General features: G+C 44.9%; 211 protein-coding genes, 5 tRNA genes, 3 rRNA genes, 1 other RNA gene and 1 pseudogene (2 of these 221 only partly in view). 98 read left to right on the top strand and 123 right to left on the bottom strand.

What is annotated here, in order from left to right:
- The 3 genes in view from glk to hldE are tightly spaced (at most 47 nt apart) and all read right to left on the bottom strand, a layout consistent with a single transcriptional unit that may run on beyond the window.
- Positions 1–428 carry the start of a glucokinase gene (gene glk / locus N746_RS0102770; protein ID WP_038125851.1) on the bottom strand. Its footprint begins 550 nt before the window's first position, so 428 of the gene's 978 nt are visible here — the first part of the coding sequence; the start codon lies at positions 426–428; its stop codon lies off the left edge, out of view.
- A 47-nt stretch (positions 429–475) separates the two neighbouring features.
- On the bottom strand, positions 476–1036 hold the full coding sequence (locus N746_RS0102765) for a D-sedoheptulose-7-phosphate isomerase (protein WP_029933836.1): 561 nt from the start codon (positions 1034–1036) through the stop codon (positions 476–478).
- Positions 1033–2460 (bottom strand): bifunctional D-glycero-beta-D-manno-heptose-7-phosphate kinase/D-glycero-beta-D-manno-heptose 1-phosphate adenylyltransferase HldE, encoded by a 1428-nt coding sequence (hldE, locus tag N746_RS0102760; protein WP_029933835.1) that lies wholly within the window; start codon positions 2458–2460, stop codon positions 1033–1035. Before hldE ends, N746_RS0102765 begins: the two co-directional genes overlap by 4 nt.
- A gap of 208 nt (positions 2461–2668) precedes the next feature.
- On the opposite strand from hldE, the gene N746_RS0102755 reads away from it, so the two are divergent.
- The 11 genes and pseudogenes from N746_RS0102755 to N746_RS0102700 all read left to right on the top strand — a co-directional run bounded on the left by N746_RS0102755 (position 2669) and on the right by N746_RS0102700 (position 13993).
- A complete protein-coding gene (locus N746_RS0102755; protein ID WP_029933834.1) occupies positions 2669–3340 on the top strand; it encodes an acyloxyacyl hydrolase in 672 nt (223 codons plus the stop codon).
- Between the two features lie 11 nt (positions 3341–3351).
- Positions 3352–4458, top strand: a pseudogene (locus N746_RS10895) (exo-alpha-sialidase).
- Positions 4451–5053, top strand: coding sequence for a hypothetical protein (locus N746_RS0102740; protein ID WP_029933831.1), 603 nt, complete (start codon positions 4451–4453; stop codon positions 5051–5053). Before N746_RS10895 ends, N746_RS0102740 begins: the two are co-directional and overlap by 8 nt.
- A complete protein-coding gene (locus N746_RS0102735) occupies positions 5032–6663 on the top strand; it encodes an ArnT family glycosyltransferase (protein ID WP_051678475.1) in 1632 nt (543 codons plus the stop codon). Before N746_RS0102740 ends, N746_RS0102735 begins: the two co-directional genes overlap by 22 nt.
- Before the next feature lie 61 nt (positions 6664–6724).
- A complete protein-coding gene (locus N746_RS0102730) occupies positions 6725–7663 on the top strand; it encodes a KpsF/GutQ family sugar-phosphate isomerase (protein WP_029933829.1) in 939 nt (312 codons plus the stop codon).
- Positions 7664–7675: 12 nt separating this feature from the next.
- Positions 7676–8950 carry a lipid IV(A) 3-deoxy-D-manno-octulosonic acid transferase gene (gene waaA, locus N746_RS0102725; protein WP_029933828.1) on the top strand — a complete coding sequence of 425 codons (1275 nt, stop codon included), beginning with the start codon at positions 7676–7678 and terminating at the stop codon, positions 8948–8950.
- Between the two features lie 80 nt (positions 8951–9030).
- On the top strand, positions 9031–9903 hold the full coding sequence (locus tag N746_RS0102720; protein ID WP_029933827.1) for a hypothetical protein: 873 nt from the start codon (positions 9031–9033) through the stop codon (positions 9901–9903).
- Positions 9894–10781: a prepilin-type N-terminal cleavage/methylation domain-containing protein gene (locus tag N746_RS0102715; RefSeq protein ID WP_029933826.1), complete on the top strand. Its 888-nt coding sequence runs from the start codon at positions 9894–9896 to the stop codon at positions 10779–10781. Before N746_RS0102720 ends, N746_RS0102715 begins: the two co-directional genes overlap by 10 nt.
- A gap of 24 nt (positions 10782–10805) precedes the next feature.
- Positions 10806–12200, top strand: coding sequence for a type II secretion system protein (locus N746_RS10350; RefSeq protein ID WP_038125849.1), 1395 nt, complete (start codon positions 10806–10808; stop codon positions 12198–12200).
- A 114-nt stretch (positions 12201–12314) separates the two neighbouring features.
- Positions 12315–12821, top strand: coding sequence for a 5-(carboxyamino)imidazole ribonucleotide mutase (purE, locus tag N746_RS0102705; RefSeq protein ID WP_029933824.1), 507 nt, complete (start codon positions 12315–12317; stop codon positions 12819–12821).
- Positions 12822–12889: 68 nt separating this feature from the next.
- Positions 12890–13993, top strand: coding sequence for a 5-(carboxyamino)imidazole ribonucleotide synthase (locus tag N746_RS0102700; RefSeq protein ID WP_029933823.1), 1104 nt, complete (start codon positions 12890–12892; stop codon positions 13991–13993).
- A gap of 82 nt (positions 13994–14075) precedes the next feature.
- Here N746_RS0102700 and N746_RS0102695 read toward each other — a convergent pair whose 3' ends face one another.
- Positions 14076–14630 (bottom strand): thioredoxin family protein, encoded by a 555-nt coding sequence (locus N746_RS0102695; protein WP_029933822.1) that lies wholly within the window; start codon positions 14628–14630, stop codon positions 14076–14078.
- Between the two features lie 262 nt (positions 14631–14892).
- Between N746_RS0102695 and metK the strand changes: the two genes are divergently transcribed.
- The 4 genes from metK to gshA all read left to right on the top strand — a co-directional run bounded on the left by metK (position 14893) and on the right by gshA (position 19187).
- Positions 14893–16050, top strand: coding sequence for a methionine adenosyltransferase (gene metK, locus N746_RS0102685; RefSeq protein ID WP_029933820.1), 1158 nt, complete (start codon positions 14893–14895; stop codon positions 16048–16050).
- 108 nt (positions 16051–16158) lie between these two features.
- Positions 16159–17028, top strand: coding sequence for a methylenetetrahydrofolate reductase [NAD(P)H] (gene metF / locus N746_RS0102680; protein ID WP_029933819.1), 870 nt, complete (start codon positions 16159–16161; stop codon positions 17026–17028).
- An 11-nt stretch (positions 17029–17039) separates the two neighbouring features.
- A complete protein-coding gene (locus tag N746_RS0102675) occupies positions 17040–17786 on the top strand; it encodes a 16S rRNA (uracil(1498)-N(3))-methyltransferase (protein ID WP_029933818.1) in 747 nt (248 codons plus the stop codon).
- 105 nt (positions 17787–17891) lie between these two features.
- The gene (gshA, locus tag N746_RS0102670) at positions 17892–19187 is read left to right on the top strand and encodes a glutamate--cysteine ligase (protein WP_029933817.1); all 1296 of its coding nucleotides are present in this window, start codon (positions 17892–17894) and stop codon (positions 19185–19187) included.
- 36 nt (positions 19188–19223) lie between these two features.
- Here the strand turns inward: gshA and N746_RS0102665 are convergent, their stop codons facing one another.
- A complete protein-coding gene (locus N746_RS0102665; protein WP_051678474.1) occupies positions 19224–20051 on the bottom strand; it encodes a YihY family inner membrane protein in 828 nt (275 codons plus the stop codon).
- Positions 20052–20163: 112 nt separating this feature from the next.
- Between N746_RS0102665 and N746_RS10580 the strand changes: the two genes are divergently transcribed.
- Together N746_RS10580 and N746_RS10820 are read left to right on the top strand one after the other, a co-directional pair.
- The gene (locus N746_RS10580) at positions 20164–22533 is read left to right on the top strand and encodes an EAL domain-containing protein (RefSeq protein ID WP_051678473.1); all 2370 of its coding nucleotides are present in this window, start codon (positions 20164–20166) and stop codon (positions 22531–22533) included.
- A gap of 4 nt (positions 22534–22537) precedes the next feature.
- Positions 22538–22699: a hypothetical protein gene (locus N746_RS10820; RefSeq protein ID WP_156018260.1), complete on the top strand. Its 162-nt coding sequence runs from the start codon at positions 22538–22540 to the stop codon at positions 22697–22699.
- A gap of 37 nt (positions 22700–22736) precedes the next feature.
- On the opposite strand, the gene N746_RS0102650 is transcribed toward N746_RS10820, so the two are convergent.
- A complete protein-coding gene (locus tag N746_RS0102650; protein ID WP_029933814.1) occupies positions 22737–23291 on the bottom strand; it encodes a DJ-1 family glyoxalase III in 555 nt (184 codons plus the stop codon).
- Complete coding sequence (locus tag N746_RS0102645; RefSeq protein ID WP_245603369.1) at positions 23291–24610, bottom strand: S41 family peptidase; 1320 nt, start codon at positions 24608–24610, stop codon at positions 23291–23293. Before N746_RS0102645 ends, N746_RS0102650 begins: the two co-directional genes overlap by 1 nt.
- A gap of 175 nt (positions 24611–24785) precedes the next feature.
- Between N746_RS0102645 and N746_RS0102640 the strand changes: the two genes are divergently transcribed.
- Positions 24786–25097: an ArsR/SmtB family transcription factor gene (locus N746_RS0102640; RefSeq protein ID WP_029933812.1), complete on the top strand. Its 312-nt coding sequence runs from the start codon at positions 24786–24788 to the stop codon at positions 25095–25097.
- A gap of 51 nt (positions 25098–25148) precedes the next feature.
- Here N746_RS0102640 and N746_RS10575 read toward each other — a convergent pair whose 3' ends face one another.
- The 3 genes from N746_RS10575 to N746_RS0102625 form a co-directional block, all read right to left on the bottom strand.
- Positions 25149–25982 carry a putative metalloprotease CJM1_0395 family protein gene (locus N746_RS10575; protein ID WP_051678472.1) on the bottom strand — a complete coding sequence of 278 codons (834 nt, stop codon included), beginning with the start codon at positions 25980–25982 and terminating at the stop codon, positions 25149–25151.
- 68 nt (positions 25983–26050) lie between these two features.
- Positions 26051–27271, bottom strand: a complete 1221-nt coding sequence (locus tag N746_RS0102630; RefSeq protein ID WP_051678471.1) for a diguanylate cyclase — start codon at positions 27269–27271, stop codon at positions 26051–26053.
- 73 nt (positions 27272–27344) lie between these two features.
- The gene (locus N746_RS0102625) at positions 27345–29369 is read right to left on the bottom strand and encodes a methyl-accepting chemotaxis protein (protein WP_029933809.1); all 2025 of its coding nucleotides are present in this window, start codon (positions 29367–29369) and stop codon (positions 27345–27347) included.
- A gap of 126 nt (positions 29370–29495) precedes the next feature.
- Here N746_RS0102625 and N746_RS0102620 point away from each other — a divergent pair.
- Positions 29496–29571, top strand: a tRNA-Arg gene (locus N746_RS0102620).
- Positions 29572–29585: 14 nt separating this feature from the next.
- On the opposite strand, the gene murG is transcribed toward N746_RS0102620, so the two are convergent.
- The 13 genes from murG to rsmI form a co-directional block, all read right to left on the bottom strand.
- Complete coding sequence (gene murG / locus N746_RS0102615; RefSeq protein WP_029933808.1) at positions 29586–30665, bottom strand: undecaprenyldiphospho-muramoylpentapeptide beta-N-acetylglucosaminyltransferase; 1080 nt, start codon at positions 30663–30665, stop codon at positions 29586–29588.
- Positions 30652–31809 carry a putative lipid II flippase FtsW gene (gene ftsW, locus N746_RS0102610; protein WP_029933807.1) on the bottom strand — a complete coding sequence of 386 codons (1158 nt, stop codon included), beginning with the start codon at positions 31807–31809 and terminating at the stop codon, positions 30652–30654. Before ftsW ends, murG begins: the two co-directional genes overlap by 14 nt.
- Entirely contained in the window at positions 31806–33143 is a 1338-nt protein-coding gene (gene murD, locus N746_RS0102605) for a UDP-N-acetylmuramoyl-L-alanine--D-glutamate ligase (RefSeq protein WP_029933806.1), read from the bottom strand. The genes ftsW and murD overlap by 4 nt, the downstream gene beginning before the upstream one ends.
- Before the next feature lie 5 nt (positions 33144–33148).
- Positions 33149–34231 (bottom strand): phospho-N-acetylmuramoyl-pentapeptide-transferase, encoded by a 1083-nt coding sequence (gene mraY / locus N746_RS0102600; RefSeq protein WP_029933805.1) that lies wholly within the window; start codon positions 34229–34231, stop codon positions 33149–33151.
- On the bottom strand, positions 34215–35630 hold the full coding sequence (locus N746_RS0102595) for a UDP-N-acetylmuramoyl-tripeptide--D-alanyl-D-alanine ligase (protein WP_156018258.1): 1416 nt from the start codon (positions 35628–35630) through the stop codon (positions 34215–34217). The genes mraY and N746_RS0102595 overlap by 17 nt, the downstream gene beginning before the upstream one ends.
- Positions 35618–37057 (bottom strand): UDP-N-acetylmuramoyl-L-alanyl-D-glutamate--2,6-diaminopimelate ligase, encoded by a 1440-nt coding sequence (locus tag N746_RS0102590; protein WP_029933803.1) that lies wholly within the window; start codon positions 37055–37057, stop codon positions 35618–35620. The genes N746_RS0102595 and N746_RS0102590 overlap by 13 nt, the downstream gene beginning before the upstream one ends.
- Positions 37058–38716 carry a peptidoglycan D,D-transpeptidase FtsI family protein gene (locus N746_RS0102585; protein ID WP_029933802.1) on the bottom strand — a complete coding sequence of 553 codons (1659 nt, stop codon included), beginning with the start codon at positions 38714–38716 and terminating at the stop codon, positions 37058–37060.
- Entirely contained in the window at positions 38717–39034 is a 318-nt protein-coding gene (gene ftsL, locus N746_RS0102580) for a cell division protein FtsL (protein WP_051678470.1), read from the bottom strand.
- Positions 39035–39065: 31 nt separating this feature from the next.
- On the bottom strand, positions 39066–40271 hold the full coding sequence (gene ftsZ, locus N746_RS0102575; protein ID WP_081835966.1) for a cell division protein FtsZ: 1206 nt from the start codon (positions 40269–40271) through the stop codon (positions 39066–39068).
- A gap of 60 nt (positions 40272–40331) precedes the next feature.
- Entirely contained in the window at positions 40332–41264 is a 933-nt protein-coding gene (gene rsmH, locus N746_RS0102570; protein WP_038126006.1) for a 16S rRNA (cytosine(1402)-N(4))-methyltransferase RsmH, read from the bottom strand.
- Positions 41265–41266: 2 nt separating this feature from the next.
- Positions 41267–41725: a division/cell wall cluster transcriptional repressor MraZ gene (mraZ, locus tag N746_RS0102565; protein ID WP_029933798.1), complete on the bottom strand. Its 459-nt coding sequence runs from the start codon at positions 41723–41725 to the stop codon at positions 41267–41269.
- A gap of 338 nt (positions 41726–42063) precedes the next feature.
- Positions 42064–42448: RNase P RNA component class A (gene rnpB / locus N746_RS10745), an RNA gene on the bottom strand.
- Between the two features lie 67 nt (positions 42449–42515).
- Complete coding sequence (gene rsmI, locus N746_RS0102560) at positions 42516–43373, bottom strand: 16S rRNA (cytidine(1402)-2'-O)-methyltransferase (RefSeq protein WP_029933797.1); 858 nt, start codon at positions 43371–43373, stop codon at positions 42516–42518.
- Positions 43374–43472: 99 nt separating this feature from the next.
- Here rsmI and N746_RS0102555 point away from each other — a divergent pair, with 99 nt between their 5' ends.
- The 3 genes from N746_RS0102555 to N746_RS0102545 all read left to right on the top strand — a co-directional run bounded on the left by N746_RS0102555 (position 43473) and on the right by N746_RS0102545 (position 46093).
- On the top strand, positions 43473–45104 hold the full coding sequence (locus tag N746_RS0102555) for a penicillin-binding protein activator (protein ID WP_029933796.1): 1632 nt from the start codon (positions 43473–43475) through the stop codon (positions 45102–45104).
- 2 nt (positions 45105–45106) lie between these two features.
- The gene (locus tag N746_RS0102550) at positions 45107–45460 is read left to right on the top strand and encodes a YraN family protein (protein WP_029933795.1); all 354 of its coding nucleotides are present in this window, start codon (positions 45107–45109) and stop codon (positions 45458–45460) included.
- A 162-nt stretch (positions 45461–45622) separates the two neighbouring features.
- Positions 45623–46093, top strand: a complete 471-nt coding sequence (locus N746_RS0102545) for a Dps family protein (RefSeq protein ID WP_029933794.1) — start codon at positions 45623–45625, stop codon at positions 46091–46093.
- A 92-nt stretch (positions 46094–46185) separates the two neighbouring features.
- Here N746_RS0102545 and N746_RS0102540 read toward each other — a convergent pair whose 3' ends face one another.
- From N746_RS0102540 to N746_RS0102515, 6 genes are all read right to left on the bottom strand, one after another.
- Positions 46186–46899: an LrgB family protein gene (locus N746_RS0102540; protein WP_029933793.1), complete on the bottom strand. Its 714-nt coding sequence runs from the start codon at positions 46897–46899 to the stop codon at positions 46186–46188.
- Positions 46892–47299, bottom strand: a complete 408-nt coding sequence (locus tag N746_RS0102535; RefSeq protein ID WP_051678634.1) for a CidA/LrgA family protein — start codon at positions 47297–47299, stop codon at positions 46892–46894. Before N746_RS0102535 ends, N746_RS0102540 begins: the two co-directional genes overlap by 8 nt.
- A gap of 19 nt (positions 47300–47318) precedes the next feature.
- Complete coding sequence (locus N746_RS0102530; protein ID WP_051678469.1) at positions 47319–48608, bottom strand: TlpA family protein disulfide reductase; 1290 nt, start codon at positions 48606–48608, stop codon at positions 47319–47321.
- A gap of 128 nt (positions 48609–48736) precedes the next feature.
- Complete coding sequence (locus N746_RS0102525) at positions 48737–49387, bottom strand: dUTP diphosphatase (RefSeq protein WP_029933790.1); 651 nt, start codon at positions 49385–49387, stop codon at positions 48737–48739.
- A gap of 12 nt (positions 49388–49399) precedes the next feature.
- Complete coding sequence (locus N746_RS0102520) at positions 49400–49792, bottom strand: DUF423 domain-containing protein (protein WP_029933789.1); 393 nt, start codon at positions 49790–49792, stop codon at positions 49400–49402.
- A gap of 39 nt (positions 49793–49831) precedes the next feature.
- The gene (locus N746_RS0102515; RefSeq protein WP_029933788.1) at positions 49832–50677 is read right to left on the bottom strand and encodes an LEA/WHy family protein; all 846 of its coding nucleotides are present in this window, start codon (positions 50675–50677) and stop codon (positions 49832–49834) included.
- Positions 50678–50863: 186 nt separating this feature from the next.
- Between N746_RS0102515 and N746_RS10815 the strand changes: the two genes are divergently transcribed.
- Complete coding sequence (locus tag N746_RS10815; RefSeq protein ID WP_162173025.1) at positions 50864–51043, top strand: hypothetical protein; 180 nt, start codon at positions 50864–50866, stop codon at positions 51041–51043.
- Positions 51044–51182: 139 nt separating this feature from the next.
- Here N746_RS10815 and N746_RS0102505 read toward each other — a convergent pair whose 3' ends face one another.
- The 6 genes from N746_RS0102505 to rpsU all read right to left on the bottom strand — a co-directional run bounded on the left by N746_RS0102505 (position 51183) and on the right by rpsU (position 57409).
- On the bottom strand, positions 51183–52490 hold the full coding sequence (locus N746_RS0102505; protein ID WP_029933787.1) for a COG3904 family protein: 1308 nt from the start codon (positions 52488–52490) through the stop codon (positions 51183–51185).
- 236 nt (positions 52491–52726) lie between these two features.
- Positions 52727–52803: transfer RNA gene (locus N746_RS0102500), tRNA-Ile, on the bottom strand.
- 91 nt (positions 52804–52894) lie between these two features.
- Positions 52895–54685, bottom strand: coding sequence for an RNA polymerase sigma factor RpoD (gene rpoD, locus N746_RS0102495; protein ID WP_029933786.1), 1791 nt, complete (start codon positions 54683–54685; stop codon positions 52895–52897).
- A gap of 125 nt (positions 54686–54810) precedes the next feature.
- Complete coding sequence (gene dnaG, locus N746_RS0102490) at positions 54811–56571, bottom strand: DNA primase (protein WP_038125845.1); 1761 nt, start codon at positions 56569–56571, stop codon at positions 54811–54813.
- A 154-nt stretch (positions 56572–56725) separates the two neighbouring features.
- The gene (locus N746_RS0102485) at positions 56726–57172 is read right to left on the bottom strand and encodes a GatB/YqeY domain-containing protein (protein ID WP_029933784.1); all 447 of its coding nucleotides are present in this window, start codon (positions 57170–57172) and stop codon (positions 56726–56728) included.
- Positions 57173–57190: 18 nt separating this feature from the next.
- Positions 57191–57409, bottom strand: coding sequence for a 30S ribosomal protein S21 (gene rpsU, locus N746_RS0102480; protein WP_029933783.1), 219 nt, complete (start codon positions 57407–57409; stop codon positions 57191–57193).
- 149 nt (positions 57410–57558) lie between these two features.
- Here rpsU and tsaD point away from each other — a divergent pair, with 149 nt between their 5' ends.
- A complete protein-coding gene (gene tsaD, locus N746_RS0102470) occupies positions 57559–58599 on the top strand; it encodes a tRNA (adenosine(37)-N6)-threonylcarbamoyltransferase complex transferase subunit TsaD (RefSeq protein WP_029933782.1) in 1041 nt (346 codons plus the stop codon).
- Between the two features lie 118 nt (positions 58600–58717).
- Positions 58718–59041 carry a hypothetical protein gene (locus N746_RS0102465; RefSeq protein ID WP_029933781.1) on the top strand — a complete coding sequence of 108 codons (324 nt, stop codon included), beginning with the start codon at positions 58718–58720 and terminating at the stop codon, positions 59039–59041.
- Between the two features lie 106 nt (positions 59042–59147).
- Here N746_RS0102465 and plsY read toward each other — a convergent pair whose 3' ends face one another.
- Positions 59148–59774 carry a glycerol-3-phosphate 1-O-acyltransferase PlsY gene (gene plsY, locus N746_RS0102460; RefSeq protein WP_425426619.1) on the bottom strand — a complete coding sequence of 209 codons (627 nt, stop codon included), beginning with the start codon at positions 59772–59774 and terminating at the stop codon, positions 59148–59150.
- Between the two features lie 56 nt (positions 59775–59830).
- On the opposite strand from plsY, the gene folB reads away from it, so the two are divergent.
- The gene (gene folB, locus N746_RS0102455) at positions 59831–60214 is read left to right on the top strand and encodes a dihydroneopterin aldolase (protein ID WP_051678468.1); all 384 of its coding nucleotides are present in this window, start codon (positions 59831–59833) and stop codon (positions 60212–60214) included.
- A gap of 24 nt (positions 60215–60238) precedes the next feature.
- Here the strand turns inward: folB and N746_RS0102450 are convergent, their stop codons facing one another.
- Both N746_RS0102450 and N746_RS0102445 read right to left on the bottom strand, forming a co-directional pair.
- The gene (locus N746_RS0102450; RefSeq protein WP_029933778.1) at positions 60239–60700 is read right to left on the bottom strand and encodes a FliG C-terminal domain-containing protein; all 462 of its coding nucleotides are present in this window, start codon (positions 60698–60700) and stop codon (positions 60239–60241) included.
- A gap of 8 nt (positions 60701–60708) precedes the next feature.
- A complete protein-coding gene (locus tag N746_RS0102445) occupies positions 60709–61173 on the bottom strand; it encodes a FliG C-terminal domain-containing protein (protein WP_029933777.1) in 465 nt (154 codons plus the stop codon).
- Between the two features lie 199 nt (positions 61174–61372).
- Here N746_RS0102445 and N746_RS0102440 point away from each other — a divergent pair, with 199 nt between their 5' ends.
- The 4 genes from N746_RS0102440 to mgtE all read left to right on the top strand — a co-directional run bounded on the left by N746_RS0102440 (position 61373) and on the right by mgtE (position 65413).
- Complete coding sequence (locus tag N746_RS0102440; protein WP_029933776.1) at positions 61373–62557, top strand: class I SAM-dependent methyltransferase; 1185 nt, start codon at positions 61373–61375, stop codon at positions 62555–62557.
- Between the two features lie 33 nt (positions 62558–62590).
- Positions 62591–63400, top strand: coding sequence for an undecaprenyl-diphosphate phosphatase (locus N746_RS0102435; protein ID WP_245603320.1), 810 nt, complete (start codon positions 62591–62593; stop codon positions 63398–63400).
- A 292-nt stretch (positions 63401–63692) separates the two neighbouring features.
- Entirely contained in the window at positions 63693–63905 is a 213-nt protein-coding gene (locus tag N746_RS0102430) for a hypothetical protein (protein WP_029933774.1), read from the top strand.
- A 119-nt stretch (positions 63906–64024) separates the two neighbouring features.
- Positions 64025–65413 carry a magnesium transporter gene (gene mgtE / locus N746_RS0102425; protein ID WP_038125843.1) on the top strand — a complete coding sequence of 463 codons (1389 nt, stop codon included), beginning with the start codon at positions 64025–64027 and terminating at the stop codon, positions 65411–65413.
- 60 nt (positions 65414–65473) lie between these two features.
- On the opposite strand, the gene N746_RS0102420 is transcribed toward mgtE, so the two are convergent.
- Together N746_RS0102420 and N746_RS0102415 are read right to left on the bottom strand one after the other, a co-directional pair.
- Positions 65474–66640: an ATP-binding protein gene (locus N746_RS0102420; protein ID WP_029933772.1), complete on the bottom strand. Its 1167-nt coding sequence runs from the start codon at positions 66638–66640 to the stop codon at positions 65474–65476.
- A 53-nt stretch (positions 66641–66693) separates the two neighbouring features.
- Complete coding sequence (locus N746_RS0102415; RefSeq protein ID WP_051678467.1) at positions 66694–68808, bottom strand: methyl-accepting chemotaxis protein; 2115 nt, start codon at positions 68806–68808, stop codon at positions 66694–66696.
- 322 nt (positions 68809–69130) lie between these two features.
- On the opposite strand from N746_RS0102415, the gene N746_RS0102410 reads away from it, so the two are divergent.
- Positions 69131–69460: an H-NS histone family protein gene (locus N746_RS0102410; RefSeq protein WP_029933770.1), complete on the top strand. Its 330-nt coding sequence runs from the start codon at positions 69131–69133 to the stop codon at positions 69458–69460.
- 93 nt (positions 69461–69553) lie between these two features.
- On the opposite strand, the gene N746_RS0102405 is transcribed toward N746_RS0102410, so the two are convergent.
- Genes N746_RS0102405 through lgt form a run of 3 tightly spaced genes read right to left on the bottom strand, consistent with a single transcriptional unit; the run spans position 69554 to position 71714 of the window.
- On the bottom strand, positions 69554–70072 hold the full coding sequence (locus tag N746_RS0102405) for a dihydrofolate reductase (protein WP_029933769.1): 519 nt from the start codon (positions 70070–70072) through the stop codon (positions 69554–69556).
- Complete coding sequence (locus N746_RS0102400; RefSeq protein WP_029933768.1) at positions 70069–70902, bottom strand: thymidylate synthase; 834 nt, start codon at positions 70900–70902, stop codon at positions 70069–70071. The genes N746_RS0102405 and N746_RS0102400 overlap by 4 nt, the downstream gene beginning before the upstream one ends.
- Positions 70899–71714 (bottom strand): prolipoprotein diacylglyceryl transferase, encoded by an 816-nt coding sequence (gene lgt / locus N746_RS0102395; RefSeq protein WP_029933767.1) that lies wholly within the window; start codon positions 71712–71714, stop codon positions 70899–70901. Before lgt ends, N746_RS0102400 begins: the two co-directional genes overlap by 4 nt.
- 178 nt (positions 71715–71892) lie before the next feature.
- On the opposite strand from lgt, the gene N746_RS0102390 reads away from it, so the two are divergent.
- From N746_RS0102390 to N746_RS0102380, 3 genes are all read left to right on the top strand, one after another.
- Positions 71893–72264 carry an amphi-Trp domain-containing protein gene (locus N746_RS0102390; RefSeq protein WP_051678466.1) on the top strand — a complete coding sequence of 124 codons (372 nt, stop codon included), beginning with the start codon at positions 71893–71895 and terminating at the stop codon, positions 72262–72264.
- Positions 72265–72419: 155 nt separating this feature from the next.
- A complete protein-coding gene (locus N746_RS0102385; protein WP_029933765.1) occupies positions 72420–73628 on the top strand; it encodes an EAL and HDOD domain-containing protein in 1209 nt (402 codons plus the stop codon).
- Between the two features lie 110 nt (positions 73629–73738).
- Positions 73739–74971 (top strand): EAL and HDOD domain-containing protein, encoded by a 1233-nt coding sequence (locus N746_RS0102380; protein WP_029933764.1) that lies wholly within the window; start codon positions 73739–73741, stop codon positions 74969–74971.
- 5 nt (positions 74972–74976) lie between these two features.
- Here the strand turns inward: N746_RS0102380 and N746_RS0102375 are convergent, their stop codons facing one another.
- The 3 genes from N746_RS0102375 to N746_RS0102365 form a co-directional block, all read right to left on the bottom strand.
- Positions 74977–75474, bottom strand: a complete 498-nt coding sequence (locus N746_RS0102375) for a DsrE family protein (protein ID WP_051678465.1) — start codon at positions 75472–75474, stop codon at positions 74977–74979.
- A gap of 124 nt (positions 75475–75598) precedes the next feature.
- Complete coding sequence (arsJ, locus tag N746_RS0102370) at positions 75599–76780, bottom strand: organoarsenical effux MFS transporter ArsJ (RefSeq protein ID WP_029933762.1); 1182 nt, start codon at positions 76778–76780, stop codon at positions 75599–75601.
- Between the two features lie 107 nt (positions 76781–76887).
- A complete protein-coding gene (locus N746_RS0102365; RefSeq protein ID WP_029933761.1) occupies positions 76888–77904 on the bottom strand; it encodes an ArsJ-associated glyceraldehyde-3-phosphate dehydrogenase in 1017 nt (338 codons plus the stop codon).
- Between the two features lie 76 nt (positions 77905–77980).
- Between N746_RS0102365 and phnD the strand changes: the two genes are divergently transcribed.
- From phnD to N746_RS0102330, 7 genes are all read left to right on the top strand, one after another.
- Entirely contained in the window at positions 77981–78847 is an 867-nt protein-coding gene (phnD, locus tag N746_RS0102360) for a phosphate/phosphite/phosphonate ABC transporter substrate-binding protein (protein ID WP_051678464.1), read from the top strand.
- Positions 78848–79030: 183 nt separating this feature from the next.
- Positions 79031–79828 carry a sulfur oxidation c-type cytochrome SoxA gene (gene soxA / locus N746_RS0102355; protein ID WP_029933759.1) on the top strand — a complete coding sequence of 266 codons (798 nt, stop codon included), beginning with the start codon at positions 79031–79033 and terminating at the stop codon, positions 79826–79828.
- Positions 79829–79841: 13 nt separating this feature from the next.
- Positions 79842–80495, top strand: coding sequence for a sulfur oxidation c-type cytochrome SoxX (soxX, locus tag N746_RS0102350; RefSeq protein ID WP_051678463.1), 654 nt, complete (start codon positions 79842–79844; stop codon positions 80493–80495).
- A gap of 543 nt (positions 80496–81038) precedes the next feature.
- A complete protein-coding gene (locus tag N746_RS0102345; protein ID WP_029933757.1) occupies positions 81039–82007 on the top strand; it encodes a porin in 969 nt (322 codons plus the stop codon).
- 277 nt (positions 82008–82284) lie between these two features.
- On the top strand, positions 82285–83211 hold the full coding sequence (locus N746_RS0102340) for an MBL fold metallo-hydrolase (protein ID WP_029933756.1): 927 nt from the start codon (positions 82285–82287) through the stop codon (positions 83209–83211).
- Positions 83212–83365: 154 nt separating this feature from the next.
- Positions 83366–84739: a sensor histidine kinase gene (locus tag N746_RS0102335; protein ID WP_029933755.1), complete on the top strand. Its 1374-nt coding sequence runs from the start codon at positions 83366–83368 to the stop codon at positions 84737–84739.
- Positions 84732–86093: a sigma-54-dependent transcriptional regulator gene (locus N746_RS0102330; RefSeq protein WP_029933754.1), complete on the top strand. Its 1362-nt coding sequence runs from the start codon at positions 84732–84734 to the stop codon at positions 86091–86093. Before N746_RS0102335 ends, N746_RS0102330 begins: the two co-directional genes overlap by 8 nt.
- 95 nt (positions 86094–86188) lie before the next feature.
- Here the strand turns inward: N746_RS0102330 and N746_RS10760 are convergent, their stop codons facing one another.
- The gene (locus N746_RS10760; protein ID WP_156018238.1) at positions 86189–86806 is read right to left on the bottom strand and encodes an MTH895/ArsE family thioredoxin-like protein; all 618 of its coding nucleotides are present in this window, start codon (positions 86804–86806) and stop codon (positions 86189–86191) included.
- A gap of 29 nt (positions 86807–86835) precedes the next feature.
- On the bottom strand, positions 86836–87795 hold the full coding sequence (locus tag N746_RS0102320; protein ID WP_029933752.1) for a permease: 960 nt from the start codon (positions 87793–87795) through the stop codon (positions 86836–86838).
- A 228-nt stretch (positions 87796–88023) separates the two neighbouring features.
- Here N746_RS0102320 and N746_RS0102315 point away from each other — a divergent pair, with 228 nt between their 5' ends.
- The 3 genes from N746_RS0102315 (at position 88024) to folE2 (ending at position 91407) form a co-directional block, all read left to right on the top strand.
- Positions 88024–89370 (top strand): FAD-dependent oxidoreductase, encoded by a 1347-nt coding sequence (locus N746_RS0102315; RefSeq protein ID WP_029933751.1) that lies wholly within the window; start codon positions 88024–88026, stop codon positions 89368–89370.
- A complete protein-coding gene (locus tag N746_RS10570) occupies positions 89336–90367 on the top strand; it encodes a CobW family GTP-binding protein (RefSeq protein ID WP_051678462.1) in 1032 nt (343 codons plus the stop codon). The genes N746_RS0102315 and N746_RS10570 overlap by 35 nt, the downstream gene beginning before the upstream one ends.
- A 92-nt stretch (positions 90368–90459) precedes the next feature.
- The gene (folE2, locus tag N746_RS0102305; protein ID WP_029933749.1) at positions 90460–91407 is read left to right on the top strand and encodes a GTP cyclohydrolase FolE2; all 948 of its coding nucleotides are present in this window, start codon (positions 90460–90462) and stop codon (positions 91405–91407) included.
- Positions 91408–91491: 84 nt separating this feature from the next.
- On the opposite strand, the gene N746_RS0102300 is transcribed toward folE2, so the two are convergent.
- The 3 genes from N746_RS0102300 to N746_RS0102290 are packed head-to-tail and all read right to left on the bottom strand — an operon-like array spanning position 91492 to position 92963.
- Entirely contained in the window at positions 91492–91707 is a 216-nt protein-coding gene (locus N746_RS0102300) for a YjfB family protein (RefSeq protein ID WP_029933748.1), read from the bottom strand.
- A gap of 1 nt (position 91708) precedes the next feature.
- Positions 91709–92068 (bottom strand): membrane protein insertion efficiency factor YidD, encoded by a 360-nt coding sequence (yidD, locus tag N746_RS10755; RefSeq protein WP_081835964.1) that lies wholly within the window; start codon positions 92066–92068, stop codon positions 91709–91711.
- Positions 92028–92963, bottom strand: coding sequence for a hypothetical protein (locus tag N746_RS0102290; protein WP_051678461.1), 936 nt, complete (start codon positions 92961–92963; stop codon positions 92028–92030). Before N746_RS0102290 ends, yidD begins: the two co-directional genes overlap by 41 nt.
- Positions 92964–93147: 184 nt before the next feature.
- On the opposite strand from N746_RS0102290, the gene proC reads away from it, so the two are divergent.
- From proC to N746_RS0102200, 18 genes are all read left to right on the top strand, one after another.
- Positions 93148–93972, top strand: a complete 825-nt coding sequence (gene proC, locus N746_RS0102285) for a pyrroline-5-carboxylate reductase (RefSeq protein WP_029933745.1) — start codon at positions 93148–93150, stop codon at positions 93970–93972.
- Entirely contained in the window at positions 93972–94541 is a 570-nt protein-coding gene (locus N746_RS0102280; protein ID WP_029933744.1) for a YggT family protein, read from the top strand. Before proC ends, N746_RS0102280 begins: the two co-directional genes overlap by 1 nt.
- A gap of 10 nt (positions 94542–94551) precedes the next feature.
- Positions 94552–95691 (top strand): homoserine O-succinyltransferase MetX, encoded by a 1140-nt coding sequence (metX, locus tag N746_RS0102275; RefSeq protein WP_029933743.1) that lies wholly within the window; start codon positions 94552–94554, stop codon positions 95689–95691.
- A complete protein-coding gene (metW, locus tag N746_RS0102270) occupies positions 95688–96302 on the top strand; it encodes a methionine biosynthesis protein MetW (protein WP_029933742.1) in 615 nt (204 codons plus the stop codon). The genes metX and metW overlap by 4 nt, the downstream gene beginning before the upstream one ends.
- A gap of 82 nt (positions 96303–96384) precedes the next feature.
- Positions 96385–97320: a PilZ domain-containing protein gene (locus N746_RS0102265; protein ID WP_029933741.1), complete on the top strand. Its 936-nt coding sequence runs from the start codon at positions 96385–96387 to the stop codon at positions 97318–97320.
- A gap of 16 nt (positions 97321–97336) precedes the next feature.
- Positions 97337–97753 carry a hypothetical protein gene (locus N746_RS0102260; RefSeq protein ID WP_029933740.1) on the top strand — a complete coding sequence of 139 codons (417 nt, stop codon included), beginning with the start codon at positions 97337–97339 and terminating at the stop codon, positions 97751–97753.
- A gap of 66 nt (positions 97754–97819) precedes the next feature.
- The gene (gene radC, locus N746_RS0102255; RefSeq protein ID WP_029933739.1) at positions 97820–98497 is read left to right on the top strand and encodes a RadC family protein; all 678 of its coding nucleotides are present in this window, start codon (positions 97820–97822) and stop codon (positions 98495–98497) included.
- 182 nt (positions 98498–98679) lie between these two features.
- Complete coding sequence (gene rpmB / locus N746_RS0102250) at positions 98680–98916, top strand: 50S ribosomal protein L28 (RefSeq protein WP_029933738.1); 237 nt, start codon at positions 98680–98682, stop codon at positions 98914–98916.
- Between the two features lie 13 nt (positions 98917–98929).
- Positions 98930–99085: a 50S ribosomal protein L33 gene (gene rpmG / locus N746_RS0102245; RefSeq protein WP_029933737.1), complete on the top strand. Its 156-nt coding sequence runs from the start codon at positions 98930–98932 to the stop codon at positions 99083–99085.
- Between the two features lie 120 nt (positions 99086–99205).
- Positions 99206–100636, top strand: coding sequence for a bifunctional ADP-dependent NAD(P)H-hydrate dehydratase/NAD(P)H-hydrate epimerase (locus tag N746_RS0102240; protein ID WP_029933736.1), 1431 nt, complete (start codon positions 99206–99208; stop codon positions 100634–100636).
- Between the two features lie 53 nt (positions 100637–100689).
- Positions 100690–101649 carry a glutathione synthase gene (gshB, locus tag N746_RS0102235; RefSeq protein ID WP_029933735.1) on the top strand — a complete coding sequence of 320 codons (960 nt, stop codon included), beginning with the start codon at positions 100690–100692 and terminating at the stop codon, positions 101647–101649.
- The gene (locus N746_RS0102230; RefSeq protein WP_029933734.1) at positions 101646–102698 is read left to right on the top strand and encodes an FAD:protein FMN transferase; all 1053 of its coding nucleotides are present in this window, start codon (positions 101646–101648) and stop codon (positions 102696–102698) included. The genes gshB and N746_RS0102230 overlap by 4 nt, the downstream gene beginning before the upstream one ends.
- A 37-nt stretch (positions 102699–102735) precedes the next feature.
- Positions 102736–103302, top strand: a complete 567-nt coding sequence (locus tag N746_RS0102225) for a YqgE/AlgH family protein (protein ID WP_029933733.1) — start codon at positions 102736–102738, stop codon at positions 103300–103302.
- A complete protein-coding gene (ruvX, locus tag N746_RS0102220; RefSeq protein WP_029933732.1) occupies positions 103295–103723 on the top strand; it encodes a Holliday junction resolvase RuvX in 429 nt (142 codons plus the stop codon). Before N746_RS0102225 ends, ruvX begins: the two co-directional genes overlap by 8 nt.
- Positions 103704–104216 carry a bifunctional pyr operon transcriptional regulator/uracil phosphoribosyltransferase PyrR gene (pyrR, locus tag N746_RS0102215; protein WP_029933731.1) on the top strand — a complete coding sequence of 171 codons (513 nt, stop codon included), beginning with the start codon at positions 103704–103706 and terminating at the stop codon, positions 104214–104216. Before ruvX ends, pyrR begins: the two co-directional genes overlap by 20 nt.
- Positions 104213–105262, top strand: coding sequence for an aspartate carbamoyltransferase catalytic subunit (locus N746_RS0102210; RefSeq protein WP_051678460.1), 1050 nt, complete (start codon positions 104213–104215; stop codon positions 105260–105262). The genes pyrR and N746_RS0102210 overlap by 4 nt, the downstream gene beginning before the upstream one ends.
- Complete coding sequence (locus tag N746_RS0102205) at positions 105259–106542, top strand: dihydroorotase (protein WP_029933729.1); 1284 nt, start codon at positions 105259–105261, stop codon at positions 106540–106542. Before N746_RS0102210 ends, N746_RS0102205 begins: the two co-directional genes overlap by 4 nt.
- Positions 106543–106548: 6 nt before the next feature.
- A complete protein-coding gene (locus N746_RS0102200; RefSeq protein WP_051678459.1) occupies positions 106549–107217 on the top strand; it encodes a hypothetical protein in 669 nt (222 codons plus the stop codon).
- A gap of 27 nt (positions 107218–107244) precedes the next feature.
- On the opposite strand, the gene N746_RS0102195 is transcribed toward N746_RS0102200, so the two are convergent.
- Both N746_RS0102195 and ppk2 read right to left on the bottom strand, forming a co-directional pair.
- Entirely contained in the window at positions 107245–107475 is a 231-nt protein-coding gene (locus tag N746_RS0102195; protein WP_029933727.1) for a hypothetical protein, read from the bottom strand.
- 43 nt (positions 107476–107518) lie between these two features.
- Complete coding sequence (gene ppk2, locus N746_RS0102190; protein WP_029933726.1) at positions 107519–108313, bottom strand: polyphosphate kinase 2; 795 nt, start codon at positions 108311–108313, stop codon at positions 107519–107521.
- Positions 108314–108490: 177 nt separating this feature from the next.
- Here ppk2 and N746_RS0102185 point away from each other — a divergent pair, with 177 nt between their 5' ends.
- From N746_RS0102185 to N746_RS0102170, 4 genes are all read left to right on the top strand, one after another.
- Positions 108491–109180: a YggS family pyridoxal phosphate-dependent enzyme gene (locus N746_RS0102185; protein ID WP_029933725.1), complete on the top strand. Its 690-nt coding sequence runs from the start codon at positions 108491–108493 to the stop codon at positions 109178–109180.
- Positions 109181–109352: 172 nt separating this feature from the next.
- Positions 109353–111989, top strand: a complete 2637-nt coding sequence (locus N746_RS0102180) for a methyl-accepting chemotaxis protein (RefSeq protein WP_051678458.1) — start codon at positions 109353–109355, stop codon at positions 111987–111989.
- Between the two features lie 110 nt (positions 111990–112099).
- Entirely contained in the window at positions 112100–113431 is a 1332-nt protein-coding gene (locus N746_RS0102175) for a dihydroorotase (RefSeq protein ID WP_029933723.1), read from the top strand.
- Positions 113432–113469: 38 nt separating this feature from the next.
- Positions 113470–114840 (top strand): NAD-dependent succinate-semialdehyde dehydrogenase, encoded by a 1371-nt coding sequence (locus tag N746_RS0102170; RefSeq protein ID WP_029933722.1) that lies wholly within the window; start codon positions 113470–113472, stop codon positions 114838–114840.
- Between the two features lie 79 nt (positions 114841–114919).
- Here the strand turns inward: N746_RS0102170 and N746_RS10565 are convergent, their stop codons facing one another.
- The 4 genes from N746_RS10565 to N746_RS10560 form a co-directional block, all read right to left on the bottom strand.
- Entirely contained in the window at positions 114920–116746 is a 1827-nt protein-coding gene (locus tag N746_RS10565; RefSeq protein ID WP_051678457.1) for a diguanylate cyclase, read from the bottom strand.
- Positions 116740–117939, bottom strand: coding sequence for a class I SAM-dependent rRNA methyltransferase (locus tag N746_RS0102160; protein WP_029933720.1), 1200 nt, complete (start codon positions 117937–117939; stop codon positions 116740–116742). Before N746_RS0102160 ends, N746_RS10565 begins: the two co-directional genes overlap by 7 nt.
- On the bottom strand, positions 117932–118318 hold the full coding sequence (gene gcvH, locus N746_RS0102155; protein ID WP_029933719.1) for a glycine cleavage system protein GcvH: 387 nt from the start codon (positions 118316–118318) through the stop codon (positions 117932–117934). The genes N746_RS0102160 and gcvH overlap by 8 nt, the downstream gene beginning before the upstream one ends.
- A 137-nt stretch (positions 118319–118455) precedes the next feature.
- Positions 118456–120300: a GGDEF domain-containing protein gene (locus N746_RS10560; protein WP_051678456.1), complete on the bottom strand. Its 1845-nt coding sequence runs from the start codon at positions 120298–120300 to the stop codon at positions 118456–118458.
- A 221-nt stretch (positions 120301–120521) separates the two neighbouring features.
- Between N746_RS10560 and ggt the strand changes: the two genes are divergently transcribed.
- Positions 120522–122201, top strand: a complete 1680-nt coding sequence (gene ggt, locus N746_RS0102145) for a gamma-glutamyltransferase (RefSeq protein ID WP_029933717.1) — start codon at positions 120522–120524, stop codon at positions 122199–122201.
- 3 nt (positions 122202–122204) lie between these two features.
- Here the strand turns inward: ggt and folM are convergent, their stop codons facing one another.
- Positions 122205–122909, bottom strand: coding sequence for a dihydromonapterin reductase (folM, locus tag N746_RS0102140; RefSeq protein ID WP_029933716.1), 705 nt, complete (start codon positions 122907–122909; stop codon positions 122205–122207).
- Positions 122910–123001: 92 nt separating this feature from the next.
- On the opposite strand from folM, the gene N746_RS0102135 reads away from it, so the two are divergent.
- The 4 genes from N746_RS0102135 to N746_RS0102120 are packed head-to-tail and all read left to right on the top strand — an operon-like array spanning position 123002 to position 127936.
- Complete coding sequence (locus N746_RS0102135) at positions 123002–123859, top strand: TIGR01777 family oxidoreductase (protein WP_029933715.1); 858 nt, start codon at positions 123002–123004, stop codon at positions 123857–123859.
- 2 nt (positions 123860–123861) lie between these two features.
- Positions 123862–124719, top strand: coding sequence for a bifunctional DNA-formamidopyrimidine glycosylase/DNA-(apurinic or apyrimidinic site) lyase (gene mutM / locus N746_RS0102130; protein WP_029933714.1), 858 nt, complete (start codon positions 123862–123864; stop codon positions 124717–124719).
- Positions 124716–125162 carry a hypothetical protein gene (locus tag N746_RS0102125; protein WP_029933713.1) on the top strand — a complete coding sequence of 149 codons (447 nt, stop codon included), beginning with the start codon at positions 124716–124718 and terminating at the stop codon, positions 125160–125162. Before mutM ends, N746_RS0102125 begins: the two co-directional genes overlap by 4 nt.
- A 17-nt stretch (positions 125163–125179) precedes the next feature.
- Positions 125180–127936 carry a cation-translocating P-type ATPase gene (locus tag N746_RS0102120; RefSeq protein WP_081835963.1) on the top strand — a complete coding sequence of 919 codons (2757 nt, stop codon included), beginning with the start codon at positions 125180–125182 and terminating at the stop codon, positions 127934–127936.
- An 8-nt stretch (positions 127937–127944) separates the two neighbouring features.
- On the opposite strand, the gene coaD is transcribed toward N746_RS0102120, so the two are convergent.
- Genes coaD through N746_RS0102100 form a run of 4 tightly spaced genes read right to left on the bottom strand, consistent with a single transcriptional unit; the run spans position 127945 to position 131802 of the window.
- Positions 127945–128424 carry a pantetheine-phosphate adenylyltransferase gene (gene coaD / locus N746_RS0102115; protein WP_029933711.1) on the bottom strand — a complete coding sequence of 160 codons (480 nt, stop codon included), beginning with the start codon at positions 128422–128424 and terminating at the stop codon, positions 127945–127947.
- Between the two features lie 44 nt (positions 128425–128468).
- Positions 128469–129089 carry a 16S rRNA (guanine(966)-N(2))-methyltransferase RsmD gene (gene rsmD / locus N746_RS0102110; RefSeq protein ID WP_029933710.1) on the bottom strand — a complete coding sequence of 207 codons (621 nt, stop codon included), beginning with the start codon at positions 129087–129089 and terminating at the stop codon, positions 128469–128471.
- A 14-nt stretch (positions 129090–129103) separates the two neighbouring features.
- A complete protein-coding gene (locus N746_RS0102105; RefSeq protein ID WP_029933709.1) occupies positions 129104–130408 on the bottom strand; it encodes a M16 family metallopeptidase in 1305 nt (434 codons plus the stop codon).
- Positions 130408–131802 (bottom strand): M16 family metallopeptidase, encoded by a 1395-nt coding sequence (locus tag N746_RS0102100; protein WP_029933708.1) that lies wholly within the window; start codon positions 131800–131802, stop codon positions 130408–130410. Before N746_RS0102100 ends, N746_RS0102105 begins: the two co-directional genes overlap by 1 nt.
- Before the next feature lie 125 nt (positions 131803–131927).
- Here N746_RS0102100 and ftsY point away from each other — a divergent pair, with 125 nt between their 5' ends.
- From ftsY to N746_RS0102085, 3 genes are read left to right on the top strand one after another with little or no spacing between them, the layout of a single operon-like run.
- Positions 131928–132974, top strand: a complete 1047-nt coding sequence (gene ftsY / locus N746_RS0102095) for a signal recognition particle-docking protein FtsY (RefSeq protein WP_029933707.1) — start codon at positions 131928–131930, stop codon at positions 132972–132974.
- 18 nt (positions 132975–132992) lie between these two features.
- Positions 132993–133784 carry a hypothetical protein gene (locus tag N746_RS0102090; protein ID WP_029933706.1) on the top strand — a complete coding sequence of 264 codons (792 nt, stop codon included), beginning with the start codon at positions 132993–132995 and terminating at the stop codon, positions 133782–133784.
- A 14-nt stretch (positions 133785–133798) separates the two neighbouring features.
- On the top strand, positions 133799–134446 hold the full coding sequence (locus N746_RS0102085) for a transglycosylase SLT domain-containing protein (protein ID WP_029933705.1): 648 nt from the start codon (positions 133799–133801) through the stop codon (positions 134444–134446).
- A gap of 92 nt (positions 134447–134538) precedes the next feature.
- On the opposite strand, the gene fabB is transcribed toward N746_RS0102085, so the two are convergent.
- The 12 genes from fabB to N746_RS0102025 form a co-directional block, all read right to left on the bottom strand.
- On the bottom strand, positions 134539–135759 hold the full coding sequence (fabB, locus tag N746_RS0102080; protein ID WP_029933704.1) for a beta-ketoacyl-ACP synthase I: 1221 nt from the start codon (positions 135757–135759) through the stop codon (positions 134539–134541).
- A 2-nt stretch (positions 135760–135761) separates the two neighbouring features.
- On the bottom strand, positions 135762–136277 hold the full coding sequence (gene fabA, locus N746_RS0102075; RefSeq protein WP_029933703.1) for a 3-hydroxyacyl-[acyl-carrier-protein] dehydratase FabA: 516 nt from the start codon (positions 136275–136277) through the stop codon (positions 135762–135764).
- A 128-nt stretch (positions 136278–136405) separates the two neighbouring features.
- Positions 136406–136481: transfer RNA gene (locus N746_RS0102070), tRNA-Thr, on the bottom strand.
- 56 nt (positions 136482–136537) lie between these two features.
- Positions 136538–137320: a type III pantothenate kinase gene (locus N746_RS0102065; protein ID WP_029933702.1), complete on the bottom strand. Its 783-nt coding sequence runs from the start codon at positions 137318–137320 to the stop codon at positions 136538–136540.
- Positions 137317–138087, bottom strand: a complete 771-nt coding sequence (locus N746_RS0102060) for a biotin--[acetyl-CoA-carboxylase] ligase (RefSeq protein WP_029933701.1) — start codon at positions 138085–138087, stop codon at positions 137317–137319. The genes N746_RS0102065 and N746_RS0102060 overlap by 4 nt, the downstream gene beginning before the upstream one ends.
- 59 nt (positions 138088–138146) lie before the next feature.
- Positions 138147–138262 (bottom strand): 5S ribosomal RNA (gene rrf / locus N746_RS0102055).
- Positions 138263–138394: 132 nt separating this feature from the next.
- Positions 138395–141254: ribosomal RNA gene (locus N746_RS0102050) — 23S ribosomal RNA — on the bottom strand.
- Between the two features lie 382 nt (positions 141255–141636).
- Positions 141637–141712: transfer RNA gene (locus tag N746_RS0102045), tRNA-Ala, on the bottom strand.
- 58 nt (positions 141713–141770) lie between these two features.
- Positions 141771–141847 (bottom strand) — tRNA-Ile (locus tag N746_RS0102040).
- Positions 141848–141945: 98 nt separating this feature from the next.
- Positions 141946–143487: ribosomal RNA gene (locus N746_RS10330) — 16S ribosomal RNA — on the bottom strand.
- Together the 16S, 23S and 5S rRNA genes with 2 tRNA genes alongside form the textbook arrangement of a ribosomal RNA operon.
- A 465-nt stretch (positions 143488–143952) precedes the next feature.
- Positions 143953–145146 (bottom strand): tyrosine--tRNA ligase, encoded by a 1194-nt coding sequence (gene tyrS, locus N746_RS0102030; RefSeq protein ID WP_029933700.1) that lies wholly within the window; start codon positions 145144–145146, stop codon positions 143953–143955.
- Positions 145147–145178: 32 nt separating this feature from the next.
- Complete coding sequence (locus N746_RS0102025) at positions 145179–146123, bottom strand: dihydroorotate dehydrogenase (protein WP_029933699.1); 945 nt, start codon at positions 146121–146123, stop codon at positions 145179–145181.
- A gap of 17 nt (positions 146124–146140) precedes the next feature.
- Between N746_RS0102025 and N746_RS0102020 the strand changes: the two genes are divergently transcribed.
- On the top strand, positions 146141–146611 hold the full coding sequence (locus N746_RS0102020; protein WP_029933698.1) for a tRNA (cytidine(34)-2'-O)-methyltransferase: 471 nt from the start codon (positions 146141–146143) through the stop codon (positions 146609–146611).
- 24 nt (positions 146612–146635) lie between these two features.
- On the opposite strand, the gene N746_RS0102015 is transcribed toward N746_RS0102020, so the two are convergent.
- The 4 genes from N746_RS0102015 to N746_RS0102000 are packed head-to-tail and all read right to left on the bottom strand — an operon-like array spanning position 146636 to position 148817.
- Positions 146636–147637: an NAD(P)H-dependent glycerol-3-phosphate dehydrogenase gene (locus N746_RS0102015; RefSeq protein ID WP_029933697.1), complete on the bottom strand. Its 1002-nt coding sequence runs from the start codon at positions 147635–147637 to the stop codon at positions 146636–146638.
- Between the two features lie 8 nt (positions 147638–147645).
- Positions 147646–148104 (bottom strand): protein-export chaperone SecB, encoded by a 459-nt coding sequence (secB, locus tag N746_RS0102010; RefSeq protein WP_029933696.1) that lies wholly within the window; start codon positions 148102–148104, stop codon positions 147646–147648.
- 5 nt (positions 148105–148109) lie between these two features.
- Complete coding sequence (gene grxC, locus N746_RS0102005) at positions 148110–148364, bottom strand: glutaredoxin 3 (protein ID WP_029933695.1); 255 nt, start codon at positions 148362–148364, stop codon at positions 148110–148112.
- A 3-nt stretch (positions 148365–148367) separates the two neighbouring features.
- Positions 148368–148817 (bottom strand): rhodanese-like domain-containing protein, encoded by a 450-nt coding sequence (locus N746_RS0102000; RefSeq protein ID WP_029933694.1) that lies wholly within the window; start codon positions 148815–148817, stop codon positions 148368–148370.
- Positions 148818–148921: 104 nt separating this feature from the next.
- Between N746_RS0102000 and gpmI the strand changes: the two genes are divergently transcribed.
- The 3 genes from gpmI (at position 148922) to N746_RS0101985 (ending at position 156619) form a co-directional block, all read left to right on the top strand.
- On the top strand, positions 148922–150478 hold the full coding sequence (gene gpmI / locus N746_RS0101995) for a 2,3-bisphosphoglycerate-independent phosphoglycerate mutase (RefSeq protein WP_029933693.1): 1557 nt from the start codon (positions 148922–148924) through the stop codon (positions 150476–150478).
- Positions 150479–150680: 202 nt separating this feature from the next.
- On the top strand, positions 150681–155156 hold the full coding sequence (gene gltB / locus N746_RS0101990; protein WP_029933692.1) for a glutamate synthase large subunit: 4476 nt from the start codon (positions 150681–150683) through the stop codon (positions 155154–155156).
- Between the two features lie 53 nt (positions 155157–155209).
- Complete coding sequence (locus tag N746_RS0101985; protein WP_029933691.1) at positions 155210–156619, top strand: FAD-dependent oxidoreductase; 1410 nt, start codon at positions 155210–155212, stop codon at positions 156617–156619.
- 103 nt (positions 156620–156722) lie between these two features.
- On the opposite strand, the gene N746_RS0101980 is transcribed toward N746_RS0101985, so the two are convergent.
- The 4 genes from N746_RS0101980 to N746_RS0101965 form a co-directional block, all read right to left on the bottom strand.
- Positions 156723–159590, bottom strand: coding sequence for a methyl-accepting chemotaxis protein (locus N746_RS0101980; protein WP_051678455.1), 2868 nt, complete (start codon positions 159588–159590; stop codon positions 156723–156725).
- 52 nt (positions 159591–159642) lie between these two features.
- Complete coding sequence (locus N746_RS0101975) at positions 159643–161604, bottom strand: TIGR03545 family protein (RefSeq protein ID WP_029933689.1); 1962 nt, start codon at positions 161602–161604, stop codon at positions 159643–159645.
- Positions 161601–162104, bottom strand: coding sequence for a TIGR03546 family protein (locus N746_RS0101970; RefSeq protein WP_029933688.1), 504 nt, complete (start codon positions 162102–162104; stop codon positions 161601–161603). The genes N746_RS0101975 and N746_RS0101970 overlap by 4 nt, the downstream gene beginning before the upstream one ends.
- An 84-nt stretch (positions 162105–162188) precedes the next feature.
- A complete protein-coding gene (locus tag N746_RS0101965) occupies positions 162189–164375 on the bottom strand; it encodes a primosomal protein N' (RefSeq protein WP_029933687.1) in 2187 nt (728 codons plus the stop codon).
- 131 nt (positions 164376–164506) lie between these two features.
- Between N746_RS0101965 and N746_RS0101960 the strand changes: the two genes are divergently transcribed.
- The 4 genes from N746_RS0101960 (at position 164507) to chrA (ending at position 169046) form a co-directional block, all read left to right on the top strand.
- Positions 164507–165802, top strand: a complete 1296-nt coding sequence (locus tag N746_RS0101960; protein WP_081835962.1) for a GGDEF domain-containing protein — start codon at positions 164507–164509, stop codon at positions 165800–165802.
- A 98-nt stretch (positions 165803–165900) separates the two neighbouring features.
- Positions 165901–166485 (top strand): TRAP transporter small permease subunit, encoded by a 585-nt coding sequence (locus N746_RS0101955; protein ID WP_051678633.1) that lies wholly within the window; start codon positions 165901–165903, stop codon positions 166483–166485.
- Between the two features lie 2 nt (positions 166486–166487).
- The gene (locus N746_RS0101950; RefSeq protein ID WP_029933684.1) at positions 166488–167864 is read left to right on the top strand and encodes a TRAP transporter large permease; all 1377 of its coding nucleotides are present in this window, start codon (positions 166488–166490) and stop codon (positions 167862–167864) included.
- A gap of 21 nt (positions 167865–167885) precedes the next feature.
- Complete coding sequence (gene chrA / locus N746_RS0101945) at positions 167886–169046, top strand: chromate efflux transporter (RefSeq protein WP_051678454.1); 1161 nt, start codon at positions 167886–167888, stop codon at positions 169044–169046.
- A gap of 51 nt (positions 169047–169097) precedes the next feature.
- On the opposite strand, the gene N746_RS0101940 is transcribed toward chrA, so the two are convergent.
- Both N746_RS0101940 and N746_RS0101935 read right to left on the bottom strand, forming a co-directional pair.
- Positions 169098–169367 carry a DUF4282 domain-containing protein gene (locus N746_RS0101940; protein WP_211245118.1) on the bottom strand — a complete coding sequence of 90 codons (270 nt, stop codon included), beginning with the start codon at positions 169365–169367 and terminating at the stop codon, positions 169098–169100.
- 110 nt (positions 169368–169477) lie between these two features.
- Positions 169478–170395, bottom strand: a complete 918-nt coding sequence (locus tag N746_RS0101935) for a DMT family transporter (RefSeq protein WP_029933681.1) — start codon at positions 170393–170395, stop codon at positions 169478–169480.
- 155 nt (positions 170396–170550) lie between these two features.
- On the opposite strand from N746_RS0101935, the gene N746_RS0101930 reads away from it, so the two are divergent.
- The 3 genes from N746_RS0101930 (at position 170551) to N746_RS0101920 (ending at position 175071) form a co-directional block, all read left to right on the top strand.
- Entirely contained in the window at positions 170551–172794 is a 2244-nt protein-coding gene (locus N746_RS0101930; RefSeq protein ID WP_029933680.1) for an Orn/Lys/Arg family decarboxylase, read from the top strand.
- Between the two features lie 172 nt (positions 172795–172966).
- Entirely contained in the window at positions 172967–174388 is a 1422-nt protein-coding gene (locus N746_RS0101925) for an ATP-binding protein (protein WP_051678453.1), read from the top strand.
- On the top strand, positions 174385–175071 hold the full coding sequence (locus N746_RS0101920; RefSeq protein WP_029933678.1) for a response regulator: 687 nt from the start codon (positions 174385–174387) through the stop codon (positions 175069–175071). The genes N746_RS0101925 and N746_RS0101920 overlap by 4 nt, the downstream gene beginning before the upstream one ends.
- On the opposite strand, the gene N746_RS0101915 is transcribed toward N746_RS0101920, so the two are convergent.
- From N746_RS0101915 to N746_RS0101905, 3 genes are all read right to left on the bottom strand, one after another.
- Positions 175068–176315, bottom strand: a complete 1248-nt coding sequence (locus N746_RS0101915) for a TIGR03862 family flavoprotein (RefSeq protein ID WP_281169743.1) — start codon at positions 176313–176315, stop codon at positions 175068–175070. The two genes, N746_RS0101920 and N746_RS0101915, sit on opposite strands and share 4 nt — an antisense overlap.
- 119 nt (positions 176316–176434) lie before the next feature.
- Positions 176435–177457 (bottom strand): MBL fold metallo-hydrolase, encoded by a 1023-nt coding sequence (locus N746_RS0101910; protein WP_029933676.1) that lies wholly within the window; start codon positions 177455–177457, stop codon positions 176435–176437.
- A gap of 27 nt (positions 177458–177484) precedes the next feature.
- Entirely contained in the window at positions 177485–178087 is a 603-nt protein-coding gene (locus tag N746_RS0101905; protein WP_029933675.1) for a TetR/AcrR family transcriptional regulator, read from the bottom strand.
- A gap of 439 nt (positions 178088–178526) precedes the next feature.
- Here N746_RS0101905 and N746_RS0101900 point away from each other — a divergent pair, with 439 nt between their 5' ends.
- Positions 178527–180323, top strand: a complete 1797-nt coding sequence (locus N746_RS0101900) for a DEAD/DEAH box helicase (protein ID WP_029933674.1) — start codon at positions 178527–178529, stop codon at positions 180321–180323.
- Between the two features lie 90 nt (positions 180324–180413).
- On the opposite strand, the gene N746_RS0101895 is transcribed toward N746_RS0101900, so the two are convergent.
- From N746_RS0101895 to N746_RS10805, 10 genes are all read right to left on the bottom strand, one after another.
- Positions 180414–181376 carry an LPP20 family lipoprotein gene (locus N746_RS0101895; RefSeq protein ID WP_162173024.1) on the bottom strand — a complete coding sequence of 321 codons (963 nt, stop codon included), beginning with the start codon at positions 181374–181376 and terminating at the stop codon, positions 180414–180416.
- A 128-nt stretch (positions 181377–181504) separates the two neighbouring features.
- Positions 181505–182743 (bottom strand): hypothetical protein, encoded by a 1239-nt coding sequence (locus N746_RS0101890; protein ID WP_029933672.1) that lies wholly within the window; start codon positions 182741–182743, stop codon positions 181505–181507.
- A gap of 27 nt (positions 182744–182770) precedes the next feature.
- Complete coding sequence (locus tag N746_RS0101885) at positions 182771–183715, bottom strand: hypothetical protein (RefSeq protein WP_156018235.1); 945 nt, start codon at positions 183713–183715, stop codon at positions 182771–182773.
- Between the two features lie 37 nt (positions 183716–183752).
- Positions 183753–184892, bottom strand: a complete 1140-nt coding sequence (locus tag N746_RS10555; RefSeq protein WP_162173023.1) for a transglycosylase SLT domain-containing protein — start codon at positions 184890–184892, stop codon at positions 183753–183755.
- A gap of 32 nt (positions 184893–184924) precedes the next feature.
- On the bottom strand, positions 184925–185377 hold the full coding sequence (locus N746_RS0101875; protein WP_029933669.1) for a hypothetical protein: 453 nt from the start codon (positions 185375–185377) through the stop codon (positions 184925–184927).
- Entirely contained in the window at positions 185361–185531 is a 171-nt protein-coding gene (locus tag N746_RS10810; RefSeq protein WP_156018233.1) for a hypothetical protein, read from the bottom strand. The genes N746_RS0101875 and N746_RS10810 overlap by 17 nt, the downstream gene beginning before the upstream one ends.
- 83 nt (positions 185532–185614) lie before the next feature.
- A complete protein-coding gene (locus tag N746_RS0101865) occupies positions 185615–186208 on the bottom strand; it encodes an LPP20 family lipoprotein (RefSeq protein WP_029933668.1) in 594 nt (197 codons plus the stop codon).
- Positions 186209–186428: 220 nt separating this feature from the next.
- Positions 186429–187424 carry a 2-hydroxyacid dehydrogenase gene (locus tag N746_RS0101860; protein WP_029933667.1) on the bottom strand — a complete coding sequence of 332 codons (996 nt, stop codon included), beginning with the start codon at positions 187422–187424 and terminating at the stop codon, positions 186429–186431.
- A gap of 24 nt (positions 187425–187448) precedes the next feature.
- Positions 187449–188549 (bottom strand): TRAP transporter substrate-binding protein, encoded by a 1101-nt coding sequence (locus N746_RS0101855; protein ID WP_038125834.1) that lies wholly within the window; start codon positions 188547–188549, stop codon positions 187449–187451.
- A 76-nt stretch (positions 188550–188625) separates the two neighbouring features.
- The gene (locus tag N746_RS10805; RefSeq protein ID WP_156018231.1) at positions 188626–188772 is read right to left on the bottom strand and encodes a hypothetical protein; all 147 of its coding nucleotides are present in this window, start codon (positions 188770–188772) and stop codon (positions 188626–188628) included.
- A 99-nt stretch (positions 188773–188871) separates the two neighbouring features.
- Here N746_RS10805 and N746_RS0101845 point away from each other — a divergent pair, with 99 nt between their 5' ends.
- The 11 genes from N746_RS0101845 (at position 188872) to hisI (ending at position 199527) form a co-directional block, all read left to right on the top strand.
- The gene (locus tag N746_RS0101845; RefSeq protein ID WP_081835961.1) at positions 188872–189255 is read left to right on the top strand and encodes an arginase family protein; all 384 of its coding nucleotides are present in this window, start codon (positions 188872–188874) and stop codon (positions 189253–189255) included.
- A 112-nt stretch (positions 189256–189367) separates the two neighbouring features.
- Positions 189368–191056 carry a sensor domain-containing protein gene (locus tag N746_RS0101840; RefSeq protein WP_051678451.1) on the top strand — a complete coding sequence of 563 codons (1689 nt, stop codon included), beginning with the start codon at positions 189368–189370 and terminating at the stop codon, positions 191054–191056.
- A 97-nt stretch (positions 191057–191153) separates the two neighbouring features.
- Positions 191154–191861 (top strand): DUF3581 domain-containing protein, encoded by a 708-nt coding sequence (locus N746_RS0101835; RefSeq protein WP_029933663.1) that lies wholly within the window; start codon positions 191154–191156, stop codon positions 191859–191861.
- A 169-nt stretch (positions 191862–192030) separates the two neighbouring features.
- Positions 192031–194871: a monovalent cation/H+ antiporter subunit A gene (locus N746_RS0101830; RefSeq protein WP_029933662.1), complete on the top strand. Its 2841-nt coding sequence runs from the start codon at positions 192031–192033 to the stop codon at positions 194869–194871.
- A complete protein-coding gene (locus tag N746_RS0101825) occupies positions 194859–195245 on the top strand; it encodes a Na+/H+ antiporter subunit C (protein WP_029933661.1) in 387 nt (128 codons plus the stop codon). The genes N746_RS0101830 and N746_RS0101825 overlap by 13 nt, the downstream gene beginning before the upstream one ends.
- Positions 195242–196765, top strand: coding sequence for a monovalent cation/H+ antiporter subunit D (locus N746_RS0101820; RefSeq protein WP_029933660.1), 1524 nt, complete (start codon positions 195242–195244; stop codon positions 196763–196765). Before N746_RS0101825 ends, N746_RS0101820 begins: the two co-directional genes overlap by 4 nt.
- On the top strand, positions 196765–197259 hold the full coding sequence (locus tag N746_RS0101815; protein WP_029933659.1) for a Na+/H+ antiporter subunit E: 495 nt from the start codon (positions 196765–196767) through the stop codon (positions 197257–197259). Before N746_RS0101820 ends, N746_RS0101815 begins: the two co-directional genes overlap by 1 nt.
- Positions 197253–197522 carry a K+/H+ antiporter subunit F gene (locus N746_RS0101810; RefSeq protein ID WP_029933658.1) on the top strand — a complete coding sequence of 90 codons (270 nt, stop codon included), beginning with the start codon at positions 197253–197255 and terminating at the stop codon, positions 197520–197522. Before N746_RS0101815 ends, N746_RS0101810 begins: the two co-directional genes overlap by 7 nt.
- A gap of 9 nt (positions 197523–197531) precedes the next feature.
- Entirely contained in the window at positions 197532–197861 is a 330-nt protein-coding gene (locus N746_RS0101805; protein WP_029933657.1) for a Na+/H+ antiporter subunit G, read from the top strand.
- A 119-nt stretch (positions 197862–197980) separates the two neighbouring features.
- Positions 197981–199063, top strand: a complete 1083-nt coding sequence (locus N746_RS0101800) for a 3'-5' exonuclease (RefSeq protein ID WP_029933656.1) — start codon at positions 197981–197983, stop codon at positions 199061–199063.
- 14 nt (positions 199064–199077) lie between these two features.
- On the top strand, positions 199078–199527 hold the full coding sequence (hisI, locus tag N746_RS0101795; RefSeq protein WP_029933655.1) for a phosphoribosyl-AMP cyclohydrolase: 450 nt from the start codon (positions 199078–199080) through the stop codon (positions 199525–199527).
- A gap of 30 nt (positions 199528–199557) precedes the next feature.
- On the opposite strand, the gene N746_RS0101790 is transcribed toward hisI, so the two are convergent.
- The 17 genes from N746_RS0101790 to N746_RS10550 all read right to left on the bottom strand — a co-directional run bounded on the left by N746_RS0101790 (position 199558) and on the right by N746_RS10550 (position 224004).
- Positions 199558–200118, bottom strand: coding sequence for an Hsp20/alpha crystallin family protein (locus N746_RS0101790; protein ID WP_029933654.1), 561 nt, complete (start codon positions 200116–200118; stop codon positions 199558–199560).
- 110 nt (positions 200119–200228) lie between these two features.
- Positions 200229–200489: a hypothetical protein gene (locus tag N746_RS0101785; protein ID WP_029933653.1), complete on the bottom strand. Its 261-nt coding sequence runs from the start codon at positions 200487–200489 to the stop codon at positions 200229–200231.
- Between the two features lie 40 nt (positions 200490–200529).
- The gene (locus N746_RS0101780; protein WP_029933652.1) at positions 200530–202794 is read right to left on the bottom strand and encodes a nitric oxide reductase activation protein NorD; all 2265 of its coding nucleotides are present in this window, start codon (positions 202792–202794) and stop codon (positions 200530–200532) included.
- Between the two features lie 80 nt (positions 202795–202874).
- A complete protein-coding gene (locus tag N746_RS0101775; protein ID WP_029933651.1) occupies positions 202875–203675 on the bottom strand; it encodes a CbbQ/NirQ/NorQ/GpvN family protein in 801 nt (266 codons plus the stop codon).
- A 160-nt stretch (positions 203676–203835) separates the two neighbouring features.
- On the bottom strand, positions 203836–205215 hold the full coding sequence (locus N746_RS0101770; protein WP_029933650.1) for a ribulose-bisphosphate carboxylase: 1380 nt from the start codon (positions 205213–205215) through the stop codon (positions 203836–203838).
- 157 nt (positions 205216–205372) lie between these two features.
- Positions 205373–206320 carry a LysR substrate-binding domain-containing protein gene (locus N746_RS0101765; RefSeq protein WP_029933649.1) on the bottom strand — a complete coding sequence of 316 codons (948 nt, stop codon included), beginning with the start codon at positions 206318–206320 and terminating at the stop codon, positions 205373–205375.
- Positions 206321–206420: 100 nt separating this feature from the next.
- Positions 206421–207485 carry a class II fructose-bisphosphate aldolase gene (gene fba / locus N746_RS0101760; protein ID WP_029933648.1) on the bottom strand — a complete coding sequence of 355 codons (1065 nt, stop codon included), beginning with the start codon at positions 207483–207485 and terminating at the stop codon, positions 206421–206423.
- A 112-nt stretch (positions 207486–207597) separates the two neighbouring features.
- On the bottom strand, positions 207598–209040 hold the full coding sequence (gene pyk / locus N746_RS0101755) for a pyruvate kinase (protein ID WP_038125830.1): 1443 nt from the start codon (positions 209038–209040) through the stop codon (positions 207598–207600).
- A 205-nt stretch (positions 209041–209245) separates the two neighbouring features.
- Positions 209246–210427 (bottom strand): phosphoglycerate kinase, encoded by a 1182-nt coding sequence (locus N746_RS0101750; RefSeq protein WP_029933646.1) that lies wholly within the window; start codon positions 210425–210427, stop codon positions 209246–209248.
- Positions 210428–210437: 10 nt separating this feature from the next.
- Positions 210438–211436 carry a type I glyceraldehyde-3-phosphate dehydrogenase gene (gene gap / locus N746_RS0101745; protein WP_029933645.1) on the bottom strand — a complete coding sequence of 333 codons (999 nt, stop codon included), beginning with the start codon at positions 211434–211436 and terminating at the stop codon, positions 210438–210440.
- Positions 211437–211531: 95 nt separating this feature from the next.
- A complete protein-coding gene (tkt, locus tag N746_RS0101740; protein ID WP_029933644.1) occupies positions 211532–213538 on the bottom strand; it encodes a transketolase in 2007 nt (668 codons plus the stop codon).
- A gap of 210 nt (positions 213539–213748) precedes the next feature.
- Positions 213749–216865: an efflux RND transporter permease subunit gene (locus N746_RS0101735; RefSeq protein WP_038125828.1), complete on the bottom strand. Its 3117-nt coding sequence runs from the start codon at positions 216863–216865 to the stop codon at positions 213749–213751.
- Complete coding sequence (locus N746_RS0101730) at positions 216862–218121, bottom strand: efflux RND transporter periplasmic adaptor subunit (RefSeq protein ID WP_038125827.1); 1260 nt, start codon at positions 218119–218121, stop codon at positions 216862–216864. The genes N746_RS0101735 and N746_RS0101730 overlap by 4 nt, the downstream gene beginning before the upstream one ends.
- An 84-nt stretch (positions 218122–218205) precedes the next feature.
- Positions 218206–219105 carry a cation diffusion facilitator family transporter gene (locus N746_RS0101725; RefSeq protein ID WP_029933641.1) on the bottom strand — a complete coding sequence of 300 codons (900 nt, stop codon included), beginning with the start codon at positions 219103–219105 and terminating at the stop codon, positions 218206–218208.
- Entirely contained in the window at positions 219098–220357 is a 1260-nt protein-coding gene (locus N746_RS0101720) for a multifunctional CCA addition/repair protein (protein ID WP_038125826.1), read from the bottom strand. Before N746_RS0101720 ends, N746_RS0101725 begins: the two co-directional genes overlap by 8 nt.
- A 2-nt stretch (positions 220358–220359) precedes the next feature.
- Complete coding sequence (locus N746_RS0101715) at positions 220360–221334, bottom strand: NAD(P)H-binding protein (protein ID WP_029933639.1); 975 nt, start codon at positions 221332–221334, stop codon at positions 220360–220362.
- A 132-nt stretch (positions 221335–221466) separates the two neighbouring features.
- Complete coding sequence (locus N746_RS10550) at positions 221467–224004, bottom strand: putative bifunctional diguanylate cyclase/phosphodiesterase (protein WP_051678450.1); 2538 nt, start codon at positions 224002–224004, stop codon at positions 221467–221469.
- A 223-nt stretch (positions 224005–224227) separates the two neighbouring features.
- On the opposite strand from N746_RS10550, the gene N746_RS0101705 reads away from it, so the two are divergent.
- Entirely contained in the window at positions 224228–224524 is a 297-nt protein-coding gene (locus N746_RS0101705) for a YcgL domain-containing protein (protein WP_051678449.1), read from the top strand.
- A 53-nt stretch (positions 224525–224577) separates the two neighbouring features.
- Here the strand turns inward: N746_RS0101705 and N746_RS0101700 are convergent, their stop codons facing one another.
- The 9 genes from N746_RS0101700 to N746_RS0101660 form a co-directional block, all read right to left on the bottom strand.
- On the bottom strand, positions 224578–224769 hold the full coding sequence (locus N746_RS0101700) for a hypothetical protein (RefSeq protein WP_029933636.1): 192 nt from the start codon (positions 224767–224769) through the stop codon (positions 224578–224580).
- Positions 224759–225391, bottom strand: a complete 633-nt coding sequence (locus N746_RS0101695; protein ID WP_029933635.1) for an AAA family ATPase — start codon at positions 225389–225391, stop codon at positions 224759–224761. The genes N746_RS0101700 and N746_RS0101695 overlap by 11 nt, the downstream gene beginning before the upstream one ends.
- A 64-nt stretch (positions 225392–225455) precedes the next feature.
- Positions 225456–226010, bottom strand: a complete 555-nt coding sequence (locus tag N746_RS0101690; protein ID WP_245603316.1) for a BMC domain-containing protein — start codon at positions 226008–226010, stop codon at positions 225456–225458.
- Positions 226011–226082: 72 nt separating this feature from the next.
- Positions 226083–226700: an RdgB/HAM1 family non-canonical purine NTP pyrophosphatase gene (gene rdgB, locus N746_RS0101685; protein ID WP_051678448.1), complete on the bottom strand. Its 618-nt coding sequence runs from the start codon at positions 226698–226700 to the stop codon at positions 226083–226085.
- Positions 226701–226717: 17 nt separating this feature from the next.
- Complete coding sequence (locus tag N746_RS0101680; protein ID WP_029933632.1) at positions 226718–227260, bottom strand: SgcJ/EcaC family oxidoreductase; 543 nt, start codon at positions 227258–227260, stop codon at positions 226718–226720.
- A 69-nt stretch (positions 227261–227329) separates the two neighbouring features.
- Positions 227330–228289 (bottom strand): LysR family transcriptional regulator, encoded by a 960-nt coding sequence (locus N746_RS0101675; RefSeq protein ID WP_029933631.1) that lies wholly within the window; start codon positions 228287–228289, stop codon positions 227330–227332.
- Between the two features lie 18 nt (positions 228290–228307).
- On the bottom strand, positions 228308–228610 hold the full coding sequence (locus tag N746_RS0101670; RefSeq protein WP_029933630.1) for a P-II family nitrogen regulator: 303 nt from the start codon (positions 228608–228610) through the stop codon (positions 228308–228310).
- 18 nt (positions 228611–228628) lie between these two features.
- Entirely contained in the window at positions 228629–229618 is a 990-nt protein-coding gene (locus N746_RS0101665) for a sodium-dependent bicarbonate transport family permease (protein ID WP_029933629.1), read from the bottom strand.
- Between the two features lie 127 nt (positions 229619–229745).
- A protein-coding gene (locus N746_RS0101660; protein ID WP_051678447.1) for a SulP family inorganic anion transporter crosses the window boundary here: on the bottom strand, positions 229746–230686 show its 3' portion. Its footprint extends 385 nt past the window's final position; only the last 941 of its 1326 coding nucleotides appear in the window; its start codon lies beyond the right edge, outside the window — the gene reads right to left on this strand; it ends in the stop codon at positions 229746–229748.

Raw genomic sequence — 230686 nt, 5'->3', positions numbered from 1 at the left:
ACAGGCGACACCCCTAATCCGGTCCCGGCTCCAACAACTAAGCGATGCGCGCGCGGGCTAAATTGACCGGTTTGCAAACTCACTAACTGATCGCTAGACAACGTATCAATGCCATAGGCCGCTGCTTGGAAATCATTAATAAATTGAACCGTCTGAATCGAACAATCGGATTGCAGTTGATCCGCATCAACCTGCCAAGGCAAGTTAGTTAAATTTACTCGACGCTGTTGAATTGGACCGGGCAAACCTAAGCAGGCATACTCATACTGATGAATCTGATGTTTTTGAGAGAAATGGAGAATAATGTCCGTTAAGGACGCAAAAGACGCGCTGTCGTAAACCGCCTCAAACCAATAAGAAGAGCTCGAGGCATCAAACGCTTGCAGCCGTGATCGAGTACCGCCTATATCACCTGCTAGAATCAACATCCCACCCCCATCGATTCCAATCGCTTGTTAACACATAGAATAATCGTCTATGAAAAAACCTGGTCTAGGCCCTCACACAACAAGTGACTAATTAAGCTATGCGCTTCTTGAATACGTGCTGTTTCGCTTGAGTTAACCTGGAAAGCCAGGTCCGCTTCAGCAGAAAGTACACTGGGGTTTGCACCCGTTAAGGCGGCACAAAACACCCCCATTTTTTTGGCTTGTTGCTGAGCCAGCACAACATTGCGGCTATTGCCGGAAGTCGATAAACTCATTAACACATCACCCGGCTTGGCAAGTGCCTCAACTTGACGTGCAAAGACACTTTCGAATTCAAAGTCATTCGCATGTGCGGTCAATATTGAGCTGTCGGTGGTTAATGCAATTGAAGCCAAAGGGCGACGGTTTTTGACATATCGCACCATAAACTCTGCCGCCATATGTTGTGCGTCGGCGGCACTCCCTCCATTTCCACACCAAAGTACCTTGCCGCCATTTTTCAGACTGTTCACAACACTTTCTACCAGTTGATCAATCTTTGCTTGCTGATCAAAAACCGAGTCAATTGCTTGCTGGTGTGTTAGTTTGACGTGCTGATAATCTATCACTTCGTATCCTCAGATTGTGCAATACGCTCAACAATATTACTGGTCGAAAAGCCATCCCAAAAGGATAAAACCTCAACCTGCCCCCCTGCGTCCCAAACACATTGAGCACCGGCTATTTGTTCAGGCTGATAATCGCCACCTTTCACTAAAACATCAGGTTTAAGCTTACAAATCAATCGCTCAGGCGTATCTTCAGAAAATGGTAATACCCAATCGACACAACTCAATGCGGCCAGTAACTCCATCCGACTGTCTAATGGCACAATAGGGCGAGACGGGCCTTTAAGTTCACTGACTGACTCATCTGAATTCACGGCAACAATTAAACGCTCACCGAGCCTAGCGGCTTCGTTTAAATAGCGCACATGACCAGAGTGCAAAATATCAAAACAACCGTTAGTAAACACTACCTTCTCACCTTGATCTTGAGCGGCTTGAACCAAAGAAAGCAGTTCATCTTCACTAGGTGCTACATAACCTTTATGACGCAAAGTGCTCTGCAAGTAATTGTCGAGTTCAGCTTTTGAAACCGTTGATGTGCCCACTTTGCGAACAACAATACTCGCCGCCGCATTAGCTAACTGGGTGGCATTCTGCCAACTTAACCCTGCAGCTTTAGCCGTAGCCAAGGTCGCCATAACTGTATCACCAGCACCCGTCACATCGAATACTTCTTGCGCCTGTGATTTAAGCATGTAAGGCTTCGACTGCTTTGTAACCAAGGCCATGCCATGTTCACTTCGTGTCACAAGCAACGCCTCTAAATCTAAATCTTGAATCAGTTGCTCAGCCTTCATCAACAGGTTGGATTCATCTGAGCAAACCCCCACAATTCGTTCGAACTCGCCCTGATTAGGCTTCACCAAGGTCGCACCACGATATCGTGAAAAGTCATCACCTTTTGGATCAATCAAAACCGGAACGCCCGCTTCGCGAGCGGCTTGAATCATCGGTTCAATAAATTGCAACGCGCCTTTGGCATAGTCTGATAACACTAGGGCGTCAAATTCACCTACTTTTAATCCCACTTGCGTTGCCAGCTCACGTGCACATTGAGCTTCAACAGGCTTTTCAAAATCCATACGGATCAACTGCTGGTGATGACTCAATACTCGCAATTTACAGATTGTTCCGCTATCACTGTAAACCCAATCACGACTAACTTCAGCGCGCTCAAGTACCTGATTTAGCTGCTCTGCGGAAACATCCTTCCCGACAATACCCATTAAATGAACCTGAGCACCCAGAGCAGCGATATTAAGGGCGACGTTGGCGGCCCCACCGGCACGCATTTCGTTACCGGACACCTTCACTACCGGCACGGGGGCCTCCGGCGAAATACGCTGAGCTTGTCCAGTCCAGTACTGGTCAAGCATAACGTCACCTACGACCAGTAGTTTTGCATTCGAAAAATCTCGTGTCATTGATTCACTTTCTCACATGGAAATCCGCAAGAAAGTTTAACAGGAATTCACCGCCAAGGCAGGCCTTCCGTACCAAAAAATTCCAACTATTAGTGTTACGCTGTTTGCTTCCAAGTGGACTAAAAAGTAATTTAATAAAATTACACCCACTTTTACCATATAATGCTCTGTTTAATTTTAAGCTAATACTTTTGTAGAGAAGCCTTTAATGACAATGAATATTCAATTTCGTAAGCCCTTGATTCTTTCAAGTATTCTGGCTTTTTTCCTATCCCTGCAAACTGTATCCGTATCAGCTGCTGATCTTGGTGGTGTTCTATGGCGTGGAGCGACCTATGCCACACTAGCGGGTTTAGGCTACACCAATGCGTTTAGAACCGACTCATTTCGCTTGTCATTTGGTGGCTACACCGAACATGATGCCTTCCAAATCGAAGCCAACTTTCGTTACGACTTAGATGAAGCACTTGATATAACAAAAAATATCAGCATCAAACCTTTTTTGGATGTCAACTATTCGTCTTGGCAAATGACCACAGGCGAAGGAGATACTATTTCCCTGACCAATAAAGGAAATGCATTTGGGATTGCTCCTGGTTTTCGGTTTGAATGGCCAACAGTGTTATTCGTATTCGATTTTATCGACGTACGCGCTGGCATTAGCCTTTTGGCTCCGACCAAACTGGAAAATAAGGATGGCTCGGTTCGTGAATTCGGTGGAAACTTCACCTTTTCCGAACAGTTTGCCATCGGTGGCTATTTCTCTGATGCTAAAGCTTGGGAGTGGCAACTTGGTATCCAGCATCACTCGAACCATAACATCTACGAAAAAAACAACGGTATCGAGTTTTATAACTTAACATTCGGCTATAACTACTAAGTAGGCACTTAATGAAATCCATTACTGCCGCCATTGTTCTGCTATTGGTTTTAAGCTTCTGGTTAAAACCAATTCCCTCTTTACCAGAGTTGAATAATCAACTCGCGCCTCTGCATCCTTCAGCGGAATCTGCTTTTTTTGAAATGGACACTCTGCCTGAACCGCCAACGCGAACGGTACATGCATTTGATGTCCAGAAGCACGGCAATGACCTAATTGCCACCTGGTATGGCGGCACTAAAGAAGCAAAACCCGATGTCTCATTATACTTATCGCGGTATCAACAGAGCACTAAAGAATGGACATCGCCGCAAGTGATTATGTCGAGTCCACAGTTAACAAAAGCCACTGGACGCATGACCATTCTAATTGGCAACGCGACCCTCGCTAAACGCGACGACAAACTCGCATTGTTTTTTGTTTCGGTTGGTGCCGGAGGCTGGGCGGCCAGCAGTTTAAACATGATGGTATCGGATGACCTGGGAAACACTTGGAGTCAACCGAAACGTCTCATAACTTGACCTTTTTTGAATATCAGCACGCTGGTTCGCAACCCGCCCATTTGGCTTAAGGAAGACATAATTGCCATTCCGGCTTATCATGAATCTATCAATGAGTTTAGTGAAATTCTCTGGATTACTCCTCAAGGCGAAGTGCTAACTAAAACAAGGGTACTAACCGGTTTTCATGCCATCCAACCCGTTATTTTTGCGACGCACAATCAAGTCAGCGTCTTACACCGCTCGATGGATTTACAGTTACCCCGCGTCATCAGTCGCCAGGCTACTGAGCATAAAATGAAATGGCAAACACCAATCATTGAAACACTACCCAATTCCGACAGTGCAATGGCGGGACTTACCCTTGACGAAAATTTTTGGCTATTAGCCTACAATCACGCTGAGCAAGGGCGCGAACGGATTGATCTCAGCATAAAGCGCGCAAACCAAGAATGGTCTGTCCCAAAAAACATAGAGCACTTACCTGATCAATCTTTAGGTTATCCTGCTATCACTAGAACCGATGATGGTTTGATTCATCTTTTCTACACCGTAGATAGAAAACAATTTAGACATGTCCGTTTCAACCAGGCCTGGCTGGAGGCTAAAAATGATTGATATTCTTACCCCCTTAGGAATCGGCCTACTCATGATCGGCCTACTTTCTCGACTGCCTTTTCATCAGTTGGGTTGTTCTGTATGGTGTCGCAATCTTTTGATTGCATTATTCATTGGCTTGTCACTGTTGCCGTTTTCAGGAATTTCCCTCTTTAACTTTTTGTATGGTGTTATAACCTTCTTAAGCCTTCCAAGCGTGCTGCTCCTTGCATTATTTGCTTTGCGTGCACAAGGCATTCCACAAGCTAAACTCCTTCCAAAAGAAAAAATCTTACTCGCCGCCACTACCTTTTTAATAGGTTTAGTGCTTTATCCTAGCGCAACCGGATTTATGAGCTTTGATCTCTACGAAACAGGCTTCAGCTATCCATTTAGCCTGTTCTTGGCATTATTAGTTTTTGTTACCTTTTATCAAGGGCTGAAACGTCTAGGATTTATGTACTTAGCCATTTGGCTAGCCTGGTTACTAGAGGCCAACCACTCACCAAACGGATATGACTATCTATTGGATTTCTGGCTATTTCTATGGGCCGCCGTATTTATGATCACCTTTATATTTAAAGGAGTAGCTTCATGGCGCAAAAAATTGGCTTAGGCCTTATTTTTCTGTTATTTGTTGCCGTCATCTATTCGGCTATTGGTATTCCGATAATGGAGCCGGATGCTGCAATCTATGCGGAAATTGCGCGTGAAATGTTCGCCAACCACAGCTATGAAATAACTTATCAAGGTGATGATTGGCTTGATAAGCCGCACCTTCCATTTTGGTTGAGTGCGCTCGCCTATTCAGTTTTTGGCGTTACTTTATTTGGCTATAAGCTTCCAGCGATCCTAGCTTCATTACTCGGGCTGTATTACACCTATAAATTTGCACTTCGATATTATGATCTGCGGGTTGCGTTGCTTGCCGTTGGTGTGCTGATCAGTGCCGAACATTTTTTACTATCTCTCAACGATGTCCGGGCAGAGCCTTTTTTAATGGGCTTTATGGCTATGGCTTTTTACCACTTAATCGTTTTTTTTGAAGACAATAAACCGCGAGACTTTTGGCTATCGGCTTTAGGGGCTGGCCTAATGATTATGACTAAAGGGGTTTTTGTACTCATTCCTTTATTCACGGCTATTTTTGGTGCCATTTTATTAAAAAAACAATTCAACGAACTGCTAAGAATTCGCTGGTACTTCTGGATCCTTATTACCTTAGCCTTCACCTCACCGGTCATCATCAGTTACTACCTTCAGTTCGACGCTCAACCCTTAAAAGCCGTCGATTTACGAGAATGGGGCGTTCAAACCGAAGTATCAGGCATCAGGTTTTTCTTTTGGGACAGTCAATTTGGGCGTTTTTTTAATACCGGTCCAATCCAAGGTGAAGGCCGTTTCGACTTTTACTTCCACTCCTTACTCTGGGCATTTTGGCCTTGGGGACTATTGATCTACTTTGCTACCGGCCATTACCTATACAAGCTTGCCAAAAAACAACCTACGGCTGAGTTCTATACATTATTTGCAACACTGCCTATGTTTTTGGTGTTTTCTCTATCGAGCTTTCAACTGCCGCACTATCTAAATATTCTGTTTCCATTTATGGCGATTATGAGCGCGGCCTATTTGGTGCGTTTTTTTGAGTGGTCCAAACCGTTACGCTGGTTACACTTAGGCTATTTCTGGCTGGCCGCCGGGTTACTATTAGCGATTCCGCTTATTTTTAATAACTTTCAGCTTTCATTGATAGGTTATCTAATTCTGGCGGGCATTATTTTGCTCTTTTCAATTCAATTTATTAACTTCCGACACTTTACTGTTTGGATCTTTATCAGCGTATCTCTACTCGTCAACCTTATGATCAACATCGAGTTTTACCCTAAATTGTTGGAATATCAGACTTCAACTACAGCGGCACGCTATATTGAAAACCATCCGAACTTAAAAGATTTGCCTATAGCGAGTATTGGCGTCTCGCCACGAGCCATAGAATTCAATCTCAATCGAAATCTTCAACCTATCGAGTTGTGCCAAAGCCAACCAATACTCATTTTAGTGAATGAGTCCAAATGGGATGATTTTAGCCAGGTTTGCCCTAACAACATGAAGCTTGCTGAGTTTTACGACTACCCTGTTACGCGTTTGAGTCCGGAGTTTGTAAAACCTGAAACCCGTAATCAAGTCGTAGATCGCGTGTTTTTAGTGAAAAGTCAGCCTTAACTTTTAATCTCAATACTTTTTCCGATAGAATTTACTGATCAGCAATGGAGCAAAATATTTTATGAGTAAACATCTAGAAACCGCCAAGCAGGTTTTTGAAATTGAAGCCCAAGCTATCGAAAATTTGTCGCTGTTATTGGATGAGCAGTTCGAGCTCAGCGTGGATGCAATTCTGCAATCAAAAGGTCGCGTTGTAGTTTGTGGCATGGGTAAGTCGGGGCTAATTGGCGCAAAAATCGTCGCCACTTTGGCCAGCACTGGCACACCTTGCTTTTTTATGCATCCGGGCGAGGCGTTTCACGGTGACTTGGGAATGGTCTCTCCTCAAGATGTGTTTGTAGCCCTATCTAACTCCGGCGAAACCGAAGAGGTAATCCGCTTATTGCCGTTTCTAAAAGACAACAAAAACGTGATTATTTCCATGACTGGTCGTCCAGAGTCAACCCTAGCCAAAAACTCCGACCATCATTTAAATATTGCGGTGCCAAAAGAAGCTTGTCCACTGCAACTAGCTCCCACCTCTTCGACAACCGCTACCTTGGTAATGGGCGATGCCTTAGCCATTGCTTTAATGCAGGCACGTGATTTTAAACCGCATGATTTTGCGCGTTTTCATCCAGGTGGCAGTTTAGGCCGTAAATTATTGACCAAAGTTAAGCATGATATGCGTACTCAACCTTTACCAACCGTGGCCGCGGATGCGTCGATGAAAGACGTGATTCACACAATGAGCGAAGGTCGATTAGGTTTATGCATTGTCGGCGAATCGGAAGGCATCATTACCGATGGAGATTTACGCCGTCATTTGGATATCAATCCAACAGACCTAATGAAATTAAGTGCACGTGATATCATGACCGCCAACCCAAAAACCATTCAGGCCGAAGCCAAACTATCAGAGGCGGAAGAGTTAATGAATAAGCTCAAAATTACCTCATTGGTTGTCAAGGATCAGGAAAAACTGGTCGGCGTGATTCAAATTTACGACCTAAACAAGTAACTAGGCCTGGTGATGACCCTTTGGCTTTATCGAACCCTAATTTGGCTCGCGTTTCCATTCATTGTTTATTCTGGTTGGAAACGTTGTCGTAAGTCGACTGACCCAGATACACCGATCATCGACTGTTTTCGGGCTCGATTTGGTTTAAAGCGTGCTAATTATCAAACTGGCGGCATCTGGATTCATGCGGTCTCAGTGGGCGAAACCCGCTCCATCTTCCCTTTACTCAAGCAATTGCATCAGCAATACCCCAATGATGCACTCACGGTCACTAACGGCTCAACTCAAGGTGCTTTACAAGCTTTAAAGTTTTCGCCCGTGCCGATTCAACACCAAATGATTCCGTATGACTATTCGTTTGCGGTTCATCGTTTTCTGGATCAAATCCAACCCAAGCTGGTGATTATGATCGAAACCGAAATTTGGCCCAACTTGTACCAGGCCTGCTATGAGCGCGGCATTCCGCTCATTTTAGCCAATGCACGCTTAAAACAAGATTCGTTTGAGTCCTATCAAAAATGGGGCGGTGAATTGGTTAAAAATGCGCTAAACCAAACCCACCTGATTGCGACTCAATTTGATATTGATCGCCAACATTTCATCCAGCTCGGTGCCGAACCGGCCCGAGTCAAAACTCTCGGCAACTTAAAATTTGATATTGAAATACCACCAGGCCTGGTGGTCGATGCGCAAAAGTGGCGTCAACAAAACCAGCTCAATGATCGCTTTATTTGGGTCGCCGCCAGCACCCACGCCGGTGAAGAGGCCTTAATGCTTCAAGCACATAATCAGCTACTTAAAACCAGGCCTGGTGCTTTATTAATCCTGGTTCCACGCCATGCGGATCGTTTTGAGCAAGTAGCTCAGGAACTTCAACAGGCCTCGGTTAGCTTTGCGCGCCGCAGCCAAAACCAAACCATTAATACCAACACATCGGTCTATTTTGCTGACACGATTGGCGAGTTAATGCTTTGGTTTGCAGTGAGTGATGTCGCCTTTATTGGTGGCAGCTTAGTGCCATTTGGTGGACACAATATTTTGGAACCCGCAGCATTAGGCAAACCGGTTATTTCGGGACAATATCACCAAAATCTACAAGCCTTGTATGATTCTTTTAAACAAGGCGATGGCCTGCTGATTGCACAAGATGTCGAGCAATTAAGTCAGCAGCTCATCCAACTAAGTCAATCGCCTGAGCTACGTGAAAAAGCCGGTCAACGTGCTAAAGATTGCTTTGCTCAACAGACCGGCGCATTACAACGCCTAATTGAACAATTGCCAATTTAGTTAAAATCGCTTAATTTAGAACCTATCTGTTATATATCGGCTTTTTTAAGCATTCCGAATTAAACGCCCCAAGGACGATCATGCCCCGCTTTCCGGCTAACAATCAACAAGGTTATGCCTTGCTTCTACTGGTGTTAATGCTCTTTATGGCGGGTTCCGCGATGCTATACAGCACCATGGGGCCGCAAGCCAACAAACTTAAACACCAAGCCAGCCAAAAACAAATGGATATTTTAGAGCAAGCGAAGACAAACCTATTACTGCATGCGGTGTCCACACCCGAACTCTATACCACCGACAGCAACGGTAACTTTTATGCCGGCAATCGTATTCCGTCTCCCGGCTATTTGCCCTGCCCGGATATAAATAATAATGGCACGTCCAACACCCCTTGTGGTCAAGGCGAAGAAATCGTAATTGGTCGATTGCCAAACGGTTTGGCGACACGTCATTTTCGCTTTATTGATAACCGTTCATCACCGGTCTTTATTTGGTATGCGGTGGATAGTCGCTATGTGATTCAAAATTCCGATTATAACAATCCGCCCATCCAGCGTTATGCACCACTTAATCGTAATCAACCCGGAGAAGGACGCATTCACTTAGACAACCAAACCGATCTAGTTGCACTTCTTTTTATATCCGACCAAAAGCCGCCATCGGGTACAGATTTAAGTGCTATTTCACTAGATAACTTAACCAATCCAACACTGAATCGCTTTACGCGCCAAAGTACGCGTGCGGTGACGATTAGTCATCAAGAATGGCGATCTCAGGTACAAACTCGCATACAAAACCAACGAACCGCACTTTGCCAGTTAGATACACAAATTGCGCATTGGTTCAACGAATGTAATAACCCCGAAAGCGGAAGTCCATCATGTCCGGCCAGCCTAACCGGTCACGAACCCAATCCAGTGGGGTCAAATTGGCGAGCTATACTATGTCCTTAACCCAATCCAACCAAAAAGGCTTTAGCTTATTAGAAATGGCGCTGGCTTTATTATTGGTCGGCATTCTGATTCAATCCGTTACCTCCATGTTGAGTCAAAATCAGCAACGCCAAACCTATAAACAAACCGAACAGGAACTGCAAACTATCAAGCTGGCGCTGCTTAGTTATCTGCAAATCAATCAATATTTACCCTGCCCGGATACCAATGGCGATGGCCTAGAAAACCGCGAAACAGGCGGCGATTGCAGTGCGGATCAAGGGGCTTTTCCTTATTTAGAATTTGGTGGCGTGGGTCATCAAGATGAATTTGGCAATCCATATTTTTATGCCACTAACACTAATAGCACCAGCACCACGACCGCCAACAATTTGCGTCTTGCTTGCCGTTCGGCGAGTGTGTTTGCCAACGCTGGCGATATTACGAATGAGTTTTATCAATGCCCTGATGATTTAACCATGCACTGCCTATCTAGCCAGTGTAATAGTCATTGTGGTACTAGTTGTGATTTGGTTGAGCGTGAGCGTTCCACCCCACCTTATTTCAATCAAATCACCAACCCACTAGGCACGAGCGATTCATTTCTTGGCGCACTACGTATTTGCTATGATCAACCATTAGAATGTGATGGTGATACTGGGCTTAGCTTACTTGCCGCCAATATTATTCCGCTGACAGTGATTAGCTTTGGCCAAAACGGCGCGCAGACCTGGCAGGATTGCAACCAATCCTCGAACCGAGAACAAGAGAATTGTGATGGCGATCGTTATTTTCAACAACAACCCATTACCCAAGACTTCGACGACCAACTGACCTGGATCACCATGTATGAAGTTAAAGCTTTGCTCAGCCAACAGATTAATTGGCATAATGAATAAGCTAAACCCACTAAGGTATAAAAGATGAAACGCAAACAGCAAACTGGTTTTACCCTTGTTGAAATCGCGATTGTACTGGCCATTCTGGGCATTGTATTGGGCGGACTTTTTGCCGGCACCAGCGCCCTGCGCGAAACCGCCAAGTTCAAAGAAGACCAACAAAAATTACAAGATATTAAGGCCGCACTTTTAAGTTATGTGGCCGTTAATCATTATCTACCTTGCCCAACTAACACTATTGATGGTAATACTGGCTTACAATCCCCGCCTGAAAATCGGGCGACGACAGATGGTAGTTGTGATGTTACTTATGGCTATTTACCTTATGCCGACCTCGGCACACATGCGGTAAACGCCTATGGTGTTCCTTTTAGCTATGTTGTTAACCAACAGGCCAACCTAACAACAAACACCAGCAATGAAGCACACAGTGCCAGCTATTTCGGCGCCGCTAATTGCAATATCAATGCCGGCTCACCGCCATGCTTCTATAAAGATACGCCGCCTACTGCGGCGGACACTGGCTCAGGAAACTTTCGAATTACAAACGGTACGAGCCAAGTATTGGCCGACAATATACCCTTATTAGTCATATCGCACGGTCAGAATAAATGCACCAATGTCAACGGATATGAGCAACAAAACTGTTCCGACAGCGCCACCACTTACTTCCAAGCTCCGCAAAACCGCGAAGGTACCAACGCTTTTGATGATGTGTTGATTTGGTTATCGTCGCTCGAAATCAAACGCACCAATTTAAGTATCTTTGCATCCGACCCGACTGAAGCTCCTGTTACACCGCCGTCCTTACCATCTGACCTGATTGCACCACCTCCACCAGAAGATATTGAGTTTAAACCCGAAAGTACATTAGAGGGAGATTATGACGGCACCAATTTAGATATCATTACAAACAATAGCAATGGTGATGAAGTCCTAATTATCGGCGATATCAATGCATCAATTAACCTAGGTAATGGTAACGATACCCTATATCTTGTAAAAGATGACGCTGGTAATGGCGGAGACCTAAATGCACCTTTGACTGGAGATCAACAGTACAAAACAATTTACATCGAAGGTGACGTAAATGCCGATATTATTTTGGATGGTAATCAAGGAAACAGTATTGAAGTGGGCGGCAATGTTAATGCCACCATTGAGTTAAATAGTAATGGCATAAACCAACTCATCGTTCACGGCAATATTAATGGCTCTGGCTCAATAATAATGCAACGAAAAAAAGACAGTAACACTGTTTACATTGGTAACAACGTACTTGGACCGGTGTCCGTTGACAATACAGTGTACTTAGGCAAAATCCCAGCGCAAGTTACAAACGATGAATTTAACCAAATTAATGCGGGCTCAATTAAATGCCGTGACCCGAATGACACATCCAACTTTATTCCCTGTTAAATGAGCTAAAGCCAAATCAAGCTCGCTAGCCAAGCCAGCAAATAAGCCTTTACTTGACAGTTCAGAACCCTGAGGTATAATTCACGGTTTTTTCAAATCTGAGAGGGCAAAACTATGCCAGCATCAAACCAGCCATTAGTGGGCGTCATTATGGGTTCCAAAACCGATTGGCCGACGATGCAACACGCCGTCGATATGCTGACATTGTTCAATGTTCCGCACGAAGTCAAAGTCGTGTCAGCACACCGCACTCCAGATTTAATGTTTGAATACGCCGCGCAAGCCGAATCTCGTGGCTTAGAAGTTATTATTGCTGGCGCGGGCGGTGCCGCACATTTACCTGGCATGGTCGCAGCAAAAACCCTTGTTCCGGTACTAGGCGTGCCTATTAAATCCAAAGCCTTAAACGGTCAAGACTCGTTATTATCGATCGTTCAAATGCCCGGCGGTATTCCAGTCGGCACCTTAGCAATTGGCGAAGCTGGTGCCAAAAATGCTGGCATTCTGGCGGCACAAATCGTTGGTACACAACGCCCTGAGATTCGCAACGCGGTGCGTGCTTGGCGTCAAGCTCAAACCGAGGATGTGCTGGCCAACTCCGATCCACGCCACGCTGAATAAGTCGAATCACAAATAGGCTTGATTCAGGGTAAAATACCTGTATTAAATTATTGCTAGGGATTGGATTTATGACACCGTTTAGCCGTCGAGTAGGGATTTTAGGCGCGGGCCAGTTGGGTCGCATGCTGGCTATCGCTGGTTATCCGCTCGGGCACAAATTTGGCTTTTACGGCTTAAACCACGACGAACCCGCTGCTATGCTGGGTCACATGCACGTTCAATCCGACGAAGCGCATAGCCTGAGTCAATTGATCGATTTTGCTGATGTTATTACTTATGAAAGTGAAAACACGTCTGTTGAGCTGGTTGAAAAAATCAGCCAAACCACTCCGGTATATCCCAGCGCCACTTCTCTTTATTACTCGCAACACCGTGGCCGTGAAAAAAGTTTATTCACCGAGCTAAACATTCCCTGCGCACCCTACACACTCGTCAGCGACCTAACTGAACTCCATCAAGCCGTGGATATGGTTGGCTTACCCGCTATCCTTAAAACCAGCACCGAAGGCTATGATGGCAAAGGTCAGTTTGTAATTACACAGACAGATCAAATTGAACAGGCCTGGTCATCAATTGGCGAACGCGAAGCTATCTTAGAAGGCTTTGTCGAATTTAAACGTGAGTTGTCGATTATCGCCGTACGTAATGCCGACAACCAACAGGTTTATTATCCGCTGGTTGAAAACCAACATCACGATGGCATTTTGCGCTTAACAATCGCCCCCGCTCGGCAAATCAGCCCAGCGATTCAACAACAGGCTGAAGACTACATGCAAGCCTTACTGAATAAAATGGACCATGTTGGTGTGTTAACGTTAGAGCTTTTTGAAACTGAAACCGGTCTGGTGGTGAATGAAATGGCGCCACGTGTTCATAACTCGGGTCACTGGACAATGGACGGTGCGCAAACCTCACAATTTGAAAACCATATTCGCGCCATTACAAACTTACCACTCGGCGCAACCACGCCACGTCAATCTTTTGCCGCGATGGTCAATATTATTGGTCAACATGGCGATATTAAAACCGTCTTGAATATGCCAAACGCATTTTTGCATTTGTATGACAAAGCCGAACGCCCCGGCCGCAAGCTCGGCCATATTAATGTGGTCGCCAACACACAAGCCGAACTGCAGACCCGCTTGGACCAACTTAAAGCTTGGATGCCTTAGCTCTTAAACTACCGAGACACGAAGTTTTTATTAATTGATTTATATGCAATTACTACTCGGTGTCTCAGCGGCAAACTCAAACCTACTCTTTCCACTTAATCGAGCAACCCATACTTGGGATTTGCTCTAATGGTCCTTGACCGGTTTGGGCAACTTGTTTCATGGCCTCAAACAAATCACGTCGTACATTCTCGGCGGCAGCCTCTTTACGCGATTCATCCAAACGACCCCGATATTGCAGCTTCAAATCCGAATTGTAGCCAAAGAAATCAGGCGTACAAACCGCGCCGTAAGCCTTAGCAATGGCTTGAGTTTCATCCAATACATACGGAAAAGGAAACTGCCATTTTTCCGAAACTGCTTTCATGTTTTCAAAAGAATCTTCGGCGTACTCATTTGGGTCATTCGACATAATCGCAATACTGTTAACACCCAAGGCTTTCAGTTCGGCACAATCTCGCACCAAACGCGCTTGAATCGCTTTGACATAAGGACAATGATTACAAATAAACATAATCAACAATCCATTTGGCCCTTTAGCTTTTTCCAACGTCCAAGTCTGACCATCCACACCCGGCAAAGCAAAGTCGACCGCCTGTTGATCAAAATCACATACCGGTGTCGTTAAACTCACCATTATTCTCTCCTAGTATTTGAAGTCTCAATTCTTTTCATTATAAATAGCCACCAAATTAGACTAAAGCGCTTCAGTGGTCAAGACCACCAGGCCTGGTCTGCGTGGCATTAATTTGACAGGTCTAAAATTTCTGCCATAATATTGACTTGCGCCGATTTGATTATCAGCTTGCGGGCGCGTTAAATAAGTACGGCTAAAGCGAGGAGTGTTCCCGCCTCTTTCCGTACCTCTCTTTTGTTTTTTTGAATGCGAGGTTGCACACATGACTACCACTGTCTTTACTTCTGAATCTGTTTCCGAAGGCCATCCAGATAAAATTGCCGACCAAATTTCTGACGCCATGTTGGATGCGATTATGCAACAAGACCCGCGTGCGCGTGTTGCTTGCGAAACCTTCGTTAAAACTGGCATGGTATTAATCGGTGGTGAGATCACCACCAGTGCTTGGGTTGACCAAGAAGAGCTCGTGCGCAAGGTCGTCAAAGACATTGGCTATGATAGCGCCGACCTAGGTTTTGATGGCGACACCTGTGCCGTGCTAACCGCCATCGGTAAACAATCTGCCGAAATTGCGATGGGGGTTGATGAGTTTGACGATCACGAACAAGGCGCGGGCGACCAAGGTTTAATGTTTGGTTACGCCAGCAATGAAACCGATGTCCTCATGCCGGCACCAATTTATTATGCGCACCGTTTGATGGAACGCCAAGCACAAGTACGCAAATCCGGTGAGTTGCCTTGGTTACGCCCAGATGCGAAAAGTCAGGTGACCTTACGTTATGAAAACGGCCAACCGGTAGCGATTGACGCGGTTGTTTTATCCACCCAGCATGCGCCGGACATTGAAAACACGGCTTTGCGTGAAGCGGTGATGGATTGCATTATCAAGCCTACCTTACCATCCGAATGGTTGCACAAAGACACCCAATTTCACATCAACCCAACTGGGCGTTTTGTGATTGGTGGACCCGTGGGGGATGCGGGTTTAACTGGACGTAAAATCATTGTCGATACATACGGAGGCATGGCGCGCCATGGCGGCGGTGCTTTCTCAGGTAAAGATCCATCCAAAGTTGACCGTTCAGCCGCTTATGCTGGTCGTTATGTCGCCAAAAACATTGTCGCCGCCGGCTTAGCGGACAAGTGTGAAATTCAAGTTTCTTATGCGATAGGTGTGGCGCAACCCACGTCAATTAGCATTGACACCTTTGGCACTGAAAAAATCAACATTGAGCGTATTGAACAATTGGTACGTGAGCATTTTGATTTGCGTCCCAAAGGCTTAATTGCGATGTTGGACTTATACCGCCCGATTTACCAAAAAACCGCCTCTTACGGTCATTTTGGTCGCGAATTGCCTGAATTTACTTGGGAAAAAACCGACAAAGCCGCGGCGTTACGCGCTGACGCGGGTTTGTAAATTTTTGAACCATAAACACACCAAGACACGAAGTAAAAACCAGGATGTCATCACCCACTTCGTGACTTCATATCTCTGTGGTGGAACGCACGCAATAAGGATTTTAGAATGAAATCACAACAAAAATACCCTCAGGGTTTAAGCCTAGAGTGCTTCCCGCCCCGCACGCCGGAAGGTTCATTAAAACTGAATCAGGTGATTGATGAGCTGGCACCGATTAACCCGGAATATATCTCGGTCACTTACGGCGCCGGCGGTACCACTCAAGACAAGACACTAGAAACGGTTAAACACATTCAAACCAATACCGCGTTTGATGCCGTTCCACACCTGACTTGTATTGGCGCCAGCCAAGATAGCATTCGTGCCCTTTTAAAAACCTATCAAGACCTAGGCATCAAACGTATTGTGGCATTACGTGGCGATATGCCATCCGGCATGATGGATCCAGGTGAGTTTAAATATGCGGCCGACTTAATCGCGTTCATTCGTCAAGAAACTGGCGATCAGTTTAAGCTCGAAGTGGCCGCCTATCCGGAAACCCATCCACAAGCACGTAACTGTGACCAAGGCATTAAACACTTTAAACACAAAGTCGAGCAAGGCGCTGATGCGGCTATTACCCAGTACTTCTTTAACGCCGACAGTTACTTCTACTTTATAGATAGTTGCGAAAAGGCCGGCATTGATCTACCCATCGTACCGGGCATCATGCCGATCACCAACTACGAACAGTTAATTCGTTTCTCCGCCATGTGTGGGGCTGAAGTGCCACGTTGGTTAAAATGTCGCCTGGAAAGCTTTGACGAGGATACCGAAAGCTTGCGTGCTTTTGGCCAAGAATATGTCACGCGCATGTGTCAAAGGTTGTTAGATCAAGGTGCACCAGGTCTACATTTTTACAGCATGAACCGAACTCAGCCCACCTTTGATATTGTGCGCGACTTAAACTGGCGCCAAGATCATTTACAGCTTTAAGCTCGACCAGCATGCGTATTCCAAGGCTTTATTTACCGGGTGACTATCAATCCGGTCAGATATTGGATTTAACCAAAGAGCAGGTTCACTACGCCTTAACTGTGTTGCGTTTAAAAGCTGAGCATCCACTTGAAGTATTTGATGGCGAAGGGCATCAGGCACAAGCTCAATTGCATGTTCTCAACAAACGCGAAGCTCAAGTGACCCTGGGAGACATTCAACAGCCTAAAACCGAATCGCCACTCAACACCTTATTAGTACAAGGTATTTCGCGCGGCGAACGCATGGACTATAGCCTACAGAAATCCGTCGAACTCGGCGTAAGCGCGATTCAGCCGGTTTTTAGCGAGCGATGCGAAGTTCGATTAGATCCCCAAAAAGCCGAAAAACGCCGCCAACAATGGCAAGCCTTAGTGGTAAGCGCGTGTGAACAGTCCGGGCGCTGTGTAGTGCCGATCGTGCATCCGTTTATTACACTAAATGACTGGTTTGCCGATCACCCCCAACAACCAGGCCTGGTGCTGGATCCTTATGCGCAACAAACCTTGATGACATTCACACCTGAACAACCCCAAACCAGCGCACTGGCTTTATTAATTGGCCCCGAAGGCGGTTTAAGCGAAGCCGAAGTCGAACAGGCCAAAACTCAAGGCTTAACCCCTGTGCGCTTAGGTCCACGCGTATTGCGCACCGAAACTGCGGCACCAGTAGTATTAAGCCTGCTTCAAGCACAGTGGGGCGATCTAAACACGCCTTGAATATTCTCAATAAAACCGACAAGTTTAGTCGGATATTTATTATCCGGCTAGCGCTTTGCTATAATGCTATTTTCTAATAAAACAATTGAAACCGAGTTCTAGACTATGCCGCATTCTTATAAAGTTCCAAATCTTAAAACCGCATTAAAAGGTCCCTTGCTTGAACTCGAGGCTCACTTTCTTGATCACAGCTCCGCCATCGAAAGCTGGTTTCGCCAACAATTTCGTGAAACCCCCGCGCCCTTTTACGCCTCGGTTGACTTACGTAACGCCGGTTACAAACTCGCGCCCGTCGACACCAACCTGTTTCCAGCTGGTTTTAACAACCTGCACCCAGACTTGCGCCCCTTAGCCGTGCAAGCCACTCAAAATGCGATTACCCAGGCCTGCCCGATTACCGATGGCGTGTTGATTATTCCGGAAAATCACACGCGCAATATGTTCTATTTGGAAAACGTGTGCACACTCAAAGAAATCATTGAAAGTGCGGGGTATGAGGTTCATATTGGCTCGATTAATCCAGATGTGACAGAGACCACTCCAATTGAATTGCCATCGGGTAAAACCTTGGTACTTAAACCGCTTACTCGTCAAGGTGAGCGTGTTGGGGTGGAATCGTTTTTTCCATGTGCCGTATTATTAAATAATGACTTATCTTCTGGCCGCCCCGCGATCTTAGAAAATATTGATCAAACCTTACTCCCCCCATTAGATTTGGGTTGGGCGACGCGTTACAAAACACAACATTTCAACCACTATGCCGATGTCGCCAAAAGCTTTGCGGAACTGGTAGATATTGATCCTTGGTTAATTACCCCCGAATCCATTCAATGTGGCCCAATTAACTTTAAAGATGGCAGCGGCCTCGAGCAAATGGCTAAAACCGTTAATAAGGTACTAGAGAATACCGCCAATTATTACCACGAACACGATATTGATTGTAAACCTTTTGTAATCATCAAATCCGACAGTGGTACTTATGGCATGGCGATTATGTCGGTTAAAAATGCAGAAGATGTATTAAACCTCAACCGCAAACAACGTAACAAAATGACCTCGGCCAAAGAAGGCTTAGCCGTAGATAAAATGCTAGTACAAGAAGGCGTGTATACATTTGAAAAACTAGAAGAAGCCGTGGCCGAACCGGTGGTTTACATGATTCACAATCACGTGATTGGTGGTTTCTATCGCATTCATACCGGCAAAACCGCCACCGACAACTTAAACTCCCCCGGCATGCATTTCGAGCCTATGGCGTTCCAGCAATCCGGTGTACTGCCCGATCAAAGTCAAACCCCAGATGCCGAACCGAACCGTTTCTATGCGTACGGTGTGGTAGCTCGCTTAGCCTTATTAGCGGCCGCGCGCGAAATTCAATCCGCACGAAACGCAAAGGCATAACACCCTATAAAGGTGGGTGCATCCCACCTTGTTTATCTATTGTCCAACCTTCTCAAGTCGTTTTTGCTTGGTTAACTCCGCCAATACCGCCGCATTCCAAATCACAATAAACCAAATCAAATAAAGCCATAGTAGAAACAAAGGCACGGCTGCCATCGCACCATACACCAAATCATAAGTCGGAAAGGCACTCACATACCAACTAAAGCCCAGCTTTAATATTTCCATTTGAATGGCGGCCATCAAACCCACCCACCAGGCCTGACTTAAGCTTACCTTAGCCACCGGCACGAACCGATACAACATCATAAAACCCACCGCACTAAACAACAAAGGCAACAAATTCAAAAACTGGTTCAAGTTCAAAATCGGTTGCGACACAAAGCCTAGCCAAGGACTGGCTAATAAATACGCGCTAATTAACAAACTCAAGCCTAATAAAATCGGGCCGAATAAACTGATACCCAGATAATGCAATAAACTCACCCACCAGCGACGTTGATATCGATTGCTCCACATGGTGTTTATTTTTTGATCTATCGTCCACAGCAAAATTAACGCTGTCACAAACATCACCACCAGGCCTGGTGCTGTTAAACGCGCAGCTTGTTCAGCAAAACCAAATAGCGACTGCTGAATAACTGGTTGCGAATCCGGCATTAAATAAGTCACAACCTGTTGCATCACCAGTTGCTGGAAAGGTTCAAACCAGCTTGAAGTCGAAAACAAACTTAACATAACCGCCAGCATCGGCACCAAGCCAATTAAACTGGTATAAGCTAAAATCGCGACCGCTTCGGTTCCTTGCTTTCGCCAAAATCGTGCGAAAACATTCCGCCAAAACGCGATAGATAATCCCATCATTCTGCCAACCTCTTCGTTTCTAACCCTATCACTAATATTTATTTGTGAGTCATCCTAAAAGACACCATAATAAGCGCTAGCTTACTATCTGCTATCAATTAACTGGATCATTGTGAATAAACCCGCTAAAAACACTACTTTTTATGTCGCGCTTGGCTATGTATTAATTTGCACACTCGCTTTAGCCACCAGCTTGTTAGCCTTTAGTTTTGAACACCGCATTCAGCAATCGATTGCCAAACTAGACCAACAATTTCAACAAAAAGAACTGGTCGAAAAACTCTACCAAAATGCGCGCGACCGCAGCATTCTGCTACTCCAAATGGTGACCGCTAAAGACCCGTTTGAGCTCGACTATTACCAAATGCAGCTTTATGACCGAGCTGGCAAAATCATGCTTGCTCTACAAAAATATCAAACTCTGGAAACCAATGACGAAGAAAAACGGTTGCTCAATCAGCTATTAGCTGAAACCACCTTAAACCGTGACTTACAAAACCGCGTTATGTCGCTAATTCTAAACCAACAACAGGATGCGGCATTGGATTTATTGGTTTTAGAAACCCTACCGATTCAAGAAAAAGCCATTCAACTCTTCCAAACGCTTTACGGCATTAAAGACGTTCAACTTAAAGAGTCGCGTCAAATGGTAGATCATGATGTCGCTGTGATTAAAAATCTGTGGATTTTTATGCTGATCAGCTTCTTTATATTAATTACCCTAATTAGCGTCTACACATTAAAAAAACTCCGTCAGGCACAACGTATTCAACAAGACTTCCAGGCTGAGTTGGAACAAAAGGTGACCGAACGTACCAAAGAAATCGTGCTCGATAGTGCCATTTTACAAAACATTCATGAATCAATTGCGATCACCACCGAACAGGGCAAACTGGTCAAAACAAATATTAAATATAATGCGTTGGTTAAACCCTTTCAGTTAGATCGACAAACCGACATTTGGACCCTGCTGCCACAACTTTTTGTCGATATCGATATCGATCGCTTATTTTCGGATGTTATCCAGGAGGGGTACGCTCGACAAGAAGGCTGTCTAAACTCAGACCTGAATCGACATTATTTAATTGATGTGCATCAAATTGAAGACATTCGTCTCGACAATACCTACCTATCCTTCTTATTAACCGATGTAACGCATCTCAAGCAGACACAAAAAGAACTCGAAAGCCTAGCCAACTATGACCTAGTCACTCAGCTACCCAACCGTAACCTATTCCAAAAAACCGTTACTAACTGGATCAATCAAGACAAAAACCAAGCTTTTGCTTTATTCTTTCTAGACCTAGACAACTTTAAATGGGTAAACGACACCCAAGGACATGAGGCTGGTGATCAAGTGCTTACGCAAGTCGCCCAAATCATCCAGTCCCATTTACCAGAAGACAATAATCATTTAGTTGCGCGCCTAGGCGGTGATGAGTTTGCCATCATTTGTCGAAGCTGTGATGAACTGATGCTCGGTAAACTTGCCAATCAGTTAATTGATTCGATCAAACAGCTTTATCAAACCAATAACCAATCTCAAACACTAGGCTGTAGCATTGGAATCGCCACCTATCCTAAAGATGGCAACAGCCTAGAAGACCTGATGCGCCATGCTGATTTTTCCATGTACAAAGCTAAAGAGCAGGGTAAAAATGGCTACTGTTTGTTCTCCGATAAGATGAATGAACATATCCACTATCTTTACCAAACTGAAATCAATCTGCATCAAGCACTAGTCAATCGTGAGTTTTTTGTTGTTTACCAACCACAATACCAACTCAACACATTGGAAGTGACCGGCGCTGAAGCGCTTATACGCTGGAAAAAAGACGATCAAATGGTGCCTCCCGGGGAGTTTATCCCCCTCGCCGAAAAGTTTGGTCTAATCAATGCCATCGGTGGTTTTGTACTTGAAACGGCCCTCGCACAACTCAGTATATGGCAAAAATCAAACAATCCACTCAAACGAGTAGCAATCAACGTATCAAGTGCTCAACTAAACGAAAAAGGCTTTACACAGCAAGTTAAGAAGCATCTCGAGATAAATGACCTTAAGCCCAATCAGCTTGATTTGGAAATTACAGAAAGTTTGTTACTGGATCATTTAAGTGAGGACAATCAAGCCTTAAGTATTTTGCAAAAGAAAGGCCTAGAGATTTCTATAGATGATTTTGGCACGGGCTACAGTTCATTGGCCTATATCAAACATTTGAATGTAGACCGGATTAAAATTGACCAAAGCTTTGTGCGCGATCTAACTTACAATTCAGAATCCTATTCGATCGTCAACGCGATTATCACCATGGGGCACAGCTTAGGCTTAAAAGTACTAGCCGAAGGAATTGAAACACCACAACAGTTAACTCTATTGCGCGAGCTTGGTTGTGACGAGGGTCAAGGTTACTTATTATCGCGCCCGCAACCAGCTGATGAAGTCAGCTTCACATCGCTTAATTTAGAAAAGCTTCAGGAATAGTTCGATGGGAATAGAGTCGGATACGCAAAAAGAAATTAAACGTTTACTAGAATGCATCGCGCAAGCTGAGAGCAAACGTAATTTGAAATTACCCAGTATTAGCCCTGAGGCCGCCAAGCTCCTTGCGCAACAAATTAAAGCGATGCTAGATAAAACACTACACTAATAAATACACTAATTTTTAGACAACCTACTCTTAACGATTATGGTCTCACTAAAGCGGCTTCTACTTTCGTCCGAGATTCAATGCCTTTTAAACGCTCGATCAAATGCAAAGCAAAGTCCATTGCAGTACCAGGACCTCTAGACGTGACAATAGAGCCTGAATCCACCACTATTTCATTCACATAAATCATATTCTGGGCAGGATGCTTATCCAGCACACCCGGATAACTGGTGGCTTTTAATCCGTCCAATAATCCGGCGGCTTTTAACGCTTTGGGAGCCGCGCAAATTGCAGCACTTATACCACCAGATTTTACGGTGGCACGCAACAATTCAAGCAAACGCTCATCGGCAGCCAAGTTATCTGATCCGGGTTGTCCGCCGGGCAAGACCACCATATCGAAAGCTTGGTTGAGTACCTCAGACAAACTCGTTTTTGCCTGTAACACGACACCGCGCGAGCAGTGAATCATATGTTGATCATCTAAACTCGCCGTCACAACTTCAATTTCAGCTCGCACTAATATGTCAATAATGGTCACCGCTTCTAGCTCTTCACAACCTTGAGCTAACGGCACCAATACCCTAATCATTACTTGCTCGCTGATTTGCTGATAAACATCATGCTTTTCAACAAATTCAACGCCTCATGCAGTTCGTAATCGTCCGACAATAAACTGACACTTTCATCTTCTACCAGCAGTACTTCTTCACCGTCTGATTTACTGCCATTACTCAAGTGTCCTGCTAAACTGGCTTCATTTACGCGACCAATCTTACCCGCCTCTATACGTTCGACCTTAACCATATCAATTTCAATATCCGGTTTAATACCGTCCGCCTGAATAGAGCGACCTGATGGCGTGTAATAAAGCGCGGTGGTTAACTTGATCGCAGCACCATTATTAAGCGGCAACAAAGTTTGAACCGAGCCTTTACCAAAAGTCTTACGCCCTACGATCAAAGCACGACCATGATCTTGCATCGCTCCAGCGACAATCTCTGAGGCGGAAGCGGAACCTTCGTTGACTAAAACAACGATAGGCATACCACGCAATAAGTCACCTTTTTTGGCTTCAAAACGCATCTTAGAGTTCTGAATGCGCCCTTCTGTATAAACAATCAAACCTTCATCCAAAAACACATCCGATACATCAACTGATGCATTTAACACCCCACCCGGGTTGTTACGCAAATCAAGTACCAGACCGGCTAAATTCGCTTGGTTTTCTTTTTCCAGCTCTTGAATTGCAGAAGCCAGATCGCGACCCGTTCTTACTTGGAACTGACTAATACGAACATAGCCAATGTCTTTAGCTAACAAACGTTGGCGCACACTTTTTACTTTAACCACCGCGCGCGTGAGTTCTTTCTCAAATGGCTCACGTTCACCTTCACGCATAATCGTTAACACAATCTTACTACCAGGTTCACCACGCATTAACTCAACCGCATCGGTTAAGCTCATGCCTTTAACTGGTTTGTCATCAAGTTTAATAATTAAGTCGCCCGCTTTGATACCTGCACGTTGAGCTGGAGTATCATCAATCGGTGCAATCACCTTTACAAAGCCATCTTCTAAGCCGACCTCCATACCCAAGCCACCGAATTCGCCACGGGTTTGTTCTTCGACTTTTTCAAAATGTTCAGCGGGTAAATAAGCCGAATGAGGATCTAGCTCGGACAGCATGCCACTGATCGCGTTTTCGAGCAGCTTTTCATCTTCAATCTCTTCGACATAGCTGGATGAAATGCGATCAAATACCTCAACGAATGCACGTAACTCTTCAATCGGCAGGGAAACCACTTGAGATTCGGCTTGCTTTTCAGCCATGACATTGCTACCGAATACTAGCATCGCCCCAAGTAGCGTGCCTGTAAACACCCAAAGGGTTTTTTTCATATAGGTTATTTTATTCACCAAACACTCCAGATTCTCTGTGGCTTTATAAATGAGCACCTCGATTAGCCCACATGACTAATCGCAATTTTATTACATTATAAATTAAGTTTAGGTGACATGAGACCTCGTTTTCAATTAGAATTTAATTAACAACTTAATCCAACGAAATAAGGCCTATTGCAGAATGAGCGATTTAAACCTCTTTGAAATGAAAGAAGACAACATCTTAAAAGCATCAAAAGCTCTGAAGGCAATGGGGCATCCTCTGCGCTTAAAAATACTCTGTGTCATTGGCGACGGTGAAATGCCTGTGATGGATATTGTGGCGAAGGTGGGCACAACTCAAAGCAACGTGTCCCAACATATTGATATTTTGCGTGAGAAAGGAATTGTGAGCTCACGCAGAGAAGGCAGTAAAATTTTGTGCAAAGTTGCTGACAAAGAAATCATTAACTTATTAGGTGCAATGCAAGATACCTTTTGCCCTGCTCTTTAAGAAGATTTCATTATCTGCAACGCTACTAATCGGCACGATAAAATTGTGCCGTTAGGCACTAATAGCAAACATATCAGATAACTGAGGCTGCATACTCATTCTAATCTCAAATTCATTCCGATCTGCGTTCATTGCCACAGTTTGAGTCTGACTTAACGTTTCAGTTTCATCCGTATTAGGTATTTCTCGGTTCTGTATACTAGCCGGTGCTCGTGAATCGTCGAGTGAGGATGAATTTAATTCATTTTCGTTGTCGACTTCGTTACTTTCGGTTTGCGCACTTTCAGTTTGTTGTACCTGTATTTCAAGTTGAGCCTGCATCATCATTTGTGAGGCTTGAGCGGCAACCTTCATGTCTTGACCCGATGGTTCCGCCGGTGCTAAAGCGGCACGTTGAACGACTCGTGCTTTTTGTAATGTCGCTTCTGGATCACCGGCCACGGGTGAAGTATCAATACCCACTGAACCACCTACCGCATAGCGCTGTCCATCGGGGCCGGTTTGATAACTGTATTTAATGCCACTGGTGGCATATTGACCAGCGGCAGATAAATGGGCCTGCTCATGCGTACGCACTTCTTGATCACGCGCGCGTAACTGAGACAATACTTGTTGAACGGCTTGCTCTTGCTGACGTTGCTCTAATGAAACATCGGCATAAGAGTCGGCTTGACTTGACGCACGATTTGATTCAACCGAATTTTGTGGGCGCGAATTAGTTGGTTCTGAACCACCAGGCCTGGTGGTTTGAGTTGTAGGGCTTGATTCACTACTGGTTGCGTTCGTTGGAATCACAATGCGTTGAGACGGTTGCGAAGGCAACACACCTTGAGTGGCTCCCGCCCAACTTGGACTTGAATATAATGATTGGCCGACGCTATCCATGAGTTAAACCCACCAATGAAAACTTTATTTAAATATCAGTTTAGCACAGGGTTATTTTTTGAGAAAGATTAAGCCGTCTGCAAACGCTCAAACTTATGGCAGATTTGATTACGCCCCTGCTCTTTTGCTTCATAGAGTTTTTGGTCAGCCTGAGCCACCAATTTCTCAAAACTATCTGCGTTAAAAACGACGCCAATGCTACAACTAAAGCTGACGCCAACTTGCTTGGTTGATTCCACTTCTATTGCTTTTCTAAAGCTTTCAGCCTTGACCAAAACTTCATAACTATTGTCAGTCTCTCCCAAAACTAAGAATTCTTCGCCTCCAAATCTGGCGACCACCTTGTCAGAAAAATGCTGTTTAAGTTGATCCGCGACAAACACGATCGCTTCATCCCCTTTTGGATGACCATAATGATCATTGATACGCTTGCAGAAATCAATATCCACCAACAAAGCAAAGACCTCCGAACCCGAAATGCGCCATTGAGGATATTGGTTTTCACCTACATCTAAACAATAACGTCGATTATATAAACCGCTTAGGGCATCTGTTTGCGAAATATGTTTTATGTCTTGGTAGGCTTGCTGCTGTTCAATATTTTGGCTTATCCGCGTGTAAAACTCTTCGATACTGAAAGGCTGAACAATATAGTCGGTTGCACCATATTTCATATATTTTAGTGCGCTATTAATGTCGGATTCGGTTTCAATGCAGGCCAGAATCGGTAATTCATAAAAGGCAAATATTGCCCGTGTTTCTGATAAAACTTGGAGCCAAACATTCTGTTGTTTGGCTTGCCCCATAAGTAATAAATTTGGCTTCGACAAAGCTAATTCAGCTTCCAACTCTTTGTGCTGATCAAAAACCCTTACTTTAAAACGTTGGATACTTAATAAGCCACCGAGTTTTCGTGCCATTCGATCCGAGATGTTGGCTAACCATATTTCACGCTGATCATTTGTCAAAAGCAAATTAAGTATACGCAAGACATACTCAATTGCACCGGCTCCTTCTTTGAGAACATAATCCGCTACGCGTTCCTGAAAAACACGTTTGCGAAGTGCTTCATCATAACTTGCCGTCAATACTACGGTTGTGATGCCATATTGTTTTAATAACCCGATCGACTCACCATTAGGCACATCCGGTAAATTAAGATCACTTAATGCAACCATTATTTGACCTTCATAGTCATCCAGAAACTGCTGGGTTTGAGCTAGGTCATGAGCCAATAACACCTCGACTGAAAAGCGCACTTCAATGCGGGATTTCAGCAACATCGCCATGGCTTTTTGGTCTTCAATAACTAAGACTTTTTGCGCATAGCTTCTCGTGTTCAGCTTAATAAGCGATCACCTATTAAATTTTAAATTGATGAACTAATTTCTCTAATCGATCAGCTAAGGCCTGCATTTGATGACCGGCCTTTTCGGTATTTAGAGCCTCGCGTGCCGTAGATTCACTAACCGCATGAATTTGGCTAATATGTTGATTAACTTCATGCGCTAAGCTCGACTGAGATTCAGCGGCATTAAACATCTGTTCACTCATTTTACTGATATCGTCCATCAACACCACGACCGGTGCCAACTCTTGCTGGGCACGCTGTATGGCTTCACAGCTTGTTTTTGAACTTTCCTCTCCGGCGGATACTACTTTCACGGTTTGCTTGGTTGCGCCTCGAATTTTCTCGATAATGCGCTCTATTTCTAAGGTCGATTCTTGCGTACGCTGCGCCAAACCACGCACCTCATCCGCCACCACAGCAAACCCTCTCCCATGTTCACCCGCACGCGCCGCTTCAATTGCGGCATTTAAGGCCAATAGGTTGGTCTGTTCTGCAATGTCACGAATCACGCTCACGACTTGGCCAATCGACTTGGAATCCTGATTAAGCTGATTAACCGCGGTAGTCATTTCATGCATCCCATCCGATAAGGACTGGATGGCTACATTTGCGCCAGAAACCACTTGACTGCCTTGCTTAACACGCGAAGTCGCTTGTTCTGTAGCTCGCGACGCATTGCGTGAGTGATCTTCAACGGTTTTTGCTTTGGTTGTCATTTCGCCTACCGAGGCGGTCAATTCTGCCGTCGCTTTGAGTTGTTGATCTGAACCTTTTTTAGTGGACTGGGTAACATCAAGCAATTCAGTGGATGAGCGCTCTAATTCTTCAACTGTAAAGGTGAGTTCTTGTAGCATCTGCTGAATACGTTCTACAAAGACGTTGAAATAACTCGATAGCTGAGCTAATTCATCTCGACCACGCACTGGCAAGCGACTGGTTAAATCACCTTCGCCCTGTGCCATATCTTTCATCGCTAAAGTTGCATTATTAACCGGCCCGACAACCGCATTTGTCACTCGTTTAGAAATAATCATCCCCATTACTTGACCAAAAATGGATAAAGCGAGCAATAAAAAGATGTTATTCAGACTGCTACTGACAACCTGGTCACTCATATCAACCATTTCTTTTACAGCGGTATCCGAAACCAACGCTAAATCACGTTCTAATGACTCAAATAATGGTTTAATCTCATTGTCCATCATCCAAGTATCCATTCGCCATTTCTCGCCTTCATGAATCGTTTTTAAGGTCATATAGTTTTGACGATAAGTGGCGAACGCATCCATAATGGTAGGCAAGGCATCTTCTTCTTCGATGGTCAGTTCAATCGCCGTTTGTTGAGCAATACGATCTATTAACTGTTCAGACACATTCAAATACATCTCTGTATTATCCGCCATATCGGAAGAACGAAACGCAACATACCCCCGCACACTGCTCAACACGTTTAACCAGTTATTTTGCAAGGCTAACAAATCTTCCAACAAAACGCGACGCTCAGCGTCCAGTTCATTTAACTCAGATGCCACCATGGTAGAAATGGAAAACTGAATGGTATTGGCTAAACCGGCTAAATTTTCACTTACGTACTTAAACGCTGGATACTGCTCATTACGGTTTTTTTGCAGATGCTTGATCGCTTCAATGTACGCTGGCAATTTCGCCATATTTAAACGCACTTGCTTAAGATACTCACGACTGTCCTGATAACCTTTTTCAGCTAAACGTTCCTCCAGTTCGGCTAAGATCTCACTCGATTCTGCATAGCTTTGCTGATAACCGCTCAATGTATCCTCATTACCAGTCAACATATAAACACTCAAAGCGTTCATGCTTTTTTCGAGATTTATAATCAACTGATTTGAGGCTAAGGCTATCGGCTGTTTATTTTCCACTACATCTTTAACGTTAATACGCACAACTGACAGATTGAAGGCCGCCTGAATCGTAATAATCGCCAAAACCAACCAAATCACGCCAAACCCAAAACGCATTTTTTGTTTTATTGTTAGCTTCTGTAAAAACTTGCCCATGAACGTTATCCCAAAATTTGAGTAATATGTGTTGATTCTTATAGCAAAAACAGTACCAAGCCCAGAGATATAGGCATATGTGTTTTGGCATAAAATTTAAAACCTGCTAAAATGCGGGCTCGCAAACCGCTTATAGTTTAACAGGATAAAACGGCTGCCTCCTAAGCGGCAACTCCAGGTTCGAGTCCTGGTGAGCGGACCAACATCTTTCCCCGTCTAAGTTTTTTTCTGTATGTCCATTACTCGCTCAACCAACGCATTTGCTGCACCCAAACAGGCTTGTTGACGTAAATTTTGAGAGGCCTGAACACTTACACCTTCTTCTAACCAAGATTGAATTTGTTCCGCTAAACGGCTCGGCGTTAAATCTGCTTGCTGGATTACACTGCCCGCCTGAAGATCTTGCATAACTTGCGCATTCGCCGTCTGATGGTCATCAACCGCGTAGGGAAAAGGCACCAATATTGCGGGGCGAGCACTTGCCATTAACTCCGCTATCGTTAACGCCCCTGAACGTGCCACCACCAAGCTAGCCTGTCGGTAAGCCAAAGCCATATCTTCAATAAACGCTTCAACTTGCGCCTCAACTCCGACTTGCTGGTAGGCTTGACGCGTTGATTCGACACTATTTTTGCCGGTTTGATGAAGCACCGATGGCCGCTGAGCTTCAGGGATTAAAGCCAATGCAGCAGGCAAAGCTTGATTTAAAGCTTGGGCGCCACGACTACCGCCAATAACGAGTATTTTAGAGGGTTGATTCGCCTCAAGTGGTGGCACAGTTTCAATACTCGCTCTAACCGGATTACCAATCACCTCTAATTTATTTGAGGACAAGTTTTGCGGCTCAAACCCACAAAATACCCGCTTTGCAAAAGGCAATAGAAGCCTATTGGTTAAGCCGGCAATCGCATTTTGCTCGTGTAGATATAAATCAATTCCTAGTGAACGCGCGGCAAGGCCACCTGGCCCGCAGACAAAACCGCCCATGCCGATCACCAGGTCTGGTGCTTGTTGCTTTAGTATTCTGCGTGCTTGAATAAACGCGCGCCAAATATTTATCGGCGCCATCAACCAACCTTTTAATCCATTACCACGCAAGCCTTTAATACTAATGGCTGAAAAAGGTAAGCCGGCTTGCTCGACCCAGTTCGCCTCTAATCCGCCTTGCGTGCCCAACCAATGTGTAGTAATGCCTTTTTGCGCAAACGCCTCCGCTAATGCGATCCCTGGAAACACATGCCCACCGGTGCCACCCGCCATAATAACAATGTGGCTTAATTGCTTATTCTGCGGCATGCGTAACTCCTAATCTTTCAGTTTTGCGTTGTTCATAATCGACTCTAAACACTAATGCCATGGCAATGCATAGCATCATAACGCTACTGCCACCATAACTCATAAACGGCAAAGTAAGTCCCTTGGTTGGTAGTAAGCCCAAATTTACGCCTAAGTTAATCATCACCTGCAAGGCCACCCAAGTGGCAACACCATATACCAGTAAGGCCGAGAACTGTTGATCAGGTGTCCAAGAACGGCGCGCGACTCGAAACATACGGTATATAAAAAAACCATACAAGATCAATAAACCTAGCACACCGATAAAGCCAAATTCTTCAGCAAATATTGAGAACAAAAAGTCGGTATGCGCATCCGGCAAATACAATAGTTTTTGTACACTCGCTCCCAACCCAGCCCCAAACCAACCACCCGAACCGGATGCAATTAAAGCTTGGGTTAACTGATAACCCGCACCATAAGGGTCTTGCCAAGGGTCTAAAAAGCTGACCACTCTCGCCATACGATAAGGTGAATAGAGTACCAACAAACTCAACAAAATCACAACCGGCATTATAGTTAAAACAAAGTAACGCCATGGCGCACCGGAAATTAATAACATCGCGGTTACAACCGCCGCAATTAATAAAGTAGAACCGTAATCAGGCTGAAATAATAATAGAAGTGCCATCAGACCAAATGGCAAAGACAAACGCATAATGACGTTAAAGTCTTCCTTTACTGCATTTAAATGACGTTGAAGATAACCGGCAACAAATACAATCGCGGCCAATTTAACAAACTCCGCTGGCTGAAAGTTCATCACCAACAAAGGTAACCAACGTTTAGAACCACTGATTTCTCGACCAAAAACCAGCACCAAAACTAATAGCAACAACCCAAACAAAAATAACTTGCCGCGGTGTGTTTGCCAAAACTGAATGGGGATTTTAAACACGAACAAAGCGCCCAATAAACCGATGCCGAGCGCAATAGATTGACGAACAAAATAATGGGTAGACTGATCAAAGCGCTGTTCGCTAATGGCTAACGAACTGGATAAAACCATCGTTAGACCCAAAAAAATTAACATTAACAATGAACCTAATAGCCAGTAATCAACCGTCCACAGCTGTTGCTTGAAAGAATCGAGCCAGGCTTTCATAAACCCAAGGCCTTTTTAACCTCTAAAGAGAATTGTTCACCGCGGTCTTGATAGTTTTTGAACTGGTCAAAACTGGCGCAAGCCGGTGATAACAGCACAATATCCCCCGGCTTAGCCAGCTTTTGGGCTTGTCTAACGGCTTGTTGTAAGTTTTCTACCAGATAACAATCCGTACTGTCGGATAGCGTTTGATGCATGATATTGGCATCGCGTCCAAACAATACCAAAGCGCGAGCATAGGTTTGTATAGCGGGTTTTAAATCCGAAAAATCCGCTCCCTTTCCAACACCACCAGCTAATAAAATAATGCGGCCTTCCGGCAACACCTGTTGCCCTAAGCTTTGTAGCGCACTTAGGCTTGCCCCCACATTCGTGCCTTTAGAGTCATCTATCCACTCCACACCAGCGTGTTCAACTACGAGCTGGGTTCGATGCGCCAAGCCTCTGAAGTTGGCTAACACTTGTTGAAATACACCGACTGGTAGATCAAAGGGTTCACACAAAGCCATAGCAGCTAAAGCATTTAATTGATGATGTGGTGCATTTAAGGCGATCTCGTTCAAATTCAACCAGGCCTGGTTGCCGCGGCCTAACCAGGCCTGCTGATCATGCGTCAATACACCATACTCGTTATCAGCTTGTGGCATTTCCAGACCAAAATAGACTTTTTTTAACTGCTTTGTCAGCCAAAGCTGCGACTCATAACCCTTAGGCACAACTGCTAACTCAGTATCTGAATAAACAATGGTTTTAGCCTGAATATAGTCATCCAAACCCGCATAGCGATCCATATGATCTTCGCTAATGTTTAGGACGGTAGAGGCTGTACTATGAAGTGAGTAGGTGGTTTCAAGCTGGAAGCTGGACAACTCCAGTACATATACATCGCATTCACAGTCGTCTAGTAATACGTCCAAGGCTGGACGACCGATATTACCGCCCACGCCGACTCGATAGCCGGCGGCACTTAAAAAATCACCGACCAATGTCGTAACTGTGCTTTTGCCATTTGAACCGGTAATCGCGACCACTGGTTGACTCACCGCGCGCGCAAATAATTCAATGTCACCGACCACTTCTACGCCGCGCTCTTGTAACGCTAACACCCAGGCGTCACGTTTGCATATGCCCGGACTTAAAACCACACGGGTGATCCATTTATGCCAGGCTTTGGGAAGCTCACCCGTAGCAAATAAAACCTTTGGATAATCTTCTTGGAGTTGGCTAATATCAAAATCAGGCCGTGTATCAAATGCCAACATCGGCTCACCCGATGCTTGTAAATACCGCATTACAGATTGTCCTGTTTGCCCTAGCCCAGCTACTAAATCCACACTTGTTACCTAAGTTTTAAACTGGCTAAACCAATTAATACCAGTACGATAGTGATAATCCAGAAACGCACAATAATTTGCGATTCTGGCCAATTCTTTTGTTCAAAGTGATGATGTAGCGGTGCCATTAAGAACACACGCTTGCCACGCATTTTATAAGATCCAACTTGCAGAATGACCGACAGAGTTTCGATCACGAAAATACCGCCCATAATAAACAACACAATTTCTTGTCTGACCGCAACAGCGGTTGCGCCCAGTGCGGCGCCAATCGCTAATGAACCTACATCGCCCATAAAAACTTGAGCCGGATGCGCATTGAACCATAAAAAGCCCAATCCAGCGCCAACTAAAGCGGCCATCAAAATCGTCAGCTCGCCGACACCCGGAATATATGGGATGTCTAGATAGGTGGCAAACACTACGTGCCCCGATAAATATGCAAATACTGCCAAGGCAGCGGCCACCATCACCGTTGGCATAATCGCCAAGCCATCCAAACCATCGGTTAAATTTACTGCATTTGAGCTACCCACTATCACCAAATAAGCCAGCACCACAACCCAAGCACCCAGGTAAATATAGGTATCTTTCATATAAGGAATTAATAACTGGGTTTCGGCAGGTACAGTGCCGATAGCATAAAAACTATAGGCGGCACCAAAACCTATAATGCTTTGCCACAGAAACTTGGTACGCGAACGCATGCCATTTGGATCCCGAAACACAACCTTTTTATAATCATCTATAAACCCGATCACACCAAAACCCAGCATGGTTAAGGTGACGATTAATAAATAATGATTGGTTAGGTCACCCCACAAAACAATCGCCAAACTCACCGAAAACAAAATAAGCGTGCCGCCCATAGTTGGTGTGCCGGCTTTAATTAAATGGGTTTGCGGGCCATCTTCACGAATACTTTGCCCCACTTTTAAGCGCGTTAACCAACGAATCATCGCCGGCCCAATTAAAAACGAAATAATCAGTGCGGTCAGGACACTCATAATCGCTCGCACCGTAATGTAGTTAAACACGGTTAAGCCTGTAAAATACTGGCTCAGATATTGACTAAGATAGACGAGCATATTGATTCCTCTCTAATAGGTTCTCGACCACACGCTCCATTTGCGCGCTTCGCGACCCTTTAACTAAAATATCGATGGGCTGATGGGTATCAATCAACAGCTGGACTTGGTCACTAATTTCAGAGTGCGACAAGGGTTGGAGTTGATCGGCATTAAACGCGGCCAAAGTCGCACGAGTATCTTTACCGTAAGCGAACACATAATCGACCCCTTTTTGGCGTGCATAAATACCAATTTGCGCATGCGCCAATTTGGCATCAACGCCCAGCTCAGCCATCGCCCCCAAACAAAGCACCGTTTTTCCGGGTAACGCCGCCAAGGTATCAATCGCAGCTTTAACCGAGCTGGGGTTCGCATTGTAACTATCATCAATTAACAAGCCTTGCTCCGATTGATAGGTTTGCAATCGACCCGCTACGCCCTGAAAGCTTTCTAGGCCCGGCTGTATTTGCGACCAACTTAAACCTACCGCCAAGCAAGCTGCACAAGCGGCGGCGGCATTCATCGCATTGTGCAAACCCATAATCGGCATACAAACAGAGTGCGACTCACCATTAACCACCAATTCAAACGAAATGCCTTTTTGAGTCGATTGACCCCCTACCACTCGAATATCGGCTTGATCTGAGCGCCCAAAGGTGATGATTTTTTTTGTCGCCAATTTTCCACACCACTGCTCAAAGCCGGGCGAATCCGTATTAATCACGCCCACACCTTGATCACTTAAACCATTAAAAATTTCACCCTTGGTATCAATAACGCCTTGTAAGCTACCAAACCCTTCAAGGTGAGCTTCAGCGGCTAGGGTAATTAGGGCCACATCTGGTTGTGCTAAATGCGTTAAATAATCAATTTCGCCGACATGGTTTGCGCCCATTTCAATCACGGCATAACGGTGTTGCGCGGTGATTTGCAACAGCGTTCTAGGGACCCCAAAATCATTATTTAAATTACCCGGTGTCGCCCAAGTCGGGGCTTGAGTTTGTAATATATGTGCCAATAAACTTTTGACAGTCGTTTTGCCATTACTGCCGGTTACCGCAATCAAACTATTTAAGTTTTGTGCTTGACGATGGCCTCGCGCAATCAAGCCTAATGCAATACGTGTGTCAGCCACCAATAAACTGGGAACCGTGTAATTACCAGGTTCAGAGACTAATAAAGCCACCGCACCCTGCGCAATCGCTTGCTCTATAAATGCATGCCCATCGAATCGTTCGCCTTTAATCGCAATATAACAATCACCAGGCCTAGTGCTTCTTGAATCAGTCGAAATTCCCTGACAAACACGTTGATCTGCGTCGCCGGTTACATCTATCAATTGTGCCTGCGCCCATTCGGCTAAATTAGTTAAGGACCAGGCCTGGTGGGTTGTGTTTTCAGTTGTTATGGACGCCACTGTTCGATTACCTTTTGATCACTAAAAGGGTATTTAACCCCATTAATTTCTTGCGTTTGTTCATGCCCTTTACCGGCGACTAAAATCAAATCACCCGCTTGCGCCTGGCTTAATGCCCATTCAATGGCCGCTTGTCTGGATTCGATTTGTTTGGCTGGCCGACTTAATCCCTGCTGAATATCCTGCAAAATACTTTGTGGGTTTTCACTACGCGGGTTGTCGCTCGTCAGTATTACTTGATCAGCAAGGCGCTCTGCAATTTCACCCATTAATGGGCGTTTGCCTTTATCTCGATCACCACCACAACCAAATACCACCCATAAATGCCCCCTATTTAGGTGGGACCGAATCCCTAGCAAGACTTGCTCCAACGCATCGGGGGTATGGGCATAATCCACGATTGCAGTAATCGGTTTTTGTTCTAGCTTTATAGGTTGCATTCTACCCGTAACGGGTTTCAAGTTGACTAAACCCATTAGAATATTTTTCAGCTCAAAGTCCAGCGCAATTAAACAACTGAGGGCACATAACAAGTTTTCGGCATTAAAAGCCCCCATCAAACCCGTCTTGCACTGGTAGGTTTGATTTTGATAATCCAAATAACCTTGCAAACCTTGTGGCGTCAACTCAAGTGACTGACAGACTAGATTTGCCGCTGGGTCTTGTAGACTGTAACAAAAACTATTAGATTCCTCAGCTAAGTTGCGACCAATTGAATCATCTAAATTCAGTACGCGTTTTTGAGTCACATAATCTCGGAACAAGCGTTTTTTGGTATTTTGGTAATCGGCAACATCCAAGTGGAAGTCCAAGTGATCTCGACTTACTTGGGTTAAGGCGACACAGGCAAACTCTACGCCAGCTATGCGCCCTAACGCTAAACCGTGTGATGAGACCTCCATCACAGCATAATCGAACCCTTCGTCGACAAATTTTGCTAACCAGCCTTGCACCACCAAAATATCCGGTGTGGTATTGGCGGTTGCGGTCAACAGTCCAAACTCACCATTACCCAGTGTGCCGATGATGCCAACGCGTTTTGACTGACTCACTAATAACTGGGCAATGTAGTGCGTCGTTGAGGTTTTGCCATTGGTGCCTGTTACACCAATTACTTGAACCTGTCGGCTCGGATAGTCATAAAACCAGTTCGCCAATTCGGCTAAACGACTGGGCAAATCTTGAATCACCAAAACCGGCAATTCACAATCCGCAATCTCTCTATCGCTCAAAACACAAGTAGCTCCTTGGGCTTTGGCCTGATTCCAATAATATCCGCCATGCTTTTGGAGGCCGGTCAACGCAACAAACCCCCAACCTTGCTGTAAAAGGTGCGAGTGATTTGATAAGCCTTGCAATTCAATAGCCACCAGGCCTGGTGGTAATTCAAGTTCAAAAAATTGAGCAACTTGGGCTAAGGTTTTCACTTACAAAGCTCCATCTGGATCAACATTTCGCAAGCGTAAAGCATGTCGCATCACTTCTTGAAATACCGGTGCCGCTACACTACCACCGCCATAGACACCGCGACTAGGTTTATCCACCATCACCGCCACTACCATATCGGGTCTTGAAGCGGGCACCAGCCCTACAAACATGGCTGAATATTCGTTTTGTTGATATTGGCCTGCCCGTGTTTTATGAACCGTACCGGTTTTACCCGCCACTCGATAACCCTCAATACGTGCCTCGGTACCGGTTCCACCCTGGTGTGTAACGCTTTCTAGCATCGTCAAGACTTGCTGCGCGGCTTCGGGACTCACTACTTGTTTTGAGTCTGGCACTTGATCTAATTTTAATAAAGACAAAGGTAACAACCGACCTTCGTTTGCAAATATCGTATAAGCGTGTGCGAGCTGCATTAAATTGATATTAAAGCCATAACCAAACGAACTGGACACTTGATCTACCTGCATCCATTCGGAATGATGACGTAAATATCCCATCGATTCCCCGGGTAAAAACAGTCCTAAGTCCTGCGCAAATCCTAGCTGTCTAAAGAGTTCCCACTGTTGCTCTGGCTTCATACGTCGAGCAATATTCGCAATACCGACGTTACTCGATTTTTGGATTATCTCACTCGGTTTTAATCGTCCGTAGTTAACGGCATCACTAATCATGTGACCCTGAACGTTCATATACCCCGGTGCGGTATTGATAATTTCACCTGGCTTAACTAAACCTAACTCCAGCGCTTGCGCCATTACAAACGGCTTAATAGTTGAACCGGGCTCAATCAAACTGGCTATGGCACGATTACGAATCGCTTCGCCTTTAATTTGCGCACGATTATTAGGGTTAAAACCCGGCTCATTAACCAAGGCTAGCACCTCGCCTGTTTTGGCATCCAAAACAACCATAGAAGCGGCTACCGCCTGATGCTTAACACGCGCCTCTTTTAAAGCACGCTGGGCAAAGTATTGAATATCCTTATCCACACTCAACACTAAATCTTTACCTGGCTCAGCCTCCTCGATGTTTTTTACAAACTCGACAACTCGCCCTTCCAAGTCTTTAATAATCTGTTGGCGTCCAGGCTTGCCTGTTAGCCAGCCATCGTAGATGTATTCAATCCCATCTTGGCCTTTATCGTCGATATCGGTATAACCAACCAAATGAGCCGTGGTATCAGCACTAGGATAATAACGTTTGTATTCAGGTTTGGCATAAACCCCGGGCAAACCTAGGCTTTCAATTTGATTGGCTATCTCAGGTAGGATAGAGCGCTTAATAAACAGAAAACGTCTTGTATCGTTTGATTTAATACGCTGCAACAAATCCAACTCAGACTGCCCCAACTCTTGAGCCAGTTTTTTTATCGCATCTGGGTGCTGGCTAAAGACTTTAGGATCGACCCAAATCGAAGCTAGCGGCGTACTGAGCGCTAAAACGGCACCATGACGATCTAAAATATGACCCCGTGGAGCGGGAACATCTAGAGTACGTACTTGTCGCTTATTACCTTCGGTTTCTAAAAAATCCGACCAAACAACCTGCACATAAAAAGCACGGCCAGCCAAAACCACAAACCCTAGAATCAGCAAGCCAAAAACAATCTGTGATCTTTGTATTTGCCAAGTCCACATTTATTCTGACTCCGAAGAAGGCAATACAATCACTTGCACAGGATGAGCTAACGTCATACCCAGTTCTTCCCTGGCATTGCGCTCAACACGAGATGATGAGCCTAGATGATACTTCTCCAACGTCAGCCGCCCCCACTCTTCATCCAAAGAGGCCTTAAGTTGCATCTGCTCATAATAACTCGTCTCTAGATGACGAATTTGGTGCTGAACCAATACGATCAAAACCAAACTAATCGCTAACAAACACAATAATAGAAACGCAAAAAGCCCAACCAAATTAGACTTAACAATTTGGAAGGGCTTAAAGGAACGAGGCATACTCAGCCGAGCCATGGGCTAACCACCTGATTTAATCAGCTTGACGGCGTAAAAAAGCAGGGATATCTAAATAGTTACTATTTGATTCAACATGCTGCACTCCGGCATTAACAACCATCTTAGGACGAACCACTTCGGTTTCTTGAGTCGGCTGCATCGCGGCTGGTTTTTCAGGTTCTTGCTCAACCGTTTCTTCACGCTCGGCTTCCTGACGTGTTGCTTGTACAGCTTGTAAATTTGGCTTAACCATTTCAGGCTTTTTAGCTAAATGGTTGCCTACTAAACCCGTCGCGACCACGGTGACGCGTATTTCGTCTTCTAATGACTCATCAATTGAGGTACCCACAATGACACGCGCATCTTTATCTGCAAAGCCGTTCACAACTTCACCAATAATATTGTATTCACCAAGACTAAAGTCTATGCCGCCCGTAATATTGACCAAAATACCACGTGCACCAGATACTGCGATATCGTCCAACAATGGATTCGCAATCGCTTTTTCGATGGCTTTACGTGCACGATCTTCACCGCTGGAGGTGCCAACACCCATCATACCAAGACCACGCTCAGACATAACAGTGCGTAAATCTTCGAAGTCGACGTTAATCAGACCCGGCCGTGTCACCATTTCTGATATACCTTGCACGGCTCCATATAGGATTTCATTAGCATGGTCAAAGGCTTGACTGAATTTAAAATCTTTACCTAATACCTCCACCAACTTATCGTTCGGTACAGTAATTAGAGAGTCAACATGGTTTGATAACTCTTCGATGCCAGCTTCTGCTGCGGCAGTACGACGCTCGAAACTGAATGGCTTGCTGACCACACCGACCGTTAGAATACCCATTTCGCGGGCGACTTTTGCCACAACCGGTGCTGCACCGGTGCCAGTCCCGCCGCCCATGCCAGCGGTAATAAACAGCATATCCGCATCACGAATATGATCTTTAATTTCTTCAATGTCTTCTTCTGCCGCTTCGCGTCCGCGATCCGGGTTGGCGCCCGCACCCAAACCGTTGCGACCAATTTGAATTCTGACAGGCACATTTGAATGCGCCAACGCTTGTGCATCGGTATTTGCACAGATAAAATCTACGCCCTCAACTTTCGAGCGCACCATAAAATCAACGGCATTGCTACCGCCGCCCCCCAAACCAATTACCTTGATCACTGGCATTCCAGGTTGGCGAGATACTTTCGCTTCTTTAAGATCAAATTTCATGGTACTCATGGCACGTTCCCTCTAGTCAGCAAGACAAAAAATATTAAGTTGTTAGTTTTAAGCTTTTAATTACAAATGTTCCGCAACACGGAGAACCGCACTGCGTGATCGTGGATTTTCTGCACATTCCCGATCGCTCGGAAATACAGGTTTCGCCACTACCTTTAAAACCGGTTCGCTCCCCGCCACCAATACAGGAAGGCCTGGGAATAAATCTTTAACACGCGACTGATCGCGCATAAAATGTTTCACTATTCGATCTTCCAATGAGTGGAAGCTAATCACACTCAAACGACCCTGTGGAGCCAATACCGTCAAACTGGCTTCCAATACCGTCTTCAAAACTTCCAGCTCTCGGTTTATATGAATCCGAATCGCTTGAAAACTTCGTGTCGCTGGATGCTTGTGTTTTTCTTTATTAGGCGCAACTCGGCCAATCATCTCGGCCAAATCGCGCGTGGTATTAATTAAACCTTGGCGAGCGTCATGACTTAAAGCGCGCGCAATTTTGAAGGCATAACGCTCTTCACCATAATTCTTTAACACGGCGGCCAACTCTGCTGGCTCGACCTCTTGTAACCAGTCTTTAGCACTTTGTCCTTGACCCGGATTCATTCGCATATCCAAAGGCCCTTCGCGCATAAAACTAAATCCGCGCTCGGCTTCATCTAGCTGAGGTGACGAGACACCTAAATCTAATAAAAGCCCATCTATCTTTCCGGTCAAACCACGTGCTTCACAGATCTGTTCTAAATCAGCGAAACTTGCATGTACGATTTCAAAACGTTCATCCTTAATCGCCTGGTTTGCATAGCTAACGGCATCGGGGTCTTGATCAATTGCAATTAAACGACCTTGCTCACCCAACTGCTTTAAAATTTCGCTACTGTGGCCACCGCGACCAAAGGTGCCATCTATATAAATACCATTCGGCTTGATATTTAAACCTGCAATCGACTCTTGCAATAAAACCGAATAATGTCCAGATACCTGACTTTCCATCATCACAAACTCAAGGTTGATAATGAGCCGGTTACATCCAGCGTTTGAACTTGATCCAGCATATCCGGGCGATCAGCATCCCAAGCTTCCTGACCCCAAAGCTCAAACTTATTACCCTGACCTAATAAAATTGCCTGTTTTTGTAGCCCGGCATGATCACGCAACAAACCTGGCAGCAAAATTCGACCCTGCGCATCCATTTCCACTTCGGACGCATGACCTAACAATAAACGCTGCACTAAACGAGCTTGTGGATCAACGTTAGGCATCGCCATTAACTTACGTTCAATCACTTCCCATTCGTCTTGGGTATAAATCAATAAACAAGGGCTGTGTAAATCAATGGTGGCAATCAAGTGATTATCGCTGGCATCAGAAATAGACTCACGGTAACGCTTAGGAATCGAAAAGCGCCCCTTGTCGTCTAAATTTACTGAGTTAATGCCGCGAAAAAATAACACCTTCCATCTCCACTTAATTCCACCTTGCCCCACATGTCACCACTATATTGCTGTTACAAACCACTGTCAAGCGGTTTACCACCACAAAATTAGAAAAATATCATTGCAGGACAATAACTTAGACGATAGACCTCATATCAAGCCGCAGCCCAATACAAAAAAGGATTATTAGTTTTTTCAACAAGATAGAAAGGAGTGTTAAGTATAAAAATTAACAACAAACAGTAAGGTGTTAATATAAATTAAGATTATTTTTTACCTACAAGAACAGCCAACACCCCACCACATATAGTGAGGCCCAAAAAAAAACCACAACATGGTGTGGCTTTATGAAAATTAAACTAAGTGGGTCTGTAAGCCGGGTTCTGTTTCCACTACGCAAAACGTAGAAGCCAGCAATCATTCATCTGGGAGATACATCACTGCATTCCTCAAGCAACCTACCCGAAAACAAGTGCGAGCCACACCTTGCCCGAAGGCGCGTTTTCCTATTTGGTCTTGCACCGGATGGGGTTTACCTAGCCACAAACTGTTGCCAGTTGCGCGGTGAGCTCTTACCTCGCCGTTTCAGCCTTACCTGTGCGCCGAAGCGCCATCGGCGGTCTATTCTCTGTTGCACTTTCCGTCGGCTCACGCCGCCCAGCCGTTAACTGGCATCCTGCTCTATGGTGCCCGGACTTTCCTCCGAATGCCGAAACATTCCGCGATTGCCCAACCCACTTGGGCGCAAACAATATAGCAATTCCGCGCGCTTGTCTAGCGATTAATCAAGCGTACTCAAGCCGTACTTTTATAAAGTCATCTCTTTCAAATCTTGCACTCTAGGATAAACGGCATTTTTTTTGACTTGATAGTACTCTGACACTATTTCTGATATTTGTTTAACTGGTAAAGCCTGAGCCAATAAGATATTAATTAATCTATCCCATTCACTGGCTTGTGCTGCTTGCTGTTCGGGCGCGCCAGAAACCACCAACACAAATTCGCCGCGGACCTTATCGGAGTGTCTGGAAAAATAGCCCAACACCTCTGAAATAGTTCCTGATACAAACTCTTCAAACTGTTTCGTCATTTCTCGTCCCGCCATCATAGTGCGCTCCGAACCTAAGGCTTGAGCCAAGGTGGCCAAGCTCTCAAGTATACGATGAGGCGACTCATAAAACACCATGGTGCGTGTTTCTAGCGCCAAACTTTGTAGCTGATTTAAACGCTTTTGTGATTTCGCTGGTAAAAACCCTTCAAAACTAAATCGATCAGTCGGCAACCCAGCGACACTCAAAGCACTGATCATTGCTGAAGCGCCCGGTACCGGGCGCACTAATACGTCATGATCGCGCAATAATTTCACCAGGTGATAACCTGGATCACTTATTAAAGGTGTACCGGCATCAGAAATCAACGCGCCAGACTCACCCGCTTGCAAGCGCACTAACAAATCTTCTGATCGCATTTTTTCATTATGATCATGCAAACTAATCAATTTGACCTGCACACCCAGGTGCTGCAGAAGTTTTTGAGAATGACGCGTATCTTCTGCCGCTACCCAATCAACCTGACTCAAGACCTCAATTGCGCGCTGCGAAATATCGCCTAGGTTTCCAATCGGAGTGGCGACGATGTAAAGCGTCCCTTTTTCAATAGTTTGCATATATAATTAACTCACTTTAATTCTCATTTTCTGTGTAGCGCTGGCTATTGTAACCAGATTGACGCTACTGACGAAATTAAACAAAGATAAGCGCCCACCATGTTAATAAACAACTTGTTAAAAAACATCCTGCTCATCAGCTTAGTGTTCGTTCTCATCAGCTGTAGTACCCCACAAAAACCCATGCCGGATCGTGGCGTTGTGCCATTTGAAGCACCCATTTTGCAACTCGATTCTCGCCTTGATCGGTTGCAACAAGCCCGCCTTGAAACCGCCAAAAAAGGTGAATGGGTTAGCTATATTCAATATTCGGAAGCCTTATGGGAACAAAGCTCTGATGAACAACGTGCGTTAATTGAACAAGACTCTTGGATTACCTTGCAAGCGGTAGACCTTGAAACTCAGCAAGCCTTAATTGAGAATGGCGCTGAACGAGTCAGCGCCTGGGGTTGGCTACTTAGCACCCGTCAGCAACAGGGCTTAAACTTCAAGCGAGCAATTGAAGATTTGCAAAAAGTCATGCCGGAGGTTTCTTTTAGTCAAAACCTGATTCCTGAGTTATTGGCTCATTTCGAAGAACTAAAAAACAAACCGCGCACAATTGCGGTAATGCTTCCTTTCACCGAGCATTTAGGTGCGGTGAGTGAGCAAATTCGCGCAGGGATATTAAAAGCCTACTGGCAATCCAGTCAAACCGACAAGCTGATATTTTTTAACGCCAAAGATCCTGCTAATATTTTGAATCAATACAAAAGTGCAAAACAAGCGGGTGCTGACATCATCATCGGCCCACTTACACCCGAGGCGATTCAGACCTTATCTGACCATGACATCACTGACTTGATCGCTTTAAACGACATTGATCAAATCGCCCCGTTTGTGCAATTTAGCTACCGTAATCAATACGAAGCCCAACAACTCATTTACCATCTCGAACTTGAGCGTTATCGACACATTGCTTTACTCACCAGCGATAACGACACCGACACAAAAATGGCTCATCAACTACAGTCCATGTGGTCAGCCAGTCATAAATTTCCTCTCACAGTGCAAAGTTACCCACAAAGCAATCCAAATTTGAGAGCCGAAATGAGTAAGGTTCTAAATTCTGATGCCAGCCAGTCTCGTGCTGGCCACTTAAGCCGAACCATCAGCCAACCGATTGAGTTTTTCCCACGCACTCGTAAAGACTTGGAGGCGATGATTTTGATGGGGGATGAAAAGCAGATTGCCATACTACGCCCACAGCTTGATTATTATTTACTTGACCTCCCCATTTATGGCACCTCAATGCTCACGCCAGATAACCTAAGCCACGCCAAGCCCAATCGAGATTTAAAAAACATTCGCTTCCCGAGCTTCCCTGCGGCATTAAGTAACTCACCTTTAGAGAATGGACTGGAAGCGTTTGGTTGGGACAGTTTTTTAGTCGCCACCCATAAACACTTATTAGCGCCCGGTCTAATGGTGCATGGGGCCATGGGAAAACATAGCATAACCCAAGCCAATAAAATATTTACCAAACTGACTTGGAGCCGTTTTTTAAACAACGGACAACTTGTACCACTTTATCCGGACAAGTTTACACCGCCTTATTTTGGCCAGCTTGAAAGTGATTATGAAAACACCTTAAGTCCGGAAGAAATGGATAAGATTCGAGAGGATCTCTTGAACGAAATAACCCAGCCGCGATTTGGCGAACTGCCCGAGCGCCCAAGCTTCACTTTTTAAATATGAGCAAGCAACTTGGACAAGACTATGAACAACAAGCTGAAATGTTTCTGGTTGAACAAGGAATCAAAATCCTGGCACGAAATTTTTATTGCAAAGGTGGCGAGCTGGATTTAATTGGCTTGGATCAAGATTGTTTGGTTTTTATTGAAGTCAAATACCGTCAAAGCCAAAATTTTGGCCATCCGAATGAATTTATCAGTACTCAAAAGCAGCAAAGACTTTACCGCTGTGCGCAAAATTTTCTACTAAAAAACCCGGTCTATCAATCACACGCCATGCGGTTTGATGTGATCGCCTTTTTAAGTGCGCAAGCCAACCCGGACTGGACCAAAAATGCATTTGGTAGTTGGTAACTCTATCAGCACCACCTTTCACCCATAGTTAAAACCAAACACTTTGTTAGATAATTTTAAACAATAGCTATTAAAATCTATGCTATCGTTGAATAGAAATTAACAAAAGGTCACTTCTAGTTTGGAGCTAACCTAATTAATCACAAACCAAGGAGAAAGAGCATGGATATTAATATTGGTATTAACGAGCCAAAACGTAAAGAAATTGCAGAGGGTCTTTCTCGCCTATTGGCTGATTCATATTTATTGTTTTTGAAAACCCATAATTACCACTGGAACGTAACTGGTCCGATGTTCCAAGCATTGCACACAATGTTTGAAGAACAGTACACGGAATTGTTTACCGCAGTTGATGAAATCGCCGAGCGTATTCGTTCATTAGGTGAGTTTGCACCAGGTTCGTTTCAAGACTTTCAGAAGATCAGTCAGATCAAGGAAGAAACCAGTCACCCAAATGCAGAGCAGATGATTAAGAACCTAGTACTAGGTCAAGAAGCAGTAACCAAAACCGCACGCGAAATCATAAAGATTGCCGATGATGCGCATGATGAACCTACTGTGGATCTATTAACTCAACGCATGCAGATTCATGAAAAAAATGCTTGGATGTTACGTAGCTTAATCACTAAATAAGCCACATCCTTTTTAGATTAACCAGGCCTGGTGCTTTCACAACCACCAGGCCTGGTGGTCCATTTCTATTACTTACCCAACCTTTCTCGCCCTTAAAGCGCCCCCATCATCCAAGGTAAAATCAAAGCCGCGATAAACGCCGATAAAGCCATCGCCAGTCCTGAGAATGCGCCCATTTGATCACTCAACTGAAACGCTTTCGCCGTACCCAAACCATGCGCGCTCACCCCGATCGCAACGCCTTTAACTCGATCATCTTCCAAACGCATTAACTTAAACACCCAAGTGGCCATCATCGCACCCAGAATACCGGTAATGACAACAAATGCAGCCGTCAACGTCGCGACCCCGCCATTTTTCTCCGCAATCCCCATGGCCACCGGTGCCGTCACTGATTTCGGTACCAGCGATAACATAGTTTCAATACTGGCACCCAAGCTCTGTGCAATCCAAAACGCGCTTAAACCCGCTAAAACCAAACCAAAAGAAGCCGCCATGATAATCGGAAACCACAGCTCTTTAAGCGTATGGCGATATTGATATAACGGAATCGCCAACGCGACCGTTGCTGGACCTAATAGAAAGTGAATAAACTGCGCCCCTTCAAAGTAAGTTTCGTAATTTATATCAAATAAGGCCAGTACACCTATGATCCCGAGCACACTTAAAGCGACTGGGTTTAGTAAGGGATGATGATTAAAGTGGCGATAAATCGTTTGGGCAATTTGAAAAAACACCAAGGTTAATACCAATCCAAATAAAGGGCTTGCCGCTAAATATACCCATATATCTTCAACCTTAGTCATGCTGTTTCGCCCCTGAAATACGCGCCCTCAAACGCATTAGTAGCAACATTACCCCTGCCGTCACCACGAGACTAACCAGCGTGCTAATCACTAACGCGACCGCGATGGCTAACCATTGTTCACCCACCCGGGTTAGGTGCAGCATCACACCTACCCCGGCGGGCACAAAAAACAGCGATAAATAACGTAGAAAATGTTGTGATGGCTCAGTCCAACGAGTCGCCCAGCCTGGATGAAATAGCAAACTGATAAACAGTAAAAACATGCCAATGACTGGCCCTGGAATGGGCCAGTCTAAAAAACGCACAATAATTTCGCCGATTAGCTGGTAAGCCAACAACAGCGTAATCAAACCTAAAAAACTAAAGCCAGTTAAGCGATGTGAAGCAGATTCCGACATGGCGTTCCATTCTTTATGATTAAGGTTCATTTAATAAGGCTTTTAAGGGAGCTTCAAACTCGGGCACATCCCACTCTACACCTTGGTTTAAACTGTAGCGGACTCGCCCCTGACGATCAACAACAAAGGTGGTAGGAAATGAAAATACCCCCCAATCTTTAGAAATTCGACCATCTTGGTCTAACACAATCGGATAATCCACTGGAACGCGTTCAGAAAACTTGGCAATTTCTTCGGCACTTTGTTGGAAATCGACCGATAGAATCTGTAAACCTTGATCACGATACTTAGCCAGCAACCGATTCATCGACGGGATTTCAGTCACACAAGGCGGACACCAAGTCGCCCAAAAGTTGACCAATACGACATCACCCCTTATATCTGCCAAATTAAGTGTTTCGCCTTCAAAAGTTTTACCTACCAGGCCTGGTGATGGCTTTAACTCATTAAACTCATGTAACTTGGGCATACCATGAGAAGCGCGAGAATCCGATTCAGCCAAGTCGTTCAAAACGGGTTGTTCAATTGGGTGACGACTAGAAGCTTGCGACGCCAAACGTTGTGCCGACAATCTTAACAACTTTGGCATTTGCTCAGTCATCGCCTGTTCAGCGTCAGTTTTTTGTTTCGCAAATGGGTTATAAAAATAATCCTTTACCCCCGGCAAAATCCAACCATAAACGGGTGCATGCTGTGACGACAAGCTTTGCATCAAGTCGCCCAAATACCAACGGTGCACCCCCTGCTCTGGCTGCAAAATCATCACCGGTGCTTGGTTTAAATTAACCACGTCTTCCCAGTTAGGCGCTTTGCCCGCAATCGGGCGGCTTGTATATAAATTGGGGAATAAAAAAATACTACCTTTGAAATCAGTGGGCTGTTCTAGGTTATGTGACTGCCAGCTTCGCACGCCTTTTAATGCGGCATTCGCCATGCGATCCGCCGCTACCAAAATAATGGGCTTGCCGTCAGCATTGGAAGCTTGTTGTGCCGCTTCTAAAACCGTCGCCACTGATTCACCCGATAAACCACGCACCGAGCCAGCCGTGCGGGTTAAAAACAACGAACCTAAGATATCCGTTGCCCAAACCTCAAAACCATTCTGTTGTAACTGATTTAAAAGCGTATATTCCCAAGACAAAACACGGTCGGATTGAGAATGCAGCCAAACAATACGCCATTCGGCCTGCGCATTTGGATATTGACTAACATTGATCTCATCATTACTAAAAGGCAAGTACAAATCTTCGGCCTGAACAGCCGAAAATGGAATACAGAATAAAACAAAATAACTAAGCCAGGCATGCATAATAAAAAGCCTTTTAATACCAAAAAAGACTTATTCTATCGCTAAGCGTAGGCAAATCATCACACAGAATGCGGGCTCCACAAAGGTTTCACAAATCCAGTTTACCAACGATTAAAACAAACCTTATTTTAAGCCTGTCTCGCTTTTGCTACGGCTTGATCCATGGCCTTAAATAAAGTTGCGCGTAACAATTCGATATCCAAAACCTCCTCCCCCAAACTGGCAACTAAGCGTGCAAAAACAACATTGTCTTCTTCGCCATCAATCAGTTTCAAATAATCGCCATCGGCATCTTTGTATCCACGCTCTTGGCGATAATGGTTCAATAGGTTTTTAGTCATGTAAGCTTGATGAACAGCCGTTAAATCCATTTCCAACTGATCAAACAATCCAAACAAGGCTTGCAAAGCCTTGATCACTTTATTTTCTAGCGTATAAAGCGCCACTTGTTTAAGCCAATCGACATAAGACAACGAAGTTGACCCTTTATGCTCAATCAGTTCCAAGATGGTTTTCACCACAAAATCCGTATCGCGATACTGTTTTAAGGCTTTCGAAATTAGAAAGTGCAATAAATCCACCGCCTCAACGCGTAAATTTGCCATATCGGTTTCGCCGTGCTTCCACCACTTCCAATCGGTCGAATCAATTGCTTCTGCAGCTTCAACCAGGACTGCGCTATCCCAATCCAAGTCATGCGCCATCCAATTCGGAACAGTACGTTCGTTCAACAAAATTTGCATGGCCACGATTTGTTCAATCTGTGATTTTGCGTACATAATATATTCCCTCTAATTCGGTTTCTGATGACGGGATAAGCTCCAGGCCTGGTAAGCCAAGCCAGACCAAACAGCTAACCAGATCACACCACCCATTGGCGTTAAAAACACCAACCACGGCCAACCCGTTAACACCCACATATACAAACTGCCTGAGAACAAAACCAAGCCGAGCAATATACCAGCTTTAACCCCACGAAATGCCAACGTCGGCTTGATCAAAGAGGCCAAACTTAACCCCAACAAAGCCAATCCGTGTACGAAATGATAAAGCACCGCAGTCTGCCAAGTTTCCATTTGTTTCGCGCTAATAAGCTTTTCCAAACCATGCGCCCCAAACGCGCCTAAGCCCACTGCTAGCATTATTAAAACAGCCGAAAGTGCTAACCAGCGCTCTGCCTTCATTGAATTGCCCTTTATTGTTTGTACCAAGAATTAAATGACTTAATTTGTCTGAACCATTCGCCCATTCAAATCCAATGGAATATCAACTTCACCGAGTAAAGGGTGCAACGCTTTTATTGAAGAACGGCCAACAATACGATAGTTAAATGCGTCCGACTGATTCACTAACTGACGGTAAAACGAAAGACCAATATCTTTAAAGCTAGCGCTCACCGGAAGATTGATCATCACATCTTGGCCCGCTTTCGCCGTCACAATCTTATCCTGACGACTATTCAGCCAGGGTTTACCGCTCACCAGTAATTCATAGTTTAATTGCTCGAGTTTGACATCAAACACATTCGGATTATGCAGCATTAGCTGGATATTCAAGTCCACAGAGACTAGTGAAATATTCTTAACTTCAATGCGATCAACCGATAACTTCGGTAACCTCGGTATTGGAAGCATACCTTCATGATTAAGTTTTAAGTGCGTCGCCCCCAGGATCGGCAAGTCCAAGATCACAGTCGCTTGCAACCCAAAAGGCACTTCATTTTTACCCGAAGCATTTTTGACCGTGTCAAACACTTGAGCAAACGGAACTTTGATAGGTATCTGGATACGTGTAGTAGATTGCGCATTAAGCATTTTCTTCTGGTGGTTTTCTCCACTCAAAAAAGGTGCTTTCATCACATCCAGTGCATAATCGAAGCCTTTAAGAGGCACCGAAACAGGGTTAGGGTTTTTCACATCAACCAGCATAACCAAAGTTGCACTCTCAAAGTCCAGCGCACTAAGCTCTACACCAGCAAGTTCTGCGCTCGGTTTTTGAATATTTTTTTGCAGCACAGAGCAGCCAGTAACAAAAAACAATAAACCAAATAATAAAGGTAAAAGACGCATTGAATGCCTTTAAATAAACATTGAAATTGATCTTCAATTCTCTAGCAAAGGCTAAGCCTTGTCAACGCGGCCACCCTAGCTTTTCGAAAATCAATATAGAAGTGTAACGATAAAATGGTGGGCCCTCACGGACTTGAACCGTGGACCTAACGATTAGTGATCGAGAAGTAAAGCTAAGCCGAAAAAATGTCAATGAATACAAGTATGCGCCAGCGTGAGATTTTATCAATCGAATGGCAAAAAGTAGACCGCATTATCAAAGTCATCAAAATTACCGGTGAAAATAGTAAATCAAAAAGCCTTATCAACTCTCCACAAATGACAAGAACAGTCAAACTAGAAAAAATCCACCATACCGTTTATTGATATTAAAAAGGGATTCGGAAGCCGAGTTCAAAAAAAGCCAAAATTGAGGAGTTTCGTTTCATGATCTACTTCACCACTTTGCAAGCAAGCTTGTTAACTTAATTGGATCGTCGCAACGTTTTCTTCAAATAAAAAACTTTTAGAAGCCGCAAGTCTTTCGTTCCACCTCAAAGCTAGAAATTTCGTGACCATCGGTAGTTGAATACGAATACTCCAAAATACCTCCAGACTGTAAAGACTTTTTTATCTCAGGATTACTACATGCATTTTTCACCGCCTCTTTTTTTAAGTTTGAGTGCGTTAAATCAACATCAACACCACTGAGGAAAAAGTTGGGAAACATGTATTCGTAAACAATTCTTGGCCCAGGACCAACCGATACATTATCCAGTCTAGTGTGCTCATCAATCATCATTGGCAAATTTCTTTTAAGTTGCTTAGCTGCATATTTAAACCCTTCTATCAAATCTTCCATCGGGATCATTTCTGGATTTTCTATTGAAATTTTTGAGACTGACTGAGCTGAATTGAAAAATGAAGGGTGAAACAACTCATGAATAAACCCTGCAGAAATCATTTCATTACTACTCGGAAACCAAAACTCATCAGAGCTGGCAATGTAGACCTTATCTAAAAAGGCTTGTGAAACACCTCGCTGTTTGAAAAATGATAAATCCTTTGACTGCTCAACTTCTATATTAAATTCACGCTCTAAACTTTTAAATTCGGAAGAATATTGATGAAACCCTAAATTCGCACCAACAGCAAGATAACGCCTATTACCGGAAATAAATGCTACTACACATGATGAATAACATCCTTTTATTGAATAGGTATCCAACCCATACGTTAAGATAAGCTTTGAGAGTTCTCTTCCCTCATAAACCCTCCCACCTGAACTATCCAATATAATGCCTTTAACATTTTGGTTTTCTTTCAAAAGTCTGTCGACCTCTTTTGACACTCCAAAGCCAAATCCACCTTCTAAGTGCATCAAATTATGATCGTTAATTAATTTAACGTTATACTCAAACCTATCATTAAGAAAACCAACTTTAAACAAATCTTTATAAAGCTGCATCGAAGAAACGAGGTTTCCTAACGTAGCTAAGACGCCCACAACAATTAAAAACTGAACAATTCGTGGCCAAAAAACTTTATTTTCCTCGACATAATTCGAAGAGGATCGCCAAAGCCCTACTATTTGCCATGGGTAAATGAATAACAACAAAAATGCGATAAATAAAATTGTAAAACGCGATGAAATTACGGGATGTTCGAATGAGGCTGTATTTACAAGCCAAATTTCAAAAACTTGGAAAATCAAATTAATGAGGACAAAATTCACCCAAAAAGAAATAGCCAATGGCAGATCACCGCGCCAATGTTTCAGAACATACCTCATAAGTACCTTTAAAATTTGCTTTGCCTGAGAATCTTTGTGCAAGAATTAATTTTTGATAAACCCTTAAATATCATTCCATTATAAAACTTTCTGAATTGCCATCGTTTTCTATCACAATCTTATATCAATTTTATCGGGTCAATTATGTAGTGGCAAAATGAAATTGACCACCTAAATGTAGTTATGAAAAAAAACTAGAAATCGAAAAGCACCTGAAATTTATGACTTCGCTGTAAACGATCTTAACGACCTATTCAGAAGTAAAAAATTGGTTTAAATGGTGGGCCCTCACGGACTTGAACCGTGGACCTAACGATTATGAGTCGTTTGCTCTAACCAGCTGAGCTAAGGGCCCCTTTGAGAAGGGTGTATAAAACTTAAACCACCAATCCTGGTGGTTTAAGTGCGCTTATTATAGCGGGTTTTGCGGGGATGTAAACGGGGGCTTAATTATCCAAGAAACTACGCAGACGTTCGGCACGACTCGGGTGACGCAGTTTACGCAATGCTTTGGCTTCAATTTGACGAATACGTTCACGTGTCACATCAAACTGTTTACCCACTTCTTCTAAGGTGTGATCTGTATTCATACCCAGTCCGAAACGCATACGCAGCACTTTGGCTTCGCGTGGAGTTAAGGTGCTGAGCATTTCACGAACCGTTTCGCTCATGCCTTCTTGATCCGCAGAATCGGATGGTGACAAGATGTTTGAATCTTCGATAAAATCACCTAACGAGGAATCTTCATCATCACCAATCGGTGTTTCCATCGAGATCGGTTCTTTGGCAATCTTCATTACCTTACGAATTTTATCTTCCGGCATTTCCATTTCTTCGGCCAATTCTTCTGGAGTCGGCTCACGTCCCATTTTTTGTAGCAATTGACGCTGGATACGATTAAGTTTGTTGATGGTCTCAATCATATGTACTGGAATACGAATCGTGCGCGCCTGGTCGGCAATCGAGCGTGTAATCGCCTGACGAATCCACCAAGTCGCATAGGTAGAGAACTTATAACCACGGCGGTATTCAAACTTATCCACCGCTTTCATCAAACCGATGTTGCCTTCCTGGATTAAATCCAGGAACTGCAAACCACGGTTGGTGTATTTTTTCGCGATCGAGATAACCAAACGCAAGTTAGCCTCGATCATTTCACGCTTGGCGGCACGCGCTAGGCTTTCAGATTTACTTAGGTCTTTATAAACCTTCTTGTAATAGGTGATGCCCATTTTTTCGTTTTTCTCAATCAAGGCTAAACGTTTTTGGGCGCGTTTGATTTCAGTGCGCAACTCTTCTAACGCAGCTGACTTAGCCGGATTGGCTTCAATCAAACGATCCACTAAATCGGCACTGGATTCTGACTCTACAAATGTTTCTAGGAACTTTTTACGCGTTACGCCCGCCTTACGAACGACGCCATTCACGATCACACGCTCTTGTTCACGAATTGCCGCTATTTTGGACTTTATGTCACGAATCACACCATTGGTAAATAATGGCGTTAAGCGTACGCTGCGTAAATGATCCACAACCAATTCACGCTTTTTCTTGGCTTTTGGATCACCTGAACCATGCTGATCTTCGGCTTTCACTGCATCACGGTGTAACTTTTCTAGCGTAGTTAAAAACGCTTCGATTAAGGCCGGATCAATGGAGTCATCTTTCGGCTCACTATTATTGTCCGAATCGGCACTTAGATCTTCAACCGCTACTTCTTCAAGATCAGTTGGGTCAATAAAGCCTTGGATAACATCGGCAACCTTGCCTTCTCCGTTATCCATTCTTTTAAAGGTTTTAAGAATTTTTTCAGCACACATTGGGTATTTAGACAAGGAATCCAACATATCACGAATGTTAGATTCAATGCGTTTGGCGATGTCGATTTCGCCCTTACGGGTTAAGAGTTCAACCGAACCCATCTCACGCATATACATTCTGACCGGATCAGTGGTACGTCCAAATTCTGAATCGACTTCTGCCAAGGCTAAAATAGCCGCTTCCGCTGCGGCCTCGTCAAACGCCCCGCCCTCTTTAGTAATAAGTTCGTCTTCTTCCGGTGCCGTATCAAATAACGGAATACCAAAGTCGGTTAGAATCGTTAGAACTTGTCCGAGCTGATCTTCTTCGATATCATCCGGCAAAACGTCGCTTACATCTGCATAGGTGAGATAGCCCAAATCTTTGGCGCGCTCAATCAAATCAATTAACTGTTGCTTTCTTTCTACTTTTGTCATGTTTGCCTCAAATAACGATTACAGACGCCGTCATACACCCGACACCAAATCTAAAAACCCAACCGTAAATTATAACAAAAAATCAGTTTCTTATTTTGCTATCTATTCGAATTTACCGATCAAAATTACTGTCTTACGGCCAAAAAGGCCTGCAAATCCGCCAATGCTTGGCGACTCAAACTCTGTTGCGTTAAACTCATTTTTTCTAACTCATCCAGCAGGCGATTTGCGGCTTCTTGCAGCATCACCTTTAAGGACTCTTCATCCTCGGGCAGGCGACGTGTCTGGATAAATTCGTACTCTTTTACAAAACCCGCTTGCTGCATCCAACGCACCGCAGAGGTGGCTTCAAAACTTTGCATTAGCTGATGTAACACACCCGATAACAGCCGGTCGTCACGTCGCTGCGATTGCGCCAACGCGCTTCCGATTGCTTGATCTAAAGCCGCCGCCCAACCTGGACGCACAAGCAAAATACACACCAAATGTTTCGATAAACTCATCACTTGGGATACTTCAGGGGCTGAGTTTACCGCCCCCAGCTTTGAGGATTTAAACTGAGAAAAACCAGTTTTCACTCCCATTTGTTTTTCCAAGCGCCAGGTGGGTAAATCCACCACTTCAGCTACCGCTTCCACCAATAAATACTGGTATAAACCCTGCGCACTTTGCACGTAGGGTTGCGCCAATGCCACCAACTGTTGACGACCTTCACGTGATTGTATGGGGACGCTTAGACGGTTTTGCAAGCCTTGCAACCAAAATTGTGACAAAGTTAAGGCTTGTTGAGCGCGTTGCTTAAAGCCATCCGCCCCCTCTTTTCGCACCACGGAATCCGGATCTTCTCCATCCGGCAAAAATAAAAACTTCACCGAGCGGGTTTGCTCCATCATCGGAATCGCCAGCTCTAAGGCTTTCCAGGCCGCTTTCAGGCCCGCACTATCGCCATCAAAGCAAAACACGACTTCAGCTACCTGACGAAACAGCATCTGCAAATGATCAATCGTAGTAGCCGTGCCCAAGGTAGCAACGGCATTACGCACCCCGAACTGCGCCAAGGCGACCACATCCATATAACCTTCTACCACGATAATGTGATCAAAACTTTGGCGTGCCTGGCGTAATTCATACAGACCATACAAGGCATAGCTTTTATGAAAGATCGGTGTTTCCGGCGAGTTTAAATATTTTGGTTGTTCTTCTGAGCTTAAAACACGCCCGCCAAAGGCCACAATTCGTCCACGCCCGTCTCGGATCGGAAACATAATGCGGTTACGGAATCGGTCGTAAAGCTTGTCGGTGTCTTTTTCAACCAACATTCCCAACTCAATCAATTGAGCTTTTAACTGAGAATCCGCTTTTAAACCTGACACCAAGCTATCCCAACCCGGCGGCGCGAAGCCTATTAAAAACTGCTTAGCGATATCGGAAGTTAAACCCCGCTGACGCAAATAGTTTTTGGCTTGCTCAGAGGCGGCATGATCACGAAGCTGCTGTCGGTAAAATTTAGCCACCCAAGCCATCACTTCGTATAAGTCTCGCGCGTGTTCAACTTTTTTTGCGGCCTGCGGCGTTTGTTTCTGACGCGGAACTTCTAAACCCAGCTGAGCGGCTAATGACTCGACGGCTTCAACGAAAGACAGACCTTCATATTCCATTACAAACTTCAGTGCATCGCCACTCGCACCGCAACCAAAGCAGTGATAAAACTGCTTTTGAGGGTTTACATTAAACGATGGGGTTTTTTCTTGATGAAATGGACAACAGGCTTTAAACGTGGCACCGGCTTTTTTGAGCGGAACACGCTGATTAATCACCTCAACAATATCGGCACGAGACAGTAACGAATCAATAAAATCGCGTGGAATTGCGCCTTTATACTCCATTCCGCCTCCTATCAACGAGCCAATAACGTCATGATTACCACAACACGCACCAACCTAATTCCATCAAAAATTTGCTTTGCTGAAAACAAAAAAACCCATCAACCTATCGTTAACGGGTTCTTTAAACGGGCTTAAACTTAAAATAGACTTGCTATTAAGCTAAGCTGGCTTTGATCTTTTGGCTTACCACAGCCATATCGGCTCTACCTTGCATCTTAGGTTTTAACAAGGCCATAACCTTGCCCATATCCTGCATGGTTTTCGCTTCGACTTGTGCAACAGCATCAGCGACCATTTGGGCGATTTCTGTTTCTGTCAAAGCCTGTGGCATAAAATCTTGAATCACCGAAATTTCAAAAGCCTCTTGCTCAGCCAAGTCTTCACGTCCAGCCTCAGTGTATTGAGTGAAAGAATCTCGACGTTGTTTTAACGCCTTATCCAACACCGCCAGCACCTGAGTGTCATCTAACGTGATCTGCTGATCAATCTCCTGCTGCTTAATGGCAGCCAGCATGGCACGCACCACCATCAGACGAGTTTTTTCACCCGACTTCATGCAGCGCTTCATTTCTTCGGTTAAACCCGCTTTATAATCGCTCATCGTTTCATTCCGGCCGTCTTAAAACGGACGACCATTCATACGACGACGTTCACGAGATAAACGCTTAGCTAAACGTTTAACGGCCGCGGCTTTCATGCGCTTCTTAGCCCAAGTTGGCTTCTCGTAGAACTCACGCTTACGTGATTCAGTTAGCACGCCTGCTTTTTCACAAGCACGCTTAAAACGACGTAAAGCTACGTCAAATGGTTCTGTATCTCTTACTTTTACAATTGGCATAAAGCTTCTTCTTTGATTTAATTGGAAAAATTCTGTTCGCTAACCCTGACTGGCAGCAATAAAGAGCAAGATTATAGTTTTGCGCGTCCGCATTTGCAAATTATTTTGTTAAAATCGCCACTTAATTTTTATTTATTTACAGGAAAAGCATGACGGATTCACATCAACCCCTTATTGTACTCGGAATCGAAAGCTCATGTGATGAAAGTGCGGTAGCGGTTTACGACAGTCAACGAGGCTTATTAGCACATAATTTATACAGTCAAATTGAACTGCATGCTGAATATGGCGGCGTTGTGCCGGAACTGGCCTCGCGAGATCATATCCGAAAATTAACACCACTCATCCTACAGACATTAGAAGAAGCTGGTCAACCTCAAATTACAGGGGTTGCTTATACCGCTGGGCCAGGATTAATCGGCGCGTTATTGGCGGGTGGCGCGATTGCGCGTAGCTTGGCTTATGCTTGGCAAGTTCCGGCGATTGGTGTGCACCATATGGAGGGTCATTTATTAGCGCCCATGCTTGAAGATAATCCACCTATGTTTCCTTTTATTGCGTTATTGGTGTCAGGTGGTCATACCATGATAATTCGAGTGGATGGCATTGGCCGTTACCGTTTATTGGGTGACACACTTGATGATGCCGCTGGCGAAGCATTTGATAAAACCGCTAAGATGATGGGACTTGGCTATCCGGGCGGCCCAATTGTTTCAAAACTGGCGCAACAGGGTGACGCGACGCGCTATAAATTTCCGCGCCCAATGGTCGATCGCCCTGGTTTGGATATGAGTTTTAGCGGTTTAAAAACTTTCAGCTTAAACACCTGGCATAAAGCCAAGGCACAAGGCGACGATAATGATCAAACTCGCGCCGATATTTGTCGAGCTTTTGAATTGGCCGTAGCTGATACTTTGACGATTAAATGCAAACGCGCTTTGGAGCAGGAAGGATTAAACACGCTCGTGGTATCGGGTGGGGTGAGTGCTAACAGAGAAATTCGAGCCAAGCTGGATGCGTTAATGCTTAAACGCAAAGGTGAAGCCTTCTATCCACGACTCGAGTTTTGCACCGACAATGGGGCCATGATTGCTTACGCAGGTGCCCAAAGACTGTTAGCAGGCGAGCACAATGATCTCAATTTTGCCGCTAAAGCCCGTTGGTCGCTCGAAGAGTTAAAACCGATTTAAGCTTTGAGGTAAAACATCCCTTTAAATACAATGACATCCCTCCTACTTTGTGCATAATTGATAGATAAGCCACCTAAATTTTAGGCGGTTTAGATTCCACCAAACAGGAGGAAGCATCATGAAACATCTAATCTTATTATTAACCTTACCTTTAGCGTTTGGGTTGGCTCAAGCGCTAAACTCACCTAACGACCGTCCAAATCGCATGCCTATGTACGATGGACAAGGACCTTATGGCCCAAGCGGCATGCGCAAGAATGAAAGCGAACGTGAGTATCAAGAGCGCATGCGAGAAGAACGTCGTGAAATGCATCGTGAACAACGCCCTTATGACGGACAAGGACCGCAAGGACGACCTGGCGAGTTTCGCGAAGACGCTGAAATTCGGCGACATCGAGAACGTATGCTAGAAGAGCGTCGCGAGATGCAACGCCAGCAATAATGGGCACTAAATAGTGGAACAATCTGCTCTTCCAAATGCCACCTAGCTTTTAAACTAGGTGGCATGTAAAACTCAAAAACTAAGCTAAATATAAACTAAAGCTTCACTACTTAGACTTAATCAAACCTTCTTCACCTTTTATCAAACGCTGAATATTGCCACGATGACGCCAGAATAAAATCGCCGTCATAATGGCGGTTACCCAAACCCAACTCATTTCAGCTTCACCCGAGACCGACTGGGTAATAAAGTAAATATAAATCGGTGCCAAAAACGTAGCAATCAACGCCGATAACGACGAAATTTTTAACACCTTAGCCACAAATAACCAAGTAGCCGCGGTCGCCAACCCTGCCCAAAAGTTTAAGGCCAACAACACACCCAACATGGTCGCCACGCCCTTGCCGCCTTTAAATTGAAAAAACAGTGGGTACAAGTGGCCAAGAAATGCGGCCAAACCGACTAACACAATCCACAATGCCTCCAAGGCTAAGCCATGCGCAACCAGCACGGGAACCACACCTTTTAACACATCACCCAATAAAGTAATCGCCGCCGCTAGCTTGCCTTTTTCGCCGCCAATGCGTAAAACATTGGTCGCTCCAGGGTTACCAGAGCCTGCTTCACGCGGATCACCTAGCCCCATTAATTTGCATACAATAATAGCCGATGACACCGAACCCAACAAATACGCCAACACCACCAGGCCTGGTAATAAGATCATTTCACTCATGGGATTATTATTCCTTTAAAATAGTGAGCGGATTTTAACATTATTGGATGAACACTGTGAGTAAACCCACTCAAATGCAAACGGACAGCATTTTTATTGAAGGCCTAAAGGTCAACACGATTATAGGCGTACACCCCTGGGAAAAATGCCAGGCACAACCCTTGTTATTTGACATCGAGCTTTTCACAACCATTATCAGTGCCGCGCAAACCGACCAGTTGGCCGACACAGTTGATTATGCGCAAGTGTCGCAGGATATTATTAAAATGGCACAAAAAGAAAGTTTTGAACTAATTGAAACCCTGGCCGAACAGGTTTGCGAGCACGTGCTAAAACATTACCGAGGTGTGCAGGCCATTCAGCTAAAGTTAGCTAAGCCTCACGCGGTTGCGGAAGCCAAGCAAGTTGGGGTCAAAATCTGGCGTCAACGCCAAGCATAAATTCACCAATCTTTAAGGTTAGCATTAGCCTTCGGATTGAATTTGCTTGCGAGCTTGGATTACTTTTTTAAGAATTGGCACCATTTTTTCCATTTGCGTGCTGGCTTGATGAAGCGAGATTCTCTCTAAACGCTTAAAGTCTTCTTCAAACTGGCGCGCATTTTGACGCGATAAATTGGCCACAATTTTCTTGTAAACCTCATCACCCTGGGCAATGCGCGCTAGCGTAACCATTTGTTCAGAGCTAATTTGGTTCAACAAATCTTGCATTAAAGCATTTTCAACCTGGGTCAGTTTACCGGCCAAAACTCTATAGGCGGTCAAACGTTTTTGCATGCGCTCTTTATCTTGCTCGGTCACAACTTTAAAGCGCTCTCGAATCACCTTACTTAAAGCTTCAACCACGTTTTCCGGTAGGTTAAATATAGTAGGACCGACTTCAACAACATAATTACCTGACTGCTGACGCTTGGCTTTAATTTCCATCGAAACTCCTAAATATACTGAGTATTTTCATCAATAAACTCGATTTTGCCATTGCTATCGAGCTCAAATAATTTTTCCACCAGACGTTGCACACAGCGTTTCGCTTCTTCATGTTCGGGCAAAGGATTATTTAACAAATCGGACTCAATCTGTTTCGCCAAAATCGCACCCACATTTTCAAGCACCTTGTCGGTCAGGCTTTGATCCTTAGCTAATCCAAGCAAAATTACCAAATCCTGATTATTAATTTCGCGAATCACTACCTGCATATCATTCGGGCTAAGCTGCTTGAGTTTTAAACCCAGTTTGATATAACTTTTTAAGGTCGAATGATTTTCGCCATGCGCCAAAGCCAGCATATGCTCCAGTGTAATATTAAGCAGTTCAACCGAAAAACGATCCAAACGCATAATGGCGCAGCCCATTTGCACTAACCATTCATTTTCATGTACTTTTTGAATACCCACTTTCATAAATAATGACTTCCTAAGCGTCCGCTTGATTGAATCGAATATGAGCTTAACCTAACATCCATTAGCAAAAAACTGGCCGAACTCATGATTTTTTAGACATTCTAACACCAGATCGTCGCAAACCAAATTTATCCAAATTGATGATCAAGCCAACTATAATAGGCCTCATTTACAATACTGACCAAACCCAAGCTTGCTGATGAAACCAAATAAATCGCTACCCGAACCGAACGATGACGCGAAACAGCGTAGCCAATTACTAACGGAAAAAATTCGACGGCACCTAAACCGTCACCACCAATTAAGCTTTGCCGATTATATGCGCTTGGCACTTTACACTCCCAATTTAGGTTACTACACCAACGGTTTACCCAAAATCGGTTTAGAAGGCGACTTTATTACCGCACCTGAAATCTCCCCGATTTTCTCTCGTTGTTTAGCACGTCAAGCACAACAAGTACTCAGTCAACTCAGCCATCCTAATATCATCGAGTTTGGCGCAGGACGCGGCATTATGGCACGCGATATTTTGCTTGAGCTAGCCGAACTGGAACAGCCGATTGAGCATTATTTTATTATCGAACTTAGTGCCGATTTAAAACAACGTCAACAGGAAACCTTACAAACCTTACCCGAAGAGCTTTTCAACAAGGTAGTTTGGTTGGACAGCTTGCCTAGCACACCAATTCAAGGTGTGGTCGTAGCAAATGAAGTATTAGATGCCATGCCTGTTGAGCGGTTAAAGCTCGAACCGGCACAAGTATCGAAAGCCTTTGTACAATGGAATGCGGACAAAGCCGAATTTGAATGGCAATACCAACCCATCACCGAACCGACTTTACAAAAAATTGCCAATCAATTGTTAAAACAAATCGGCGAACCGTCCGAACGCGGCTATCACACTGAAATTAATTTAAATATCTCACCCTGGCTGCATTCGATTGATGATTTTTTGGAAGCAGGCCTGGTGCTTTTGATTGACTATGGCTATCCGCGCAAAGAGTTCTACCAAGCGGCGCGCCACATGGGGACACTACGTTGCCATTATCAACATCGCGCTCACAGCAATCCATTTTTCTACCCTGGTTTGCAAGACATTACCGCGCACGTAGATTTTACCGCGGTCGCCGAAGCCGCTTATGACTCTAAATTAAAGGTTGCGGGTTACACTACTCAAGCACACTTTTTAATGGGGTCAGGCTTACTGGAAATGGCCGGTGATATGAATGCACCGATTACCGAACAGCTTAAAATTGCCCAACAAATTAAAACCCTAACACTACCAGATGAAATGGGCGAGAATTTTAAAGTGATGGCCTTAAGTAAACAAATGGACTTAGGCTTGATTGGTTTTAAAATGCGCGATTTGCGCCATCAACTCTAATCACCAGGCCTGGTGCTCTAAACAGGGATTAAAATGCAACAAACCATAGATTGGATACAAATTGTCTGGCTAGCCGTTATCCAGGGTATCACCGAATTTTTACCGATTTCCAGCTCAGGCCATCTCATTTTAGTGCCGCAGCTATTTGACTGGCCCGATCAAGGGTTGGCATTTGATGTCGCCGTCCACGTCGGCACTTTACTCGCTGTTATTATCTATTTTCGCCAGGATGTTTGGCACATGGGTCGAGACTGGAGTATTTCGATTGTTAAACGTCAACCCACCTCCAATAGCCGCCTCGCCTGGGCTGTGATTTTCGCCACCATTCCGGCCGTGCTATTTGGGCTCATTATTAACAATGGCCTGGAAGAAGCTTTACGAAATCCTCTGCTGATTGCGGCCACCACCATTGGGTTTGGCGCGCTACTTTGGTGGTCGGATGTGACCGGTACACAATCACGCGATGAACATACCTTAAGCTATAAAGACATCGCCATTATCGGTGGCGCCCAAGCTCTCGCCTTAATTCCGGGCACCTCACGTTCTGGCATTACGATTACGGCGGGTCTAATGATTGGCTTGACTCGCCAAGCGGCGGCGCGTTTTTCATTTTTATTATCCATCCCCATTATTATGGGAGCGGGTTTAATCAAGTTAAACGACCTACTCAAGTCAGCCTTGCCAGTGCATTGGGATATTTTACTGATCGGTTCTAGCCTATCGTTTATCAGTGCTTATCTGGTGATTGCGTTATTTTTGAGATGGATCAATCAAATCGGTATGGCCCCCTTTGCTTGGTACCGATTTGCGCTTGGCCTCTTGTTGCTTTATATCTTTTTGTAAAGCCAAAAAATTTTTCAGAAAAAGCGCTTTTAGCGGTTGTAATCCCCCCCCAACTTCTTTAACATGCGCGTCTGTTTTTAACTATGGAGAGACCGTGTGGGTTCGAGTTTAAGCAACAGCTGTTGCATCACATTTTCCACCGTCTTGGCTAAGCCTTAAAGCCCCGTCTTTCATCGCTTCTCCAAGACTTAGTCTTACGGCTTGGAAAAGCGATGCGCATTTAATCCTTTTAAAAAACTGACTGCATCAAAACCGATTCCGACGGTCTTCCAATTAATAGGGAGTTGTCGAGATGAAAATGTTCGTTAAGAAAAATGTACTCATTATTCTTCTAGTCGGCTTATCGACTTCGGCACAAGTGCACCCTATTCATAAAGGCCGTCCGCAAGGCAAAGATAACACGGGCATTTTAGAAACCATCAAACCAGATCTGCACCTCAAAATCTGGTGGGATCTCTTCCGCGTTTACGATCAATTTAAACGCAATCATTTAATGGGCGACTGAGGTTCGGCGTTAGCCCACCCAAATCACATGTTAGGTGTTTTATTTACGCTCTATGTTTGGTTTGGTTATACTAAACGCTAACCTAACCCGACTCTCAAGCAAAGCAGGCCTGGCGACCAATGAACTATCCTTGGAATTGTGATCCGGCACATGACAAACAAGTTTTTAACGATCGTTTAGTTGAGCTCAACCAACTTTTAGATCATAAGCAGTTTGATACCATTCGTCAGATGGTAATTGAAGTTGAAGTGCCTGATATGGCGGAGCTGCTTGAAGAATTGCCACAAGCCAGCCAGATTCTATTTTTTCGCACCCTGCCCCGAAAAACTGCCAGTGCCGTCTTTGCCTATTTGTCGCACAACGCGAAAGAAGACTTAATCAACGCGCTCAGCGATGAAGATGCCCTCCACCTTATCAAAAGCCTGGATGCGGATGATAGAGCCGCTTTTTTAGATGAATTACCAGCCGAAGTCGTGCAAGCTCTCTCTCTGCGGTTGCCGCACGATAAACTCAAAGAAGTCCAACTTTTACTCGGCTACCCACCTGAAAGTGTCGGGCGCTTAATGCGCCCCGACTTTGTCAGTATTCAAGAGCACTGGACGGTGCAACAGGCACTAAACTATTTGCGCAGCCTGCGCCAAGACTCATCGCGTTTTAATACCTTATTTGTCACCAACGAAGACAATCAACTTACCGATGCCTTACACATTCGCAAACTCGCGTTAGCACTTGATCCGCAAACGCCGATTCAGCAACTTATGGATCACCGTGTGATTTACATTCATGCGCGCGAAGACCAAGAAAAAGCCGTTGAAATGATGCAACATTACGATCTCAACTCTTTACCTGTAGTGGATGGCGATGAGGTTTTAGTGGGTATGGTGACGGTAGATGATGTACTGGATGTTGCGCAAGCCGAAACCACCGAAGACTTTCACAAAATGGGCTCTGTGGGCGTAATAAATTTCAACATTAGTAGCGCCGGGGCCTTAATGCTTTATCGCAAACGCATCGGCTGGTTATTGTTGTTGGTATTTGTGAATATTTTTGCCGGCATGGCGATCGCCACATTTGAACATATGATTGCTGCGGTGGTGGCCTTAGTATTCTTTTTACCCCTCATTATCGGCAGCAGTGGTAATGCCGGCGCTCAAACCTCGACTCTAATGGTGCGCTCTCTCGCCACGGGCGATGTACGCATGAAAGACTGGGGACGGTTAATGTTAAAAGAAATTTCGGTCGCCGCGGCATTAGGCCTGACTATGGGACTGGCCATATCCGCGATTGGCTTTTGGCAAGGCGGCGAAGCACTTGCGTTAGTCGTAGGTTTATCCATGGTAGCGGTGGTGGTCGTTGGCAGCTTAATGGGCATGAGCTTGCCGTTTTTGCTCAGCAAACTCAACATAGACCCGGCCACCGCGAGCGCACCGCTCATCACCTCAATGGCGGATATTTTAGGCATTTTAATTTACTTCAGTATCGCGGTGTCGATTCTGCCAGCCCCTTAACTAAAACAACCAAACCTCTTGGTCATTATTAGCCTTGAACTGCCTACCCTGATCCATACTTTAGGCTTTTAACTCAAGCTTGGGACGATCGAAATAAAGCGCCACCATCAACCCACCTAATTTTTTGCTATGACCGAAGTTTAAATGCCCCTGATAGGCGTACACCAATTGCTCAACTTGTTGTAACCCTCCGGGCTCTTGTCCCGCTTCTCGCACTTGGGTGCGTTGTTGAATTTGCTCTAAACGTTCCGGTGCCATTCCTTCTCCATCATCCTCGAAGCATAAACACAACCGGTCATCACTATGTGTAACCGTTAAAATCACCTGTGATTGGCTCCAATTAACCGCGTTATCTAACAAGTTTTTCAGTAACAAATCCATATCGGATTGTGCAATTAAAAACGTACTGTCTTCAAGTGCGTAATTTAATTGAATCTGTAATTGTGGATGACTAGCTTGATACGCCTCGACATGTCGGCGCAAATCACGTGGCCAGTGAACTTGATAAGAGATGGGCTTTTGATCCTTTAGCACCATACGTGCGCGCAACTGAATCAAGGCTTGATGTAAATGGTCGGCCAAAGGCATCCATTCCGATGGCCAGCGCTTGGCAAAAATATCCGCTTGCAAACTTTGTAAACCCAGCTGTTTAGCCTTAGGTAAGTGCGCCAGCTTATGACCCAAAAAGTGCCGACTCAAGCCCAAAGTAACCAACCATAGCAAGGTGATTAAGGCACTATAAAACACGTAAAACTGCTTGAGCATCGCGGTTTCTAAGCTAAAGTCCTTTGCGATCGCTAAATCGAGCCAGCGCCCGTCAAGTTCCACGCTGCCAAAACTAACTAGAACGGGATTTTGATTCGGCCCCTCAGAGATAAATAAATCCACTTCTGCGCTAGTGCGCTCGGGTAAAGGCAACGCATAGCCGTTTAGTGAAGGCGAGGCAATATGCTGCTGACCTTGCGCATACAACACAAAGTAGTGCCCAGAATCGGGCTCTGAAAAGTTAACACGTAAGGAGCGAGTATCAACTTGAATGGACTGATTTTCCGACCAGGTGGTCTGCGCTAATAACGCACGTGCGTCGGCCGCCAACTGCTGTCCGACCCAATACTGACTGCCAAAATACACCGCCGCCAAACCTAATCCCCAGAACACGATAAACACCAGGCTTACCGTAAAACCAAAACCACGATTAAATTGACGGCGTAAAGATCGAAACTGCATAGATGACACTCCCTTTCTTACCAGTCTAGGGAGTACCTATTGGTTGGTAAGAATTAACTTTGTTTTTTCGTAATCGCCGCATTGCCACCGGGTTCCAATCTAAATCGCGATACCTGTTGACGTAAGTCATCGGCCTGTTCTTGCAAATCATGACTGCCGGCGGCTAACTCTTCAACAATTGCCGCATTTTGTTGCGTCACCGTATCCATCTCGCCGACCGCATGGCTCACAGTATGAATCCCTTCAGACTGTTCTTGGCTGGCACTGGCAATCTCAGATACCATCGAGCTCATGGTCGCCATGCTTTGATTAATTTCAGCGAGTGCTTCACTTGTTTGACGCACTAAATCGCCACTGGTTTCACTAATTCGAACTGTATCTTCAATCAAGCCTTTAATCTGACCGGCCGCCTCTGCTGATTTTCCGGCCAAGCCGCGCACCTCGCCCGCCACCACGGCAAAGCCTCGACCATGATCACCCGCTCTCGCGGCTTCTACTGCGGCGTTTAAGGCGAGCAAGTTCGTCTGGAATGCAATGCCATCAATCAAGGTAATAATATCCTCAATTTTGCGACTCGCCGCAAGCATATCTTCCATTGAACCCATCGCCTGATTCATGATGTTTACACCCTGAGAGAGTTTATGTTGCGCTTCGGCCGACATTTTATTGGCTTGTTCGGCGTTATCCGCATTACGCTTAACACTTCCGGTCATTTCTTCCATTGAAGATGCGGTTTTTTCCAATGATAGTGCCAATTGTTGAATCCGATCAGATAAATCTTGACTACCATTGGCCATTGAACGCGAACCGGAACTAACACCATGCGTAACTTGACCGACCTGACCAATCATCTCAGCCATATTTTGGGTTGATTGATTTAAGCCATCGCGCAGCCATTGCATTTTGCCTTCATAGTTTTGAGTAATACGAACACTTAAATCGCCCTGACTAATCTGAGTTTGCACTTGGCCCAAGCTTTCGACAAACTGCTCTAATGAATCCAAACTTTTATTAATCGAATCTTTCAGTGGAACAAAGTCACCACGAGCTTCAGCCTCAACACGTTTTGAAAAATCACCTTGCTCTAATGCGTTCAAGGTCTGACCAATATCATCTACCGAATGTTTAATATGAATGGCCGAGCGTTCTAAATCATACAATACATTTTCAAAACCGCCTTGCAGTTTCGCCTGTTGATCGCGATACACATTTAACTCGCCCGAGCGGAAGTTTTGGGCCGTTTTTTGCAACATACCCATCACCGCTTCGACTTGATCGGCCGATTGATTAACGCCATTTTTTAATTCTAAAAAGTGACCTTTATACTGGTTAGACACCCGCTCAGAAAACTCGCCTTTCGCTAAAGTTTGCATCACATGGTTCACTTCGGCAATCGCACTTTCAATATTTGCCATAAGTTGATCCATACCTTGACCAATCATGCCGACTTCGCCTTTACATTTTAGGTTTGCTCGGTGAGTTAAATCGCCCGTCTCAACCACATTCTGCATGGTATTAGCCATGTGCTCGAGTGGCTTGGTTATGGTCGAGGCAACCCAAATCCCGCCAATAATTAATAACAAGCCACTCAAAACCAAACCTGACCAAATCAGAATTTGGTTGAACTCTTGGTCTTTTTGCATGGCATTGACGGCATTTACGTTTTGTTGTAATTCGTAACGCAAAAACACATCCACGATTTGAGCAAACTCTTGATACTTGGGATCAAAGTCGTTTAACAATATGTCTTTCGCTTCATCCTTAAAACCAATGTCTAACGCAACGGTAAAACCGCCAAATGAATTAAAGGCACTCGCCGCATTCGCACGCAAGCGTCCTAACATGCTGGCTTCGGCTTTATCGAGTTGCATTTCATCCAGGGTACTAAACAAACCGGCAATATTTTGAGACGAGTCCGTCAATAACTTCATTTGTTTATCAAGTGCTTCTGGATCCTCAATAATCACCATATTGCGTTGCATAATCGCACGCTCATCTGCAAAGTTTTTAATTTTGTTTACCGCATTCAGCTTGGCACTATTGACGTTAATGATTTTATCAACGGCTTGTTGTGACTGGTGCATGATAAATTGCGTAAACAAATTCCCAGCAGTTAACAATACGAGTACAGCCACAATACTCAACAACAAGCGTGTTTTGATTTTCATCTAACTCTCCGGTAGGTAACCAAGCTGCTTCAGCCGGCAAACAAACAATTTTTGTGTGGCACAGTCTAATCAAAAATCCGGACAAAGGTAATAAAATTCTCTTTTCGTCACCACAAGCCTAGCTTATATCAGGCAATGCCTATTTGGCCACCGTCTAAACTTAAAATCATGCCGCCTATTTTTACATTTTAAAAGCCACCAAAACATTATGGTTTAATTAAAGATTAACTTGGCGTAATTTGCACCTTATTAATTAATTAAGTTATTATTATTTTGTTATTCAAATCGTTCTATTTTTAATTTTTAGACCAAGGGGGTCGCAATGAATTTAGATAAACTAAAAGATATGACTGTAGAAGAACTGGTTGAATTAAAACAAGACATTGATAAGCTGATTAGTCAAAAACAGAAAGAACAAACTAAAAACCTAGTTGAAGAGTTTAAAGTTAAAGCGGCTAAACTGGGCTTAACGATGGAAGACATTATGGGTTTAGAGTCGAATAAACCGCGTAAAACAAAAGGTAAAAAAGTGGCGCCTAAATATCAAAACCCAAACGATAAAAGTCAAACCTGGACTGGGCGAGGTCGCAAACCTTTATGGGTAGAAGAGGCGTTAAAAAAAGGTAAAAAGCTGGAAGATTTAGCGATTTAAATTCACTTATTTATTTTCGGAAAACTTAATTAATCCCTAAATTACCGCGATCTTTAATAGCCTATTAAGTATCGCGGCTTTTAGGTTCATCTATTAATTCTCACGTCGCTTGTAGACCACAAAATCAAACGCAAATGCATGGTGCTCATCTGCCGGATGCGATTCACGCGATACCTCGTACCAGGCCTGGTGGTCGATGGTAGGGAAAAATGCATCGCCATCAGGGCTGGCCTTTACCTCGGTAATATACAGTTGATCGACTTTATCGATCCATTGCGCATAAATTTGTGCGCCGCCCATAATCATCACTTCTGGATAATCTTTTAACTGAGATAAAGCCGATTCTACCGAGTTAAAAACCCTTGCCCCCTCAGCCTGAAACTTGTCATTTCGGCTAATAATAAAATTTGGCCGATTCGGCAAAGTTTTTGATCCAATGGACTCAAAAGTTTTACGCCCCATAATTACCGGTTTATTTAAAGTTTTGGCTTTAAAATATTTTAAATCATCGGGTAAATGCCAAGGCATTTTATTATCCTTACCGATCATGCGGTTTTCACCCATCGCCACAATCATGGATAAGGTTTGAGATTCGTTAGTTTGAATGCTCATACCGACACCTGAGCTTTAATATGAGGGTGTGATTGGTAGTTTATGATTTCAAAATCCTCAAATTGATAATCAAAAATCGAATCGGGCTTTCGTTTAATCACCAGGCCTGGTAGCGGCATGGGGTCACGCGTTAACTGCAATTTAGCCTGTTCCAATGTGTTGTTATATAAATGCACGTCGCCCCCCGTCCAAACAAACTCACCCACCTCATAGCCGGTTTGTTGCGCAATCATATGCACCAATAAGGCATAACTGGCGATATTAAATGGCACACCTAAAAACGTATCCGCACTACGCTGGTATAGCTGACAGGAAAGTCGATTATTGGCAACATAAAACTGAAAGAATGCATGACAAGTGGCCAAAGCCATTTTGCCGTTTTCAACGTTTTGCTGCGGACTCACCGATTCATCCGGCAAATCTGCTGGGTTCCATGCCGTGACGATCATGCGTCGGCTATTTGGATTGTTTTTTAAGGTTTCGATTACTTGTTCGATTTGGTTAATAACCTCGCCATTTGGGCTTTGCCAAGCGACCCACTGCTTGCCATATAATGGACCTAAATCGCCGGACTCGGTCGCCCACTCATCCCAAATTCTGACTTGATTGTCTTTTAAATATTGAATATTGGTATCGCCACTTAAAAACCAAAGAAGCTCATGCACAATCGAACGAATGTGTAATTTTTTAGTCGTGACTAACGGAAAGCCTTTTTGTAAATCAAAACGCATTTGATAACCGAATACCGACAGGGTTCCGGTACCTGTACGGTCACCCTTTTGTACGCCGTGATCCATAATATGTTGGAGTAAATCTAAATATTGTTTCATGTGTTTTTTCCTTTCACCAGGCCTGGTGACGATCGTTTATAACCCCACAGCATTAACAATCCGCCCAATATAATCATGGGAATCGACAACAGCATTCCCATCGTTAACCAGCCACCGAACAAGTAACCAATATGGGCATCTGGCATTCTAAAAAACTCGGATACCACGCGGAACAAGCCATACAAGACCAAGAATAGACCAGCCACCGAACCGGCTGGCCGTGGTTTGGACGAATACCACCATAACAGCGCAAACAATACCAAACCTTCCAGTAAAGCTTGTAAAAGTTGAGTTGGATATTTTTGCACAACTTCATTTAACACCGGATCATAAACCCACATACCCAAGGGTGAATCGGTCACTTTGCCCCAGAGTTCGCCGTTAATAAAATTGCCAATGCGTCCAGCGAACAAACCAATCGTCACTAAGGGGGCCACAAAATCCGCCACACTAAACAGACTTAAGCCAATTTTGCGGGCAAACAACCCCATAGCCAGGGTCACGCCTAGCAACCCACCATGGAACGACATCCCACCTTGCCATACCATCAACAGTGTCAGAGGATTCGCCAAAAACCCAGTAAAATCGTAAAACAATACATAGCCGATTCGCCCGCCTAGTACGACACCCAAAGCACAGTAAAATAATAAATCACCCACCTTGTCTTTATCCCAAAAAGACGAGTTACGAGCGCGCAACAAACCAAGTAACCAAGCACTTGCAAAGCCGATCACATACATCAAGCCATACCAATGAATCGCAATCGGCCCCAGCGCTAAAGCCACCGGATCAATTTCTGGATAGGTCCACATACTTAACCCTAGTTAATTAGTTGAATGCGACTATTCTACAATGTTTTATCCATGCAGGGCATGGCGATATAAAAGCCGACGGAGAAACTATTTAATTCGAAAATGTCACAATAACTACTTAAATCGTTTGATAAACTTAAGTTTGTATATCTAACTTAACCACACTGGAGCTCTCCGCATGGCTAAAAATACCAATAGTTTTAAACATGAATCCTTGCAAGACCAGGCCTCGGTTGTGGCCTACTTAAACCTTATCTGCCAGAGCATTGAGAAAGGACAAATTCACCTCGCCAATGATGAAGATGACGTCACCATCAGAACCAAAGGTCTTTCACGCTTAAAAATTAAAGCTAAACAAGCCAAAACCCATCAAGAACTTCGTATTACTTTGGCTTGGTCGGGCGATACCGATAAAAAAACCGAGTCCAACCCAACTTTAGAAGTAACCAGCAAACCCGCTAAAAACCCTAAAAAGGCTAAGAAACCCAACAAAATTAAAAAAAAGACAAGGACCAAATCTGACAAAGTCACGATTAAAAAGACCAAATAATCAGCCAAGATATAACACAGTCGGCATCTCTTGCGGAAAGACGCTAGGCTAAAGACTTATTACTGAGTAAATTTGCACAGGGTTAAAAACTTAATTAAATTAACAGACTAAAATTGCTTTAAAATATCATCAACCACTAATTTGGAATAGCCTTCATGTCCGAGCTTATTGATATCTATATTGGCCGCCAACCCATCTTCAACACCCAACTTGAAATGCACGCCTATGAGTTATTGTTTCGCAATTGTGAACACAGCAACCATGCTCCGATGTTGCCTGGTGATACGGCGACCGCACAAGTGATGCTGAACGCATTTGGCGACATGAGCCTTAAAGACATCGCCAGTGATCACAAAGTTTTCATTAACTTTACAGAAGGTTTGTTGCTGCGCGAAAACCTGCCCTTTTTCCCATCTCACCAAGTGGTCATTGAAGTATTAGAAGATGTAAAAGTTAGTCCGGCCTTATTGCGATCTTTAACGGAGTTGCGCTCAAAAGGTTTTACCATTGCGTTAGATGACTATGTATTTAACCCAAGCCTAGAAGAGCTTGAAAGCTATGCCGATATTATCAAAGTCGACATTTTAGATGTGGGTGAAGACTTATTAGCAAAACATGCTCAACGCCTAAAAGATAAAGGCGTACGCCTGCTAGCAGAAAAAGTCGAAACGCGCGAACAGTTTGAGTTTTGCCGAAACATTGGATTTGACTATTTCCAGGGTTACTTTTTTGCTAAGCCTGTCATTATAAAAGGCCAACGTTTACCCACCAATAAATTGACCGTTTTGGAGCTCCTATCGAGCGTGTACGACCCTAACACTGACATGACCAAGCTAAGCGCAATCATTGCCAAAGATGTTTCACTCAGTCAAAAACTTTTGAAATTTCTAGCCGAAAACGTGAGCAGCAAATACCCGATTAACTCGGTGCACGACGGCGTGATGCGTTTTGGATTAGACCGTCTACAAAGCTGGGCGAGTATGTTGGCGTTAGCCGGGATTGACGACAAACCCATCGAATTATTTCGCATGTCATTAACACGCGCAAAATTTTGTGAACTAGTGGGCGAACGTATCGGCGATCACTCCAAAAATCTATATTTTACCGTAGGCTTATTCTCCATGCTGGATGCGGTGATGGATGTTGAGCTAACTGAGTTATTAGGTCGCTTAAAGTTGGATCCAATTATCGTCGCCACTCTGACCGATGTTAAAACTAGTAATTTAAGCAAAACCTTATCTGCAATCAAAGCCATGGAGCTTGGACAAACTGAGTTTTCTTTGCCCGATAAACTGTGCGTTTCAGAGTTGTCGAAGTTTTATTTAGAATCTATGCAATTTTCACAAACTGTCTTTCAAGATTAGTCCAATTAATCCAACTTATCTCAACTTTACAAAGCCCAAAGCTTTCTTATTAGTCTTAACAACGCTTTTGCCCTATCATATTGAAATTAATTCCGTTTGAGACCTTTAGCATGAACCCGATGATTGACTTTTTTATTGGTCGCCAACCCATTTTTGACAGCGATATCAATCTCTACGCTTATGCACTGCTGTTTCGATTGAATGCACAGGATAACCTAGCGGATATCAACGATGCCGACCAGGCTTCTGCTCAAGTGATCCTGACAGCGCTGGGCGATTTGGGGCTAAAAAATATCGCAGGCGACCATAAAGTGTTTATCAACTTTTCGGATCGACTATTAATTCAAGAGGGCCAGCCGTTTTTTAATCCTCGCCAAGTGGTGATAGAGCTGCTTGAAGAGCACATCGTCACGCCGGCCTTGATCACCACCCTCAAACAGCTGCGTCATAAAGGCTTTACCATTGCGCTCGATGATCACCAATTTAATGCCGAACACCAAGTGCTCGAAAACTATGCCGACATTATTAAAATCGACATTCAAAAACACGATCTAAACCTTATCCAGCCTCATTTGGAGAAATTAAAAAACAAGGGGTTAAAACTCCTGGCAGAAAAGGTCGAAACTTATGAGCAAGTAAAAGAATGCGATGCGCTCGGATTTGACTATTTTCAGGGCTTCTTTTTTGCGCGTCCGCAAATCATTCAAGGCCAACGCTTACCGGCCAACAAGCTTTCTGTTATGCAACTCCTGAGTAAAATTTACCAACCCAATGTAAATTTGAGTGACCTCTCCAAAATCATTACGCATGACGTTTCACTCAGTCAAAAGCTACTAGTCTTCATCAACCAGAATGCGCCATCTAAATACCCAATCACCTCAATTCAAAACGCAGTAATGCGCTGCGGACTCGAAAAGCTGCGTAATTGGATTGGCTTGATCGCCTTATCGAGCTTAGATGACAAACCTTCAGAATTGTTTACCCTAGCCTTAACTCGCGCTAAGTTTTGCGAACTGGTGAGTGAGTTGATACAAGACCCTCAAAAAGACCAATACTTTACCGTTGGCCTTTTCTCGACGCTAGATGCGTTGATGGATCGACCTTTAGAAGAAATCTTAGAACAGCTAGGTTTAGATGACGATCATTTACTTGAAGCCCTCATGGGTCAAACCAACCACCCCATGTGTCAAACCCTAAAAGCCGTAAAAGCCCTCGAACAAGGACTTTTAGACTTTGATCGACCAAAAGACGCTTCTCTTACCGAAATCATTCAACGCTATCTGCTCGCGATGCAATACGCACAACAAGTCTTTCATCAGCCATCACCAGGCCTGGTGGAGTGACTAAATTAGTAAACAGGAATTAACTGATAACCTTGCGCTTGCCAGCCCATCAATGATAAGAAGCCCGAACGAACCGGTTTAATACCCGGCAGCAAGGTATCCACACTGATATTAAAGAACGCCGCCGCCGTGCCACATGCTTCCATTTTTACGCCCATTTTTTTTAGGCGTTCCACTTGTTGAGCGATTTTTACTAACGTTTCTTCATGTTCTAAGGCCACGGTATCCGAAGGTTCGGTAGTAATGAATTGTAAAGATGCCGAAATAAACACAATTCTCTGATTTGGCTTCACGCCTTCTTCTTCAAGATATTTACGATTGGTCTCAATAAAACCAAGATAGGCCAATAATGCCTTAGGATTAGACTTACGTACGTCATATAAAACATGGACTTCATCCACACCATTTAACGCCGCATTATTGTTCAACTCGGCGGCTTGAACCTGCACTGAGCTCAAAACCAAAAACAACCCGCCAAAAGCCAATTTCTTAAGCCATTTCATTCAATTCTCCTCGTTATATTTTAATCAGGATTTATAAACTAACACCAAACCAACGCCACCTGAAAAAAACCTTATAAAAAATCACGTTTTTTACCCATTCATCCAACTTAATGGTTAGGAAAACTTAGGCTTGATATTGCATTTTGGTGACGAGTAAACCTGCGACAAGGATAAAACCAGCGGAAAAATATAGACAGGCTTCCATGCCCGCAACTTGATAAACGTAACCGGACAATACCGTGCCCAACAAGCGCCCACCGGCGTTGGCCATGTAGTAGAAACCGACGTCTTTTGAGGTGCCATCCGCATTCGCGATGGAAACGATTAAATAAGAATGTACCGCTGAATTTAATGCAAACAATACCCCAAATACCACCAGACCTGCTATTAAGATCGTTTGGGGTTCAATATGCAAACTCAATGCCATCGTAAACGGCACGGCGGCTAACACCAGTGCTAACCAACGTGCGGTTTTATCGGTTGGATTGGCGCCCGATTTTAGGCCCGTCAACTTAGGCGTCAAGGCTTGAATAAGGCCATAGCCGATTACCCACAAGGCCATAAATGCGCCAACCGAGGTATGTTCCCACTTCAAAACACCCACCAAAAACACTGGCAAGGCCACCACAAACCAAACATCGCGCGCACCAAATAGAAAAAAACGTGCGGCGGATAGCCAGTTTAAGCGAGGGTTTTTAGACAGCATCTCATTAAATTTGGGCTTGTTTTTCGCCTTGCCTAATGATCCATCCAAAAACACAATCGAAACCAACAAAGCCACCGCCAGCATCACACTCATAATCATCATCGACTCGGCAAAGCCGTATACAGAGAGCAACACCGCCCCCACAAAAAAGCCCACGCCTTTCAGTGCGTTTTTGGAGCCGGTTAATAAGGTCACCCAACGATAAAGTTGGCCGGACGACTCCGACGCGAGGTTTTTAATCGAGCTTTTGGCGCTCATTTTGTTCAGGTCTTTAGCAATGCCGGATAGGGCTTGCGCCAGCATGACATACACCACACTCAACCATTCGGGCGTCACGGTGAGCATCATCAGCGCCAGGATTTGTAAACCCAGGCCGATATTCATGGTGATATTCAAGCCCCAGCGTGCACCGAGCCAGCCGCCGACTAGGTTGGTGACAATACCGAAAAACTCATAAAACAAAAACAGCAACGCAATTTCCAGCGGACTGTATCCCAACTGCCAGAAATACAATACCACCAACATACGCAAAGCCCCATCGGTAATGGTAAACGCCCAATAGTTGCCGGTAACAATTGCATATTGCTGTGTTGGAGACATAACGAAACCCTTTTATTTTTTCACCACAGAGGCACGAAGGCACGGAGGCTCTGTAGTTGCATCAAGCGAGGAGCTTTAGCGAACTTCGTGACTCTGTGTCTCGGTGCTTAAACGGCTTTATTTGCTTTAGCGGCTTTGACGGCCAGTTCCATCATGCGTAAGACGTAGCCAATTTCATTGTCGTACCAAGCTAACAGTTTGACTTGAGTGCCATTCACCACCATGGTCGACGGCGCGTCGATCACGGATGAACAGGTTTCGCCTTCGTAATCCACTGACACCAAGGGGCGCTCTTCAAACCCTAGAATGCCTTGTAAATAACCGGTTGCAGCTTCTTTTAGTTTTTGATTCACTTCTTCCACCGTGGTTTCGCGCTGCATTTCCAGCACCAAATCGGTTAAGGATGCGTTCATTAACGGAACCCGCACCGCAATGCCGTTTAGCTTGCCTTTCAACTCCGGAAAAATCGACGCAATCGCAGTAGCCGAGCCGGTGGTAGTCGGAATCAAGGATTCAAAACTGGCGCGTGCCCGACGTAAATCTTTATGCCCGTGATCCACCACTTTTTGGGTATTGGTACGATCGTGCATGGTGGTGATCATGCCGTGTTTAATGCCGATCTGCTCGTGCATCACTTTAATCACTGGCGCAATACAGTTGGTGGTGCAAGATGCCGCGGTAATAATCGGGTCTTTGCCAGCTTCAAAAATATGATCATTAATTCCCATCACAATATTTTTAATGCCTTCTTTCATCGGAGCAGCCACAATCACTTGTTTAACGCCTTGGTCTAAATAAGCTTGTAGCGATTCTTTGGTGCGGAACTTACCGGTGGCTTCAATTACCACATCCAAGTTCAGACTTTGCCAATCGGTATCGGCCACCTCTTTATTCGACGTGTAGCTAACTCGCTGGCCTTCAATCACAATATCACCATTTTCCTCAACCGCTTCATTCCACCAACGCCCGTGCGCCGAATCGAAATTAATTAAGTGCGCCGAGCCATAAGCATCGGTGGCGATCTCGTTAATGTGTACAATCTCAACATCCGGCCAAGCCCAAGCTTCGCGCAACGCAAGCCGTCCCATGCGCCCAAAACCATTAATGCCTACTCGAACCGCCATAACAAACTCCAAATATCTGATTTATCAAATGTGATAGAATTATAAACCAACCTCTAATAACTTTTGTGACCGTTTTATGATGCTCGGCCAAACCATCCACAAATCATCTTTTATGATGCGCGCTTCTTTAATAATCGCTCTAGCTCTAATACTTGTCGGCTGCAAGGACGAAACACACCAAACAGCTAAAAAACCGAAATCACAACCACCAGGCCTGGTGCTGGCCGTTCCACCTTATGAAATGCCTTCCAATATCCAACAAAGGTTTCACCCCTTAGTCACCCATTTAACCGAACAACTTAACCAACCGGTGCAACTTTATATCACCACCAGTTATGAAGATCAGGTCAAACGACTGGCAAATGGCGAAGTTGATTTAGCTTATATGGGCCCCTCGTCTTATGTCAAAACCAGGGATAACTTCCCCGAAAGCCATCCAATACTCATCGCCGCCGAAGCACCTTATCGTGCTGCATTAATTGTGCATAAACACAGCGACATCAACCACATAAAACAATTAAATGGACGCAGCTTTGCCTTCGGATCCTACCACTCCTACTCTGGTCACTATGTGGTTCGCCAACTTTTAAGACTCAACCATATCTACCTGCGCGATTTACAGTTTTACAGTTTTTTAGGTCGTCACGAGCGCGCGATTATGTCCGTGGTACACCAAGACTTTGATGCGGCCGCTACTACTGAAGGACTGGCACAGCGTTTTATTGAATTAGGTTACCCAATTCGAGTTGTGGCCACATCTGAACTTTTAGCACCAACCGTGATAGTCGCGAGGAAAAATTTAAAGCCTGAACTGATCCAATCGCTACGTGAAAGCCTGTTATTTTTTCAATCAGACATCAAACACACCGGATTGTCGTTTTTTGAAGTCGACAACCAAGATTTTACAGAAGTCGAAAAAATTCTCTACGCCATCGAACATTAAGCCTCCAGCAAAATGCCTGTGCTGTGGCGTTTTGCAATAGTTTGGCTTAGCCAAAAACTTATCAAATCCTTATATTTCAACCACTTAAAAATGCGCAATTCTGGCCTAGTTCTTCCTTTATCTCAGAAGGACTAAAAAGGGACTCCCTTTTTCTTTCATAATTTTATGAAAAAGGATAAACGTATGAAAAAACCAATTCAGCTTGCGTTAGCCGCCGCGATTGCTGGCTGCGCCATCAGCGCACAAGCTAAAGAATCGAGTGTTGACGACTATCGCGCGATGCTCGGCGACAGCCCAGGCATTCTTTGGGTAGAGGACGGTGAACTGATCTGGAAACAAAAAACCGGCCCTAAAAACACCGGCTTAGAAAAATGTGATCTAGGCAAAGGTCCAGGTGTATTAAAAGGGGCGTACGCCGAACTACCGCGCTACTTTAAAGACACCGATCAAGTAATGGATTTAGAAAGTCGTATAAAACATTGCATGATCACACTACAAGGCAAAGACGCTTCAGAGATTGATAAAGCCGCGTTCTCAAACCCCAAAAAATACATTGATTCAGACATGGAAAAAATTGTGGCCTATGTCGCCGCCCAATCGAATGGACTGCCTTTTAACATCAAACTAGACCACCCAAAAGAACAAGTCGCCTATGATGCCGGCGAAACGCTGTTTTGGCGTCGTTCAAGCAAAATGGACTTTTCGTGCGCCACCTGCCACGCACAAGATGGCAAACGTATTCGTCTACAAACACTCTATAACGCCTACAACAAAGACGATGGTCAAATCATCGCTAGTTGGCCAACTTACCGCGTTTCACACAGCACTGTACGCACCATGCAACATCGTATGTGGGATTGTCACTGGCAAATGCGTCTACCTGACATCGACTATGCATCTGATGCGGCTAACGCACTCATTACTTTCATGACAAAAGAAGCCAACGGTTCGATCATTCAAGTGCCATCCATTAAGCGCTAATTAGGAGTTCAACATGAAAAAAACAATTCTCTCAACTCTTGTGATGGGCTTGTTTGCCACCAGCGCATTTGCAATGGGCGACAAACCACAAAGCGACGCCGCTTTTAGCGACAAACAAGTCAATCATGCTCAAGCTCTTATTGATAACAGCTGGACCCAAGCCGACCCGAAAGATCGCAAACGCTTTGTGCAAGATAAAACCCAGTATTTATGCAGCATTTACAAAGACCAACCGCCCGCCGACATAGCCAAACACATTGTCGAAATGAATAAAGCAGTGACGTCCTACCCGGAAGGTGGCATAACATTAGGTGACTGGAAAGCAGGCGAAAAGCTCGCCAACAGCGGTTATGGTCTTCGCATTGGTAACATTAAAGCCGATAACCCGAAGAAAAAACCTAACGGGGGTAACTGCTACGCCTGTCACGCCATGGCCCCAAGCCAAGCGGCCGCAGGTAACTTAGGGCCATCACTCGCCAATTACGGTATTCGCGGTACATCCGACGCGATGCTCAAATACACCTATCAAAAAATCTTTAACGCCCAAGCCACCAAAGCTTGCTCTAATATGCCCAGATTTGGTTACCACGGTGTTTTAGATGATAAGCAAATCGCCGATATTATGGCGTATATGCTTGACCCCAATTCGCCTGTTAATGCTAAGTAAAGGTTTGTAATCTCAACCCGCCTCCCAAAACTTCGATCAAAGATCGAGGATTTTGGGAGGGGTTTGAGCTTTGTGCGTTTAATTTTATCGAATTTATAGCCCGGCTCACTGAGCTTTTAAGCGCGCAAACCAACTGATACACCGCATTAATAGCGAATAAAGTCCTGTCGCAATATGAAACTCAGGACAAGCTTCAAAATAACCCAGCCATACGTGCTGGGTTACTTCCTCCGAGAATCTTTAACTTGGTCGCAGTTTCGCGACCCTTTTTATTTAAAACACCTAAAAAAGCTCGTTATTAACCCTCAACAACCCATTGCATTTTGCAACACCTGATGCAATCTACCATAACAAAAAACAACATATTTAACTAATATCTCTTCAATATCAATGGCTTAATCTTTGGCACACTATTTTCTTACAAAAAGTAAGGTTTAGTCGAGAGCGAATCGAAATGATCACTCACAAGGTCGCTCAAAATGAACAACAAATTGACCTTAACTGACCAAGCCAAAACAACAAATAATTAGGAGAGATACCAACATGAAGAAGAATTTAATTGCATTAGCCGTTGCCTCTATCGTTTCCGCCCCTGCTATGGCAGCAGATGGCCCGCAAGTATTTGGTGAACTAAAATACGAAACTGGTATTCAAGATGGCCAGGGGATCAATTCATATAACGGCACACGTATCGGTATCAAAGGCACCCAAGATTTAGGCAATGGCATGAAAGGCATCTACCGCATTCAAGGTAACGTAAAAAATATCGTTAACCACGGCGCCGCGGCGAAAGATGACAACTTTAACTTTAACGAAGAAGTTTGGGCGGGTATTAAAGGTTCGTTTGGCCAAATCCGTGCGGGTAACTCCGACACAGCGACCAAACAGTCTATCAAACCCTTCCGTGCCTTTACCGACACGTTAGCCGATGACGCGTTTGCTAAACCGGCTCAATGGTCACGTGCAACCGGCTGGCATTATCAAAACAAATTTGATGCAGTAAAAGTTTATGCAACTTATGCACCAAATGGTACTGAAATGAACTCAACCATGGACGTCAGTGCTACCTTTAAAGCGAGTGGCTTATATCTTTCAGCCGCTATGCAGATGATTGGTGATACCGGTTCAGGTGATGATGGAACCAATATGTCTGTTGGTGCCCATTATGAAATGGGGCAATTTGGCGCTGGTGTTTTATATCAAACGATTGAATCAAAAACAAATGGTTACACTGGCGGCGTCACAAACTACGCTGACGCAAGAACTCAAATCACAATCCCTGTTAACTTCAAGATGACTGAAAAATTAAATCTTCGTGCATCAATTGTTACCACAGATGATGGCAACAGCAACACTACAACGGATTATGCATTCGGACCTGAGTACTACTTTGCTAAGAACACTAACTTCTTTGCAACCTACTGGGCTGGTGACCAAACAGAAGCAGACTTAGATGGTGACGGCAAAACTGCTGACAACTCTATCGGCTTCGGTATTAGTCACAAATTCTAATTTAACTCCTAGTTAAATTGGTGCGGTACCCGATCTTTTCTTCCTAAAGGTCGGTTTTGTCCAAACTCTGGTTTGGGCACAAATTCAAACTTTAGCTAGTTTGTTTTTTTCATCTGAGTATTTGGCCGAGTCTCTATCTCGGCCTTTTTTAGTTTCAAACTTATCAGATAAACCAATTGTGTAAACAACCCACAAATTCACCTTTTTTAGGTGATATTAGAAACACCTGATGTTATATTTGAATTTCCAGATTAAAATAAATTTTGAGGTAATATTCATGCGAGCCATTAACTTTCTATTTCTCTCCATCGCGTTGGCTCTGCCGAGTTGGGCGATGGCCGATGTGGTCAAATTTGAAAAGGTCACCGACAATGTGTATGCATTTATAGGTGAAACCGATGATCGCACCAAAGCTAACCTGGGCTTAAACGCCAATATAGGTTTAGTTGTAACCAACGCAGGCGCGGTTGTAATTGATTCAGGCGCGGGTCCTTTGTCAGCGGCGGCGATTGAAAAAGGCGTTAAAAAAGTCACGGATAAGAAAGTGGTCGCGGTCATCAATACCGGCTCACAAGATCACCGTTGGTTAGGCAATGATTATTTTGCCAAAAAAGGCGCGATCATCTACGCCATGCAAACCACCGTCGACACGCAAAAGAAAATGCTGAACTCGATTTTGAATCGTATTATGGGAACCGATGAGATTTTTAAAGATCAAACCCCATTTCACGCGCCTAAGCCATTTGCCGGTAACGAAGGCAACGTCCGTATTGGCGGGGTCGATTTTGAAGTGAAGTATTTTAACGATGCACATTTTCCCGGCGACGCCGTGGTATGGCTACCGAAACAACAAGTTTTGTTTTCTGGCGACCATGTTTATGTTGACCGTTTACTTGGTATTCACCCTCACACCCATGCGGTTAAATGGCTAGATGCGTATGAGCAAATGGCCGAACTCCCTGCTAAATACGTTGTGCCGGGACATGGTGAGGTTTCTGACATGGCGAAAGTGCAAGCGGAAACCGGTGACTACCTTAAACAATTGGTTGAAGCGGTAACCGAAACGGTTGAAAACATGGGCGCAATGAGTGATGTAACCTCATCGCGTGATTGGTCGCAATTTGAGCACCTAAAACATTTCCAAGGATGGCATGGCCGTAATGTCAGCAATACCTTCCAACGCTTGGAAATGGAAATGATGTAACGCGAAGCTTCTGACTAAACTATCTGTCATACTAAAACCACTCTATAGAGTGGTTTTTTGCTATAGGTCAACACTTGATTAGCCAGTTTAAATTAGCAATTTTTTCTGAGATAACTTTAACCACCAGGCCTGGTGGTTATGAAAAGGATACCGCTTGAAATTTGCATTGCGCCCTAACACGCTATCTGGTCAGCTTAATCTGTATTTAGGTTTAGGACTGGGTGTGTTTGCTTTATTGGCGGGCTTGTTAATCCACCAATTGGTTACACACACGCTGGATCAGACTTTACGCGACAAAGCCGAAGCTTTATCTCAACAATTGGCTTTGGTAACACTGGATTCGGTCTTGATCCGTGATTATGCGGTGGTAGAGCGTTACGCCGATGACCTAGTCAAGCAAGGGCACGGCATTGTGTATTTAAAAATCACGACTGAGCAAAATCAAATCCTCGCGCAATCCGGTCAGTTGCCAACATCGGATAAAAACGCATTGCGACAAATTACGCCTATCCAATTTCTGAACCGAGAAATCGGCCAAATAGAGCTGCATTACTCGCGCGCACTGGTGCAAAAAACCTTTCGCAATCTAATGGCGGTGGGGCTTTTAGGGTTGGTTTTAATTTTGGTTGTGCAATCCTGGATGATTAAATGGTTTTTACAACGTCGCTTAATTGACCCGATTCAACGCTTGGTCGAAACTATTCATCCCTTGTCGCAAAGCCTGGAAAACTCGGTGACAAACCAGCCAGAAGAGGTACGTCAAATTCAAGCGCATTTTGACCAGTTAAACGATTCTATTCGGGCGCATATTGCGGCGCTCAACCAAGCGCATCAATTTACCACCCAAGCGAATGAACGTTTGCGAGACGGCCAACGTCTGGCCTCAATCGGGCAAATGGCGGCAGGCTTGGCACACAATTTAAACACCCCCTTGGCCAATATTGTCGGCTATGTGCAAATGACCCTACAAACTACCGATAACCATAAGTTGCAAGAGCGTATGCAGATCATCGAGCGTCAAGCTAAAACCTGCTCCAACGTGGTAAAAAGTTTACTGAATGCGGCTCGCCAACCCGACACCCAAATGACCGAGTTTGACCTTCAACCCTTTCTGCAAAGTTTTTGTGACCTAGTTCGTCCAGTCTTGCAACAAAAGGGGCTAAAGACGTTACAACTGGATGCTGATCCTTTCAACATTCGCGCCGACCAAAGCTTATTGGAACAGGTGTTATTCAACCTGCTGGACAATGCGGTCGATGCGGGCGCAGACGAAATTATTATTCAACTTAACCACCAGGCCTGGTTAGATATTGTGGACAATGGCGAAGGTATTCCGAGCGACAAACAGCAAGCGATTTTTGATGCCTTCATCACTACAAAACCGGCTGGAAAAGGTACTGGACTTGGACTGTTTTTATCGCAACAAATGCTTAAATCCATGCAAAGCACGCTCTGTTTACTGGCCTCTCAACCCGGCCAAACCCATTTTAGAATCGACTTACAAAAGATGACGCCAAACCATGAATAAACCCCTTTTAGTGATTGTCGAAGACGATCAAGACATGTCCCAACTCTTAGCAGAACTGGCCGAGAACGCGGGGTTTCAGACCGAGGTGTTCAATCAAGCTGTCCCCGCCAAACGCTTTATCCACCAAACACCCCCAGCGGTTGTTTTAACCGATTTGCGCTTGCCTGACGGCGAAGGGTTAGATATTTTAACCGCAACCAAACACGCCAGCATGGATACTCAGGTGGTGCTAATTACTGGCTACGCAACGGTTGAAGATGCGGTGCAAGGCTTTAAACACGGGTTGTATGATTTAATCACTAAACCCTTTGATGTTGCCCAAATGTCGGCTTTATTGACTCGAGTATTTCAACAACTTAACCATCGTAAAACCATGTTGAAACTGCAAACCCGCTTATCGCAAGTAGATCAGGTTCAATTAACGCCCATCTGTCAAAGTCCCGCGATTAAAAGTGTGTATCGGCTGGTTGAACAGGTTTGCCAAATGGATGTGCCGGTTTTAATTGAAGGCGAAACCGGGGTTGGTAAAGGTGTATTGGCTCGATTTATTCACCAACAAAGTGAACGCTCTAAAGAAGGTTATTTGGAAATCAACTGTGCAGCGGTACCTGAAAATCTAATCGAATCCGAACTGTTCGGTCACGAGAAAGGCGCGTTTACCGGTGCTAATGCGCGCAAACTTGGGCTGCTGGAATTGGCCGATGGCGGCACGCTATTGTTAGATGAAATCAACAGCATGAGTACCGATGTGCAAGCCAAGTTGCTGCACTTTTTGCAAAACCAAACCCTGATGCGAGTTGGCGGCCAAAGCACCACTCAAGTCAATGTACGGCTAATTTTCGCTAGCAATCAATCGTTACATGAGCTGGTACAAAAAAATCAGTTCCGTCAAGATTTGTATTATCGAATCAATGTATTCCCGGTGCATTTACCGCCGCTACGTGAACGCCCCGAAGACATTCAAGCTCTGGCCGAACGTTTTGTTGCCCAGTTCAGCAAACGCTTCAATAAAAACGTGCGCTATATTAGTGATGAAGTTTTGCAGCAACTGCAAGATTACGATTGGCCGGGCAATATCCGCGAACTCGAAAACATTATTCAACGTGCGGTGGTGTTAGCACAGGGCGAAGCCATTGAACTGAATAACATCCCACAGGAGTTGCGCCCTTCGCCTTGCGACATCCAACTAGCACCAGGCCTGGTGGTTAAAGAAAACACCAGCTTAGACGAGCTGGAAAAACGCTGGATTGAGTTCACGCTGCAACGCTGCAGTGGCAATAAATCCCAAGCCGCCCGCGACTTGGGCATTGATGCCTCAACCCTGCACCGTAAACTCAGTCGCCATAAACCCTAAGCGGCCAAAGCACCAGGCCTGGTACAAACAAAAAACGCCCAAACCCGAAAATTTGAGCGTTTTTATCTGTTTTAACACAGCCGTTCTCGAAGCTATTATTTAAACCAAGCCTCGACCATTTTGGCCGTAGGCACGCCACCTGAGTGCACGATTTTTTCATTAATAACCACAGATGGTGTCGTCATAACACCGTATTTGGCGATTTCGGCGATGTCTTCGACTTTTTTCAATTCGGCATTCACGCCTAGTTTTTGACAGACTTTTTCGATCTGTTGATAGGTGTTTTTGCAATTGGCGCAGCCAGTACCTAACACTTTGATTTGATATTGCTCCGCTTTTTCCACTTCGTCAGAACAACAGTCAGTATCCCCACCGCAACATTTGGATTCGGTTTTTGGATCATCTCCACAGCAACTCGACTTAGCAGGTTGGGCTGAGTCACCGCAACACGAACTTGAGACCGATTTTTCATTTGACGGTTGCGAGCTGCTGCAGCTTCCACCTTCGCAACACTGACCGTCTTTTGAAAATTTGGCGATCAATGCGCCCGGACAAAATCCGGTGTAGGTGGCTTGCAAACCCATCAGTCCGGCAAAAGCCGTAACCCATAACCAGCTCGGTGACAGCATATCGACTTGCCCCAAAAGATGCGCAACAATCATCGGCAGCAACACCATAATGGCCATTAAACGTACAACTTTATTTCCTTTCATTTCTTTCCCCTAATAATCTTTAAATAAGTTTAAACAAAAATAAAATTAAACAACCAACCCACCAACATAAACGCCACCGCCAGAATCCCGGCAAACCAAATCAATGCTGGCCATTTCACGACTTTTCGTAAAATGATTAATTCCGGCAAGGACAAGGCCGCAATACTCATCATTAAGGCCAAAGCCGTACCAATCGGAACGCCTTTGCCCAACATGGCTTCGATCAGCGGAATCACCCCTACCGCATTGGAGTACAAAGGAATGCCTAACAATACGGCGGCGGGAACCGACCACCAGGCCTGGTCGCCCGCTAAATAAGTTTCAACCCATTGCTGTGGTACATAACCATGGAATAGCGCCCCCAGCGCGATACCCACCAACACCCATTTCCATATACGACGGAAGATTTCTTTGACTTCGGCCACCGCATTCTGATGTCGACCGCGCAGCGAATTATCGGGTACATAGCCTGCCACCTCACCCATCTGAATTTTCCAGACATAGTCTTCAACCCAGCGTTCTGGCTTGAGTTTCTCCATTAATACGCCGCCCACATAAGCCACCACCAGGCCTGCTAACAAATATAACAGCGCGACTTCCCAACCCAGTAAGCTGATTAACATCACCAGCGCAATTTCGTTAATCATTGGGCTGGCAATTAAAAATGAATAGGTCACCCCCAGCGGCACACCCGCTTCAACAAACCCGATAAACAAAGGGACAGAAGAGCAAGAGCAGAACGGCGTCAACGCACCTAAAATGATGGCTAACGAACGCGCCATCCATTTGGGTTTGCCTTGCACATATTCGCGCACTCTTTCTGACGAAACCAAGGTGCGCAACAAGCCCATCAAATAAATCACCACGCCCAGCAGTACAAAGATTTGCACCACATCCATGACAAAAAACTGCACCGCTTGACCCAGCTGATCATCAGCTGACAAACCCAGCCATTCATAGGCTACTAAATCCCCCAGCGCTCTAAACATGCGGCTCTCCATTCTTAACTTGAAAACAATATATCTGAATAATCAGATTAATACAATTATATTTTCATCCCCAGATATATTTTTCAACCATATGCCCCTTGTAAATTCGAGCATTATGAACAAATCATCCTTTACAACTAATTTATACCCCGATACAAATTAGTTATCCAAAAGCTAAGGTTTCCTTTATAATGGCTGGTTCGATTCGTCCCAAGAGTTTTATCTATCATGAAGAAACGGGTTTTTGATGTTGTCATTGTCGGCGGTGGTATTTCTGGCTGCGCTTTGACCTATACCTTAGCAAAATACAGCGGCGTAAAATCCATTGCTGTACTCGAAAAATATGGCACCCTTGCACCGCTTAACTCAAACGCGCGCAGCAATAGTCAGACTCTGCATTGCGGTGACATCGAGACCAATTATTCTTTAGCCAAAGCCGGCCAAGTAAAACGCCAAGCCAATATGCTGGTGCGTTACGCTGATCAAGTCGAAAAAAACAACTTCATTTTCAAGTTTCCTAAAATGATCCTAGCGGTAGGTGAGCAAGAGTGTGAGGCGCTGGAAAAACGTCACCACGAATTTGCTGAAACCTTCCCTTATATGCAGCTTTGGAATGCCGATAAAATTGCCGAAGTTGAACCGGCCGTGGCCTTGGTAGATGGTCAGCCTCGTGCCGAAAAAATTCTGGCCTCGGGCTGTACGGATGAATACAGTGCGGTTAATTATGGCAATTTGTCGCGTTCTTTTATTAGTTCCGCGCGCAAATACGCCAGTGACATTTCGATCAATTTAAGCACCGAAGTCAAACGCATTAAAAAGTTTGAAGATCACTACGAAATCACGACAGCCCAGGGCACTTTTATGTCACGTTTTGTGGTGGTGTCGGCCGGTGCGCATAGTTTATTGCTCGCCAACCAGCTTGGGCACGGTTTAAAAATGTCGATTCTGCCGATGGCGGGTAGCTTTTATTACGTACCGAAAATGTTAAACGGTAAGGTTTATACCATTCAAAACGACAAGTTACCCTTTGCCGCGTTACATGGCGACCCTGACTTGATCGAACCTAATAAAACCCGTTTAGGCCCAACGGCTTTAATGCTACCAAAACTAGAGCGTTACACTGGCGGCACCTATTGGGATTTCTGGAAAAGTTTAAAGCTCGACTTTAAAGTGCTGAAAGTATTTTGGGACTTAATGAAAGACAGCGTGATCCGTAATTACATTTTCCGCAATATCGCATTTGAAATTCCGGGCATTCGTCAAAAACTATTTTTAAAAGATGCACGTAAAATTATTCCAGGCTTAAAGCTAAAAGACCTAAGCTTTGCAAAAGGGGTCGGCGGTTTACGCCCGCAAGTCATTGATAAGGTCACCGGCGAATTAAAACTGGGCGAAGCCAGCATTGTGCCAGAGGGCGAAAATTTAATTTTCAACATGACCCCCTCTCCCGGTGCGACCACCTGTTTATACAATGCCTACCGCGATGCTCGCATTGTGTGTGAATCTTTAGGCATTGAGTTGCACCGCAAGCAACTGGTTGATGACTTACTCGATGGTCAAGACCTGTTCGAATAAACCCACTCCCGTCACCCTTGTGACGGGGTTATTGGGCAGCGGTAAAACCAGCCTGATCAGGCACCTGCTCGCACACAAACCCCCACAAGAACGCTGGGCCTTGATCATTAACGAATTTGGTGACATCGGTATTGATGGCGCCGTTTTAAGCGCACAAGACACGCCCCTTTTTGAAGTTAACGGCGGCTGCATCTGCTGCAGCGCACAAGCCAATCTCGCGCAAGCTCTTAACAAAGTCAGTCAACATGAATCATTGGACCGTCTGATTATTGAACCTACCGGCTTGGGCCATCCTGCTCAAATCATTGACCTGTTACAAGGTCATCCATCAGCTCAAAACTTTAAATTACAAAATAGCTTTTGTATCATCAACCTGGCGAATTTTGATTTAGATCGTTATCAAAAATCAGCAGTTTTACGCGACCAAATTAGCTTAGCCGACTACCTAGTACTGAATAAGACTGATTTAGTTTCGACCCAACAACTTGAGCAATCCGAAACCTTTCTTAAAAGCCTGCGTCCGACAAAAGCGGCGATTATTCCGACTCAGCAAGCCAAAATTGATCTTAACTGGTTAGACCAAACACCCACCAGGCCTAGTTTTAGTTTATTAGAAGCACCTGTTCATCAAGCCACAGTCAGTCAATCAATCCAAACTGACAGCCAGTTGCCTGAAGTGATGCGTGCTCAAATTCAAGTTGGCCCAGTTAGTAGTATCGGCTGGGTTTTCGCTCCCTCGGTCTTATTTATGCGCCCAGCCGTAAAACAATGGTTCGACACGCCACCACCAGGCCTGGTTAGAGCCAAGGGTTTGATAAGAATGGGCAAGCAGTGGCAACAACTTAACTGGGTAGTCGGCCACCTTAGCCTTGAAGAGCAAGCTTGGCGTGCCGACAGTCGGTTGGAGTTGTTGTTTGATTATGAAGTCGATCCTAAACCAAGCTTCCAAGCATTAGAAAAAAGTCTGACAAATCTAATACAAGTTCGTGACCTATAAGCTAAATCTTGTTATTATCACCGATCCATTAAAATCAATAACGCGCGTTGCATAGAATTCTATCTCGCAGTTAGGCTACAGAAGGAAATTGCATGACCAAGCACATGCCCGATATCGCGTGCCAACCCCACCAGGGCCCACAAGGTAAACTCAATTGGGTCGGAATGAGCGGCATAGAACTGCCCGTTCTGGTTCAATCCAAACACGAAGCCATTCGGTTATCGTCTCGTACCCAAGCTTATGTCAACTTGATAGACCCTCAGAGCAAAGGCATCCACATGTCTCGGCTGTACCTGCTGCTCGATCAAATGGCGGTTCAACACACCTTATCGCCTGCGCGCATACAAGATATTTTGAGCAAGTTTATTGAGTCGCACCAAGGTTTAAGTGATCACGCGTTTGTTGAATTCCGATTTGACTACTATGAACGCCGCGCCTCATTAATGAGTGACAACTCAGGCTGGAAACACTACCCGGCTACTTTCCGCGGCGAACTGAAGCAGGGTAAATATACTTGTGAAGTCACAATCGAAGTGCCTTACTCCTCAACCTGCCCTTGCTCGGCGGCTTTGTCGCGCCAACTAATTCAGCAAGCGTTTGAAGAGAAGTTTAAACAAGGTGAAAACTTAGACTATCAACAAGTGTTGGATTGGCTGGGTACACCGGAAGGCATTTGTGCCACCCCACACAGCCAGCGCTCTTACGCCCAGATCAAAGCCAATATTTCCAGCATGACCGAGTTCGACTTTTCAACCTGGATTAACGTAATTGAAAACAGTTTAAAAACCCCGGTACAAGCCGCCGTAAAACGCGAAGATGAGCAAGAGTTTGCACGCTTAAATGCCAGTAATTTAATGTTCTGCGAGGATGCGGCTAGACGCTTACAAGCAACCATGAACGAACAGACACAGGTTAGTGATTATTGGTTACGAGTGAATCATTTAGAAAGCTTGCATCCGCATGATGCGGTCGCGGTGGTCACGAAAGGGGTTGAGGGCGGTTACATTGATGACCCAAACTTAATGGGACTGATTAACTAGCTTGGTGTTCCAAGCCCTAAAGAAACGTTAGGTAAATGAGAACTGACCCTGGATGTAAAGTCCAGCGTCATACTCATGCCACGACTAAGCCGTCGTGTTGATATTTTGTCCAAGGTTAGCGGGCAACTTTGAAGCTGGCACTGGGGCAATCCCTTCCAACAACGTCATTACCGCGTCCGTTTGAACATCCATGGACTTTTTCAGCATGGTTACCTGAGCTTCTTGCTTTGCATATACCTGGCTTTGCGCCATCGTACCTGCAACCACGCCGCCAGCCGTAACGCCTTCTGGTATAGCCATGTTAACTCTCCTTTTTATCGCTGTTTTTAATGGTCTCGTCTGGCGAATTTTCCATGTCCGAGTCTTTTACAAGCTGATGGTCGTCACAGCGATGTCCCAACCAACCACAGCCACATTCAGGCACCGGATCAACCCCACCCGGATTAGCCGGGTGACAGCGTCCAATGCGCCGAATTGCTAGCCAGAAACCGTAAATCAAACCATGCTTTTGCAAGGCTTCCATCGTGTAATGTGAACAAGACGGATAGAAACGACATCTGGGTCCGAGAAGCGGGCTAATAAAGAGCTGGTAAACACGCACCAGCCCAATCAATAACCATTTAAGCGGATTGTATTTTTTCAGGGCGGCCCATAGCTTCACTTGGTTCTGTTTCCTCAAATTTAGCGTTATTATCCCCTAACAAACCTGCCATTTCTTGATGCAGACTTTTTACCCGCTCAAACCAGCCTTCACGGCTATCTTGCTCTGGAAAACGCTGCACCAAAGTATTAGCCAATAACTCATCAAAGATCTTTTGTGCTTGCGCGAATTGCTTGTCTAAGCGTTCGATGGCTGACTGCCAGCCTTGCAAATAAGGTGGCAAGTCTTTTACACCAACCTGACCTTGTTTATCGTTTGAGTTCTGCACTTGTTGATATTGAGCAACGGCCGCTTGCTGGTAAGATACGGTTCGCATTTCGCTGCGAGTCATATCTAAGCTAAAAGACTGAATTTGACCAAAATCAACTTGCAAATTCATTGCTTGCTCAAACGCTTTTTCAATATCGCCGTTATAAAAGTTATTCGCGAGCTGATCCACCTGCTCGAAGACATCAAAAATAGCGCCGAGTTCTTCTTCATTCAAATCACCTTGCACACTGATGCCAAAACGCTCTTCAAACGCGGTCATTTCCATCGCTTCACGCGATTCAAAATAACGTACACCTTTTGGCCCTTCTTCACTGGCTTGCTGATGGCTAAACTCTTGGTATTGCGCATAAAGCTGGCGAAAATCTACCGTAACTTGATCACCTTCACGCGTCGTTAACTGCATACTCATGGTATTAGAGTAATGATATGAACCTTGATAACGCTGCATGGATGCGGCTGACATACTGGCATGATCAAGACGCTTTACCGGCAAGTCAGCTTCGCCAGACTTAGGATTTCCGGCTGCATTTTTTTTATGCGAAGCGTTAAATAAATCCACAATACTTAACGGTGACTTGGCTTCGCTTTGTCCAAACGCGAGACCTGGTAACGATGCGATTGACATAAAAAAACCCTTCCGGTCAAAGTGACGTCTTTAAGCAAGTTAAAAACCCCAGTTTTTTCTATAATATTTATTATTCTTTTGTACTTTATTTAGCGGCCAGCTTCAGTTTTGCTTTAGATATTTCTAAAGCAAGGCTGGGATTTGGCATAATATGAGCATCTCGAACGATTTAAGGATGATAATTATGAACGCCAAAATTGCTTTTATCGGTGCGGGCAATATGAGTCGAAGTTTGATTGGCGGTTTAATTGCCAGCGGCTATGACAAGTCTAAAATTCTAGCCGCAGACCCTAGTGCAGATGTTTGCCAGGCACTTAGCCAGGATTTTTCTATTGAATGCTTTCAAGACAACCATCAAGTCATCAAAAAAGCTGAGATTCTTGTGCTGGCTGTCAAACCGCAGCAGCTCAAAGTTTTGTGTCAACAACTGCTAACTGACATTCAGAAAAAAAAGCCACTCATTATATCGGTCGCAGCGGGTGTTCGCAGTCGTGATATTGATCATTGGCTCGGCGGCAATTTAGCGGTGGTTCGCGCCATGCCTAATACGCCAGCCTTAATTCAAACGGGTGCAACTGGGTTGTTTGCGAACGATAAGGTTAGCGAGCTACAGCATAACCAGGCTGAAGAAATCCTGCGTGCGGCTGGATTAACGCTATGGGTTAAAGAAGAAGAAAAATTGGACGCCGTTACCGCGTTATCTGGCAGCGGCCCAGCTTATTACTTTTTATTTATGGAGGCGATGGAGGCCGCAGGCCAAAAACTCGGGCTAGATAAAAAAACCGCCCACCTCTTGACGCTTCAAACTGCATTTGGCGCCGCCAAAATGGCATTAGAAAGCTCCGATGATTGCACCGCTTTACGCCATAAAGTCACCTCCCCCAACGGGACCACCGAAAAGGCGATTCAAAGCTTCCAAGCCGACCAACTTGAACAAATAATCGAACGCGCCATGCAAGCTGCAAAAGCGCGTGCTCAACAACTTGCCGATGAATTAGGAGAAGAATAATGGGTTCACCTGTCGATCAAGCCGGTTTATTTTTATTGCAATTTATTGCAGGCCTGGTGATATTTGTTTTGGTTTTACGCTTTTTAATCCGCGCGACTTATACCGATTGGCGTAATCCAATTGTGATGTTTATTGCCAAAGTAACCAATCCGGTTTGTAAACCCTTTGCAATACTTTTACCGTCTCGAGGTCGCTGGGACTATGCCGCGTTGGGCGCGGCCTTTTCAGTACAGGTCATTTTCATCTTGCTCGTCAGCTGGCTCAGCGCCCGAGATTTTGGACTGGCCTTTATTTTATTAAGTGCCTTAACAGAGGTATTCAACGTATTGCTCGACATGCTGTTTTGGTTGATTATTATCCAAATCATCTTGAGCTGGATTGATCAAGGCCGCAACCCCAATTTGGATATATTTCGCCAATTGACAGCGCCTATCTTGGCGCCATTTCAACGTTTGATTCCGCCGATGGGTGGCTTTGACTTATCACCGATTGTCGCGATCTTGGTGATCAAGCTTTCCCAGATATTAATTGTCGGCTCAATCGCGCAGCTTGCACAATCAATGGTGTAAAATAGCGCCCATGAAAAACTCAATCGGAACTGTCACCCCTCAGACCTTACATGTTGATGAACCACTGGCCTTGGTCAGCGGCGCAGTACTGCCTCAATATGATCTAGTCTATGAAACTTACGGCTCGCTAAATGCTGAGGCCAATAATGCTATTTTGATTTGCCATGCACTCAGTGGCGATCATCATGTGGCTGGCTTTTATGAAGGTGATGATAAGCCCGGTTGGTGGAATGATTATATCGGCCCGGGCAAACCGATTGATACCAACGAATTTTTTGTGGTGTGCTCCAACAATTTGGGCAGTTGTCGTGGTTCAACTGGCCCAACTTCGCTTAACCCTGAAACTGGCAAGGTGTTTGGCAGTGATTTTCCGATAGTCACTTGTCGTGACTGGGTACACAGCCAAAACCAATTACGCCAACACTTAGGTATTGAGCAATGGGCTGCGATCGTTGGGGGATCGATGGGTGGCATGCAGGTGATGCAGTGGGCGATTGATTACCCAGATAAACTTCGTCATGCGGTAGTGATTGCGGCCGCACCTAAATTAAGTGCGCAAAATATTGCATTCAACGAGGTGGCTCGACGCGCTATTATGACCGACCCTGAGTTTCATGAAGGGCGATTTATTGAGGCCGGCACCATCCCAAAAGGTGGCTTGGCACTAGCACGCATGCTAGGGCATTTAACTTATTTATCTGATGACATGATGGGGGCGAAGTTTGGGCGCGAACTGCGTGCCGACAAACTCAAATATAGCTTTGAAGTTGAATTCCAGGTTGAAAGTTACTTACGTTATCAAGGTGAAAAATTTGCGACCAAGCAAAACTTTGATGCCAACACCTACTTACTCATGACCAAAGCCTTGGACTATTTTGACCCAGCATCTGAATTTGACAATGATCTTAGCCAAGCTTTTGCCAACACAAAAGCTCAATTTTTGGTAATTTCTTTTACCTCAGACTGGCGCTTTTCACCCGCACGTTCACGAGAAATTGTACGGGCATTGCTGGATAACGATCTAAGCGTTAGTTATGCCGAAGTGGTGTCTGAACACGGACACGATGCATTTTTGTTGCCCAACACTCATTACGAGGGTGTTTTTCACGCCTACATGCGTCGCATACAACAGGAGAATCGTCCTGCATGAGTCAGATTATCACACCAGAATTTAAATTAATTTCGGACTGGATCACCCCCGGCTCTCACGTACTGGATCTTGGGTGTGGCGATGGAACATTATTAACTTACCTACAATCCTATCGCCAAGTACGCGGTTACGGTATGGAAATTGATCCGCAAAAAAATATTAAAGCCGTTATGAATGGGATCAACGTCATTCAAAGCAATTTGAACAGCGGTGACTTAAGCGAATATTTTGATCCGCACAGCTTTGACTACGTCATCATGACCCAGGCACTGCAAGTCGTCAGTCGTCCAGATTTATTGCTTGACCACATGCTTACCGTTGGTAAAGAAGGCATTATTACCTTCCCCAATTTTGGTCACTGGAAAATGCGCGCCCAACTTTTATTGAAAGGCCGAATGCCAGAAACAGATACACTGCCCTACCATTGGTACGACACCCCCAATATTCACCTCTGTACTTTTAATGATTTTGAAAGACTATGTGAAGAAAAGGGAATTGAGGTGATGGCACGGACAGTGGTTAACAGCCAACACCAAACGAATGTGGGCATGCGATTATGGCCAAATCTACTTGGAGAAGTCGCACTTTATAAAGTAAAAAAGCGTAATTAAGACAAAACGAGCTGTTATTTTTTGGAAATATTGCCTATACTGAATGGCAATAAAATAAAAAATATGCTGGCACACCATCATTATGTCTCGATCATCTAGAAATGCACGACGTTTTTTTCGTATTGATATGCCTGTGCGCTATTTCATTACGGCATACGCTCAGCTTTTTGACCGTGATATTTACTCAACCGGAGCCAAATATCATACTCCTTACATTCATAAGCAACTCGCGGATCAAAAACAAAAAACGCTAGAATCCCTAAACCATATTCAAGATCAAAAAGAAGTTTTAACTGATATTTTTATAGATATCATTCGACGCCTAGAGTTTTTTGGCGAATGTTGTGAAATGATTGCAAGAGGCCATAATCCAAAACTCAACAAAGCCATGTGGCAAGACTTAACCAGTCATCAACGCGGCTTTAGCAAAATTAAACCTCTTGAACAATCCTCCCCAAAAACCTACCAACACCTTAAGACCATTGAAGACAAATACTTATTCTTTTTAAATCAGCTCGTTGAGAGTATCTCAAGCTCTACAGCTGATCACTTTTATGCGCCAGATTACCTGCCTCACGGCTTTCGAATTGACGAATTAAGTCAGATTTTTGGTGACGCCAAATACGACAGCATTCCGCTCGTGCAATCCATTTTGCACTGTGCCGAATTCATCACCACCCATACCGAACTATTTAGGCGCATTCATGATGATCATTGCTTACGCCAAAACCCTACAGATTGGCCTGAAGAAATGGCCAATGTCAGTGCGGGCGGCTTGGCCGTCTTAACTGAAAAAAGTTTTGACATTCACCAACGCGTACATGTGCATTTGTATTTTCCTGAAGCCGAAAAAGTGCTAAAGTTTGATGGCGTGATTGTCAATATTCAAGGTGAACCACTTGGGCGCCTTGAACGCATGGCGGTGAATTTTGAGTTTCCAGACAGTAAAGACCAAGCCTTTTTACATACCGAAATCCAGCGCTACGAAATCCAAGAGTGCTTAAAATTTAAGCTTTAAATAACGAGAATTTATTATGCCCGGCACAAGCCATCAAGTTGAAACCGGTTTTATCGGAGAACTCGCCCTAAACTTAAAGCCACCAGCTGAAGATCTGCTCAAGTTTAGTACGTTAAAACAGCTGATTCTAATGCGCCAACACGGCATTGATGATTTTTTCCAAAAAGAATACCCCTTTGTCAACGATACTGAATGGCTCGACATTATTGATAAAGTCATGCTCACTAAAGTGTCTTATTTTGAGCTGAGTGATCGTTTTACTGCACCCCAAATGAACAAACTCCTCGAAATTTCTCGGTTTGCCCTCAAACTACCCAATGAAAGCGCACAAAGTCTTTATCAAATCACCGAATATCGTTACCCTGTATTTGCCAAAGTAATCAAAAACCTCATGACTATTTGCCAGAAAAAGGTCAAACAACAAGCCGCTTAGGCACCAGGCTTAGTAGTTATTTTCCTTTTGTTGACGTGTAACATTGCCATGCCTACAAGGAGCCAAATGTCGATCAAACACTGGCATACCCATGACCAACCACGTGAAAAACTTATCGAATTTGGCGCCGCCAGCCTGACAGATGCTCAGTTGCTGGCCATTTTTTTACGGGTGGGTGTCAAGGGAAAAAATGCCGTCGAACTCGCTCAAGATCTGCTTGACCATTTTGGCGATCTACACAGTTTACTACATGCCGACCAAACCGAATTTTGCCAAGCAAAAGGTTTGGGCTTGGCAAAATATGCACAACTAAATGCGGTATTGGAAATGGCACGGCGACATTTTGAAAGCGGTCTAAAAAAAGGCGAAGCTTTCCAATCGCCAGAATTGAGCGCCCAATTTTTTATGAATCAAATTGGTCATCAACCGCGTGAACAATTTGCTTGTTTATTGCTCGACCAACAACATCAAATGATTCACTTTGAAATTTTATTTTATGGCACGGTAAATCAAGCCAGCGTGCACCCGCGCGAACTGGTTAAACTCGCACTCAAACACAATGCGGCGGCGGCGATTGTCACTCACAACCACCCGTCAGGATTACCCAACCCCAGCGAAAGTGACCATCAAATCACCCAATTAATCAAACAAGCCTTAACACTCGTGGATGTTCGCTTGCTAGATCATGTTATCCTAGGTGATCATGGACGCTGGCACTCAATGGCAGAGAGTGGTCAAATCTAACTCCATGCAGAATTTTGGAATTAACCGAATTAAGTCTTGCATTCAAGTCAGGATTTGTGGATAATTCCGTCTTCTTGTTTTTAGGTAAAGTTTCTTTACCGTAATTTAGAATTCTTGAGCAAGCGGGTTGCTGCTTGCTCTGAAGTTTTCATCGTTAATGAATGGATATAGGGGATTGAGAGATGTCTAAAGTTTGCCAAGTCACAGGAAAACGCCCTGCGGTCGGTAACAATGTTTCCCACTCTCACCGTAAAACACGTCGCCGTTTTTTGCCAAATTTGCAAGCACATCGTTTTTGGGTTGAATCTGAAAACCGCTTTGTAAAACTACGCGTTACACCAGCTGCTATGCGTACAATCGACAAGAACGGAATCGAGTCAGTGCTTGCAGATATGCGCGCACGTGGTGAGAAGGTTTAATTAGGAGACGGTTATGCGCGATAAAATTAAGTTAGTCTCATCAGCGGGTACAGGTTATTTTTATACTACGGATAAAAACAAACGTACTATGGCTGGAAAATTTGAAATCAAGAAATACGATCCAGTGGTTCGTAAACATGTCTTGTTCAAAGAAGCCAAAATCAAATAATCTTACAAGAAATTTTGATTTAGCCTAGAAAACCGACCTTGCGTCGGTTTTTTTATATCTGGAAATCCACCGACCTCTTGTGGTTTAATCATTCCATTACTCAATTACCCAGACCACTCAATGCTTAAACTCTACTCCGTTAAACAAGCACAAACCATTGACAGCAAAGCGATCAAACAGTTAGGGATAGCTGGCTTGACCCTAATGAAGCGTGCCGCGGCTTTTGCTTTAGAGGTCTTACAGCAACAGTGGCCACAAGCTCAGCAACTTTATATTTTGTGCGGCCCTGGCAATAATGGTGGTGATGGCTACGCGCTGGCTAAAATTGCACACATTAACGGTTACCGAGTTGAAATTGCTCAGATAGGTGAACCACCCCAAGAAGGTGCAGCGACCCAAGCTCGGCAAGAAGCCCAAGCGCTAGGGTTAATCGCTGAGGATTTTTCAGCCCAAAAACTGATGCAGACTGACCTTGTTGTGGATGCCTTGTTTGGCATAGGTTTGAATCGACCATTGGAAGCGCCATGGAATCAAATCATTGACGCCATTAATATGGCACAGCGCCCGATTCTCGCGCTCGACATTCCAACTGGCTTAGACGCCAACAATGGGCAAGTTTTAGGGGCCGCTTTACAAGCCCAGCACACCGCCACCTTTATCGTTCATAAAACCGGCCTCTATCTTAATGATGGCCCAGATTTTACCGGCCAGGTACACTTAAGTGACCTGCAACTGCCAGAAGAAATGTTTGACGAGTTCACGCCACTTGCTACCAGCTGGCAGCAAGATGATATACCCCTTATTGCGCGTCGGCACAATAGTCATAAAGGCACATACGGCTCAGCTCTGTTAATCGGCGGTAATCATAATATGATGGGTGCGCTGGCGCTTTCAGGGAAAGCCTGCTTGCGATCTGGGGTTGGTTTGTGCAAACTTCTCAGCCGAGCCGAACACCAGGTAGCACTTAGCCAAATACAACATGAACTCATGTGTTACCAAGACACCGATTTTCATCGCTTAGCGATTAAGGCGGATGTGATTGCAATTGGCCCCGGCCTCGGAACGGATAGCTGGGCATGGAGTTTATACGAAGAAGTTTGCAAAAGTAATCGCCCCTTAGTACTCGATGCGGATGCGTTAAACTGCCTAGCGCTTGAGCCTTTTCATTACGAGCGCTGGATACTAACCCCTCACCCGGGAGAGGCATCGCGCTTATTGGAGCGCCCCACTCATGTCATCCAAAACGATCGTATTAGTGCCATTCAAGCCTTGCATAAACGTTATGGCGGTGTCATTGTTTTAAAAGGTGCGGGCACCTTAATTTATGACGGACAGAATCTCGCACTATGTCGCGCCGGTAATCCGGGAATGGCGGTGGGCGGCATGGGTGATGTATTAACTGGCCTCATCGCTGGATTAGTCACACAGGGTTTTAACCTATTTGAAGCGGCTCAACGCGGGGTTGAATTACACGCCCGAGCCGGTGATAAAGTAGCACAAAACCGTGGTGAATCTAGCTTGCTACCATCCGATATTATTGACGTTTTATAAGCCTTCACGCATAGTATTCATCATTCACTCAAATTTTGGTTAAAGGACAGCAAATGCAGATTAAACTCGGCATCGTAATGGACCCGATTGAACACATCAAGCCCCATAAAGACAGCTCGTTTGCGATGTTACTCGAAGCTCAACGACGCGGTTACGAGTTATTTTATATGCAACCACAAGATATCTATGTGCAAAATGCCCAACCCTTTGCCATAACAAGTGAGCTCAAGGTTTGGGATCGCAATGATGGCCAATATCACGGTTTTGGTGCGTCAAAAGTCACCCCATTGGCTGAGCTGGATATGATTTTAATTCGCCAAGATCCACCATTTAATAACGACTATCTTTATTCAACCCATATGCTTGAGCTGGCAGAGGCGCAAGGTGTGTTGGTGGTCAACAAACCTCAGAGTCTGCGTGATGCCAACGAAAAACTCTTCGCCAACTGGTTTCCTGAATGCACACCCCCCACGCTAGTAAGTGCGCAAGCCGACCTCCTCAAGGCATTTGTGGAAGAACAACAAGATACGATTTTTAAACCCCTAGATGCCATGGGTGGCGCGTCAATTTTTCGCGTCAAACAAGGCGACCCAAATCTCAGTGTGATTATTGAAATCATGACCGATCACGGTCAACACCACATTATGGCGCAGCGTTATTTACCCGAAATCAGTGCGGGCGACAAACGCATTTTATTAATTGACGGCGAACCGATACCCTATGCATTAGCACGCATTCCGCAATCCGGCGAAACACGGGGCAACATCGCGGCGGGCGGGCGTGGAGAAGGCCTCGAATTGACTGAACGTGATCGCTGGTTATGCCAACAGATCGCGCCCAAGTTACGCGAAAAAGGCTTAATTTTTGTCGGCTTAGATGTCATTGGCAACTATGTTACAGAAATCAACGTTACCAGCCCAACCTGCATTCGGGAGCTTGACAGTCAGTTCGGCCTCAATATTGCGGGCACTTTGTTTGACTGTTTAGAATCAAAAATCAACCATCCTAAATGATACCCTTTTGCTCTAAACCTTTAGGTCACGTCACCTTAAAAGTCGGCGTGTTTTATAGTTGTCATTTACTTCTAAGCCTTTGGTTAAGTGGCTGTAATGCGCCTCAGAACACAACCCAACAAAGCTTTTACGTATTTGGCACAGAGGTTCAAGTATTGATTGTGGGTGCTGATACCCAACGGGCACAGCAGGCGATTCAGGCAATTGAACAACGCTTTCAAGCTTTTCACCATGAATGGCATGCTTGGGAAAAAGGCGGCATTGTGAGCAAAATCAACCAAGCAATCGCCAATAATCAAGCGATAGACGTGCCCGACTCGGTCAAAACATTCATTCAAACCACGCAAAAACTGAGCGCCCAAACTGACTATTTATTTGATCCAGCCATCGGCCAACTCATCAACATGTGGGGGTTTCACTCTGAAGAATGGCATGGTCCGCCCCCATCAGATACTAAGCGCCAAGCCTGGTTAAGTAGTCGCCCTTCGATCAAAGATATCTACTTCAAACATAATCAATTATTCAGTCATAACCCAAATGTTCAGCTCGACTTCGGTGGTAATGCAAAAGGCTTAGCACTCGACATCGCGGCCAAAACCTTGACCGATGCGGGCATTCAAAATGCGCTGATTAATATCGGCGGCGATATCAAAGCATTGGGTTTTAAGAACCACCAGGCCTGGTCTATCGGCATCCAAAACCCCAACAATCCAAAACAGGCTATTGCGAAATTACAGGCCCAGGCGAGCGACAGCATTTTCACCTCAGGGACCTATCAACGTTTTTTTGATTGGCAAGGGCAACGATTTAGCCATATTATCAACCCCAATACCGCTTGGCCGGCTGACAGCTTTGCTTCGGTTACGGTTATTCATGACGATGCCATCACGGCCGATACCGCGGCGACCGCCCTTTTGGTTGCAGGCGAACAAGACTGGCGGCGCATCGCCAACCAGCTTGGAGTGGAAGCCGTTTTCATTATCCATCGCGATGGACGCATAGAACTAACTCAAGCGATGCAATCAAGATTAATCGACCTTAAAAACTAAGCAGCGAAACCTCAGGGTTTGCTCTATAATTTATGTCATGAAAGCAGCCCACTCACTCCAGCACCAATTTCTGATCGCCATGCCAAACTTAGATGCCTCGTGGTTTGAAAAAACCGTGATTTATGTCATCGAAGATAACGATGCAGGCACGACAGGCCTGGTGATTAATAAACCCCACAGTTTAAACGTGGGGCAAATCCTTGAACACTTCCATATTCATGCCGAGCTGTCGCCAAGCGAGCTGAATGAAGCGATTTTAATGGGCGGGCCAGTCGACATTGAACGCGGCTTCATTCTGCATCAGCCGGTCGGTGATTGGCAAAATACGGTTGACCTCAATCAAGATCTTGGCTTGACGGTTTCAGAAGATTTCTTGCAAGCCTTAGCGGCCGGAACCGCGCCCAAAGATCATATTATTTGCTTGGGTACCGCCTCTTGGGGTAAAGGTCAACTGGCTAGCGAAATTCAACGCAACAATTGGCTAACCGCTCCTTACAATGCGAGCCTTATTTTTGAAACCCAACTCGAAGCACGTTGGAAAGTCGCGCTCGGTATGCTGGGCGTATCGCCCGAGTTTTTAAGTGGTGAAGCCGGACATGCCTAAGCTTCCAGAGGGACTAGTGATTGGGTTTGACTTTGGACTGAAACGTATCGGTGTGGCGATCGGTCAAACCGTTACACGCACCGCCAGCCCGCAAACCATTGTCAATAGTCGTGATGGTGTGCCAGACTGGAAACACATCACACAACTTATCGAGCATTGGAACCCTGTGGCCATTGTGGTCGGCTTGCCCATGCACCTTGATGGCAGCGAGCAGCCCTTTACCCAAAGTGCACGCAAGTTTGGCCAACGTTTACATGGCCGCTACCAACGCCCGCTGTTTTTTATTGAAGAACAACTTAGCTCACATGAAGCCGAACAACGCTTAAAATCTCGCGCGCAAGCCACTACACTATTGGACGCGCATGCCGCTCAAATTATTCTAGAAAATTGGTTAAGCCACTATGACGACACTGAACTTTGACATCAATCAACTGCTGAACGAACTCGCGCAAAAAGTACGCGAGCATAAACTTTTTGACGAACAAGCCAAGCTGATTGGTATTCGTACCGGTGGAGAATGGATTGCACAAGGCTTACACCAACGCCTGAACATAACCAGCCCATTAGGTGTGTTAGATATTTCATTTTACCGTGATGATTTTTCAAAAATTGGCCTAAACCCGGCCGTGCAACCTTCCAGCATTCCTTGGAGCATAGATGATCAACATATATTTTTGATTGACGACGTTCTTTATACTGGTCGTACCACGCGAGCGGCGATGAATGAAATCTTTGACTATGGTCGCCCTGCCAGTATTACCCTGGTGAGTCTGGTGGATCGTAAGGGCGCACGTGAACTGCCGATTCAACCCGATATCAGCGCGTTGCAAATGCAATGTCATCAAACTTTAAAGCTATCGGGGCCAGAACCCTTAAGCATGACCTTAATTGAGAACGCGGAGGCCGATCAATGAGTGCTCGATTAACTCGTCCCAACATCCAATTAAATGAACATGGCAAACTCAAACACTTCCTCACACTGGAAGGTTTAAAGCCACATCACTTAACCGAAATCCTGGATACCGCTGAATCTTTCTTAAACCCTCATACCAATGAGATTAAGAAAGTGCCCTTGCTACGCGGCAAAACCATTATGAACCTGTTTTTTGAGCCTAGCACCCGCACCCGTACCACTTTTGAAATTGCGGAAAAACGCCTATCCGCGGATGTAATGAATCTCAACATTAGTGCTTCGGCCACCAAAAAAGGCGAGTCGCTGCTCGATACTATGTGGAACCTAGAAGCCATGCAGGCCGATATGTTCGTAATTCGCCACTCCGAAAGCGGCGCAGCGCACTTCTTTGCGGAGCATGTCGCACCCCATGTACATGTACTGAATGCTGGCGACGGTCAACACGCGCACCCGACCCAAGCTATGCTAGATATGTTCACAATCCGTAAGCTCAAAGGTGATGTGTTTGATTTAAAGGTCGCAATTGTAGGTGACATTTTGCATTCACGCGTTGCCCGTTCTCAAATTCAAGCCTTAAGTTTATTGGAAGCGCGCGAGATCCGTGTGATCGGTCCTAAAACCTTGATTCCACCTTTCCCAGAAGCGCTCGGAGTTCATGTCTTTCACGATATGGAAGCCGGCCTGGAAGGCGTGGATGTAGTTATTATGCTGCGCTTACAAAACGAACGTATGCAAGGGGCGCTGTTACCCAGCGAACAAGAATACTTTGACCTTTACGGCTTAACTGAAAGACGCCTAGCTTATGCCAAACCTGATGCGATTGTGATGCACCCGGGACCGATTAACCGAGGCGTAGAAATTGATTCGGCCGTAGCGGATGGCCCTCAATCGGTGATTCTGCAACAGGTAACCTACGGCATCGCGGTGCGCATGGCAGTAATGTCAATCATCATGAGTAACGCCGCCCTGCTGGCTCAATCTCAAGGCGAAGCGATTGATTCAAGCGATACCGAAGAAAAAGCCGCGACACAGGAGCGTCCAGAATGAAAATAGTCATCCAAAACGGCCGTATTATTGACCCTAGCCAAAACCTGGATCGTACCGCAAACCTGTATATTGCACGCGGTCACATTGTGGGCATAGATACGCCACCCGAAGGTTTTGAACCGAATCAAACCATTGATGCCCAAGGCAAATGGATACTACCAGGCCTGGTGGATATGCAAGCGCGTTTAGGCGAACCTGGCCACAATCAAACCGGCCACATTGCTTCCGAAACCAAGGCGGCGGTGGCTGGCGGCATTACCAGTTTATGCTGCCCGCCTGACACCGACCCGGTCACCGATACCCAAGCGGTCGCTGAGTTAATTCAACGCCGAGCACGTCAGGCGGCTACCGCGTTTGTTATGCCAATTGGTGCCTTAACTCAAGGTCTAAAAGGTGAGCGTTTAAGTGAAATGTATGCGCTTAAACAAGGCGGCTGTGTTGCACTTAGTCAAGCCAATCAGCCAATTCAAAACCCTTTGATTCTTAAAAACGCACTCGAATATGCCGCCTCGCATAATTTATTGGTTTTATTGCGCAGTGAAAACCAGCAACTTAAAAATCATGGCGTTGCGCATTCCGGGGCCGTCAGCACACGACTAGGCTTGCCCAGCATACCAGCTTCGGCTGAAACCACCGCCTTGGCACGTGATTTAATCCTGGTTGAAGAAGCAGGCGTTCGCGCGCACTTTTCACAAATATCCTGCGCGCGCTCGGTTGAAATGATTCAACAAGCCAAACAACGCGGCTTGCCAGTGACCTGTGATGTGGCGATTCACCAGTTATTCTTAACTGAAATGGACTTGCTGGACTTTAGCTCACTGCTACACGTAAGCCCGCCTTTACGCAGCCAAGCCGATCGTGATGCCCTGCGAATGGGAGTTAAAACTGGGGTTATTGATGCGATTGTGAGCGACCATACACCACTTGGACGCGATGAAAAGCAACTGCCGTTTGGCGAAAGTCAACCAGGCATCAGTGGACTCGAAACTTTGCTGGCCTTAACGTTAAAATTGGTTGATGAAAAAGTGTTAAGTCTGTCACAAGCAATTCAATTACTCACAGAACACCCTGCGAATATTCTTGGACTCAATTGCGGTAGTCTACAAACCGGGAGTAGCGCCGACTTGGTGATTGTTGACCCAGAGGATTATTGGACACTTACGTCTGACAGCATGCTTTCAGAAGGCAAAAACTCACCTTTTATAGGTTGGGAATTTAACGGGCAAGTTGAGATGACGCTTTTCCAGGGGCGCCCTGTTTATTTAGCCAACGCGGTGTAACTCAGTATGCGTACCCGGCTAGATGCCATCTTTATCAGCCAACAAGTGCAGAAGAATGGCTTTTGGTTGATTCAGGTCGAACTGAGTCAGTTGAGCGAGTTAGGCGTGGGCACGCGCTTTATCCACGAACTCGACCAGGCCTGGTTGTTCCAAAAACAAACCCTGTATTTAACGCTATTGAGTCAAACAGATTGGCATGGCTTACAACCAAAGCAAGCCTTCAGCTTAGAGATCATGCCTAGTCAACAGACATTTGACCCGCAAACACCACAAGTTTGGCTAGGCTCAGAGCTTAGCCAAGCGGCCGTATTTGATGCGGCCAAACGTTGGCAACAAAGTCCAAAACCTAAAGCACCGATGATGGCATTGCTGCATGCACAACAAGGCTTTATGTTTCAGCCCAAACCAGCCAAATTTTTAGTCAATATTAACGCCGAAGCGATTGGAACTGCACCCTTGCTTGAAGACTGGGGGATTGCCAATCGGCTAGCCTCAGATTCGGGCCTTCCTGGCTCACTCGAAGGGAATATAGTCGATCTATACCAGGCCTGGTTACAAGCGTATCACCACCAGGCCTGGTCAGTTTATGGTTTTTTGCCCGACAATCAGTACCAGGCCTGCTTAAAGCTGAGTCATGCCTACCCAAACATTGACTGTCAGCTACAGCCGATATAAGGCCAGAAACTCAACAAGCCTTAGTGCTTAACGGTCGCTGATGTGGCTAGAGCCCTTGCGCAACTTATGCGCTAACAACTCCAACTCTTTAGCAAAGTCGTGCTGCGCTTGTGAGTAAACAACACTCAATGATGCTTCGATTAAAGTTTCAAGCTCATCAAAATGCTCGTCCGCTAAGCTCGCTATTTGTTGTTCATCCAGCATAGTTTTAAAATGCTCGACAATTTGGGCCGCGTGGCCTTTGATTTGCACACTCATGACTTTGTCCTTGTTGTACGTTTAACCCTTATATAAAACGATTCTAATCGCCCTGAAAAATATCATCACCACTGCTTAATATTAGGGGATCTGGCTGGCCAACAATCTCTTCACTTTTGCCTTCATAAGGCACGCTCTGCAATATATATCGCATACAAGCTAAACGCGCGCGTTTTTTATCGTTCGACTTAATCACCGTCCAAGGCGATTCGGCCGTATTGGTATAGAAAAACATATCTTCTTTCGCCTTAGTGTAATCTTCCCAACGATCAAGTGACGCTAAATCCATCGGACTCAGTTTCCATTGTTTAAGCGGATCTTTTTTGCGCGCATTAAAGCGTCGCAATTGTTCCTTACGCCCCACCGAAAACCAAAACTTCATCAAACGCACTTTATCGGCCACCAACATGCGTTCGACTTCAGGCGCTTGATGCATAAACTGGGTGTATTGTTGTGGCGTACAAAACCCCATAACTCGCTCAACTCCGGCACGGTTATACCAGGAACGGTCAAACAATACGATTTCACCGGCCGTAGGCAAGTGCTCTAAATAACGCTGAAAATACCATTGCCCTTTTTCACGCTCACTCGGTTTATCCAAGGCCACCACACGCGCGCCACGCGGGTTCAGGTGCTCCATAATGCGTTTGATCGTGCCACCTTTACCCGCCGCATCTCGCCCTTCAAAAACCATCACAATGCGTTCATCATTTTCTTTGACCCAACGTTGCATTTTTAACAGTTCAATTTGCAATGCACGTTTAGTTTCTTCATATTCTTCACGCACTAGTTTATCTTCATAAGGGTAATTACTTTCACTCGACTTTACGGGTTTCACAGGCTCTCCTTTGATCTCAAGCTCTAGCTTTTTATACTACACCTATTTGCATAAATACATAGAGCACAACCAACCTAAGCCGGGCTAAATAACGACCAATCATTTCAAACCTATTTATCATCAACTCACAAGGGTTTGCTAAAATGGCTTTGAACGAACAAATAGAAGGCGCTTAACATGAATTACCAGGCTAACTTAGAACAAGTGACTCACCGCATTCGAGCCGCCGAGCAACGTTTTAAGCGCTCAGAGGGTTCGGTCAAACTCTTAGCCGTCAGTAAAACCAAACCGATCGAAGCCGTTAATGCTTTAGCCGAACTGGGCCAAACCGCATTTGGTGAAAACTACTTACAAGAATCCTTGGATAAAATCGCACAACGTCCTGATTTAGAATGGCACTTTATTGGACCAATTCAATCCAATAAAACCAAACCCATTGCTGAACATTTTAACTGGGTACAAAGCGTAGATCGCCTCAAGATTGCACAACGTTTAAGCCGTCAGCGTCCTCCCGAATTGCCTGCACTCAATATATTATTACAAGTTAATATTAGCCAAGAAGACACCAAATCAGGTTTTAGTCCACAAGAATTACTTGAGCAAGTCGAACAAGTTACTCAATTACCTAATCTAGTTTTACGAGGACTGATGGCGATTCCCAAAGCCGAAACGGAGTTTGATCAACAAAGGGCTGCACTCGCAGAAATGTTCGATTTATTTCAACAGGTTAAACTCAAACTACGCACCCCTGATTTCGATACCTTATCGATGGGTATGTCGGGAGATTTAGAAGCCGCGATTGCCGAAGGGAGCACAATGGTACGTATTGGTACCGATCTATTTGGGGCGCGTAATTACGCACTTTAAGGCCAGAACAACTTATAACTCCGTTGATTCTGAACGACAATATTTTATACCCCAATCCAACAAACTAGGTTGAAACTTCTGCTTCAGCCTGTATATTAGCGCCGCTAAACATACGAACCATCACATCGTAAAAATAAGTATATAAGAATAAGATAATATTGAGGAGCTCTCCATGTTAAATAGCATTTCCGCCAAACTACTCTTCCGAATGATCCTTGTCAGTGCGGCAGGCCTGGTGATCGGGTTAGGTATGGTGTTTAAATCATCATCCGACCTGCAATACACCACGGCTGAAAATTTAGCGTTAGAAAAACGCGAACAGTCGTTGATGTTTATAAACTCAAAAGTAGGCGCAACTTTAAATACGGTACAAGGTATTGTGGCGGGCAACCCCAACATGGGGCAGTTCTTTTTAAACCAAGACCATCAAGGCCTGCATGACATCACCACCAAAGTCGCAGCGGACTTTAAACGTTCAACCGATTACAACAACTTATCCTTTGTTGCCTTTGACCGCGATAACCAAATATTTGTGCGCTCTTTTAAACCCTTACCTGATCCGGCGATTGGCAAAAAAGCCCCACGTGATTTTTCAGATCTATTACGTGGACGTCAGCACAGTAGCGCGAGCATCGATTTATCTGGCGTGGGTTTATTTATTACCGCCTCTGTCCCGGTTATGGCACCAAATTCGGATTCTGAAGTGGTGGGTATATTAGACATTCGAACCGGCTTGGGAAGCATTGTTAACCAAATGGCCGAAGACGGTGCTTATATGGTCGCCCTCATCAACCAAACCGGTTTAAAACGCTGGGCAAAAGGGGCTGACAATCCTAAGCTTGGCTCTTACAACCTTGCTCACCAAAGCTGGTTTAATCAGTCTAGTACTTGGTTTGACGGTTTAGATGTGGACAGCCTAGTGGCAAAAGACTTTACCATAACCGATGATAAAGTTATTTCCACCGCGCCGATCAAAAGTAGTGATGGTAATACCATTGGTTATTACTTGATCGGCATGGATATGTCGCACCCTGATATGGTTAATGCCATGGAAGGTGTGAACAGCGTGATCTTGATTATGTTTGTGTTGATCATTGGCTTAATTGTCGCCTTAATGCTGTTTTTATGGCAAGCCACCAAAAGCATCATCACGAAACCCATTCAGTCTATTTTAAATGTGATTCGCGAAGTTGAACAAACCGGCAAAATTGATACCCAACTTGACAGTAAAGCTCATGATGAAGTGGGGGCGATGACGCGTGCGTTTGCCTCTTTACTGCACCAAATTAACCAGGCACTTAATGAAGCTAACCACACCGTTTCGGCGATTGCCAACGGTGACTTTAGCCAATCCATGCAAGGCGATTATCGTGGTGATTTGCGTACCCTAAAAGAAGGCGTGAATGCCTCCGCGAAAAGTGTGTCGTTTATGATGGATGAACTTTCCAAAGTGATGCAGGCCTTAAAAGACGGTCAATTTAACGTCCGAATGGATGAAAAGGTGGCTCCTAACTTCCGAGCTTTAGTCGAAGGCGCACTGCAATCGATGGAAACTGTGATGGTCGAAATCAACCAAACCTTATCGGGTATGCAGCAAGGTCAGTTCAACTTGCGCGTTGAAGCTGACGCGAGCGGTGAACTATTAACCCTTAAAAACCACGTGAATGAATCTTTAAGCGCCCTCGAATCGGCAATTAAAGAGATCAATCAAATCATGGCCGCGCAAGCACAAGGCGACTTGAGCCAGACCATTCAAGGTGAGTATCAAGGTGAATTGGACGAATTAAAACGTGCAATTAACGCTTCAAGTGACCAATTAAACAAAATTGTCACTGATGCGATTGAGGTTTCCAGTCAAGTCACTAATGCCGCAGACGAAGTGTCTCGCGGTGCGATGGATTTGAGTGACCGCGTACAACAGCAAGCCGCGTCGGTCGAAGAAACTTCAGCGACCATGGAGCAAATGAATAGCGCCGTACAAAATACCAATGACCACGCCAAGCGCGCAGCCGAAGTCGCGCATGACGTTCAAGGTAAAGCCGAGCAAGGTAACAAAGTTATGGCCGATACGATTGAAGCCATGAGCTCAATTCAAGAATCGAGCCATAAAATTAGCGACATTGTCACCTTAATTGATGGCATTGCGTTCCAGACCAATCTACTAGCATTAAATGCAGCGGTTGAAGCCGCACGAGCTGGTGATCATGGTCGTGGCTTTGCTGTCGTGGCGGGTGAAGTCCGAGCCTTGGCACAAAAATCTGCCGAAGCTGCTAAGGACATCAAAAACTTAATTGATGAAAGTGTTGGGCGGATCGATCAAGGTACCAAACTCGCAACCGAGTCGGGTGAAGTTCTATCTCAAATCATGGGCTCAGTAGAAGATGTTTCCGGCATGATTGAGCAAATTGCACAAGCCTCGACCGAACAAGCCGAAGGTATTTCGCAGGTGAATAAAGCGATTGCACAAATCGACAGCGGCACCCAGCAAAATGCGGCCTTGGTTGAAGAAACCAGCGCGGCAGCCGAAAGCTTAAATGAACAAGCACAAGTGTTACGTGATGATATGAGTCGCTTTAAAACCAAGTCGCATAAAGCCACCTTGGCTAAACCGGCTAGCGCACCCAAATTGGCTAAACCGGCGAAACCGAAAATGTCGTCAAACGAAAAGCCTGAACCCAAACAGCTCTCAGAAGCCAAGGATTCGGAGCAGGATAAACCCGCCGCGTCTCCAAGCCAAAATAAACCGGCGATGCCGTTAGCTAAACAACCGGCCAAATCATCCGAGGGGGATGAATGGGCCGAGTTCTAAGGCCAGCTTTAAATCGTTAAACTAAACGCCCTGCTCCGTCAGGGCGTTTTTATTCCCATCAAACAAGTTCCTCTTGTAAAATAACCTAAACTTTAAACAAGGAAGGTTGTATGTCGCGCACACTGATTAAACAAGCCACCATGGTAAATGAAGGCAAACAACAAGTTGTCGATCTGTTAATTGAACAGGGCCGAATTGCCCAAATAGCGCCACAAATTGACTGTGCAGCCGACCAAGTGATTGATGCGGAAGGTTTGCATTTAATGCCGGGGATGATTGACGACCAAGTGCATTTTCGTGAACCAGGCCTGGTGGCTAAAGGTGATATTGCCACTGAATCACGCGCCGCGATTGCCGGTGGTATCACATCTTATATGGAAATGCCCAACGTTAACCCTCCTACTATCAGCCTAGAAGCACTGGAAGCTAAATATGGCCTTGGTGCACAAAAATCCTGGGCGAACTACTCCTTTTATCTGGGTGCAACCAATGACAATGCTGACGAAGTCGCGCGTGTTAACCCTAAAAACGTATGTGGCGTCAAAATATTTATGGGATCGTCCACCGGCAATATGCTGGTCGACCGCGAAACTGCATTGCGTAATATTTTCCGCCAAAGCCCAATTTTGATTGCGACCCACTGCGAAGACACGCCAATGATCAAAGAGCAAGAAGCGCTCTATCGTGAACGCTATGGTGAAGATGTGCCGATGAGTGCGCATCCGCTTATTCGCTGTCATGAAGCCTGTTATAAATCATCTTCCATGGCGGTGGAGCTAGCCAAAGAAACCGGTGCGCGTTTGCATGTGTTACACATTACCACCGCCGATGAATTAGCCTTGTTTGAACCCGGTCCGGTCGAATCCAAAAAAATTACCGCTGAGGCCTGTGTACATCATTTGTGGTTTAACGACCAAGATTACGCAACACACGGTTCTTTAATCAAGTGCAACCCAGCCGTTAAAACTCAGTCGGATCGGGATGCGATTCGCCAAGCCCTGATTGAAAGCCGCATTGATGTCATCGCCACTGACCATGCACCGCATACTTGGGAAGAAAAGCAAAACAGCTATTTCAAAGCCCCAGCTGGTTTGCCGCAAGTTCAGCAATCTCTCAGCGCTTTATTAGATCTTTATCACCAAGGTGTATTTAGTCTGGAATTGATTGTAGATCGGTTTTCTCACAACGTCGCACGCTTGTATCAAATCGCCGACCGTGGTTTTATTCGTGAAGGCTACTGGGCCGATCTGGTACTGGTCGATCTAAACAAGCCGCATACCGATGATAAAGCGCACAACTTATACAAATGCCAGTGGTCGCCTTGGGAAGGTCACACATTTAAATCCAGCATTAATAAAACCTTTATAAACGGTGAATTGATGTACGATCAAGGTCAATTCGCGGCATTTAAACCCGGACAGCGTTTAACATTTAACCGTTAATTCGCTTTATTTACAGGTTATTTAAAGGAGCATTGCTTATGGCACTCGAATCTATGAACCCCGCAACCGGTGAAGTATTCGCCCAATACGATAGCTGGGATCAGGACACGCTAGATTTAGCCGTAAAACGCGCCGGACAAAAGTTTGCCGACTGGTCACAACGCACGACCATGGCCGAGCGTTGCGATTTAATGCAGCGTGCAGCTGAGGTGCTGAAAAATCAAAAATCCGATTTAGCACGTTTGATTACCCTGGAAATGGGTAAATCCATTAAAGAGGCTGAAGCGGAAATTGAAAAATGCGTTTGGGTTTGTGAGTATTATGCCGACAAAGGGCCGGATTTTTTAGCCGATGAAATCGTTGAAACCGATGCTAGTAAAAGCCTGATTTGTTATCAGCCTATGGGTGTTGTGCTCGCGGTCATGCCGTGGAACTTTCCTTTCTGGCAGGTATTTAGATTTGCCGCACCGGCTTTAGTAGCTGGAAACATTGGACTATTAAAACATGCATCCAACGTCCCACAATGTGCTCAAGCCATCGAAAAAGTCTTTTTGGATGCCGGTTTCCCTGAGTCTGTATTTACCAATTTAATGATTGGAGCGGATAAAGTTGAAAGCGTGATTCGTAATCGTTATGTACGCGCCGTGACCTTAACTGGCAGTGAACCCGCTGGTCGAAAAGTCGCCGCAATCGCGGGTTCAGAACTTAAGAAAACCGTATTGGAACTGGGTGGCTCAGATCCCTTTGTGGTGCTCGACGATGCCGACATCAAACTGGCGATTGAAGGCGCGGTAACCAGCCGATTCTTAAATATGGGTCAAAGCTGCATTTCCGCCAAGCGCTTTATTGTAGATCAGAATATTTTTGAACCGTTTGTCGAGCAGTTTAAGCAAGCAATTGAGACCAAGTTTGCCGCCGGCGATCCGATGGATCCAAACACAACCTTGTGTCCGATGGCGCGCCAAGACTTATTAGACGAGCTACACCAGCAGGTCACCGAGTCTGTCAAGTTAGGCGCTAAAGTGATCACTGGCGGTCATCAAATCGATCGCCCAGGCAGTTATTATGCGCCCACCATCCTCACTAATATTTCAAGTAATATGCCAGCGTTTAGTGACGAATTTTTTGGTCCGGTGGCGATCATGCTAAAAGCGTCTGAACCAGCTCATGCGACTGGTTTAGCGAATGCCACAGACTTTGGTTTGTCGGGTTCCGTTTGGAGTCGAGATATTGCCACCGCCGAAACCATTGCGCGCAATATGGAATCAGGTGCTTGTTATGTCAACGGCATCAGCAAATCAGATCCGCGTCTGCCTTTCGGTGGCGTGAAAAATTCAGGTTACGGACGTGAGTTGTCTTCTCAAGGGATTCGAGAATTTGTCAATGTGAAGTCGATTTGGATTAAATAACGTAACTTGTTGGCTCGGCATTGCTGACCACCAGGCCTGGTGGTCAGGTCTTCAGCTTATCTTTGACTCAATTGAACGTTTAAGGCGCGACCATGGTACGGTTTCGGCCTTGATTTTTAGCTTCATACAAAGCCTTATCGGCGCGCTGGATTACTTGATCCAAGTCCTGATCATTTGGGCGATAACTGCTCACCCCAATGCTAATGGTAATGGGTAAACTCTGACCATTATAATCGGCTGGGTTACCTTCTACCGCTTCGCGAATACGCTCGGCAAGTAATAAGGCTTCCGACTCCGGCGTATTAGGTAATAAAATCGCAAACTCTTCGCCACCTAGTCGACCAACAAAGTCAACTTTGCGCACCGATTCGGCCATTACCTTAGCCAGATTAATCAATACCGCATCCCCCGCCGCGTGACCATAATCGTCATTGACCTTCTTAAAATGGTCGGCATCCACCATTAAAAAGCTAAAGCTATTATCATAACGTTGTGCACGCTCAAATTCTTCATCCGCAGCATTCATAAAGTAGCGCCGATTCCAAATTTGAGTCATATCATCTATGGTCGCCAAATCTTTTAAACGCGCTTCGAGCTCTTTTCGATCTGTAATATCCTGCTGAAATCCATTCCAGATCCAATCGCCATTGGCATCTTGTTCTGGATCATTGTCTTCAATAAGCATCCAACGCGTTTCACCATCCAGAATGAAACGCCCCTCCCAAACAAAAGCTTCATGATTACGCCAAGCAAAAGCCTGCCTCTCTTTTAACTCGGGTAAGTCTTCTGGATGAACGTGTTTAAATTCGAGTATTAAGTCGGCTGATTCAACACCATTCATTTGCAAAATTTGTTTGTTGCAATACTCGAAAAAAGGCTCGCCCGAAGCACTAAGACGAAACGTATAAAGCCCCAAGGGTACCTGGGAAGAAAACTGACGGTATTGCTCATTGACTTTCCTGAGTGCACGTTCATAATCCCGGCGCGAAAACGCATTCGTTACAGTTTCTGCAACTACTTGCAATAAAATAATTTTTTCATTTGGCCAGTAATAATGGCTGCGTACTACATCTATACCTAAAAAACCCACCGCTTGAGCATTCTCAACCATCGGAATCATTAACACGGACTTAACATCTTGCTCCAATAAACATTCGCGCTCTGGAGCAAGGTTATCATCCAATTTTGCCACATCAGGGATATGCATAACTTGCTGCATTTCAAGCTGCGCTTCCATCCACGGAAACAATGACATACTAATATTCTGCAAATTATCGATTTGCGCACTTGTGCCATCCGAGCACCACTCGAAAGTGTTCGATATAGTGCGAACTCCCGAATCATATTGAAAAATATAGCATCGATCCACTTCAAAAAACTGACCAATTTCAGCTAGCGTCAACTCTACAGCTTGATCAAGTTGTTCAGGCCCAGTATTAACCAATCGTTTGGATATTTTAGCTACCAATTTTTCAAACGCTAACTGCTGTGCCGACTCGCTATCGGCTTCTCGCTTGCCAGACAAGTCTTCAACAACCCCTAATCCACCTTCAACTTGGCGATTGGATGCTCGAACCGGACAGAGTACAGCTGAAATTGGAACATCCTTGCCTGAAGTAATGGAATGATATTCAATTTCTAAGCTAGCCATTTGGCCTTTCAAAACCTTAGCAATGCTGTCACTGACTCTTTGATCTGGCAGATTGAGCATATCCAAGCCGATCAATTGTTCTCTTGATGAGGACAGCAGTGTCACAAACATATCATTACAATCCACTAACTTACCATTGGTATCAAACACAAATACCGCAACTGGCGAATTAGCCAATAACGCAGCAAACCAAGGCTGAAGTAGATCAGCCTCGGCAAAAGTGGTTGGCTTGTTGATGGTTTTTAAATTTACCATTTAGCCATGACTCGGCAAAAGAATGTTTTTAAATATTCCGTTTCAGGGATGGCTGGATGAACCGGATGGTCAGGTGCCTGATGAGCTTGATCAAACAATTGAACGGTGCGATCTATATGACTAGCGGCAACTTGAATTTGATTTAAAAGGGCATCCCGGCTCATATGATGTGAACAGGAAGCCGAAATCAAAATACCGTTTGGCGATAACAAACGCATGGCTAACTCATTGACTCGGCGATAGCCTTCTGAACCGGATTTTAAATCTTTTTTTCGCTTCACAAACGCCGGCGGGTCAACAATCACGACATCAAACTTTTCAGCTTGACCAATTAAGGCGGTCATAACTTCAAACGCATTGCCTTGGTAACTGGTGACTTTATCGGCCACACCATTTAGTTCAGCATTGAGATGCACCCCATCCAGTGCAGGTTCAGACGCATCCACACAAGCGACTGACTCAGCGCCAGCCAAAGCCGCTTGAATGCCCCAACCACCTAAATAGCTGAACACATCCAGCACACGTTTGCCCTCCACCATTTGCGACATGCGCGCACGTGCTGAACGATGATCGTAAAACCATCCGGTTTTTTGACCTCCCAGCACCGGCACCACAAATTTTGCGCCATTTTCGATCAGGGTGACTTGTTCTGGTAGCTCGCCATACGCCAACTCTTGATAACGGGATAAACCTTCTAATTCGCGGCTTGCCATATCGTTACGCCATACAACTGCGCGCGGGTGATAGAGGTTAATCAACACCTGTAAAATATCTTGTTTTACAGCCTCCATACCTGCGGTGCCAATTTGCACCACAAACACGTCATCAAATCGATCGATCACCAGGCCTGGTAGGCCATCACTTTCACCAAACGCCAAGCGATAATAAGGTTCGCTATACATCACTTCACGCAAAGCTTGCGCTTGTTGTAAGCGCTTTTTGAAGAAGGTTAAGCCCAATTGATGCTTAACATCTCGCGTAAATACGCGCGCGCAGATTAATGTATTCGGGTTGACATAAGCCAAGCCCAAAGGTTTACCATTGCTAGCCTCGACCACCACTTGTTGCCCGGCTTCAAATGATTTTAAAGGCGTAGTTTGGGTGTCGACTTCGTTGCTGAATACCCAAATGTGGCCTTGTTTAATGCGGCGATCTTCGTTTTTCTTTAAGCGTAAGCTTGCTAAATCAGCCATCTATTTCCGCCTGGTATTCTTCTGAGTCCATCAAATCTTCCAATTCAGCTTCGTCATGGGGGGCAATTTTGATTAACCAACCGCCATCATAGGGTTCATCGTTAATCATCTCGGGTGTGTCTTCTAATGCCTCGTTAAGTGCGACGATTTCGCCACTCACTGGCGCATGAATATCCGATGCCGTTTTCACCGATTCAATCATTAAGACATCATCACCTTCACTGACATCTGCACCTACTTCCGGGAAGTTGACCGCCACAATATCGCCCAAAGCTTCTTGCGCAAAATCCGTGATGCCGACAACCACCAAGCCGTCTTCATCTAAATAAGCCCACTCATGACTTTCAGCATACTTTAAGTGACCGGGTAATACGCTCATTCTGGTCTCCATCTAGAGGATTAATTAAGGCAAATATGATAACACCGCCTCTGGAAAAACAGTAATGTTTTCGGAGAGTGAGCCTTGAGAATTCAAGGCCTTAGAAATACAACAAAACCAGCTTTGGCAAGTTTATACTAAGCATACTTGACTTGGTTTCGGCCCGCATTTTTAGCCTCATACAGCGCTTGATCCGCACGTTTAAGTACCGAATTTTCAGTGTCATTCGACTGAAAGCAAGTTAAACCAAAACTACAAGTTAAGGTTTGTCCCGGAATTGCTTTAAAGTCGTAACTAGCGACCATAGAATGAAGACGCTCGGTAATTTCCTTTGCATCCTCTATTTCGGTATTAAGCAGCATAACCACAAACTCTTCTCCCCCATAACGACACAGCAAGTCCGAACTTCGCAAGCCGCTTTGGATCACTTTGGCTAGCTCTTGCAGTACTGCATCACCCACATCATGCCCATTTTCATCGTTAATGTTTTTAAAATAATCCACATCCAGCATTAATAGACACATCGGTGCTTGATAACGTCTAAACCGGGTCAGTTCTTGGCTGAGAACTTTGTTAAAAAACAACCGATTATTTATGCCGGTCAATTCATCCGTTTGCGACAAATGTGCTAACTGTTGCTGGGTTTCAACCAGCTCGGTGATATCGTGCATCGCAACTGTAAACTGACCAAATAAGGCTTCAGTAAGCGGTTGAATTTTGACGGCAAAATAATAGGCGCGCTCCGCTTTTATAATTTTGGCGACATGTGAGTCTGCCGGATGATTCAACACGTGCTGAATCCAAAACACCCCATTTATATCAGGTTGCAGCAAGCCTTCACCTGGCTCAAATGTGTCGCAAACACGTTTATAGCATTGATGGAACGCGCTTAAATCCTCAAACTCACTAAAAAAATCAAAGAAATGCTTATTCGCATCGACTGTACGCTTCATATCAGTGACATATAAAATGTCCGAAGCGGAATCTATCACGTCACGATAATAATTACGCTGCAACGAAATCTGTTGTCGGCTCAAAAAAATGAACGCTAATAAAACCAACATCACCACCACAATAAAAGACGTAATCACATAACGCTTCAGGAGTGAGTTAACATCCTCAAAATTGATCGCATCTAAGGTTCTGGCTACTACCCAGTGGCCTTCGACCTCACCAAATGCATCAAAAATTGGGACACGTGTAATAGCAAGCTGATCTTTGTAAATAAAAACTTCATCGCTCAGTACTTTCTCGACACCAATTAACTTAATCAATTCAACTAACTCATCCGCACCATGAGTATTGACGACATAGTAATCCTCAATAAATTGGTCGTTGCTTGGCAATATCAACTTGGATCGATGGCGTTTGTCAGCTAACACCAGCGAGCGTGTGTTCTCAATGTTTAATCGATCAACTAAAGGCTGAAATTGTGACACTACTTCGACCACGCCCAAGAGATTGGCATCATCAAACACCGGCACCATCGATTTAAAAGTCATAGAAAAAAGCCCTGTACTAACGGTAGTCGTGGGCGCTTCATTTGGGTTAGCTATAAGATGCTCAAGGTCGGTTCGGATGCCGATTAATGAATCACCACGGCGCGTTGTCCAGCTTCGCTCTACACTAACGGCATCTCGATTAATCACCTGCAACCAAATGTCGTTATTTGGGGTTTTAGTTTGTATCCGCTGGGCTAACTTGTCGAGTCCCGCCCGATATTCACAACAAGGCAAGGTTAGGAGTTTTTGTACATTCGGGTTTTCCGCGAGCATTAAGGCTAACGCTAATGACGCACTTTTCTGTTCGCGTATCAATGCATTCACTTGTGCATGAATATCGTGTTTCTGCGCACTATAGACAGCACTGCGAAGCGACTCACTTTCTTGTTGGTAAATCCAAACCTTAAACAGGATGACCAATAAGATTATGAGGCTAAACAACACCACCAACCATCGATACCGCTGTAGAACTTGTTTCATAACTCGTCCATATGATTCATTTACTTAGTTGATCTACCTCATTTTGAACCTAAATAAACATAATTACCTATCAAATATACTAATAGACATCAAAGTTTTTACTATAGGTCCAGGTTGACAGACTCAAACCATAATTATTCTCATCTTTTTTATACTAAGCTGGCAAACCATCCAAAAAAAGGTACTATAAAAACCCTATCTATTGTCAATCGAGGCTTGTCATGTTGTTTTTTCGAACACTATGGATTGTTGTAAGTTTTTATATTTTAGCCAACGGCCACTCAGCCTACGCTAATTCGCGCTCGGCGCTGGCGATGCCTGACCTCTATTCGGCTGAGGTCGCACAATCTGTCTTAGACAAGGGAGGCAATGCTATTGATGCCGCCGTCGCCGCTTCTTTTAGTTTGGCCGTCACCTATCCTGAAGCCGGGAACTTAGGCGGTGGCGGTTTTATGTTAATTCATGCCAAAGGCGAAACTCGATTTTTGGATTACCGTGAAACCGCCCCCCAGGCGGCGCATAAAGACCTCTATTTAGATAAGAATGGCGAAGTGATTCCAAATCGTTCGCTGGTTGGCTACCATGCGTCAGGCGTGCCAGGCAGTGTAATGGGGTTATGGCAAGCACACCAAGTTTATGGTCAGCTGAATTGGTCGGAGTTAATTGAACCAGCTATAGACTTAGCTCAGAACGGCTTTAAGGTTCACCCAAAGTTAGCGGAAACAGCCAGCTGGTATCAAGACTGGGCTTATGAAAAAGCCGATAACCTCAACTTTTCCAACTACTTTGGCAACCTAAAAGCCGAACACGTCTTCAAACAACCTGAACTGGCCAATACTCTTAAACGCATCGCCGAACATGGCGCGAATGAGTTTTATAAAGGTGAAACCGCCCAGTTAATTGCAAAACAAATGCAAGCTAACCAAGGCTTAATTACCTTGGCGGATCTCGCCAACTACCAAGCTAAATGGCGGCAACCAGTACACACTCTTTGGCAGGGTTATGATGTCTATTCTGCGCCACCGCCCAGCTCTGGCGGCATTGCACTCATTCAACTCTTAAAAATGAAAACCGAACTATCGTACGAGTTTGAAGGCTTGCACCATAATAGCGCCAGCTACATTCACCTACTCGCCGAAATCAAAAAACGCGTGTATGCAGATCGGGCTGAATATTTAGGCGACCCTGACTTTCACAGCGTCCCAATGAACAAATTGATTGCCGCCGACTATTTGGCTGAACGTGCATTAGAAGTCGATCCGATTCGCATTTCGCCCACGCCTGAAATTAAACCAGGCCTGGAGGAAAGCGAACAAACCACCCACTTTTCAATTTTGGATGCGCAAGGCAATGCCGTTTCAAATACTACAACCTTAAACATGCCGTTTGGCAGTGGTGTCGTAATTGAGGGGGCTGGATTTTTGATGAATGATGAAATGGATGATTTTTCAGCTAAGCCGGGTGTGCCCAATATATTTGGTGTAATCGGCGGCAAAGCCAATGCGATTGCGCCTAATAAACGCATGTTGTCGTCGATGACCCCGACCATTTTATTGCGCGATGGCAAGGTATCCAAAGTGATTGGCACACCAGGCGGCTCGACCATTATCACGAGTGTATTCCAAGCATTGGTAAATAATGTTGAATTTGACATGACCGCACAACAAGCTGTGGATGCATCGCGGGTTCACCACCAGCTCTGGCCAAAAGATGAAATTGGCTATCACCCCTCTTTGGAGGCCAACACCATTCAAACACTAACAAACCAAGGTTATAAGTTGTCCCAGCGTCGATTTTTTGGTGATTTACAATTTATCAGTCGTTCCAAGTTTGGCGATTTAGAAGCCGCCTCGGATAAACGGGGTCGCGGCGAAAGCCGTGTCTGGAAAACAAACCCATAAGATTTAAAAACGCCGGCCACCATCAAGCGTCAAAGTGGTGCCGGTACTATAGGGACTATTCATCAGATAATTTACCGCGTCAAAAACCACCTGCGGGCCAGGCTCAATTCCCAGCAAGGATTTTTGTAAGCGTTTTTCCCGATAACCCGCCTCATCTTGATCATTAAACATAATAAGACCCGGTGCAATGTCGTTGACTTTAATATCTGGTGCTAAAGCCTGCGCAAATGATCGCGTCATATTTTGTAACGCGGCTTTTGAGGCACAATACCCAATTTGACTAGCCGAACCACGTTCGATACCAGCATCACTCAAAGATATAATGTCTTTTAATGCACTATCGCTCGCACGCAGCAGAGGCGTCAAGGATCGGTTAAGCTCGTAAGGCGTGTTTACATGCACCTGCCATTGCTGCTCAAAGCTGTTATCCACCTCATCATCTAGCCAAATAGAGGCGTTATGGACAATCGCGCGTAAACTGCCGGCGAGTTCTCCTACCTCCTGAATAAAGGCGGCACGTTGTTTGGCATCGGTAAAATCGACTTGAACCCCATGAGCTCCAAGTTTTTTCAACTCATCCACACCCGGTTTACCATTGCGAAAACTGAAAATTACTGGATAATCTTTCTCTAGTAGAAATTGCTTAGCTAGATGCAAACCAATTCGTTGGCCGGCACCGGTAATCAAAATTGCATTTTTAAGTTTCATAAGCTACCTTTTAACATCATTAAAATAAGTATACCGAATTCATCACCCAGCCGACTCACCAAAGTGAGCTGGTTTGGATTAAGGGAGACAACATGAATCTACTCATTCTTGGTGGCACCGGATTTGTAGGCCGCCATTTGGCCAAAGCCCTACGCCATGACGGGCATAACGTAATTCAAATGGGGCGCAGTGCTTATAACTGTATTGAGAACCTAACCGAGTTGCTTAAAGCGCAAGATATTGTGATTCAAATGTCAGGCGCCAATATTGGTCAACGCTGGAATGAAACCTATAAGCAAACGCTATACACGAGTCGCATTGATACAACTGAGCTTTTAGCGGAAGCGCTCGCTTTGTTGGACACCCCTCCCAAGCAAGTCATTGCGATATCGGCAATTGGGCTTTACCCGCAGCGCCCTTGCGGCGAACCGCTGGATGAGTCTTGCGATGAAGTCGATGATAGTTTTCTGGGCGAGCTAGGCCAAGCTTGGGAAAATGCCAGTCGCAAACTTAGCCCTGAACCTCTCATTATGCGTTTCGGCGTAGTTTTGGGCAAAGATGGCGGAGCCTTAAAGAAAATGTTGCCCGCGTTTCGGCTTGGGCTAGGTGGGCCAGTGGTAACCGGTGAACAATGTTTTAGCTGGGTGCATATTGATGATGTGGTGGAAGCCTTTCGTTGGGCGATTCAGCACCCAGAACATCGTGGTGCGATCAATGTCACCGCACCTCAACCACTTACTCAAAGAGAGTTTGGGCGCACGCTAGCCAAAGTTTTGCGGCGCCCATTTGGCTTGCCGATGCCTGAAAAATTACTCACCTGGCTATTTGGTGAAGGTGCTCAGGTGCTTACGCATAGCAGTTGTGTAGTGCCTACACGACTTGAAAAACTGGGGTTTAAGTTCCAATACCCGGATGCTCAGGCCGCCTTAACCCAAATATTGAGACGCTAAAAGTGCCCGAGCTTCCTGAAGTCGAAACCACTAAACGCGGCATTGAGAACCAAATTTGCCACAAGCGTATCGTAGAAATTCAAATACGCCAAAATCAGCTACGCTGGCCGGTTCCGGCTGAACTCAAAACCATACTACCAGGCCTGGTGATTGAGTCAGTTAAACGGCGTGGCAAATATTTATTGCTTAAAACCTCTGTTGGTCATATTTTGATTCACTTAGGCATGTCTGGGCATTTGAGGGTTCTGACTCAATCCATCCCAGCGGGCAAGCATGATCACATTGACCTGGTGTTTGAGGATGGAAGCTGTTTAAGGTATCAGGACACACGACGTTTTGGGGCTTGGTTATGGACAGATCAACCGCTTGAACATCATGCGCTCCTCAAGAAGCTTGGCCCGGAACCTTTATCGGATGAATTTAATTCCGACTATCTTTGGCAGGCGACTCGAACTCGAAATACCGCGATTAAATCCTTAATTATGAACAGTCATTTTCTGGTCGGAGTCGGAAATATTTATGCCAATGAATCCTTGTTTTTAAGTGGGGTGCATCCTTTAAAACCCGCGAAAGATTTAACTCTATTAGAATGCGAAAAATTAGTTACACAAATTCGACAGGTATTAAGCGCGGCCATTGACCAGGGAGGCACAACCTTAAAAGATTTTCTTAGTCCGAGTGGCCGCCCTGGTTATTTCGTGCAAAAACTATTTGTGTATGGTCGCGCGGATCAACCATGTCTAAACTGCGGCACAATAATTGAGCGCGCAGTTCACTTTCAACGTGCGAGTTATATTTGCCCAACATGCCAACCGCTACCTAAAAAACGCCGCCCTAGGCAGGAGAAGACGTCAAAATGAAATTTTCATCGATCTTAATTGGGCTTCTCAGTCTTGTGCTGTTAAGTGCTTGCCAAAATAAGCCCGACATTCAATCTTGGCCGCTTATCGAAGATTGTGACCTTCACCAACAAACTTGTCAGGCACAACAAGGCAATTCAATAGCTAGCTTGAGCATTCAGCCTCAACCGATTCCGCTCGCCAAACCCTTTCAGATTGAGGTTCAACTTAATAACTTAGAAGCCCAAACGCTCGAGTTGGATATTTCAGGCATTAATATGTACATGGGATACAACCGTGTCACCCTAAAAGCCGATCCAGCTCAACCTGGTCGTTTCACCGGTAGCTCAATGCTGGCTTTTTGTACCAATGAGATGATGGAATGGCAAATCAGTCTTCTGCTTCAGCAGGCTGATGGAACCCTATTACAGATCCCGTTTAAACTGGTCACTCGAAATCGTTAATCTAAATAGAGGTCACCATGAGCTTAGCGCATAACGATCAAACGAATTCTGAACCATCCAAGCCAGAGCAGACTGAATCGACTCCGTTTTTTACGCATGACATCGAACAGCTAAGCCAGCACTTTGCGACCGATTCGATATTGGGCTTAAGCCAAGATGAGGCCGAAAAACGCCTAGCGCAACATGGGCCAAACCAGCTCAGCGAAACCCATGGTGTCGCGATTATCCCATTGTTCTTGCGTCAGCTTAAAAACCCTCTTTTAATTGTGTTATTTTTTGGCGCCTTGCTGTCCTTTTATATTCAGCATTATGTCGATGCGTTTGCGATTACCGCCATCATCTTAATCAACGCAACGATCAGCTTTATGCAAGAATTTAAAGCTCAGCGTTCAATGGATGCATTACGTGACATGGCCGCCCCCAAGTGCTGGGTAAAACGCGACGGCGAATGGCAAAACTTAGCCGCGGCCGATTTGGTGCCGGGCGATTTAATTAAGCTGGAAACCGGCACGATTATTCCGGCGGATGCGCGCTTAGTAGAAACCGTTCAACTCCAAATTGATGAATCCGCCCTCACCGGCGAATCCGATCCAGTAAGAAAAAACACCCAAACCTTGAATGATCCAAGTTTAATCTTGGCGGATCAAGTCAACATGTGCTTTATGAGCACCTCGGTAACCCACGGCTATGCGACCGCGATTGTCACCGGTACCGGTATGAATACCGAAGTCGGCCATATTGCTGAATTGATGGAAAGTAGCGAGCAACGCTTAACTCCCTTACAACAGCGCATCAAAAGCATGTCGCATATTTTAATTTGGGCCGCGCTCATCATTGTCGCCGTTATTATGGCGATGGGCTTTTTCCAAGGCATGAGCTTGGTTAACATGAGCAGCACCGGCATTTCGCTCGCGGTCGCCGCGATTCCAGAAGGCCTTCCGACGGTCGTTACCATTGTATTAACCTTGGGCGCTTATCAAATGATGCGTTCGAATGCCCTGGCGAAACACCTTACTTCGGTCGAAACCCTGGGTTCTACGACCATTATCTGCTCGGATAAAACAGGCACACTCACCCAAAACAAAATGCAAGTTCAGAAAATCTGGGTCGCGGGCGAAACCTTGCGCGTGGATGGTGTCGGATACGAGCCGAAAGGCCAGTTTTATGATAAAGATGACCAACCTATCGAAGCCCACACCCACAAGCCTTTAATGAAAATGCTTAAAATGTCAGCTTTGTGCAGCGATACCCGATTAGTTGAAAGCAACGGCCAGCACTCCATCCATGGATTACCCACCGAGGGCGCGATTGTCGTGGCTGCGGCTAAAGCAAAAATCACCAAGGAGCAACTTCTAAACGATTACGATATCGAAGTCAGTTTCCCATTTGATTCAAGCCGAAAAATGATGAGTGTGATTGTGCGTGATGAAGACAACCAGGCCTGGTTGTATGTTAAAGGAGCACCTGATGTCATTATGAATCGCTGTGATTATATGACCCGCCATGGTGAAACTGTAAACTTCACGCATTACCAAGAAGAAGCCCACGATGTCGCAAATGAATTTGGCCGCCAGGCGTTACGAACGCTCGCAATTGCTTACCGAAAACTCAGTGATAGCGAATTAGAGTCACCGGATACGGCCTTAGAAACCGAACTTACTTTAAAAGGTATTTACGGCATCATTGATCCGCCCAGACCTGAAGCCACCCAAGCGGTTATAGATTGTCACAATGCTGGCATCGGAGTGGTGATGATCACCGGTGATCATGTTGAAACCGCCAAAGCGATTGCCTTGCAAATGCACATTATCGACTCCGCCGAGAGTCCGACACTGACAGGCGCAGAATTGAATGAGCTGGATGACCAGCAACTTTACAATTGTGTTAAAAACATCCGTGTATTTGCGCGCGTTACCCCCGAACACAAGTTACGAATCGTGCATGCGCTTCAAGCGCATCAAGAAGTCGTCGCCATGACGGGTGACGGCGTGAATGATGCACCAGCCTTGCGCACCGCCGACATTGGTGTCGCGATGGGCATGAGCGGCACAGGCGTAGCCAAAGAATCCGCTGACTTGATTTTATTGGACGATAACTTCAAAACGATTGTAACGGCGGTTCAAGAAGGTCGTCGCATTTACGACAATATCCGCAAATTTATCCGCCAAGCGCTAACAGCCAACGTCAGTGAAGTATCCGCTCTATTATTTGCATTTGCGCTTATCAATGGTGAGCCCTTACTTACTCTCGCACCCTTAATGATTCTTTGGGTTAACTTGGTCAGTGATGGTATCCCCGCGCTTGCGTTAGGCGTTGATGGTGCCGAAAACGATGTCATGAAACGCCAACCTCGTCTTTCGAATGAAAGTTTTTTTGCCAATCATTTGAGTCATCGAATCATTATTCGTGGACTGGTAATGGGCGCGCTGACTTATGCTGTATTTATAACGGCCATTAACCAAGACTACAGCCAGGAATATGCACAAACCCTAGCTTTTATGACTTTGATATTTGGCCAGTTATTTCATATTTTTGATGCTCGCACCTTTACCACGCTTTATCAACGCAACCCATTTAGCAACCCGGCGTTACTCTGGGCGGTCGCAGGTTCAGCCGCGCTATCGGTCAGTATGGTGTATTGGTCTTGGGGACAAACCCTGTTGGGCACAACGGCCATAGAAGTGGAACACCTGCTTATCGTCATCGGCCTATCCGCCTTACCGACATTGATTTTGTCAGGGATTAAACAGGTTTTAAAAGTGAAATGGCTTTAAAGCTCAACTTAAGCGAATTTTTGTTGAATGGCTTTCGCAACCTCAGGTGGCACAAACTCACTCACGTCGCCTTTTAAGGCGGCTATTTCGCGCACCAAGCTGGATGAGATATAGCTGAATTGTTCGGCGGGTGTCATAAACATGGTTTCGATGTGGGGTGCTAACTTACGGTTCATCGAAGCCAATTGAAATTCATATTCAAAGTCTGACACAGCGCGTAAACCGCGCAAAATCACTTGGCCTTCAACCTGATTCATAAATTCGACCAACAAACAATCAAATCCCACCACTTCAACATGTGGCCATTGAGCCGTGGCAGCCTTGGCTAATTCTATGCGTTCGTCCAAACTGAACAACGGCGTTTTATTACGATTATTCGCCACCGCAATAATTAAGCGGTCATAGACTTGCGCCGCGCGTTTTATTAAATCGGTGTGGCCACAGGTGATCGGATCAAAAGTGCCTGGATAAACAGCGGTAATCGTCATAGAGTTATCTCATTAATTGTTGCGCACATCATACCTTGAGTCTTTTAAAATTGCGACGGTTCGACATAGTGCCATAAAGCAAAACGGGTTTGAGATGTGGTTTTTTCACGGTAAATTTGCCAACCGTTAGGTAAAGTCGGCCAATCCAGCTTTTTTTCCTGTTCAATATACAACCAGGTCTGGTGGTTAATCCAAGCGTTTTCAAACAACGTATCCAGAGTGGACTGAACTAAGTGTTGATTAAAGGGTGGATCAATAAACACCAGATCAAACGTTTTTTCAGCTTTGTGTGCAAGATATTGCAGACTATCGGTGGCTTGTACCTTTATCGCTTCTGCTTTTAGCAACTGGCTGTTTTGTCTTAATTGACTAGCAACCGCTTCAGATTTTTCAAACATTAAAACTTCGGCCGCGCCACGAGACTTGGCTTCAAACCCGAGCGCGCCAGATCCAGCAAACACATCCAAGCAGCGTTTGCCGGCTATCTCGAATTGCAACCAGTTAAACAGGGTTTCACGCACTCGGTCAGAAGTCGGGCGTAACCCGTTCAGTTCCAAAACCGGCAGTTTTCGGCCACGCCAGTCGCCGCCGATAATGCGTATGACACCACCAGGCCTGGTGCTTCTAGAATTCGGCCGTTTTGATGCTTTACTGGATTTACTCATCGCCAAAATCTACTCTACTCAGGCTGTCCGACCATCAGCGTTAACATGTTGTCGGTTTTAATATGACGCTGCCAAGCGTCTAATACATCTTGTTTCGTTAAGCGCTCGATATGACGAGGAAAAGCATCCAAATAATCCAACGGCAAATCATAAAAACCGATCATGCTGATATAACCCAATATTTTGCCATTGCTATCTAAACGCAATGGCCAGCCACCAATCAAGTTGCTTTTAATGTCGGACAGTTTTTCATCTGAAAAGTCAGCCATAAACTCTTTTAAGGTTTGTTTTACGACTTGATCCGCCTCTGAAGCCTGACTATTTTGGGTCGATAAACCAATCACCCAAGGGCCAGCCACCCGCATGGGCGCAAAATAGCTGTAAACGCTGTAAACTAAGCCGCGCTTTTCACGCACCTCTTCGACTAATAACGAGCCAAATCCACTGCCGCCTAATAAATGATTGCCTAAAAACAATGCATAGTAATCAGGATGTCCACGTTCAACGCCTAACTGACCTAACATGTAATGGGTTTGAACGGAACTAAAGTCGATCACTTGAGACTGCGCTTCTTGCAAGGGTTTTGGCGCTGGCAAAGCGGGAGCTGGTTCTCCGGTTTTTAGCGAGCTTGTAAGCCGTTCCGCGATCTGTTCGGCCTGTTTACGATCAATCGCGCCCACAATCGATACCTGGGCATTTTTTGCCACATAATAACGTTGGTAAAAGGCCTTTAAATCGTTTGGTTTAATGGCTTGCACGGACTCAATATTCCCTTCCACTGGGTTCGCATAAGGGTGGCCGGAGTACAATGTTTGCCAAAAGGTCAAGCTCGCGACCTGATTAGGTTGTTCTTCTCGCTGTTTTAAAGCTTGAATCAAACGCGCCTGATCGCGTGCAAATATCTCGCTAGGAAAGCTGGGCTGAGTCAGCACTTCGGCAAATAAATCCAACGCTGGTGTCAGCAAGTTTTCTCGCGTTAAGCTACGAAGACTGAAGCTCGCCGAGTCTCGACTCGCTTGACCGCCAAATTGCGCACCTAGATTGTTAAAGCCGATTGAGATTTGTTGCTCGTTTTTTTGCTCCGTACCGGCTGATAACAAGGCGGAAGTTAAATTCGCCAGGCCTGGTTGTTTTGCATCTCTAGCACTGCCGGCATCAAACGTGACTTCAACATCCACCATGGGCAGCTGTGGAGCTTCTACAAATAAAACCTTCACTCCTTTGCTTGTCTGCCAGGTTTGAATATCAATTGAAGCTTGCGAGAGGCTGAAAGCCATCAAACCCATTGCAAATACGAACGCTTGCATTATAATTTTCATCAGTGCATTCTCCCACTAAACTCAGGCTTTGGGGTTGGTTTGCGATTGGTTTCACCGCTCGGGCGTAAAATACCGACTGTCAAATTATCGGTGTGTAAATACTTTTTAGCGACCGCTTGAATTTGATCGGGGGTCACACTTCGGAGGTTTTCAACCCAATTTTGCATGGTATCTGCCGGCAAGCCTACACTAACCATAGAGCCAATGCTACTGGCTTGCGATTGAATCGAATCTTGTTGATAAACGTATTGCGCTTCGGCTTGAGCCAATATACGTTCCAACTCACTTTTTTGAATCGGCTCATCTTTCACACGTTTAATTTCGGCCAGTATCGCCGCTTCAAGCTCCTCCACCTTAACTTCGGTTTGTGGTTGAGCACTGAATAGGAATTGCGCGCCCAATCGACCCGTTGGCCGATAAAAGGCGCCGATTGAACTGGCTATTTTTTGATCTCGCACCAAGGACTGAGTTAAACGCGCGCTATCGTCACCGTCCAATACGCTCGCCAATACCGCTAGGGCATAAACCTCCTGCGGATCCGACGCTGAAACTAAGCTAGGCACGTGATAACCCATAATGATATTGGGCACGGGTGTGGCATCTTTTAACTCAAAACGTCGTTGACCTTGTTGCTCAAGTTCAAACTGAGGTTTAGGCGGATTAATCGTTTGGGGCGGATAAACGCCATAGGTTTTTTGAGCTAGTTCAACGACCTTTTTAGGATCAACATCACCGACCACCACCAAGGTCGCATTATTAGGTGCATACCACTGGCTATACCAATTTTTTAGATCTTGTAGTTGATAATATTCAATATCTTTCATCCAGCCAATGACTGGGTTACGTTCGGTGCTACTTAAATAAGCGGTGGCTTTAAACTGCTCAAATAATTTTGAAGTCGGTTTATCTTCTATCGACCATAAGCGCTCTTGTTTAACCACGTTACGTTCGGGCTGAAATTGTTTGTTCGTTAACGACAAGTTTGCCATGCGATCGGATTCTAACGTCATAACTTCTTCTAGGTGTTGCTTTCCGACCACCTGGTAATAAGCGGTATAGTTGGCCGAAGTAAAGGCATTTTCTCGCCCCCCCATTTGAGAAACACGCTTAGAAAACTGACCTGGTTCAACCGAGTCGGTGCCTTTGAACATCATATGTTCGAGCATATGCGAGACACCAGTCAAACCATTAGGCTCATAGTTGGCTCCCACTTTATACCAGAGCTGGTGCACGACGATCGGTGCGCGCGTGTCTTGTTTTACAACTACCTGCAAGCCATTTTCAAGCGTGGTTTCAAACAGTTCAGTTTGCGCCATTGCATTGATACTAGTGCTACTTAATAAAATCAGGCTGCCGATTATTGGATTCAGTAATCTCATAAACTTGGATTTCATCGCCCCACTCCCTATGCTCTTGGCTGTGTGAATTAGGTTTTTTGTATTTTTCATTTATAATGGTTGGATTGCAATTTTACAAGTGATACCCCGTGCGGGTTACATCATAAGCTCATGAGGAAACTATGTTTAGCTTTTTACGCAAAAAAGGTCAAGAATCGACTCAAAATGACGAAGCACAACTCGAACAAACAATTGAACCTTCGGTTGAAGCTTTTACGGACCATGCACCAGACACAACTAGCAGGCCTGGTGTTTTTGCACGTTTAAAAACCCAACTGAGCAAAACTCGTAAAGTTCTTAATGATGGCTTAGCCGACTTGGTGCTTGGCAAAAAAGAAATTGATCAAGACTTGCTGGATGAGCTGGAAATGTTACTGCTTACCGCCGATGTCGGCATGGATGCGACTGACCATATTATTCAAAACCTAACTCAACAAGTATCGCGTAAAGAGCTTAAGGATCCTGAGGCGTTAATTGATTCATTAAAAATTCAACTACGTGCTATGTTGGAGCCCGTCAGTCAGCCCTTAAACATTGCGAAGTCCGATAAGCCTTATGTCATTTTAATGGTGGGAGTGAACGGGGTCGGCAAAACCACCACGATTGGTAAGCTGGCGAAAAAGTTCCAACAGGAAGGCAAATCCGTCATGTTAGCGGCTGGCGATACCTTTCGTGCCGCCGCCGTTGAACAATTGCAAACTTGGGGTGAACGTAATCAAGTGCCGGTCATCGCGCAAGGAACAGGGGCCGACTCTGCTGCGGTTGTTTTTGATGCAATTCAATCCGCCCAAGCACGAAAAATTGACGTTCTAATCGCGGATACGGCTGGACGCTTACACACTCAACGCAACCTAATGGAAGAACTTAAAAAAGTGAAACGCGTCATGTCTAAAGTCGACGACAGCGCACCCCATGAAGTGATGCTGGTGCTCGATGCCAGTACGGGGCAAAACGCACTAAGCCAAGCAAGACAATTTCACGAAGCGATGGGGCTAACAGGCCTGGTGATTTCTAAGTTGGATGGCACCGCCAAAGGTGGCATTGTGTTTTCGCTTGCTCAGCAGCTGGGAATACCGGTACGCTTCATTGGCGTTGGCGAATCTATTGACGACTTGCGTGTTTTTAATGCGAATGAATTTACCGATGCTCTATTTGAAACCCAGGCTTAAATGAGTCGGATTGGTTAGATGTCAAACTCGGACTTGAACCCTCAGGAAAAGCATCAGGCCTATAAAACCGGCTATCGGTTTGGACTAAAAGGCCGAAGTTTAAGCCAGATCCCAAGCCAGATTCGTGGTAACACACAATTACGAAGCTTATATGACGAAGGCTGGCATGAAGCCCAGCAAGAAATTAAAGCGGGAGGGCAACACTTTAAAACTCAATATATCCGGCATCGTGTTAGTTGGATTTTAATGACGGCTTTAGCCGGCATCATTACTGCCTACTTAATTATTCAAAGCCGCTATGACGCGCCAACAGAGCAGGAAACTAATCCAACAGAAATGACCGATGCGCCCATTTCAAAACTGAAACCACTTCACACAAACTGGGAATCGATGGATAGTTCATCTCTCAATTTGCTGTCAGATCAGGAACGCCAAAGTTTGTCTGTAACGCATCTAGCACGCCCTGTTATTCCAAAACAAGCAATAAGCAGCTTTAATCAACCATTAGACGTTCGGCTGTATAATGGACACAATAAACAACAGGTTTTTTCAGCGGGTGAGCGCCTCCCCAAATACGTTAGACAGTTAGTATTTGAAGTAGATAGGGATGAATTAGATCCGCCGATAGCCCTAACTGTTCGCTGGTTATGGCAGCGCCAATTAATGCAAAGCCAAACTTGGCCTGCGGGTCCGTCTATTATTATGTCCAAACAATCGCTATTCAGTGCACAGCAAGGGAATTGGGACATTGAAATACTTGACCCTTCGGGTCAAGTGATTTACCTTTATCAATTTAACTATGTCCAATAAAGTATAGGAAAGTCATGCTTAACCATTTTGTAACCAGGCTAAATCTACCCAAACTAGGGTTCTGGCTATCAACTGGGATATTATTCGTAACCTTATCAGGCTGCTCAAACACACCGCCGCCTGCTGGTGCACATGACAATATATGTGACATTATTGAATACGATCGTCACTGGTATTATGCTGCCAAACAGTCTGAACAAAGATGGGGGACATCGGTTCCCATTCTGAAGGCTTTTATTCATCAGGAGTCACGATTTGTTCATAATGCTCGTCCTAAACGTGAATATGCTTTAGGCTTTATTCCATTACCTCGCCGCTCCAGTGCATATGGTTTTGCACAGGCTCAAAATCCAGCTTGGCATGATTACCAGAAAGCCACTCACAACTATTCAGCTCGCCGAAATAACAAATACGATGCACTCGATTTTATTGGATGGTACAACAGCGTGTCGCACAAACGTAACGGAATATCATTAGGGGACCCTTACAATTTGTATTTGGCTTATCATGAGGGTAATGGTGGCTTTGCTCGTAAAACCTATAATAAGAAACCTTGGCTAAAAGACGTGGCCAAAAAAGTCCGCAACCAGGCCTGGCGCTATGAAAACCAACTTAAATCCTGCCAAATCGCACCAAAAATTTGTTTATGGCCATTTTGCTAAAAATATATTTTTAAAAATTACCCCATAAAAAAGCCCACCATAAGGTGGGCTTTTTTATTAGTAACAACCATTAGAAAAGCAAATTGCTAAACTTAAGTGTTGTAACGTTCAACCACTAATGAAGCATTTGTACCACCAAAACCAAAGCTATTGCTCATGATCCGGTTAAGACCCGCATTCTCAATAGTTTTAGTAACAATTGGCATGCCTTCGCACTCTGGGTCTAAGTTCTCGATATTAATAGATGGCGCAATAAAGTCATTTTCCATCATAATCAAACTATAAATTAACTCGTGAACCCCCGCAGCCCCTAACGAATGACCAGACATGGCTTTGGTTGAGCTTATTTTTGGAATATTATCGCCAAACACCTCACGTACCGCCGCCATTTCCTTGGTATCCCCAACAGGGGTACTAGTGCCATGCGGATTAATATAATCCACAGGACCTTTGACCGTACTCAATGCTTGCTTCATACAACGAACCGCGCCTTCTCCAGAAGGGGCAACCATGTCATATCCATCTGAGTTCGCACCATAACCAGTAATCTCAGCATAGATTTTTGCACCGCGAGCTAATGCATGTTCAAGCTCTTCAACCACAACCATGCCCCCGCCACCAGCAATAACAAAACCATCACGGTTTGCATCATAAGTGCGCGATGCTTTCTCAGGCGTATCATTATATTTCGTCGACAACGCGCCCATAGCATCAAATAATACCGACATGGTCCAGTGTAATTCTTCACCGCCACCAGCAAACACAACATCCTGTTTTCCAAGCTGAATCTGTTCAACCGCAGTACCCACACAATGCGCACTAGTTGAACAAGCCGAACTAATCGAAAAGTTAACCCCTTTGATTTGGAATGGTGTCGCCAAACAAGCTGAAACAGTACTACCCATAGTACGCGTTACCATATAAGGCCCAACACGCTTAACCCCTTTTTCTCTAGCAATTTCAACTGCTTGAGTCGAGTTTGAGTTTGAACCACCGCCAGATCCAGCGATAATACCTGTACGCTCATTAGAGATCATCTCTGGAGCTAAACCAGAGTCGGCAATTGCTTGCTCCATCGCAATATAACTATAAGCCGCTGCATCGCCCATAAAGCGTAGCTGCTTACGTGGAATTAAAGCTTCGAAATCAAGGTTTTTAACCGCACCATGTACCTGAGAACGCAAGCCATTCTCAGTATATTCTGGTGCGCTAACAATTCCTGACTTACCAGCTCGTAAAGATTCCATTACTTCTTGTTTGTTATTACCAATACTAGAAACAATGCCTAAACCTGTAATGACTACTCGTCTCATAATTAAAACGCATCCGTGTTAGTGAATAATCCGACTTTGAGATCATTGGCGCTGTAAATTTCACGACCATCAACAAATAAGTGCGCATCACCAATACCCATATAAAGTTTACGCTTAATCACGCGCTTCATATTAATGACATACTCAACTTTTTTGGCTGTTGGTAACACTTGACCATAAAATTTAACTTCACCTGATCCTAAAGCACGTCCACGACCTGGACCACCAGTCCAACCTAGATAAAACCCAATTAACTGCCACATAGCATCTAAACCAAGGCAACCTGGCATAACGGGGTCTTCATTGAAATGACATTCAAAAAACCATAAATCTGGATTCACATCGAGTTCTGCGCGAATTTGACCTTTACCAAAAGTGCCACCTTCTTCAGAGATGTGTGTGATGCGATCAAACATTAACATCGGAGGCTTTGGTAGCTGCGCGTTGCCTGGCCCGAAAAGTTCTCCACGGCCACAAGCTAAAATTTCTTCTTTAGTAAAACTCGATTGTTGTTCCATTACGTCTTCCAAGTAATAATTAGTTGAAGCATTATACCAGTCCGAATAAAACCAGTAAAACTTGAATAATAAATTGGGGTGTTTTTAAATGATTTTTTTATGATGAAAAGCAAGAAAAGATAAATGAATGGTGCCGACAGAGAGACTCGAACTCCCAACCTACTGATTACAAATCAGTTGCACTACCAATTGTGCTATGTCGGCAATAGGGCGGTATTATAAGGCTTATAACTTTGTTGTCAACGCTAATTTTTAAAATATTATTGATTAATTTCAGTCATCAAAAGTAAATACAACCCTTTCAAAACCAGGCCTGGTTCATAGATCCAATCCTCACCTAGAGTTTGCCTAAAAACCTTAGACCCACCGCCAGTCAAGAAAAGTGATGTTTTTTGCTCAGCCAACAAAGTATTGTGTACTTTTTCAACCTGTTGTTGAATAAAGTTAACAATCATGAAATGAATGCCTAAATGAACTCCATCCTGTGTGTTCTTTCCCAATAATGGTAAATCTGAAAGCTCTAAATTAAATGCTCTGCTGATATCTAATTTAGCAGATTCACTCTTTAGACTCTTTAACATTAGGTCTTTACCCGGCACAATCAAACCACCTAAATGATTTCCCGTTTGATCTACGCAATCTAATGTTACAGCCGTACCTATATCCACTACAATACAGGCAGAATGCTTAACTTGATAATAAGCGGCCCCCATTGCTAATAAGCGATCAATGCCTAATTGAACTGGGTTTGCGTAACTATTTTTTATACCAAGTAACATCATGGATGATTCAACTATTCTGACATTTGATGTATGGCTATCAATTAATAGTTCACAAAAATCCAACACAAAACTTGGCTTACCAACACTCGCGATCAAGATATTTTTTGGTTGAAGATCTACAGGTGAATTTTTGTATATGGTTTTGAGTAATTCTTTAGGTACTGAATTAGCGTATTCCAAACTTCCCCCATAGAGATAGTCATCCCCAAGGACGTAAGCCCACTTAACGTTTGTGTTACCAAAGTCTATTAACCAATTCACAACTTATCCTTGATTTTTCGGACAGAAACCTGCCCAGCTGTTATTTCAATTGTACCTTTGCTTGTATCATCTTTTACATCCTGAATCCGTAGACTGCCTGAATCGGAAACGCCTAAGTAATATCCTATATCAAATAACGCATGTCTCAAGCAAACTGTTTCGTATAGACTAAAAAAATCAGAGTCAGACCAAACATCTTTTTTTGAAATCCATGCTGCGGGATGAAAGTTGTTGACTGCAACGATCAAATCTTGGGCTAGTTGGGTAGTTAAAGAAGACTTATTGAATTTTTTATTTAAAGGAACTCCTTTTGCAGAATATTCTTCAAATTGTTGATTAAAATCACCCGTATTCACTCCCACTCCAATGACTAACCAACACAAATTATCAGTTTGGCTCACGACTTCAACTAATACACCTGCGACCTTTGATTCGCCCATATATATATCATTAGGCCATTTCACTTTATAATCTTGATCGGAGTATAACTCTAAAGAACCTTTTACACTCAGTGCCAATAACTGGCTAAAACCATACAACTGGTCAATTGGATAAATGACGGGCAATAACAATGAAAAAGTAATAGATTCTTGATCCGACTCCCAGTTAGACGAACGTTGCCCATATCCTTGCGTCTGAATATCAGCAACACAAAGACTTGGCTCTAATTGGCTTTTGGCCTTCTGTTTTAAAAATTGACTCGTTGATGAAATTGAATCGAAATAATCAACGTGCAAACTAGTAAATCCTGCCTTATATAGATCCATTACCAACCTTAAATTTTTGGCAAAAAAAAACCCCTCTTACGAGGGGTTTGATGTATGGAGCTTGGCGATGACCTACTCTCGCATGGGGAAACCCCACACTACCATTGGCGCTGGAACGTTTCACTTCTGAGTTCGAGATGGGATCAGGTGGTTCCATTCCGCTATGGTCGCCAAGCAATTCGGTTTTGCTCGATGTGATTACACACCTCGCTAAAATTCTTTGCTTTAGGAATCGATCTCTTCCTTAGGATTACATATATCTTGACTATCTCAAGCTCACATGCCAGTTAAGTCACTTTTGAGTTGTATAGTTAAGCCTCACGAGTAATTAGTACAAGTTAGCTTCACACATTACTGCGCTTCCACACCTTGCCTATCAACGTCCTGGTCTTGAACGGCTCTTTAGAAGACTTATAGTCTAGGGAGAACTCATCTTGGGGCAAGTTTCCCGCTTAGATGCTTTCAGCGGTTATCTTTTCCGAACGTAGCTACCCAGCAGTGCCATTGGCATGACAACTGGAACACCAGCGGTTCGTCCACTCCGGTCCTCTCGTACTAGGAGCAGCCCCCCTCAATTCTCCAACGCCCACGGCAGATAGGGACCGAACTGTCTCACGACGTTCTAAACCCAGCTCGCGTACCACTTTAAATGGCGAACAGCCATACCCTTGGGACCGACTTCAGCCCCAGGATGTGATGAGCCGACATCGAGGTGCCAAACACCGCCGTCGATATGAACTCTTGGGCGGTATCAGCCTGTTATCCCCGGAGTACCTTTTATCCGTTGAGCGATGGCCCTTCCACACAGAACCACCGGATCACTAGAACCTGCTTTCGCACCTGCTCGACGTGTCAGTCTCGCAGTCAAGCACCCTTTTACTCTTGCGCTCATTGCACGATGTCCGACCGTGCTGAGGGTACCTTCGCGCTCCTCCGTTACTCTTTAGGAGGAGACCGCCCCAGTCAAACTACCCACCATACACTGTCCCTGGCCAGGATTCACTGACCGAGGTTAGAACCTCAATAATATCAGGGTGGTATTTCAAGGATGGCTCCACCCGAACTAGCGTCCGGGTTTCAAAGCCTCCCACCTATCCTACACAGATAGTATCAAAGTCCAGTGCAAAGCTGTAGTAAAGGTTCACGGGGTCTTTCCGTCTAGCCGCGGGTACACGGCATCTTGACCGCGATTTCAATTTCGCTGAGTCTCGGGTGGAGACAGTGTGGCCATCGTTACGCCATTCGTGCAGGTCGGAACTTACCCGACAAGGAATTTCGCTACCTTAGGACCGTTATAGTTACGGCCGCCGTTTACCGGGGCTTCGATCAAGAGCTTCGCTTACGCTAACCCCATCAATTAACCTTCCGGCACCGGGCAGGCGTCACACCGTATACGTCATCTTTCGATTTTGCACAGTGCTGTGTTTTTAATAAACAGTCGCAGCCACCTGGTCTCTGCAACCCTCAATAGCTTACGGAGCAAGTCCTTCACCATCAAGGGCACACCTTCTCCCGAAGTTACGGTGTTATTTTGCCTAGTTCCTTCACCCGAGTTCTCTCAAGCGCCTTGGAATTCTCATCCTGCCCACCTGTGTCGGTTTGGGGTACGGTTTCTTATTACCTGAAGCTTAGAAGATTTTCTTGGAAGCATGGCATCAACCACTTCGTCCTATTGGACTCGTCATCAGTTCTCGGCATTAAAGACCCGGATTTACCTAAGTCTTCTGCCTACCACCTTAAACTTGGACAACCATCGCCAAGCTGGCCTAGCCTTCTCCGTCCCTCCATCGCAGTAATAAAAAGTACAGGAATATTAACCTGTTTCCCATCGACTACGCCTTTCGGCCTCGCCTTAGGAGCCGACTAACCCTACGTCGATTAACGTTGCGTAGGAAACCTTGGGCTTTCGGCGAGGGAGCTTTTCACTCCCTTTATCGCTACTTATGTCAGCATACGCACTTCTGATACCTCCAGCATGCCTTACAGCACACCTTCGCAGGCTTACAGAACGCTCCCCTACCATGTTAAAAACATCCGCAATTTCGGTACTATGCTTAGCCCCGTTAAATCTTCGGCGCAGGCCGACTCGATCAGTGAGCTATTACGCTTTCTTTAAAGGATGGCTGCTTCTAAGCCAACCTCCTGACTGTCTAAGCCTTCCCACATCCTTTCCCACTGAGCATAGTTTAGGGACCTTAATTGGCGGTCTGGGTTGTTTCCCTCTTGACAACGGACGTTAGCACCCGCTGTCTGTCTCCCATGATTGCACTTCTTGGTATTCGGAGTTTGCAATGGGCTGCTAAGCCTTGACGGCCCGCTAGACCATAACAGTGCTCTACCCCCAAGAGTGAGACATGAGGCACTACCTAAATAGTTTTCGGGGAGAACCAGCTATCTCCGAGCTTGATTAGCCTTTCACTCCGATCCACAGCTCATCCCCTAATTTTTCAACATTAGTGGGTTCGGACCTCCAGTTGATGTTACTCAACCTTCATCCTGGCCATGGATAGATCGCCCGGTTTCGGGTCTACTGCATGCTACTAAACGCCCATTTAAGACTCGGTTTCCCTACGGCTCCCCTATTCGGTTAACCTCGCAACACACAGTAAGTCGCTGACCCATTATACAAAAGGTACGCAGTCACAGAACAAGTCTGCTCCCACTGCTTGTACGTACACGGTTTCAGGTTCTATTTCACTCCCCTTCTGGGGTTCTTTTCGCCTTTCCCTCACGGTACTGGTTCACTATCGGTCGGTAGAGAGTATTTAGCCTTGGAGGGTGGTCCCCCCGTGTTCAAACAGAATTTCACGTGTTCCGTCCTACTCGATTTCACAATAAAAAAGTTTTGATATACGGGACTATCACCCTGTATCGTCAGACTTTCCAGACTGTTCTACTAACTTTATTATTGCTTAAGGGCTGGTCCCCGTTCGCTCGCCGCTACTTAGGGAATCTCGGTTGATTTCTTTTCCTCCGGGTACTTAGATGTTTCAGTTCCCCGGGTTAGCCTCCCATATAGGGATATCCTCGAAAGGATGGGTTTTCCCATTCAGAAATCTCCGGGTCAAAGGTTATTTGCCACCTCACCGAAGCTTATCGCAGGCTATCACGTCTTTCATCGCCTTCTACCGCCTAGGCATCCACCGTGTACGCTTAATCACTTAACTATACAACTCAAAAGCAACCTACGTTCGTTTTGACCTTTTGTATTGAACTTGCATTCAATCAAAACTTAACTTTTGAGCATACAACGTAACTAAGATTCTTCGCTGACATGTTCGCTTGAGATTACTCATCAAGATACATGTATACCTATTACTACAATAATGATTGGAGATCATTATTGCTGGTTATAAATCCGTCTCATCAACGTTTTATAACCTTCTCTTTAGAAGAGATCTATTCCTAATTGTTAAAGAACTTCGGCTTACTACCGAGAAGCGGAATATTATCATTCGCTTCCCTTTCTGGCAATAAGAACCGCTCATATATTCTCAGTTAATTTAGACTTAATCTTGATTAACTAAAACCACATGAGCGGTTGTTATTTGGTGGAGTTAGGCGGGATCGAACCGCCGACCTCCTGCGTGCAAGGCAGGCGCTCTCCCAGCTGAGCTATAACCCCTAATAATTACTCAATCAGTTGTGTTTCACAACCCCTGATTTTTTTGCTGCGGGTAATTTGGTGGGTCTGGGTGGATTCGAACCACCGACCTCACCCTTATCAGGGGTGCGCTCTAACCAACTGAGCTACAGACCCAGGTCTTGTGTCCTGAGCTGCACCCAGGCGTGTTCTTTTTATCTGTAATTCAGAGACAATTTATGTGAAAGCTCAAAGAGTTCGCTTTAGCTTTTCTTAAAGGAGGTGATCCAGCCCCAGCTTCCGCTAGGGCTACCTTGTTACGACTTCACCCCAGTCATGAATCACAAAGTGGTGAGCGTCCCCCCGAAGGTTAGACTACCCACTTCTTTTGCAACCCACTCCCATGGTGTGACGGGCGGTGTGTACAAGGCCCGGGAACGTATTCACCGTGACATTCTGATTCACGATTACTAGCGATTCCGACTTCACGGAGTCGAGTTGCAGACTCCGATCCGGACTACGATCGGTTTTTTCAGATTAGCACCACCTCGCGGCTTCGCAACTGTTTGTACCGACCATTGTAGCACGTGTGTAGCCCATCCCATAAGGGCCATGATGACTTGACGTCGTCCCCGCCTTCCTCCGGTTTATCACCGGCAGTCTCATTAGAGTTCTCAACTAAATGGTAGCAACTAATGATAAGGGTTGCGCTCGTTGCGGGACTTAACCCAACATCTCACGACACGAGCTGACGACAGCCATGCAGCACCTGTCACTGCGCTCCCGAAGGCACCAATCTATCTCTAGAAAGTTCGCAGGATGTCAAGGGATGGTAAGGTTCTTCGCGTTGCATCGAATTAAACCACATGCTCCACCGCTTGTGCGGGCCCCCGTCAATTCCTTTGAGTTTTAATCTTGCGACCGTACTCCCCAGGCGGTCAACTTATCGCGTTAGCTGCGCTACTAATCTTTTTAATAAGACCAACAGCTAGTTGACATCGTTTAGGGCGTGGACTACCGGGGTATCTAATCCCGTTTGCTCCCCACGCTTTCGCACCTCAGCGTCAGTTTTAGTCCAGGAAGGCGCCTTCGCCACTGATGTTCCTTCTGATATCTACGCATTTCACTGCTACTCCAGAAATTCCCCTTCCCTCTACTAAACTCTAGACTGCCAGTTTCAATCGCCGTTCCTAGGTTGAGCCCAGGGCTTTCACAACTGACTTAACAATCCGCCTACGCGCGCTTTACGCCCAGTAATTCCGAATAACGCTTGCACCCTCTGTATTACCGCGGCTGCTGGCACAGAGTTAGCCGGTGCTTTTTCTGTGAGTAACGTCACAGCTAGCAGGTATTAACTACTAACCTTTCCTCCTCACTAAAAGTGCTTTACAACCCTCGGGCCTTCTTCACACACGCGGCATGGCTGCATCAGAGTTTCCTCCATTGTGCAATATTCCCCACTGCTGCCTCCCGTAGGAGTCTGGGCCGTGTCTCAGTCCCAGTGTGGCTGATCATCCTCTCAAACCAGCTATAGATCGATGCCTTGGTGAGCCATTACCTCACCAACTAGCTAATCTAACATGGGCTCATCCTTTAGCGATACCTTTCAAGAAGAGGGCACCTTTCATCCGTAGATCTCATTCGGTATTAACGTACGTTTCCATACGGTATCCCCAACTAAAGGGCAGATTCCCATGCATTACTCACCCGTCCGCCACTCGACGCCTAGGAGCAAGCTCCTATCGTTTCCGTCCGACTTGCATGTGTTAGGCCTGCCGCCAGCGTTCATTCTGAGCCAGGATCAAACTCTTCAGTTTAATCTTGAACATTTTTATAACACTCGGAATTGACAAAGTTAACATGGAAGAATTTCTTCTACCTATACTTCATTTGTCGTTTCGAGTTAATTTTTGCCTCCGCTCACTCAGTGAACTTCCACATAAATTATCTCTGAATTACCTGATTTTTAAAGAACTTCTTAATTCGTTTTGCTTGTCGCTTTCGCTCTTAGCAAGCCGGCTATTCTAGCCATCTCAGCGAGATGTGTCAATCAAATTTTTCAATTTATTTTTCACTTCTCAACTGCGTTTTTTTCTCCTTCACAACCCTTGGCTGCGAAGTGAGGCGTATTCTACAGACTCCCCGCTTGCTTGCAACTGTTTTTTCATAAAAATGATGCTTTTTTTAATAAACTCAGCTTATGACCTAGTTACCCAATACTTATCCACAGATTTTTTAACAGTTTTATGGCTTCGCCAGGGTTTTAGTCAGAAGCCTTACAGCTAGTTCGCAACCGTTATACGTGCAAATTTACGCTTACCGACTTGAAAAACTTGCTTTGTAATATTTGAGAACACTTGGCGTCCATCATCTAATCGCTCGCCGTTTAATTTAACCGCACCCTGCTTAATCATGCGATGCGCTTCTGAAGTGGTTGGTACCAGGCCTGCTTCTTTTAACAAATTAGCGAGCGGCATCTCGGTATTAAATACGAACTCCGGCATATCATCCGGGATGGCGTTTTTAGAAAACCGTGTTTCAAAATCATTTAATGCAGACTGCGCGGATTCGGTTGAGTGAAAACGCGCCACCAACTCCATGGCTAACTTAACCTTAATATTACGCGGGTTCTCACCCTGCTCAACAGCCTGCTTATGTTGAGCGATAACTTCAAGACTTTCAAAGCTTAAAAGTTCAAAATAGCGCCACATCAAATCATCTGATACAGACATAATCTTTCCGAACATGTCATTTGGCTGATCCTGAATGCCTATATAGTTATTCAGTGATTTAGACATTTTTTGCACACCATCCAAACCTTCAAGTATCGGCATAGTAAGTGTCACCTGTGGCTTCTTACCATAATGGTGTTGCAATTGACGCCCCATTAAAAGATTGAACTTTTGATCAGTACCGCCCAGCTCAATATCCGCTTCCATCACCACAGAGTCATAACCCTGCACTAATGGATATAGAAACTCATGAATGGCAATAGGTGTTCCAGATCGGTAACGATCCTCAAAGTCATTACGCTCAAGCATTCGAGCCACGGTCGACGTCGCCGCCAACTTAATCATATCTGCGGCACTAACATTATTAAACCAAGCTGAATTAAAGACCACCTTGGTTTTAGACGGATCAAGAATCTTAAACACCTGATCTTGATAAGTTTGCGCATTTTGCGCAATCGCTTCAGCTGACAGTGGTGGTCGAGTCGCACTCTTTCCAGTCGGGTCTCCGATCATGGCGGTAAAGTCCCCGATCAAAAAGTGAATTTCATGACCCATGTCCTGAAATTGCTTCAACTTATTAATAAGCACCGTATGACCTAAGTGCAAGTCTGGCGCGGTTGGATCAAAGCCGGCTTTCACAATTAAAGGACGTCCGAGCTTTAACTTTTCGATTAGCTCTGACTCAACTAGAATTTCCTCTGCTCCGCGCTTGATCACGGCCAACTGTTCATCAATTGATAACATTTTCACTCTCTAAATTTCACTAATTCAATTTTTCAACACAAAACGGTATCGCTATTTAACTCAAGCTTACCTGTCAAGTCACTAACTGACTGCATGCCACGCTTGGTTAAATAACGAGTAATATCTTTATTCATCTTCTTAATCAAAAGTGGATCTTTTGCAAGCGCCGTTCCCACAGCGACCATCGAAGCTCCTGCTAACATAAATTCAATGGCATCTTCAGCACAACTTATTCCGCCTAGTGCAATTATAGGAATGCCGTGTTGCTTGGCTACTTGATACACTTGGTGCACTTTTAATAACGCAACAGGCTTAATCGCCGCTCCCGACAAGCCACCCTGGTTATTCCCTAGGTCTGGGTGCCAAGTGTTAATATTGACTGACATACCCATCAAAGTATTAATGGCCGATAACGCGTCTGCTCCGGCATCAACCACGCGTCGAGCGCCTTCTGCAATATCCGTTTGATTAGGGGATAGCTTTACAATTAAAGGCTTTGTCGTACTTTGTCGACAAGCCTCAACCACTCTCGCCGCCATATCAGGATCGTTGCCAAAAGCCGCCCCGCCTTTTTTAACATTAGGGCACGATATATTTATCTCTAAACCCGCTAAGGGCGTGTCATCAAAACGCTTACAGACTTCTGCATACTCCTCAATACTTGAGCCCGATACATTCGCAAAAAACTGGGTTTGTGAATAATCCAGTTGCGTCAATAGGTGGTTTATCACATAATCCACCCCGGGATTCTGAAGCCCGATTGAGTTTAACAACCCGTTCGGCGTCTCCCATACACGTTCTGGCTTATTACCCAGCTTTGGCTCAAGCGTGGTGCCCTTTAAAAATACGGCACCAACATCACGGTTACTAAAACCTGAAACCGCTTGATACTCAAGGCCATAACCGGCATTACCGGAAGCCATGGCAACAGGTGAATTACATTGAACACCACAAATATTAACGGATAAATCAACCACGACGTCACCTAATCATTATGTTACATATTATTTTATACGAGCCTGAAATCCCGCAAAACACCGGAGCCTTAATTCGTTTAAGTGCCAACATGGGTGCTTATTTGCATTTAATTCATCCATTCTCGTTTGACCTCAGCGAAAAACGGGTGCGTCGAGCGGGCTTGGACTACCATGAACTGGCGAATGTTTATGAACATTCGGACCTTGATACCTGCCTTAACAGCCATAAAATTAAACGTGTTTTTGCGTTAACCACCAAGGGTACACTGTCGCATAGCCAGCCTAAATACCAACATGGAGACGCATTTCTATTCGGTCCAGAAAGTCGAGGGTTGCCAAGCGAGGTGTTAGAGCAAATTACCCCCGAACAAAGATTACGAATTCCCATGAAAAATGGCGCGCGCAGTCTTAATTTAGCGAATGCGGTTTCCATTATGGCCTACGAAGCATGGCGACAACTTGACTATGCCGACCTATCCAGCAAATAAAACTAATTCTAAAAAAGCCAAAAGCTAGGCTTCCGATCTAGACGTCCGAGATAATAGTTGCGACACGGCTTGTTTTGGGGTGATTTCCTGCATAACAAGCGCATATACTTGTTGCATGATAGGTAAATCTAACTGATGTTTATCGGCCAGGTATTTCACCACCTTAACCGCCTTGACCCCTTCAACCACTTGCCCAATTTCTTGTTGGACTTGCAAAGCCGACTTGCCAGACTGTGCCAACCGTAAACCAAAGCGACGGTTGCGTGACAAATCATCCGTACAAGTTAAAACCAAATCCCCCAAACCCGCCAATCCCATTAAGGTTTCAGGCAACGCCTTATAAATAGAACCAAAACGCATCATTTCAGCCATGCCTCGAGAAATAAGGGCGGCACGCGCATTTGCACCCAAGCCTAAACCATCACTAACACCTGTCGCAATCGCCATGATGTTTTTATAGGCACCTCCGACTTCAACTCCGGCGATATCGGCCTGGGTATAAACACGAAAACGGTCATAATGAAACGCGTCCGCCCAAAACTGGGCCTGCTCATCTTGTGGTGATGCACTCACCATCGCCGTTGGTAAACCTTGCGCGACTTCATCCGCAAAAGTCGGGCCTGACAGCACAGCCACTGGTGTATCAATCCCCAACTCATCCTGTACCACTTGATGCAATAAACGATGCTGTTCTGGCTCAAAACCTTTTGTCGCCCAAGCTAAGTAAGTCGGCGCCGTTTCGAGAATACTTGAAACCTGCTTTAAGACACCCGAAAATGCATCACTAGGCACCACCAATAAAACTGCTTTAGAGTTTTTTAATGCAATTTCTAAATGATGCGTTACCACCAGGCCTGGTGGCAATGTAAAACCCGCTAAATAACGCGTATTTTCTCGCTGCAACTCCATTTGTTCTGCATGGGTGGCACTATGCGCCCACAAATTTACCCTGTGACCCGCTTTCGCCAAATGAATGGCTAGTGCTGTTCCCCATGCCCCGGCTCCTAATACGGCAATCTCTGACATAACGACTTCTAATTAGCTTCTGATTCAGACTGTTGCACCTGACGCTGCTGCATATGATCTGCATACAAAGCATCAAAATTAACCGGATCAACCAGTAGCTGAGGAAAACCTCCGCGCACGACAAGATCCGACACTGCTTCACGCGCAAATGGGAATAAGGCATTTGGACAGTGACTGCCTAGCATATAACTAAGTTCATTATCATCAAAACCAGTTAGAACAAAAATACCCGCTTGCTCTACTTCACACAAAAACGCGGTTTTATCTTCAACCTTTACCGTTACTGTTAAGCGAATAAGTGCGTGATAAAGCGACTCTTCAATCTTAAAACTTTCAACGTTTAGCGTCACATCCATTTTAGGATCAAATTCTAGTGTAAAAATTTGCGGCGAATTCGGTGCCTCAAACGACACATTTTTAGTATAAACCTTACGGATGATAAAGCTCTTTTCAGTTGTCTCAGACATGCGTCTTATCCTTTTAACATTTCATCTAACCGACCTGACTGATCAGCGTCATATAAATCATCAAACCCGCCCACATGCTGGCCTTTGACAAACACCTGCGGGATGGTATTACGACCCGATCGGGCCTCCATTTGAGACCATAAATCTGGCGACCCCGTGACATCAATTAACTCGTAATCCAAACCCTTGGCATCCAATAACTTGCGTGCACGAACACAAAAAGGACATGATTGATTAGCATAAACAATAATTTCACTCATAACTCAAACCTTGCTTTTACGACGTGTTTTACGCGATACCGGCTGATTAAGCGGTAAACCAGACATTTTCCAAGCCATAATGCCGCCCCTTAGGTTAAAAACCTGGGTAAAACCTTCTTTAACTAAAGTGTTCGCGGCCGATGCTGAGCGCGCGCCAGTCTGGCAGTAAAGCAATATATTCTTATCTTTATGCGCACTTAAGCTCGCCGCCTTAGCTTTAAGATCAGCTACCGGAATATGGCGCGCTTCACCGATAAAACCCGTTTTATATTCCGAATCGGTGCGCACATCTATTACAAGCGCGCCCTGATTGTATAGGCGAGTAGCCTCCTCTGGCGAAACCTGCTTGTAGCCTAAAAAACGGTCACCGACATAACTATACAACAACATAATCGCGATTATGCCCAATGCGATAAAGAGCAAAAACTCCTGCTGGACGAATTCAATAAACATTAGGTGATTCCTTACTATGACAAACTTGCAAACCTGATGATTTTAACAGCGAAAGCCGCTACAATGAACGATAATTTTATAATTTATCTTATGTAGGACACCCCATGAGCAAGACAGCAAAACCTCAACATCGACCAACTGGCTTAATCATCCTTGACGGATGGGGCCATAGCGAAAAATTTGAACATAACGCCATCGCTCAGGCCAACACCCCAAACTGGGATGAACTACTTGCCAAACATCCTCATACACTAATCCACACATCTGGGCTTAATGTTGGTCTACCACACGGCCAAATGGGCAACTCCGAAGTGGGACACTTAAACTTAGGCGCTGGGCGCGTGGTTTATCAAGAACTGACTCGCATCCAAAAATCTATTGAGGACGGTTCTTTTTTTGAGAACAGCGCTTTTGTTCACGCTATAGATAACGCCACATCTCGCGGCCGAGCTGTTCATATTATGGGCCTCCTTTCAGACGGCGGTGTTCATTCGCACATCAGCCATATAAAAGCGGCCTTAACACTGGCGGTTAGACGCGGTGCAAAGGCCTACTTACACGTTTTTACAGATGGTCGCGATACCGCACCTGAAAGCGCACAAGGCTATATCAAAGAAATCGAAACCCATATGAAAGAAATTGGCGGCGGACGTATCGCCTCAATCACCGGTCGTTATTTCGCTTTGGATCGAGATAACCGCTGGGAGCGTGTGCAAAAAGCGTTTGATGTTATTAGTGCCGGCAAATCCGAATACACTGCAAACTCAGCCAAAGAAGCTATTACCAACGCTTACGAACGCGGTGAAACGGATGAATTTATCCAAGCCACAAGCGTCCTACGCAAAAGTGGTAAGCCCGTAAAAGTGAAAGATGGTGACGCCATTATCTTTATGAACTATCGTTCGGATCGGGCCCGCCAACTTACACGTGCCTTTATTGAAAAAGATTTCGCGGATTTTCATCGAGACGTGACCCCTGTCCTAAGCGACTTCGTTACCTTAACCGAATACAACAAAAACTTTGATGTAAGCATCGCCTACCGCCCTACGAAGCTGATCAATACCTTTGGCGAATGGGTCTCAAAAAAAGGCCTAACTCAACTTCGCATTGCCGAAACCGAGAAATACGCTCACGTCACCTTCTTTTTAAATGGCGGCATAGAAGCTCCTAACAAAGGAGAAGATCGTATTTTAATCCCGTCTCCCAAAGTGGCTACCTATGACTTACAACCAGAAATGAGTGTAGTAGAAGTGGCCGACAAGCTTTGTGAAGCGATTCAATCCGGCAAATATGACACCTTTATTTGTAACTTAGCTAACCCAGACATGGTAGGACACTCCGGCAATATGGATGCTTGCAAGCTAGCTGTAGAAGCGGTTGACACGGCCCTGGGACGCATTTTACAAGCCATTAATAAAGCCGATGGCGAGCTACTCGTTACCGCTGATCACGGCAATATCGAACAACTCTGGGATGACAGCACCAATAGCCCGCTCACCGCACACACAACCAATCCGGTACCGTTTGTGTACGTCGGGCACAAAAACTGCAACCTGCGTGAAGACGGCAGTCTACCTGATGTCATTCCAACTCTACTGGATATGATGGAAATTGAAATCCCAGCAGAGATGACCGGCCAACCTTTATGTATTAAAAACTAGAACTAAGCTATCAAAAGCCAAGCTAAAACATAACATTACCGGTATTGATAAGATAGGCGCAAAAATATATACTATTGCGCCGTTTTTTTATTTTTTGGGGCGTGTAAAAGATTATTAAAAAGTGCCTCAATTAGGTTAAAGACTCTGTGCTTTAACCAATACAAGCCACCAAACGGGCCAGACTTAACAGGAACCATAAGCTATGAATTCACTGAACACCCTAAAAGGGCTTTATTCCCCTGACTTTGAAAAAGAAAACTGTGGTTTTGGCCTTATTGCCAATATGGACGACAAACCAAGTCACTGGGTCGTTCAGGCCGCCATTCAATCCCTTGCCAACATGACGCATCGCGGTGGTGTTGCGGCCGACTGCTGCACGGGCGATGGTTGCGGCATTTTAATTAAAAAACCCGACGCATTTTTAAGAACGGAAGCGCAAAGCTTAGGGCTTCAATTAAATGATACTTATGCTGTCGGCATGCTATTCCTAAACCAAGATCCTACACTTGCGGACAAAGCACGCCAAACAATAGAAGCTGAACTCAGTGCACGTGGTTTGAGTGTCGCTGGATGGCGTAAAGTGCCGGTTAAATCAGAGGTATTGGGCGAACAAGCGGCTTCAATGGAGCCGGTTATTGAGCAAATTTATGTAAATGCTGGAACCAATGTTTCTGAGGCCGAGTTTAATCGTCTATTATTCAGCGCACGTCGCAAAACAGAAATGGCGATTGAACCAAATGACAAAACCTTTTACGTTGCTTCTTTAAACACTCAGCTTTTATCTTACAAAGGCTTAGTAATGCCCAAAGAACTTCAAGAGTTTTATTTGGACCTTCAGAACCCTGGATTTGAATCGGCCTCGATTTCTTATCACCAGCGTTTCTCTACCAACACTATGCCGCAATGGCGCTTGGCACAACCATTCCGTTTCTTAGCCCACAATGGTGAACTCAATACAATTCGCGGTAACCGCAACTGGGCTTTAGCTCGTCAGAAAAAATTTGAAACACCTTTACTGCCTGACCTAGCTGACTTAAAGCCGTTAGTTGCCCAAGAAGGGTCAGACTCAAATAGCTTAGACAACATGCTTGAAGTCTTGATGATGGGTGATATGTCGGTTTTCCAAGCTTTACGCTTGTTGATTCCACCTGCTTGGCAGAACGTGCCCCACATGGATGCCGATCTTAAAGCCTTCCTGGAATATAACTCGATGCACATGGAACCATGGGATGGTCCGGCCGGCATGGTAATCAACACCGGTAAATATGCAATTTGTGGTGTTGACCGTAATGGCTTACGCCCAACACGTTATGTCATCACAAAAGACCGTCACATTACGTTTGCTTCAGAAATCGGCGTGTACGACTATGCTCCTGAAGACGTATTGGAAAAAGGACGCTTAAAACCAGGTCAAGTCATTGCGGTTGATCTCGAAAACGGTCAACTACTTAAGCCTCAACAAATTGACGATGCCTTAAAAACCGCCAAGCCTTACCGCCAGTGGATGGACCAAGGTTATATGCGCCTTGAAGAACAAATGGGGCGTGAAGAATCGGCTCGTGGTTGGACGGATCAGTTAACAGACACCTATCAAAAATACTTCCAAGTCACGTTTGAAGAGCGCGATCAAATTATTCGCGTACTGGCTGAGTCTTCTCAAGAAGCGATCGGCTCAATGGGGGATGATGCTCCTCTTCCAGTTTTCTCTCACAAACCTCGCTCGGTATTTGATTATTTCCGTCAGATGTTCGCGCAGGTGACCAACCCACCAATCGACCCACTGCGCGAAGCCATTGTGATGTCTTTAAACACCTGTTTCGGGCGTGAACTTAACATGTTTGAAGAAGGCCCTGAACATGCACAACGTTTAGAAGTTCAATCGCCAGTTCTTAGCCCATCTATGATGGTACAGTTGCGCGAACTTACCGACCCCAACTATCAACAACAAGACATCAGCTTGCATTATGACGCCACTCAAATTGATCTTGAAAAGGCCATTGTTGCAGTTTGTGATCAAGCCGTAGCCGCGGCCAAGGCAAACAAGACCTTGCTAATTTTAACGGATCTGGACATTCAACCAGGCCTGGTGACTATTCCGGCGATTATGGCGACCGGTGCGGTGCACCACCGTTTAATCCGTGAAGGCTTACGTACTGAAACCAACATTATTGTCGAAACCGCTACGGCGCGTGATCCACATCATTTTGCCGTGCTATTTGGTTATGGCGCAACCGCTGTTTATCCATACCTTGCTTATGAAAGCATTCAAGATATGTTACGTACACGTGAACTCGACAATGCCACACCGGTGAGTAAATACATCAAAAACTACCGTAAAGGGATTAATAAAGGTCTGTTAAAAATCATGTCTAAGATGGGGATTTCAACTCTACCGTCTTATCGTGGTTCTCAACTTTTTGAAACGGTCGGTCTAAGTACCGAAATCGTTTCGCTTTGTTTCCCTGGCACAACTAACCGCATTGAAGGCACGCTATTTGAACATCTAGAGCTAGATCAGAAGCGCCTAGCATGGGAAGCTTTCAACCCTCGCAAATCCATGCAGCAAGGTGGCTTACTCAAGTATGTTCATGGAGGTGAATACCATGCCTATAACCCAGACGTGGTTGAAAACTTACGTAAAGCGGTTCAAACCGGTGAGCAGGTCTATTACGATAAATTTGCCGACTTAGTTAATAATCGTCCTGCAATGACTATCCGCGACATGATTACCTTCCGTGAAGGGGTGAAATCTATACCGCTAGATGAGGTCGAACCTCTAACCGAGATTTACAAACGTTTTGATAGTGCCGGTATTTCGTTAGGTGCTTTATCGCCAGAAGCGCATGAAGCCTTGGCGATTGCGATGAATCGTTTGGGCGCGCGCTCCAACTCTGGCGAAGGTGCCGAAGATCCGGCACGTTATGGCACCGAAAAGATGTCAAAAATTAAACAGGTCGCATCTGGACGTTTTGGTGTCACCGCACACTATTTGCGAAATGCGGAAGTCATCCAAATTAAGGTCGCGCAAGGTGCTAAGCCAGGTGAAGGTGGACAGCTACCAGGGCATAAAGTTGACATGACGATTGCAAAGTTACGTCACGCTGTACCTGGTGTTACGCTTATTTCACCACCTCCACATCATGATATCTACTCAATTGAAGATTTAGCTCAGTTAATTTACGATTTAAAGCAAGTTAATCCAAACGCGCTGATTTCTGTAAAACTGGTCGCGGAACCTGGTGTGGGTACGATTGCAGCCGGTGTGGCTAAAGCCTATGCGGACTTAATCACGATTTCAGGCTATGACGGCGGCACGGGTGCCAGCCCACTAACCTCGGTTAAATATGCAGGCAACCCGTTTGAAATGGGGCTAGCCGAAACTCATCAAGTACTTCGTGCCAACGATTTACGTGGTCAAGTTATTTTACAAGCGGATGGCGGTTTAAAAACCGGCTTGGATGTTATCAAAACCGCGATACTTGGGGCTGAATCCTTTGGCTTTGGTACCGCGCCAATGATTGCTCTTGGCTGTAAATATCTGCGTATTTGTCACCTAAACACTTGCGCTGTTGGTGTTGCAACTCAAGATGAGCGTTTACGCAAAGAACATTTTATTGGCTTACCTGAAATGGTCATGCACTATTTTGAATTCGTGGCCAAAGAAACTCGCGAATGGATGGCCAAGTTAGGTGTTCGTTCATTAAAAGAATTAGTCGGTCGTGTTGACCTACTGAAAGTCATTGATGAGCCACTAACCGCGAAACAACGCAACTTAGATTTATCATCCATTATCACTGACGGTGGCGTACCAACTGACAAACCACAAACGGTTCAGGTTGAACGCAATAATCCTTGGGATCGCGGTGAGATTGCTGAAAGCATGGTTAAAGAAGTCTTACCAGCGATTGAAGCTAAATCAGGCGGCATCTTTAACTTCAAACTGGTTAATACAGGCCGCTCAATTGGCGCTCGTTTAGCCGGTGAAATCGCTCAGCGTTATGGCAATGACGGCATGAAATCCGCCCCTATTACTTTAAAACTAACTGGTATCGCCGGGCAGTCTTTTGGTGTGTTTAACGTCGACGGCCTCAACCTTCATCTAGAAGGCGATGCAAACGATTATGTTGGCAAAGGCATGGCCGGTGGCGAAATTGTCGTTTGCCCACCGACTGGTTATAAGTTTGATCCAAAATATACACCAATCGTGGGTAACACCTGTTTATATGGCGCAACCAACGGTAAATTATTTGCTCATGGCACAGGTGGAGAACGTTTTGCCGTTCGAAACTCTGGCGCTGTCGCAGTTGTCGAAGGCTTAGGTGATCACGGTTGTGAATATATGACGGGTGGCACCGTTGTCAGCTTAGGTGAAGTAGGTGTGAACTTTGGTGCGGGTATGTCTGGCGGTATGGCATTTGTACTTGATCAAGATCGCACCCTACCGGACCGCCTTAATACTGAAATGGTTGAAGCGATTCGAATTGATACCGAAAGCACCGAAGAATACCGTGTATATTTAAAAACACTGATTAAAGAATATGTCGAAAAAACGCATAGCCCTTGGGGACAGGAAGTTCTAGAAAACTTCAGTCATTACGTAGGGCACTTCTGGCTTGTCAAATCGCTAGCGATTGATATTGATACTTTGTTCCGTCTATTCGGAACAGAAGCCGCTTAAGCTGATAATGCGTTGTCCTGGCTTTTTAGCTAGGCTTATAAGGAACTAATCGAATGCCAAATGTAAGACAATTTTTAGAACTAGACCGCCAGCTGCCTTCCAAGCTAGATGCCGCTGAGCGCAAAACAAATTTCACTGAGATATACAGTAATTTCGAAGCAAGCCAAGCTATGGCTCAGGCTGATCGCTGTTTACACTGTGGTAATCCCTATTGCGAATGGGCATGTCCCGTACATAACTACATACCTAACTGGCTTAAGTTAATTGCCGAGGGTAATGTGATGGAAGCGGTAGAACTATCCCACAAAACCAATTCATTACCTGAAATGTGTGGTCGAATTTGTCCGCAGGATCGCTTATGTGAAGAAGCTTGCACCCTCAATGATACAAACTTTGGTGCGGTAACCATTGGTGCTGTTGAAAAATTCATCACCGATACAGCAATCGCAACGGGTTGGGCACCGGATATGTCACAAGTCGTCAAAACTGACAAAAAAGTGGCCATAGTAGGCGCTGGCCCGGCCGGTTTAGCCGCTGCGGACGTTTTAATTCGTAACGGTGTGCAACCCGTTGTATTTGACAAACAACCTGAAATTGGTGGTTTATTAACCTTTGGCATTCCGCAATTCAAATTAGATAAAGACCTTATCAAGCACCGCCGTCAAGTGTTTGAAAAAATGGGAGTCGAATTCCGTTTGGGTATTGAAATTGGTAAGGACATTCAGTTTTCAGAATTAGTTAACGACTATGATGCGGTATTCCTCGGCATGGGAACTTACAAGCCAATGACTGGTGGTTTTCCGGGTGAAGACTTGCCAGGAGTCTACAAAGCTTTAGATTTCCTTGTTGGTAACGTCAAGAATGAATTAGGTTATGAACAAACGCCTGAACCATTCATCAGCATGAAAGGCAAACGCGTTGTGGTGTTAGGTGGTGGTGATACCACGATGGATTGCACTCGAACCTCTATTCGTCAAGGTGCGGATGAAGTTTATTGTGTCTATCGTCGTGATGAAGCCAACATGCCAGGTTCGCGTGCTGAAGTGAAAAATGCTAAAGAAGAAGGTGTACAGTTTAAATTTAACCTTGCCCCTGTCGAAATCATCGGGTCTGACAAAGTTGAAGGCATTAAAGTTATCGAAACCCGCATGGGCGAACCTGATGAAAACGGGCGTCGTCGTGCCGAAACCATACCAGGTTCAGAAAAAATCATCCCTTGTGATGCGGTGATTGTTGCATTTGGTTTCCAACCTAACCCACCAGTTTGGTTTAAGGATTTCGATATCGAAATCAACAACTGGCAAGGTGTGATAGCCTCAAAAGATAGTTTATATCCGTTCCAAACGAGCAATCCTAAGATCTTTGCTGGTGGTGATATGGTTCGTGGCTCTAGCTTAGTTGTACATGCGATTGCCGAAGCACGTGATGCGGCTGAAGGTATGCTTGACTATCTTGAAGTTTAAAAAACTAAAAGATCGTCTTGATTAAGACACCTTCTATCTTGCAATAAAAAAGGTCGCTTAAAGCGACCTTTTTTATTGGCTGAAACGAGCCCTCAAGCCATCATTAAGAATCTTGATTATGCTTCAGCTTACCGGATGGTGTTGAAGATAATGCCGCTTGTCGCTTGGATTCAATTTTGAAAAAATTCACCTGTGCCTGCATTTCATCCGCTTCTTGGCGCAAAGTATCCGCCGCTGCAGCGGTTTCTTCAACCAGTGCAGCATTCTGCTGAGTCGCTGAATCCATGCCATCCATCGCCTGATTAATGTGCTCAATACTATGGGTTTGCTCCTGGTTAGCCTGCGAAATTTCAGCGATAAAGTTATGCATTTTTAAAATCGCTTCCACGATATTGGAGAACTCTTCTCCTGTTTTGGTGACCAATGACTGACTTTGATCTACCTGTTTCACACTGACTTCAATCAATGCTCGAATATCGGAAGCGGCTTCAGCTGATTTTTGCGCGAGGGTACGAACTTCACCTGCCACAACCGCAAAACCGCGCCCTTGCTCTCCAGCCCTAGCCGCTTCAACCGCGGCATTCAATGCCAACAAATTAGTTTGGAATGCAATGCTGTCAATCAAGCCAATAATGTCCGCAATTTTATGACTCGATTTGGCCAGTTCGGCCATAGCGGCTTGAGCTTGTTTCATCACTTCATTACTGTTTTGAGCTTGCGTTTTTGCACTATTAGCGAGTTCATTCGCTTGCTGAGCATTTTGAGCATTGCTTCTTACAGCCTGAGTGATCATATCCATATTACTCACGGTTTCTTGTAATGAGCTGGCTTGATCCTGAATTCGATCGGATAAATCTGAACTACCACTGGCAATCTGTCGAGATGCTTCTGCGACCGTAACGGAGGCCACACGCATTTCTCCTAACGCATCTGACATTTTAGTCATCGAACGGTTAACTGAGTCCTTCATCATGGCCAATTTTCCAGAGTAATCTCCAGAAATGCGTTTGGTTAAGTCGCCTTCACTTTGCGCCACCAGCACATCCACTGTTTCACTAATCCCTTTTTCGAGTTGATCTAACGACGCATTAACATGACGTTTTAACTCCCCCAAATCGCCCTGCAACTCTATGTTTAGACGCTCTGAAAACTCACCTTCGGCAATGGCTTGCATGGTTTGGTTAATCGCGCTAATCGCTTGCTGAGTTTCATGCATAGCCATTTGTAGATCAGTCACCATGCGCGCATACTCACCCGAATAGGCTCCTTCAACCTGGTAGGTATAGTCACTTAACTTAAGTGAATGAATCGCACGCTGGATTTCATTTAAAACGCGCTGGATTTCATCCGCAGATAAATTAACTTCATTTTTTAAGTTATCCAAATCACCTTTAGAATCAGCCTGAATCCGATACTCCAACTTACCTTCTGCCAAAGCTTTAATCATGTCGGATACCGACACCATTAAATGCTGAACACCAGTTATATAATGATTAAAACTGCGTCCTACACGGCCTAGTTCATCTTCACTTAATGATTCGGTGCGAACCGACAAACTGCCTTTATCAGCCGCTCGGTTCATCTTTGCGGTCATTTCCTTCAAGGGTTTAAGCACCGACACACGCATACGCGTAAACACTTGGAACAAGAGCAGTATAAAACCACCTGACATTGCACCCTGTGCAACATAAATCATGAAATAAGTTTCACTTAATACGCGATTTAAAATGGTCATAGGTTCGGCCACTAGATGGGCGGCGACTTGTCCGTCTGCTACAGAAATTTTTTCGACCATTAATAAGTATTCACCCTGTACACGTAAATCCGTGCTGGCTAATTTAGTCAAATTTAATCCATTCAATACTTGCGCGGTTCTATCATCAATATCTTGTTCACCTGATTTCAATAGATCAATCTTGTCTTTTGAGCCAAACAAGGTGGCATATAAACGATCACCAGCTGACTCTTGCTGCGCGACATGGCTTAGAGGTATCGACATGACTACCGCACCCAAAACACGATCACCATAAGGGACTGGAACGACCGCTCGCACATAACCGGCCCCCTCCTCAAAACTGACTTGGGTTTGGGTGTTTTTGGGTAATTTTTGCAGGCTAATGGGTGCGCCTTGGTGAGTAACTTGTTTGAGATCTGCGTTGTAGATCGCTAAACCTATACCTTCAAGCCCAGCCGATTCAACATAATGCTTATAGTTAACCTGCACGATTTGCCAAAGAACCGTATCTTGTTTGTCGTAGAGCCCGTAAATCACGGCCGAATTACTCGCAATCCCCACGGTGTTGGTAAGCGCAATGGTCTCGACCCCTTTTATTTCAGATTCTAAGTTACGCTGGAGGGTATCATGACGTTCAGCCACCGCGCTTTGATATAAATCGTCGGCTACATTCTGCAAATAAATTTGTAATACAATGCTCCATAAAACAGCCATCGCAACCAGCGGTATCATAGTTTTCGCTAAGATGCTGCGTTTCGGCAAGGGGCTCCATTTGGCCAATTTTTCTTGCCAAGGTTTAACCAAAACCCCACCACGTATTAGTTGTTTACCTTGACGGATTGATTGATAAGCTGCTTCAACCGGATTAATTAAATCATGCGGCATCGTGCTTCTAACTGACTTATAACCCACCACTTTGCTGTTTTGTTCTACTGGGGCAATATTCGCTTCAACCCAATAGTGATCACCGTTTTTTCGACGGTTCTTTACATACTGGTGCCAGGGTTCGCCGGCTTTAACGGTTTTCCATAAATCCGCAAACACCGCTTCAGGCACGTCGGGATGACGTATAAGGTTATGTGGCTGCCCTTTTAACTCTTCCCAACTATATCCGCTTACCTCAATAAAGGCCTGGTTCGCATAGGTAATATTGCCATATAAGTCGGTTTCTGAAACCAGTGAGACGCCTTCGGCGATTTGATATTCGTGCTGTGTTACGGGCAGATTTTGTTTCATATATCCTCAAAACTTTTTTATTATTTTTTATTGGTGCTTAAGAAAAAACTTATTAAAAAGGTAATTTAATGCGTTTACGCAGCTCATCTTCAATTTTTTGCTTCGCTTCATTTTCAAGCCTTTTCTTTTCAGCATCCACACGCTTTTGTAACTCGGCTTCAGACTGTTTTAAACGATTTTGAGCTTCTGCCTGAATCGCTTTCAAGGCCTTTTCTTGATCTTCTAACGCGGACCGATCAATATTCAAGCGCCGCAACTCAGCTTCAATTGGCTGCTTAAGCTCTCCTAGCTTGGCTTGTAATTGTTTCTCCAAATCCTGTTTAAAGGCCTGCATTTCTTGCTCAAACACCTGTTTGAAAGCTGTCGACAACTGGTTGTCCAAGTCTGAACTGGCTTTAATTTTAGGTGACATGACACGCCCATTTATACTAGCGTCTACTTTAAATTGATTAATATCAGAAAATGCCGGAGCCAAATAACGTGTTACTTGTTCGGAATGAGTTTGCGATAGATCAAACAAGGCATCGCGGTAATGAATATTTAAATCGGCATCCAACTCACTCAAACCCGTTAATGCCAGTTGTCCGCTTAAGTTCGCCTTGGCCTTAACCAGTTGCACAGGTAACACATCGGTTTTGGCCATCCACCATTGATTGACCTCATAATCGGTCCAATTGGCTTTCACGTTTGTTAAGACCGAATCGGTCTCTAGGGTTGAGCTATAACCATCTAAAACCAACGCGCTTTTTTGCGTTGTGGGCATCGCCTGTACATTAAATCTAATCGGCTTTTGACTAACGGTTTGGTTAAAATTGACATCACGCACTTTCGCCGTGATCGAACCCCATTCAATATCGCCATCAAAATCAATTCTCTTAATCATAAATTTCGGCTGGGGATCAAACTCTTCAAAGACTATGTTTTCTCCTAAGCTGCGTGGTTTCTTAGCTTGTTCAGCCAAGGCTTTATCAGCGGCCGATTGGGCGCGGTATTCTTCAACCCATTTAATTAAGGGTTGGGCTTTACGATGCCAGTCCAACGCCAACTGCAATTTTTGCTGAAGGCTCTCACCAAATAATAAATAAGTTAGGTTGGACAAACCGGATTGATCCATCGAATAACTAGACAGCAAGCGTTGTAAATCTTGGTTAGGCAGTTTTTCGAGCCGACCTAAACCCTGACTTATTTCTGAACTGCGGTTTTGAATAAAATCTTGCGCTTGCTGAATCGCGGCTTGGTCAGCCTGCCAATCCTTCTGCAAGGCCTTTAAGCGCTGTTGGCGCTGCTGAAGGTCATTAAGATCTTTCACTGAGCCTTCAAAGATCGCTTTCAATTCAGTTTCATAACGCGCTAAACTTTTCGCGGTTGGCAAAGACTCTTCAATTTTTGCCCACTCTTTTTCTGTGTTATTGGTAAGTGTTTCCAACCGTTTAGCCTGATCAACCGTATCTAAACGCTCACGCGCGATCACATCTTTTGCATCTGGCATAGCCGCCGAAGGCAGTTTGAAACCTCCAGACGTTTTATCAGGGATTTGTGGCTCAACTGACTCAGATTTCACTTTTTCTGGTTTCGGCAACTCGCCACTGGTTTGGCGCGCTTGATTCAATGCCAGGCCTGCAATAGTGATGTCTTCGATCACAAAACGTTTCACCACTAAATGATAAAGGTTAACGCTTAAACGCACCTGTTTTAACTCAATCAGGTTTTGCATCGGCTGCTCAGGGTCAGTTATTTGCACGCCCGCTAAATTCACCCCAACTGGGTTGAAGCTGAAATCTAATTCATTAATCTCAACTTTTGCCCCCCAAGCATTCGAGGCCATACTCTCAATTTTGCTTTTAAGCGCCCAACTGCTGATCAGATAACCTAAGCCAACGACTAACCCGATAATAACCAACACGCCAATTAAACCTGACCAACGAATCCAACCTTTTGGTTTCGCAGTTTTTACAGGGGGCTTTTGAGTTGGCGAGGCGTCTGATTGTGCTGTGGCTTTGTTTTGTTCACTCATTTAAAAAACCCCGACAAAGTTTCCGCTTTATTTGAAACCTTCAACATTTGAACAAGTTTAAGTTTATTCACCCAAACCAAAAATCGTTGACGATAAATTCGTACCAACAACCAACTTAAGCCAAAAAATGGTAAAGCCAAGCTGTAAGCTACCAAGATACTACCCATCACAATCGTATTGTTAAACGACATAAAGCGCCACCAGGCCTGGTTGTACCATTGCGTCCAAATTTCCACCAAGCCTGGATGATTAAGCATCCATAAACCGAACTGATGAAAAAGCGGATCAAACGCATAAGCTAAGCCGGTAAACACACCCCAAGAAACGAGTACGGCTGAAATATTGACTCTAAGCACAATGATGAGCAAAAGCGTTAATAAAGTGTGAGGAAAAAAGAAAGGCGTAAGACCAAGTAGCAGACCTAGCGTAAGCGAAAGCGCGATTTGTCCGGGATGTTGATTGGCGTTGAGCGCCTTAAATAGCTTAATAAAAATCGTCACTTTGCCACCTAGTTAATGAATCTTAATGGATCAATTTTAAACTGAAACCCCTAAAACGCAACCGGCATTCAGTCGATGATTGCGTTATCTCAACTCTTGCGGATCGACATCCACGCTCCAGCGTACTTTGCTTACCAAGGACGACTGATAAATCTGTGATTCAATCGCGCTAAACCAAGTTTGTAATGCGCCTCGGCTTTCCGACTGCATCAACAAATGATAACGATAACGCCCTTGGCGGCGCTCCATCGGCGCGCTAACTGGCCCCCAAACTTCACACGGCTCGCTAACAGCCACCCCCAACAACGCATCCTTTATGTCATTTAAAAACGCCAGCGCGTGATTAATATCAAAGGCTTCGGCGCGAACCAAAATTTGAAAGCCATAGGGTGGTAGCTGGGCGGATTCACGTTCGGTCAGGGCTTGTTGTGCAAAGTCATCATAACCCCTCGAAACCAAACGCATGAGCAACGGATGCTCTGGGTGATGTGTTTGAATCATCACCTCGCCTTTGCGTTCGGCTCGACCCGCCCGACCGGCGACCTGCACGATAAGCTGAGCCATGCGTTCGGCCGCACGATAATCCACACTAAATAACCCTTGATCCAAATCCAACAACCCAACCAAAGTAACATTTGGAAAGTGATGACCTTTAGCAAGCATTTGGGTGCCAATTAAAATATCGGCTTCGCCACTGCGTGCTTGCTCAATTTTCTTGCCCAATGCGCCTTTCAAACGTGTGGTATCTCGGTCAATTCGTACCAACGTTTTATCTGGGAACCAACTGCCAATGGTTTGCTCTAAACGCTCGGTGCCTTGACCAACACGCACGAATTCTTTGCTCTGACAGTCGGGACAAACGGGTGGTTTTTTCTCGCTGTAACCACAGTGATGACAACGTAGTTCATTCCAGGCCTGGTGGTAGGTTAAGTTGGCATCGCAACTTGGACAGGCCGCCTGCCAACCGCAATCATGGCACATTAAAACCGGCGCATAACCGCGCCGATTTAAAAATAACAACACCTGCCCTTTGGCGTCCAAATGACGTTGCATCGCGGCTTTAAGTTGGGCGGACACGCCTTCAGCTAAACGTTCACCGCGAATATCCAATAAATGGATACTAGGCATTTCAGCCGCCGCCGCACGCTGAGTTAAAACCAACTTTTGATATCGTGCTTGTTGCACATTGTAAAGAGACTCTAACGACGGCGTGGCCGACCCCAAAACCACCGGCACCTTATGCATTTGGGCGCGCCTTACCAACAAATCGCGCGCCGAGTAACGAAAACCATCTTGCTGCTTAAACGACAAATCATGCTCTTCATCAATAATGCACAAGCCCAAATTCGCAAACGGCGTAAACAGCGCCGAACGCGTGCCTAATAAAACCTTGACTTCACCACTACGAATCGCCTGCCAAGCGCAATGACGCTCTTGGTCATTCAAACCCGAATGTAACGCCACCACGCGCTGTTGCAAGCTGGCTTCAAAACGCGCGGCGGTTTGCGGTGTTAAGCCAATTTCGGGCACCAACACCAAGGCTTGCTTACCTTGCGCTAACACCGACTCAATCATCGCTAAATAAACTTCGGTTTTACCGCTGCCGGTCACCCCCTGCAATAGAAAAGCACCAAACTCATCCGAAGCGGATAAAACACTATCGACGGCGGCTTGCTGCTCCGGATTTAGTTGATGGTTCGGCTTATCTGAAAATTGAACCGGCGGCAAACAAGAACCATGGCTCAAGCTCAACCATTGTTTGTCTTGCCAGGTTTTAACCAACGGTCGCCAATTTTCAAACTGCTGATTCAACTGGGCTTCCGACCAGGCCTGGTCGTTAGTAAAGACCTGCCAAATCGCGCGTTGTTTATGGGCGTTTTTGGCCAAGTCCTCCACCGAAATGGTTTGACCTAATGTTGTACGCTGCCACTGTTTCAATCCCTCAACTGCTAGCGACTCGCCTGACCGCAGGCGTTTGGGTAAGGCGGCCATAATCACTTCGCCAATCGGCTCATGATAGTAGTGCGCCGCCCAACTTAAAAAACGCAACTCGAGCTCACTAAACAAAGGCTCATCATCCAAAATTTCGGTCACGGTTTTGAGCTTACTGAGGTCGTAGTCGGTTTCGATACTTAACCCAAGAATTAAGCCGACCTTGGATTTATTTCGAAACGGCACCCGCACCCGCAAACCAGGTCGCACCTGTTCAAACGGGCAATCGTAATCGAGCGCACTTAAAAATGGACCGTTTAGGGCAACTTTAACAATCATGAAATTCTTTAACTTAAAAATGTACGATCATTATAAACGAGTCTCAGTCAGTAACATGCTTCCCATTAGTTGTTTTGCGCCAAGTTCAGCGTCATAATAAAAGTAACTTATCAACGATTTAGGTCACGCCATTGAAACAGCCCTACACTCTCAGCCACCCTATTTGGGCCATCCTACCAGGCCTGGTGGTACCGCTTATTTTAGCCTTAGTGGTTCCGGTTTTATTTGGCATAGGGGTTTGGCCTAATATTCCATTGCACTCAACGATTGAGGGTGCAGGAGTTTTATTAAACCTGATTCTGGGTTTATATCTCATCCTATTAATTCATGCCGACAAGCTCTGCATTCGATTTTACTGGGCAGCATCAAGTTTTATTGCAATGGCCGTCATCGGTGCGTTTCACGGTAGCGTGGAGCCAGGCAATACCTTTGTCGGGCTTCACAGTATGGGCGTATTAATGGGTGGACTACTATTTTCATTCATCGCACTACCAAAGTCTTGGCTTAATCCTCGCTGGTTAAGGCAATTACCCTGGTTAAGCTTTTTTGGGGCGCTGGGCTTGAGTTTTATTATGCTGCTTACTAGCCATTTATTTCCCAACATGCTGCATGACGGAGGCGTATTCAGCACCCCAGCGATCGCCTTTAATACCATTGGTGCGACTGGTTTTTTTATCGCCAGTCTTAAATTGATGATGAGTGCAGAATCACAATCTTCTCATCAAACTTTAGCGGTGTTAACGTTAATGTTTGCGGTTTCAGCGGTCTTGTTTGACTACTCAACCCTATGGGATGCGACTTGGTGGCTCTGGCACTTTTTACGCCTCGCGGCCCTATCATTTTTATTAGCTTATTTCTTTATGTGGTTTTATCAGCAAACTCAGCATATCAGGCACCAAGCCGAAAAACTCGAAACCTTAGCATTTAGAGATGCGCTCACCCAGCTTCCTAACCGCGCCTTGTTTTACCAACAATTAGCGCAGGAGCTTAAACAGGCTCAACGTAACCAGCATAACTTAGCGCTGCTTTTTATTGACCTTGACCGTTTTAAACACGTTAACGATAATTTAGGTCATGACATTGGTGATAAGTTACTAATTGCGGTTACGCAGCGTTTGAGTCATGCCCTGCGTCAAGCCGATTTATTAGCGCGCATGGGAGGGGATGAATTTACCGTCATTTTAAATGGCGCTCAAACCCGCGAAACCGCAGGCAAAGTGGCGCAAAATATTATTGACTGTCTTTCCCCTGCATATGAAATTGAAGGTCACACCCTACAAATAGGAGCCAGCATTGGGATTGCGTTTTACCCAGATGATGCACAAGAACTCGGCACCTTAATGCGACTATCGGATACGGCCATGTATTTAGCCAAGTCAAGTGGACGTAATACCTATCGATTTTATGAGGCTAGTTTGATTAATTAACCTCTAAATTAATGCTGATTTTTTAACTAACCAGCGCGGTCTTGTCACAAAAACCGCGTAAAATAATGTTTTTATTTATTCAAACTTTGTTTAGACCCATGAAACCAAATCGCATTTATCCTTTCTTAAATCAATTCTTAAGTTGGCAAAACCGTTTTCAATCGACTGTCGGACATAGCGTAGCGTGGTTAACACTGTTGCTGGTGGTGTTAGCAAGTCTAGGCGTTGCTTTGCGTTATGGTTTCGATTTCAGCTCGACTAAATTAGATGAAAGCTTGCTGTATGTGCATGGCTTAATTTTTATGCTGGGACTGGCTTATACCTATCAACAAAATCAACATGTGCGTGTGGATGTATTTTACGAGCGCGCCTCTCAACAGCGAAAAAACTGGGTTAATCTTCTGGGCGCGGTATTTTTTGTACTGCCAATGATGGTCTTTATCATTTGGTCTGGCTGGGATTATGTCGCCGCCAGCTGGGCGATTCAAGAACGCTCGGCGGATGCGAGTGGACTGGCTTATATCTATCTGCTTAAAAGCGTGATTCTGATCAGTGCAGGCCTGGTTCTTTTGCAAACGCTGGCTTTTATTGTGCAATATAGCTTAGCGTTATTCGCCCTCGACCAACTAAATCCACAGGCGCAAGCCGAAGCATTTCAGGATAACTTGCAGGAGGGCATTTAAATATGGAGTGGCTTGCCCTGCTGTTATTTGCTCTGGTGTTATTGGCCTTAATGATCGGTTTTCCAGTCGCATTCACACTCGCTGGTGTGTCGTTATTATTTGCCTTGGGTGCCAGCTTGTTTGGTGTATTCGACATGGCGTTTCTAAACAGCGTGCCGAGTCGAATTTTTTCGATCATGAACAACAGTACACTGCTGGCCGTGCCTTTGTTTGTATTTATGGGGCTGATGCTGGAAAAGTCAAAAATTGCGGATCAACTACTTTTAACCCTAGCTGAAGTGTTTCAAGGTGTACGCGGTGGTTTAGGTATCGCGGTGGTTTTGGTGGGCGCTTTATTAGCCGCCAGCACCGGCTTGGTCGGCGCAACCGTGGTAATGATGGGGTTGTTAGCGCTACCCACGTTGCTCAAGCAAGGTTATTGCCCGCGCCTTGCTAGCGGCACTATTTGTGCCTCTGGTACACTTGGCCAAATTATTCCGCCATCAATTGTTTTAATTTTATTAGCGGATGTACTCTCAAACGCCTATCAACAAGCCCAGTTACAACAGGGCAATTTTGCTCCCGAAACAGTATCAGTGGGCGATTTGTTTGCCGGCGCGATCCTACCAGGCCTGGTACTCGTAGGGCTATATATTGTTTATATAATAGGCGTCGCTATTTTCCAACCGCTTCGCGTGCCGGCGTTTAAAAATGAACAAACCGGCTTGCAAGCCGGACTGTTAATACGGGTCGTCCAAAGCTTATTGCCACCGATTGGCTTAATTATTCTGGTACTAGGTTCAATCATTGGCGGCATCGCGACACCAACCGAAGCGGGCGCTCTGGGCGCTTTAGGGGCGTTATTACTTGCTTTGGCAAAACGTCAATTCAGCCTGACCACCTTAAAATCGGTCATGCTCAACAGTTTAAAAATCACCAGTATGATCTTCTTGATCTTTATCGGAGCGGCCTTCTTCTCGCTCGTGTTCCGAGGCTTGGGCGGCGATGATTTAGTACACGACTTATTAGGCGATCTGCCCGGTGGTTTATTCACGGCTATGCTGATTGTGATGTTGATGTTATTTGTGCTGGGTTTCTTTTTAGACTTTATCGAAATCACCTATGTAGTGGTGCCAATTGTCGCGCCGATTTTATTTATCCTAGGGGCCGATCCAATTTGGCTAGGCATTATGATCGCGATTAACCTCCAGACTGCGTTTTTAACGCCGCCGTTTGGCTTTGCATTGTTTTATTTGCGCGGCGTTGCCAGCCAAGCCAGCCTTAAAACAATCGATATGTATCGCGGTGTCTGGCCTTATATTTTGATCCAACTCGGTTTACTTGGCGTTTTGGCAATTTGGCCGGGCTTAATCACTTGGCTACCAAGTTTACTATCTTAAGTTCTCCTCCAAGGAAGGCCGATGTTTTGGATATTTTTACGCTTAGGTCTGACCTCATTTGGCGGGCCGATGGCACATATTGGTTTTTTCCGCCAAGAATTTGTTGAAAAACGTGCTTGGTTTAGCGACATTCAATTCGCGCAATGGATTGCGTTATGCCACGCATTGCCGGGGCCATCTAGCTCACAATTAGGCTTTCTAATTGGTTATCAACGCGGCGGTTGGTCGGGCGCGCTGGCGGCTTTTTTAGGCTTTACCTTGCCATCGGCCTTAATTATGAGCGCACTGGCGTACGGTTGGTTTAACTACCACCAGGCCTGGTCGTCGCTGGTTCCGGCTCTACTCATTGTCGCGGCTGCGGTAGTGATGCAAGCTACTTGGGGTATGGCCAAACAGTTCTGTCGCCGCGCCGAATGGATACTAACCGCGATTAGTAGCGCATTCGTATTGCTGGCTTTCCCAAGTGTTTGGACCCCCATTATCTTATTGTTCGGCTTAGCCTTACTCGGCCAATGGTTAAAAACGGACACCGAGGCATCGACACTCAGTTTGCAACGCACACCCAACCGTACACTGGCGTTAACTCTGCTAATTGCACCGCTGGGGCTATTAATCCTACTACCAGGCCTGGTGCTTTTAATGCCAGAACTAGCCTTGTTTGATAGTCTGTATCGGGCGGGTGCATTGGTATTTGGTGGCGGCCATGTAGTATTGCCTTATTTACAAATTGAATTGGTACAACCAGGCCTAGTGGCGGAGTCGGCTTTTTTAAGTGGCTATGCGTTTGCGCAAACCCTGCCCGGCCCCATGTTTAGTTTTTCGACTTATTTGGGTACGCTTACCCAAGGGTGGCTGGGAGCCATTGTCGCAACCTTTGCAATTTTTTTAGCTGGCTTAGCTTGGATTATTGGCGTATTACCCTTTTATCAACAGCTCATTACTCGCTCAAGCTTTCAAGCAGGCCTAACGGCGATTCAAGCCGGGGTGGTTGGATTTCTGGTCGCCGCCTTAATAAATCCAATCTTACTGCACGCGATTGTGAATTTGCCAAGCCTGGGATTACTGGGTCTGAACCTGTTATTACTCTGGCGATTTAAAGTGTCAGCTATTGTATTGATTTTATTAAACTTGATTATGGTAACGGTCGCCGAATGGCTCGCACCAGGCCTGGTGCTTAGTTAGAAACTGTGGCTTAGCCGCCGGCTTTGCTCAACCGCGCGACCAAAAGTTTAGCTAGTCTTCCTTGCTTTCTTTATCGACGATTTTTTTCAGATTCTCATGAATCTTAAACAACACAATCAATAACTCACACCAAATTCGCGCGAACACCCCACCAAACACTATGATTGCTAAACCCGTAAAAAAACTACCTAATGTCACCCCATAGTAACCGGACATCGCTCCTAAACCTGACACCAGTGCAATCGCAAGCAACAACCAATACACAAACGTAATGATTTTTGGGGTTAGCATCGAATCAAACATTAAAACCTGCTTCAACATAGTAATCTATCCTTTAATTATTTAATAAAATCCACCTAAATGAATTAGGCCCCATTGTTTGGCAAAAAGCAGATTAAGTACAACAAGATTATTTTATCTATGGATTTTCTTTAAGAAAGCTTAGACGAAGACTTGCCTTTAATCGTCAACACCCCCACACCAATCATCACCAACGTAAAGCCAATTAAGTGCGAAAGGGTAAAGGGTTCAGACAGAATCCATACCGCGAGCGCAATTGTGAATACCGGCCCCAAACTGCCGATAATGCCCGTTTGTGCTGGGCCCAGGCGGGCGATGGCTTCACTAATCATAAAGCTCGGAATGACCGTGCTTACAATCGCCAGCAGAAAAGTCCAGAGTAAAATCTGCGCATTCAGCTCAAATTCAGACCAATCCAAGCTCACGCCAAAAAATACAATCACCCAAGCACAGGCGGCTAACATTGCCCAGCTGGTAAACCACAGACTGCCAACTTGGGCGATAATCGCTCGGCTAAACAACACATAAAACGCAAAACTAAAAGCGGCTAATGCAACTAATAAGGTACCCTTAGCTACGTCATCACCGGCCATGCTGGCCTCTTGAGCGTAAATCACCCATATACCGATATAAGATAAGGTTAAAGCTAAAATGATTCTGCGGGTTAACGGCTGTTTAAAAAACAACGCGCCTAAAATGCCGACCATAATTGGATAGGTAAATAAAGTCAGACGTTCGAGCTGTGCCGAAATCAACTCCAATCCCATCAAATCTAGCCAAGAAGACACAAAATAGCCCATAAACCCAAGACCGATCAGCGCCCACCAAGTGCGTTTTGGAATTTGGGCGCCTTTTTGTGGATAACGTTGCCATAAAGCCCAGGCAATCACGGCATAAACTGGCATCGCCATGAGCATTCTTAGCAACATCACACCATCCGCATCCGAACCAGCTTGGTAGGCGAGTTTTATCAGGATCGACTTGATCGAAAATAGCAAAGTACCGACCACCGCCAAGCCAAACCCGACCCAAAAATAACTTCGTGTCACAATACCCAATCCTTTTACTCAAAAAACCATTATAGTAACAAGCCAACACAATGCATCACAGATACAAAACTTTCGTTTTATTTAGACGTGGTTTTTGTATAATGCAGGGTCAAAGTTGGTTTATTTTAGATGCTGCAACAAGGACATTATCCCTTATGAAATTTCGTTTCCCTGTCGTCATTATTGATGAAGATTTTCGCTCAGAAAATGCCTCGGGCACAGGCGTCCGTGCTCTGGCTGAAGCCATTGAAAAAGAAGGCATGGAAACCTTAGGCGTCACCAGCTTTAATGACACGGCGATGATTGCGCAACAGCAAAACCGTGCTTCCTGCTTTATTTTATCCATCGACGACGACGAGTTTGCCGACGAAGCCCATAAAGATGACGCGATTGAAAAACTGCGTTTATTCGTGGGTGAGATTCGCCATCGCAATGCCGATATCCCGATCTTCCTATATGGCGAAACTCGCACGTCTCGCCACATACCGAATGATGTATTGAAAGAGTTACACGGCTTTATCCACATGTTTGAAGACACACCCGAATTTGTGGCACGACATATTATCCGTGAAGCGCGCGTGTATCTTAAAGGTTTAGCCCCGCCCTTCTTCCGCGCACTGACTGGTTATGCAGCTGATGGCTCTTATTCTTGGCATTGCCCTGGACATTCGGGCGGGGTGGCCTTCTTGAAAAGTCCAGTAGGCCAGATGTTCCACCAGTTTTTTGGTGAAAACATGCTGCGTGCTGACGTGTGTAACGCGGTAGACGAACTCGGCCAACTATTGGATCATACCGGTGCGGTTGCGGACTCAGAGCAAAACGCGGCACGCATCTTTGGCGCCGACCACTTGTTTTTTGTAACAAACGGTACATCGACCTCAAACAAAATCGTTTGGCATGCTAATGTGGCCGATGATGACATTGTTGTCGTGGATCGTAACTGTCATAAATCGGTTTTACACTCGATCATTATGACGGGGGCCGTACCGGTTTTCTTAATGCCAACCCGTAACCATTACGGCATTATTGGACCGATTCCTGAATCGGAGTTTCACCCTGAGACGATTAAAAAGAAAATTCAAGCCAACCCATTGGTGAAAGACCCAAGCGCAAAACCCCAAATGCTGACCTTAACCCAAAGTACCTATGATGGTATTTTGTATAACGTCGATACCATCAAGAAAACACTTGGGGAATATGTTGAAAACCTGCATTTTGATGAAGCTTGGTTGCCACATGCGACTTTCCACGAATTTTATGAAGGCATGCATGCGATTGGTCGTGACACCAACCGATCAGAAGGCCCGATGGTTTATGCTTGCCAATCAACCCATAAATTGTTGGCGGGTTTAAGCCAAGCCAGTCAGATTTTGGTGCAAGAATCACCTAAACGTATGTTGGATCGTGGCCGCTTTAACGAAGCTTATTTAATGCACGTCTCGACCAGTCCGCAATATTCCATCATTGCCAGTTGTGATGTGGCCGCGGCTATGATGGAACCACCAGGCGGTACCGCCTTAGTTGAAGAATCCATTGCCGAAGCCTTGGACTTCCGTCGTGCCATGCGCAAGGTTGATGAGGAATTTGGCGACTCTTGGTGGTTTAAAGTTTGGGGCCCCGATGAGCTTGCTGAAGAAGGCATGGGCGAACGTGACGCTTGGATTTTACGTGCTAACGAACCTTGGCACGGCTTTGGAAATCTCGCTAACAACTTCAACATGCTCGACCCGATTAAAGCGACCATTATTACCCCTGGTTTGGCCGTTAATGGTGACTTCTCCGAAACCGGCATTCCGGCGGCGATTGTGACGCGTTATTTGTCCGAGCACGGGGTTATTATCGAAAAAACCGGCTTATATTCCTTCTTTATCATGTTCACCATCGGCATTACTAAAGGCCGCTGGAACACCATGGTAACCGCTTTGCAGCAGTTCAAAGACGATTATGATCGCAACGTGCCATTATGGCGTGTACTGCCAACTTTTATCGCCAAGTACCCTCGTTATGAACGCATTGGCTTAAAAGACTTGTCGGATGCGATCCATAACATGTACAAAGAAAACGATGTGGCACGCTTAACCACTGAAATGTACACATCGCATATGGAGCCCGCTATGAAACCGGCGGATGCTTATGCAAAAATGGTACATAACAAAATTGAGCGCGTTGAAATTGATGATTTAGAAGGCCGCATTACCGCGATTTTATTAACACCTTATCCACCAGGGATTCCACTACTGATTCCGGGCGAGCGCGTTAATAACAAGATCATGGACTATTTAAAATTTGCGCGTAACTTTAACGAGAAGTTCCCAGGATTCGAAACCGATATCCACGGGCTTGTTAAAGAAGAAGTCGATGGAAAAATGGTCTACTCGATGGACTGTGTGAAAATTTAATCGCTTACAATTTAGCCTAAAAAAGCCCGCTCCCTTGCGGGCTTTTTGCTACTAAGTTCGTGGTTTTTTCATAATCTAGGCCGCGTGTTTCTTTATACTGAGACACGTCAATAAGTCTCTAGCCCAGATTAACCATTTTAAATTAGCCGAAACGGCACATGGAACCCCTACAATGATTGTCAGTTTTAAAATCAAACTCATCGCCCTACTGCTTATTTTTGGGCTTTTTTTGATCGCAGGCACGGTGATTACCAACCATGCGATGCTCAAAAACAGTTTGATTGAATACGTTGATAAACGTGACCAGCAACACCTTGATCGCATTAAAAAAAATATTCAATTTGTCATTGAGGAAAAGTTTGAAGAAGACTTAAGTATCATTGATGAAATCACTTGGCGCAAAATTGTCGACATTTCTGGCCGAGTAGACTTTACCGAAACCTTCGTGCCAGTCGATTTATTTTTAAACTATCCTTATTCGGATTTTAAACAACGCCACCCTGACCTGGCCGAAAAACGACTCAGCTTGGTGGATGAAAACAAGCAATGTCTTTACGGTTTTCCGACTGAAGAAAGTCGTATGTTTATACCCATCGAAATTAATCAACGTGTAGTGGGTTATATTGGCTACAGTCATCGTGCTAAATTAACCGAAGCGCTTGATATCCAGCTTGCTGAGCGCCAACGATCTCTGCTGACCTATGGCGTCTTTTTCTTAGTTTTATTATCCGGCCTATTGTTAATGCCCTTTGGCCACTATTTCTTGCAACCGATTTTATCGGTGACCCAAGGGATGCGAGCTTTAACAGCGGGCAGGTTTGAAACACGTTTAAAAGTGAATCGACGTGATGAGCTTGGACAACTGCAACAGGATTTTAACCACCTTGCTACCAGCCTAGAAAAAAACCAACAAAGTCGTAACCAATGGATTGCGGATATATCACATGAATTACGCACACCTTTAACCATTATCCGGGGCGATATTGAAGCCTTGAAAGATGGCGTGCGCCCATTAAATGCAGATAGCTTAGACAACTTATATAGCGAAGCGATCCATTTAAACCGTTTAGTGGAGGATCTCTACCAAATTACACTGAATGACGTGGGCGGACTACGTTATCAAATGCAACCGCTTGAGTTTGGTTTACTAGTTAAACAATCAATTGAACCATTTATTGGCTTGGCTCGTGAAAAAGGTATTAAGCTTGAGACTTACTTACCGGTTTCTGACATTAAATTCCGCGGAGATGCCGACCGCTTACAGCAAATGCTGACTAATTTAATCAGTAACAGCTTAGCTTACACAGATGCACCAGGCCTGGTAAAACTCAGCCTTAAAGCCAATAAAAAGCACTTACGTTTAGAAGTTGAAGACTCGGCACCAGGCGTACCTGATGATGCGTTGCCACACTTGTTTGATCGTTTCTTCCGAGGTGAGGCCTCGCGTAATCGCCGATATGGTGGCGCCGGCATTGGATTAGCTTTGGTCGAACAAATTGTACAAGCACACCAAGGTACAATAGACTGTAAACACAGCCCTTTGGGCGGCCTAATTATTTCGATTCAATTACCCTTGGAGGCGTTTCCAAAATGAATATCCTGATTGTTGAAGACGAACAACGTATTGCTGACTTACTGATGGATTATGCCAAGGCCGCTGGCTACCAGGTCTCGCATTTAAATACTGGCATCAACGCCGTTGAAACCATTCGAAACACACAACCGGATCTTGTATTGCTTGATATTATGCTGCCAGGTGTAGACGGCTTGGATATTTGTAAAGAAGTGCGCAAAACCTCACAAGTGCCGATTATTATGGTCAGTGCGCGAGTAGAAGAACTGGATCGAATTTTAGGCTTAGAAGTTGGTGCTGACGATTATATTTGTAAACCTTTTAGTCCGCGTGAAGTGATGGCTCGCATTAAAGCGGTATTACGCCGCCACTATGAAGCCCAAACGCCAACCGATTGGATTTTGGATGAGTCGCGTTCGCAAGTGCTGTTCCAGCAAAAAAACGTGGCCTTGACCTCGGTCGAGTTTGCTTTATTTCACGTTTTGTTTGAGCATCCGGGGCAAATTTTTTCACGCACGCAACTGATGAACCGTATATATCAAGATGGACGCGTGGTATCTGATCGAACAGTAGACAGTCACATCAAAAAACTACGCCAAAAACTTCACCAGGCCTGGCCAGATACTGAAGTGATCCACTCCGTATATGGCATTGGCTATAAGTTTGAAATACTTGATGAGCAGGAGCCAGCCGAATCGGTTTAAGTCGGGTTGTGCGCCAATTGTTTAACCATGTGTTGCGCCACATAACGTGCTTGTGCCAATACGGCGGTCAATAAATAGCCTCCCGTTGGTGCTTCCCAATCCAACATTTCGCCAATCGCGTAACAACCAGGCCTGGTTGTTAGTTCACTAAACGCACTTAAACTCTCAAACTTCAAACCACCCGCACTGCTGATCGCCTCACTAAGCGGGCGGGGCGAGGTGATATTTAACTCATAATGTTTCAGCGTATTTGCGACCTGATCCAGGTCTTGCGCCGCGTTCGCATCCAGCTTTTCACGCAGTAAACTAATCCGCATGGCATCCAAGCCGGCTCGCTTTAACAAGTTCGACCACGACAATTTAGCGCGTGATTTGTTTAGTCGCTGCTTGAGTTTTTCTAATGACACATCCGGCATTAAATCTAAATAAGCATCAACCTCACTATCCACCATTAAACTATCTCTCATGGGTGCCGACAAGGCGTAAATCAAACTTCCCTCAATGCCATCTTGCGTTATTAAACACTCACCTTTTTGATGCCAAGTACATTGTTGGTAATCGGTTACGTTCAACGCCACTGACTTTAAGGGCTGACCGGCAAATTTATCTTTAAAAATCGTCGACCAAGCTAACTCAAAGCCACAGTTGGCGGGTAGCAATTTGGTAATATGCTCTGGCTCGAAATAGGCTGCCCATTGCCCATCCGAACCTAAATGGGGCCAACTCCCGCCACCCAAGGCCAGTACAAGTTGATCTGCTGGATAGGTTTTTTGCCCATCAGGGGACTGAAACAAAAGCGACCCATCGTCTGACCAACCCTGCCATTTGTGGCGCATTACAAACTCTACGCCTTGCTCTCGTAGGCGATGCAGCCACTTACGTAACAAAGGCGCGGCTTTCATATCTTGTGGGTAAACCCGACCTGAGCTGCCAACAAACGTATCAATGCCAAAGCTTTGCACCCAGTTACAAATATCATCTGGGCCAAAACTTTTTATCCAAGGCTCAATTTGAGTCCGGCGAGCACCATAGGCCGCCATAAACTCATTGATTGGCTTGGAATGCGTAATATTCAACCCGCCCCGACCGGCTTGTAAAAACTTACGCCCGGCCGAAGGCATCGCATCAAAAACCGTGACCACCAGGCCTGGTTGTTGCGACAAAACTTCGGCGGTCATCAAGCCGCCTGGGCCCGCACCGATAATGGCGATTTGTTTCATGCAGAAATTTTCCAAAGACTTAATAGATTTCGTTCTTATTGTCCAAAACCAAATCTGAATTCAAGGGCATTATAACGAAAAAGCCCCAGACACTTGCTGGGGCTTTTTGAATCAACCTAAAATTAGATTAGGCTCGTTTTATTTTAACGTGTCAACTCTTCATAAATATGACGCGAATTCGCTCGCCAGGTTTGGTCAAATACCGGACGGTCTTTGTAAGCTGACTGATCAATTTTTTCTGCTTCTGCCAAGCCGCCACCCGCATCAATCACTTTTTTAACTTCGGTTTGTAGCCAAACTAAATAATCATAAGTATCACGTTTAACGGTTTCCATGTCAGTTGGACCACCATGACCCGGCACAATAATCGTACCTTCTGGCGTAAAGTCCATAAAGGTTTCAAACGACTTCACCCACTTAAAGGTGTCAGTGTAGTTAAATAACGCCAACATACGCGTGTTATAAGCCAGGTCACCAGGGAAGATTACATTACGCGATGGTACATAAAGTGCGGTTGAACCTGGTGTATGGCCTGGGCCAAAGTAATGTAATGATACGGTTTCGCCACCACCTACATCCACTTCCATCTTATCGTCAAAAAGTGTGAACTCTTCCGAAATATTGTGTGCACCTTGAGTATATTGGAAACCTACCGCATCAGACCAACGCTGTTTGATAATATCCCAACTGGCGCTGAAGTCAGCATGTGCTTGTCGGTTAGAGTAGAAGTTACGCACCCCCATGTCATACCAATAACTTGCCCCCAAGTGCGCATGACCCTGGTGGTTTTCGACCGCTACCCATTTAACTGGTTTATCGGTGTGTTGTTTAATTTGCTCATGTAAAGCTTTAGCTAACGCCGGGTTCGCCCCACCATTAAATACAAAAACGCCATCTTCAAAAATCATAAAGCTTAAGTTGTTATTTAAGCCAAAGTTAGATGGGTTGTGCCAGATTAAACTACCCACGACGGTATGCACACCCTCCGTGACTTTAACCGCTTCTGGAATGTAAGCTTTAGGACCAATATAACCTGCCGCTTTTTCAGCACGTTTTAATTGATCACGATAGTGACTCAATGAGTTCGCTAACGGGTCTTGAGAAGCATTCGCCCAACGGCTACCTAATAGTGCCGCAGCACCAAATATGAAATGACGTCTATTCATGGTATCTTCCTTTTTTATTATTTAACGTTAAGTTTTAATCGGATTTTCAATCGCTCGCCAAGCCGACTCAGTCAGCTCATCCAGATAAGCCATTAAAGGCTTCTCCAACAAACCGTCCAGATGAAGCTGCACCATTCTTAATACACTGCCAAAAGCCAGTGACGCTGCAACCATCTCATCCATTCTTCGCACTTCTTGCGATTCAATGCCTTGTTGAATAATATCCCTTAAGATCATAAAGGGTTTGGAGGAGCATATGTGGGAAGAATTAGGCAAGTAATCCTTATGACGTGCATAGAGTATAAAGCTCATCACATCAGGATAATCGAGACTAAATTGCATAATCCAAAACACTAAAGCTCGGTAGCGTGCCTTCGTGCCTGTGGTAGACTCTACAATCGCCATTTCTTGCTGATAAAGCTCCTCAACCAAACACTCCATTAAGCTATTCGCCAGGCCTTGCTTGTCACCAAAGTGCTTATAAATGGTGCCGGTACTCACACCCGAGTGTTTAACTAAGTCCGGAATACTGGTGTTGAAATAGCCTTTTTCCACAAATAGGCTCAACGCACTGGTAAGTACTTTCGTTTTAAGCGGTGAGGCCGCATCAACATGGAAAAAGTTTTGCATAATCTGGACTGACCAAACAACTAGAATGAACTTTCATTCTAGTTGTTAGAACTCAACATTAACAGTCTTATTTAATGCAAAAATTATGAAAGCTCGCTGAGACTTACTTCTTAGAAAAAAGTGACTTAGTCAAATAAGTTAAAATAGAGTTTGTATAAAATATACTAATGGCATATAATCGCCTGGCTTTACCTCATGCTCTCTCATTAGTGACGACTTATTTTCACGGCCTTTGTTTCGACACAAACCGTTTGATTTCGCTAGACCTGAGAGCCGTACGGAGCTCGGGATCATTTTTTTGGCGCTTTCGCCATCTTCGTGACTTATTACCTGTTTTTACAACACTGGCAACACGCCCTTTGAACAGGATCTTATCGCCCATCATCTCCGTGGAATTGAGTGTTAGCGTATTTAATTAACGCACTTTAAGGAATCCACCATGAGCGACACATCTAGCACAGACATCACTTTTGAGAGTTTTAATCTTGATCCAATGGTTTTAAAAGGCCTAAAAGACATAGGTTATGAAACTCCATCTCCAATTCAGGCGCAAGCTATTCCTTCAATTTTGGAAGGACGCGACATTCTAGGTATGGCGCAAACCGGCACTGGTAAAACCGCGGCCTTTGCTTTGCCTTTATTGTCACGTGTTGACGTCAAAAACACCAACCCACAAATTTTAGTTTTAGCACCGACTCGCGAACTCGCGATTCAGGTGGCGGAAGCCTTCCAAGGTTTTGCGCATCATATTAAAGGCTTTCACGTATTGCCTATTTATGGCGGTCAAGAATATGGCGGCCAAATCCGGGCATTAAAACGCGGTGCCCAAGTTGTGGTCGGCACACCGGGTCGTGTTATGGATCATATGCGTAAAGGCACATTAAAACTGGATCAACTTCAAGCTTTAGTTTTAGACGAAGCCGACGAAATGTTGCGCATGGGCTTTATTGATGACGTCGAATGGGTACTAGAACAAACCCCACAAGATCGTCAGATTGCGTTGTTTTCAGCCACTATGCCTAAAGAAGTGCACAAAATCGCGTCTAAGCATTTGAACAACCCGGTTGAAGTGATTATTAAGCAAAAAGCCAACACCGCTTCATTAATCACCCAATCTTACTGGTTAGTCAGTGGCTTGCATAAGTTAGATGCGTTAACTCGCATTCTTGAAGCGACCACTTTCGATGGCATGATTATTTTCGTACGAACCAAAACGGCGACGGTTGAATTGGCTGAAAAACTCGAAGCGCGTGGTTATTCCGCCGCCGCCTTAAACGGTGACATTGCGCAGAACCAACGTGAACGCATTGTTAATCAGTTGAAAAAAGGCAAAATCGACATCTTAATCGCGACGGACGTTGTTGCGCGTGGTTTGGATGTGGAGCGCATTACGCATGTTATCAACTATGACATTCCATATGACACGGAAAGCTATGTTCACCGTATCGGTCGTACCGGTCGTGCAGGTCGTGAAGGTAATGCGATTTTGTTTGTGGCACCACGTGAACGTCGTTTGCTACAGCAAATTGAACGCGCCACTAACAAAAAAATTGACATGCTGGAATTACCAAGCACGCAAACTATTAATGATCAGCGTATAGAAAAATTCAAAGCTCGTATTACCGATGCTTTAGAGCAGGAAGGCTTAGAGTTCTATCAAAAAATGATCGAAGATATGCAGCAAGCTTCGAATGTACCAGCCTTAGAAATTGCCGCCGCTTTGGCTAAATTGGTACAGGGTGATACACCTTTCTTCCTAGAAGACAAACCGATGCGCCAAAACTTCCGTGATGATGATCGTGGTTCTCGTGACTTTGGTCGTGACCGTCCATCTCGTGGTCGTAACGACCGAGGTTCGGATCGTCCAGAACGTGCGCCACGTCGCCCACGCGCTGATGGCCCGCCTGAGTCTGGCATGAAACGTTATCGCTTAAATGTCGGCTTTGCGAATGGTGTGAAGCCGGGGAACATTATCGGCGCCATTGCGAACGAAGGTGGTATTGAAGGTTCATCAATTCGTCAATTAAACATTCAAGACACGTTCAGTTTGGTTGACTTGCCAAGCAATTTGTCAAAAGAGCAGCTAGCGACCTTGAAGAAAACTTGGATTTGCGGTCAGCCAAGTGGCTTATCAGAAGTTAATGAAAGTGCGGGCGCCGCACCAGCTGGCGGACCGCGTCCGAAACTTAGCCGTAAACCAAGTACTGGCGCAGCTCGCAAGCCGCGTCGTTCTTAATCGTCTAGATTAGAAGTTGGCTTAAACAAAAGCCCAACCACCAGGCCTGGTGGTTGGGCTTTTTTTATGGTCCGAATCAATTGAATAAGCTTATTGCCCGCTTAAAAACTCAACAATGGTTTTACCTTGCATCATTCGACTATAAGCGGTGGTATCTTGAATGGCCGCCTGCTCGCTTTCCGGTGACACACCTCGAGCCTTTAAATTGGCGGTCGAAACCGTGCGGTTTTGTGCATCGGTGACCGTAATCTGAGTATCACGATTCACCATCTTTAAGCTCGCAATGCGTGCATCGGTGGTTCTTACCGATAAAGGTGTGGCTTGCGTCATAACTTGTAAGCGTACATTTGCTCCACTATTCGAGACCTTGTAGTTTTCTGCGGTCAATTGTTGCTCTATCAACTGACCTAGGGCTTGTGAGTTTTGATCCGCTTGAATTGAAAACACCGCCGTTTGTTGTTGCTGACTCATATGCGCATACAAAGCTTGATTTAAGCCAATCACCGCATCGGGCTTATAGGATGGCTGCAATACCTGCATCACACTGAAAGTCGACATAAGTTCCGCCGACTGTTGCATGATCGCCGATTTATTTTTTAATTGCTCAAACAAGCTGGTTTGTTTAAAAAGCTCAAAGTCTTGTTTAAGCTGAGATTGCGCTTGATTCAATTTATTTTGGTAATTCTGGATCAGTGCTTGGCGATTTACACTCACGACCACTTCAACTTGACCGGCATTACGCTGCTGGTCTAACAAACGGACTCCGACAAAATCAATCGCTTTGGTTTGGGTTAAGACTTGGTTTCGATAGTCTTGTTCAACCTTCTCATCCCCATCACGCATGGTCACCGCTAAGTTGGTTTCGGTTTGAGATTGAACTGAAACCGAAATACGTGTCGCAATGCGCGCTAACGCATCTTTTTGTGCCGCTTGTTCAGACTCGCCAAAACCTTGCGAGTAAAAATGCGCTTGATTGTCCGCTGGCACCATCAATTCCGGCTTGGCCTGTGAGCTTTGATTTGATGAACTCGAAGGTTGGCTTGGATTTGACACACATCCGCCCAACACGAATAACATAACCAAACTTATTAAACTATTTTTAAACATAAGACTGTCTTCTCAATTAATTTTATTAACTCAACCCATATAAGGCTGACTTATTAGGAAAGCACCAGGCCTGGTTATTTTGCGGCCTGCATTTTTTTCTGACTGGCATCGGCTTCAATCACCACATCCACGACTTTGGCATATTTACCCGCTAATGAATATTGCTTCACTATGTAATAACTGCCCATGCCGATAGAAGGCAACAAATAAATCACATTTTCAGTTAAGCGCTCGATCCGAGCCCCCATTAAGTCGCGTTTTTTTACCGGTACCAATGCGGTTGAAGCCGCTAAGCTCATCAATTCTTTATCGAAGTTTTGAAAACTGTTACGCCCGATTAAAGACGCCACCGACAAGGTATAAAGTACGCCCGCTTGCATAGCGCTGGATTTTATATCATCCAATACCTGTTTAATGTTGTGCGCCAACATCACGTTGTCTTTCGATAAGTTAATGTCACTTTTAACCGCATCGAGTGCCGAATCCAATAGCTGAAAATGAATCTCTTGCTTTTGATCAGCTTGCTGCTCGGCCTGTTTAATTTGTACATCCAGTACCGAAATTTGCTCATTAATCTGCTCAATCTCCGCTGAGCTTAAAGGACTTAAGGGTCCTGAATAATTAGGTTTAATCGTGGCTTTATTATCTTCAAGACGTTTTTCGAGATACGCCTTATCTTTTTTTAAGTAGGCAGTTTCATCAAATGCGGTTTGCATTTCGTCATGCGAAACACTTAAATCTTTTTGATAATTAACCGGCATCAAGGACGTGATAGCGGCAAACAAGTTTGGATACATATTCGCCTGCGCTGCTTCTATTTGAATGGGCGTTTTATCTTCGGCATCCACAAACTCCAGAAACTGATCAAGCTTGGGTGAATACTTAAGCACGTTTGGCCAGTTCTCGGCATCAGGGCCATAGAGTACCAATATTTTTTGATAGACTTCATAGGTCAGCGGTGAAATGCCCGGTGCCATATAACCGCCCAACACTTGCAGTTGATAAGGGTCGGAGTAATGGCGAGTGGCATACCAAGGGTCGTTTTCTAATGCTTTTCGAATCGCCTTATAGTCGGCATCCGTAATCTCATCCGTAACTAATTTGGGCCAGTTGGCATCGGCTGAAATCGGCATATTATTGAGCATGTGATGGTTGACTCTTAGCACACCCGTTCCAACCGCAACCCGATTCGCGCTGGCCTCAACTGACGGAACTTCAAGTAACGCCGTCGCACTTTCTCCCATCGTCGCGCAACCGGCATTCAACAAGGCCCCTATCACTAAGCCCGTTAAGACTAAATAACGTTTAATCATAAGCATCCTTATTATTTATTTTAGAGATTAACGACCAAAAAATTGCTCATTAAGCTCTTGGTTCAGTTGCTGATTACGCGTTTTTTGGTCTTGTGTTAATACCAATAAACGATAAAAATTATCAAAGCGTGCTTTGGCTGAGGCGATGGTTTCATTCTTGTTGCCGCCTAACCGAAAGGCTTCTTCGTAAGCTTGCTTGGCTTTAGCCGTGACCTGTAAGTTTTCCGAACGGCTGCCGTGCGCTTCATACAATACAGCTAAGTTGTAATAAAAATTCACATCACGCTTACCTTGATACTTCAACATATCGTCAATTGCGGACTGGAAACTACCCTTTTCAGCAAAGCCGATTACATGCGACAAATCCGACGGTAGACTAAGAAATTCTCTAAGCTGATTGGTTCGAGTCGGCGAAATATCGGTCACAAACTTTTCTACAACCGTTTCAGATAGTTTGGCTAACATGGCTTGCTTGCTTGGCAAGCGATTAGGATCACTCGAGAAACGGAATTCATTGCCATCGTAAACCTTGGACAAGACCGCATTGGCACCTTTAGACAAGGTAAAGGTGACGCTCAACTTGGCTTTACGTTCGCCCCCTTGTTCACTATATTGAAAATCCATGACTTCCATATCTAATACCACGCTGGCCATATCATAGATTGGGTGTATCGTGATAAAACTGGTTTCAGTAATCTGAACTTGTAGTTGGTTCACTAAATTTCTGCCTAGCATATCAACTTCATCACTCGCTGGTGGCTGAGTTGAAAAAGCCAAATCAGGGTTTATCGCAAAACTTAAATACACGCCTTCGGTGGTTTCGCCACCACTTTTAAGCGCTTCAATTTTGCTAAACTCAACGGGCGCGGTATAGGAAGGCACTACAATTTTCGTGTTTTGAGCACACCCGCTCACCAATAAGCTCAAACCCAATCCCATTAGAGCTGAAAGCCTAATTTTTCTTTGTAACATATCGTTTCCTTTTATTTCTTATAAGCTTGGTTAAAGGCTAAGCCTTTTGATAATCGGCCTGCGCAGCCAATACTTTGCGCAAATAGTTTTTGGTTTCGTCATAAGGTAAGTTGGCCATTAACTGATCGTGAACCTGCGAGGGCGTCATCGTATTGACTCGTGCATATAAGGGGCTTAATTTAGTGCTGCCGGTGATGGCACGGGCTACATTACCTGGCCCAGTGTTATAAGCCGCAATCACACAATATAAGCGAGCCGTCGGATCACGTACTTCTTTGAAATAGCGATACTCCAATATATGTAAATAAGCGCTACCCATTTGTAAGTTGTTGCTGGGGTTATAAAGGTAATTAGGCGAAACCAAACGCGACTCGCCATAAATCAACTGGGTCGCATCCATGCCCGCTGAACGGGGCACAATCTGCATCAAACCATATGCCGGCACATAGGATTTAGCCAAGGGATTAAAGGCACTCTCGGTGCGCGTAATCGCCATAATTAAAGCGGGGGAAATTTTCCAGCGGTTAGCTTGGTTATTTACTTCCTGCCAATAAGCCTGCTCTCGTTTTGTTAAGGATTCAATACTTAACGGAATAACATAACGCACGATCGGTTGCTGGTTTTGTCTCACTAATTGAGGCTTCGGTAAAGTTTCGGGCAAACGCGATACTTTGGTTTGAATAGCGTTGAATGGGGAGTCTTGTTGACGGAACTTTGCGGCTTGTTGACTAGTAAATTGATTCAGGACTTGATCGACCGGATCTCGCTCAACTAAGTCACTAAAACGACTGCGATTGATCTGCTTAATCATCGCTTCAATTTCAGCTCTATGCTCAGCGCTGGGTGGCAAGACACTCTCAATTCGCACCCCACCGGTTTCATAATCAATCACCAGTTTATGCGACAAGTTAGCGTCATAAGTTACCCAGCGCTTTGGGCTCGACACCTCAACCTGAGACCAGCGTTGGCTAATAGAAGCTTTATATTGATTGAACGCACGATCATTTAATTGCTTATAGGCTTTAAAAGCCGCTTCCAAGTCGGATTTATAATCGCTGAACGCTTGATTTTGACTTTGACGGTAGCGATCAAATTCATCCGTTTGCGCTTGGGAAACACCCAAGATGCTACTGAAAGAGAGACCCAGTCCGGTTTTTAAAAACTCACGTCTTATCATGCTTAACCATTTTTTTGAACCCATATTCTGTTTTATTCAGACAGCGGTATGACCCATAAATATAAGCGCTGCGTCATGGAATCAAACCATTCGGCTTTTATTTTCGCTTTGACAAGCGCAGACTCATTGGCTGAGGTAATTTCAGCATAATCCACCTGCTCTACTCGATTCGTTACTTGGTCGTTATGAACCTGTGTTGATTTGGTCAACTGAGTATTCAGCGATATTTTGCTGCCAAACTGCGCTTTAGAAAGCTCAACTAACACCTGATTAAACACCCAGTCTCGTGTCGCATCACGCCCTTTGATGTGCAAAGACCCAGAACGCACCACACCTTGTTCCGGCATAAAACCAGGCTGAGTCCAAGCCGGACGGCTGGGTTCGGTGAACGTTTGATTTGGTGCAGCCGCACAACCGATTAATAATAAAAAACTCAACCCATATAAAACGATCGCGGCATGTCGAGTCTTACTCTTTAGTAACACGGTCCAACTCTTTGAACGATTTATCTGACTCGGCTTTTTGAGCATCCGCTTTGGCACGTTCAAGTTGCATCCGCTCTGCTTCCGACATCGCCATATTGGCACACCCGCTTAACACTAAAGCACTCAGGGTTAAGATTAAAAATTGAAACTTCATGTCATTCTCACTTATATTTAAGTTGTTAAGAGGCTGTAAAACAAAAAAAGCCTCGATAAAACGAGGCCTTTTTTCTACCCTAATTACATAGGTTGTTTTGCAATTTCAGCGGACATTTCATCAAATGATTTTTGGGACTGGAACTGCTGCCACAAAGCTTGATCGTTTTTCATGCTTGTATTCACAGACTGTTGAATAATTTTTTGAGCATTTTCTTTATCAATACCCATCAACACAAAATAACGCCCATCCGGTGCTTGCAATGAACGGTAGATTTTTGAACCATATAACTCCTGGTTGGCAAGCGTACGCACAGTTGAGCTGGCCGCCGCATCGACCGTTTCGGCATCACCTACACCTGTTGTACCTAAATAGCTTTTCACCATTTTCTGCGCACTTACTTGTACCTGTTCGGCTAAACGACCACGTGCATCTGCTGAGGCCTGGTCACGCATAAACGAAATACCAGCTTTAGAAGGTTCTGTAACCCCCACCGCCGAAATTTCAACGCCGGGTACAGGCGCATCACAAATCCAAGCCGGCGCTGGCGTAGTCGTACCAGGGAACGAACAATCTGGAACAACTGTTTGAACCGGTTCAGGTTTCACTTCTTTACCACCACAGGCGGCCAATAAACCCACCATTGATAAAACTGGGATTAATTTAATTAACTTCATTGTCTTTCTCTCCTTAAAAATTTTATTACCGCCTTAATTACGATGGCTTCAATTTCTAGATTATCTTAATCTAACCATTAATAAAACGTAAGCACTAGTTTGTAAACTTGCCAATTAATTACGCCAAAACCCCTCACCCTTTGAACGCCCACTTAAAATAACAAACCACCAGGCCTGGTGATTGATATTAAAAGCCAAAATATTTCAATTTTGTACGGCTTTAATTAGGCAAAACAACTTCGTTTTTAAGTGGTTCAGCACGTTTAAATGCTAATAAATTATCGATCGTGGTTTCCGCGATATGTTCTAACGCTTCTTTTGTAAAGTAAGCTTGGTGACCCGTTACCAATACATTTGGAAAAGTCATCAAGCGCTCGAAATTATCATCCAAGATAATGTCATTTGAGTGATCTTCAAAAAACAACGGGCCCTCTTCTTCATACACATCCAGTCCGACATAGCCGACTTTTCGCGACTTTAAGGCGTAAATCAAAGCCTGGGTATCAATCAGCGCACCGCGTCCCGTATTAATCAGCATCACGCCACCGCGCATCTTTTCGATACTAGCTTGGTTAATCATACGATGGGTATCGTTGTTCAACGGACAATGCAATGAGATCACATGCGATTCTTCATAAAGCTGATCCAGCGGAACCTGCTCAAACCCTTGTTCTTTACAGGTTTTACATAAATAAGGGTCATACACCAATACATGACAACCAAAGGCTTTCATACGTTCAGCGACCAGTAGGCCAATTTTACCAGCACCAATAATACCGACGGTTTTGCCATAAAAATCGAAGCCTAATAAACCATTTAACGAGAAGTTACCTTCACGCACTCGATTATAGGATTTATAGAGTTTTCGGCTTAATGCCAACATTAAGCCAATCGTATGCTCGGCCACCGCATAAGGCGAATAGGCGGGGACACGTACAATTTTTACACCCAGGTTTTCAGCGGCTTTTAAATCGACATTATTGAAACCGGCACAACGCAACGCAATGATTTTGCAGCCACCATCGGCAAGAATTTCTATGGTGGCTTCATTTAACTCATCGTTAACAAATGCGCTCACAGCGTCAAAACCCTGCGCATAATGCGCGGTCGCAACATTCAGCGGGACTTCAAAGTACTGCATCGCTATTTCGGTCACTTCGTAATGACGTAGCGATTCTTTATCATAAGGCTTGCTACTAAATACGGCGACTTTCATATAAAAATCCAATCTTTTAAGGGGTTATAAGGCGCGCAAATCTAAAAATGATTTTAACGAGTGCTTTGTCCAGGGTGCGACCTGATCACGGAACGCTTTTTGTGACGCCCATACTCTTTTCGCCAACGGGTCACGGTTGGCGGCCTCTTCAACTACTTCAGCGGACGCCTGCTTTAAAGCTATCAAGACCTCTTGCGGAAATTGGCGTAATTGAACTTGGTGTTCCTCAACCAAGCTGGTTAAGGCTTGTTGATTTCGTGCGGTGAATTCTGACAACATATTCAAATTGGCAACTTTCATCGCATTGCGTACGATACTTTGTAAGTCTTTAGGCAGTTCATTAAACGCTTGTTCGTTAATCATACACTCCATTACAGAACCGGGCTCTTGCCAACCCGGTGAATAATAATAGTTCGCCACACGATGAAACCCAAAAGCTAAATCGTTGTATGGCCCGACAAATTCAACCGCATCAATCAAACCGCTTTGCATAGCCTGGAACAGTTCATTGCCGGGTAAATTAACGGGCACGGCGCCCACTTTCGTATAGACTTCTGCACCTAAGCCCGGCATCCGAATTTTGAGTCCCTTTAAATCGTCGAGGCTGTTAATCTCCCGATTAAACCAACCACCCATTTGAGTGCCTGTATTACCGGCGGGGTTGGGTATCAAGCCAAAAGGTTTATAGGCCTCCTCCCAAAGTTCTAAGCCACCGCCGTTATAGAGCCAGCTGTTCATTTCCTCGGCGGTTAAACCCATTGGCACCCCGGTGAAAAAATCAGCACTGGGCAACTTACCCTTCCAATAATAAGCGGCCGCATGCCCGAGTTCGGCGCGACCTTGTGATACCGCGTCAAACACTTCAAATGGCCCGACCATTTCACCCGCACCATACACGCTAATTTGAATACGCCCGCCAGACATTTCATTAATCAGCTGCGCAAGCTGATTCGCCCCCGTTCCTAACCCTGGGAAGTTTTTTGGCCAAGCGGTCACCATTTTCCATTTAAATACACGATCATCTTTATTCGCAACTGAATCAGATTCGGACTGGCAACCCACCAGGCCTGGTAAAGTCGTGGCGACTAGAGCCGTTAAACCACCTAATAATTGACGTCTTCGCATGCCGTTTTCTCCTTAATTTAAATAAGGTCCATTATAGACAGATGCGACTGTAAAATAAAAAAACCGCTAACGGTATCTAAAGCGTCAAACTAACTTCGACCACACCTGGATCGTCTTGCATCACCTGGGCTTTAAAACCATGATGTTTGGCCAGCTCAAGCATACTGTGATTTTCGGCTAGGACTTCACCCATCACCACTTTTAAACCACGGGCTTTCGCCATCTGGATTGGTGTTATAGCGCGTGACCCCTAGCTCAATGGTTTCGCTCTTGATGCGCGCTATGCTAGTGGGGCGGTTCTTGAAGCCGTGGACGCCGTGTTATCGGGCGAAGTAAAACGCGCATTTTTAATGTACGTCCACCCGGCCACCATGCCGAGGTGGATCAACCCATGGGTTTTTGCCTGCTTAATCACGTCGCGGTTGGTGCGTCCTATGCATTAGCACATTATGGTTTAGAACGCATTGCGATTCTGGATATTGATGTCCATCACGGCAACGGTACTGAAAGCTATGTGCGCCAAGAACCGCGTGTGATGTTTATTTCCAATTTTGAATCGGGCATTTACCCGTTTACCGAAAATCAATCTGACCTTGCCAATCAACTGTGCGAAGGGCGTATCATCTCAACCCTAGAGGGCGGCTACGACCTGACCGCACTTGGATTAAGTGTTGTTGCGCACGTAAAAACCCTAGCGAACCTGTAACTAACGATCTTAGCTGAATTTTATAGATATAGACCCATAAACAAATTTTGGGAGATTAAGGATATACTTAGGCTTCCTTTTAAAATTTTAGGTCTGCATAATATCGCCCACTATGCAAAAACAACTCGCACAACATTTATTCGACCATAGCCAACAATTCATTCTAACGTTAGATGATCGAGGTTGCGTTAAATCTATCAACCCATTTGCCTGCGAACTGCTTGGCCAGGTCGAAGCTCAGTTATTGGGTCAAAACTGGGTTGAACGCTATGTGCCGGTTGACGAGCAAACGGCTTTAAAACGCCATCTCCATGAGGTTAAAACCCTGCAACTCACGCATGTCACGTTTCATCATCATGTGATTGACCATGCTGGGCATTTGCACGCGTTTAATTGGCATCACGGATTTTTAAATAACGATCAAAATAACGCATCATTGGTATGCTTAGGTCAGGACGTGACTGAGTTGGAAGACACCCAAAAACGCCTGAGTTATTTAAAAGACTACGATAAACTCACCCAGTTGCCTAAAATGGATTTGTTCAAAGAAATGTTTGAACACGCCATGCACATGGCAAAACGTTACCAACATAAGTTAGCGTTATTTTTTATTGATATCGACAGCCTAAAAATTATTAACGACCGCTATGGCCACCACGTGGGTGACGAGTTAATTCAACACGCGGCGCGTTGCTTAAACAGTTTGACGGAAGAAAACCACACTTTAGCTAGCTTTGGTGGCGATGAATTTGTATTGTTGGTGGAAAAGGCCGATATGCAACAAGTGTTCAAACATTGCGAAGCGATTAATGCCTTGTTTGCGAAACCTTTCGATACTCAAGTTGGGGAAATGATGATGTCTTGCAGCATGGGCATCAGCCTTTACCCAGAAGACGGCATGGATTGTAATACCCTATTGCAACATGCCGATATTGCCAAAAACCGAGCCAAGCAGGACGGTAAAAACCAATTTCATTTTTATCGCACTGGCATGGATGCCGAAATCAGTCAGACCCACATGATGGAGTTGGAGCTCAAAAAAGCGATTTTAAATAGCGAATTTGAACTCTATTTCCAGCCGCAAATAGATAATCATGACAATCACCTGGTGGGTTGTGAGGCTTTAATTCGCTGGAACAATCCGCTATTAGGCTCGGTGTCACCTGCTGAGTTTATTCCGTTTGCTGAAACCTCAAATCTGATCGTGCCGATTGGTGAATGGGTGCTAAATAATGCGATTGAGCAACATTTAAGTTGGCAAGAGCAAGGCTTTAAAATACCGGTCAGTATCAATGTTTCGCCTAAACAATTAGAACACAATAGCTTTATTGAGCAGATTATGAGTTTGCCGGCGCGTTATCCAGCGCTTGACCTGACTCAAATAGAACTCGAGATCACCGAAACTTCAATGGTCAAAAATCCTGAAGCGACGTTTGCCTTGTTAAGAAACATCACCTCACTGGGAATTAAAATTGCGATTGATGATTTTGGTACTGGCTATTCGTCTTTTGCTAGTTTAAAACGCGGCATGTTTAACAAAGTCAAAATAGACCGTTCATTTGTGACCGATTTGCACTTGGAATCGGAAGATGCAGTCATCGTGACCGCCATTATTCGCATGGCCGAAACCTTGGGCTTGAGCATTATTGCCGAAGGCGTTGAGCACCCAGAACAAACTAATATTTTGACCCAATTGGGTTGCCGTCATATTCAAGGCTTTTTATATGGCAAACCTATGCCGGCTCAAAACATGATCGAGCTTATGCAAAATGACTTCCCGCTTGCCAATCGACCGGCTTGAGCGACTTAAATCCACCCAAAACACCCGCTTAACTCGTGACTCTCTACCAAGTTTTCAGTATGATAACGCTTTTATTCATTTAATCCACTGAGTTGCTATGTATTTAGATTCCTTTCACGCTAGCCAAGGTTCAACCATTACCATTACTGCCGAGCAGGGCAGCCAGTTTGCCAAACAGGTTTCAGACGATTTTAATCCTTTACATAACCCCGACTCAAAACGCTTTTGTGTGCCGGGTGATTTACTGTTTGCGTTAGTGTTGGCGCGTTATGGTTTGGCCAAAAAGATGGCGTTTAAATACACTGGCATGGTGGGCAAAGGCGTGGTGCTAAACTTTCCAGAAACCCAGGCCGCCGAATTCTGCATTACGGACACCAACGACAAGCCCTATTTAGAAGTGACGCGCAACGGCGACATCAGTCATAACATGACCTTGATTGAGGCCTTTTCACGCGCTTACGTGGCGTTTTCAGGCCACAGCTTTCCACATATTCTAGTACCATTAATGCAACAAGAAAACGTCATGATTAACCCAGACAAGCCGATGGTGATCTATGAAAGTATGGCGTTTACATTTGACGACCTAAGTGCTGAACATCCCAGTTTAGAACTAACCAACAGTTCATTAAATGTTACTGGTAAACGTGGTTTAGTACGGATGGAGTTTGATATTTGTGAGTCTGGGGTACGTGTAGGATCCGGTTACAAAACCATGGTTTTAAGCGGTTTACGTGAATTCGATCAAGAGCAACTCGACAACCTTATCCAGCTATACGAACAAACCAAAGCGGATTACCGTTTTTAAATTAACCACCAGGCCTGGTGGTTCAATTCTAAGCGCCAGGCCTGGCGCTCTCATCGCATTTTAGCGCGCTTCAATCCTAGCTAAATTATTGACAACACAAGCAGTCATGGTAAGCTTTGGCACTTATAAAACGAATTTATTACTACGCCTTTAAATAGTTAGGAACCCCATGAGTTTAGTTGCGTTTAACCTCCCGATCGTAGCCCTACTTCCTTTTGCCGGGGCCATTTTAGCGGCTTGGTCCTCCAAGCTTAGCCGGGTTGCTTCAGCCTGGGCAGCCGCTGGTATTACGGTACTGGCGATGGCTTTTTTAGCACCGACTTTTAGTGTTCCGTTTAACGGCGAAACTTTGGTGCAGAGCTGGACATGGATGCCGGCCATTGGCTTAGACTTTGCCTTCCGGCTAGATGGTCTTTCGCTGCTGTTTGCGATGCTCATTTTGGTGATTGGCTTATTAATCATTGTGTATGCACGATATTACTTGTCGCCCAATGATTCCATGGGACGTTTTTTTGCTTACCTGCTGATGTTTATGGGTTCAATGCTGGGGATCGTGTTATCCGAAAACATGATTCAACTGGTGGTATTTTGGGAGCTGACCTCGTTAAGTTCTTTCTTATTAATTAGCTATTGGCAACACCGCAAAGATGCACGCCAGGGCGCTCGCATGGCTTTGGCGATCACGGGCGCGGGCGGCTTAGCTTTACTCGGCGGTGTGTTGGTATTAGGTCATATTGTCGGCAGTTACAATTTAACCGATGTACTCGCGGCCGGTGACCTCATTCGAAGCCACGAACTTTATGTACCCGCGCTGGTATTGATTCTGTTAGGTGTATTCACTAAGTCAGCACAATTCCCTTTCCACTTTTGGTTACCTCACGCGATGGCAGCCCCTACGCCGGTTTCGGCCTACTTGCATTCAGCTACCATGGTAAAAGCTGGCATTTTCTTATTGGCACGCTTTTTCCCCGCTTTATCCGGCACGCCTGAATGGATGTGGCTAGTCGGCGGTGCAGGGATGATCACCTTTGTAATTGGTGCTTATACCGCCTTATTTAAGCACGATTTAAAAGGTCTGCTCGCTTACTCAACCATCAGTCATTTAGGCTTAATCACCTTATTATTCGGTTTTGGCACCCATATGGCGGCGGTGGCGGCTATTTTTCATATTATTAATCACGCCACGTTTAAAGCTTCTTTATTTATGGTGGCGGGCATTATTGATCACGAAACCGGTACGCGCGACATGCGCAAGCTCAATGGCTTACTTAAATACATGCCTCACACGGCCGTGTTAGCGATGATCGCCGCCGCCGCGATGGCGGGGGTTCCGTTATTAAACGGTTTCTTGAGTAAAGAAATGTTCTTTGAGCAGGCCATCACCGCCTCACATGCATCGGCTTTGGCTTGGTTTATTCCGATTATTGTGACCATCGCCGCGATTTTTTCGGTGGCTTATTCATTGCGTTTTATTCACGATGTGTTCTTTAATGGCGAACCGATTGATCTACCAAAAACCCCACACGAGCCACCGCGTTTTATGAAAATCCCAGTCGACCTGCTCGTGATCATTTGTTTGGCCGTCGGCATTGTGCCAATGTTCACCGTCGCACCGATCTTAGCGGTTGCGGTGGCCGGTACACTTCAAGCAACTCCGCCGGATTATAGCTTGGCAATTTGGCATGGTTTCAATTTGCCGCTGATGATGAGTTTGCTCGCCCTGACATTAGGGGTAGCGGTTTACTTTGTGCGCGAGCGTTTGTTTGCCTTGCATGAACGCTTTATTGCGCAAATTGATGCGCGTGTTTTATATAACGCGATTCTGTTGTCCACCTTACGTTTTTCGGTACGCTTAACGCGTGGCTTCGACAAAGGTTCACTTCAGCACGCCGCAGTCTGGGTGATTGGCGCAGCTCTTGTTGCGGGCTTGATCGGCTTTATGTCGATGCCTGCAGCCTTGCTGGGCGACCGTGAAGGCTTGCCACTTGATGCCGTGACCCTAACCGCCGCGCTGGCTTTAATCGTTGCAAGCTACTTAACCGTGCGCTGGCATCAACAGCGCTTAACCGCTCTGATTACAATTGGCGTGGTCGGTTTAATTGTATCGCTTGGTTTTGTTAAGTTTTCAGCCCCAGATCTGGCACTTACTCAGTTATCAGTAGAAGTGGTGACGATTGTTTTATTATTGCTGGCGCTTTATTTCCTACCTCAAACCAGCCCTAAAGAAGTTGGTCGCTTGCGTTTAAGTCGTGATGCGGTCATTTCAATTTTGGCCGGGGTCGGCGTGACCTTATTTACCATGGCGGTCTTAAGTCGCGAATACGATCCTATCTCGACTTACTTCCTAGAAAACGCCAAGCCAGGCGGGGGGGGTACCAACGTCGTAAATGTCATTTTAGTGGATTTCCGTGGCATTGATACTCTTGGAGAGATCGTTGTACTGGCACTAGCTGGTTTGGGTATTTTTGCCATGTTAGAAGGAATGAAACTACCCGCCCCCGACAAAGATTCGCATGGCCGCCAGTGGAGCTTAGATAACCACCCAATGATTATGCAGACCTTAACTCGCCTGCTATTACCCTTAATGTTAATGGTGGCGGTGTATATTTTTCTACGCGGTCACAACCTGCCGGGTGGCGGCTTTATAGCCGGCTTGATTGCGGCGGTGGCGTTGATTGTTCAATACCTCGCCAATGGCATTGAATGGACCAGTGATCGATTAAAAGCGGATATGCATTGGGTAATTGGTTTTGGGTTATTAGCCGCGACCGGTACCGGCTTAGTGGCGATTGGTTTAGGCTTCCCATTCTTAACCTCCACCTTTACCTATTTAACCTGGCCGGTGGTCGGCAAGTTTGAAGTGGCGAGCGCCATCGCGTTTGACGTTGGGGTTTTCCTTGTCGTGGTCGGCGCAACGGTGATGAGTTTGGTTCAACTCGGCAAGCTGAGTTATGCCTCTCACCATAATGGTCACAGCCCTCAACAGGAGACAAAACAATGGAATGGTTAATTGCAATTCTTATCGGGGTTATGACCAGCGCGGGTGTGTATTTAACCCTGCGTGCCCGCACCTTTCCGGTCGTATTAGGTTTAACTTTATTGGCCTATGCCGTTAACGTGTTTTTGTTTGCAATGGGACGTTTAACCATTGGCCAACCGGCGGTAATTGATGCCGCCGCGGCTGGTTATGCTGACCCGCTGCCACAAGCTTTAGTGTTAACCGCGATAGTAATTGCGTTTGGTATGACCGCCTTCTTAATTGTATTAGCGCTAAAGGCTCGGGGTGAAATGGGGAATGACCATGTGGATGGTTTACACCTAGCGGATGATGAACGGCTGCCTGAACAAATCAGCAGTCATAACAACCAGGAGGCAAAATCATGATGCAGTTAACCGCCTGGGCTGTTTTATTGCCACTCATCGCCGGTTTTGTTTTGTTATTCGCTCGCATGGGTGGCTTACGTCTGCAACGTTCACTTAACCTACTGGTCGTATTAGGCCTGGTGTTTATGAGCATTGAGATGGTTAAACTCTCACTCACCGGTGTTCATCAGGTTTATTTAGCGGGTAACTGGATCGCACCGTTTGGCATCGTATTTGTACTAGACCAACTGTCGGCCTTAATGGTTTTGATTACCTCCTTGCTGGCTTTAGGTGCACTTTGGTATGCGATTGCAACCAAGTATGACAAGCAAGGTTCACACTTTCATGTGTTATTTCAACTGCAATTATTTGGCTTAAATGGTGCATTTTTAACGGGTGATGTGTTTAACCTGTTTGTGTTCTTTGAAGTTTTACTACTCGCCTCCTATGGTTTGCTTTTGCATGGTGGTGGGCGCTTACGCACCAAGGCGGGTTTACATTATGTGGTGATTAACCTGATTGGCTCAACCTTATTCTTGTTTGCTGTTGGTGCGCTCTACGGTGCGGTCGGCACACTAAATATTGCCGATATGGCCGCCAAAATATCGGTCGCGCCTGCAGAAGACTTAGGCTTGATTGCCGCTGCCGGTTTATTGCTGTTAGTGGTATTTGGCGTTAAGGCTGCGATGTTCCCATTATATTTATGGTTGCCGAATGCCTACGCACAAACCTCGGCACCAGTAGCCGCACTATTTGCGATTATGACCAAGGTTGGAATTTACTCTATTATCCGCGTACATGGCACCATTTTTGGTGAGCAGGCCGGTGATTTAGCCAGTTTCTACACCCCTTGGGTGCTCGGTTTAGGTTTAATCACCTTGTTACTAGCTGCATTCGGAGTAATGGCCGCGCGAGGATTACGCGAACAAGTGGCTTATTTAGTATTAGCTTCGGTAGCAACCCTGTTAATCGGCGTTGGTCTTAACAGCCCACAAGCTCTGGCCGCCACCTTATATTACTTAATTCACTCCACTCTCATCGCAGGTGGCATGTTCTTACTTGCGGATATAATTTCGCGCGGACGCGGAGTGCATGAGGATCGTTTTGAGCCTGCCCCGATTATTCCTAACGCCATCTTAATCGGCAGTGTGTTTATGTTTGGCGCAGTGGCGATGACGGGCATGCCGCCTTTATCGGGCTTTTTTGGTAAGGTTTTGATTTTAGCCGCCGCCCTAGAAAACAGCTGGTTCTTCGCCATACTGGCTGTTGTGCTTGTCGCCAGTCTGTTAATGATTATTGCGATGGCACGAGCAGGTTCGTTACTGTTTTATCGCACCCAACCAGTGGATGTCTTGCCGGGTGAACCACTCAATGTCGCTGCTTTGGGTGCGGTGATTGGTTTATTGGCCATCAGCCCAATCTTAGTCATCTTTGCCAACCCGGTTACAGCTTACACCGAGCTGGTATCGATCCAAGTTTTTGACAACGCGACTTATATTGAAGCGGTCTTATCGACACCGGCGACACAGAGGGTTGAATAATGATTAAGAAACTGTTTCCGCATCCAATCTTAATGTTGGTTCTTTGGGCTACCTGGTTATTGCTTAACAACACCATGTCGGCCGGGCATATTGTTTTAGGCTTTATGTTGGCGACCTTTATTCCATGGCTAACCTCCAGCTTTTGGCCTGAAAAGATTTGCCTTCATAAACCACTTACCTTGCTCAAGTTTATCCTGGTGGTGTTATGGGATATTTTGGTGGCCAACTTTACTGTTGCTAAGCTAATCTTGGGTAAAAATGAGCGCTTACAACCCAGCTTTATCTGTATTGACTTAGATATAACCAGCCCAATTGGTATCAGCTTGTTGGCCAACACCATTTCATTAACACCGGGTACCGTATCTTGTGATTTATCAGCCGACAAGCGTCAGCTATTGGTGCATGGCTTGCATGTTGAAGATATTGAAGCGACCACTCATGAAATCAAACAGCGTTATGAAAAACCACTGATGGAGGTATTTGTATCATGCTAGCCACGGTTTTACCGATTGCATTTGCACTGGTCAGCTTAGCGCTGGTTCTTAGCTTGGTTCGTTTAGTCAAAGGGCCAGATCTTCCTGATCGTATCTTAGCGTTAGACACGCTTTATATTAACGCCATTGCGCTTCTCATTTTGCTCGGGCTCCACTTAGGAAGCGCGCTCTACTTTGAGGCCGCACTGTTAATTGCGGTGATGGGGTTTGTGGGCACAGTGGCTCTAAGCAAATACCTATTACGCGGCGATATCATGGAATAAGGAAGCAATATGTTGGAATGGATTTTAGCTTTGCTGGTATTAATCGGCGCATTTTTTACCCTGGTAGGTTCGGTGGGTTTATACAAACTGCCGGATTTTTTTATGCGTTTACACGGCCCAACAAAAGCCACCACTTTAGGTGTAGGCGCGATTTTATTGGCTTCTGCACTTTATTTTACATTTAAAACAGACCATGCCAGTCTGCATGAAATATTGATCACGCTCTTTCTCTTTATCACCGCACCAGTTAGTGCGCATTTGATGGCCAAGGCAGCCCTGCACATCAAACTCAAACAAGTCGAGCGCACCAAAAACGTTACTGAAGCAGAACGCTTCTAAATACCCTTTCTCGTCACCACCAGGCCTGGTGGTGTCCGACACGTCTGTAAAAAACCCGACAAACTCACCCCTTACTGATAAAATGACGGTTTTTTACACTTAAGCTGAATCCCACCATTATGAGCCAAGCGCAACTGATTTTATTTGATAAACGTAACCAACCTTTAAAAGAATACATTGTTGCCGTAACGGCCTCCGATGGACTGGATATCAAAGGCGTTCAGCTCGTAGCCTCTCCGGCAAAAGGTGAAAAAGCTCTACTATCTGCTGGTCTACGCATTCCGCCCCTAGAACAGTTTGATTACAACACCAAAAAAATTGCGCATACCGCATTAGATCAACTCATCATTGCTGAAGATGAAGTCGTCAGCTGCGAAGAATTTATTCAACGTGCGTCTGAAGATGAAACCGTACGGGCTGCATTAACTCGTTCCATGAATAAAGCTCAGTTGGCGATTGAAGCCTTAATCAGCGAATTCACTCAATCTGAAGTGATTCCACTGATCAAAGAAAACCGTAATGATGCGTTATTCAAGCTTAAACAACATGATAAAGACCTTAAAGGTAAACGTGTATTGTGCTTGGATATAGAAGCCACCGATATTTCGACCAATCCCGAAGCCGATGTCATCCAAATTTCGATCTGCGATTTAGACGGTAAAGAAATCCTAAACCAGCTGATCAACCCAGGTTATGACATTCCTGAAAATGAAAAGCACAACATTTCAACTGAAATGGTGCAAGAAGCGCCGTTGTTCGCACAGTGTTGGGATGAGATTCACAAGGTATTACTTGAAGCTGATATTATCCTGGCCTACAGCACCGAAAGTGACTTTGCCTATTTACAAAACTCGGCGAATAAGAAAATGCTCGAGTTCGAGCTCGACTACAACAAATGGTTAGATGTCGCCGAACTCAGCAAAGAATTGGTCGGTGCGATGCGCTGGCATTCTGAGCGCATGTATTGGTTCTGGAAAACCCCGAAGCTAACAGTCGCTTATGAAAAAGTACTAGGCCAGCCATTTCCGGGTGATGCGCACGATGCGTTAGCGGATGCGCGCGCGACGGCTGAGCTGATGCTAGCTATGTTAAAACTCGGGCGTAACTCACAAATCAATGAGAAAAAACCCTCGCCAACCGAGAAAAAAGCCGTCAGCAATAATTTATTTGCCCAGGCTTTTGCCAACGCAAAACGCAAATAACACAAAGGTTAGTCATGTCGGAACTCAATTTTTTAAGTTTAGAGCACGCCAAAAAAGGTGATCAGTTTGACTGGGCACAACTCAAAACCCATTTAAAATTTGATGCCGATGGTTTAATGCCAGCCATAGCACAGCAACACGATACGGGTGAAGTCTTAATGCTGGCTTATATGAACTTGGCCGCACTCGAAGAAACCTTACAAACCGGACGTGTTTGTTATTGGTCGCGCTCACGCCAAAACTACTGGCGCAAAGGTGAAGCTTCTGGTCAAATCCAAACGCTTAAAGAAGCCCGTTTGGACTGCGATGGCGATACCTTACTATTGTTGGTCGACCAAACTGGACCAGCCTGCCACAGCGGCCGTGCAAACTGTTTTTACAATGCGATTAAAGACGACAAAATTGAAATCTTAACCGACCCAATAATAGACCCGGCTGAACTCTACAAACACCATTCGCACTAAAAAAGCCGTGTAATAACACGGCTTTTTTATTTAGGTCTTGATCGGAATTTGTCGGTGGCCATTTTTCGGGGCTTGACCATCTCTTGGCAAAACCACGGTTAGTACCCCATCTTTCATACTGGCTTCAATCTTATCCAACACCACATCATCCGGCAGGTCTAAGGTGCGTTGAAACTGACCATAACTGCGCTCGATTCGATAATAATGCTGATCCTTATCTTCTTTCTCTAAACGCTTTTCCCCTTGAATAAACAAGGTCTGGCCTTTCAGTTCAAGCTTAATATCCTCTTGCACCAGGCCTGGTGCTTCGAGTGAAACCGTATATTGCTTATCGTCACTTGCCACATTCAAGTTAGGTCGAAAAGCCGCCTGATTATTGGCCGAAAACAGCGAGTTTAAGCGACGAGTCGGCAAACCAAAACCATGAAAGGCCTGATCGAATAACCGATCCATTTCGCGGTGTAACTGCCAAATATCCGACAACCCGGTTTGAGAAGGGTAATCTTTATGTTTAACTGGAATAGCTTGTTGAGAAGCATTTGGCTCTTCATGTTTAAACCAGTTCCAAGGATTGATTTTACTTAGTTCCATATTTCACCCCCATGAAATTAAGTGATTGAATCAAATGGAATAAATCCACCTACACGATATTTTTATTCCTTATTTAATATTTTTCAAGAGGGCAAAATAAAATATTAGACTCACTCATTCGAATCCGTCGGACAGGTTGAGCAACCTAATGAACGTTTATTCACCAAGCGCTGATAAATCAATACCACCAATAAGGTCGCGAATACCGTGAGTAAAATCAACGGCCAAAAAGCCGGAATCATTTCCCAACCCATCGCCAACGTAATCTGACTATGCGCATCCAGTTTTTCAACCAAATGCCAATTCATTAAATGACTATCTAGATAAACCACCAACAACAAAACCGCCACGGCTAACATTACTAAACACATGGTTCTCTCCTATTCATCACCAAGCCTGGTGATTATAGACTTACTGCGTCAAATTGATAAATAATTTAGGTAACTGTTCGGGTAGACGTTCGAGCTTGTCGATAATGGCATAGTGGTTACCAAAAATGTCCGCTACATATTCATCGGCTTTTGGGTCCATGTTAATGCAGTAGGTGTAGATGCCTTGATTGGCCAACTCTGTGACCGCCTGTTTGCTGTCTTGAATCAGCATTTTGGGATCTTTGACATCAATATCCGCAGGCTCGCCATCCGTTAGAATTAGCATGAGTTTTTTATCGGTTTGTTGCGCGGATAAATAATGCGCGGCGTGACGCATCGCTGCGCCCATTCGAGTGGAATAACCCGCTTGCATCGCGGCGATGCGTGATTTAACCGGCTCTGACCAATGTTCGCTATAGCCTTTGATGTGCTGGTATCGCACTTCGTGACGGGTATCTGAACTAAAGCCCGCAATCGCAAACGGATCACCTAATTGCTCAACCGCCCAAGCCAATAAGGCCAAAGCTTCTTGACTGAGTTCAAGTAAGGTTTGATCGGTACCTGCAACACGTTGATTTAAAGATTCAGACATATCCACCAGCAACATGACCGAAATGGAGCGACCATCTGGCGTGTGGCTGGTGTTAATGCGCGGGTCAGGTTGTGAGCCACTTTTGTAGTCGATGAGTGAGCGTATTGCGACATCTAAGTCGAGCTCGTCGCCTTCTTCTTGAAAACGCACGCGCACTTTATTTTGCGGTTTGAGCATTTCAATGACACGCTTAAGCTGTTTGACCAGGCCGGCATGTTTAGCCAGCAAGCTGTCAATTTTGTTGGCGTCACCGGCTGGATGCAATCTTTCATAAACGGTGGTCCACTCAGGCCGATAGGTTTCACTAATGTAATCCCATTCGTCGTAATGACGTGGTGGCAAGCCGCCATCTTGATCAATTTCTCGGTCTTGATCGTCTGGTTTGTATTCATTTTCAACCGTATCATCAGCTTCGTCGCCTTCTTCATGGAACACCCATAAATAGCGGTTGTCATCACGATAGGAAATTTCGGTATCGGTAAAATACAGATTGGGCAAGCTATCCGTTTGTTTACGACTTTTAACAAAATAATGCGTCGCTAGATCGCGCAGGTCTTCTATGCTCGAATTTTCGCCTTTTTGCATCACTTGATTAAACTGTTCGACCATATTTTCAATGAGCGCATCATTAGGCTTAAAGTCCGCATCTAGTAAAGCGCGCGATAAACGAGTTGAACGATAACGCAAGCAGGACTCTTGGCTCTCATCACAACTTCCTTCAACTGGGATCGGGTGCAAAGACAGAAATAACTTTTTTAAACCGGGAAAACGCGCAATGGCTAAGCTATCGACGCGACAATCTTCGAACAGTTCAAGGAACAATTGTACTTGCGGCGCCATGTTGTCACCGATGCTGGGTTTTGACCAGGTGTAATGGGCCATCATATGCATCAGCATGGCGCGATAACGATCTAAACCCGACACGCCATTTAAATCATCGTACATATCCGGCACACGCATGGCATCTTCTTCAATATAGGGAATCGGTTTTTTGATTTGATCAAAGGCAGTCGAAAAACTCACAAACATGCGTTCTTGATTCCATAACGCACTTTGTAACATATCCAACTGGCGTTCGACATCTTTAAACACGACGCCATGACGCTCGCGTTGCATGATGTTTTTAGAATCGGCGGATTGCAGCGCAAAATATTCAGCTTGTTGATCTGGAAAATGTTGGTAATTTCTAATGCCGTAATCCATCCAACGTCTTAATCCATCCAACGTAAGCTTGCCCACTAAAAATGGAACCTTGTCCAACATCGGGATCAGGCCTTTGCTTTCATACATCGACTGGTGGCCATGAATCACGGTTTGAGTGCGATCAATAAAATCATCCAGCATCGCCAGATATTCGTTGAGCTGTTCGACTTGGTCAATACGGCGGTTAAGGGAGGCCAAGCTTTGCAAAAAGGGCACGATGGCTTTACTGTTTGGGCTGCGCGCCAATTTATAGGCATAGTCGGCTACAGCACTCAGCGAAGTTTCACCTAAATGACTAGCAATGCTGGGCATTTCGTCTAGATATATAATGGCCGGCTCCGCGCCACGTCCCATTTTGCAAAGTAGCTGAGCTTTTTCTAGATAGATATTTAAGCCAGCTTCCGACAAACATTCCCGAGCCTGTACGACACATTGGGGGAAAAGTTGCTGAACCTGCTCAAAGCCACAGTTGAGTTGCTTTCGGTAGGTTTCAAGTAATTCTAGCGTCATGTTTTTCACCACAGAGGCACAAACACACGAGGATTAAGTGCGTGACTTCCGCTCTTTGTGTGTTTGAGGTTCAAAAGGAGTTAAGCAAAAACCATATTAATGGCATTATCCAAGGTTTCACGGATATCCGCATCGTCGGTAATCGGGCGAACCAATGCCATACGACAAGCATCTTGCTTTTCAACACCCTGCGCAATCAGCGTGGCCGCATAGACCATCAAACGTGTTGAAATACCTTCGTCCAGACCGTGGCCTTTTAAATTACGTGCGGCTTCACCAATTTGAACCAATTTTTTCGCGACCTCCAACTCCACGCCAGATTCTTTGACCAAAATTTCGGCTTCGACATAAGCCGGGGCATAATCAAAATCTAGCGCGCAGAAACGTTGTTTGGTTGATTGCTTTAAGTCCTTCATCAAGCTCTGATAACCCGGATTGTAAGAGATCACTAATTGAAAATCTGGGTGGGCTTTAACTAGCTCGCCTTTTTTATCTAATGACAATTCACGACGGTGATCGGTTAACGCGTGAATTACCACCATCGTATCTTGACGTGCTTCGACCACTTCATCTAAATAACAAATCGCGCCATGACGTGCGGCCATAGTTAAAGGTCCGTCTACCCAACGTGTGCCGCTCGAGTCTAATAAAAAACGACCAACTAAATCAGACGCTGTAATGTCTTCGTTACATGATACGGTGATTAATGGTTTGCCCAATTTCCAAGCCATGTGTTCAATAAAACGCGATTTACCACAACCGGTTGGACCTTTAACCATCACCGGGAGACGCGCATTATAAGCGGCTTGGTATAACGAAACCTCGTTGTTCTGTGCTTGGTAAAACGGTTCTTTTTCGATGTTATATTGGCGAATATCCATGACCTGACCTCTTAAAATACGATGAAGTTACTTTTATTAAACCACCAGGCCTGGTGCTTTAATAAAAACAACCTATGGTTGATTAACAATGAAATATTGGGATAGGGGATAGCAAAAACCCCTGAATTTAACAGGGGTTTTTAACTAGCTTAAGCGATGCTTATTTATGAACGCCTAACTTTTCTCTCCAACCTGGATAGATTTTGTCAGCATCAGCAGGGAAGGACTCAAACGCACGCGCGAATTCTTTGTGTTCTTTCGCGAATTCGATTGGGTCGGCCCCTTGCTTCCAACACTCATAAGACTGGCGCAATGAAATCGCACCGGCGGCTGGGCTGTCGATGTGGCCATATGAACCACCGCCAGAGGTGTTGATGATGTTGCCGTGACCTAAGTTTTTGAAGAAACCCGGTAGGCGAAGTGCGTTCATACCGCCAGAGATGATTGGCGTGGTTGGCTTCATGCCGTTCCATTTTTGATAGAAGAATGGCCCTTGACACTCATCACGCTCGATCATGTAAGCAATATTTTTGTCTTCGTTGCCACCTTCCATTTTACCGAAGCCCATCGTACCCACGTGGATACCTGACGCCCCTTGTAAACGAGAGATTTTAGATAAAACAAATGCGGTGTAACCACGGTTAGCAGATGGCGATGTGATCGCACCATGACCTGCACGGTGATAATGTAAGTATTGTGAAGGATAATTACGACGAGCGGTTGTAATCATGCCAGGACCACCTACATAGCCGTCAACTAGGAATGCAACGTTTTGTGCAAACTCACCAAAGGCTTCTAGGATGTAGTCCGCGCGGTAAAGCATTTCGTAATGGTCATCTGCGGTGATGTTGGCAGAGAACAACTTGGCTTGACCGGTTTCGTCTTGTGCACGTTTCATCGCATCAACCACTAAAGGCATAACCTTTTTCATTGGTGCGAAAACTTGGTTACCTTGTGGTTCATCATTTTTAATGAAGTCGCCACCTAACCAGAACTGGTAAGCTGCGGCTGCAAAAGGTTCTGGACGTAAGCCTAATTTTGGCTTGATGATCGTACCCGCGATGTAACCACCGTTTTTATAATCACGACCCAAAACACGCCACATGTCAGAAATGTCTTTTGCAGGACCATCAAACAAGTGCAATTTAGTTTCTGGAACCCAAAAATCTACCATCTGTAGGTTTTTAACATCGCCCATACCTTGGTTGTTACCAATCGCCAAAGTTAGGAAAGAAACCAACATGGTTTTGCCATCAGTGCCGTTACGGTCGAACAAATCGAACGGATAAGCAATTTTAATCACGTGATTGGCTTCATCAATCTCATAAACCAATGCGTCTAACGCTTTAGTAAAATCATCGGTAGTACATACTTCTACGTTTGTACCGGTTGATGATTCGGCCGCAATATGCGCCGCCACTTCTAGGTAACCATAACCCGCGACCTGCTGCATGTTATAAGCCACCAAAATATGGTTTTGACCGGCAATTAGGTCTTCTTCTTTCAAACTCAAGTCAGCATAACGATTCGACTGATCCATTTAACTTACCTCAATAATAGACGGTGACCCGTCTTTGACTATTTGTTATCGATAAAAATCAATAACCCCAAAATTAATGAGGCTAGTTTATAGAGTTTTAGGATTTACACAAATCAATATATTACATGATAATGATAGATAATAGACTATGAACAAGTCAGGGAAGGTATTGCTCTATTTTCTTGTTGAGACTTTTAATTTCAATTTTTAACAATTCAATTAATTTTTGCGCCGCGATTGATAGCATTTTCCCTTTTGATGTGACCAAATACCAATGGCGATGAATCGGAAACCCTTCTACATCCAGGATGACAAGCTCCCCTTGTTCAACGTAATTTATCACGGTAGCGAGTGAAGCAACCGCAACGCCCAAGTTTTGCAACACGCCTAAACGAACCAGTTCATTGCCGCCCAAAATCATTTTGATATTAGGATTGAAGTTTTGTTTTTGAAACGCTTTTTCTACTTGTGCACGTTTGCCCGATCCCTTTTCTCGCATCAAGAACGGCACATTTGCCAACTCAGACAGTTTGATTTTCGATTTTTTTGCTAAAGGGTTCGACTTGTGGGCAATAAAAACCAAAGGATTAGGGGCCAATTGGTAGGATTCGATATTCAGAGCATCGGATGGTTCACCTAGAATATAAAAATCGTCTTCATTTTTTTGAATGCGTTCGAGTAGCTGTTCCTTGTTGCCTACATTCATCGCGACTTTCACCTCAGGGTAACGCTCGACAAAATCATAGATCACTTTAGGCACAAAATACTGTGCAGAGGAAACAACCGAAAATTTTACGCGTCCGCCAGAAAAGCCCTTTTGATTTTTAATATGGTCTTCTGAGACCTCAAGCTTCTCAAGAATATCTTTAGCCGCATCATAGAGGGTTTCTCCAGCTTGGGTTAAAAATACTTTGCGCCCAATTAGCTCAAACAAATCAACCTCTAGTGCATCGGCTAATTTTTTAACCTGCATCGAAACTGTTGGTTGGGTTAGGTGTAATTCTTCAGCCGCACGCGTAAAGCTTTTATGCCTCGCGATCGCTTCAAACACTTGAAGCTGCCGTATGGTCGCGTGTCGAATTAATTGATTAGGTTTATCTGCCATAAATTAAGCACCAGGCCTGGTTGTTTAAATTGAGTCTATTAAAACAAAAAAACCCAGGACAAGCCTGGGTTTTCATAACATAAGATTTAGGTGTTAAATCTTATTTTACGATTTGGTTCAATGAACCAGAAGCATAACGTGCTTGCATTTCTTCTAGACCAAGTGCCTTGATCTTAGAACCGTGACCAGCACAGCCAAATGCTTCGAAACGTGCTTTACAGATTTCCATCATCGCATCTTCAGCCGCTTTAAAGAATTTACGCGGATCGAAGTTTGAAGTATTTTCTGCTAAGTGCTTACGAATCGCACCAGTAGATGCCATACGTAGGTCGGTATCGATGTTTACTTTACGCACACCGTACTTGATGCCTTCAACAATCGCTTCAACCGGTACACCGTAAGTTTGACCCATATCACCACCGTAGTTGTTGATGATGGTTAGCCACTCTTCTGGTACAGAAGATGAACCGTGCATTACAAGGTGAGTGGTTGGGATACGCTCATGGATCTTTTTGATCTGATCAATTTTTAATACATCGTCAGATGGCTTAGAAGTAAACTTGTAAGCACCGTGAGATGTACCAACCGCTACCGCTAAACAGTCTACGTTAGTGTCTTTTACAAACTGAGCCGCTTCTTCTGGATCAGTCAACAAAGCTGAATGATCTAGTTTTTCGTCAGAACCGTGGCCGTCTTCTTCGCCCATCATGCCCGTTTCTAGTGAACCTAAACAACCTAGTTCACCTTCAACTGAAACACCACCAGCGTGTGCGATTTTAACCACTTCAGCCGTGATACCCGCATTGTATTCATAAGATGCTGGGGTTTTCATGTCCGACATCAAAGAACCGTCCATCATCACCGAAGTGAAACCAGACTGGATCGCGCGTAAACATACGCCTACGTCTGAGCCGTGATCCTGGTGCATAACAACCGGTACGTTCGGGAACATTTCTACCGCACCTTGTACAAGGTGACGCAACATAGGTTCACCAGCATATTTACGCGCACCAGCTGAACCCTGAAGGATAACCGGTGAGTCAACAGCGGCTGCAGCGCGCATGATGGCACGAACCTGTTCCATGTTGTTTACGTTAAACGCTGGCATACCGAATTGGTGTTCTGCTGCGTAGTCCATTAATTCACGAAGTGTAATCATCGCCATCTGCGAAACTCCTCTATTGGTTTCAAAAAAATTCTTGCGCCACTAAGCGCCTATTCTATTAGTTTCATAACCTGCCAACCTTGGTTGATAGCCGGTTATTTTCCCTTAAGATTCAAGGGACTTTTACGATCTCTAAACGATTAGTTCCGCCCATAGTGCCGCGTTGTTCGCCACGAGTCAAGATAACTAAATCACCTTCCTGCACAATGCCGAACTTTTTAAGCTGCATCAGTACATTTTGCTGAATTTCATCATCATTTAAGCCACTGTAATCAACCATTGATGGATAGACACCACGGTACATACAAACTTTACGACGCGTACCAACGTGTGGTGTTAGCGCAAAAATTGGAATACCCGAGCTAATACGAGACATCAACAAGGGCGTATTGCCTGATTCGGTTAACGCGGCGATACACTTAACATTGAAGTGATTAGCCGCATACATGGTGGCCATCGCAATGGTTTCATCAACTGCACTGAAATAGTCTTCAACACGGTGTGTAGAATGGCGAGTAGAGCGCGACTTTTCCGCTTCATGACAGATACGACCCATCGTCTCAATAACCTGAGCCGGGAAACGACCCGTCGCTGTTTCGCCAGATAGCATTACCGCATCCGAACCATCCATAACCGCATTGGCTACGTCAAATACTTCGGCGCGAGTCGGAATCGCATTATCAATCATGGTTTCCATCATCTGAGTCGCTGTGATGGTGACACGATTCAACTGACGTGAACGTTTAATAATTTTCTTTTGCAAAGCAGGTAGTTGCGCGTCACCTACTTCCACACCTAAGTCACCACGCGCAATCATCACCACGTCAGAGGCTAAGATAATGCCATCTAATGTTTCATCATCCGCGACCGCTTCGGCACGTTCAATTTTAGATACGATACTGCAATTCAAACCGGCCTGGCTTGCAAGTGTACGACAATATTCGACATCTTCGGCTGAGCGTGGAAATGACAAAGCTAAATAATCTGCGTCAATTTTGGCCGCGGTTAAGATATCTTCCTTATCTTTTTCCGTTAATGCACTGGCTGATAAACCACCACCCATTAAGTTAATGCCTTTGTTGTTAGACAAGGTTCCACCAACAGTAACGGTACACTCTACACGTTCGCCAACCACTTGATTGACTTGCATGACAATACGCCCATCATCCAACAACAATAAATCACCGGCTTTAACGTCATAAGGCAGGTTTTTATAGGTCAAACCGACTTCCTGCTGGTTACCTTCTTCGGTACCAACTGCGTTATCGAGTGCAAATTGATCGCCGTCTTTAACTTCGATTGGGCCGTTTTTAAACTTAGCAATTCGAATTTTTGGGCCTTGTAAATCAACCAAAACCGCGACTTCACGGTTAAGTTTAGCTGCCGCTTCACGAATCCAGTTAGCGCGATCAATATGATCTTCCGCCGCACCGTGCGACATGTTAATACGCACAACATCCACACCCGCTTTAATAATGCGTTCAATTTCGCCTGGACGATCCGTTGCTGGACCTAGCGTAGCAACAATTTTAGTTCTTCTCATTGAGGTGACCATTAAATTACTTTTCCTTTCTTAAAAGGGCTTATGCTCAGTAAGATGGCTCGCAAAATAAACTGTTACCCCTAAGCGGGGAATAGACACATCCGGCCTAAACAGCAATTCACTTCCCGAGACACCCTGTTACTTCCATAAGCCAATACTTTATTAAATTGAAAGCACCAGCCCTGGGATCACCAGGCCTGGTACTTTATAAACACGCTTACTTAGCGGCGCGTTTTTCCAACATATCAACCGCCGGTAGCTTTTTGCCTTCCAAGAACTCTAGGAATGCGCCACCACCTGTTGAAATATAAGATACTTGATCTTCAATACCATATTTATCAATCGCGGCTAAGGTGTCACCACCGCCTGCAATTGAAAAGGCTTTTGATTCAGCAATCGCTTTAGAGATGGTTTTTGTACCTTCTCCAAACTGATCAAACTCAAATACACCAACTGGACCGTTCCAAACAACCGTTCCAGCATTTTTGATGATCTCAGCTAGCTCAGCCGCTGTTTTCGGACCAATATCGAAAATCATGTCGTCATCGGCTACGTCAGAAACAGATTTCGTTTCTGCTGCCGCATTTTCAGCAAACTCTTTGCCAGTTACAACATCTTTTGCTAAAGGGATTGAAGCTCCACGACCATTCATGATGTCATTTAGCTTGTTAGCGGTAGGCACTAAATCGTCTTCACAAAGAGATTTACCTACATTATGGCCTGCAGCCTTAATGAAGGTATTGGCGATACCACCACCTACAACCAACTGATCCACAACGGTAGACAAAGACTCTAAAACGGTTAACTTAGTTGATACTTTAGAACCACCAACAATTGCAACTAAAGGACGTGCTGGCTCTTTCAGAGCCTTTGTTAAAGCATCCAATTCTTCAGTTAGCAACAAGCCAGCACAAGCAACAGGTGCATAAACGCCAGCGCCGTGAGTCGAACCTTGTGCACGGTGTGCCGTACCGAAAGCATCCATCACATATACATCACATAAAGCCGCATATTTCTTTGATAGCTCTTCGGTATTCTTTTTCTCACCTACGTTAAAACGTACGTTTTCAAGGAGAACCAATTCACCTTCTGCTACATCAAAGCCGCCATCTAAGTAGTCTTTAATTAAGCGAACTTCCTTGCCTAGCTTAGCTGATAAATCAGCCGCTACGGGTGCCAAAGAGTTTTCTTCAGAGAAGACGCCTTCTTCCGGACGACCAAGGTGTGACATAACCATCACCTTAGCGCCGGCTTTCATAGCCGCTTCAAATGTTTTCATAGACGCTCGAATACGTGCATCAGAGGTAACTTTGCCGCCTTTAACAGGAACGTTAAGGTCCGCACGAATTAATACGCGCTTGCCTTTAAGATCCAAGTCAGCCATACGAATAAAAGACATAGCTTTCCCCTTACTTACCAACGTGTTGAACAACACGCATCATGTTGCAAGTATAGCCATACTCGTTATCGTACCAAGCCACTACTTTTACGAAAGTACCGTCTAGTGCAATACCCGCACCCGCATCAAAAATTGATGGGTGGCTATTACCACGGAAGTCGGTAGAAACTACAGACTCATCGGTATAACCTAAAACGCCTTTCATTTCACCTTCTGAGGCTTTTTTCATCGCTGAACAAATTTGCTCGTATGTTGCATCTTTGTTTAGTTCAACGGTTAGGTCAACCACTGATACGTCAGAAGTTGGTACACGGAAAGCCATACCAGTCAATTTACCGTTTAGCGCTGGCAATACTTTGCCTACTGCTTTAGCCGCACCCGTTGAAGATGGGATGATGTTTTCTAAAATACCACGACCACCGCGCCAATCTTTTTGTGATGGACCGTCAACGGTTTTCTGAGTAGCCGTTGCTGCGTGAACAGTCGTCATCAAACCACGCTTGATGCCAAAGTTGTCATTTAATACCTTAGCAACAGGTGCTAAACCGTTTGTTGTACAAGACGCTGCAGAAACAATCGCTTGTCCAGCATATTCATTGTGGTTAACGCCATAAACAAACATCGGAGTGTGGTCTTTTGAAGGTGCAGATTGAACTACTTTCTTCGCGCCTGCTTGGATGTGTGCCTGGCAAGATTCTTCAGTTAAGAAGAAACCTGTACATTCGATAACCAAATCAACGCCCGCTTCATCCCACTTCAAGTTAGCCGGATCACGCTCAGCTGTTAAGCGGATTTTTTTACCGTTAACAATCATGTTATTGCCTTCTACTGAAACGTCACCATTGAAGTTGCCGTGTACAGAGTCGTACTTCAACATATAGGCTAAATATTCTGGGTCTAACAAATCGTTAATCGCGACGATTTCGATACCTGGAAAATCTTTAGCCGCGGCACGGAATGCCATACGACCGATACGGCCGAAACCATTGATACCAACTTTAATTGACATAGCTTTCTCCTAATTGATGAGGTGTTTAAAACCGGGTTTCAAACACAACAAACTCGCCAGAAACTGACGAGTTAAACTTTAAAAATAAAACTTTATTACCCGATTAATGCTTCGGCTTTCGATACAACGTTTTCAACGGTGAAACCAAATTCTTTAAATAGTTCACCGGCTGGCGCTGACTCACCGAAGGTGTCGATACCGACAACATCACCTTCTAGGCCAACATATTTACGCCAGAAATCCGTTACACCCGCCTCTACTGCCAAGCGTTTTACACCTGGAATCAAGACCGAATCCTTGTAAGCTTGGTCTTGCATATCAAACATATCTGGGCAAGGCATAGATACAACACGTACTTTCTTGCCTTTTGCTGTGATCGCATCAGCGGCTTTTACTGCCAGCTCAACTTCAGAACCCGTTGCGATGATAATCAAATCAGCATCGCAAGCGCCTGAGCACTGGCAATCTTTCAAGACATAACCGCCTTTTTCAATCATTTTAACTTGCTCTGGGGTACGCTCCATTGGCGTTAGGTTTTGACGAGAGAAGACTAACGCTGTTGGCGCATTGCCACGCATCATGGCTACTTTCCAAGATACGGCTGATTCGATCGCATCACAACCACGCCAGGTTTGGAAGTTAGGAATCATGCGCATGGTCGCAATTTGCTCAACTGGCTGATGTGTTGGGCCATCTTCACCTAGACCGATTGAGTCGTGAGTGTAAACATAGATAGTACCGATCTTCATCAAAGCCGACATACGTAATGCGTTACGCATGAATTCCATAAACATTAAGAAAGTCGCACCATAAACTTTGAAGCCACCATGCAGAACCATACCGTTCATCATGTGTGCCATACCAAATTCACGTACACCCCAAGACAGGTAGTTACCGTTTGGTGTGTTTTTGTTCACTTTAACCGTGCCTGACCAGTTGGTTAGGTTTGAACCGGTTAAATCCGCTGAACCACCAAACATTTCTGGTAGCAATGGACCCATCGCTTCAATCGCATTTTGTGACGCTTTACGTGAAGCGATATTTGGCATATCTGCTTGCGTCTTAGCAATAAACTTATCCATTTCAACTTCAAAGTTAGCTGGTAATTCACCCGCCATACGACGCTTGAACTCTTTCGCTAAATCAGGATAGTTTTTCGCATAATCTTCAAATAATGCATTCCATTCAGCTTCTTCATCCGCGCCTTTCTTAGTGTGATCCCAGCCATCATAGATTTCTTGTGGGATAACGAATGGCTCGTGCTTCCAGCCTAAGTTTTCACGCGTTAATGCGATTTCTTGATCACCCAGTGGTGCACCGTGGCAGTCGTGCGTACCGCATAGGTTTGGCGAACCAAAACCGATGGTGGTTTTAGTACAAATTAAAGTCGGCTTGTCTTGAATAGACTTGGCTTCGTGGATTGCCGCATCAATTGCATCGGCATTGTGACCATCTACACCACGAATAACGTGCCAGCCATAAGACTCGAAACGACCCGCCACATCTTGCTCCATCCACTCGTCAATGTGTCCGTCGATTGAGATATTATTGTCATCCCAGAAAGCGACTAATTTGCCAAGACCTAGAGCTCCGGCCATCGCGCAAGATTCGTGAGACAAGCCCTCCATCAAACAGCCATCGCCCATAAAGGCATAAGTGTGGTGATCTACAATTGCATGGCCCGGACGGTTAAACTGCGCCGCTAAAGTACGCTCTGCAATGGCCATACCAACCGCATTGGTAATGCCCTGACCTAGTGGCCCAGTCGTAGTTTCAATACCATCGGCATAACCATACTCTGGGTGACCAGCCGTTTTAGAATGTAGCTGACGGAATTGCTTGATATCTTCCATACCCAAGTCGAAACCGGTCAAATGTAGTAGAGAGTAGATCAGCATTGAGCCATGACCATTTGATAACACAAAACGGTCACGATCTGCCCAGTTTGAATTTTTTGGGTTGTACTTCATGTGGCCATTCCACAGTACTTCAGCTATATCAGCCATGCCCATAGGCGCGCCTGGGTGACCTGACTTGGCTTTTTGTACGGCATCCATACTTAACGCACGAATCGCGTTAGCTAAATCTCTACGAGTTGGCATATCAACTTCCTCAATTTTGAAAAAAATTCGGGGGTTCTAGAAGTTTCGGCGTTTCATACAGCCTTATCCAGAATAAACTTAATCCGCTATTCTCGCTCAAAAACAAAATTTCTTCAAGAAAAATGCGAATATTGCAAAAAGATAGCACGCCTTTTTTTTGACTAAAAAAAGGCGTGCTAAGCCGGTAGAATGCGGCTTAGAAGGGTCTTATTAATCCGTTCGAAGCGATTGAATTTTATAAGAAATATTTGTGCTTGCACTCTCATATAGTGATAACAAGGCTGGAATCACCAATAAAATAAGCACCGTGGCAAACATCAAACCAAATGCAATTGAAATAGCCATAGGAATCAAAAACTGCGCCTGCAAGGAGGTTTCAAACAACAAAGGAGTTAAACCGGCAATGGTGGTTAAGGATGTAACTAATACTGCACGCAAGCGCTGCACTGAGGCCTCTTCAAGTGCTTCATTTACCGCCATGCCTTCTTCTCGCAAGCGTTTGTAGAAAGTTACCAGAATAATAGAGTTGTTTACCACAATACCGGCCAAACCAAAGAACCCAAACATGGATAAGATGGTCAAACTCACACCCATAAAATAATGACCTAGAATAGCCCCTATCAAGCCTAACGGAATCGCCATCATCACAATTAAAGGCCATCCATAGGACTCAAAGACCCACGCTAGAATTAAATAAATCAAAGCCATACCGATGAACAAACCCAGCATCATATCGCCAAAGGTTTTTTGCTGGTTCTTAGCTGTACCTTCCAAGCTATAATGAACCCCATATTTCTGCCTAATCTGTGGAAGCACATCTTGCTCTAAATTCGCCAGAATGCGATTCGCACTATTCAAACTTCGATCCACATCACCCAACACAGTCACCGCCAACTTGCCATTAAAATGGCGCATCACATCAAACCCTTGTCGAGTTTGCCAAGTCACGACATTGCTTAAAGGGACACGCTCGCCAGATGGACTGATTAACTGTTTTGCATTCAATACTGCAAGTTGTTCCTGCTGATCACGCGGCAACATTACACGAACTTCAATTTCGTCTTCGCCAAGTGTATAAATCTGTGACAACTGCCCAGAAAAGGCGGAGCTTAACTGCGCCCCAACTGACTGATAAGTGAAACCCATAGCCTGCGCAATTGGCGTTAATTTAAACACCATTTGCTCACGACCATAAGGCAGATCATCTGATAAACCACTCACACCTTCAATGTCGTCTAAGACTTGTTGCAAGTCTAATGATGCTTGCTTAAGGTTTTGTGGGCTACCACCGGTAAATTGAATTTGAATATCGCGGCCGGGCGGCCCGCCTACTTGTGATACCACGTTAAAGTTTTCCAGGCCTGGCATAGGGTCAACCTTAGAGGTCCAGCTACGGATAAACTCTGCATTACGGGTATGACGACGATCTGGGCCTAGCAGCTCAACATTGATTGTACCGTATACCGAACCTGATGAACCCGAGCCCTGGTTGTACGCAACTACCGCAGTTTTGACAATACCTGGCTCTAACTCTTTCTCGGTTTCCAGCAATGCATTGTAAACCCGATCAATAAACTGCGCGGTTACCGCTTCTGGCGTGCCAGATACAAACTGAATTGAAGCATTGATTTTGTCGGATTCAGGGGAAGGGAAAAACGTAAAGCCCATACGCCCACCGGCGATCAAACCAATCGTTACGACAATTAACCCCATCGCCAGTGCCAACACCGTTGCTCGGCTTTGCAATACCCAGCGTATAACCTGGCGAAATTGAGATTGCCTGAAATGATTAAACGCATTATCCCAGCGCTCACGCAATCGATTGGATTTTAGTGGTTTTCCGTGACGCAAGCCAAAGCGTAAATGGCCTGGTAACACTAAGAAACATTGAATTAGCGAAACCAAAATGACCGATACAATCACCATCGGAATCGCAAATAAAATGGCCCCTATTTCTGCCCCAATCATCATCAAGGGTAAAAAAGCGGCAATGGTAGTCAGGGAGGACGCCATAACCGGTGTAAACATTCGATGGGCCCCACCTTCGGCAGCTTCGACCGAGGGTTCACCTTGTTCATAATGGGTCAAGGTGTCTTCACCTACAACAATCGCGTCATCGACAATAATCCCCAGTGCCATAATCAAAGCGAACAGGCTCATCATATTGATGCTGCCACCGGCTAAATACAACACCATCATAGTAGCCATAAAGGAGACCGGAATACCCAGTGCAACCCAAAAGGCAACTCGACCATTTAAAAAGATATATAGAATGATCAATACCAGAATCAAGCCGCCCACACCATTATTGACTAATAGCATAATCCGCTCTTTAACCAAGGACCATGTTTCGTCATAAACCCTAAGCTCGACGCCTTTTGGTAACTGAGGTTTTGTTTCTGTCAACCAATCTTGCATAATGCCTGAAGACACTAGGGTATCCCCAGATTCGGCGCGCTGCAGTGCCATTTCAATGGCGGGACGCCCCTCAACGACTAAGTAGCTTGCATCCCGAACGGGTCTTAAGGTGACCTCAGCCAATTCACCAAGCTCTAAGTATTCTGTATCGCCGACACGTAAAGGCAAATCTCGAAACCCTTGTTCACTTCGACGCTGCTCTATTGCGCGCAAATCCCTTGCTGTATCTTGATCACCAAACCGACCCGCCGGTACATCTTGACTCAAGCTATTGATTTGACCGGCTACCTTATCAAAACTCAGGTCAAACTTCGCCATCGAGGCCATGTCGATCTCAATCGCCATTTCTTCCAAAGGGCGACCTCGAAACTCAATTTTATCAATCCCCATATCTAATAAGGTACGTTCGTACTCGCGCACCAAATAACGTAAACGATCCTCCTCACCCGGCTGTCCCATTACCAACACCTTTGCTACTGGCTCGTAACGGATAAGACGCTCAACAACTGGGGTTTGAATATCCTGAGGTAAGTTACGCAATTCCGATACGCGCTGGCGAACTTGATCAACCGCCTCAATCATATCGGTGCCTTCAACATACTTCAGAGTCACTAAAGATGCACCCAGTGACGAGGTTGATGTCATTTCATCGAGGTTTTCAACATTACGCAAAACCCGTTCAATCGGGTCTGTTATGCTTTTTTCGACATCTTGCGCATTGGCACCAGGCCAGATCACTCGAACCTGAGCGTAATCTAGGTTGAAGTTTGGAAAAAACTGCACGTTTAACTTCATTAAGGCTACGACCCCTAACAGAATCATCAAGATCATTAATAAGTTAGACGCGACTTTATGACGAACAAATACGCCAATCAGTCCGTAAGAGGTGGGTTTATTCGTCGGTTTCATCGACGACCACGCTGCCCGTTAAACGATTGCGGTGTTACCAATAGTCCGGAAATTGCATTGGGTAGATGCGTCACACTTAATTGATCTCCCTCAGACAGCTCACCTTCAATCAAAGCCCATCGCACATTATCTATTTCAACTTCACCTACGACTGAAACCGAACGCGCAACCAATCGCTGATCTTCCACCACATAAACACGGTCACTGCTATAAAGCGCACTGTAAGGTACAGCAAAAGCTTGTTGCTGCGTAGGCATTTCCAGCACAATCTCTAACACATCCCCCGGACGCAAATGACTTAGTTCAGGTGGCACTTTAAAGAAACTATCCAAACCGGAACTTGTTGCTTCACCACCCAAACGTACTAATGGCAACGCCATTTGATCGCCACGAACGTCATATAATGCACGAATTGATTGTTTTTCATCCAATGCTTGCTGAATTTTTAAACGTGTCTTGGTCGGTAGTTTGGAGCGCAACTCTAAAGAGTCCAGTGGATAATATTCAAGCACCAAGGTGTTGGCATTGACTTGGTCGCCTTCTGCTACTGATACTTGCAGCACTCGACCAGCGACATCGGCTTTGACATGTGAACGACTTACATTTAGTTTTGTGCGATTCAAATTTGCTTGAGCACGGTCTAATCGCGCTTGAAGCTGTTTTAACTTAACCGCCTGCTGATCCACAACTAAACGCGCATTCATTAAGGCTAAAGCCTGCCGTGCCAATGCATCACGAGCTTGATCGACACTGGATTCAGAAGCTAAGTTACGTTCAACTAACTGTTGATTTCGAGCCAGATCTGACTGCTTGATTTGATATAACGTTTGCTCTTGTTCTAGACGCTTATGTTCGGTTTGTTGAGCCTGTTGCTCCGCCTGAAAAGCGCCTTGGGCTTCATCAAATTCGGCTTGAGCAGTTTGCAAGGCCAGGTCAACTTCTAATGGGTTCAGCTGCAATAAGGTATCGCCTGACTTAAAAAAAGCTCCTTCCTTAAAAGGCAAATGTTTAACTTCAGCCGCCAAAGGCGCAACGAGTTTGATTCGTTGATTCGATTCAACTCGTGCGTACAAGGTATGATTAGGCCGCCAGTCCTGCTGAGTCAGGCTCATAACTTCCACACCCCACGCGCGCTCAGTGATTTCGGTAGCAGCGACTTTCGGTTTGGTGGCCTTCAAATATTGAAAGACTGCAATCGACAGCAACACAATTAACAACGGCCAAAGCCAAACTTTGATTTTAGGCGACACAGACATTCGGAACCCTTTGTATATAAAGCAATAGATAAATAGCGTTAAATCTACTCTTATGCAAATCAAATTAACCACCAGGCCTGGTGGTTATGACACGCCCCACTGATGGTGCTCTGGATCTGAACGTAAACTCACCGGCTCTTGGTGAATCAACACATCGGCCTGAGGAAATGCCCCTTGAATACGCTCTGTGACTTCTTCCGCAATACGGTGCGCTTTTACCAAAGGCATTCGGTCATCCAACTCCAAATCTACTTGAATAAACATATTCGGGCCTGAACGATAAGTACGCAAGTCATTAAAGCCTTCCACGCCGCGGTGTGATAATATAATCTGCTGAATATGTTCCCGCATTTCATCAGGCAACTCAATGTCCAGCAGTTGATTCGCCGATTCTTTGGCCAGCTTTAAGGCACTCCAACCAATAAACAACGCAATAAAAATCGCCAGTAGAGCATCAACCCACTCAAAGCTCCATAACGCAACAATTAAACCTACCGCCACCAATGCGTTGGCAGCAATATCGGTAATATAGTGCAGAGAGTCCGACTTAATTGCGGTGGATTGGGTTTGACGAACGACATAACGCTGGAATAAAACCAAAGCACTGGTTAATATCATCGAAAATACCATAATCCAAATACCAAGCGGTACTTGCTGAATACTTTCTGGGTTGATCAAACGCCCAACAGCATAAACGAGTAGATAAAAAGCTGAGCCGGCGATAAAAACACTTTGAGCCAGTGCCGCTAATGGCTCAGCCTTACCATGGCCAAAACGGTGTTCTGAATCGGCTGGAACTTGCGCTAGACGCACCGCAAATAAAATCATCACGGATGCGACCACGTCCAAGGTTGAATCCAACAAGGAAGCCAAAATACTTACCGAACCAGTTACCCACCAGCCGAGTAATTTAGTGACGATCAGGGTTAAGGCAACGCTCACAGAAGCGTAAGTCGCCAACCGAGTTAACTGACGGCTATCCATGCGACTCCACCGAGTTTTTGGTCGTGATTAAATGCGTTTTGTAATTATCCAGTCTCGCTAAGCGTTGCTGTTCAATCGCCAAACCAATTTTTTCACCACTTAAACCGCTATCCGCCAGGGCTTTGGCGTCCACTTGATGGCAAGCTTCAACGGCACCAAGCCAGAATTTTTTTTGCCTATACTCTTCAAGTTCAAAACCCAAACGGCCATGATGGTCGGCCTCACACACGGTTAACAACTGTTCAAAGCGTTCTGGTTGACGCATTGCATCACAGCCTTTTATCACTTTTAACATATCTTTTGGTGACATATCCAAGCCACCACGATGAATCCAACCATGCCATTCAGTTGCACGCAAAGCCAACTGAAGTGTCGATTTAGGAACCGGATAAATCTTCGCCCAACGGCTGATCAAAGCGACACCAGCCTGCTCATGTCCGGGGTGCTTCGGCCAGAAGTCAGGCTGAGTTAAAGCTTTTCCTAGATCATGTACCAACGCTGCAAATCGAATATCTAACGAATCGGATAATTGAGTGGCGGCGTCCAGCACCATCATCGTATGTGTACCGGCATCACCTTCTGGATGATGCACGGGGGATTGTGGCACATCAAATAACTTGTCTAGTTCAGGAAATAATATACTTAGGGCGCCCACTTCACGTAAGCATCTGAAAAACCAACTGGGGCGCTTAGTTAACAAGGCCTTGGAAACCTCTTGCCAGACACGGTCAGGCACTAAGTCATCTAACTCACCCCCTGATGACATCTCACACAATAACGCACGAGTTTCATCCGCTAACCGAAAATCGAAATCGGATAATTGAGCACGAAAACGTGCAACTCTTAATACTCTGAGTGGATCCTCGGTGAAAGCTGGCGAAACGTGACGTAGCCGTCGCTCTTGTAAATCCTGCTCACCACCATAAGGATCAATCAAACGACCGGATTGAGTCATCGCCATTGCGTTAATAGTCAAGTCGCGACGCATTAAATCTTCTTCAAGAGTGACCTCAGGTGATGCGTTCACTTCAAAACCGTGATAGCCGTGACCTGACTTACGCTCGGTACGAGCTAAAGCATACTCTTCTTGTGTTTCAGGGTGAAGAAATACAGGAAAGTCGACTCCCACCTGCTTGCAGCCCAAAGCCAACATGGCATCTGGAGTAGCACCAACCACTACCCAGTCACGATCTTGAACAGGGATTTGTAACATCGCATCCCTAACCGCTCCTCCAACTAGGTAGACCTGCATAATTACTTAAACTCGCTTGATTTACGCCCGGCATGCCCACGAAAGAATTCATAACGCTGGCGAATTTTGTGCGGCACTACATAGCTCGACAAAATACGTTCAATGCTAGTTGGCTCAAAGCCAAACTGAGTCGAAAAATCCTGCTGACTCACCAAGTCTACCGCTAACTGTTTTTGCTGATAAGTGTTCACGGTCTTAAACGGAGCTAGCCAACCTAGCCAAAGCATAAACTTAGCATTTGCTTGACACATAGGTAACAATTTAGTGGACTCTAAGCCCATAAAGCCCTTAACCCATTCGGCCAAATCCATAACCGTCATACGCTCCTCACCAGCCACTTCAACTTTAGCATTAAAACAAGCAGGATTTTTAATCGAAACCACCAGTGCGCGCGCAAAATCTTTAACCCAAAGAGGCTGAATTTGTTTATCCGCATTAGGCACCATCATCACTGGAAAACGAGCTAACTGAGCCTTATACAGTTGAGTGGAATTATCACCTTCTCCAATTAATAAACCCGCTCGCAAAATGGTCGTTTTACTAGATGCCATGTTGTGAATTATGCCATCGGCTTCCCCCAATACACGCAGCCAGTCCGACTTGGCTTGAGAGGCATTGGCGCCAATTTGGGATAATTGAATTAAACGAGCTACTCCCAATTGTTCAGCCGCTCTCTTAATCGTTTGAGTAACACTGACGAAATTTGCTTCTTCAACACTTTCTGTACGATTGCTTTGATCAGCATATAAGTTAATAACCGTATCGTGACTCTTAAACAGGGCCACCAACGTATCGGTTGTAATGTTTTTAAGAGCTACTAAGTGTACTCCTGGAATTAGAGCTAGCTCGCGATAACGTTCGACACGACGCACAGCTACCGTGACCTGATAACCAGCTTCAGTTAAAGCCGATATAGCGGCACGCCCTACAAACCCTGACCCGCCTAACACACATACTTTTTTTCCCAATTTCATCATTCGATATTTCTCTCTTATGTTCTGCTCGGCCAAATCAATTTCACATCTTGCTATTTGAGCACGATTCAAAAGCTGGCAATATTAAGTAAAAGTTTCAGAAGGGTCAAGCAAGCCTTCCTAACCCTTGCGATTTCATTTCGCTAAACTTTTCTGGTATAGCTGGATAAAGTCGTCTGCTGGAATTGCTTGACTGACCAAAAACCCTTGATATAGATCACAATCGTGCTCTATTAAATAAGTTAATTGGTCTGTATTTTCAACACCTTCTGCCAATACACACAAGCCCAGCGCATGCCCCATCGTAATAATCGCATTCACAATTTGCTGGCCGTTTTGTTCATGACTTAGGTCGGCCACAAAGCTCTTATCAATCTTAATCACATCCAATGCAAAACGCTTTAAATAAGATAACGAAGAATAACCCGTACCAAAATCATCTAAAGCTAACGTCAATCCCAACTGGCGTAGCTTCATTAGAGTTTCATCAATATGCGATACCTCCTGCATAAGCGCGCTCTCTGTTAACTCTAGCTCTAAGTAGCGTGCTGGGAACCCCGTTTCATCTAGAACTTTTTTAATTAACTTCTCCACACCACCATGACGCAATTGTTGAGCCGATACATTAACCGCTAAACGAATCGGTGGATAGCCTTGTTTCAACCAAGCCTGCCCTTGGGTGCAAACTTCACGTAGCACCCACTCACCAATTTCCTGAATAATTCCTGTTTCTTCCGCCATCGGAATAAAATTCAAGGGCGAAATAAAACCCTTTTCAGGATCAAGCCAGCGAATTAAAGCTTCTGCACCAACAATCTGGTTAGTTTTTAAATCAACTTGTGGCTGATAATATAGCTTTAAGTGTTTTTTAAAAATGGCCTGTTTTAACTGTAGTTCTTGGCGTACACGTTGACGAGCAAGTTCTGTCAACTCATCATTATAGAATGCAAATCCTCCTTTTCCATCGGCTTTTGCACGGTATAGGGCTGCATCGGCATTTTGCAATAGACTATCGGCAGATTGCCCATGATCAGGGAAAACACTGATCCCCATAGTCACTCCGACTCTCACCTCCGCACCCTGTGTAAGCTGAAGGGGTTGACTAATATTCTGTGCAATACGGTTTGCCAATACTTCTGCTGACTTAGTATTTGGCAAGTCTTCAATTAACACCGCAAACTCATCGCCGCCCATTCGAGCGAGGGTATCCATTTGGCCAAGCTGGTCTGATAAACGTGAAGCCAAAGCGGCCAGTAACTCATCTCCTACCGCATGGCCATAACTATCATTTACATCCTTAAATCGATCTAAATCGAGCATAATTAAAGCCATTTTCTTATGCTCACGTTTGGCTTGTTTTATTTGATGGCTTAAACGTGTCATGAACAGTACACGATTCGGTAAACCGGTTACATGGTCATAGTGCGAGACATAATCAAGCAAGGCGTCTTTTTCAGCCGTACGTGTTTCAATTTCAAACTTATGTGCCAATAATTCTCGACGCCAGATCATCCACAACATCAAAAGCAAAGCAACCATAGCTAGACTTGAAATAAAGGTTACCCAACCCACCAACTCTCGTAAAGGAGCCCTGGCTTGCTCACGCGTCATTTGAGTATAAACACTCCAATTGGCATTTTTAATCTCAGTAAAACCATAGACCATTTTTTCATCGTTACATCCTTTTATAACAGAATCTAGGTTAGATGTACTTCGCACCTGCAACAGCCAAGCCGACTGAGCACAATCAAAATTAACAATCTCGTTCCCTGCGTCATTGACACCTAAAAATAGAGGTGCCTTAGCCTCCTGAACGACCAAATAAGACATAGCCCCGTCTGGAGCAACTGGCCAGTGCTGTAAAGCTTTTAATAAAATGTCAGACGGTGAGGCATGTAACACCAAAACGATACTGCGTTCCATATCTTCAGCCGGAAATGGAATGAGCCATTCCAGGTGTAACACACCCTGTTCGTCCTTATAGAGGTTACTTTGCATGACCTCCTGGGATCGTCCAGAATCTGCAATTAGCTCACTTATAATGTTTGAATTTGCGTGGGTCTGACCACCCCAAAACTTAACCAGTTGACCGCCCGAATATACTTCTATCGCATCATATCCATAGGCTTTAATCCGATTCGTAAAGACACGGTCAAGAATTTGTTCTAGGCCTGAATCCTCTTCAACAATGAGCCAGCGTTGTAAAGCCTGCGATAAAAAAACATCACTTGCTAGGTTATTTGCATCACCTTGTCTTTCAGCCAACCAGTTATTAACCAGGTCAGCTTGCAACTGCGAAAACGCCATTAAACGATCTTGAGTTTCACGTTCAACCTGAGGTGTTTGCTTCCAAATTAACCCTCCAGAAATAACCGGTACCAATAAGGCTGTGAGAAAAAAACCACCAATTAACCAACGGTTGTAACCTATTAGCGGCTTTTCTATCCGATTAAGTTGGCTCAATCCCTGCCAACTGGTTAAAAGCACATACAGTAACAAGGCCGTAATCGCTACAAACACAAATCCCTTAGTCAAACTTAAAGTGACCAGTAGCTCAGGCGATTTAACTAGAAAGGCTAGAATATAGTCCGATAGCCCAATCCAGAATCCCGCCAATATGGCATAGGCCAGACTGACGCCAACCGGCAATCCCAACCATTTTTTAATATGCACAACAACACTCCTAAGCAGGCGAACACTATGAAAACATAATAAAGTCATTCTAAAGTAATCCTGTTTAAAGATTAAACGAATTTTGTTCGTCGTTCAGTAAACTCACGGAAAACACTATTTTAGTTGTAAAACCCTATAAATCACTTGGCTTGAACTTCAAATTAGCTGGGCAGCTTGAGGTGTATGATAAAATACATTTTAAACACACCTGAGCGGAGTAATTATGCAACCCATGCTAGTTTCAGCTTTTAAAAGTTCGAAAAAAAACGAGTTATACTTATTTGTACCACAAGAAAATGGGCTTGATAAATTGCCCAACGAACTGCTTGTCATGTTTGGAGAACCAGAGCACGTCATTGACTTTGAATTGACGACAGATCGAAAAATGGGGCGTGAAGATTCAACTGAAGTTTTGAATGGTCTAAAAAGTAGAGGATACTTTATACAGATGCCACCAAATGAGGTTGAGAAAATAAGCGATATGCCTGCTCCCCCTGAACATTTGGACAATATATTCTAGAAGATACAAAAAAACCGATAAGAACAAGGTTCTTATCGGTTTTACAGCCCTATTTAATCAGGCCAAACACGACGACCGATATGTACTTTCGGTTCGGGTTCTTTCTTAGCTGGCGGCTGTTTTTTCTCAGTTGCCGGCGCAGAAGGTTTTTCACTAACTGTGTCAGTGCTTGACTTCTCTACCGTTTCTTCGTTATTAGCCGCTGGACTGTTTTGTGTTGTTTTTGGCTTACGTCTAGTTACCATGTAATTCCTCCCATAATTGGTTTATTTCAAGTTTAGCTTTGTCATTATCCATCTCAACCACACCGCGTCCCATGCTCATCGAGTCACGATACACCTTTCTATCCCGGATAATACTGTTTAACAACAATAGCTCGTGATAATCGGCTAAGTAACCTTGAGCTTCTTCAACTTCCTTAACCGATGGATTAGTTGGAGCAAGTGTTAAAACGGCTCTCACCTTCAGCTTAGGATTATAATCTCGAGATAATGTGATAATTTCTTGCAGACTTGGTAGAACATCTAAATCTGGCTGTGAAGGCCTAAAGGGAACCAATAAAATATCAACCGCAGTCAAACCTGTGCGAAGCTCGCGGCTATCACGCCCACCAGCATCAACCAGTACGTACTCGTAACGTTTGCCAAGATCTAAAATAGTATCCCGAATATTATCAAATGCTTGCACATGGTGAACGCGTGGCAGGTCCAACTCTTGACGATCAAGCGTCCAATTAGATGATGTACCTTGACGATCCGCATCGACAATAATCACATCTTTACCATTTGATGCTAGAAGGGCCGCTAAATTTACCGTTAAAGTACTTTTACCACAACCACCTTTAATATTGCCAATTTGAATAATCATAATACCTACTTAGTCAAACTATCTAAATAACCAAATTGTAACGCAATCCCCATGACATTGTTCATCAAATACCCGTCAACTGTTCTATCGCACGAGTAGCCGCTTCGGCTGCAACATTTATATCGGCTTCGTTACCCGCCAAAATCAAACGACCATAAGCACCAACCGCTCTCGCTTCAATAAGTGTGATATTTGCAGCCTTTTCAGCTTCATTGGCCGCATATACTATGTAGCCAGCTGGCTCTGTTTCTAAAATATACATACTATGGCCCGGTAGCATCATCGAACCTCGACGATTATCTCGGTTAATCAAAACTGCATGATCAGGCATAACAGATCTGATTATTTCATTCCACATAATGTGGCATTTTTGACGGTCACATTCTCTAGTTTTCAAAAAATCCAACATAGTTTTACCGGATTCTAGCACATCACTTTGATCACGATGATGAATGAACATAGAGCCATAAGCTCTTTCTACAAGTTGCTGACCTAAATGCACATTCGATGCTTTTAAAGCGATATCTGTCAAACGATGAACCGCCATGCCTGGAGCTACCTCTAACCAAAGGCAAGCATCACCTGGGACAGGCAAAAAACCTTGCGATGCTGTACCCATATAAGACGCAATCTGGGGCTGAAGCGAATTAATGTTTATATATGTTCTAAGTTTAATCATATAGTTTGCTACTTAATCTATTTGTGCTAAGAGCTCACGCAACGCTTGCGTTCGGTTACTTAGTCTAAGTTTTAATACGGGTGACAACTCGGCCACGGTTGCGCGCTCACGGAAAAGGTAAAATACTGAATCATACCCATATCCTTCTTTACCACGTGGCTCAGCCAGAATATAACCAGACCAGTCAGCAGTTACACATATTGGCAACGGATCCGTGGCATACCTTACATAGGCCATAGTGCAGACATATTTAGCATGACGGTGCCCCTCAGGGATATCATGCATAACCTTTAGCAGCTTTTGAACATTGGCTTTATCATCAGCCGTCTCGCCGGCAAACCTAGCGGAAAACAGACCTGGAGCTCCATTTAAAGCTTCAACAAATAAACCAGAGTCATCACCTATAGCGGGTAAGCCAGTTTTTTCCGCCGCATACCTTGCTTTTAGGATCGCATTTTCAATGCAACTGTGGCCTGTTTCTTCTACCTGATCAGAAAAAAACTCAGACTGCAGGTACACATAGTATCCCTTCATAATCTCCTGCATTTCTGCAAGCTTACCTGGATTGCTAGATGCCAAAACTATTGGTTTTGGTGCATGTAAACCATTTTTTTGATTACGAGAATGCATTAAATACTAACCCATGGTTATTCAGGCATCACAGATGAATGATGATGAACTATTTTCCAGCCATTATCTCTAAATTCGTATACAAAAGTGTAACGCGCTGGTACTTCTTTCGTACCAGTCTTATCAGTCAAGCGGAATGAATAAATACCAGCATCTGTTATTTTGTTACAACCTTTTTTAACATTGCGCTGAACTATCGTACCAACTGGGCTTTTTTCTAAGAAATGTGCAAAATAATCTTCTATCTCTGCCAAATTCGTTCTGGCAAGGTTTGAAACTGTCGGTAGTAAAACCGCATCCTCTGCATAAAGCGCTGCTACCGCTTTAGGGTTGCGTGTTTTTAGTGCCGCATTCCATTTATCAAATAGGTCAGCAGCAAGCTTTTCATCAACCGGCGCACAAAAACTGTTTTCATTAGCCGTTAAGGTATCAATCGGGCGAGATGAAACACCCGTTACAGCTTGTGAAGGCGTTCTTAAAGAATTACTAAGACTTACTTTCGCCTTGTTTTGACTTTCAATACCAAGGGTCCCGGTAATATAAACCGTATTTTTTTTCATTGTATTTTCCTCAATAAGCCTTATTAAGGCTTGTTACAACCAATCAATATGTATAGATAATAATAGACACTATGTATTATTCGTCTGAAAATATTCGGCGCCCTTTTCAAGCAAAAACTCTAAAAACTCTGTAGATAAAATTGACAAAGATTTTCCAGTTGGATAAACAATATTGAGCTCCTTAGCCAAAGGAAACCCCTCTACATCCAAAATTGCCAATGGGCCTTCAACGCCTTCAATATACAGAGAGTGCTTAGGGACTACTGAAATACCCAGTCCTCCAAACACAGCGTGCTTAATAGTTTCAGTGCCTTCCAAAGTTAATCTTTCGTTAATGACCAGCCCTTGATTATGGAATCTTTCTTCTACCGCGGAACGAATACCAGATCCCACTTCACGCATCAGTACTGGTTCATCAGCTATACGCTTCAGTGAAATATTTTTTTCGCCCACCAGTGGATGATCGCGATGTGCAATAAATACTAGTGGGTTTGGTGCAAAGGGGATAACTACAGCATCAAGCGAGCTCGGCGGCTTTTGTCCCATAATATATAAGTCATCTAGATTTTCTTCTATGCGACTCAGTATTGTCTCGCGGTTACAAACCGTAAAGGATAACTCTATATCAGGGTAGTTCTTTGAAAACTCGCCTAGAGCTAAGGGTAAAAAATACTTTGCCGTGGTCACAACAGCTATTCTTAATCTACCTTTTCTCATACCTTTGAAATCATTCAATTTCATTTCTAGGTTTGACAATACATCAATGACCTGCCGACAAGAATATGCCACTTCTTCACCGACATCAGTTAAATAAATATTCCGGCCTATTTGCTCGTAAAGTGGCACATCTAGACTTTCTTGAAAACTTTTTATCTGGGTTGATACCGTAGGTTGAGTTAAATGTAAAGCTTCAGCCGCTTTAGTAAAGCTACTATATCGGGCAACAGCTTCAAACACTTGTATCTGACGCAAGGTCAGATAACGTATTAGATGATGACTCGCACCAAACTCTTGTGTTTTGTTGCTCAAAATTTCAACCTTGAAAAGTTATATGCACTTGCTCGGTGTTAGCACTTCTGCATTCAAACTAAAAATAAAATAGTGATAACCTTTTTGTATCTCTTTCAATAGCTCTTCACTTACTTGGTTAAACTGTTCTTCACTCACCATTACCATAAATAAAACATTACTATCTGCATCGAAATGTCCTGACTGAACACCTGAGTCTCCTTCACCAGACACATTAAAAAAGGTAAAACCTGTGATACCAATTTTTTTGAAAACCTTTTTAATTCGGTCTTCCAATGTATTAGATGTAATAATCTGGATTAGCTTTTGGTTACAAGACATAGTTTTTACCCCTTTTGATTAACCAATATACCAGTTGGCAATCGAATAAAACAATGGAATACCAACCAATACGTTAAACGGAAAGGTAACTCCAAGTGCCAGTGTTAAATAGTAGGATGGGTTAGCCTCAGGGACCCCCATTCTCATCGCAGGAGGCACCGCAATATAGGATGCACTAGCCGCTAATATTGCGACTAACAGCGTGCCACCCACACTAAACTCTAGCAAAGTTGCCCCTACAAAAATACCGATCAAGCCGCCAATAATCGGCATTATGATACCAAAAGCCACTAAGGTAACACCTACTTTTTTAAAGGACTTCATGCGTTTTGCTGCTTCCATCCCCAAATCTAGTAAAAATAAGCAAAGCACCCCCATAAAAATCTCATGCGAGAATGGGTAAACTTTTTGCATGGCTTCAGGGCTGGCAACAGAACCAATCACCATGGCACCTAACAATAGAACTACACTGCCATTAGTTAGAGCTTCATGCAGCAAAGATCCCCAAGGTACATTTGCATCCTCAGATCCAGCACCTTCAACTTGCTGAAGTTTCCGGCGTGCCATGGCAGCCAATAAAAGGCCTATAATTATGGCTGGCGTTTCCATTACAACCATCATTATAATAGGGTAGGTTTCATGGTAAATACCCGAAGCCTCTAAAAAAGCAACCGCTGTAAGGAAAGTCCCTGCACTGACTGATCCATAGTGTGCAGTTATGGCTGCGGCATTCATCCGGTCAATCCGATCCCGGAAGCGCAAAATCATATAACCAATAACAGGAGTCAAAAAGCCAAGTACGACAGCCCAAAAAATCGATTTAATCGCGAGGCCCAACTCTGCATTTGCAAGCTCAGCACCACCTTTTAACCCAATAGCGATTAACAAATAAAGCGATAAACCCTTAGACATGCCATCAGGAAACTTTAAGTCAGATTTTATGGCCTTTGCAAACACACCCAAAGCAAAAAACAAAATTGCTGGAATAAGTATGGCATCTAAACCCATGGTTTATCTCCTATCAATTGATATCTTTCGAAACTATAGTAATATTAAAGCAATTTATTTTGATTGAATAATTGATAATAGAACTAGGTTCCATTGACTTGAAGCTATGGGTCATAGCTTACTTAAGTTAGTTTAAGCCATCCTCATCTTTAAACTTACTAAAGTAAGTACTCACAATCGTATTTGCCGACATATTCTCAATTTTAGTGAAGATCACATAACTTATAACCGCATGTATTGCTAAAGCTATCAATAAGCCTTCAAAGATCCCCACCTGATAAACTAATAGACCACAAACTGTTGCCAGCAACAGTGCATACGGTCCATGTTTTACAACGTGCAAAAGCCCTAAAATCATCTTTAATCCAACAAATACCATTATTATTCCTAAGGCAAATTTTGGAAGATACTCAAGGTATTGAATATTGATTACAAAGAATGTAATTAATATTCCAATAATCAATACAGAAAATTTAGTGTATGCGCCAGCAAGCTTGTTAGTTGAACTCTTAGCCAAACCATCCAGATTCGTCATGCCGCCAAAAAAACTAGAGCCCATGTTTGATACCCAGATGGATAATAAACTGTTATTACTGTTGCACTTGCGCTTTAGTGGATCAATCTTTTCAATTGCCGCGTTACTCATTACCTGTTCGATCACATCAATCACAGACAACATAACTGCAAAACCTATAGCATAAATCCATAGAGACCAGGTATCAAAAGTAGGCACAGGTAAAGCTAGACTAAGCTCAGCATCCTCAACATTTAGCATTGAAACAGGTAAAAACAAGGCTAGTAATATACCGAAAATAATCAGCGCAAAGTATGGCAGTGCTGGTTTAGTATCCTTATAACGTTTGAATAGCACGAAAAATAATAATGCACCAATTATTGACAAGAAAATAACCGTAACACGATCTGAAGATAGAAAATCACTCGACGAACTCACACCCGCAGGTAATTCATAAGTAAAAACAATAAATGCAAGTACTATTTTCAAGCCAATACCCGCAAGTAAACCCTCAACTAAATATGTTGGAACAGCCATTAAAATATATCGCTGCC

The sequence above is a fragment of the Thiomicrospira pelophila DSM 1534 genome, assembly GCF_000711195.1.
Classification (GTDB): domain Bacteria; phylum Pseudomonadota; class Gammaproteobacteria; order Thiomicrospirales; family Thiomicrospiraceae; genus Thiomicrospira; species Thiomicrospira pelophila.
The sequence above is the reverse complement of the archived record's forward strand: the minus strand, read 5'-3'. Positions and strand labels throughout refer to the sequence as shown.

Coding starts and splice junctions, on each gene's coding strand:
- hldE (WP_029933835.1), bottom strand. CDS start 2,460: ATGACACGAGATTTTTCGAATGCAAAACTACTGGTCGTAGGTGACGTT.
- N746_RS0102755 (WP_029933834.1), top strand. CDS start 2,669: ATGACAATGAATATTCAATTTCGTAAGCCCTTGATTCTTTCAAGTATT.
- N746_RS0102740 (WP_029933831.1), top strand. CDS start 4,451: ATGATTGATATTCTTACCCCCTTAGGAATCGGCCTACTCATGATCGGC.
- N746_RS0102735 (WP_051678475.1), top strand. CDS start 5,032: ATGGCGCAAAAAATTGGCTTAGGCCTTATTTTTCTGTTATTTGTTGCC.
- N746_RS0102730 (WP_029933829.1), top strand. CDS start 6,725: ATGAGTAAACATCTAGAAACCGCCAAGCAGGTTTTTGAAATTGAAGCC.
- waaA (WP_029933828.1), top strand. CDS start 7,676: ATGACCCTTTGGCTTTATCGAACCCTAATTTGGCTCGCGTTTCCATTC.
- N746_RS0102720 (WP_029933827.1), top strand. CDS start 9,031: ATGCCCCGCTTTCCGGCTAACAATCAACAAGGTTATGCCTTGCTTCTA.
- N746_RS0102715 (WP_029933826.1), top strand. CDS start 9,894: ATGTCCTTAACCCAATCCAACCAAAAAGGCTTTAGCTTATTAGAAATG.
- N746_RS10350 (WP_038125849.1), top strand. CDS start 10,806: ATGAAACGCAAACAGCAAACTGGTTTTACCCTTGTTGAAATCGCGATT.
- purE (WP_029933824.1), top strand. CDS start 12,315: ATGCCAGCATCAAACCAGCCATTAGTGGGCGTCATTATGGGTTCCAAA.
- N746_RS0102700 (WP_029933823.1), top strand. CDS start 12,890: ATGACACCGTTTAGCCGTCGAGTAGGGATTTTAGGCGCGGGCCAGTTG.
- N746_RS0102695 (WP_029933822.1), bottom strand. CDS start 14,630: ATGGTGAGTTTAACGACACCGGTATGTGATTTTGATCAACAGGCGGTC.
- metK (WP_029933820.1), top strand. CDS start 14,893: ATGACTACCACTGTCTTTACTTCTGAATCTGTTTCCGAAGGCCATCCA.
- metF (WP_029933819.1), top strand. CDS start 16,159: ATGAAATCACAACAAAAATACCCTCAGGGTTTAAGCCTAGAGTGCTTC.
- N746_RS0102675 (WP_029933818.1), top strand. CDS start 17,040: ATGCGTATTCCAAGGCTTTATTTACCGGGTGACTATCAATCCGGTCAG.
- gshA (WP_029933817.1), top strand. CDS start 17,892: ATGCCGCATTCTTATAAAGTTCCAAATCTTAAAACCGCATTAAAAGGT.
- N746_RS0102665 (WP_051678474.1), bottom strand. CDS start 20,051: ATGATGGGATTATCTATCGCGTTTTGGCGGAATGTTTTCGCACGATTT.
- N746_RS10820 (WP_156018260.1), top strand. CDS start 22,538: ATGGGAATAGAGTCGGATACGCAAAAAGAAATTAAACGTTTACTAGAA.
- N746_RS0102650 (WP_029933814.1), bottom strand. CDS start 23,291: ATGATTAGGGTATTGGTGCCGTTAGCTCAAGGTTGTGAAGAGCTAGAA.
- N746_RS0102640 (WP_029933812.1), top strand. CDS start 24,786: ATGAGCGATTTAAACCTCTTTGAAATGAAAGAAGACAACATCTTAAAA.
- N746_RS10575 (WP_051678472.1), bottom strand. CDS start 25,982: ATGGATAGCGTCGGCCAATCATTATATTCAAGTCCAAGTTGGGCGGGA.
- N746_RS0102630 (WP_051678471.1), bottom strand. CDS start 27,271: ATGGCGATGTTGCTGAAATCCCGCATTGAAGTGCGCTTTTCAGTCGAG.
- N746_RS0102625 (WP_029933809.1), bottom strand. CDS start 29,369: ATGGGCAAGTTTTTACAGAAGCTAACAATAAAACAAAAAATGCGTTTT.
- murG (WP_029933808.1), bottom strand. CDS start 30,665: ATGCCGCAGAATAAGCAATTAAGCCACATTGTTATTATGGCGGGTGGC.
- ftsW (WP_029933807.1), bottom strand. CDS start 31,809: ATGAAAGCCTGGCTCGATTCTTTCAAGCAACAGCTGTGGACGGTTGAT.
- mraY (WP_029933805.1), bottom strand. CDS start 34,231: ATGCTCGTCTATCTTAGTCAATATCTGAGCCAGTATTTTACAGGCTTA.
- N746_RS0102585 (WP_029933802.1), bottom strand. CDS start 38,716: ATGTGGACTTGGCAAATACAAAGATCACAGATTGTTTTTGGCTTGCTG.
- ftsL (WP_051678470.1), bottom strand. CDS start 39,034: ATGCCTCGTTCCTTTAAGCCCTTCCAAATTGTTAAGTCTAATTTGGTT.
- ftsZ (WP_081835966.1), bottom strand. CDS start 40,271: ATGAGTACCATGAAATTTGATCTTAAAGAAGCGAAAGTATCTCGCCAA.
- rsmH (WP_038126006.1), bottom strand. CDS start 41,264: ATGGAAAGTCAGGTATCTGGACATTATTCGGTTTTATTGCAAGAGTCG.
- rsmI (WP_029933797.1), bottom strand. CDS start 43,373: ATGCAAACTATTGAAAAAGGGACGCTTTACATCGTCGCCACTCCGATT.
- N746_RS0102555 (WP_029933796.1), top strand. CDS start 43,473: ATGTTAATAAACAACTTGTTAAAAAACATCCTGCTCATCAGCTTAGTG.
- N746_RS0102550 (WP_029933795.1), top strand. CDS start 45,107: ATGAGCAAGCAACTTGGACAAGACTATGAACAACAAGCTGAAATGTTT.
- N746_RS0102545 (WP_029933794.1), top strand. CDS start 45,623: ATGGATATTAATATTGGTATTAACGAGCCAAAACGTAAAGAAATTGCA.
- N746_RS0102540 (WP_029933793.1), bottom strand. CDS start 46,899: ATGACTAAGGTTGAAGATATATGGGTATATTTAGCGGCAAGCCCTTTA.
- N746_RS0102535 (WP_051678634.1), bottom strand. CDS start 47,299: ATGTCGGAATCTGCTTCACATCGCTTAACTGGCTTTAGTTTTTTAGGT.
- N746_RS0102530 (WP_051678469.1), bottom strand. CDS start 48,608: ATGCATGCCTGGCTTAGTTATTTTGTTTTATTCTGTATTCCATTTTCG.
- N746_RS0102525 (WP_029933790.1), bottom strand. CDS start 49,387: ATGTACGCAAAATCACAGATTGAACAAATCGTGGCCATGCAAATTTTG.
- N746_RS0102520 (WP_029933789.1), bottom strand. CDS start 49,792: ATGAAGGCAGAGCGCTGGTTAGCACTTTCGGCTGTTTTAATAATGCTA.
- N746_RS0102515 (WP_029933788.1), bottom strand. CDS start 50,677: ATGCGTCTTTTACCTTTATTATTTGGTTTATTGTTTTTTGTTACTGGC.
- N746_RS10815 (WP_162173025.1), top strand. CDS start 50,864: ATGTCAATGAATACAAGTATGCGCCAGCGTGAGATTTTATCAATCGAA.
- rpoD (WP_029933786.1), bottom strand. CDS start 54,685: ATGACAAAAGTAGAAAGAAAGCAACAGTTAATTGATTTGATTGAGCGC.
- dnaG (WP_038125845.1), bottom strand. CDS start 56,571: ATGGAGTATAAAGGCGCAATTCCACGCGATTTTATTGATTCGTTACTG.
- N746_RS0102485 (WP_029933784.1), bottom strand. CDS start 57,172: ATGAGCGATTATAAAGCGGGTTTAACCGAAGAAATGAAGCGCTGCATG.
- rpsU (WP_029933783.1), bottom strand. CDS start 57,409: ATGCCAATTGTAAAAGTAAGAGATACAGAACCATTTGACGTAGCTTTA.
- tsaD (WP_029933782.1), top strand. CDS start 57,559: ATGACGGATTCACATCAACCCCTTATTGTACTCGGAATCGAAAGCTCA.
- N746_RS0102465 (WP_029933781.1), top strand. CDS start 58,718: ATGAAACATCTAATCTTATTATTAACCTTACCTTTAGCGTTTGGGTTG.
- plsY (WP_425426619.1), bottom strand. CDS start 59,774: ATGAGTGAAATGATCTTATTACCAGGCCTGGTGGTGTTGGCGTATTTG.
- N746_RS0102450 (WP_029933778.1), bottom strand. CDS start 60,700: ATGGAAATTAAAGCCAAGCGTCAGCAGTCAGGTAATTATGTTGTTGAA.
- N746_RS0102445 (WP_029933777.1), bottom strand. CDS start 61,173: ATGAAAGTGGGTATTCAAAAAGTACATGAAAATGAATGGTTAGTGCAA.
- N746_RS0102440 (WP_029933776.1), top strand. CDS start 61,373: ATGAAACCAAATAAATCGCTACCCGAACCGAACGATGACGCGAAACAG.
- N746_RS0102435 (WP_245603320.1), top strand. CDS start 62,591: ATGCAACAAACCATAGATTGGATACAAATTGTCTGGCTAGCCGTTATC.
- N746_RS0102430 (WP_029933774.1), top strand. CDS start 63,693: ATGAAAATGTTCGTTAAGAAAAATGTACTCATTATTCTTCTAGTCGGC.
- mgtE (WP_038125843.1), top strand. CDS start 64,025: ATGAACTATCCTTGGAATTGTGATCCGGCACATGACAAACAAGTTTTT.
- N746_RS0102420 (WP_029933772.1), bottom strand. CDS start 66,640: ATGCAGTTTCGATCTTTACGCCGTCAATTTAATCGTGGTTTTGGTTTT.
- N746_RS0102415 (WP_051678467.1), bottom strand. CDS start 68,808: ATGAAAATCAAAACACGCTTGTTGTTGAGTATTGTGGCTGTACTCGTA.
- N746_RS0102410 (WP_029933770.1), top strand. CDS start 69,131: ATGAATTTAGATAAACTAAAAGATATGACTGTAGAAGAACTGGTTGAA.
- N746_RS0102405 (WP_029933769.1), bottom strand. CDS start 70,072: ATGAGCATTCAAACTAACGAATCTCAAACCTTATCCATGATTGTGGCG.
- N746_RS0102400 (WP_029933768.1), bottom strand. CDS start 70,902: ATGAAACAATATTTAGATTTACTCCAACATATTATGGATCACGGCGTA.
- lgt (WP_029933767.1), bottom strand. CDS start 71,714: ATGTGGACCTATCCAGAAATTGATCCGGTGGCTTTAGCGCTGGGGCCG.
- N746_RS0102390 (WP_051678466.1), top strand. CDS start 71,893: ATGGCTAAAAATACCAATAGTTTTAAACATGAATCCTTGCAAGACCAG.
- N746_RS0102385 (WP_029933765.1), top strand. CDS start 72,420: ATGTCCGAGCTTATTGATATCTATATTGGCCGCCAACCCATCTTCAAC.
- N746_RS0102380 (WP_029933764.1), top strand. CDS start 73,739: ATGAACCCGATGATTGACTTTTTTATTGGTCGCCAACCCATTTTTGAC.
- N746_RS0102375 (WP_051678465.1), bottom strand. CDS start 75,474: ATGAAATGGCTTAAGAAATTGGCTTTTGGCGGGTTGTTTTTGGTTTTG.
- arsJ (WP_029933762.1), bottom strand. CDS start 76,780: ATGTCTCCAACACAGCAATATGCAATTGTTACCGGCAACTATTGGGCG.
- N746_RS0102365 (WP_029933761.1), bottom strand. CDS start 77,904: ATGGCGGTTCGAGTAGGCATTAATGGTTTTGGGCGCATGGGACGGCTT.
- phnD (WP_051678464.1), top strand. CDS start 77,981: ATGATGCTCGGCCAAACCATCCACAAATCATCTTTTATGATGCGCGCT.
- soxA (WP_029933759.1), top strand. CDS start 79,031: ATGAAAAAACCAATTCAGCTTGCGTTAGCCGCCGCGATTGCTGGCTGC.
- soxX (WP_051678463.1), top strand. CDS start 79,842: ATGAAAAAAACAATTCTCTCAACTCTTGTGATGGGCTTGTTTGCCACC.
- N746_RS0102345 (WP_029933757.1), top strand. CDS start 81,039: ATGAAGAAGAATTTAATTGCATTAGCCGTTGCCTCTATCGTTTCCGCC.
- N746_RS0102340 (WP_029933756.1), top strand. CDS start 82,285: ATGCGAGCCATTAACTTTCTATTTCTCTCCATCGCGTTGGCTCTGCCG.
- N746_RS0102330 (WP_029933754.1), top strand. CDS start 84,732: ATGAATAAACCCCTTTTAGTGATTGTCGAAGACGATCAAGACATGTCC.
- N746_RS10760 (WP_156018238.1), bottom strand. CDS start 86,806: ATGAAAGGAAATAAAGTTGTACGTTTAATGGCCATTATGGTGTTGCTG.
- N746_RS0102320 (WP_029933752.1), bottom strand. CDS start 87,795: ATGTTTAGAGCGCTGGGGGATTTAGTAGCCTATGAATGGCTGGGTTTG.
- N746_RS0102315 (WP_029933751.1), top strand. CDS start 88,024: ATGAAGAAACGGGTTTTTGATGTTGTCATTGTCGGCGGTGGTATTTCT.
- N746_RS10570 (WP_051678462.1), top strand. CDS start 89,336: ATGACTTACTCGATGGTCAAGACCTGTTCGAATAAACCCACTCCCGTC.
- folE2 (WP_029933749.1), top strand. CDS start 90,460: ATGACCAAGCACATGCCCGATATCGCGTGCCAACCCCACCAGGGCCCA.
- N746_RS0102300 (WP_029933748.1), bottom strand. CDS start 91,707: ATGGCTATACCAGAAGGCGTTACGGCTGGCGGCGTGGTTGCAGGTACG.
- N746_RS0102290 (WP_051678461.1), bottom strand. CDS start 92,963: ATGTCAATCGCATCGTTACCAGGTCTCGCGTTTGGACAAAGCGAAGCC.
- proC (WP_029933745.1), top strand. CDS start 93,148: ATGAACGCCAAAATTGCTTTTATCGGTGCGGGCAATATGAGTCGAAGT.
- N746_RS0102280 (WP_029933744.1), top strand. CDS start 93,972: ATGGGTTCACCTGTCGATCAAGCCGGTTTATTTTTATTGCAATTTATT.
- metX (WP_029933743.1), top strand. CDS start 94,552: ATGAAAAACTCAATCGGAACTGTCACCCCTCAGACCTTACATGTTGAT.
- metW (WP_029933742.1), top strand. CDS start 95,688: ATGAGTCAGATTATCACACCAGAATTTAAATTAATTTCGGACTGGATC.
- N746_RS0102265 (WP_029933741.1), top strand. CDS start 96,385: ATGTCTCGATCATCTAGAAATGCACGACGTTTTTTTCGTATTGATATG.
- N746_RS0102260 (WP_029933740.1), top strand. CDS start 97,337: ATGCCCGGCACAAGCCATCAAGTTGAAACCGGTTTTATCGGAGAACTC.
- radC (WP_029933739.1), top strand. CDS start 97,820: ATGTCGATCAAACACTGGCATACCCATGACCAACCACGTGAAAAACTT.
- rpmB (WP_029933738.1), top strand. CDS start 98,680: ATGTCTAAAGTTTGCCAAGTCACAGGAAAACGCCCTGCGGTCGGTAAC.
- rpmG (WP_029933737.1), top strand. CDS start 98,930: ATGCGCGATAAAATTAAGTTAGTCTCATCAGCGGGTACAGGTTATTTT.
- N746_RS0102240 (WP_029933736.1), top strand. CDS start 99,206: ATGCTTAAACTCTACTCCGTTAAACAAGCACAAACCATTGACAGCAAA.
- gshB (WP_029933735.1), top strand. CDS start 100,690: ATGCAGATTAAACTCGGCATCGTAATGGACCCGATTGAACACATCAAG.
- N746_RS0102230 (WP_029933734.1), top strand. CDS start 101,646: ATGATACCCTTTTGCTCTAAACCTTTAGGTCACGTCACCTTAAAAGTC.
- N746_RS0102225 (WP_029933733.1), top strand. CDS start 102,736: ATGAAAGCAGCCCACTCACTCCAGCACCAATTTCTGATCGCCATGCCA.
- ruvX (WP_029933732.1), top strand. CDS start 103,295: ATGCCTAAGCTTCCAGAGGGACTAGTGATTGGGTTTGACTTTGGACTG.
- pyrR (WP_029933731.1), top strand. CDS start 103,704: ATGACGACACTGAACTTTGACATCAATCAACTGCTGAACGAACTCGCG.
- N746_RS0102210 (WP_051678460.1), top strand. CDS start 104,213: ATGAGTGCTCGATTAACTCGTCCCAACATCCAATTAAATGAACATGGC.
- N746_RS0102205 (WP_029933729.1), top strand. CDS start 105,259: ATGAAAATAGTCATCCAAAACGGCCGTATTATTGACCCTAGCCAAAAC.
- N746_RS0102200 (WP_051678459.1), top strand. CDS start 106,549: ATGCGTACCCGGCTAGATGCCATCTTTATCAGCCAACAAGTGCAGAAG.
- N746_RS0102195 (WP_029933727.1), bottom strand. CDS start 107,475: ATGAGTGTGCAAATCAAAGGCCACGCGGCCCAAATTGTCGAGCATTTT.
- N746_RS0102185 (WP_029933725.1), top strand. CDS start 108,491: ATGAATTACCAGGCTAACTTAGAACAAGTGACTCACCGCATTCGAGCC.
- N746_RS0102180 (WP_051678458.1), top strand. CDS start 109,353: ATGTTAAATAGCATTTCCGCCAAACTACTCTTCCGAATGATCCTTGTC.
- N746_RS0102175 (WP_029933723.1), top strand. CDS start 112,100: ATGTCGCGCACACTGATTAAACAAGCCACCATGGTAAATGAAGGCAAA.
- N746_RS0102170 (WP_029933722.1), top strand. CDS start 113,470: ATGGCACTCGAATCTATGAACCCCGCAACCGGTGAAGTATTCGCCCAA.
- N746_RS10565 (WP_051678457.1), bottom strand. CDS start 116,746: ATGGTAAATTTAAAAACCATCAACAAGCCAACCACTTTTGCCGAGGCT.
- N746_RS0102160 (WP_029933720.1), bottom strand. CDS start 117,939: ATGGCTGATTTAGCAAGCTTACGCTTAAAGAAAAACGAAGATCGCCGC.
- gcvH (WP_029933719.1), bottom strand. CDS start 118,318: ATGAGCGTATTACCCGGTCACTTAAAGTATGCTGAAAGTCATGAGTGG.
- N746_RS10560 (WP_051678456.1), bottom strand. CDS start 120,300: ATGAAACAAGTTCTACAGCGGTATCGATGGTTGGTGGTGTTGTTTAGC.
- ggt (WP_029933717.1), top strand. CDS start 120,522: ATGTTGTTTTTTCGAACACTATGGATTGTTGTAAGTTTTTATATTTTA.
- folM (WP_029933716.1), bottom strand. CDS start 122,909: ATGAAACTTAAAAATGCAATTTTGATTACCGGTGCCGGCCAACGAATT.
- N746_RS0102135 (WP_029933715.1), top strand. CDS start 123,002: ATGAATCTACTCATTCTTGGTGGCACCGGATTTGTAGGCCGCCATTTG.
- N746_RS0102125 (WP_029933713.1), top strand. CDS start 124,716: ATGAAATTTTCATCGATCTTAATTGGGCTTCTCAGTCTTGTGCTGTTA.
- N746_RS0102120 (WP_081835963.1), top strand. CDS start 125,180: ATGAGCTTAGCGCATAACGATCAAACGAATTCTGAACCATCCAAGCCA.
- coaD (WP_029933711.1), bottom strand. CDS start 128,424: ATGACGATTACCGCTGTTTATCCAGGCACTTTTGATCCGATCACCTGT.
- rsmD (WP_029933710.1), bottom strand. CDS start 129,089: ATGAGTAAATCCAGTAAAGCATCAAAACGGCCGAATTCTAGAAGCACC.
- N746_RS0102105 (WP_029933709.1), bottom strand. CDS start 130,408: ATGAAAATTATAATGCAAGCGTTCGTATTTGCAATGGGTTTGATGGCT.
- N746_RS0102100 (WP_029933708.1), bottom strand. CDS start 131,802: ATGAAATCCAAGTTTATGAGATTACTGAATCCAATAATCGGCAGCCTG.
- ftsY (WP_029933707.1), top strand. CDS start 131,928: ATGTTTAGCTTTTTACGCAAAAAAGGTCAAGAATCGACTCAAAATGAC.
- N746_RS0102090 (WP_029933706.1), top strand. CDS start 132,993: ATGTCAAACTCGGACTTGAACCCTCAGGAAAAGCATCAGGCCTATAAA.
- N746_RS0102085 (WP_029933705.1), top strand. CDS start 133,799: ATGCTTAACCATTTTGTAACCAGGCTAAATCTACCCAAACTAGGGTTC.
- fabB (WP_029933704.1), bottom strand. CDS start 135,759: ATGAGACGAGTAGTCATTACAGGTTTAGGCATTGTTTCTAGTATTGGT.
- fabA (WP_029933703.1), bottom strand. CDS start 136,277: ATGGAACAACAATCGAGTTTTACTAAAGAAGAAATTTTAGCTTGTGGC.
- N746_RS0102060 (WP_029933701.1), bottom strand. CDS start 138,087: ATGGATCTATATAAGGCAGGATTTACTAGTTTGCACGTTGATTATTTC.
- tyrS (WP_029933700.1), bottom strand. CDS start 145,146: ATGTTATCAATTGATGAACAGTTGGCCGTGATCAAGCGCGGAGCAGAG.
- N746_RS0102020 (WP_029933698.1), top strand. CDS start 146,141: ATGTTACATATTATTTTATACGAGCCTGAAATCCCGCAAAACACCGGA.
- N746_RS0102015 (WP_029933697.1), bottom strand. CDS start 147,637: ATGTCAGAGATTGCCGTATTAGGAGCCGGGGCATGGGGAACAGCACTA.
- secB (WP_029933696.1), bottom strand. CDS start 148,104: ATGTCTGAGACAACTGAAAAGAGCTTTATCATCCGTAAGGTTTATACT.
- grxC (WP_029933695.1), bottom strand. CDS start 148,364: ATGAGTGAAATTATTGTTTATGCTAATCAATCATGTCCTTTTTGTGTT.
- N746_RS0102000 (WP_029933694.1), bottom strand. CDS start 148,817: ATGTTTATTGAATTCGTCCAGCAGGAGTTTTTGCTCTTTATCGCATTG.
- gpmI (WP_029933693.1), top strand. CDS start 148,922: ATGAGCAAGACAGCAAAACCTCAACATCGACCAACTGGCTTAATCATC.
- gltB (WP_029933692.1), top strand. CDS start 150,681: ATGAATTCACTGAACACCCTAAAAGGGCTTTATTCCCCTGACTTTGAA.
- N746_RS0101985 (WP_029933691.1), top strand. CDS start 155,210: ATGCCAAATGTAAGACAATTTTTAGAACTAGACCGCCAGCTGCCTTCC.
- N746_RS0101980 (WP_051678455.1), bottom strand. CDS start 159,590: ATGAAACAAAATCTGCCCGTAACACAGCACGAATATCAAATCGCCGAA.
- N746_RS0101975 (WP_029933689.1), bottom strand. CDS start 161,604: ATGAGTGAACAAAACAAAGCCACAGCACAATCAGACGCCTCGCCAACT.
- N746_RS0101965 (WP_029933687.1), bottom strand. CDS start 164,375: ATGATTGTTAAAGTTGCCCTAAACGGTCCATTTTTAAGTGCGCTCGAT.
- N746_RS0101955 (WP_051678633.1), top strand. CDS start 165,901: ATGAAACCAAATCGCATTTATCCTTTCTTAAATCAATTCTTAAGTTGG.
- N746_RS0101950 (WP_029933684.1), top strand. CDS start 166,488: ATGGAGTGGCTTGCCCTGCTGTTATTTGCTCTGGTGTTATTGGCCTTA.
- chrA (WP_051678454.1), top strand. CDS start 167,886: ATGTTTTGGATATTTTTACGCTTAGGTCTGACCTCATTTGGCGGGCCG.
- N746_RS0101940 (WP_211245118.1), bottom strand. CDS start 169,367: ATGTTGAAGCAGGTTTTAATGTTTGATTCGATGCTAACCCCAAAAATC.
- N746_RS0101930 (WP_029933680.1), top strand. CDS start 170,551: ATGAAATTTCGTTTCCCTGTCGTCATTATTGATGAAGATTTTCGCTCA.
- N746_RS0101925 (WP_051678453.1), top strand. CDS start 172,967: ATGATTGTCAGTTTTAAAATCAAACTCATCGCCCTACTGCTTATTTTT.
- N746_RS0101920 (WP_029933678.1), top strand. CDS start 174,385: ATGAATATCCTGATTGTTGAAGACGAACAACGTATTGCTGACTTACTG.
- N746_RS0101910 (WP_029933676.1), bottom strand. CDS start 177,457: ATGAATAGACGTCATTTCATATTTGGTGCTGCGGCACTATTAGGTAGC.
- N746_RS0101905 (WP_029933675.1), bottom strand. CDS start 178,087: ATGCAAAACTTTTTCCATGTTGATGCGGCCTCACCGCTTAAAACGAAA.
- N746_RS0101900 (WP_029933674.1), top strand. CDS start 178,527: ATGAGCGACACATCTAGCACAGACATCACTTTTGAGAGTTTTAATCTT.
- N746_RS0101890 (WP_029933672.1), bottom strand. CDS start 182,743: ATGATTAAACGTTATTTAGTCTTAACGGGCTTAGTGATAGGGGCCTTG.
- N746_RS0101885 (WP_156018235.1), bottom strand. CDS start 183,715: ATGTTACAAAGAAAAATTAGGCTTTCAGCTCTAATGGGATTGGGTTTG.
- N746_RS10555 (WP_162173023.1), bottom strand. CDS start 184,892: ATGATAAGACGTGAGTTTTTAAAAACCGGACTGGGTCTCTCTTTCAGT.
- N746_RS10810 (WP_156018233.1), bottom strand. CDS start 185,531: ATGAAGTTTCAATTTTTAATCTTAACCCTGAGTGCTTTAGTGTTAAGC.
- N746_RS0101865 (WP_029933668.1), bottom strand. CDS start 186,208: ATGAAGTTAATTAAATTAATCCCAGTTTTATCAATGGTGGGTTTATTG.
- N746_RS0101860 (WP_029933667.1), bottom strand. CDS start 187,424: ATGAAAGTCGCCGTATTTAGTAGCAAGCCTTATGATAAAGAATCGCTA.
- N746_RS0101855 (WP_038125834.1), bottom strand. CDS start 188,549: ATGCGAAGACGTCAATTATTAGGTGGTTTAACGGCTCTAGTCGCCACG.
- N746_RS10805 (WP_156018231.1), bottom strand. CDS start 188,772: ATGGCGAAAGCCCGTGGTTTAAAAGTGGTGATGGGTGAAGTCCTAGCC.
- N746_RS0101840 (WP_051678451.1), top strand. CDS start 189,368: ATGCAAAAACAACTCGCACAACATTTATTCGACCATAGCCAACAATTC.
- N746_RS0101835 (WP_029933663.1), top strand. CDS start 191,154: ATGTATTTAGATTCCTTTCACGCTAGCCAAGGTTCAACCATTACCATT.
- N746_RS0101830 (WP_029933662.1), top strand. CDS start 192,031: ATGAGTTTAGTTGCGTTTAACCTCCCGATCGTAGCCCTACTTCCTTTT.
- N746_RS0101825 (WP_029933661.1), top strand. CDS start 194,859: ATGGAATGGTTAATTGCAATTCTTATCGGGGTTATGACCAGCGCGGGT.
- N746_RS0101820 (WP_029933660.1), top strand. CDS start 195,242: ATGATGCAGTTAACCGCCTGGGCTGTTTTATTGCCACTCATCGCCGGT.
- N746_RS0101815 (WP_029933659.1), top strand. CDS start 196,765: ATGATTAAGAAACTGTTTCCGCATCCAATCTTAATGTTGGTTCTTTGG.
- N746_RS0101810 (WP_029933658.1), top strand. CDS start 197,253: ATGCTAGCCACGGTTTTACCGATTGCATTTGCACTGGTCAGCTTAGCG.
- N746_RS0101805 (WP_029933657.1), top strand. CDS start 197,532: ATGTTGGAATGGATTTTAGCTTTGCTGGTATTAATCGGCGCATTTTTT.
- N746_RS0101800 (WP_029933656.1), top strand. CDS start 197,981: ATGAGCCAAGCGCAACTGATTTTATTTGATAAACGTAACCAACCTTTA.
- hisI (WP_029933655.1), top strand. CDS start 199,078: ATGTCGGAACTCAATTTTTTAAGTTTAGAGCACGCCAAAAAAGGTGAT.
- N746_RS0101790 (WP_029933654.1), bottom strand. CDS start 200,118: ATGGAACTAAGTAAAATCAATCCTTGGAACTGGTTTAAACATGAAGAG.
- N746_RS0101785 (WP_029933653.1), bottom strand. CDS start 200,489: ATGTGTTTAGTAATGTTAGCCGTGGCGGTTTTGTTGTTGGTGGTTTAT.
- N746_RS0101780 (WP_029933652.1), bottom strand. CDS start 202,794: ATGACGCTAGAATTACTTGAAACCTACCGAAAGCAACTCAACTGTGGC.
- N746_RS0101775 (WP_029933651.1), bottom strand. CDS start 203,675: ATGGATATTCGCCAATATAACATCGAAAAAGAACCGTTTTACCAAGCA.
- N746_RS0101770 (WP_029933650.1), bottom strand. CDS start 205,215: ATGGATCAGTCGAATCGTTATGCTGACTTGAGTTTGAAAGAAGAAGAC.
- N746_RS0101765 (WP_029933649.1), bottom strand. CDS start 206,320: ATGGCAGATAAACCTAATCAATTAATTCGACACGCGACCATACGGCAG.
- fba (WP_029933648.1), bottom strand. CDS start 207,485: ATGGCGATGATTACACTTCGTGAATTAATGGACTACGCAGCAGAACAC.
- pyk (WP_038125830.1), bottom strand. CDS start 209,040: ATGGTCACCTCAATGAGAAGAACTAAAATTGTTGCTACGCTAGGTCCA.
- N746_RS0101750 (WP_029933646.1), bottom strand. CDS start 210,427: ATGTCTTTTATTCGTATGGCTGACTTGGATCTTAAAGGCAAGCGCGTA.
- gap (WP_029933645.1), bottom strand. CDS start 211,436: ATGTCAATTAAAGTTGGTATCAATGGTTTCGGCCGTATCGGTCGTATG.
- tkt (WP_029933644.1), bottom strand. CDS start 213,538: ATGCCAACTCGTAGAGATTTAGCTAACGCGATTCGTGCGTTAAGTATG.
- N746_RS0101735 (WP_038125828.1), bottom strand. CDS start 216,865: ATGAAACCGACGAATAAACCCACCTCTTACGGACTGATTGGCGTATTT.
- N746_RS0101730 (WP_038125827.1), bottom strand. CDS start 218,121: ATGTCTGTGTCGCCTAAAATCAAAGTTTGGCTTTGGCCGTTGTTAATT.
- N746_RS0101725 (WP_029933641.1), bottom strand. CDS start 219,105: ATGGATAGCCGTCAGTTAACTCGGTTGGCGACTTACGCTTCTGTGAGC.
- N746_RS0101720 (WP_038125826.1), bottom strand. CDS start 220,357: ATGCAGGTCTACCTAGTTGGAGGAGCGGTTAGGGATGCGATGTTACAA.
- N746_RS0101715 (WP_029933639.1), bottom strand. CDS start 221,334: ATGATGAAATTGGGAAAAAAAGTATGTGTGTTAGGCGGGTCAGGGTTT.
- N746_RS0101705 (WP_051678449.1), top strand. CDS start 224,228: ATGCAACCCATGCTAGTTTCAGCTTTTAAAAGTTCGAAAAAAAACGAG.
- N746_RS0101700 (WP_029933636.1), bottom strand. CDS start 224,769: ATGGTAACTAGACGTAAGCCAAAAACAACACAAAACAGTCCAGCGGCT.
- N746_RS0101695 (WP_029933635.1), bottom strand. CDS start 225,391: ATGATTATTCAAATTGGCAATATTAAAGGTGGTTGTGGTAAAAGTACT.
- N746_RS0101690 (WP_245603316.1), bottom strand. CDS start 226,010: ATGGGTACAGCATCGCAAGGTTTTTTGCCTGTCCCAGGTGATGCTTGC.
- rdgB (WP_051678448.1), bottom strand. CDS start 226,700: ATGCATTCTCGTAATCAAAAAAATGGTTTACATGCACCAAAACCAATA.
- N746_RS0101680 (WP_029933632.1), bottom strand. CDS start 227,260: ATGAAAAAAAATACGGTTTATATTACCGGGACCCTTGGTATTGAAAGT.
- N746_RS0101670 (WP_029933630.1), bottom strand. CDS start 228,610: ATGTCTTGTAACCAAAAGCTAATCCAGATTATTACATCTAATACATTG.
- N746_RS0101665 (WP_029933629.1), bottom strand. CDS start 229,618: ATGGGTTTAGATGCCATACTTATTCCAGCAATTTTGTTTTTTGCTTTG.